The organism is Hyphomicrobiales bacterium, assembly GCA_017642935.1.
Classification (GTDB): Bacteria; Pseudomonadota; Alphaproteobacteria; order Rhizobiales; family MH13; genus MH13.
Window position 1 is genome coordinate 1 of record JAEPOK010000003.1, and the last position, 230,686, is coordinate 230,686.

At 60.4% G+C, this 230,686-nt stretch carries 219 protein-coding genes and 4 tRNA genes (1 of these 223 cut by a window edge); 107 read left to right on the forward strand and 116 right to left on the reverse strand.

Annotation, left to right across the window (positions count from 1 at the left end; translation table 11 throughout):
* Positions 1-132: 132 nt before the first annotated feature.
* The 3 genes from JJ917_16235 to JJ917_16245 all read left to right on the forward strand — a co-directional run bounded on the left by JJ917_16235 (position 133) and on the right by JJ917_16245 (position 3,114).
* Positions 133-555 (forward strand): DUF3489 domain-containing protein, encoded by a 423-nt coding sequence (locus JJ917_16235; GenBank protein MBO6700378.1) that lies wholly within the window; start codon positions 133-135, stop codon positions 553-555.
* A 68-nt stretch (positions 556-623) separates the two neighbouring features.
* Positions 624-1,262, forward strand: a complete 639-nt coding sequence (locus JJ917_16240) for a DUF2924 domain-containing protein (protein MBO6700379.1) — start codon at positions 624-626, stop codon at positions 1,260-1,262.
* Positions 1,255-3,114, forward strand: a complete 1,860-nt coding sequence (locus JJ917_16245; GenBank protein ID MBO6700380.1) for a recombinase family protein — start codon at positions 1,255-1,257, stop codon at positions 3,112-3,114. The genes JJ917_16240 and JJ917_16245 overlap by 8 nt, the downstream gene beginning before the upstream one ends.
* A gap of 411 nt (positions 3,115-3,525) precedes the next feature.
* Here the strand turns inward: JJ917_16245 and JJ917_16250 are convergent.
* Positions 3,526-3,600, reverse strand: a tRNA-Gln gene (locus JJ917_16250).
* A 168-nt stretch (positions 3,601-3,768) separates the two neighbouring features.
* On the opposite strand from JJ917_16250, the gene JJ917_16255 reads away from it, so the two are divergent.
* The 3 genes from JJ917_16255 to JJ917_16265 all read left to right on the forward strand — a co-directional run bounded on the left by JJ917_16255 (position 3,769) and on the right by JJ917_16265 (position 5,614).
* Positions 3,769-4,812, forward strand: a complete 1,044-nt coding sequence (locus tag JJ917_16255) for a DUF2793 domain-containing protein (protein MBO6700381.1) — start codon at positions 3,769-3,771, stop codon at positions 4,810-4,812.
* A 56-nt stretch (positions 4,813-4,868) separates the two neighbouring features.
* A complete protein-coding gene (locus JJ917_16260) occupies positions 4,869-5,231 on the forward strand; it encodes a TIGR02301 family protein (protein MBO6700382.1) in 363 nt (120 codons plus the stop codon).
* A gap of 125 nt (positions 5,232-5,356) precedes the next feature.
* Positions 5,357-5,614 (forward strand): hypothetical protein, encoded by a 258-nt coding sequence (locus JJ917_16265; protein ID MBO6700383.1) that lies wholly within the window; start codon positions 5,357-5,359, stop codon positions 5,612-5,614.
* Positions 5,615-5,821: 207 nt separating this feature from the next.
* Here JJ917_16265 and JJ917_16270 read toward each other — a convergent pair whose 3' ends face one another.
* Complete coding sequence (locus JJ917_16270; GenBank protein MBO6700384.1) at positions 5,822-7,165, reverse strand: dihydroorotase; 1,344 nt, start codon at positions 7,163-7,165, stop codon at positions 5,822-5,824.
* A gap of 189 nt (positions 7,166-7,354) precedes the next feature.
* Here JJ917_16270 and JJ917_16275 point away from each other — a divergent pair, with 189 nt between their 5' ends.
* The 9 genes from JJ917_16275 to JJ917_16315 all read left to right on the forward strand — a co-directional run bounded on the left by JJ917_16275 (position 7,355) and on the right by JJ917_16315 (position 15,513).
* A complete protein-coding gene (locus JJ917_16275) occupies positions 7,355-8,197 on the forward strand; it encodes a PRC-barrel domain-containing protein (GenBank protein ID MBO6700385.1) in 843 nt (280 codons plus the stop codon).
* A gap of 122 nt (positions 8,198-8,319) precedes the next feature.
* Positions 8,320-9,279 (forward strand): threonylcarbamoyl-AMP synthase, encoded by a 960-nt coding sequence (locus tag JJ917_16280; protein ID MBO6700386.1) that lies wholly within the window; start codon positions 8,320-8,322, stop codon positions 9,277-9,279.
* Positions 9,280-9,368: 89 nt separating this feature from the next.
* Positions 9,369-9,445, forward strand: a tRNA-Pro gene (locus JJ917_16285).
* Between the two features lie 198 nt (positions 9,446-9,643).
* Positions 9,644-10,678 (forward strand): fatty acid desaturase, encoded by a 1,035-nt coding sequence (locus JJ917_16290; protein MBO6700387.1) that lies wholly within the window; start codon positions 9,644-9,646, stop codon positions 10,676-10,678.
* 180 nt (positions 10,679-10,858) lie between these two features.
* The gene (locus JJ917_16295) at positions 10,859-12,457 is read left to right on the forward strand and encodes a cation:proton antiporter (protein MBO6700388.1); all 1,599 of its coding nucleotides are present in this window, start codon (positions 10,859-10,861) and stop codon (positions 12,455-12,457) included.
* Positions 12,458-12,728: 271 nt separating this feature from the next.
* The gene (gene hemA, locus JJ917_16300) at positions 12,729-13,946 is read left to right on the forward strand and encodes a 5-aminolevulinate synthase (GenBank protein MBO6700389.1); all 1,218 of its coding nucleotides are present in this window, start codon (positions 12,729-12,731) and stop codon (positions 13,944-13,946) included.
* Between the two features lie 202 nt (positions 13,947-14,148).
* A complete protein-coding gene (locus JJ917_16305; protein ID MBO6700390.1) occupies positions 14,149-14,331 on the forward strand; it encodes a hypothetical protein in 183 nt (60 codons plus the stop codon).
* Positions 14,324-14,560, forward strand: a complete 237-nt coding sequence (locus JJ917_16310; GenBank protein ID MBO6700391.1) for a hypothetical protein — start codon at positions 14,324-14,326, stop codon at positions 14,558-14,560. The genes JJ917_16305 and JJ917_16310 overlap by 8 nt, the downstream gene beginning before the upstream one ends.
* On the forward strand, positions 14,560-15,513 hold the full coding sequence (locus JJ917_16315; protein ID MBO6700392.1) for a hypothetical protein: 954 nt from the start codon (positions 14,560-14,562) through the stop codon (positions 15,511-15,513). Before JJ917_16310 ends, JJ917_16315 begins: the two co-directional genes overlap by 1 nt.
* Here the strand turns inward: JJ917_16315 and JJ917_16320 are convergent.
* Positions 15,476-16,342: an SGNH/GDSL hydrolase family protein gene (locus tag JJ917_16320; GenBank protein ID MBO6700393.1), complete on the reverse strand. Its 867-nt coding sequence runs from the start codon at positions 16,340-16,342 to the stop codon at positions 15,476-15,478. The two genes, JJ917_16315 and JJ917_16320, sit on opposite strands and share 38 nt — an antisense overlap.
* A 7-nt stretch (positions 16,343-16,349) precedes the next feature.
* Positions 16,350-16,970, reverse strand: a complete 621-nt coding sequence (locus tag JJ917_16325) for a biotin transporter BioY (GenBank protein MBO6700394.1) — start codon at positions 16,968-16,970, stop codon at positions 16,350-16,352.
* A 112-nt stretch (positions 16,971-17,082) separates the two neighbouring features.
* Between JJ917_16325 and JJ917_16330 the strand changes: the two genes are divergently transcribed.
* Complete coding sequence (locus JJ917_16330) at positions 17,083-18,003, forward strand: MBL fold metallo-hydrolase (protein MBO6700395.1); 921 nt, start codon at positions 17,083-17,085, stop codon at positions 18,001-18,003.
* Here JJ917_16330 and JJ917_16335 read toward each other — a convergent pair.
* A complete protein-coding gene (locus JJ917_16335; GenBank protein MBO6700396.1) occupies positions 18,000-18,791 on the reverse strand; it encodes a DUF1499 domain-containing protein in 792 nt (263 codons plus the stop codon). The two genes, JJ917_16330 and JJ917_16335, sit on opposite strands and share 4 nt — an antisense overlap.
* Positions 18,792-19,023: 232 nt before the next feature.
* On the opposite strand from JJ917_16335, the gene JJ917_16340 reads away from it, so the two are divergent.
* Positions 19,024-19,260: a hypothetical protein gene (locus tag JJ917_16340; GenBank protein MBO6700397.1), complete on the forward strand. Its 237-nt coding sequence runs from the start codon at positions 19,024-19,026 to the stop codon at positions 19,258-19,260.
* Positions 19,261-19,281: 21 nt separating this feature from the next.
* Here JJ917_16340 and pdxH read toward each other — a convergent pair whose 3' ends face one another.
* Positions 19,282-19,899, reverse strand: coding sequence for a pyridoxamine 5'-phosphate oxidase (gene pdxH / locus JJ917_16345; GenBank protein ID MBO6700398.1), 618 nt, complete (start codon positions 19,897-19,899; stop codon positions 19,282-19,284).
* A gap of 160 nt (positions 19,900-20,059) precedes the next feature.
* On the opposite strand from pdxH, the gene JJ917_16350 reads away from it, so the two are divergent.
* The gene (locus JJ917_16350) at positions 20,060-20,653 is read left to right on the forward strand and encodes a hypothetical protein (protein ID MBO6700399.1); all 594 of its coding nucleotides are present in this window, start codon (positions 20,060-20,062) and stop codon (positions 20,651-20,653) included.
* Between the two features lie 115 nt (positions 20,654-20,768).
* A complete protein-coding gene (locus JJ917_16355) occupies positions 20,769-21,830 on the forward strand; it encodes a J domain-containing protein (protein MBO6700400.1) in 1,062 nt (353 codons plus the stop codon).
* A gap of 7 nt (positions 21,831-21,837) precedes the next feature.
* Here JJ917_16355 and JJ917_16360 read toward each other — a convergent pair whose 3' ends face one another.
* Complete coding sequence (locus JJ917_16360; GenBank protein ID MBO6700401.1) at positions 21,838-24,405, reverse strand: GAF domain-containing protein; 2,568 nt, start codon at positions 24,403-24,405, stop codon at positions 21,838-21,840.
* 343 nt (positions 24,406-24,748) lie between these two features.
* Between JJ917_16360 and JJ917_16365 the strand changes: the two genes are divergently transcribed.
* From JJ917_16365 to JJ917_16415, 11 genes are all read left to right on the forward strand, one after another.
* Positions 24,749-25,681 (forward strand): histone deacetylase family protein, encoded by a 933-nt coding sequence (locus tag JJ917_16365; GenBank protein MBO6700402.1) that lies wholly within the window; start codon positions 24,749-24,751, stop codon positions 25,679-25,681.
* 78 nt (positions 25,682-25,759) lie between these two features.
* Complete coding sequence (locus JJ917_16370) at positions 25,760-26,008, forward strand: exodeoxyribonuclease VII small subunit (protein MBO6700403.1); 249 nt, start codon at positions 25,760-25,762, stop codon at positions 26,006-26,008.
* 21 nt (positions 26,009-26,029) lie between these two features.
* A complete protein-coding gene (locus JJ917_16375; protein ID MBO6700404.1) occupies positions 26,030-26,473 on the forward strand; it encodes a DUF3592 domain-containing protein in 444 nt (147 codons plus the stop codon).
* 133 nt (positions 26,474-26,606) lie between these two features.
* Positions 26,607-27,527, forward strand: a complete 921-nt coding sequence (locus JJ917_16380; GenBank protein MBO6700405.1) for a pirin family protein — start codon at positions 26,607-26,609, stop codon at positions 27,525-27,527.
* A gap of 163 nt (positions 27,528-27,690) precedes the next feature.
* Positions 27,691-29,607 (forward strand): 1-deoxy-D-xylulose-5-phosphate synthase, encoded by a 1,917-nt coding sequence (locus JJ917_16385; protein ID MBO6700406.1) that lies wholly within the window; start codon positions 27,691-27,693, stop codon positions 29,605-29,607.
* Positions 29,608-29,645: 38 nt separating this feature from the next.
* The gene (locus JJ917_16390) at positions 29,646-30,944 is read left to right on the forward strand and encodes an MFS transporter (protein MBO6700407.1); all 1,299 of its coding nucleotides are present in this window, start codon (positions 29,646-29,648) and stop codon (positions 30,942-30,944) included.
* 53 nt (positions 30,945-30,997) lie between these two features.
* On the forward strand, positions 30,998-31,375 hold the full coding sequence (locus JJ917_16395) for a hypothetical protein (protein MBO6700408.1): 378 nt from the start codon (positions 30,998-31,000) through the stop codon (positions 31,373-31,375).
* A 39-nt stretch (positions 31,376-31,414) separates the two neighbouring features.
* Positions 31,415-31,945 (forward strand): copper chaperone PCu(A)C, encoded by a 531-nt coding sequence (locus tag JJ917_16400; protein ID MBO6700409.1) that lies wholly within the window; start codon positions 31,415-31,417, stop codon positions 31,943-31,945.
* A complete protein-coding gene (locus tag JJ917_16405) occupies positions 31,942-32,562 on the forward strand; it encodes an SCO family protein (protein ID MBO6700410.1) in 621 nt (206 codons plus the stop codon). Before JJ917_16400 ends, JJ917_16405 begins: the two co-directional genes overlap by 4 nt.
* A gap of 101 nt (positions 32,563-32,663) precedes the next feature.
* A complete protein-coding gene (locus JJ917_16410) occupies positions 32,664-33,743 on the forward strand; it encodes a class I SAM-dependent methyltransferase (GenBank protein MBO6700411.1) in 1,080 nt (359 codons plus the stop codon).
* Positions 33,744-33,808: 65 nt separating this feature from the next.
* Positions 33,809-34,126: a hypothetical protein gene (locus JJ917_16415; protein ID MBO6700412.1), complete on the forward strand. Its 318-nt coding sequence runs from the start codon at positions 33,809-33,811 to the stop codon at positions 34,124-34,126.
* A gap of 6 nt (positions 34,127-34,132) precedes the next feature.
* On the opposite strand, the gene nadC is transcribed toward JJ917_16415, so the two are convergent.
* Genes nadC through nadA form a run of 3 tightly spaced genes read right to left on the reverse strand, consistent with a single transcriptional unit; the run spans position 34,133 to position 37,774 of the window.
* Positions 34,133-35,017, reverse strand: a complete 885-nt coding sequence (gene nadC / locus JJ917_16420; GenBank protein ID MBO6700413.1) for a carboxylating nicotinate-nucleotide diphosphorylase — start codon at positions 35,015-35,017, stop codon at positions 34,133-34,135.
* A 21-nt stretch (positions 35,018-35,038) separates the two neighbouring features.
* Positions 35,039-36,604, reverse strand: a complete 1,566-nt coding sequence (locus JJ917_16425) for an L-aspartate oxidase (protein MBO6700414.1) — start codon at positions 36,602-36,604, stop codon at positions 35,039-35,041.
* Between the two features lie 48 nt (positions 36,605-36,652).
* Entirely contained in the window at positions 36,653-37,774 is a 1,122-nt protein-coding gene (nadA, locus tag JJ917_16430) for a quinolinate synthase NadA (GenBank protein ID MBO6700415.1), read from the reverse strand.
* Between the two features lie 341 nt (positions 37,775-38,115).
* Between nadA and JJ917_16435 the strand changes: the two genes are divergently transcribed.
* Positions 38,116-39,375: an MFS transporter gene (locus JJ917_16435; GenBank protein ID MBO6700416.1), complete on the forward strand. Its 1,260-nt coding sequence runs from the start codon at positions 38,116-38,118 to the stop codon at positions 39,373-39,375.
* A gap of 11 nt (positions 39,376-39,386) precedes the next feature.
* On the forward strand, positions 39,387-40,388 hold the full coding sequence (locus tag JJ917_16440; protein MBO6700417.1) for an oxidoreductase: 1,002 nt from the start codon (positions 39,387-39,389) through the stop codon (positions 40,386-40,388).
* A 19-nt stretch (positions 40,389-40,407) separates the two neighbouring features.
* Here the strand turns inward: JJ917_16440 and JJ917_16445 are convergent, their stop codons facing one another.
* From JJ917_16445 to JJ917_16475, 7 genes are all read right to left on the reverse strand, one after another.
* Positions 40,408-40,728, reverse strand: a complete 321-nt coding sequence (locus JJ917_16445; protein MBO6700418.1) for a hypothetical protein — start codon at positions 40,726-40,728, stop codon at positions 40,408-40,410.
* A gap of 167 nt (positions 40,729-40,895) precedes the next feature.
* A complete protein-coding gene (locus JJ917_16450) occupies positions 40,896-41,903 on the reverse strand; it encodes an NAD regulator (protein ID MBO6700419.1) in 1,008 nt (335 codons plus the stop codon).
* Positions 41,896-42,438, reverse strand: coding sequence for a protein tyrosine phosphatase (locus JJ917_16455; protein ID MBO6700420.1), 543 nt, complete (start codon positions 42,436-42,438; stop codon positions 41,896-41,898). The genes JJ917_16450 and JJ917_16455 overlap by 8 nt, the downstream gene beginning before the upstream one ends.
* 18 nt (positions 42,439-42,456) lie before the next feature.
* Positions 42,457-43,065, reverse strand: a complete 609-nt coding sequence (locus JJ917_16460; protein ID MBO6700421.1) for an HD family hydrolase — start codon at positions 43,063-43,065, stop codon at positions 42,457-42,459.
* A gap of 59 nt (positions 43,066-43,124) precedes the next feature.
* Complete coding sequence (locus tag JJ917_16465; GenBank protein MBO6700422.1) at positions 43,125-43,925, reverse strand: folate-binding protein YgfZ; 801 nt, start codon at positions 43,923-43,925, stop codon at positions 43,125-43,127.
* Positions 43,926-43,979: 54 nt separating this feature from the next.
* Positions 43,980-44,975, reverse strand: a complete 996-nt coding sequence (locus JJ917_16470; protein MBO6700423.1) for a DUF3179 domain-containing protein — start codon at positions 44,973-44,975, stop codon at positions 43,980-43,982.
* 148 nt (positions 44,976-45,123) lie between these two features.
* Positions 45,124-45,642: a hypothetical protein gene (locus JJ917_16475; GenBank protein ID MBO6700424.1), complete on the reverse strand. Its 519-nt coding sequence runs from the start codon at positions 45,640-45,642 to the stop codon at positions 45,124-45,126.
* A gap of 133 nt (positions 45,643-45,775) precedes the next feature.
* On the opposite strand from JJ917_16475, the gene JJ917_16480 reads away from it, so the two are divergent.
* On the forward strand, positions 45,776-46,501 hold the full coding sequence (locus JJ917_16480; protein MBO6700425.1) for an SOS response-associated peptidase: 726 nt from the start codon (positions 45,776-45,778) through the stop codon (positions 46,499-46,501).
* A gap of 64 nt (positions 46,502-46,565) precedes the next feature.
* Here JJ917_16480 and JJ917_16485 read toward each other — a convergent pair whose 3' ends face one another.
* Positions 46,566-47,984 (reverse strand): FAD-binding oxidoreductase, encoded by a 1,419-nt coding sequence (locus JJ917_16485; protein MBO6700426.1) that lies wholly within the window; start codon positions 47,982-47,984, stop codon positions 46,566-46,568.
* 144 nt (positions 47,985-48,128) lie between these two features.
* Between JJ917_16485 and fabI the strand changes: the two genes are divergently transcribed.
* The 5 genes from fabI to JJ917_16510 all read left to right on the forward strand — a co-directional run bounded on the left by fabI (position 48,129) and on the right by JJ917_16510 (position 52,443).
* Entirely contained in the window at positions 48,129-48,941 is an 813-nt protein-coding gene (fabI, locus tag JJ917_16490) for an enoyl-ACP reductase FabI (protein ID MBO6700427.1), read from the forward strand.
* A gap of 15 nt (positions 48,942-48,956) precedes the next feature.
* Positions 48,957-49,559: a histidine phosphatase family protein gene (locus JJ917_16495; GenBank protein MBO6700428.1), complete on the forward strand. Its 603-nt coding sequence runs from the start codon at positions 48,957-48,959 to the stop codon at positions 49,557-49,559.
* A gap of 122 nt (positions 49,560-49,681) precedes the next feature.
* Positions 49,682-50,770, forward strand: coding sequence for a chorismate synthase (gene aroC / locus JJ917_16500; GenBank protein ID MBO6700429.1), 1,089 nt, complete (start codon positions 49,682-49,684; stop codon positions 50,768-50,770).
* Positions 50,771-50,829: 59 nt separating this feature from the next.
* Positions 50,830-51,879, forward strand: a complete 1,050-nt coding sequence (ribB, locus tag JJ917_16505; GenBank protein MBO6700430.1) for a 3,4-dihydroxy-2-butanone-4-phosphate synthase — start codon at positions 50,830-50,832, stop codon at positions 51,877-51,879.
* Positions 51,880-51,882: 3 nt separating this feature from the next.
* Positions 51,883-52,443 (forward strand): hypothetical protein, encoded by a 561-nt coding sequence (locus JJ917_16510; protein MBO6700431.1) that lies wholly within the window; start codon positions 51,883-51,885, stop codon positions 52,441-52,443.
* A 132-nt stretch (positions 52,444-52,575) separates the two neighbouring features.
* Here JJ917_16510 and JJ917_16515 read toward each other — a convergent pair whose 3' ends face one another.
* The 9 genes from JJ917_16515 to JJ917_16555 form a co-directional block, all read right to left on the reverse strand.
* Complete coding sequence (locus tag JJ917_16515) at positions 52,576-54,702, reverse strand: glycine--tRNA ligase subunit beta (protein MBO6700432.1); 2,127 nt, start codon at positions 54,700-54,702, stop codon at positions 52,576-52,578.
* Between the two features lie 48 nt (positions 54,703-54,750).
* The gene (locus tag JJ917_16520) at positions 54,751-55,134 is read right to left on the reverse strand and encodes a VOC family protein (GenBank protein ID MBO6700433.1); all 384 of its coding nucleotides are present in this window, start codon (positions 55,132-55,134) and stop codon (positions 54,751-54,753) included.
* Between the two features lie 21 nt (positions 55,135-55,155).
* Entirely contained in the window at positions 55,156-57,108 is a 1,953-nt protein-coding gene (locus tag JJ917_16525) for a DUF2207 domain-containing protein (GenBank protein ID MBO6700434.1), read from the reverse strand.
* A gap of 45 nt (positions 57,109-57,153) precedes the next feature.
* Positions 57,154-57,711, reverse strand: a complete 558-nt coding sequence (locus tag JJ917_16530; protein MBO6700435.1) for a LemA family protein — start codon at positions 57,709-57,711, stop codon at positions 57,154-57,156.
* Between the two features lie 15 nt (positions 57,712-57,726).
* Complete coding sequence (locus tag JJ917_16535) at positions 57,727-58,677, reverse strand: glycine--tRNA ligase subunit alpha (protein MBO6700436.1); 951 nt, start codon at positions 58,675-58,677, stop codon at positions 57,727-57,729.
* A gap of 126 nt (positions 58,678-58,803) precedes the next feature.
* Complete coding sequence (locus JJ917_16540) at positions 58,804-58,995, reverse strand: hypothetical protein (protein ID MBO6700437.1); 192 nt, start codon at positions 58,993-58,995, stop codon at positions 58,804-58,806.
* A gap of 21 nt (positions 58,996-59,016) precedes the next feature.
* On the reverse strand, positions 59,017-59,877 hold the full coding sequence (locus tag JJ917_16545; protein ID MBO6700438.1) for a S49 family peptidase: 861 nt from the start codon (positions 59,875-59,877) through the stop codon (positions 59,017-59,019).
* 17 nt (positions 59,878-59,894) lie between these two features.
* Complete coding sequence (locus tag JJ917_16550; protein ID MBO6700439.1) at positions 59,895-60,716, reverse strand: methyltransferase; 822 nt, start codon at positions 60,714-60,716, stop codon at positions 59,895-59,897.
* 3 nt (positions 60,717-60,719) lie between these two features.
* Entirely contained in the window at positions 60,720-60,932 is a 213-nt protein-coding gene (locus JJ917_16555) for a DUF2007 domain-containing protein (protein ID MBO6700440.1), read from the reverse strand.
* Positions 60,933-61,154: 222 nt separating this feature from the next.
* On the opposite strand from JJ917_16555, the gene JJ917_16560 reads away from it, so the two are divergent.
* From JJ917_16560 to JJ917_16570, 3 genes are all read left to right on the forward strand, one after another.
* Positions 61,155-62,195 (forward strand): polyprenyl synthetase family protein, encoded by a 1,041-nt coding sequence (locus JJ917_16560; protein MBO6700441.1) that lies wholly within the window; start codon positions 61,155-61,157, stop codon positions 62,193-62,195.
* 163 nt (positions 62,196-62,358) lie between these two features.
* A complete protein-coding gene (locus tag JJ917_16565) occupies positions 62,359-65,103 on the forward strand; it encodes a pyruvate, phosphate dikinase (GenBank protein ID MBO6700442.1) in 2,745 nt (914 codons plus the stop codon).
* Positions 65,090-65,977: an ATP/GTP-binding protein gene (locus tag JJ917_16570; GenBank protein ID MBO6700443.1), complete on the forward strand. Its 888-nt coding sequence runs from the start codon at positions 65,090-65,092 to the stop codon at positions 65,975-65,977. Before JJ917_16565 ends, JJ917_16570 begins: the two co-directional genes overlap by 14 nt.
* On the opposite strand, the gene JJ917_16575 is transcribed toward JJ917_16570, so the two are convergent.
* Positions 65,974-66,771, reverse strand: coding sequence for an AraC family transcriptional regulator (locus JJ917_16575; protein ID MBO6700444.1), 798 nt, complete (start codon positions 66,769-66,771; stop codon positions 65,974-65,976). The two genes, JJ917_16570 and JJ917_16575, sit on opposite strands and share 4 nt — an antisense overlap.
* A gap of 251 nt (positions 66,772-67,022) precedes the next feature.
* On the opposite strand from JJ917_16575, the gene JJ917_16580 reads away from it, so the two are divergent.
* Together JJ917_16580 and JJ917_16585 are read left to right on the forward strand one after the other, a co-directional pair.
* Positions 67,023-67,850: an SDR family oxidoreductase gene (locus JJ917_16580; protein MBO6700445.1), complete on the forward strand. Its 828-nt coding sequence runs from the start codon at positions 67,023-67,025 to the stop codon at positions 67,848-67,850.
* Positions 67,851-68,239: 389 nt separating this feature from the next.
* Positions 68,240-69,499: a cell wall hydrolase gene (locus tag JJ917_16585; GenBank protein ID MBO6700446.1), complete on the forward strand. Its 1,260-nt coding sequence runs from the start codon at positions 68,240-68,242 to the stop codon at positions 69,497-69,499.
* On the opposite strand, the gene JJ917_16590 is transcribed toward JJ917_16585, so the two are convergent.
* The 4 genes from JJ917_16590 to JJ917_16605 all read right to left on the reverse strand — a co-directional run bounded on the left by JJ917_16590 (position 69,496) and on the right by JJ917_16605 (position 74,850).
* Positions 69,496-70,317: a 4-(cytidine 5'-diphospho)-2-C-methyl-D-erythritol kinase gene (locus JJ917_16590; GenBank protein ID MBO6700447.1), complete on the reverse strand. Its 822-nt coding sequence runs from the start codon at positions 70,315-70,317 to the stop codon at positions 69,496-69,498. The two genes, JJ917_16585 and JJ917_16590, sit on opposite strands and share 4 nt — an antisense overlap.
* A gap of 12 nt (positions 70,318-70,329) precedes the next feature.
* Positions 70,330-72,108, reverse strand: a complete 1,779-nt coding sequence (locus tag JJ917_16595; GenBank protein MBO6700448.1) for a tetratricopeptide repeat protein — start codon at positions 72,106-72,108, stop codon at positions 70,330-70,332.
* Positions 72,109-72,216: 108 nt separating this feature from the next.
* The gene (locus JJ917_16600; GenBank protein ID MBO6700449.1) at positions 72,217-73,185 is read right to left on the reverse strand and encodes an NAD(P)H-binding protein; all 969 of its coding nucleotides are present in this window, start codon (positions 73,183-73,185) and stop codon (positions 72,217-72,219) included.
* Positions 73,186-74,850 (reverse strand): electron transfer flavoprotein-ubiquinone oxidoreductase, encoded by a 1,665-nt coding sequence (locus tag JJ917_16605; protein ID MBO6700450.1) that lies wholly within the window; start codon positions 74,848-74,850, stop codon positions 73,186-73,188.
* 110 nt (positions 74,851-74,960) lie between these two features.
* On the opposite strand from JJ917_16605, the gene JJ917_16610 reads away from it, so the two are divergent.
* Entirely contained in the window at positions 74,961-75,764 is an 804-nt protein-coding gene (locus tag JJ917_16610) for a uracil-DNA glycosylase (protein ID MBO6700451.1), read from the forward strand.
* Positions 75,761-76,309, forward strand: a complete 549-nt coding sequence (moaB, locus tag JJ917_16615; GenBank protein MBO6700452.1) for a molybdenum cofactor biosynthesis protein B — start codon at positions 75,761-75,763, stop codon at positions 76,307-76,309. Before JJ917_16610 ends, moaB begins: the two co-directional genes overlap by 4 nt.
* Here moaB and JJ917_16620 read toward each other — a convergent pair.
* Positions 76,289-76,936, reverse strand: coding sequence for a glycosyltransferase (locus tag JJ917_16620; GenBank protein ID MBO6700453.1), 648 nt, complete (start codon positions 76,934-76,936; stop codon positions 76,289-76,291). The two genes, moaB and JJ917_16620, sit on opposite strands and share 21 nt — an antisense overlap.
* Positions 76,937-77,060: 124 nt before the next feature.
* Here JJ917_16620 and JJ917_16625 point away from each other — a divergent pair, with 124 nt between their 5' ends.
* Positions 77,061-78,224: a PA0069 family radical SAM protein gene (locus JJ917_16625; protein ID MBO6700454.1), complete on the forward strand. Its 1,164-nt coding sequence runs from the start codon at positions 77,061-77,063 to the stop codon at positions 78,222-78,224.
* A 32-nt stretch (positions 78,225-78,256) separates the two neighbouring features.
* Here JJ917_16625 and lysM read toward each other — a convergent pair whose 3' ends face one another.
* Positions 78,257-78,685 carry a peptidoglycan-binding protein LysM gene (gene lysM, locus JJ917_16630; GenBank protein ID MBO6700455.1) on the reverse strand — a complete coding sequence of 143 codons (429 nt, stop codon included), beginning with the start codon at positions 78,683-78,685 and terminating at the stop codon, positions 78,257-78,259.
* Between the two features lie 176 nt (positions 78,686-78,861).
* Here lysM and JJ917_16635 point away from each other — a divergent pair, with 176 nt between their 5' ends.
* The 3 genes from JJ917_16635 (at position 78,862) to JJ917_16645 (ending at position 81,406) form a co-directional block, all read left to right on the forward strand.
* On the forward strand, positions 78,862-79,593 hold the full coding sequence (locus JJ917_16635; protein MBO6700456.1) for a ribonuclease HII: 732 nt from the start codon (positions 78,862-78,864) through the stop codon (positions 79,591-79,593).
* A gap of 61 nt (positions 79,594-79,654) precedes the next feature.
* Positions 79,655-80,083, forward strand: a complete 429-nt coding sequence (locus JJ917_16640; protein ID MBO6700457.1) for a GFA family protein — start codon at positions 79,655-79,657, stop codon at positions 80,081-80,083.
* 186 nt (positions 80,084-80,269) lie between these two features.
* The gene (locus JJ917_16645; GenBank protein MBO6700458.1) at positions 80,270-81,406 is read left to right on the forward strand and encodes a modification methylase; all 1,137 of its coding nucleotides are present in this window, start codon (positions 80,270-80,272) and stop codon (positions 81,404-81,406) included.
* Between the two features lie 12 nt (positions 81,407-81,418).
* Here JJ917_16645 and mutY read toward each other — a convergent pair whose 3' ends face one another.
* The 9 genes from mutY to JJ917_16690 all read right to left on the reverse strand — a co-directional run bounded on the left by mutY (position 81,419) and on the right by JJ917_16690 (position 90,501).
* Positions 81,419-82,477: an A/G-specific adenine glycosylase gene (gene mutY, locus JJ917_16650; protein MBO6700459.1), complete on the reverse strand. Its 1,059-nt coding sequence runs from the start codon at positions 82,475-82,477 to the stop codon at positions 81,419-81,421.
* 16 nt (positions 82,478-82,493) lie between these two features.
* Entirely contained in the window at positions 82,494-82,973 is a 480-nt protein-coding gene (locus tag JJ917_16655) for an ATP F0F1 synthase subunit B (protein MBO6700460.1), read from the reverse strand.
* 11 nt (positions 82,974-82,984) lie between these two features.
* Entirely contained in the window at positions 82,985-83,521 is a 537-nt protein-coding gene (locus JJ917_16660) for a F0F1 ATP synthase subunit B (GenBank protein ID MBO6700461.1), read from the reverse strand.
* Between the two features lie 159 nt (positions 83,522-83,680).
* Positions 83,681-83,908: a F0F1 ATP synthase subunit C gene (locus JJ917_16665; protein MBO6700462.1), complete on the reverse strand. Its 228-nt coding sequence runs from the start codon at positions 83,906-83,908 to the stop codon at positions 83,681-83,683.
* 79 nt (positions 83,909-83,987) lie between these two features.
* Entirely contained in the window at positions 83,988-84,737 is a 750-nt protein-coding gene (locus tag JJ917_16670; protein ID MBO6700463.1) for a F0F1 ATP synthase subunit A, read from the reverse strand.
* Positions 84,738-84,831: 94 nt separating this feature from the next.
* Complete coding sequence (locus JJ917_16675) at positions 84,832-85,113, reverse strand: AtpZ/AtpI family protein (GenBank protein MBO6700464.1); 282 nt, start codon at positions 85,111-85,113, stop codon at positions 84,832-84,834.
* Between the two features lie 398 nt (positions 85,114-85,511).
* Positions 85,512-88,988, reverse strand: a complete 3,477-nt coding sequence (smc, locus tag JJ917_16680) for a chromosome segregation protein SMC (protein MBO6700465.1) — start codon at positions 88,986-88,988, stop codon at positions 85,512-85,514.
* A gap of 63 nt (positions 88,989-89,051) precedes the next feature.
* On the reverse strand, positions 89,052-89,753 hold the full coding sequence (locus JJ917_16685; GenBank protein MBO6700466.1) for a DsbA family protein: 702 nt from the start codon (positions 89,751-89,753) through the stop codon (positions 89,052-89,054).
* Positions 89,754-89,892: 139 nt separating this feature from the next.
* A complete protein-coding gene (locus JJ917_16690) occupies positions 89,893-90,501 on the reverse strand; it encodes a DUF721 domain-containing protein (GenBank protein MBO6700467.1) in 609 nt (202 codons plus the stop codon).
* A 118-nt stretch (positions 90,502-90,619) separates the two neighbouring features.
* On the opposite strand from JJ917_16690, the gene JJ917_16695 reads away from it, so the two are divergent.
* Positions 90,620-91,306 (forward strand): HAD-IA family hydrolase, encoded by a 687-nt coding sequence (locus tag JJ917_16695; GenBank protein ID MBO6700468.1) that lies wholly within the window; start codon positions 90,620-90,622, stop codon positions 91,304-91,306.
* A 13-nt stretch (positions 91,307-91,319) separates the two neighbouring features.
* Here JJ917_16695 and JJ917_16700 read toward each other — a convergent pair whose 3' ends face one another.
* Positions 91,320-91,928: a hypothetical protein gene (locus JJ917_16700; GenBank protein MBO6700469.1), complete on the reverse strand. Its 609-nt coding sequence runs from the start codon at positions 91,926-91,928 to the stop codon at positions 91,320-91,322.
* 136 nt (positions 91,929-92,064) lie between these two features.
* Here JJ917_16700 and JJ917_16705 point away from each other — a divergent pair, with 136 nt between their 5' ends.
* Positions 92,065-92,997 (forward strand): 4-hydroxybenzoate octaprenyltransferase, encoded by a 933-nt coding sequence (locus JJ917_16705; protein ID MBO6700470.1) that lies wholly within the window; start codon positions 92,065-92,067, stop codon positions 92,995-92,997.
* Positions 92,998-93,009: 12 nt separating this feature from the next.
* On the opposite strand, the gene JJ917_16710 is transcribed toward JJ917_16705, so the two are convergent.
* Positions 93,010-93,540 (reverse strand): hypothetical protein, encoded by a 531-nt coding sequence (locus JJ917_16710; GenBank protein MBO6700471.1) that lies wholly within the window; start codon positions 93,538-93,540, stop codon positions 93,010-93,012.
* 295 nt (positions 93,541-93,835) lie between these two features.
* Between JJ917_16710 and JJ917_16715 the strand changes: the two genes are divergently transcribed.
* From JJ917_16715 to JJ917_16735, 5 genes are all read left to right on the forward strand, one after another.
* Positions 93,836-94,636, forward strand: a complete 801-nt coding sequence (locus JJ917_16715; protein ID MBO6700472.1) for a 3'(2'),5'-bisphosphate nucleotidase CysQ — start codon at positions 93,836-93,838, stop codon at positions 94,634-94,636.
* 81 nt (positions 94,637-94,717) lie between these two features.
* Entirely contained in the window at positions 94,718-94,972 is a 255-nt protein-coding gene (locus tag JJ917_16720) for a DUF4170 domain-containing protein (protein MBO6700473.1), read from the forward strand.
* A 27-nt stretch (positions 94,973-94,999) separates the two neighbouring features.
* Positions 95,000-95,740 carry a lysophospholipid acyltransferase family protein gene (locus tag JJ917_16725; GenBank protein ID MBO6700474.1) on the forward strand — a complete coding sequence of 247 codons (741 nt, stop codon included), beginning with the start codon at positions 95,000-95,002 and terminating at the stop codon, positions 95,738-95,740.
* Complete coding sequence (locus JJ917_16730; protein ID MBO6700475.1) at positions 95,733-97,046, forward strand: 3-deoxy-D-manno-octulosonic acid transferase; 1,314 nt, start codon at positions 95,733-95,735, stop codon at positions 97,044-97,046. Before JJ917_16725 ends, JJ917_16730 begins: the two co-directional genes overlap by 8 nt.
* Positions 97,043-98,104: a tetraacyldisaccharide 4'-kinase gene (locus JJ917_16735; GenBank protein ID MBO6700476.1), complete on the forward strand. Its 1,062-nt coding sequence runs from the start codon at positions 97,043-97,045 to the stop codon at positions 98,102-98,104. The genes JJ917_16730 and JJ917_16735 overlap by 4 nt, the downstream gene beginning before the upstream one ends.
* A 6-nt stretch (positions 98,105-98,110) precedes the next feature.
* Here the strand turns inward: JJ917_16735 and JJ917_16740 are convergent, their stop codons facing one another.
* Positions 98,111-98,323 (reverse strand): DUF2093 domain-containing protein, encoded by a 213-nt coding sequence (locus JJ917_16740; protein ID MBO6700477.1) that lies wholly within the window; start codon positions 98,321-98,323, stop codon positions 98,111-98,113.
* Positions 98,324-98,357: 34 nt separating this feature from the next.
* A complete protein-coding gene (locus JJ917_16745; GenBank protein MBO6700478.1) occupies positions 98,358-98,786 on the reverse strand; it encodes a nucleoside deaminase in 429 nt (142 codons plus the stop codon).
* A 111-nt stretch (positions 98,787-98,897) separates the two neighbouring features.
* Between JJ917_16745 and JJ917_16750 the strand changes: the two genes are divergently transcribed.
* Genes JJ917_16750 through JJ917_16760 form a run of 3 tightly spaced genes read left to right on the forward strand, consistent with a single transcriptional unit; the run spans position 98,898 to position 101,029 of the window.
* Complete coding sequence (locus tag JJ917_16750; protein ID MBO6700479.1) at positions 98,898-99,920, forward strand: rRNA pseudouridine synthase; 1,023 nt, start codon at positions 98,898-98,900, stop codon at positions 99,918-99,920.
* 6 nt (positions 99,921-99,926) lie between these two features.
* Positions 99,927-100,505, forward strand: a complete 579-nt coding sequence (gene rsmD / locus JJ917_16755; protein MBO6700480.1) for a 16S rRNA (guanine(966)-N(2))-methyltransferase RsmD — start codon at positions 99,927-99,929, stop codon at positions 100,503-100,505.
* Complete coding sequence (locus JJ917_16760; protein ID MBO6700481.1) at positions 100,502-101,029, forward strand: DUF2937 family protein; 528 nt, start codon at positions 100,502-100,504, stop codon at positions 101,027-101,029. Before rsmD ends, JJ917_16760 begins: the two co-directional genes overlap by 4 nt.
* On the opposite strand, the gene mutL is transcribed toward JJ917_16760, so the two are convergent.
* From mutL to JJ917_16800, 8 genes are all read right to left on the reverse strand, one after another.
* A complete protein-coding gene (gene mutL / locus JJ917_16765; GenBank protein MBO6700482.1) occupies positions 101,026-102,864 on the reverse strand; it encodes a DNA mismatch repair endonuclease MutL in 1,839 nt (612 codons plus the stop codon). The two genes, JJ917_16760 and mutL, sit on opposite strands and share 4 nt — an antisense overlap.
* A gap of 32 nt (positions 102,865-102,896) precedes the next feature.
* Positions 102,897-104,174: an insulinase family protein gene (locus JJ917_16770; protein MBO6700483.1), complete on the reverse strand. Its 1,278-nt coding sequence runs from the start codon at positions 104,172-104,174 to the stop codon at positions 102,897-102,899.
* Between the two features lie 70 nt (positions 104,175-104,244).
* Positions 104,245-105,612, reverse strand: a complete 1,368-nt coding sequence (locus JJ917_16775; GenBank protein MBO6700484.1) for an insulinase family protein — start codon at positions 105,610-105,612, stop codon at positions 104,245-104,247.
* Between the two features lie 295 nt (positions 105,613-105,907).
* On the reverse strand, positions 105,908-106,558 hold the full coding sequence (locus tag JJ917_16780) for a hypothetical protein (protein ID MBO6700485.1): 651 nt from the start codon (positions 106,556-106,558) through the stop codon (positions 105,908-105,910).
* 83 nt (positions 106,559-106,641) lie between these two features.
* Positions 106,642-107,139 carry a signal peptidase II gene (locus JJ917_16785; protein ID MBO6700486.1) on the reverse strand — a complete coding sequence of 166 codons (498 nt, stop codon included), beginning with the start codon at positions 107,137-107,139 and terminating at the stop codon, positions 106,642-106,644.
* An 8-nt stretch (positions 107,140-107,147) separates the two neighbouring features.
* On the reverse strand, positions 107,148-110,147 hold the full coding sequence (locus tag JJ917_16790) for an isoleucine--tRNA ligase (GenBank protein MBO6700487.1): 3,000 nt from the start codon (positions 110,145-110,147) through the stop codon (positions 107,148-107,150).
* Between the two features lie 220 nt (positions 110,148-110,367).
* Positions 110,368-111,291 (reverse strand): bifunctional riboflavin kinase/FAD synthetase, encoded by a 924-nt coding sequence (locus tag JJ917_16795; protein ID MBO6700488.1) that lies wholly within the window; start codon positions 111,289-111,291, stop codon positions 110,368-110,370.
* 112 nt (positions 111,292-111,403) lie between these two features.
* Positions 111,404-111,847, reverse strand: coding sequence for a MaoC family dehydratase (locus tag JJ917_16800; GenBank protein ID MBO6700489.1), 444 nt, complete (start codon positions 111,845-111,847; stop codon positions 111,404-111,406).
* Positions 111,848-112,139: 292 nt separating this feature from the next.
* On the opposite strand from JJ917_16800, the gene JJ917_16805 reads away from it, so the two are divergent.
* On the forward strand, positions 112,140-112,523 hold the full coding sequence (locus JJ917_16805) for a response regulator (protein MBO6700490.1): 384 nt from the start codon (positions 112,140-112,142) through the stop codon (positions 112,521-112,523).
* A 117-nt stretch (positions 112,524-112,640) separates the two neighbouring features.
* The gene (locus JJ917_16810) at positions 112,641-113,306 is read left to right on the forward strand and encodes a protein phosphatase CheZ (protein ID MBO6700491.1); all 666 of its coding nucleotides are present in this window, start codon (positions 112,641-112,643) and stop codon (positions 113,304-113,306) included.
* A gap of 76 nt (positions 113,307-113,382) precedes the next feature.
* On the opposite strand, the gene JJ917_16815 is transcribed toward JJ917_16810, so the two are convergent.
* The 8 genes from JJ917_16815 to JJ917_16850 form a co-directional block, all read right to left on the reverse strand.
* Positions 113,383-113,772, reverse strand: coding sequence for a hypothetical protein (locus JJ917_16815; protein MBO6700492.1), 390 nt, complete (start codon positions 113,770-113,772; stop codon positions 113,383-113,385).
* Between the two features lie 12 nt (positions 113,773-113,784).
* On the reverse strand, positions 113,785-115,377 hold the full coding sequence (locus JJ917_16820) for a GMC family oxidoreductase (protein ID MBO6700493.1): 1,593 nt from the start codon (positions 115,375-115,377) through the stop codon (positions 113,785-113,787).
* Positions 115,378-115,493: 116 nt separating this feature from the next.
* Complete coding sequence (locus JJ917_16825; GenBank protein ID MBO6700494.1) at positions 115,494-116,348, reverse strand: TIGR01459 family HAD-type hydrolase; 855 nt, start codon at positions 116,346-116,348, stop codon at positions 115,494-115,496.
* 34 nt (positions 116,349-116,382) lie between these two features.
* The gene (locus tag JJ917_16830) at positions 116,383-117,825 is read right to left on the reverse strand and encodes an EAL domain-containing protein (protein ID MBO6700495.1); all 1,443 of its coding nucleotides are present in this window, start codon (positions 117,823-117,825) and stop codon (positions 116,383-116,385) included.
* 168 nt (positions 117,826-117,993) lie between these two features.
* Positions 117,994-118,701, reverse strand: coding sequence for an ABC transporter ATP-binding protein (locus tag JJ917_16835; GenBank protein ID MBO6700496.1), 708 nt, complete (start codon positions 118,699-118,701; stop codon positions 117,994-117,996).
* Positions 118,701-119,948, reverse strand: a complete 1,248-nt coding sequence (locus JJ917_16840; GenBank protein MBO6700497.1) for an ABC transporter permease — start codon at positions 119,946-119,948, stop codon at positions 118,701-118,703. Before JJ917_16840 ends, JJ917_16835 begins: the two co-directional genes overlap by 1 nt.
* Positions 119,948-120,946 (reverse strand): efflux RND transporter periplasmic adaptor subunit, encoded by a 999-nt coding sequence (locus tag JJ917_16845; GenBank protein MBO6700498.1) that lies wholly within the window; start codon positions 120,944-120,946, stop codon positions 119,948-119,950. Before JJ917_16845 ends, JJ917_16840 begins: the two co-directional genes overlap by 1 nt.
* A gap of 143 nt (positions 120,947-121,089) precedes the next feature.
* Positions 121,090-122,460, reverse strand: coding sequence for an aspartate aminotransferase family protein (locus JJ917_16850; GenBank protein ID MBO6700499.1), 1,371 nt, complete (start codon positions 122,458-122,460; stop codon positions 121,090-121,092).
* 188 nt (positions 122,461-122,648) lie between these two features.
* Between JJ917_16850 and JJ917_16855 the strand changes: the two genes are divergently transcribed.
* From JJ917_16855 to groL, 4 genes are all read left to right on the forward strand, one after another.
* Positions 122,649-122,936 (forward strand): antibiotic biosynthesis monooxygenase, encoded by a 288-nt coding sequence (locus tag JJ917_16855; protein MBO6700500.1) that lies wholly within the window; start codon positions 122,649-122,651, stop codon positions 122,934-122,936.
* A gap of 29 nt (positions 122,937-122,965) precedes the next feature.
* Positions 122,966-123,925: a DMT family transporter gene (locus JJ917_16860; protein MBO6700501.1), complete on the forward strand. Its 960-nt coding sequence runs from the start codon at positions 122,966-122,968 to the stop codon at positions 123,923-123,925.
* 585 nt (positions 123,926-124,510) lie between these two features.
* Positions 124,511-124,798, forward strand: a complete 288-nt coding sequence (groES, locus tag JJ917_16865; GenBank protein MBO6700502.1) for a co-chaperone GroES — start codon at positions 124,511-124,513, stop codon at positions 124,796-124,798.
* A gap of 106 nt (positions 124,799-124,904) precedes the next feature.
* Positions 124,905-126,542: a chaperonin GroEL gene (groL, locus tag JJ917_16870; protein MBO6700503.1), complete on the forward strand. Its 1,638-nt coding sequence runs from the start codon at positions 124,905-124,907 to the stop codon at positions 126,540-126,542.
* 80 nt (positions 126,543-126,622) lie between these two features.
* Here the strand turns inward: groL and JJ917_16875 are convergent, their stop codons facing one another.
* Positions 126,623-126,784 (reverse strand): hypothetical protein, encoded by a 162-nt coding sequence (locus JJ917_16875; GenBank protein MBO6700504.1) that lies wholly within the window; start codon positions 126,782-126,784, stop codon positions 126,623-126,625.
* 157 nt (positions 126,785-126,941) lie between these two features.
* On the opposite strand from JJ917_16875, the gene JJ917_16880 reads away from it, so the two are divergent.
* The 3 genes from JJ917_16880 to JJ917_16890 all read left to right on the forward strand — a co-directional run bounded on the left by JJ917_16880 (position 126,942) and on the right by JJ917_16890 (position 130,319).
* Positions 126,942-128,282, forward strand: a complete 1,341-nt coding sequence (locus JJ917_16880) for a helix-turn-helix transcriptional regulator (GenBank protein MBO6700505.1) — start codon at positions 126,942-126,944, stop codon at positions 128,280-128,282.
* 288 nt (positions 128,283-128,570) lie between these two features.
* Positions 128,571-129,299: an outer membrane beta-barrel protein gene (locus JJ917_16885; protein MBO6700506.1), complete on the forward strand. Its 729-nt coding sequence runs from the start codon at positions 128,571-128,573 to the stop codon at positions 129,297-129,299.
* A 252-nt stretch (positions 129,300-129,551) separates the two neighbouring features.
* The gene (locus JJ917_16890; GenBank protein MBO6700507.1) at positions 129,552-130,319 is read left to right on the forward strand and encodes a porin family protein; all 768 of its coding nucleotides are present in this window, start codon (positions 129,552-129,554) and stop codon (positions 130,317-130,319) included.
* Positions 130,320-130,432: 113 nt separating this feature from the next.
* Here JJ917_16890 and JJ917_16895 read toward each other — a convergent pair whose 3' ends face one another.
* Entirely contained in the window at positions 130,433-132,592 is a 2,160-nt protein-coding gene (locus tag JJ917_16895) for an esterase-like activity of phytase family protein (protein MBO6700508.1), read from the reverse strand.
* Between the two features lie 77 nt (positions 132,593-132,669).
* A complete protein-coding gene (locus JJ917_16900) occupies positions 132,670-133,401 on the reverse strand; it encodes a Crp/Fnr family transcriptional regulator (GenBank protein MBO6700509.1) in 732 nt (243 codons plus the stop codon).
* 230 nt (positions 133,402-133,631) lie between these two features.
* Here JJ917_16900 and JJ917_16905 point away from each other — a divergent pair, with 230 nt between their 5' ends.
* The 3 genes from JJ917_16905 to JJ917_16915 are packed head-to-tail and all read left to right on the forward strand — an operon-like array spanning position 133,632 to position 134,624.
* On the forward strand, positions 133,632-133,811 hold the full coding sequence (locus JJ917_16905; GenBank protein MBO6700510.1) for a hypothetical protein: 180 nt from the start codon (positions 133,632-133,634) through the stop codon (positions 133,809-133,811).
* A 30-nt stretch (positions 133,812-133,841) separates the two neighbouring features.
* The gene (locus JJ917_16910) at positions 133,842-134,063 is read left to right on the forward strand and encodes a hypothetical protein (GenBank protein ID MBO6700511.1); all 222 of its coding nucleotides are present in this window, start codon (positions 133,842-133,844) and stop codon (positions 134,061-134,063) included.
* Positions 134,064-134,114: 51 nt separating this feature from the next.
* On the forward strand, positions 134,115-134,624 hold the full coding sequence (locus JJ917_16915; GenBank protein ID MBO6700512.1) for a DUF427 domain-containing protein: 510 nt from the start codon (positions 134,115-134,117) through the stop codon (positions 134,622-134,624).
* A gap of 200 nt (positions 134,625-134,824) precedes the next feature.
* On the opposite strand, the gene JJ917_16920 is transcribed toward JJ917_16915, so the two are convergent.
* The 7 genes from JJ917_16920 to JJ917_16950 form a co-directional block, all read right to left on the reverse strand.
* Complete coding sequence (locus tag JJ917_16920; protein ID MBO6700513.1) at positions 134,825-135,805, reverse strand: ATP phosphoribosyltransferase; 981 nt, start codon at positions 135,803-135,805, stop codon at positions 134,825-134,827.
* Entirely contained in the window at positions 135,802-136,902 is a 1,101-nt protein-coding gene (locus JJ917_16925; protein MBO6700514.1) for an ATP phosphoribosyltransferase regulatory subunit, read from the reverse strand. The genes JJ917_16920 and JJ917_16925 overlap by 4 nt, the downstream gene beginning before the upstream one ends.
* Positions 136,903-138,660 (reverse strand): histidine--tRNA ligase, encoded by a 1,758-nt coding sequence (locus JJ917_16930; GenBank protein MBO6700515.1) that lies wholly within the window; start codon positions 138,658-138,660, stop codon positions 136,903-136,905. It abuts the gene before it with no gap.
* Positions 138,661-138,885: 225 nt separating this feature from the next.
* Positions 138,886-139,530 (reverse strand): DNA-3-methyladenine glycosylase I, encoded by a 645-nt coding sequence (locus JJ917_16935; GenBank protein ID MBO6700516.1) that lies wholly within the window; start codon positions 139,528-139,530, stop codon positions 138,886-138,888.
* A gap of 68 nt (positions 139,531-139,598) precedes the next feature.
* Entirely contained in the window at positions 139,599-139,826 is a 228-nt protein-coding gene (locus JJ917_16940) for a DUF2798 domain-containing protein (GenBank protein MBO6700517.1), read from the reverse strand.
* 116 nt (positions 139,827-139,942) lie between these two features.
* Positions 139,943-140,860: a pirin family protein gene (locus JJ917_16945; GenBank protein MBO6700518.1), complete on the reverse strand. Its 918-nt coding sequence runs from the start codon at positions 140,858-140,860 to the stop codon at positions 139,943-139,945.
* Positions 140,861-141,013: 153 nt separating this feature from the next.
* Entirely contained in the window at positions 141,014-141,724 is a 711-nt protein-coding gene (locus JJ917_16950; GenBank protein ID MBO6700519.1) for a protein phosphatase CheZ, read from the reverse strand.
* A gap of 207 nt (positions 141,725-141,931) precedes the next feature.
* Between JJ917_16950 and JJ917_16955 the strand changes: the two genes are divergently transcribed.
* The gene (locus tag JJ917_16955; GenBank protein ID MBO6700520.1) at positions 141,932-142,693 is read left to right on the forward strand and encodes a DUF2927 domain-containing protein; all 762 of its coding nucleotides are present in this window, start codon (positions 141,932-141,934) and stop codon (positions 142,691-142,693) included.
* Between the two features lie 84 nt (positions 142,694-142,777).
* Here JJ917_16955 and JJ917_16960 read toward each other — a convergent pair whose 3' ends face one another.
* The 3 genes from JJ917_16960 to JJ917_16970 all read right to left on the reverse strand — a co-directional run bounded on the left by JJ917_16960 (position 142,778) and on the right by JJ917_16970 (position 145,298).
* Positions 142,778-143,266, reverse strand: coding sequence for a DUF1772 domain-containing protein (locus tag JJ917_16960; GenBank protein ID MBO6700521.1), 489 nt, complete (start codon positions 143,264-143,266; stop codon positions 142,778-142,780).
* A 73-nt stretch (positions 143,267-143,339) separates the two neighbouring features.
* Positions 143,340-144,176 (reverse strand): NmrA family NAD(P)-binding protein, encoded by an 837-nt coding sequence (locus JJ917_16965; GenBank protein ID MBO6700522.1) that lies wholly within the window; start codon positions 144,174-144,176, stop codon positions 143,340-143,342.
* A gap of 114 nt (positions 144,177-144,290) precedes the next feature.
* Positions 144,291-145,298, reverse strand: a complete 1,008-nt coding sequence (locus JJ917_16970; protein ID MBO6700523.1) for an AraC family transcriptional regulator ligand-binding domain-containing protein — start codon at positions 145,296-145,298, stop codon at positions 144,291-144,293.
* A gap of 281 nt (positions 145,299-145,579) precedes the next feature.
* Between JJ917_16970 and JJ917_16975 the strand changes: the two genes are divergently transcribed.
* Complete coding sequence (locus JJ917_16975; protein MBO6700524.1) at positions 145,580-146,380, forward strand: L,D-transpeptidase; 801 nt, start codon at positions 145,580-145,582, stop codon at positions 146,378-146,380.
* A 63-nt stretch (positions 146,381-146,443) separates the two neighbouring features.
* Here the strand turns inward: JJ917_16975 and JJ917_16980 are convergent, their stop codons facing one another.
* From JJ917_16980 to JJ917_16990, 3 genes are read right to left on the reverse strand one after another with little or no spacing between them, the layout of a single operon-like run.
* Positions 146,444-146,947, reverse strand: a complete 504-nt coding sequence (locus JJ917_16980; GenBank protein ID MBO6700525.1) for a HugZ family protein — start codon at positions 146,945-146,947, stop codon at positions 146,444-146,446.
* Between the two features lie 8 nt (positions 146,948-146,955).
* Positions 146,956-147,756: a class II glutamine amidotransferase gene (locus JJ917_16985; GenBank protein MBO6700526.1), complete on the reverse strand. Its 801-nt coding sequence runs from the start codon at positions 147,754-147,756 to the stop codon at positions 146,956-146,958.
* 6 nt (positions 147,757-147,762) lie between these two features.
* Complete coding sequence (locus tag JJ917_16990) at positions 147,763-147,999, reverse strand: hypothetical protein (GenBank protein MBO6700527.1); 237 nt, start codon at positions 147,997-147,999, stop codon at positions 147,763-147,765.
* Between the two features lie 104 nt (positions 148,000-148,103).
* Between JJ917_16990 and JJ917_16995 the strand changes: the two genes are divergently transcribed.
* Together JJ917_16995 and JJ917_17000 are read left to right on the forward strand one after the other, a co-directional pair.
* Positions 148,104-148,565, forward strand: a complete 462-nt coding sequence (locus tag JJ917_16995) for an Lrp/AsnC family transcriptional regulator (GenBank protein ID MBO6700528.1) — start codon at positions 148,104-148,106, stop codon at positions 148,563-148,565.
* Between the two features lie 34 nt (positions 148,566-148,599).
* On the forward strand, positions 148,600-148,968 hold the full coding sequence (locus tag JJ917_17000) for a hypothetical protein (protein ID MBO6700529.1): 369 nt from the start codon (positions 148,600-148,602) through the stop codon (positions 148,966-148,968).
* Positions 148,969-149,030: 62 nt separating this feature from the next.
* Here JJ917_17000 and JJ917_17005 read toward each other — a convergent pair whose 3' ends face one another.
* From JJ917_17005 to JJ917_17020, 4 genes are all read right to left on the reverse strand, one after another.
* Complete coding sequence (locus JJ917_17005; protein MBO6700530.1) at positions 149,031-149,612, reverse strand: GNAT family N-acetyltransferase; 582 nt, start codon at positions 149,610-149,612, stop codon at positions 149,031-149,033.
* A gap of 117 nt (positions 149,613-149,729) precedes the next feature.
* A complete protein-coding gene (gene glcF, locus JJ917_17010; GenBank protein ID MBO6700531.1) occupies positions 149,730-151,097 on the reverse strand; it encodes a glycolate oxidase subunit GlcF in 1,368 nt (455 codons plus the stop codon).
* 21 nt (positions 151,098-151,118) lie between these two features.
* Complete coding sequence (locus JJ917_17015; protein ID MBO6700532.1) at positions 151,119-152,291, reverse strand: FAD-binding protein; 1,173 nt, start codon at positions 152,289-152,291, stop codon at positions 151,119-151,121.
* Complete coding sequence (locus JJ917_17020; GenBank protein MBO6700533.1) at positions 152,291-153,754, reverse strand: FAD-binding protein; 1,464 nt, start codon at positions 153,752-153,754, stop codon at positions 152,291-152,293. Before JJ917_17020 ends, JJ917_17015 begins: the two co-directional genes overlap by 1 nt.
* Positions 153,755-154,156: 402 nt before the next feature.
* On the opposite strand from JJ917_17020, the gene JJ917_17025 reads away from it, so the two are divergent.
* The 4 genes from JJ917_17025 to JJ917_17040 all read left to right on the forward strand — a co-directional run bounded on the left by JJ917_17025 (position 154,157) and on the right by JJ917_17040 (position 157,697).
* The gene (locus JJ917_17025; GenBank protein ID MBO6700534.1) at positions 154,157-155,110 is read left to right on the forward strand and encodes a LysR family transcriptional regulator; all 954 of its coding nucleotides are present in this window, start codon (positions 154,157-154,159) and stop codon (positions 155,108-155,110) included.
* Between the two features lie 126 nt (positions 155,111-155,236).
* A complete protein-coding gene (locus tag JJ917_17030; protein ID MBO6700535.1) occupies positions 155,237-155,629 on the forward strand; it encodes a c-type cytochrome in 393 nt (130 codons plus the stop codon).
* Positions 155,630-155,732: 103 nt separating this feature from the next.
* Complete coding sequence (locus JJ917_17035; GenBank protein ID MBO6700536.1) at positions 155,733-156,506, forward strand: FadR family transcriptional regulator; 774 nt, start codon at positions 155,733-155,735, stop codon at positions 156,504-156,506.
* A 36-nt stretch (positions 156,507-156,542) separates the two neighbouring features.
* Positions 156,543-157,697, forward strand: a complete 1,155-nt coding sequence (locus tag JJ917_17040) for an alpha-hydroxy-acid oxidizing protein (GenBank protein ID MBO6700537.1) — start codon at positions 156,543-156,545, stop codon at positions 157,695-157,697.
* Between the two features lie 271 nt (positions 157,698-157,968).
* On the opposite strand, the gene JJ917_17045 is transcribed toward JJ917_17040, so the two are convergent.
* Positions 157,969-158,673, reverse strand: a complete 705-nt coding sequence (locus tag JJ917_17045; GenBank protein MBO6700538.1) for a DUF3047 domain-containing protein — start codon at positions 158,671-158,673, stop codon at positions 157,969-157,971.
* A 151-nt stretch (positions 158,674-158,824) separates the two neighbouring features.
* Here JJ917_17045 and JJ917_17050 point away from each other — a divergent pair, with 151 nt between their 5' ends.
* From JJ917_17050 to JJ917_17065, 4 genes are all read left to right on the forward strand, one after another.
* Positions 158,825-159,463 carry a hypothetical protein gene (locus tag JJ917_17050; protein ID MBO6700539.1) on the forward strand — a complete coding sequence of 213 codons (639 nt, stop codon included), beginning with the start codon at positions 158,825-158,827 and terminating at the stop codon, positions 159,461-159,463.
* Positions 159,453-160,052 carry an HD domain-containing protein gene (locus tag JJ917_17055; protein MBO6700540.1) on the forward strand — a complete coding sequence of 200 codons (600 nt, stop codon included), beginning with the start codon at positions 159,453-159,455 and terminating at the stop codon, positions 160,050-160,052. The genes JJ917_17050 and JJ917_17055 overlap by 11 nt, the downstream gene beginning before the upstream one ends.
* A 100-nt stretch (positions 160,053-160,152) precedes the next feature.
* Entirely contained in the window at positions 160,153-162,897 is a 2,745-nt protein-coding gene (locus JJ917_17060; GenBank protein ID MBO6700541.1) for a bifunctional acetate--CoA ligase family protein/GNAT family N-acetyltransferase, read from the forward strand.
* A gap of 167 nt (positions 162,898-163,064) precedes the next feature.
* Positions 163,065-164,699: an AAA family ATPase gene (locus JJ917_17065; GenBank protein ID MBO6700542.1), complete on the forward strand. Its 1,635-nt coding sequence runs from the start codon at positions 163,065-163,067 to the stop codon at positions 164,697-164,699.
* Here JJ917_17065 and JJ917_17070 read toward each other — a convergent pair.
* The 11 genes from JJ917_17070 to JJ917_17120 form a co-directional block, all read right to left on the reverse strand.
* Positions 164,691-165,035, reverse strand: coding sequence for an AzlD domain-containing protein (locus tag JJ917_17070; protein ID MBO6700543.1), 345 nt, complete (start codon positions 165,033-165,035; stop codon positions 164,691-164,693). The two genes, JJ917_17065 and JJ917_17070, sit on opposite strands and share 9 nt — an antisense overlap.
* Positions 165,032-165,781 (reverse strand): AzlC family ABC transporter permease, encoded by a 750-nt coding sequence (locus JJ917_17075; protein MBO6700544.1) that lies wholly within the window; start codon positions 165,779-165,781, stop codon positions 165,032-165,034. The genes JJ917_17070 and JJ917_17075 overlap by 4 nt, the downstream gene beginning before the upstream one ends.
* A gap of 2 nt (positions 165,782-165,783) precedes the next feature.
* Positions 165,784-169,278 (reverse strand): pyruvate carboxylase, encoded by a 3,495-nt coding sequence (pyc, locus tag JJ917_17080; protein ID MBO6700545.1) that lies wholly within the window; start codon positions 169,276-169,278, stop codon positions 165,784-165,786.
* A gap of 101 nt (positions 169,279-169,379) precedes the next feature.
* Positions 169,380-170,231, reverse strand: coding sequence for a 3-keto-5-aminohexanoate cleavage protein (locus tag JJ917_17085; protein MBO6700546.1), 852 nt, complete (start codon positions 170,229-170,231; stop codon positions 169,380-169,382).
* Position 170,232: 1 nt separating this feature from the next.
* A complete protein-coding gene (locus JJ917_17090) occupies positions 170,233-171,567 on the reverse strand; it encodes an aspartate aminotransferase family protein (GenBank protein MBO6700547.1) in 1,335 nt (444 codons plus the stop codon).
* A 150-nt stretch (positions 171,568-171,717) separates the two neighbouring features.
* Entirely contained in the window at positions 171,718-172,155 is a 438-nt protein-coding gene (locus tag JJ917_17095; protein MBO6700548.1) for a universal stress protein, read from the reverse strand.
* A 20-nt stretch (positions 172,156-172,175) separates the two neighbouring features.
* Positions 172,176-174,836 carry a TRAP transporter permease gene (locus tag JJ917_17100; protein ID MBO6700549.1) on the reverse strand — a complete coding sequence of 887 codons (2,661 nt, stop codon included), beginning with the start codon at positions 174,834-174,836 and terminating at the stop codon, positions 172,176-172,178.
* Positions 174,837-175,003: 167 nt separating this feature from the next.
* Positions 175,004-175,981: a TAXI family TRAP transporter solute-binding subunit gene (locus tag JJ917_17105; GenBank protein MBO6700550.1), complete on the reverse strand. Its 978-nt coding sequence runs from the start codon at positions 175,979-175,981 to the stop codon at positions 175,004-175,006.
* Between the two features lie 214 nt (positions 175,982-176,195).
* Positions 176,196-176,272: transfer RNA gene (locus tag JJ917_17110), tRNA-His, on the reverse strand.
* A gap of 198 nt (positions 176,273-176,470) precedes the next feature.
* A complete protein-coding gene (locus JJ917_17115; protein ID MBO6700551.1) occupies positions 176,471-176,977 on the reverse strand; it encodes a phasin in 507 nt (168 codons plus the stop codon).
* Between the two features lie 235 nt (positions 176,978-177,212).
* Complete coding sequence (locus JJ917_17120) at positions 177,213-177,593, reverse strand: phasin family protein (GenBank protein MBO6700552.1); 381 nt, start codon at positions 177,591-177,593, stop codon at positions 177,213-177,215.
* Positions 177,594-177,827: 234 nt separating this feature from the next.
* Between JJ917_17120 and JJ917_17125 the strand changes: the two genes are divergently transcribed.
* From JJ917_17125 to JJ917_17140, 4 genes are all read left to right on the forward strand, one after another.
* The gene (locus JJ917_17125; GenBank protein ID MBO6700553.1) at positions 177,828-181,409 is read left to right on the forward strand and encodes a PAS domain S-box protein; all 3,582 of its coding nucleotides are present in this window, start codon (positions 177,828-177,830) and stop codon (positions 181,407-181,409) included.
* A 303-nt stretch (positions 181,410-181,712) separates the two neighbouring features.
* The gene (locus JJ917_17130) at positions 181,713-182,750 is read left to right on the forward strand and encodes an extracellular solute-binding protein (protein MBO6700554.1); all 1,038 of its coding nucleotides are present in this window, start codon (positions 181,713-181,715) and stop codon (positions 182,748-182,750) included.
* Positions 182,751-183,054: 304 nt separating this feature from the next.
* Positions 183,055-183,843 carry a helix-turn-helix domain-containing protein gene (locus JJ917_17135; GenBank protein ID MBO6700555.1) on the forward strand — a complete coding sequence of 263 codons (789 nt, stop codon included), beginning with the start codon at positions 183,055-183,057 and terminating at the stop codon, positions 183,841-183,843.
* The gene (locus JJ917_17140; GenBank protein ID MBO6700556.1) at positions 183,840-184,250 is read left to right on the forward strand and encodes an MAPEG family protein; all 411 of its coding nucleotides are present in this window, start codon (positions 183,840-183,842) and stop codon (positions 184,248-184,250) included. The genes JJ917_17135 and JJ917_17140 overlap by 4 nt, the downstream gene beginning before the upstream one ends.
* 11 nt (positions 184,251-184,261) lie before the next feature.
* On the opposite strand, the gene JJ917_17145 is transcribed toward JJ917_17140, so the two are convergent.
* The gene (locus JJ917_17145; protein MBO6700557.1) at positions 184,262-186,001 is read right to left on the reverse strand and encodes an iron ABC transporter permease; all 1,740 of its coding nucleotides are present in this window, start codon (positions 185,999-186,001) and stop codon (positions 184,262-184,264) included.
* Positions 186,002-186,290: 289 nt separating this feature from the next.
* Between JJ917_17145 and JJ917_17150 the strand changes: the two genes are divergently transcribed.
* Positions 186,291-188,120 carry an AsmA family protein gene (locus JJ917_17150; protein MBO6700558.1) on the forward strand — a complete coding sequence of 610 codons (1,830 nt, stop codon included), beginning with the start codon at positions 186,291-186,293 and terminating at the stop codon, positions 188,118-188,120.
* Here the strand turns inward: JJ917_17150 and JJ917_17155 are convergent.
* The 6 genes from JJ917_17155 to JJ917_17180 form a co-directional block, all read right to left on the reverse strand.
* Positions 188,117-188,920, reverse strand: a complete 804-nt coding sequence (locus JJ917_17155) for an ABC transporter permease subunit (GenBank protein MBO6700559.1) — start codon at positions 188,918-188,920, stop codon at positions 188,117-188,119. The two genes, JJ917_17150 and JJ917_17155, sit on opposite strands and share 4 nt — an antisense overlap.
* Complete coding sequence (gene speB / locus JJ917_17160) at positions 188,917-189,855, reverse strand: agmatinase (protein ID MBO6700560.1); 939 nt, start codon at positions 189,853-189,855, stop codon at positions 188,917-188,919. The genes JJ917_17155 and speB overlap by 4 nt, the downstream gene beginning before the upstream one ends.
* 10 nt (positions 189,856-189,865) lie before the next feature.
* Positions 189,866-190,807: an ABC transporter permease subunit gene (locus JJ917_17165; protein ID MBO6700561.1), complete on the reverse strand. Its 942-nt coding sequence runs from the start codon at positions 190,805-190,807 to the stop codon at positions 189,866-189,868.
* Positions 190,804-191,979 (reverse strand): ABC transporter ATP-binding protein, encoded by a 1,176-nt coding sequence (locus JJ917_17170; protein MBO6700562.1) that lies wholly within the window; start codon positions 191,977-191,979, stop codon positions 190,804-190,806. Before JJ917_17170 ends, JJ917_17165 begins: the two co-directional genes overlap by 4 nt.
* Before the next feature lie 63 nt (positions 191,980-192,042).
* The gene (locus JJ917_17175) at positions 192,043-193,140 is read right to left on the reverse strand and encodes a polyamine ABC transporter substrate-binding protein (protein MBO6700563.1); all 1,098 of its coding nucleotides are present in this window, start codon (positions 193,138-193,140) and stop codon (positions 192,043-192,045) included.
* 183 nt (positions 193,141-193,323) lie between these two features.
* A complete protein-coding gene (locus tag JJ917_17180) occupies positions 193,324-194,613 on the reverse strand; it encodes a glutamine synthetase (protein MBO6700564.1) in 1,290 nt (429 codons plus the stop codon).
* Positions 194,614-194,753: 140 nt separating this feature from the next.
* On the opposite strand from JJ917_17180, the gene JJ917_17185 reads away from it, so the two are divergent.
* The 4 genes from JJ917_17185 to JJ917_17200 all read left to right on the forward strand — a co-directional run bounded on the left by JJ917_17185 (position 194,754) and on the right by JJ917_17200 (position 201,344).
* Complete coding sequence (locus tag JJ917_17185) at positions 194,754-196,184, forward strand: glutamine synthetase (protein ID MBO6700565.1); 1,431 nt, start codon at positions 194,754-194,756, stop codon at positions 196,182-196,184.
* Positions 196,184-197,572 carry an aspartate aminotransferase family protein gene (locus JJ917_17190; protein ID MBO6700566.1) on the forward strand — a complete coding sequence of 463 codons (1,389 nt, stop codon included), beginning with the start codon at positions 196,184-196,186 and terminating at the stop codon, positions 197,570-197,572. Before JJ917_17185 ends, JJ917_17190 begins: the two co-directional genes overlap by 1 nt.
* A 6-nt stretch (positions 197,573-197,578) precedes the next feature.
* Positions 197,579-198,865 carry an FAD-binding oxidoreductase gene (locus JJ917_17195; GenBank protein MBO6700567.1) on the forward strand — a complete coding sequence of 429 codons (1,287 nt, stop codon included), beginning with the start codon at positions 197,579-197,581 and terminating at the stop codon, positions 198,863-198,865.
* A 247-nt stretch (positions 198,866-199,112) separates the two neighbouring features.
* Positions 199,113-201,344, forward strand: a complete 2,232-nt coding sequence (locus tag JJ917_17200; GenBank protein MBO6700568.1) for an EAL domain-containing protein — start codon at positions 199,113-199,115, stop codon at positions 201,342-201,344.
* A 15-nt stretch (positions 201,345-201,359) separates the two neighbouring features.
* Here the strand turns inward: JJ917_17200 and JJ917_17205 are convergent, their stop codons facing one another.
* The 3 genes from JJ917_17205 to xylF form a co-directional block, all read right to left on the reverse strand.
* Positions 201,360-202,115, reverse strand: a complete 756-nt coding sequence (locus JJ917_17205) for a sugar ABC transporter ATP-binding protein (GenBank protein ID MBO6700569.1) — start codon at positions 202,113-202,115, stop codon at positions 201,360-201,362.
* 1 nt (position 202,116) lies between these two features.
* Positions 202,117-203,409, reverse strand: coding sequence for a sugar ABC transporter permease (locus JJ917_17210; protein ID MBO6700570.1), 1,293 nt, complete (start codon positions 203,407-203,409; stop codon positions 202,117-202,119).
* 94 nt (positions 203,410-203,503) lie between these two features.
* Positions 203,504-204,529: a D-xylose ABC transporter substrate-binding protein gene (gene xylF, locus JJ917_17215; protein ID MBO6700571.1), complete on the reverse strand. Its 1,026-nt coding sequence runs from the start codon at positions 204,527-204,529 to the stop codon at positions 203,504-203,506.
* A gap of 206 nt (positions 204,530-204,735) precedes the next feature.
* Here xylF and JJ917_17220 point away from each other — a divergent pair, with 206 nt between their 5' ends.
* Together JJ917_17220 and JJ917_17225 are read left to right on the forward strand one after the other, a co-directional pair.
* Positions 204,736-205,953 carry an ROK family transcriptional regulator gene (locus JJ917_17220; GenBank protein MBO6700572.1) on the forward strand — a complete coding sequence of 406 codons (1,218 nt, stop codon included), beginning with the start codon at positions 204,736-204,738 and terminating at the stop codon, positions 205,951-205,953.
* Positions 205,943-207,478, forward strand: coding sequence for a CRTAC1 family protein (locus JJ917_17225; protein MBO6700573.1), 1,536 nt, complete (start codon positions 205,943-205,945; stop codon positions 207,476-207,478). The genes JJ917_17220 and JJ917_17225 overlap by 11 nt, the downstream gene beginning before the upstream one ends.
* Here the strand turns inward: JJ917_17225 and JJ917_17230 are convergent.
* The 5 genes from JJ917_17230 to JJ917_17250 form a co-directional block, all read right to left on the reverse strand.
* Entirely contained in the window at positions 207,475-208,767 is a 1,293-nt protein-coding gene (locus JJ917_17230; protein ID MBO6700574.1) for a methylamine utilization protein MauG, read from the reverse strand. The two genes, JJ917_17225 and JJ917_17230, sit on opposite strands and share 4 nt — an antisense overlap.
* Before the next feature lie 262 nt (positions 208,768-209,029).
* Positions 209,030-209,106: transfer RNA gene (locus JJ917_17235), tRNA-Arg, on the reverse strand.
* A 109-nt stretch (positions 209,107-209,215) separates the two neighbouring features.
* Positions 209,216-210,727 (reverse strand): HAMP domain-containing histidine kinase, encoded by a 1,512-nt coding sequence (locus tag JJ917_17240; protein ID MBO6700575.1) that lies wholly within the window; start codon positions 210,725-210,727, stop codon positions 209,216-209,218.
* A gap of 50 nt (positions 210,728-210,777) precedes the next feature.
* The gene (locus tag JJ917_17245; protein MBO6700576.1) at positions 210,778-212,283 is read right to left on the reverse strand and encodes an FAD-dependent oxidoreductase; all 1,506 of its coding nucleotides are present in this window, start codon (positions 212,281-212,283) and stop codon (positions 210,778-210,780) included.
* An 88-nt stretch (positions 212,284-212,371) separates the two neighbouring features.
* Positions 212,372-213,142 carry a TVP38/TMEM64 family protein gene (locus JJ917_17250; GenBank protein ID MBO6700577.1) on the reverse strand — a complete coding sequence of 257 codons (771 nt, stop codon included), beginning with the start codon at positions 213,140-213,142 and terminating at the stop codon, positions 212,372-212,374.
* A 445-nt stretch (positions 213,143-213,587) separates the two neighbouring features.
* Between JJ917_17250 and rpmH the strand changes: the two genes are divergently transcribed.
* Genes rpmH through JJ917_17270 form a run of 4 tightly spaced genes read left to right on the forward strand, consistent with a single transcriptional unit; the run spans position 213,588 to position 216,774 of the window.
* Positions 213,588-213,722 carry a 50S ribosomal protein L34 gene (rpmH, locus tag JJ917_17255; protein ID MBO6700578.1) on the forward strand — a complete coding sequence of 45 codons (135 nt, stop codon included), beginning with the start codon at positions 213,588-213,590 and terminating at the stop codon, positions 213,720-213,722.
* Positions 213,723-213,748: 26 nt separating this feature from the next.
* Positions 213,749-214,168: a ribonuclease P protein component gene (gene rnpA, locus JJ917_17260; protein MBO6700579.1), complete on the forward strand. Its 420-nt coding sequence runs from the start codon at positions 213,749-213,751 to the stop codon at positions 214,166-214,168.
* A 26-nt stretch (positions 214,169-214,194) separates the two neighbouring features.
* Positions 214,195-216,027 (forward strand): membrane protein insertase YidC, encoded by a 1,833-nt coding sequence (gene yidC / locus JJ917_17265; GenBank protein ID MBO6700580.1) that lies wholly within the window; start codon positions 214,195-214,197, stop codon positions 216,025-216,027.
* 6 nt (positions 216,028-216,033) lie between these two features.
* Positions 216,034-216,774: a YihA family ribosome biogenesis GTP-binding protein gene (locus tag JJ917_17270; protein MBO6700581.1), complete on the forward strand. Its 741-nt coding sequence runs from the start codon at positions 216,034-216,036 to the stop codon at positions 216,772-216,774.
* Here JJ917_17270 and JJ917_17275 read toward each other — a convergent pair.
* Complete coding sequence (locus JJ917_17275; GenBank protein ID MBO6700582.1) at positions 216,708-217,298, reverse strand: DUF4166 domain-containing protein; 591 nt, start codon at positions 217,296-217,298, stop codon at positions 216,708-216,710. The genes JJ917_17270 and JJ917_17275 overlap by 67 nt on opposite strands.
* Positions 217,299-217,301: 3 nt before the next feature.
* The gene (locus tag JJ917_17280; GenBank protein ID MBO6700583.1) at positions 217,302-217,766 is read right to left on the reverse strand and encodes a DUF393 domain-containing protein; all 465 of its coding nucleotides are present in this window, start codon (positions 217,764-217,766) and stop codon (positions 217,302-217,304) included.
* A 157-nt stretch (positions 217,767-217,923) separates the two neighbouring features.
* Here JJ917_17280 and argB point away from each other — a divergent pair, with 157 nt between their 5' ends.
* The 8 genes from argB (at position 217,924) to JJ917_17320 (ending at position 225,858) form a co-directional block, all read left to right on the forward strand.
* Positions 217,924-218,838 carry an acetylglutamate kinase gene (argB, locus tag JJ917_17285; GenBank protein MBO6700584.1) on the forward strand — a complete coding sequence of 305 codons (915 nt, stop codon included), beginning with the start codon at positions 217,924-217,926 and terminating at the stop codon, positions 218,836-218,838.
* Positions 218,839-218,851: 13 nt separating this feature from the next.
* Positions 218,852-219,574 (forward strand): pyrimidine 5'-nucleotidase, encoded by a 723-nt coding sequence (locus JJ917_17290; GenBank protein ID MBO6700585.1) that lies wholly within the window; start codon positions 218,852-218,854, stop codon positions 219,572-219,574.
* A gap of 13 nt (positions 219,575-219,587) precedes the next feature.
* Complete coding sequence (gene dapD, locus JJ917_17295) at positions 219,588-220,451, forward strand: 2,3,4,5-tetrahydropyridine-2,6-dicarboxylate N-succinyltransferase (GenBank protein MBO6700586.1); 864 nt, start codon at positions 219,588-219,590, stop codon at positions 220,449-220,451.
* A 38-nt stretch (positions 220,452-220,489) separates the two neighbouring features.
* Positions 220,490-220,915 (forward strand): DUF805 domain-containing protein, encoded by a 426-nt coding sequence (locus JJ917_17300; GenBank protein MBO6700587.1) that lies wholly within the window; start codon positions 220,490-220,492, stop codon positions 220,913-220,915.
* A gap of 101 nt (positions 220,916-221,016) precedes the next feature.
* Positions 221,017-221,496, forward strand: a complete 480-nt coding sequence (locus tag JJ917_17305) for a DUF805 domain-containing protein (GenBank protein ID MBO6700588.1) — start codon at positions 221,017-221,019, stop codon at positions 221,494-221,496.
* Entirely contained in the window at positions 221,493-222,695 is a 1,203-nt protein-coding gene (gene dapE / locus JJ917_17310; protein MBO6700589.1) for a succinyl-diaminopimelate desuccinylase, read from the forward strand. Before JJ917_17305 ends, dapE begins: the two co-directional genes overlap by 4 nt.
* A gap of 260 nt (positions 222,696-222,955) precedes the next feature.
* Positions 222,956-223,900, forward strand: a complete 945-nt coding sequence (locus JJ917_17315) for a Tat pathway signal protein (GenBank protein MBO6700590.1) — start codon at positions 222,956-222,958, stop codon at positions 223,898-223,900.
* Positions 223,901-224,046: 146 nt separating this feature from the next.
* Complete coding sequence (locus JJ917_17320) at positions 224,047-225,858, forward strand: radical SAM protein (protein ID MBO6700591.1); 1,812 nt, start codon at positions 224,047-224,049, stop codon at positions 225,856-225,858.
* A 572-nt stretch (positions 225,859-226,430) separates the two neighbouring features.
* Here the strand turns inward: JJ917_17320 and JJ917_17325 are convergent.
* The 4 genes from JJ917_17325 to JJ917_17340 form a co-directional block, all read right to left on the reverse strand.
* Entirely contained in the window at positions 226,431-227,600 is a 1,170-nt protein-coding gene (locus JJ917_17325) for a beta-lactamase family protein (GenBank protein ID MBO6700592.1), read from the reverse strand.
* Positions 227,597-228,424 carry a CPBP family intramembrane metalloprotease gene (locus JJ917_17330; protein ID MBO6700593.1) on the reverse strand — a complete coding sequence of 276 codons (828 nt, stop codon included), beginning with the start codon at positions 228,422-228,424 and terminating at the stop codon, positions 227,597-227,599. The genes JJ917_17325 and JJ917_17330 overlap by 4 nt, the downstream gene beginning before the upstream one ends.
* 131 nt (positions 228,425-228,555) lie before the next feature.
* Positions 228,556-229,293, reverse strand: coding sequence for a tRNA pseudouridine(38-40) synthase TruA (gene truA, locus JJ917_17335; GenBank protein ID MBO6700594.1), 738 nt, complete (start codon positions 229,291-229,293; stop codon positions 228,556-228,558).
* Between the two features lie 111 nt (positions 229,294-229,404).
* Positions 229,405-230,331, reverse strand: coding sequence for a methionyl-tRNA formyltransferase (locus JJ917_17340; protein ID MBO6700595.1), 927 nt, complete (start codon positions 230,329-230,331; stop codon positions 229,405-229,407).
* A 110-nt stretch (positions 230,332-230,441) separates the two neighbouring features.
* On the opposite strand from JJ917_17340, the gene JJ917_17345 reads away from it, so the two are divergent.
* Positions 230,442-230,686, forward strand: the 5' end (the start) of a protein-coding gene (locus JJ917_17345) for a phenylalanine--tRNA ligase subunit beta (protein ID MBO6700596.1). The gene runs 2,164 nt beyond the window's last position; 245 of the gene's 2,409 nt are visible here — the first part of the coding sequence; the start codon lies at positions 230,442-230,444; the stop codon falls past the right edge of the window.

A 230,686-nucleotide genomic window follows, 5' to 3' on the forward strand; every position in this document is an offset into this window, starting at 1 on the left:
AACTTGGTGAAGATGAGCCAGAAACTCTCACTTATGCAATCAGCTCAATTGATCCCGTGAGCGCTGACGGGGAACAGCTTTCGTCGGTGGCAGCGATGATTGGATCGCTGCGTTTAACCGACGGAGATATCAATGACCGAACTGGACATGATCACAGATACGATTGCCAGGCTGGAGGCGACGGTTGAGGCGGCTGCGGCACCCTTGACAGAAGCTGCTCAGCCTTTGACTGGAGCACCTGAGGCGCCACGGGCAAAGCGCACCAAGAAGCCCTCACCGCAATCTGCTGTTGCGCCAGCCAATCCAGAAGCGCGCAAGAAAGGTGCCGGTGCGACAACAACCAAGTCGCCACGCAGCAAGAAGGCTGTGTTGGTGGGTCTGCTGAGCCGTAAGAGCGGGGCAACGATGCAGGCCATGATGACGGCTACAGGGTGGCAAGCGCATAGCGTGCGCGCTGGCCTATCTGGTCTTCGCAAAAATGGCTTTAAACTGGAACGGCGGTCCAACCGCAAAGGCGAGACCGTTTACGCCATTGTCGAGCCCAGCGCAGTCTGATGCCGGCCCGCCAACATGAAAGAGAAGCTGGGGCACCTGTGCTTTCCCGGGCCAACCTGCAACGTCGCTTGGCCGCCATTGCGCAAGCAAAACGCGGTAATCTGCAACACCAGTGGCTCGACGTGTTTGGATCGAGACCACCCAAGCGCCTGAGCACTGCCCTGCTGGTGCTGGCTCTCAGCTATCATGCCCAAGCCGACAAGGATGATGGATTACGAGAAAGCGAATGCGCTGCGCTCGGCCTGCCCCCCGAGGGATGGCTTGGAGGTAGCACCAAGCAGCGCAGAAGGCGCAATGCTGTGTCAGCTTCCAGCACCCCGCGGCGATCATCTGCCTGCAACGCGGGTTCGGATGCTTCGCGCTTGCCACGTATCGAAACGGCAGGTCGGGCGGACGAGCATTCCATCGGGTGCGAAGAGGACGCAAACCACGTACGCGAAACCGCGCTGGTCTCAATACCGCGCCCCTCACCTCGCCCGGTTCGCAGATCGATCAAGCCAGGCACGCGTCTGCTACGTCAGTGGCAGGGGCAGACTCATGAAGTGGTCGCCGATGGCAGCAGTGGATTCATCTATCGCGGGCAGACCTATGGATCGCTCAGCGCGGTGGCACGTCTCATCACCGGAACGCGATGGTCAGGGCCAACCTTCTTCGGGATCGCCACCAAGGCGCAAGCGGATCGATCTGTGGGACAGCAAGATGCTTGAGGTGGAAGGCCAGCGTGGACGTGCTCGGGAAGCCGTTGCCAGCTCTGCGGGTGCTGGTAGTCGTAAGCCATCAAAGCCTTCGTCTAACCAGCGGGTCAGGCATTGCGCGATTTACACCCGCAAGTCGTCGGAGGAAGGACTGGAGCAAAGCTTCAACTCGCTGGATGCCCAGCGCGAGGCATGTGAAGCCTATATCGCCAGCCAGAAGCATGAAGGCTGGGTGTTGGTACCTACAGCCTATGATGATGGTGGGTTGTCGGGCGGGACCATGAACCGCCCTGCCCTGCAGGCGCTGCTGGCAGACATCGGTGGTGGGCGGGTCGATGTGGTGGTGGTCTATAAGGTCGATCGTCTGACGCGGTCCCTGGCCGACTTCGCCAAGCTGACAGATCTACTGGATGCAGCGGGCGCTTCGTTCGTATCGGTCACGCAGGCCTTCAACACTTCAACCAGCATGGGACGGCTCACGCTGAATGTGTTGCTGTCCTTTGCCCAGTTCGAGCGGGAGGTCGCTGGAGAGCGGATCCGGGACAAGATCGCGGCCTCTAAGAAGCGCGGCATGTGGATGGGTGGTATGCCACCCCTTGGATACGACGTTCGAGACAAGCAGTTGGTCGTGAATCAAAAAGAGGCAAAGACCGTTCAAACCATCTTCGAAAGCTACTTGAAGCTTGGTGCAGTCAAGGCCTTGAAGGCAGCGATGGACGCTCAAGGCGCCGTCTCCAAAGCGCGCACCATCGAGGGCAAGCCAAGCGGTGGCCTGCCAATATCGCGTAATGGCTATCACACCATCCTCAAGTGCCCGCTCTACATCGGGAAAACCCATCACAAAGGTCAACTTTATCCCGGCAACCACAAAGCCATCATAAACGATGAACTCTGGCAGGTCGTTCAAGAGCAACTAGCAGCAAACAGCTCCAACGGTGTGACCTATGGTGGTATTTGCACACGCACTGGCATTCCAAGCCATGGGACTTCAACTGCTTGTCAGGGGCAGTCGCACCGCAACACAAAAGGCTCGCACCTGCTTAAAGGCATCCTGTTCGATGCAGGCGGAGAGCGTCTGTCACCCAGCCACAGCACCAAGCGCATCAAGGGCACTCGCATCCGGGGTAGCAGCACCCGACGCTATAACTACTATGTCTCAGCATCGCTGATGCGTGGACAGTCCAAATCGGACGGCGGCGGCAAGAACGGCCTGCGTCTGTCGGCAACGGAGCTTGATGCATTGGTGATGCAGAGCCTGAAAGCGCATCTGCGCAACCGGGAATGGGTTGGCTTGATCATAAATGATCGCCTGCCGCTGGAACAGCGCAAGGACCTCATGAGCCGTTGCATCGCGCTATCCAAGGAGCTCGACGATCACCAAGCGAGCAGGTTGCGTGAGCGGGTCACCATCCATCGAGATGCGATAACAATCACGATCAACCAGCAGGCGCTGGCTCAGCAACTTGGAACTGATCCCGATGCACTCAACCCGGAATCCATCTGCATAACCCAGGCTGCAAGTATCCTACGTCAGGGACGATCTTCGAAGCTGGTGGTCGGGTCGGTGACGGTGGATGATCCTTACATCAACGACGCTTTAGTGGATCAGCTTAAGCTCGCCCATCGATGGTGGCAGGCGATGGTCACAGGAAAAGCGTCGAGCATCACTGATCTAGCAGCCCGCGAGCGTGTCGATCCATCAGAGGTCAGCCGCACCATCACGCTGGCCTTCCTCGCACCCGACATCGTCCGCGCAATCCTCAATGGGACCCAGCCGCCATCCTTGTCCCCCGACGCATTGCGACGCGCGCGACCGTTGCCAGCGGATTGGGAACAGCAGCGGAAGGCGTTACTGAGCAACTAGAAGCAGCCCGACATAGCTAAGCGGAATCGCGCAACTTCATCTGGCAAGAAACACCCCGCAACTGTCCAAGCGCAACTTCACTTGGCAGCAAATCGAGCTGCTACGCCGGCGCGCAAGTTCGTTGGGCAGCGGTGAGCGCACTGGAACTTGAAACTACACGATTATCGCAATGGCCCGTGATCCAAAACCTCGGCACCCAAGATCCACCAGGCGCCTCGGCCAAAGCGTCATAAAATCCGACAACCATGATTTGGGAAATGGCCACCGGAGAAACTCGCCCCAAATTTACCCATTCTCCCCGAAATCACTCGAAACAGAGACCGAAAATGCTGCACAATACCCAGCCAAACGCCTGAAAAGAAAACGCTTCTCCAGACGCGGACAAAAACACTCAGTTCGATCAAAAAAGGCTGGCTGGGGCGGCTGGATTCGAACCAGCGCATGGCGATACCAAAAACCGCTGCCTTACCACTTGGCTACGCCCCAATGCGCGATGGCGTTCCCTCCCATAGCTCCGATTCGAGGTCAAGGCCCTGCCTGGCCCGGGGCTTTTCCGCATGGGGATAAGGTCGAGAGAAATCCCCTCCCCCTGACACTGCCTCACTGTCGTCGGCACGCCATCGTCTGCGCCCACGCCAACCTGTTGAGGTCTCCATGGACACAAGTCCGCGCTTCGCCCTGCCCCTGATCATCGCCTCGCAAGCGCAAAAACACCTCACCCACAATGAGGCGTTGGCGCAGCTGGAAACGCTGGTTCAGCCGGTGGTGCAGGACATGGCCGCGCTTGTCCCGCCAGCCAGTCCGGCCGATGCGGAGTGTGTCGTGGTCGGCGTTGGCGCGAGTGCGGATTTTGCTGGCAAAGATGGGATGATCGCCGCCTGGATCGCCGATGCCTGGCACTTTCATATCCCGGAATCCGGCTGGATGGTGGTGCGGGCAAACGATGGCCTGGCGTTCGTGTTCGATGGCAGCACTTGGGGGCCGCTGGTTGATCTGGCCGTGCAGGACAATCTCACCCAGGTCGGTATCAACGCTGCAGCCTCGACGACCAATCGGTTGACGGTGGCCAGCGATGCCAGCCTTTTCACCAGCGCGTCCAATGACCACCGGATGGTCATCAACAAGGCCAATGCCGGTGCGACGGCGAGCATCGTCTATCAATCCGGTTGGTCCGGACGCGCCGAGATGGGGCTCTCCGGTCAGGATGGTTTGGCAATTAAGGTGAGCGCTAATGGATCGGCTTGGCACGATGCACTCTCGATCACGCCGGATACCGGGCATGTGCGCCTGCCCGCGCGTCCGCTGGGCACGTTCTACTTGGACGGCGGCACGCGCTCGTTCAGTGGCGGTGATGTTGCCGGATTTTCTGGAACCACGCGCAGTCAGGGTGGTCTGGCGCTTGGCGCTGCGCTCACAGCACCGGCCACCGGCGCTGGGCTCGCTATCACAGCCGACGGGTTCTACCAGATCACGCTATCGCTCAAAGTCGAGACGCTCGGCGGGCTGACCCTGTTAAAGAACGGCGTCGATGCAATGGCTACCTGGGAGGCCGGTCTCACCTCGGTCGGTGGGCGGACCGTCACCCTGTCGGCGATGATCGATCTCTACAATGGAGACAGCCTGGCGCTGCGTTTTGATGCAGCGGCGACGCTGTACTGCTATTCCGGCACGACGGTGATGGATGTGGTTTCGCTCTAGAACCGAGTGCCTTTCGGCGATTGACCTGTCCGATCAATCAGGGCAGGTGTCAGGCGATGAAGCGCCTCACCCTTCCCTTCCTTGCTCTCAGCCTTTGGGTCTTTGCCGCACTACCGGCGGCGGCCCAAACGCAGGCCGAAACCGATGCGGCGCTATCGCGGCTAGCTGAAATTCTTGGCGCCCTCTCGCATTTGGAAGTGGTCTGTAATGAGCCGGCGCGCTCGCGTGGCGATATGGAAGCGCTGCTGGCCAGCGAAGAACTTTCTACCGTGCGCCAATCGGTGCTGATCGACGCGTTCAATCGCGGTTTTCGAGGCGTCGCCAACACCCACCAGCGTTGCACATCGGCCAGCGAACGGCTGATCGAACGGCACCATCAGCGCGGCGCGAGCATCGTGGCGAGCCTCCTCGACGAGTAGTGGCCTCGCCTCCCGCCGCCCAAATGGTTAACGGCGGTCAACCTTTCGTTTACGCTTTGTTGAGGGATTTGCCCACTGGCGCGGGGCCTGTGATAGGCATTGGTCAGTGACGTTGGAGACGACCCTTGACCCTTGCTGCTCCCACCCCGCCCGCTCCCGAGCCGGAGAGCGATCGACGCGAGGCGATTGCCTTCATGCTGGACGCCTTCGATGCTGGCCGCGAGGCCGGCATTGAAAACCGGGCGCTGACACGGGCGGCGCTGTTTCAATCGATCATGCACATTGTCGATGAACTGGGCGAAGAGGGCGCGGCACGCTTTTTGCGCACCAGCGCCAAGGGCGTGCAGTCGGGCTACTACTCGCGGCCCGACACCGTCAATTAGGGTGTTTTGCGTTTAGCTTGAATCGCAATTCGCTGCCTCTCCCTTCGGTCGAACGCGATTTGCGATCAGACTGTCTCAGATAAAACGCAAACGCCTTAGTCGCGACTTCGACCCTGTTGGTCGCGACAAACAGCAGTTTGTTCCAGACGGAAGGCCAATTTGGTCGCGACAAACGGCCAGACCGTCTGGTTCCGTCTGGTCGAAACGCTACCCCGCGACAGGCCCGAGAGTTTCAACAAAACTTGCCGCCTCACCCGTTGAGGGCGTGGCAAGATCACCCTCCCACATCACGCGATGACCGCGCACGACGGTGCCGACCGGCCAGCCTGACACCTCCATACCGGCATAGGGCGTCCAGCCGCAGATCGAGGCAATCCAATCATCGGTGATGGTCTGCCGGCGCTTCAGATCGACGATGGTGAAATCGGCATCATAGCCGCGGGCGATGCGGCCCTTTCCGGCCAGGCCAAACAGCCGTTGCGGCCCGTGGCTGGTCATGTCGACGAACCGCGCCAGCGACAGGCGACCTTCAGCGACATGATTCAGCATCACCGGCACAAGCGTCTGAACGCCCGGCATCCCCGCCGGGCTTTGCGGATAGGGCTTGTCTTTTTCTTCGCGGCTATGCGGCGCGTGGTCGGACCCGATGACATCGGCAACGCCCTGTTCAACGCCCCACCAAATGCCAGCGCGGTGCTCGGGTGAACGGACCGGCGGGTTCATCTGCAAATAATTCCCAAGGCGCGGATAGTCATCGGAGGACAGCGTCAAATGATGCGGCGTCACTTCCACCGTGGCGTGGCGCTTGTGCTTGGCGAGGAACGGCATCTCATCGGCGGTTGAAATGTGCAGCACATGAATGCGCGCGCCGGTTTCTTCGGCCAACGCAACCAGGCGCTTGGTACATTTCAGCGCTGCTTCGGCATCGCGCCAAACCGGATGCGAGGACGGATCGCCCTCAACACGCAGATGCGCGCGCTCACGCAGGCGTGGTTCGTCCTCGGAGTGGAAGGCGGCGCGACGGGCGATGTTGGAAAGAATTTCGCGCACGCCAGCATCGTCTTCGACCAACAGATTGCCGGTGGACGACCCCATGAAAACCTTGATGCCAGCCGCGCCCGGCAGACGCTCCAGTTCGCCGACCTCATGAGCGTTTTCGCGCGTGCCGCCGACCCAGAACGCAAAGTCGCAATGCATGCGATGATGGCCGCGGCGGACCTTGTCGGCGAGCGCGGCCTCATCGGTCGTGGTCGGGTTGGTGTTGGGCATTTCGAACACGCAGGTGACGCCACCCATGACCGCCGCACGTGAGCCGGTTTCAAGGTTCTCTTTGTGCTCGGCGCCCGGCTCGCGAAAGTGCACCTGGCTGTCGATGACGCCGGGCAAAATGTGCAGGCCGGTGCAGTCGATGACGTCGCCAGACTGGCTGGCATCGAGGTTGCCGATGGCAACGATCTTGCCGTCGGTGACGCCGACATCGCGCAAACCCTCGCCGTCATGATTGACGACGGTGCCGCCCTTAAAAATTCGGTCGAACGTATCTTGCGGCATGGTTTGGCTCCCTTCGCAGCCACGTCTATCAGCCTCGCCACACGCACGGAAGGGCGATTGCTACCTACTCATCTTAACATAGGTTAAGCCCCCGAAAAAAAAGAATAATTTCTGCGGAACCAACAATCTTGCACTCCGTTTGATCGTCATTGGCAGCGCTGTGCTGCCCTTCTCAAAGGGAGACTTCTCATGAAACAATTGCTTGCAACCACGGCCATCGTAGCGGCCCTCGGCTCGACCGCGTATGCCGACGATCATATGTCCACAGCGCTGCTCGATTATCAGGTTCAATCGGAGACTGACCTGGCAGCATCCGATCTGATCGGCATGCGCATCTACGCATCCGAAAACGACATGGAAACCGGCACCACGATCAACGTCGGTGACAATCAGGAATGGGACGATCTGGGCGAAATCAATGACCTGTTCGTGACCCGCGATGGTGAGGTGGCCGCTGTCATTCTTGGAATTGGCGGTTTCCTGGGCATCGGCGAACGCGACGTCGCCGTGGACATGTCAGAGATCCGTTTCGTCAACGAAGACGGCGAGAACGGCGAGTTCTTCCTGGTCATCAATGCGAGCCAAGCTGAGCTGGAAAACGCACCAGCCTTTGAGCGCCACGACTCCGCTGCGAACCAGATGGAAGATGGCATGGCTGCAACCGAAACGCCGATGAATGCCGATGCAGAAACTGACCGTATGCGCGAACGGTTCACGACACCGGTGGTCGAGCGCGACGGTTACGTTGAAGCAGGCCGCGCCGAACTGACCACCGAGATGATGACCGGTGCCCGCGTTTACGACACCAATGATGCCGACATTGGTGAGGTCAGCCAGCTGATGGTGTCCGATGACGGCATGATCGACAACGTCATCATCGATGTCGGTGGCTTCCTCGGCTTGGGCGAAAAGCCGATCGCCGTCTCCTTCGATGAGCTGCGCATTCTGCGTACTGACGATGGCACCGATATCCGCGTTTACATCGACGCCACGGAGTCGCAGTTGGAAGAGCAGCCAGCCTTTTCCGGCTAAGCTTAGACCCAACACAAAATCAATTTTGGGGTCGGCCTGTGCCGGCCCCTTTTTCTTGCGTGGTCGCGCCGACGCACAGATCGAACGCTGGCATCCGCGATCAACCGTGCTATGCGCGCGCCATGGAAACGCTGATCCTTGCTCTCAACGAACCGACCTGGCGCGACCGAGCGCTTGGCGTGCTGCGCGCGGGCGGCGTTGTCGGCGTGCCGACCGAAACGGTCTATGGGCTGGCAGGCGATGCAACGCGGGCCGACGCCGTGGCCGCGATCTACGCCGCCAAGGGGCGGCCATCGCACAACCCATTGATTGCCCATGTCGCGGACCTCAGGATGGCCGAGCGCTTGGCCCTCTTCGATGCGCGCGCCCTCAAGCTGGCCAATGCTTTTTGGCCAGGGCCTTTGACGCTCGTCCTGCCGCTCCGCGAAGTGGCCGGCCTTGCGCCGGCTGTGACCGCCGGTGGCGATAGCTTGGCGGTCCGCTGCCCGAGCGGACCCTTGCGCGAGTTGGCGGAAGCCCTTGACGCTCCCCTTGCCGCGCCAAGCGCCAATCGATCGGGTCACGTGTCATCCACGACCGCGCATCACGTGTTGAGCGATCTGGAAGGCAGAATACCCCTGATCCTCGATGGTGGCGCCACAGCACTCGGCTTGGAGTCGACCATTGTGGACGTTCGCGGACCCAAGGCGCTGCTCTTGCGGCCAGGGGCGATTGACGCTGATCGGCTGGAGGCAGTTCTCGGGGAGATGATCACCACACCTACAGCCTCTGAGGCCGCTCCAGTCGCACCCGGGCAATTGGCCAGCCATTACGCGCCAAGCGTGCCGGTGCGGCTCAATGTGCCGGTCGAGGCGGTGCGCCCAGGCGAAGCCTATTTGGGGTTTGGCGATCATGCCCTCAATGACCATCCCAATCTTTCAAAAAAGGGTGATCTCGCAGAGGCCGGTGAGCAGCTTTATGCGCTGCTTCGAGTGCTGGACAACAAGAATCCGACCGCCATCGCCATCGCGCCAATCCCCACCAACGGGCTTGGCCAAGCGCTCAATGACAGGCTGCAACGGGCCGCCGCGCCACGAGGGTGAGATGGGTGTTGCAGCGCCAAATTGATGGCGTTATACGGGTGCCTCGCCGCCGAAGACCGACCAGGACTTCACCGAAAAAAGCGGCCTGTCGGAGCGTAGCGCAGCCTGGTAGCGCACCTCGTTCGGGACGAGGGGGTCGGAGGTTCAAATCCTCTCGCTCCGACCATTTCTGCCAGCTCGTCACACCACCGAATGAACCCTGGGCCGCGTCAAAACGACCCCAGAAAACTGCTGTTCATCGGCGTTTCATGCATGCCCAATCGCGCGATATCTGATAGAGGCAGGCTGTAAGCGAGTCCCAGAAGACTGCGGCGCGGATGATTTTGTCTGCAGAGTCCGCTCATGAATAGCGGTACGACGACCTATGCCCGACCCTTCCGTTTCAACGACCGATGTGCCGCCAACGCGTGATCCCCGCGACTGGGTAAAAATCCTTTCGCGCTATCGCGAGCCAAGCGCGCCGCGCAGTTGGTTCGAGCTTGCCGTCACGTTGGGGCCCTTCGTCCTGTTGTGGGGTTTGGCCTGGTGGTCGCTGGGCGTCAGCTATTGGTTGACCTTTGCGCTGTCGCTTCTCAACGCTGCGTTCCTGTTGCGCCTGTTCGCCATTCAGCACGATTGCGGCCATGGCTCGTTCTTCAAGAACCGCACCATCGGGGATTGGCTTGGACGGGTGATCGGCGTGCTGACGCTAACCCCTTACGATGTCTGGCGGCGCACCCACGCCATCCATCACGGCGCGTCGGGCAATCTTGGACGGCGCGGCATTGGCGACGTTCAAACGCTGACGGTGGAAGAGTATCGCGCGCTCAAACCGCTCAATCGCTGGCTCTACCGGCTCTATCGTAATCCGATCATTCTGTTCGGTCTGGGTCCTGGTTATCTGTTTTTCCTGGAGTACAGGCTGCCCATCGGGCTGATGGCGCAGGCGAAATACTGGGTCAGCGCAATGGCGACGAACGCCGCGATCTTACTGGCACTGCTGGTTGTTTTCTTCACTGGCGGCTTAATGCCCATCCTGCTGATCTTTTTGCCGACCACGCTTTTGGCGGCGATGGCCGGGGTGTGGCTGTTCTATGTGCAGCATCAGTTCGAGACCACGCATTGGGCCACCAACGATGACTGGCAATTGCACGAGGCCGCCCTTGAAGGCAGCTCGCATTATGTGCTGCCCAAGGTTCTGCAGTGGGTCACGGCCAATATCGGCATCCATCATGTGCATCACCTTTACAGTCCGATACCGTTTTATCGGCTGCCCGAAGCGCTGCGCGATCACCGAGAATTGGCCGATACCAATCGCATGACGATCCGCCAGAGCCTGGCCTGCGCGCGGCTCCATCTTTGGGACGAGCGCAGTCATCGGCTGCTCTCCTTCTCCCAAGCGCGGGCCTGCCCCGTTTAGGCCACAACGGGTCCGCCGGACGGGGGTCAGCGCGACGCTTTGCGCCATTTGGCCCCAAACTTGCGTCACATTTGAACCGAATGCCGTTCACGCGATGCTTACGAAGCCGCGCTAAGGTGGGCGGATTCAAAGCTTTGTCGCTGTCTGCCCCATTGTCCGCTGCCTAACCGAGCCACCTCCATGCAACCATCCTTCTCCGTTACCGACCCTCTTTGGCTGATCATCGCCTTCGGTCTGGGGTTCGGCGCGCGCGCTATTGGGCTTCCCCCCATGGTGGGGTACCTGGTGGCAGGCTTCGCGCTGGCAGGATTTGGGATGCAATCCGGCCCGCTGCTGGAAGGGCTCGCCAATCTCGGCATCACGCTGATGCTGTTCACGATTGGCCTGAAGATCTCGCTGAAAACGCTGCGCTCGCCGGAGATTCTAGGCGTTGCGACAACCCACATGGCCATCACGTTTGCGGTCGCGACGCTGTTCGTCATGGGCCTCGGCGTGGTTGGTCTGGCGCTGTTCGACGGCATCAGCTGGCAGACGGCGGCACTGGTCGGCTTTGCCCTGTCGTTCTCGTCGACTGTTTTCGCCGTCAAAGTGCTCGATGAAAAGGGCGAGATCGCCTCCCGCCACGGACGCATCGCCATCGGCATCCTGGTCATCCAGGACATCATCGCGGTGGTCTTCATGGCGGCGTCGGAAGGCGTGATGCCAAGTGTTTTCGCGCTCGGCCTGTTCGCCCTGGTGTTTGCGCGCAAACCGCTCGACAAACTGGCCAACAAGGCGGGCCATGGCGAGCTGCTGCTTTTGTTTGGGTTTGGCATGGCGATCACTGGCTACGCACTGTTCAGCGCGGTCGGCCTTAAGGGCGATCTGGGCGCCCTCATCTTCGGGCTGCTGCTGGCCAGTTCCAGCAAGGCTGATGAGCTCAACAAGGCGCTTGGCGTCTTCAAGGATGTGTTCCTGATCGGCTTCTTCCTGTCGATCGGGCAATATGGCCTGCCTGATGTTACCGTCGCGGTTACCGCCATCGTGCTGTTGATCTTCATGGTCGCCAAGACCAGCCTGTGGATGGTGCTCTTCTCGCGCTTTCACTTGCGCGCGCGGGTGAGCTTTCTCTCCACGCTGACGCTTGCCAATTACTCGGAGTTTGCGCTGATTGTGGCCGCCGTTGCCTTCGAGGCCGGATGGATCGAGGCTGAGTGGCTGGTCGCTTTGGCGGTGTTGGTGGCGCTCTCCTTCTGTGTTTCCGCGCCGCTTTCCAGCAACGCCAACGCGCTGTTCGCCAAATGGCGGCCAAAGCTTCAACAGTTGGAATCGCCGCGTTTCCTGAAGGAAGATCAGCCCATTCCGCTGGGCGATGCGCGGGTTCTCATCTTCGGCATGGGCCGCGTTGGATCGGCGGCGTTTTTGAACGTTGCCAATGATGACCCTGAAACGGTGATCGGTTTCGACATCGACAACACTGTGGTCGACAAACACTATGACCTCGGGCGCCACGTGCTGCGCGGGGATGCCAACAACCCAGAACTCTGGGCCAAGCTGAAAGGCTTCAAAACCCATATCGGACTGATCGTTTTGGCAACGCCGCACCAGCAATCGAACCTATCGGCGATCGCGCTGCTGCGCTCGGAAGGCTACCGCAAAAAGATCGCGACCATCGCCTTCTATCCGGACGATGAAATGGAGCTTTATGCCGCCGGCGCCGACAGCGTCTACAATGTCTATCAGGAAGCCGGCGACGGCATCGCTCAAGAAATTGGCGGCATCCTGCGCCCTGCCGCTTAAGGCCTGCCTGACTCACCCGGCATGAAAGGTGCGGCAATCGGTGTCAGGGCGAAAGCCGGGGCCGGGTTGATCCAAAACAATGGCAATGCTGTAAGCTCGTTTAGAACGTGTCTAAACGTGTGATCCGTCTGTAAGGCATCCGCTCTAAGACCCTTGCCCATTGGTGGGGATGCGGATGGTACAATGTTAGGATTTGCGCATGATGATGCGGCATTGGCCCGTTTAGGCGCCAAACACGGACAAGATGGCGTCGGGACCCGGGAGCACGCAGATGAATTACGAAGGCTTTTTTCAATCCGCGCTGGATGGGTTGAAAGAGGAAGGCCGCTACCGCGTCTTCGCCGATCTGGAACGCCACCGCGGCAATTTTCCAAAAGCGACCCGCCACCGCGAAGACGGCACCGTGCAGGAAGTCACGGTGTGGTGCTCCAACGATTATCTGGGCATGGGCCAGCACCCCAATGTCATCAATGCGATGCATGAGGCGGTGAACCGCTGCGGCTCTGGCGCCGGCGGCACGCGCAACATTTCCGGCACCAACCATTATCATGTGAAGCTTGAGCGTGAACTTGCCGATCTGCATGGCAAAGAGTCCGCATTGCTCTTCACCTCCGGCTATGTGTCGAACTGGGCCTCGCTCTCCACGCTGGCGGCCAAGCTGCCCGATTGCGTGGTGATTTCCGACGCCAAGAACCACGCCTCGATGATCGAAGGCATTCGGCACTCACGCGCTGAAAAAATGATCTTCAAGCATAATGATCCCGAAGACCTGGAGCGTAAGCTCGCCAGCATTGCGCCTGGTCGGGCGAAGATCGTGGCGTTTGAATCGGTTTACTCGATGGATGGCGACATCGCGCCGATCAAAGAGATTTGTGACGTTGCCGACAAGTATGGCGCGATGACCTATCTGGACGAAGTGCACGCCGTTGGCATGTACGGTCCGCGCGGCGGCGGTGTGGCCGAGCGCGAAGGCTTGATGGACCGCCTCACTGTGATCGAAGGCACGCTAGGCAAGGCCTTCGGTGTGATGGGCGGCTACATCACGGCCTCTGAAGCACTGTGCGATTTCGTGCGCTCGTTTGCGTCGGGTTTCATCTTCACCACGTCGCTTCCACCGGCGCTGGCTGCTGGCGCGTTGGCGTCCATCCAGCACCTGAAGGAAAGCGCCAGCGAGCGTGAAGGCCAGCAGGCGGCTGTCGCCAAGGTGCGCAAGCTGCTCGACAAGGTCGGCATTCCTTATATGCCCGCGCCAAGCCACATCATCCCGGTGATGGTCGGCGATGCGAAGAAGTGCAAGTTCATCTCCGACGTGCTGCTTGATCAGTATGGAATTTATATCCAGCCGATCAACTATCCGACCGTGGACAAAGGCACCGAGCGCCTGCGCATCACGCCGGGACCGCTGCACACGGACGAAGATATCGGCAATCTGGTGAACGCACTATCCGACCTCTGGTCGCAATGCGCGCTTTCGCGGGCTGTCGCCTAAAAAGCTTTTCTAACCGTTCTTCGCGCCGCATTGCAGCATTGGCGTTTGTCCTCGTGCTAGCCCCTTGCTAAGGTTGCCGCGTGGGCGGCGATCAATGGTGAGTGGTGTGAGGATGCGGGACAACGTGCCTCCAACCAACGACAGATCTGCACGCCTTAAGGCGGCGCTTAGAGACGTTGTACGCAGCTGCGACGGCGACCGTTTGGCGCGCCATCTTGGACTGCGCAGCGCTGCCGCTGCCGAAGCCCTGCGCGCCAATGAGGCCGCTCTTGATCATCTTGTTTTGCGATTGGCTGAAGGCTGCAAAGGCCTGGACGCCGCCGATGCCGCCGCGCACGCGCGCACGCTCTTCAAACCCTCTTTGGGAGGTGCTGGCGATGCGTAAGGTTCTTTCCGCCCAGGAACTGGCCACACAGCTTGAGGGCCAAACGCCTAGCCCATCGCTGGACGAAATTGTGACGCCAACAGCGGACGATCTTCTGGCACTTACCGAGGCTGCGATCGGCGATGTTGAGGATGTGCTGCCCCTAACCGACGCGCAACGTGAGGCGTTGCGCATGGCGCTGCGGCAGCGGCTGTTTGGGTCTCTGGCGGGCGACACGGACGGCATGTGATGAACCGGCTCGACCCGCGCCTGGAAGCACGCAGCACGAGCCGCGTGCTCGACTCTGAACTGCTGTCGCGCTGGTCGGCCGACGGGTTCGCTCTGGCCCAAAAACTCGCTCGGGCGCCACTGACAGTCACTGGCGGGTTCGCCAACACGCGTTTGACGCTGGCCCTGCCATCCGGAACACCCGAACCTCCAGACATCCTGGTACCGGTCCCGGTTGACGGCCACGAGGTCGAAATGGCGTTCAGCGCCTCGGCTCTTGATTGGCTGGTTGGCTTGCTCGACCGCGACCAAGCGCCAGGCGCTGGACGAACGCTTTCCTTCGATGCGATGGAAGCCCTGCTTGCAGGCTTGCTCGCGCCGCTTAACTTGGGCGGAATCGGTCGAGCTCGGCTCGCCACGACTAGCGATAACAATGACGTTGCAAGCGCAGTTGCCGTGCTCCATGGCGAGGGCACCGCAATCCCTGTGCTGGGCACCGACGCTGCGCTTCTGGCGTTCCACGCGCGCATCGCCGCGAAGACCGACCGGCTGGTCGCGGCGCCGCTATCCTATTTGCGCGTGCCGGATTTCGCCTCCCCCGCAGTGATGGTGGAGACCCTTGTTGGCATGGTCCGGCTTGATGCGGATGAGCGTGGCGCGCTGGAAGCCGGTGGTGGTGTGCGCCTTGATGCCCATTGGCCCGGCGGCCGTTGCTCGGTCGGTCGCCGTTTTGTGGCCGACCAAGAGGCTTGGCGCATTGATGCCTGCCTCTCCGGTGATCCTTTGATCGTGCGTTCCGGCATGGCCGCGCGGCCATTGGATGATCCGGCGCTCGCCACGACATTGATCGACGATGGCGCGCTGGAGCTTCTTGACGGGGATAAGGTCGTCGCGACCGGTCATCTGGTGAGCCTTGCTGAGCAGGGCCAACCGCATCCTATCTTTGTTTTGGATGGTACGGCGTCGCGTCCTTAAGACGCTTGGCATCCTTGCGCTTCTTGCGGGCACGACGCACCGGGTCCTTGCTCATCAGCGCATTCACCGCCTCTTCGGCCCACAGAGCATAGCCCTCGGCGTTCACATGGAACCCGTCGGCTGCAAAGCCAGACTGCGGGAACGTCATGCGGCGCTCGAAACGCTCAATGCCGCGCCCGGCCGACAGGCAGGCGGCGAGCGCATCCAAAACGTCGGAGCGGAAGGTAAGACAGGTCTTGAGCGGCTGCGGCAGCACCGGAAAGATCGTCATCGGCGAGATTGGCCAATGGGCGATCATTGCGCTGGGGAACCGCGCTTTCATGGCGTAGATCAGGCCGCCGAAACCATCGATGAACCGACGCGCTGTGTGGAAATTTTTTGCATCGTTCATGCCGATGACGACAAAGACCAGATCGAAGGCATCGTTTGGCAGGTTCGGCACCACATGATCGCGCAAATCCGCGCTGGTGGCCGACGAGTTGCCGGAGATGCGCAACGCGATGGGACGATTGAGACGGTCCGATAGGCGCGTCGCCATCTGCATAGCGAGCCCGTCATCCAGATCAGCGGCACCGATGCTGGAAACCGAGGAATCGCCGATGATCAAGACACGGTAGGCTTTGCCCGTCAGGTGGCCACCGACCAGGCCATCAACCGGCCCATTGGGCGGCAGCAGCGAGATGGTGCTGCGGCGAATGCGCAGCCCCTGCCAGAAACAGACCGGCAGAAGGAGCCAACTCGCCCAGGCTTTCAGCCGATTGGAGCGGACGATGCGCGCCAACGCGTTTTCGCGCGGCGCCCTGCCGTCCGTTGCCAACCGGCCGAACAAGGGTTTGTTACCCGCGCGGTTTGAGCAGCGCCATACCGGCCGGCACGGCGAGCGCGGCGAGCGCAAGCTTGGTGGCATCGCCCAGCAGGAACGGCAGCACGCCATGGGTGATGGCGCCATTGAACCCGATCAATGTCGACAGCCACGCAACGCCGAGCACGAACAGGGCGGTCAGACCTACCAGCATGGCGAGCGCCATTTTCGGGATGGATGTCGACCAGCCGCGGTCCGCCGCTGCACCAACAATGGCGGCGCAGACCACGAAGCCGGCCAGATACCCACCGGTCGGGCCCATCATGTAGGCAAGGCCGATGCCGCGCTCAGGTGAACCGGTAAAGACCGGCAGGCCCATGGCGCCCTGGGCGAGATAGAGCAGCACCGTGGCGATCGCGAGATTGCGGCCATAAGCAGCCGCCAGCGCCAAGATCATGAAGGTCTGCATGGTCATTTCGACCGGATAGAACGGAACCTTGATCTTGGCCGAAAGCGTCAAGAGCAACGTGCCCACCAGCGCCAGGCCGACAAAACGCAAAGCGCGGAACGCGGGGCTGGTCTCGGCCGATTGCGGCCAAAGACGGTCGGCCAAAGTGGGAGCAAAGCCAGAAGGGGCAAGGGAAGCGGTGGCCATTAAGTGGTCTCCATGGATCGGACGGATGTGTTTGACCTTGCTTAAACCGCTGCTAAACGGCCTGCAAGGGACGCGGGGTCCCGCCAATGGGCTAGTGAGTGGCTTATGAGTGATGCCGATGCAGTTTGATCGCACGTTCAAAGCACAGCCTGGCGAGGTCGTTGAAATCCGGCCAGGCATCCGGCGGATCACCGCACCTAATCCCGGCCCGATGACCTTTACGGGAACCAACAGCTATCTGATCGGCACCGACCGGCTGGCGGTTCTGGACCCGGGTCCGCAGGACGAGGCGCATCTTGACGCGTTGCTCTCCGCAATTGGTTCAGCACCGGTGGATGCCATTCTGGTTACCCACACGCACAGAGATCATTCGCCCCTGGCGCGGGCGCTGAAGTCAGCCACCGGCGCGCCAATCCTGGGCGCTGGCCCCCATCGCTTCGCCCGCGAGGTTCGCGATGGCGATGCCTCGCTTGATGTCGCGGTGGACCAGGACCATGCTCCCGATCATGTGCTCGACCATGGCGCACGGATCGACGTCGGTGGCGGCACAATCGAAGTGGTCGCGACGCCGGGGCACACGGTGAACCATCTGTGCTTTGCGCTCGAAGCTAGCGGGGTTTTATTCTCCGGCGATCATGTGATGGCTTGGTCAACAAGTCTGATTGCGCCGCCCGATGGCGACATGAGCACCTATCTGGAAAGCCTCCAACGCCTGCTTCGGCGTCAGGATGCGCTCTACCTGCCGGGCCATGGTGCCAAGCTCAACGATCCGCTGAGCTATGTCGAAGCGCTGTTCGCCCACCGGATGGGCCGGGAGAGCGCTATCCTGGCGGCGCTGGAATTTGACACCTTGTCGGTAAGCAGTCTCGTTGACCGGCTGTATGACGGGCTTGATCCGCGCCTGCGCGGCGCGGCGGGGCTGTCGGTTCTGGCGCATCTCGAGCGGCTTGAGGCGCTTGGACAGGCGTCCAGCATTCCCGGGTCGGACGCGCTCTGGCAGGCCGGCCCGTTGGCGTTCGATAGAAACGATTAAAGGTCGGAGACGGGCGGCGGCGTCGCTTCGATGGCCAGAAGAAAACGCTGCAAGACATCGTCGAGCACCGGCGCGTTGGTGCCAAAATCGTGCAACGGGATGTTGGCCAACGCACGCGCATCGATGGTCGAGCCTTCGCCGTCATCGGCGATCCGCATGGCGATGTCGTGTTCGACCAGGAGCAGCGAGCCAGGCACGCTGAACTCGGCCTCAAAACTCAGACCGTTTTCGGTGTCGAGACGTGCCAGTTCCCATCCGGTGGAGGCGGCAAACGCCTCCAGCACCTCAGCCACATGCCAGCCGGGCCGCTCGACATAGGCGGTGGTGAGATCAGGATGGGCAAGGCGCAGCCGAATGCGATCGCCGGGCGAGGCTGCATCCAACGGCAGTTGGGCTGCTTCGCTATTGCCCTCCTGGCCAAGGATCTCAAACTGAGGCGGGTTGTTCACATTGGTGGCAAGGTCGGGATAGCTTGGCGTTTGGGTGACGATGTAGGTGAGCGCCGTCACGCTGACCAAAACCGGAAGCGACCAGATCAGGGCCAGCGTGGCGTCGGCGGTGCCAAGCCCGGTGTTCGCCCAGATGTAGTTGAGGCTGTAGATCGCCAGCGCCAACGCGACTGTCCCCAGGGTCGCAGATGCAGCCAGCCCAACCAGCGCGCCGGGTAGTGTCACGACGCCGGCACCGGCCAAGGCGACCGCCGCCAGTAATGTCATCAAGGACAAGGCGGCCAGTACGCGGGCGCGGCGCGGAGCGTTGAACGGTCGTCTGATGGGGCGAAAGCGCATGGCGCGTGTTGGCCTGAAACGATGCGGGAGGAGGCGATACCGGCGCGAGCTATGCCGAGAATCACTGCTTTGGGCAAGCGCTGCGGCGTTGTTGCACTCTGGTTGACGGAATTTTGCGCCTTTGCGTGGCCGCTGCCATGGTTTGGCCGCAAGATGATGAGAGCTGACCGACGCGCTGCACCGAAGGTGTAGCGTTTTCTTTTTTTCACCTGAACAAAGGACTGAGAACCTAGTGACCCTTGCCACCTCCGGTGCAGACCAATTCAACGACACTTCGTACAGCACCGACGCAACGCCTGCCGTCAAGACGGCCTTTGATTGCGATATCTTGACCCTTGCCCGCGACGCCAATGCCCATGCCAAAGGCGCCCGCACCAAAGCTGCTGACCAGCGTGATCCGCTGGATGCGCTTTACAAGCCACTGGGCAACAAAGATGTCGCCTGCGTTCTGAAGGCGGTGGGGCGCTAAACCCCTCAATCTCATATGCGATTACGGATAAAGGCGGGTGCTCGTCCAAGACGCATCCGCCTTTTGCCGTTCAAAGACCACCCGGTCGTGCAGGCGAAATTCGCCGTCCTGCCAGAGCTCAAAAATCTGCGGTTCCAGTTGAAACCCCGACCAGTGCGGCGGACGCGGCACCGGCTTGCCGGTTTCATCATCGGCGCCATACTGCTCGGTGAGGTCAGCGACCCGCCTGCGCAACGCATCGTTTGTCTCCAGCGGGCTTGATTGCTTGGAGGCCCAAGCGCCGATGCGGCTGCCGCGTGGGCGGCTGGCGAAATAGGCATCGGCCGTTGCATCGCTGACTTGGGCAATCGAACCGCGCACGCGGACCTGGCGCCGCAGGGTTTTCCAATGAAAACACAATGCCGCCTTTTTGGCGCCAAGAAGCTCTTCCCCTTTGGTGCTGGTTAGATTTGTGTAGAAAACAAACCCCGCTTGCGCCACCGCCTTGACCAAAACGATCCGCGCATTGGGCAGCCCTTCGGCATCGACCGTGGCGAGCGTCGCGGAATTGGGATCGTTGGGTTCGGACGCGCTGGCATCGGCCAGCCAGGCGTCAAAAACAGCGTAGGGATCAGGCGCGTTCAGGAATTCGGTGCTCATTAACACTTCCCACAGGCTTTGGTGGAACACTAGACCATGGCTGATGTCGCCTGTTCGTGCGGCATTGTCCAGCGAGATGGGACATGCGCGACGGGGAGCTATCGTCGCATGTCTTGATGCAAGGCCCGCCCAGTGTGTGCGTAATAGGGGGCGCCCGGTCATGGTGAACCAAATCAATATGCGTGTGAGCGCAGCACCTTTACGGCTTGTTGCAGTGGGCGGTTTAGCGCTTGCCCTGAGCGGTTGTGCGAGCGTGTCCGTGCCGTTTGGCAACGTGTTCGGTGCCAAACCTGAGCCTTTGCACACCGCATCCATCGACACGACCGATACTGACTCTGAACCCTCCGTCGATGCGCCGATGCCGCCGGAGCTTTCCGCCGTTGCGCCCGTTGCGCCGGCAGCGCCAAGCGAGCCGTCTGAGCGCCCGGCCGATGATCTTATCGCCAGCCTGCCGAGCGAAAGCGAGCCGCGGGTGACGCTGACGCAGGCCGATCTTAATGCGATGGGCCGCGCACTCACCCATGTTCTCTCTACGGACGAGGATGCAGGCACCTTTTCCTGGTCGCACGAGGCGACTGGCCGATCTGGCCTGATGACACCGTTCCGTCAGCTAAGTTCATCGAGCCAAGGCGCCTGCCGCGTCGTCAGCGTGGAAATCACCGACAATGGCAAGGACACGATCTTGCTTGCCGACGCCTGCATGCAGAACGGGTCGTGGGTGTTCGTGACCCCACGCGCCGGTCAAGTTCTTTAAGGCTGGCTTTTAGGCATAAAAACCTATCGGTGCTGGTAATCGGCGCCCTGCACACTTACATACCGGCAGAATTCGTTTCTCCCCCCGCAACCGGTATGTCCGAGTTTGGTGATTCATGCGTGACCCGTATTCCGTTCTTGGTGTGACCAAAGGCGCGGACAGCGCGGCGATCAAGTCCGCGTACCGCAAGCTCGCCAAGAAGTACCATCCCGATCAAAACCCCGATGACCCCAAGGCCAAAGAGCGCTTTGCCGAGGTTTCGTCGGCCTATGATATCGTCGGTGACGATGAAAAACGCCGAGCGTTCGATCGCGGCGAAATCGATGCCGAAGGCAATCCGACTATGGCTGGCTTTAACCCGTTCGGTGGTGGCGGGCGGTCACGTGCCCAAGGCGGAGCCAACCCGGCGTTTGAAGACCTTTTTGCGACCTTCACGCAGGGCCGCGGCCCCAACTATCGCAGCGCTGGATTCTCCTCCGGCGGCGGTTCAGCGGAAGACATTTTGAAATCCATGTTTGGCGGCGGTGGCCCGGACATGGGCGGCATGGGCGGCGCCGGAATGGGTGCCGACCCGCGTATGGGTGGTGCCGGTATGGGCGGACCCGGAATGGGTGGCGCTGGCATGGGTGGTCAGGCCCGGCGGCAGCCACGCCCGGCCAAGGGCGACGATATCAAAGCGACCGCCCGCGTGACCCTGGAAGAGGTGTTGGCTGGCGACAAGGTTCAGGTTTCGCTGCCCGGACAAGGCGCGGTGAAGATCGCCCTGCCTGAAGGCGTTGAAGACGGTCAGACGATCCGCCTTAAGGGCAAAGGCAAAGCCTCGGCGACCGGCGGCAAGCTAGGTGATGCTCTGGTGACGGTGAAGTACGCTTCGCATCCGAGCTTCAAAACCGATGGCAGCACGTTGTTGATGGAGCTGCCGGTAACGCTGGATGAGGCGGTTCTTGGCGCGCGCATCAGCGTCGAAACACTCGATGGCAAGGTGGCACTCACCCTGCCAGAAAACGCGCAATCAGGACGGACCATGCGGCTGAAGGAACGTGGCCTGCCGACCAAAGGCGGCAAACGCGGCGACCTCTTGATCAAAGTGCTGATCAAGCTGCCCGAAGAAGGCGACGAGGCGCTCGCCGCGCTGATGAAGCGTTGGCGCACCGACGGTCGTTACACGGTGCGGTAGCTTCCCGTTACGCGGGTAGCGTTTGGGCGAGGACCGCGCGCAAGCCGGCGTCGGTGTAGGGTTTGGTGAGGACCAGTTTTTCGCGCAACGCATTGGGCATATCAGCTGAATCCCCATAGCCGCTGGCAAAGACGAACGGGATCGACCGCGCCTCCAAGGCTTCGGCGACTGGTATGCTGGTTTCATCACCAAGATTGATGTCCAGTAGCGCCACCCGAGGCGGAGCCTTGTCCAGCGAGGTCAGTGCCGCGTCGACTGTGCTCGCGACGGTTACCTGATCAAATCCAAGACCGAGCAGCGTATCTTCCGCGTCCATGGCGATGACCACATTGTCTTCGACGAGCAAGACATGCCCCTCGAACGTCGTTGCATCGACCGTGGTCTCGACCATGTCTTGCTTGCGTGGTGCCACCGGTGAGGTGTCCTCGGTGACAAAACGGCCGGGCACCAGAAAGTTGGCGCGTACGCCCGTGACGGCATAATCGATGGTTGCCTCGCCTTGCAGTTCGAACGGAATGGACCGTTCGATAATGGTCGAACCGAAGCCGCGCCGGCTCGGTGCCTTGACCGGCGGGCCGCCTTTTTCGCTCCAATCGACGACCAACGAGCCGGTGTCATCGATCTGCCAATCGATATTGATTTGGCCGCGACTGTCCGACAGCGCGCCATATTTGGCCGAGTTGGTCACCATCTCATGGAAAACGAGCGCCATGGTGGTGAACGACTGCGGATCGAGAAGCACCCGCGGGCCATCGAAGCGCACCCGTTTGGCTTTGTCGCCAAGGTAGGCCTCGACCTCGTTCTCCAGCATGGCTTTCAAGCTGGTCGGCGACCATTGGTCGTTCGTGAGTTGATCATGGGCTCGGGCCAGTGCCTGGATACGACCGCCAACTTCGGAGGCGAATTCCGCTACCGTGGAGCTGCCGTCGCCCGTCTGCGCGACGATGCCGCGCACCAAGGTCAGTATGTTGCGGACCCGGTGGTTGAGCTCGGCGATCAGAAGGTCCTGCGTGGCTTGCGCCTGCTCACGCACCTTGTTGCTTTCATCGACGGAACGAAGAATGACCTCGAGCAGTGTGGTGCGCAGCGACTCAGCCAGCTCCAACTCCGTGGGGGACCAAGGCTGTGATTTGCCGCGCACCATTTCGCGCCAGGCATCAAAGCTCTTGCGTGGCGTGAGCCGGACACCATTCGGCCCCAGCTCAACTGGTTTGTCCGGGTTACCGGCCCAGGTCACCGAGCGCGCCACCTCACCACGGGTCAGAACGAGATAGTCGCGCGGTTTGCGCGAAACCGGGATGGCAAGAATACCTGCAACACGATCAACGTAATCGCTGGCCGGTTCGTGGTGGGCTGCCAAATTGTCGGTGGCGTAAATTCGGCTCGCGCCGGTCTGGTTGAGGAATCGAACCAGGCCCTGCATGTCCTCCTGAGTCAGCCCGCGGCCGGTGGCGGCAAACGCGCCGTCCACCCAAATCGACGCACCATCGGCTGCGATGACATCCTGAAAACTGTCAATCAGCGACTCAAGGTTTTCAAACACTGACCCCTGCACGGAGATTGTCGCCATCAGCCTGTCGTGGACGGCGCGGCCATCGCGTTCGATGTGTGAGCGTTCGCGGCGCTCGCGGTTGGCCAGTTCCAGCGAGAACATCTGGCCGAACAATTCCGCGATGGTCCGCCGCTCAAAGCCAACCACTTTTGGACTGAAATTGTGGCAGGCGAACAGGCCCCAAAGCTCGCCATCGACGATGATGGAAATCGACATGGAGGCGGCCACACCCATGTTGCGCAGATATTCCAGGTGGATGGGTGATACAGCCCGCAGCGTGCTCATGGATAGATCGAGCGGTTCGCCTTCTGGCGAGATGTCGGGCACGATTGGCGCGGTCGCACCGTCAACATCGGCAATGATCCGCAACGGGTTGCGCAGATAGAGCGCGCGTGCTTGTTTGGGAATGTCCGAGGCCGGATATCGAAGGCCGAGAAAGCTTTCCACGCCTGCACCGCACGCATCGGCGATCACCTCGCCGCTATCGTCGGGCAAAAACCGATAGACCATGACGCGATCGAACTCAGTGACGAAGCGCACCTGGCGCGCCGCCTGTGTGAAGAACCGGTCCATTCGCTCTTGTTGGGCGAGCTTGGCCATCATCGAGCGGACCATCGGCACCGCATCGAGCGCCGTGTCGTCTTGGGTCGGCTCGAACTCAATGACGATCAGATCATCGGAGAGATGGACCGCCACGTCGAAACGGCGATCATCGCCAAAAAGATCAAGCGCAAACAGGCGTTCGTTGATACCAGCGATCTGGAGCCATTGCAGGCGGTTGCGAAGATCGTGGATCGCCCCGTCCGTCAGAACTTCGGAGGCCTGCAATCCCAGAAGCGCGTCGGCCGACTTATCGCAGACCTCTCCGATGTTCGCGGAAGCACGCGCAATGATCCAATCCGCGGACACCGCCAAAAGGTAGCCGAAAGCCTGGACGGCGCCCGACAAATGGATCGGCTCACGGTCGCAATTGGTGATGTCGACCGCTTGCTCCTCGGGGCGCGAGGACGGAGAATTTTTCATGGACTTGGTACAAGGCCGCTAAGCTGGGAAACCGACAAGACCCTATGGGTTCGCGATCAACCCGTCCATAATCTAAGTTAAATAAAGTCGAATGCGCAAAACCGGTTTATCCCGCTTTTTACTTGCTAAGCCGACACGCAAATTTGCATGAAAATACTCGTTCAGCGTTTTCTGGGCTTTGGTTCGCCAAGAACACCGTGGCCGCGCACCCTTGATCCTTGGCAAAGGTTGATCCCGCCAAGGCGGCTATGACACTGTCGTTACGCGCATAAGATGCGCACCGGGCCGCCCTCACCTGCAAGAATAACAAGCGGCGGCCAACGACCAAGTCCGGGGGACCTGCATGCACCAGACGCTCTACCTGTCGCACCCGTCCTATCTGGACCATGCGACACCGACCGGGCACCCGGAACGACCGGACCGCATTCGCGCCATCGACAGGGCGTTGGAGGCCGAGGCGTTCATGTGCCTGGACCGTGACGTCGCACCCTGGGGCACGCTCGATCAGGTCGCGCTGGCGCATCCGCTCAACTACGCCACCGATATCCGCGATGCCTGCCCCGATGAAGGTTTGGTTCGGATCGACGCCGACACAACCGTGTCGCCGGGAACATGGGAAGCGGCCATGCGCGCCGTTGGCGCCGCCTGTCAGGCCGTCGATGAAGTGATGACGCGCAAGGTCAAAAACGCGTTCTCCGCCTCGCGTCCACCCGGACACCATGCCGAATATGCCCAATCGATGGGGTTTTGTTTTTTCAACAATGCTGCCATCGCCGCGCGGCACGCCAAGGCCGAGCATGGCGCAGAGCGCGTGGCGATCATCGATTTCGATGTTCATCACGGCAATGGCACGCAGGATATTCTCTGGAACGACCCGTCGATTATGTACGCCTCGACCCATCAGGCACCGCTTTATCCGGGGACAGGCGCGGTGATCGAGACCGGTGAGCACGACACGATCGTCAACGCGCCGCTGGCCTCCGGCGATGGCGCTGAGCAGTTCAACGAGGCGTTCGTAGAAGTGCTGTTGCCGCGTTTGCACGCGTTCAAGCCCGACCTGGTGATCATCTCCGCCGGCTTTGATATGCATTCACGCGATCCGCTGGCCAACATCCATCTACACGAGCCGGACTTTGTTTGGGTGACGGAAAAACTGATGAAGCTTGCCGAAGCGACAGCCGGCGGGCGCGTGGTTTCCCTGCTCGAAGGCGGCTACGATCTTCAAGGCTTGTCACGGTCGGTCGCGGCGCACGTATCGACGCTTATGCAGGCCTAATTTGGCCTTCACCACCGGTTGCTCTTGACCTAGCGCGCCCGATCCCGCCACGCTTTTGGGCAGTAACAGGAGCGCATCATGAGCGAATCGGACGAAAACTCCGTCGACAGCCTGACCTTTGAGACCGCGATGGCGGAGCTTGAGCGCATCGTCGATCGGCTGGAGCGCGGCGAGGTGGCGCTGGAGGATTCCATTGCGATCTACGAGCGTGGCGAAGCCCTGAAAGGCCGCTGCGAAGCCCTGCTGAAAGCCGCCGAAGAACGGGTGGAAAAAATCCGCCTGTCCTCAACCGGCGAGCCGGCAGGCACAGAGCCGCTTGATTCCTAACCCATGACGGGACGCTGACCCTTGCTTGGACCGTTCGCGCTGTTTTGCGGGGTGGTCATTCTGGCCGGCTGGTTCTTTCTGATCCGCGATTGGCTGGCTAGCGCCAACTGGTCGTCGGTGCGCGGCACGGTGCGCGGCGTTGATGTGGCGGCCATGCAATCCACCGACCCGCTGCGCCCTTGGAAGCAGGTGGAGGGTTTCCGGGCCATCATTCGCTATGCCTATGAGGTGGACGAGCAGACCTATGTGGGCGAGCGGTTTTCGGCGACGCGTGACCCGTTCTTTGCCACCGAAGCCGACGCCAACGCCTTTTTGCAGCGCTTTCCGCTTCGCTCGCAGGTGAGCGTGCGCATCGATCCGCGCAATCCAAAGCAATCCTTGCTGCAACGACGCCTGTCGCCCGCCGATGCCCTGCCAGGCTATCTCGGGCTCGGCTGCCTGATGGTGGGACTGCTTCTGCTCTAGGCTGAATCACGAACGATCTGCCGTCCAATGTCACAAAAACTTTGACAGTGTGTCGTGCCGCCAGCGCATCGACAGCGGCCTGTGCCAGCCCTACCTTTCTGCCAACGTTCTCCTTCACGAAAGGTCCAGGCCAATGAGCTGGCAACCCAATATGGATCCGACCCTCGGTGATCCGAAGTCCTGTGACGCGATCGAAACCTTGATCGTACCGCGCGCCCGCGACCTTGGCGGGTTTGAGGTGCGCCGCGCGCTACCATCAGGCAAACGCCAGATGGTTGGCCCGTTCATCTTCTTTGACCAGATGGGCCCGGCGGAGTTTCTCGTCGGCGGCGGTATCGACGTGCGCCCTCACCCGCATATCGGTCTGGCGACGGTCACCTACCTGTTTGAAGGTGAAGTGATGCACCGCGATTCGCTGGGCACCGAGCTGTCGATCAAACCTGGCGAGCTCAATCTGATGTCCGCTGGCAAGGGGATCGTGCATTCTGAACGGACGTCGGAAGCCGCCAAGGCGCTCGGGCCGAAGCTCTTCGGCATTCAAAGCTGGGTGGCGCTGCCGGAAAGCCATGAAGAAAGCGCGCCTGCCTTCATCCATTATGGCGCTGACGAATTGCCGATGCTCAACGATCACGGGGTGAGCGTGCGGGTGATCGCCGGTGAGGTGATGGGTGTCAAAGCACCGACACAAACGGCCTGGCCGACGCTCTACGCAGATGCCGTTCTAGCGCCGGGTGCGTCGATCCCGCTTGATCCAACGTTCGATGAACGCGGCATCTACACGGTGAAAGGCACGGTTGATATCGCTGGCGACACGTTCGGCCCCGGCCAGCTTTTGGTGTTCAAGCCCGGCGATACGATCACCATCAAGGCAACCGAAGACGCGCGGTTCATCATTCTTGGCGGCGAACCGATGGATTCAAAACGCTATATCTGGTGGAACTTCGTCTCCTCGTCCAAAGAACGTATTGAACAAGCCAAGGCGGACTGGAAAGAAAAGCGCTTCGACATCGTGCCAGGCGATGAGGAAGAGTTTATCCCGCTGCCAGACAAGTAGGTTGCCTCACTTAGACGAAAGTCAAATTTATTGGACACTTTGAGTGTCAGACTTTCTTTACAGTCAAAGTCGGCGTAGGGTGGACGATACCGTTCTGCCCTACGCGTCACGATGGCGCGTACTTCTGACCCAATTGATGCGCTAGTGTGACACCATGGAAATCATTGAACGCCCCGACACGCCGCTTCTCGATGCAATTGAAAATCCCAGTGATTTGAAAGGTTTGTCACATGACGAGCTGGCCCAAATCGCCGAAGAAGTGCGCGCAGAAATGATCTCAGCCGTCTCCGTGACAGGCGGCCATCTTGGCGCTGGGCTAGGCGTGGTTGAGCTGACGGTTGCTCTGCACGCGGTGTTCGATACACCCGATGACAAGCTCATCTGGGATGTCGGGCACCAATGCTACCCGCATAAAATTCTGACCGGACGGCGCGATCGCATCCGTACCATTCGCCAGGGTGGCGGGTTGTCAGGCTTCACCAAACGCGCCGAAAGCCCCTACGATCCGTTCGGCGCCGCGCACTCCTCGACGTCCATTTCCGCTGGTCTTGGCATGGCGGTGGCGCGCGATCTTTCCGGGCGCACCAACAATGTGGTGTCGGTGATTGGCGACGGATCCATGTCGGCCGGCATGGCCTATGAGGCGATGAACAATGCCGGTGCGATGGACGCTCGTCTGATCGTCATCCTCAACGACAATGACATGTCGATTGCCCCGCCGACGGGCGCGATGAGCGCTTATCTGGCGCGGCTGGTCTCCGGCAATTTCTATCGGTCCGTGCGCGAAGGGCTGAAGCGGGTGGCGAAAAAACTGCCACCCTATTGGCACAAGAAAGCCGCCCAGGCTGAAGAGTTCACCCGTTCGTTCTTCACCGGCGGAACGATGTTTGAAGAGCTCGGTTTTTACTATGTCGGGCCGATCGACGGTCACAACATCCATCACCTGATGCCGGTGCTTGAAAATGTCCGCGACAGCGAACAGGGGCCGATCCTGGTCCATGTGCGCACGCAAAAGGGCAAGGGTTACGGCCCGGCAGAAGCCTCCTCGGACAAATATCACGGCGTTTCGAAGTTCAACGTCATCACCGGCGAGCAGGCGAAATCCAAGCCCAATGCCCCCGCATACACCCGCGTCTTCGGGCAATCACTGATCCGCGAGGCCGAAGAGGATGACCGGGTTGTCGGCATCACGGCGGCCATGCCGGGCGGCACCGGGATCGATATGTTTGGCCAGGCGTTTCCGACGCGAACTTTCGATGTTGGCATCGCCGAGCAACATGCGGTCACGTTCGCGGCCGGTCTTGCCAGCGATGGCATGAAGCCGTTCTGCGCGATCTATTCGACATTCCTACAGCGCGGCTACGACCAGGTGGTGCACGACGTCTCGATCCAGGGACTGCCGGTGCGCTTTCCCATCGACCGTGCAGGACTGGTCGGCGCCGACGGGCCAACCCATGCCGGATCGTTCGATATCGCCTATCTCGGCTGCCTGCCGGGCTTCACCATCATGGCCGCCGGCGATGAAGCCGAGCTGGTCCACATGGTGCGCACCGCTGCGGCCTATGATGAAGGCCCGATTGCGTTCCGCTATCCGCGCGGCGAAGGGGTTGGCGTTGATCTGCCGGACCGCGGTTCCATCCTCGAGATCGGCAAGGGCCGGATCGTGCGCGAAGGGTCAACGGTCGCTATTCTGTCGCTCGGCTCCCGCCTGAAAGATGCGCTGGTGGCCGCGGATACGCTCGAGACCGAAGGGCTTTCGACAACGGTTGCCGATGCGCGCTTCGCCAAACCTCTGGACGTCGATTTGGTGACCCGTCTTGCACGCGAGCACGAGGTTCTGATCACGGTTGAAGAAGGCGCGATGGGCGGCTTCGGCTCGTTTGTGCTGCACACGCTCAACGATGCGGCGCTGCTTGATGGCCGCCTGAAACTGGCCACGCTGACGCTTCCTGACCGCTATATCGATCAGGACAGCCCGGCGAAAATGGTCGCCGAGGCAGGCCTTGATGCGGACGGTATTGTGCGCAGCGTCTTTAAGCTGCTAGGGCGCGAGGAATATGTTGCCCCAGTAAGAGCCTAGCCGGCTGCGGGGCTAGACCCCGCACATTAGGCGAACCCATGGGCGCACTCGCTCCCTTCACAGCTTTGCTCATCTCCACGGCATTGTTGGTGTCAGGCTATTCGTTGCAGAATGCGCTGATACCGCTGCGCGGCGAGGCCGAAGCGTTTGGCGCCTTTTGGGTTGGCGGCCTGGGTTCGGGCTTCTTCCTGGGGTTTGCGCTCGGCTGTTGGTTCGCCCCGGCGCTTGTCGCCCGCGCCGGGCACATCCGCGTATTTGCCGCGTTCGTCGGGCTGATGTCCGGCACGATCCTGCTGCACCCACTGGCGATTGAGCCTGCCTTCTGGGTGCTCCTGCGGATGATCACGGGCTTTGCGATGGCCGCGCTCTACATCATCCTGGAAAGCTGGCTCAACGAGCGCACCGACAACGCCAATCGCGGCACGGTGATGTCGTTCTACGTCATGGTCAATTTCGCGATGATCGCCGCCGGTCAGATGCTTCTGACCACCTATCCACTGGACAGTTTTGCGCTGTTCACCATCGCCTCGGTGTTGATCTCCTTTGCCGCCCTGCCCTTGGCGTTGAGCAAGGCAACGCAGCCCGCGCCGCTTTATGACGTCAGGCTTAACATCCGCAAAGTCTACGAAACCTCGCCCGTGGGTCTGATCAGCATCATCGGGGTTGGCCTGACAACGGGGAGTTTTTGGGCCTTCGGTGGGATTTTTGCCACGCGGTCGGGCATGGATAGCGACGGCGCCGCGCTCTTCCTGACGGTCGCAATCATGGGGGCGGCCCTCTTCCAATGGCCGATCGGGCGCGCCTCCGATAACATTGACCGCCGTTTCGTCATGGTTGTGTTGAACATCTTCGCGGTGCTTGTGTGCGTGACGGTGAGCCTGTTCAGCCCCGATCAGCCGGGCTTGATCCTGCTCGCCGGATTTCTGTTCGGCGCCGTCGTCTTCCCGACCTATGCGCTGGCCGTGGCCCACACATTCGACCACGCCGAAGCCGATCAACATGTCACTATCGCCTCGGGTCTACTTCTGGCGTTTGCCATGGGCTCAACCATCGGGCCGCTGGCGGCCTCTCTTGCCGTCAATCAATTGGGCGGTGCGGGGCTTTTTGCCTACGCCGCACTGGTTCAAGCCTTGATGGTCCTATTTCTCGGGTTTCGTATCGCCCGGCGCGGCGCGATTGCCGAGGAGGAGAAAGAAGACTTCACCCTCTACGCCACGGCTCCGGTGGGCGCGGTTCTGGTGGATTCAGAATTGGGCGATCAGGACATCGACTTGTTTGAGCCCGAGCCGGTTGTTTTTGAGCCAGAGCAGAGTGATGAAGAGGGCCAAACGGGCTAACTGCGGCATCGCGCTCGCTTGCAACACTGAGGCTTTGGCCTAAAAGACGTCCTATGCGCCCACTTCAAACCTTTCTCCACCTGCGCGCGCCTTTGGCGACACTGGCGCTCTGTGCCTTGCTGGGTCAGCAGATGGTTGGGTTTGTGTTCACCGCCTCTCCGGCGCTGGCGATAGAGAGCGGCTTCTCGCTTTGCCTGTCCGGCCCGCCGGAAGCCGATGACGATCCCAAAGACATGGTCAGCGGCGCCAGCTTTTGCCCCTGCACGCTGACGGTTGGTCTGGCGCTGTTGCCGCCATCATCTCCGCTGGTGGTCGCGCCGCTGCTATCGTCGGCGGCGCTGACTTTCATCCCGCACGCGCGCTTGCTCATTGACAATGGGCCGACCGGTCCGCCGCCAGCACGCGCGCCCCCTGCCACCCTTCACAGCTGAACGATTTCTCATTTTTCGTCTTTGTGAAGGACACTTGATATGACCAAATTTGCATTCCTGACCGCAGGCGCGCTGGCGCTTGCCCTCTCCTCCTCGATCGCGTTGGCGCATGATGGCGGCCACGGCCATGATCATGGCGATGACATGACGATGGTCGGCGATCTTGAGCTCTCCAACTTGCGCGTCATCGAAACACCGCCCAACGCCCGCAATGCCGGCGGGTTTTTGACCATCATGAACATGGGCGACAGCGATGACCGGCTGGTGGCGGCTTTCTCACCGGCTGCCGAACGCGTGGAACTCCACACCATGACCATGGACGGCGATGTGATGCGCATGCGCGAGCTGGAGGACGGCATCGCCCTGCCCGCAGGCGAGATGGTTGAGCTTGCCCCCGGCGGCCTGCACGTGATGTTCATTGGCCTCACCGGTCCCTTTGTCGCCGGTGAAACCGTGGCGGTCACCCTGACCTTTGAAAGCGGCGCGAGCCAGGACCTCACCTTGCCGGTGATCGAACGCGCCATGGAAATGAACCATGGCGGCCACGGCACACATGGGAGCACCAACTGATGCGCGCCTTCCGCTTTGTCCTTTGGGGATTGGTCGGCCTTGTCGTGCTGGGCATGGGGGCGTTTCTGACGCTGACCTATCTGCGCGGCCAAGCGCCGGACCAGGCCGCGCTTTTTGAAGGCGTCGATAGCGTAGGGGGCCCCTTCACCCTGGTGCGCTCCGACACCGGCGCAACGGTCACTGAGGCCGACTTTGCCGACAAACCCAAAGCGATCTTCTTTGGCTTCACCTATTGCCCGGACGTCTGCCCAACGACCTTGTTTGAGCTTTCAACCTATCTCGATCAGCTCGGCCCGCTTGCCGATGACATCCATGTGTTGATGGTGAGCGTCGATCCGGAGCGCGATACGCCGGAGTTCTTAGAACAGTATGTGGCGGCTTTCTCCGACCAGATTGTCGGCCTGACCGGCACGCCGGAAGCGGTGGACGAGGCGGTCGCCAACTACCGCGTCTATGCCCGCCGCGTTGAGCTTGATGATGGCGACTACACCATGGATCACACCGCCTCGATTTTTCTGATGAACGAGGACAATCAGCTGGTTGGCACCATCGCCTATCAGGAAAGCCCGGAAACGGCGTTGCCCAAGCTGGAGCGGTTGGCACGCCTCGGCAGCTAGACCCGGCGTGCCTGGCAGGCCTGCGACCATAAACACCGATGGCCGGCCCTTGTCGGGGGCTGCCATCGGCGCCATTTTTCTTTCACCTGTTGGGAGAGATGATGGCTGAGACGACCCCATTGAGCCTGTCAAAGCTGGCGACACGCGCGCGCTATGTCGCCCGCCAAGGTACGCGCGTCGGGTGGTACGCCGGCCAGGCCTATCGCATGCAGCGCCTGCAAAGACGGGCAGTGAAGCGCGATCCCACCCTCAAAACCGATGTGAAACCGCCGCAGACAAAAGTGCCCGGCCTACCGGAGCTGTTGCGCGGGGTGGCGGCCCTATCGGCGCGGGACTTGGCCAACATTGAAGCCGGTCTCTATCCAGCGCCGCGCGAGGACGAACGCTGGACGGATCGCATTCGCGATGCCCGCGCCTTCTTCGCCGATGCGCCGGAGGTTGCGCGCAGGCGGGCCGAGAAACGTCACCAGGAAGCGCGTGAGGCACCGCACGCCGACAAACGCCCGCGCTACTACCAGCAGAACTTCCATTTTCAGACTGATGGCTGGATGAGCGACGAGTCCGCGCGGCTCTATGACACGCAGGTTGAGGTGCTGTTCACCGGGGCGACGGCGGCTATGCGGCGCATGGGCCTGGTGCCGATCGCACAACGGATGCAAGGCAAAGATCAACGCCGACTTCAGGCTGTCGATCTGGCCACCGGGCCTGGCAATTTTGCCGATGCGCTCGCGCAAGCCTATCCGCGCATGCCGCTGATCGCGCTGGACCTGTCGGAAGCCTATGCGTCCCACGCGTTGAAACGGTTCAAGCGCTATCGCCACCAGCAGGGCATGGTCGCCAAGGCCGAAGAGATGCCGTTTGCCGACGGCGCGCTCGACCTCACCTCAGCAGTGTTTCTCTTCCACGAGCTGCCACCGAAAATCCGCCTGGCCGTGGCCCAAGAGATCGCGCGGGTGCTGAAGCCCGGCGGGCTGTTCGTGTTTGTTGACAGCCTGCAACCGGGCGACACGCCGGCCTATGACGGGCTACTTGAGCTCTTCCCACAGCTCTTCCATGAGCCCTATTACACGACCTATGCGGACACCGATTTGGTCGGATTGTTCGAAGGTGCGGGCCTGAAGGCCGTACACGAAGACACGGCTTTCTTTTCCAAGGTTCTCGCCTTCGAAAAGCCGCTCTAACCCATCAGTAAGACGCCATTGGTCATTATTAAAATAGAGACACTGAAGAGGCTGGAAGGCGAAGCGTGACAAAGATCGTGAAAGGCTGGCTACTGCGCATTGTCGGCTGGGGGCTCGCGCTCCTAGGCCTGGTGATGTTCGTGCTGCCGATCCCGCTCGGCATCCCGGTCATGGCATTCGGCTTGGTGATCCTGATCACCACGTCACGGACCGCTCGGCGCATGATCCGCTGGCTGCGCATGCGTTCAGGGCCTGTCGACCGAAGCTTCACCTATCTGGAAACACGCGTTCCCGCTCGCCTTGGTGCGATTTTGCGCAAAACGCGATTCCGGCGGATCGGACGGCGTGTGGCCGAGGCGGCACAAGCGGTCGCCAAGCCCTAACGGGCGTTAGGCGATATCGATATCCAGCCCGAGGTCTAGCGATGGTGCCGACGAGGTGAGCCAGCCGGACGAGATGTAATCGACACCGCTTTCGGCAACGCTGGCAATGGTGTCGAGCGTGATACCGCCGGAGGCTTCGAGCGTCACAGGCTTGCCCGATGCCTCGTTGTTCATCGCCACGCCCTCGGCCAATGTGGCTGGGTCCATATTGTCCAGCATCACCACATCGGGGCGTTGACGGTCCAGCAATTCTAAGATCAGCGCGAACTGGTCGAGCGTATCCACCTCGACCTCAATGGCCATCAAGTGCCCGGCATAGGCTTTGGCGGCTTGCACCGCTTCAACCACGCCGCCGCAGACCGCGATGTGGTTGTCCTTGATGAGGATCGCGTCATCGAGCCCGAAACGGTGGTTCGACCCGCCGCCGGCGCGCACGGCATATTTTTGCGCGGCGCGCAGACCCGGCAAAGTCTTGCGTGTGCAAGTCACTTTGGCGTTGGTGTGGGCGATGGCATCGGCGAAAGTGCGTGTCGCGGTGGCGATACCAGACAGATGGGTCAGGAAATTCAGTCCCACCCGCTCGGCAGAAAGAAGCAGCAGTGCCGGGCCCTCGATGGTCGCCACTTCATCGCCCGGCTGGAGACGATCGCCATCCCCGGTCTTTGGCGCGAAGCGCAGCCCCTCGCCGATCTGTCGAAAGGCGGATTCTGCAAACGGCAGACCGGCCAGGGTTCCGGGCACACGCGCGCGGATAACCGCTTCGGCCTTGGCATCCGGCCGCAAACAGGCCTGACTTGTCACATCGCCAGCGCGGCCAAGATCTTCCAGAAGTGCGGCGCGCACCAGTTCATCAATGATGGGGCGCGGTAGACTGTTGGCGATGGCAGACATGGTTCAATCTCGGCTTGCGGCCTAAGCGGCTTTGGGCACGTCATCAACCGCTGCGCGCAAATTGGCAAGGGTCCAGAAAGAGCGCTTGGCTTGCCCCGGATCAGTGTCCGGATAGTCGGCGCGGGCATGACCGCCGCGGCTTTCAGTGCGTTTGAGCGCGCTGGCGGTGACAATCCAGGCGGCGAGCGCCATGTTGCGCACCGAGAGATTGATCGCATTGTCTTTTATCGAGCCAAGGGTTTCCAGCGCTGCTTGAAGCCCCTCGCCGCTGCGTTCTACGCCCACATGCTGGCCCATCACCATACGGATTGCCCGCATGGCTTCCTCGTCGGAATGAGACAGGACAACCGAGCCGGTGCTCGCGCCGACTTCGGCATGGCGCAGCTCCGGCACCGGCATCAGGCGCAAGATATCTTCAGCAATGCGTGCAGAGAACACCACCGCCTCAAGCAGCGAGTTCGACGCCAAACGGTTGGCGCCATGGGCGCCGGTGGAGGACACTTCGCCCGCTGCCCACAGGCCATCCAAGGACGTGCGTCCGTAAGCGTCGGTGAGAATGCCGCCCATATGGTAGTGCGCGGCGGGTTCGACCGGCAGCATCTCCGTCACCGGATCGATGCCGGCCTCCATGGCGCTTTCATAGACGGTGGGAAACGCCTCAGGAAACTTCGCGCCAATCGCTTCGCGGCAATCGAGAAACGCGCCTTTGCCGGACTGCACGGCGCGGTGGATAGCGCGAGCGACGATGTCGCGTGGTGCCAGTTCCAAATCTTCGTGAATGCCTTCCATCAGGCGCGAGCCATCGCCGTAATGGAGCGTCGCGCCCTTGCCGCGCAAAGCCTCGGTGGCGAGCGGCGCCGGGTCTCTGCCGACCGCCAGCGCGGTTGGGTGGAACTGCACGAACTCGGCGTCGGCTATGATCGCGCCGGCACGGGCGGCCATGGCCAAGCCCTGCCCGCGCGCTTCGACCGGGTTGGTCGTCACGGCGTAAAGCCCGCCGGTGCCTCCAGACGTGAGAACAACGGCGCGGGTGTGCAGGGTGGTCGGCACTTCGGCCTGACCGCCATCGCCACGCGATTGCAGACCCACAACTTGGCGGCCCTCGGTAAGAATGGCCTCAACGACGTGGTTTTCGATCACGCGGATCGATGGCGTCTTCGCCACCGTGTCGATAAGCGCGGCCATGATCGCCTTGCCGGCGCGGTCGCCCTGGACATGGACGATGCGGTCGGCGGAATGGGCCGCCTCACGACCAAAGGTCAGTCGGCCCTGCAGGTCGGTGTCGAACGGCACGCCGTAGGTCAGCAAATCCTGGATGCGGACATTGGCTTCCTTGACCAGAAGCCGGGCCATGTTTTCATCGACCAGCCCGGCACCGGCGGCAATGGTGTCAGCCAGATGCGCTTGCCAGGTGTCGCCTTCGGCAATGGCGGCAGCGATGCCGCCCTGCGCCCAGGCCGATGAGGCGCCAAGGCCCAAGGGCGCGGCCGTCACAATAGTAACCGGCCGCGGCGCCAGCTTGAGGGCACAGAAGAGCCCCGCCAACCCGCCGCCGACAATGACGACGTCATCGACCAAAACGCTCATGATGGCCTCCTTAGTGGCTTTTCTGGCAGCCTTTGCGGCTGCCCCGCCTTAATTGTTGAGGTTCACCATGGCTTCGACCGAGGCGCGGGCACGCTTGGCCATTTCCGGCGCGATCAGAACCTCGCCTTCCATGGTGAGCAGCGTGTCGAGGATCTTCGGCAGCGTGATGCGCTTCATGTGCGGGCAAAGATTGCACGGGCGCACAAACTCCACATCCGGCGCCGCCGCAGCGACATTGTCGGCCATGGAACACTCAGTGACCATGAGCACCTTGCCCTCGCCGCGCTCGACCACCCAATCGATGATACCAGCGGTGGAGCCGGTGAAATCGGCCTCAGCGATTACGTCAGGCGGACATTCGGGGTGGGCGATCACTTTGATCGACGGATCGGACGCCTTGTAGTCGCGCAGCTCAGCGCCAGTGAACCGTTCATGCACCTCGCAAGCGCCCTTCCAAGCGATGATGTCGACCTCGGTCTGCGTCGCGACCCAACGTGCCAGATACTGGTCCGGCAGGAAGATCACGCGCTCGGTGCCAAGGCTTTCGACCACCTGCACGGCGTTTGACGAGGTGCAGCAAATGTCGACCTCGGCCTTCACATCGGCGGACGTGTTCACATAGGCAACGACCGGCACACCAGGATAGGCAGCTTTGAGTGCGCGCACATCCGCCCCCGTGATCGAGGAGGCAAGGGAACAGCCAGCCTTCATATCTGGGATGAGCACCGTTTTTTCCGGGTTCAAGAGCTTGGACGTCTCAGCCATGAAGTGCACACCGCACTGGATGATCACATCGGCATCCACTTTGGTCGCTTCCTTGGCCAGCTGCAGACTGTCGCCGACAATGTCCGACACGCCATGGAAGATTTCCGGCGTTTGATAGTTGTGCGCCAGGATCGCGGCACCGCGCTGTTTTTTAAGCTCGTTGATCGCCTTGATGTAAGGCGCATGCACGGGCCATTCGATACGCGGAATGGCATGGCTCATTTTCTCATAGAGATGGCCGACAGCAGCCTCGACTTCGGGCGTGTAGGTGAGGTCGGGCATCGGCAAGCGCTCAAAGGTGCGCGCGGGCGCAGGCGCCGGAGCATCGTGCCAATCGGGCGTTGGGACGCGGGTGATGGTGCGCGGGCTTTCAACGCGAAACTCGCGTTCTTGAACTGCTGTCATGATCTGCCTCCTCCAGGCAAACGCCCCGAGGCCTTGGAAGGGCCTTAATCGGAGCTATTTCTCATTTAGAGCATAAGTCGACCAAACGGACTTTTGCTCATGTTGAGTTTTAGTATAGGGATTTTCGCTTTGTCTGGCAAGGTGGGCCGAGCATCGAACTGTTCGGTACGGGCTTGTGAACGACATTTTGACGCAAGAAATCTCCGCCTTTTCGGGCCTTTCGGTTCAATATTCCTGATGCGAGCTTTCAGGAATTTGAGTTGGTTGCGCCCAACAAAGCGGTGTAGCTAGGGGATCGAAGGGTCGGTTGACCCAGGCAATGTGTGGAGCCTCACCCCATCATGGCGAATCGATCTCAACCTCTCAGCAATCCGCCTGGTTCGTCGGGCGTGCCGATGACGGCGCTTTGGCTCGTCATTGTCTGCGGCTGTCTGATTTCATTGTTGTCCTTCGGGCCGCGCTCGGTGCTCGGCCTGTTTCTGGTGCCGATGACGGAAGCGCAAGGATGGAGCCGCGAGGTTTTCGCGCTGTCGCTTGCCATTCAGAACCTGATCTGGGGCATCGGTCAGCCTTTTGCCGGTGCCGTTGCCGACCGCTACGGCACCGGCCGGGTGCTCGCCTTGGGCGGTCTGATCTACGCTGGCGGCCTGGTTTTGATGGCGTGGGCGCCAACGCCTGCCTGGCTACACGTATCGGCTGGCCTGATGATCGGGCTTGGCATGGCCGCCGCCTCTTTCTCCATCGTGCTTGCCGCCTTTGGGCGCCGCGTCCCACCTGAAAAGCGCCCGATGGTGTTCGGCATTGGCACGGCGGCAGGCTCGATGGGGCAGTTTCTGTTCGCGCCGATGGGCCGGGCCTTCATCGCCGACTATGGCTGGGAACAAGCGCTGATCCTGCTCGGCGTTATCATGCTCGCCATCCCGGTCTTGGCATTTGCCTTGCGGGGCCGTTCTGACCAATCGGCGGCCGCCGATTTCATCAAGGATCAAACGCTGACGCAGGCGGTTACCCAGGCGTTCGCCCACCGCTCTTACGTGCTGTTGGTGATCGGCTTTTTCGTTTGCGGCTTCCATGTTGCGTTCATCACGGCCCACCTGCCGGCCTATCTGGAAGACCTTGGGATGGATCCAACTCTCGGCGCTTGGTCTCTGGCGCTGATCGGCCTGTTCAATGTCATCGGCTCGCTGGCGTCGGGCGTGATTGCGGGCAAGTACTCCAAGCCGATTTTTCTGGCGCTGATCTATCTAGCCCGCGCCGCGATTATTGCGCTCTTCCTCATTCTGCCGATCTCACCGCTGACCGTGCTCGTCTTCTCAGCGACGATGGGCCTGCTCTGGCTTTCCACCGTTCCGCCGACCTCGGCACTGGTAGCGATCATGTTCGGGCCGAAATACATGGCGACCTTGATGGGTATCGTCTTCTTCAACCATCAGCTTGGCGCGTTCCTCGGCGTCTGGCTCGGCGGACGCCTCTACGACACGACCGGCTCCTACGATGTTGTCTGGTACCTCGGGATCGCTCTTGGCATTTTGGCTGCCATCGTGCATTGGCCTATCAGAGAGGCGCGGGCGGACACCCCGCTGGCGACGCCTGCTGAGTGAGGAGCCCGACCATGAGCCTACCGACCGAGCCGTTCCGAGCGATCTGGATCACCAGCGACGATGGCAAACGCGCCAAGCCTGCCGTCGTCAACGAGATCACGCTTGATGATCTGATGCCCGGCGATGTGACGTTGAAAGTCACGCACACGACGGTGAACTTCAAAGACGGTTTGGCGATGACGGCAAAGGGGCCGATCGCGCGCAAGTTCCCGATGATCCCAGGCGTTGATATGGCCGGCACGGTGATTGCCTCAGAACGCGATGATTTCGCCGTGGGCGATGAGGTGATCCTCAACGGCTTCGGTGTTGGCGAAGGCCATATGGGTGCCTATGCCGACTACGCGCGCGTCTCCGGCGATTGGCTGATCCATCGCCCGGACGGGCTAACGGGCGCACAGGCCATGGCCATCGGCACGGCTGGCTACACGGCGATGCTCTGCGTCATGGCGCTCGACAAGGCAGGCGTTAAGCCGGACGACGGTCCGGTTCTGGTGACCGGATCAGCAGGCGGGGTCGGTTCCGTCGCCATCGCGATCCTTGCCAAGCGCGGCTATCACGTTGTCGCCTCCACCGGGCGTCCGGAGGAAGAGGACTATCTGAAAGGCTTGGGTGCGGCGGAAATCGTCGACCGAAACGAATTCAACAGTGATGTGCGTCCACTGGCTCGGGAAAAATGGGCGGGCGCCGTCGATGCGGTGGGTTCGAAGACCCTCGCCAACGTTCTCAGCCAAGTGAAATATGGCGGCGCTGTCGCGGCCTGCGGCCTGGCGCAAGGCGGTGATCTGCCGTCCTTCGTGCATCCATTCATTCTGCGCGCCGTGCAGTTGATTGGTGTGGAATCGGTGATGACCCCGATCTCAGTGCGCAAAGCGGCCTACGAACAGCTCGCCAAGGACCTCGACATGGCCAAGCTTGACGCCATGACCACACATATCGGCTTTGACGACTTGCTCGATGCCGGACAGCAGATCATGGACGGCAAAGTGCGCGGGCGGTTGGTCGCCACGCTTTAACGGGCTGCCTGGAAACGCTTTAGCGCACCAGTTCAGCAACATCGTTCACTGGCCGGTGAACGGCGCTGGTGCGCACCTCTTCTTCAGCCATCGTCAGAATCGTGGGTGTTTTGGTCTGCGCATAGCGCAGCATTTCCACGCGCTGCGCCAGATCATGGATCGGTGCGACCTCACCCTTGGTGTCGGACATCATCCAACCAGCCACCATGCCAGCCATCATGGCCGGTACGGCAACGCCCAGAAGTGTCTGCGCGTAGCGCTTGTAAAACCGCTTGGAACGGTGGGCGGGCAGCGCGTCATGGCGACGCCCTGTCCCGCCCATTTCTGTTAGCCCCTGCATTCAAACTCACCATTTTTGTTGCTTGGTGTTGATTGGCAGGTAGCACAGGCGAGTCGGAGAAACCGTTACCGATTGCGGCTTTCGCGTGGCAATTGCAAGGCATGCCAAACGGACCGTAAACGGGTTAATGAAGCTTTTTCAAGCATTTAACAGAAGGTTGAGGCGAGCTAACGCACCACTGGCTGGCCAAAACGCAGGCCTGCGGACGGCCGTTCGGCGATGACGTCGCGGCGGAAACGATAAAGCGCGGCCGGTCTGCCACCGGTCGCCTGGGTGGTGGCGCCGGTTGGCTCGACCAGGCCCGCATTGTCAACCAGGCGGCGGAAATTCTGCTTGTGCAGGCGACGCCCGGCAATCGCCTCGACCGCCGATTGCAGGCCGGTCAGCGTGAAGCTTTCCGGCATCAACTCAAAAACCACCGGGCGGTATTTCATTTTTCCACGCAGTCTTGCGATGGCGGTGGCGAGGATGCGGCGGTGGTCGAGCGCCATGGGTCGGCCGATGCTTTGCACATCCAGCGCGGTGGATTGGTCGCGACCATCGCGAGTGGCTTCCTGGGCAAGGCCCGCCTCATAAAGCAGTTCGTAGCGCTCCAGGACGCGTTCTTCGTCCCAGGCGAGATTCCCCTCACCGCCCTCACCGGGTGCATCGCCAAAGGCCAGCGCCACACGACGCGCGCGGCTGAGTGACCGACCCGGCGGTTCATCGCCACTCGCCTTGCCGAGCCAAGCATGGAGGGCTGGCAGAATGACCGTGTCCAGCATCGCCGGGCGGCCAGCGCGCCAATCCTCCCAGGGAAAGAACTGGTACCAGCTCTGCCAGGACCAAGGCGCGTCCTCACTCTCGCCAGCATCGTTGCGCGTCAGCGCCAGATAGCCGATCGACATAACGTGTGGCGCCGAGGATGGTGAAGTCGCGTGGCGGCCACGGTCGCCAAAGGTGTAGAGTTGCTCGATGTAGCCAAGCCGGAATCCGGTCTGGTCTTCCACGAAACCGCGCAGGCCAAGTTCCAGCGTCCGATGGCGCAGCGGCGCAAACGGCCCCGATGGCAAAGCGCTGCCATCGGTGTCTGGGTCGCGCGAGGGCACGGTGAGAATTGCCGGCGACCCACCGACCAGAGCGGTGACCGCAGCGGTCAGATCAATGCCAATGGTCTGATCGGCGACGCTAGCCATGGTCGTCAGCGGTATGGCCGACCGTTTCACCAACCGGAAGCGCGAACGGCTTGCCCTCATAGGCCATGGCGCCGCGCCCGATGGCGGCGATGGCATCCTTCATCGCGCCTTTGGCGCCCAATAATTCGTCGGCAAAGCTCACCATGCGGCCATTGGGCGTTGCCCAAGGCGCGCGGGCGCGCAAAAGGCGGGCAAGATCATAGGGATCGCTGTCGGGTGTCAGGGCGTGGGAGAGTATGTAACCGGCGGCCGTCGAGCGGCTGACGCCCGCCCAGCAATGCACCACCATCGGCGCTTTGCGATCCCAGCTTTGGCCGAACGCCAGGATTTTTTCCACATGGGCTGGGCTTGGCGGCACCAGGCCCTGCGCCGGGGCGGTGATGTCGTTGAACTCAAGGAAGAGGTGATTGTCTTCGGTGATGCTCTTGGGTCGGTCGACCTGCGTGCCGCCGCTGATCACGGTCAAGAGGTGCGACGCGCCAGTGCGGGCGACAACGTCGTGGATGGCGGCAAGCGAGCAGATGTAAAGCGTCATGAGGAAAGGCCTATCACGTTACGTGCGCGCCGTGGGAGGTTTTGGGCGCACTGCCAAATGGGCCAGATGGGCCGCAAACAGGTCGCCATGGCGGGTCAGGAAGGCCGTCTCTGCATCCAAGGCCGACATTGGCTGAAGGGTGATGGTGGCCAGCGAACCCGGTGGCTTACCGAACAGTTTTTCAGCCTCGTCGAGCGCAAAGCCAGCCAATTGCGAGGCTTCCAGAAAAGCCGACACGCTGTCGGCCTGCTTGATCAGTTTGTGCATCGGCACGGGCAGGCTTGCGGGCAGTTGGTGGCGCAGATGAATCGCGGCGGCAAGCCGAGCTTCGATGCTGCGATAGCCATCGCCGAGCAGCGCTTTGAACGGCGAAATCATATCGCCGATCACATATTCCGGTCCGTCATGGAGAAGTGCGGCGAGGCGCAGATCGGCGGGCGTTTCTTGCTCAAAGAGCACATCGACAAGGTCGACGACCAGCAGGCAATGCTGCGCCACCGAAAAAGCGTGATCGCCGATCGTCTGCCCGTTCCAACGGGCGACACGCGCCAGGCCATGGGCAATGTCTTCGATCTCGATATCAAGCGGTGACGGGTCGGCCAGGTCGAGCCTCCGGCCCGACAGCATGCGCTGCCAGACGCGCGCAGGCTGGTCAGATCGTGATATCTTGCGCGGCACGGCCGGTCCTACGTCGCCTCTGATTCCGTCTTAGGCTCAAGGCTGTAGGTGGCGTAGGGCGGCGGGGCAAGAGTGACCGGCGCGCCGCCGACTGTAAGCGCGCCTTTCAACTGGTCGATGCGCACGACGGCAACGCCTTGCGAGCCAGCAACCAAACGCACGGTCCCAACCTCGCGCTCACCGGCCATGACCGGCGCGCCCTGTTCCAGGCCATCACCACTCACCAGCACCGGACGGCGGCGGGCGGTGCCGCGATGTTTGACGCGGCTCACCACCTCCTGGCCGACGAAGCAGCCTTTGGCAAAAGAGACGGCGCTGGTGAAGTCGAGCGCCACATCATGCGGAAAGTCCTGATTGGCAAGTATCTCCGACGGGCCTTCCAAAACACCAAGCGACGCGCGAAGGGCATGGTAGGTTTCAACCGGTTCTGAGGCGTTTGCAGCGCCATAATGGCGGTGACCCATGTCCGGGTGGCGCGTGTCTTCAAGCCCGCCCGATCCACCGGCGTAAATGGGAAGGTCCGAGGGTGTGAGCGTCACCTTGGCCCGCAGCTTGTAGAGCGTCAGGCGTTTTGTGAGGTCGGTGATCTCGCTGGCATCGCATTCCAGCACGAAACCGTCCTCGTAGCGGCTGACCAAAAACGAGAACAGCAGCTTGCCCTGTGGCGTCAGTAGCGCCGAGCCGCGCGCCTCCCCGGCCTGCGGCAGGTCGGAGGTGATCAAACCTTCCAAAAAGTGCGCCGCGTCCTCGCCTTCAACGAGGAGCAGCGCACGATGGGGAAGCTGAGCAAGGGGCGTCTTGGGCGACATGGCGGCGGCACAACCGTGATGGAGGAAAAGGGTCTGCCACCGCAGATAAGCGCCTTACTGGACGATCTCAAGATCAGGTTCGAAGGCGTGAACGACGAAAGCGAACGTGACATCATGGACGACGGGTTCTCCATCCATGGTCACCGTGATGTTGCCGACGTCGCGGCCCTCGGCGATGATTTCATCGTCCAAGGCCGAGGCCTGGCCGGCAGCAAACGTGACGTCGATGCCGTCCTGGCTATAGCTTCCCTCTTCGGCGAGCTTGGCCGTGGACACGGCGAACTCGGTGTCGCCATGACGCACCATGACCACCCGTTGCAGCGGCGCGATGCCATCGGGAAACGGGCCATTGTAGAGGAAGGGCTGGGACGACGTGTCGTAACCGCGATAGGGGTTCATGCCATAGGGGCGACGGAACTGCGCCGGGTCTTCCAGCACCACGGCATCCGGGTGGGCTTCGGCAAACCGCTCCCAGCTGATCAATTGTGATGGCAGCATGGTGAGTTCGGTACCGGCGTAGGACCCGGTGATCGATTCGCCGGAGAATTGCTGCCACCAGCTGTCGGTCTGGCGATCATACATGACCAGATCGGAACGGCGCAGCTTGCCGGTTGTGCCGAAATCTAGGATCTCACCGTTCACATTGCGGTCGAAGACGATGGCGGCATTGCACAACGGGCAATAGGTGACCGAAACCGGCAAGCCGCCAACCTCATCATTGACGATCTCGTGGAATGTCATCACGCGCAACGGATAGGCGCGGGTTTCGCCATTGTGCGTGAAGCTCATCACCGGATCGAGCGGGCCGAGATGATCAACCTCGGAAACCGGCATGAAGCTTGGATTATCGATCGGCGGAATGCCATCGCGGCGCGGGCCGCCATCCATGATTTCTCCCAGATCGACGGTTGTTTGGGTGAAGTCGGTTGCCCAGCCTTCACGTTGCCAACGGTCGGGATTGGCAAAGGCTTGCGTTGCAACTGTCGCGGCGAGCGCGAGGCCAGCGACAAAAAGGGCGGATTTGACGAGCGCGGCACGCGGATCAGGCATCGCGCGCACCTTGGCAGATTCTTTGCGGAAAGACATGGCGGTCGAGCCTCCTTTTGGTGGCTCTTATAGTGCGGCGCCTGTGCGAGGGTTTCCACACACCGTTGATCAACTTGCCGCGAGCACCGAAAATTCTGCTCTTTGACCCGTGCTAGCTGAAAAGCTCGTCGACGGCGTCCTGCGCGCGCATCTTCGCTTCGTCCGTGGCCGGGCCGACCCTTGCCAGATCGTCGGTCGCGTTGATGATCGCGCTTGCCCGATCGATCGAGGGGCGCAGATCATTGACGATGGTCAGCATCAGCCTATCGGCCAGTGCCGGGTCCATCGGTGCGGCCATATCAACGCCGGAAAGCATGATCTGAATGTCGATGATCTGTTTATCGAGATCGGCAATGACGGCATCGAACCGCGCTTTGGTGCAGTCGGGCGCCGCCTGATAGGCCTCGATCGCCAAGGCCCTATCGGCGAAAACGGACTGCTCGAAATGCTCGGTATAGCCGCGCGGCTCCCACGCCACCACGTCAGCGATCATATCGGGCATATCCGGCACCATTTCCATCAGCATCACCACTTCGTTGAAATGGTTGAGGTAGTCCGTGGCCAGAAAACTGGACGGATTGATGTTGGCAGCAGCCAATGCATCGGGACTGAAAGGTGAAAGAGACAGCATCAAACGCGAATACTTGGTGACGACCAGAACCCACAACTTACGCGGGAATAGGTTACCAGAACCTTGTATGCTGGCCTTGTGCGTCGCTACGCCTGAGGCCACTCTGAGCAGCGGAGCAGAAGGGGACTAGGCGATGTGCGGGCGGTTTGTTTTGGCGGCGTCGAAAAACGCGCTTGGCGCGCTCTTCAAGATTATTGTCGATGGACCCTATGAGCCGCGCTACAACATCGCGCCAACGCAGCCTGTGCTCCACATCCACAAGTTCAGCGGCGAGGTGCGCGCCGACTATGCCCGTTGGGGCCTGATCCCTTCGTGGCACAAGGATCCGGAAAACGCGCAGCTTCTCATCAATGCACGCTCTGAAACGGTGTTGGAAAAACCATCCTTCAAGAACGCCATCCGCCACCGCCGCGTGCTTGTGCCAGCGACGCACTTTTATGAATGGCGCCGTGAGGGCAAGGCCAAACAACCCTATGCGGTGGAGCGCACACGGCCGGACGGCGAAGAGGGTCTTTTTGCCATGGCAGGGATTGTCGATGAATGGGCCGGCAAGGATGGCGAGGTTCTCTCGACCCTGGCGATCCTCACCCAGCAGGCCATCGGCGACATTGCCGACATCCACCACCGGATGCCGATGGTCGTGCCGCCAGAGCATTATGCCAGTTGGCTCGACTGCCGAACCGTCGATGCGCAGATGGCGCTAGAGCCGCTGCGCATAGCCCAGCTAGACGCCTGGCGGCTCTGGCCCGTGGATCGTGTGGTGAACCGCGCCGGCGTCGATGGCGCCCAGCTTCTGGAAAAGGTCGATTTGGAGACTGACCGGCCGCCAAAGCCCGACCCGCAAATGAGCCTGTTTTAGCCGTCGCCAGGGCGTGTCATCCCGGCCTTGAGCCGGGATTGCCTAAGCCGTCCGGGGTGGCACGTCATGGTTTTGCCAGAACCTTGCCCGGGTTCATGATGCCTTTGAGATCGATGGCATCTTTGAGCGTGCGCATCAGTGCCAAAGCCACAGGGTCTTTAACGCCAGGCAGCAAATCGCGCTTCGCCTGGCCGATGCCATGCTCAGCGGAAATCGAGCCGCCATAGCCCGTGGTGATGGCATGCACCCGTTCGTTCATCGCCTCATAGTTGGCCAGAAACGCGGCTCGGTCAGCGCCCTCGGGCTGTGAAACGTTGAAATGAATGTTGCCATCGCCCAGATGGCCGAACGGCACCGGTCGGCATCCGGGCACCATTTCGACGACGGCGGCGATGGCCTCATCGAGGAAATCAGCAACGGCGGCGACCGGCACCGACACATCGTGCTTGATCGACCCGCCTTCGGGTTTTTGCGCTTCAGAAAGCCCGTGGCGCATCGCCCAGAACATGTTCGCCTGCTCCAAAGACTGGGCGATCACCGCATCCTCGACCAATCCGTCTTCAAACGATGTTTCCATTGATTGCATCAATAGCGCTTCAGCATCGTCCTCGCCACGACCGGACGATATCTCCGCCAGCACATACCAAGCGTGTTCGCCCTCAAGCGGATCGCGCATGCCATCCATGTTGCGGGTGAGAAAATCGATGGCGATGCGCGGCATGATCTCAAAGGCTGTGAGCGAGGGCCCGGCCACCTCCTGCATCAAGGAGAACAGTTTTAGCGCCTCGTGGGGCGAGGCAACGCCGATCATCGCTGTGCGCATGCCCTTGGGCTTGGGAAAGAGTTTCAAGCTCGCGCCGGTGATCACACCAAGCGTGCCTTCGGCGCCAATAAACAGATGTTTCAGATCGTAGCCGGTGTTGTCTTTGCGCAGTTTCGACAACCCGTTCCAAAGCCGTCCATCGGGCAGCGCAACCTCCAGTCCGAGCACGAGATCACGCGTGTTGCCATAGGCCAAAACCCCTGTGCCACCGGCGTTTGTCGACAGATTCCCACCGATCATGCAGGAGCCTTCAGCGCCGAGCGACAGGGGAAAAAGGCGACCAGCCTTGTCGGCTTCCTCTTGCAGAGTTTGCAGGACCACGCCGGCATCGACTGTGATCACACCGCCCACCGGATCGACCTCGCGCACCCGGTTGAGCTTGGCCAGCGAGAGCAGGATGGCGTTGCCGGATTGATCGGGTGTTTGGCCGCCGACCAGACCGGTGTTGCCACCTTGCGGCACAACCGGGACACCGTTCTCATGGGCAAAGCGCAGCACCTGGCAGACCTCATCGACCGTGCGCGGCTGGACCACTGCGGCAGCCTTGCCGACATAACGATCACGCCATTCGTGCAGGAAGGGCGCCTGATCATCCGGGTCGGTGATCAGCGCCTGATCGCCCAGCATCTGCGTTAAATCCTTCACGGTATCGGCCAACATTTTCATCAATCTCCCGGGTTGCCACGTCCATGCTCAATCGGCAGGGCTTTTCCTGATCCAACTCCTAGGGTAAGAACCGCCGCACCGCCAGATCGGCGTATCCGCTCCCATTCTTCCACCTTTTCAATCAGAGGGTTATCCTTCGTGTCCGGTCCCATTCTGGAAGGCAAACGTGGCCTGATTCTCGGCCTTGCCAACAACCGCTCCATCGCTTGGGGCATTGCCAAGGCTTGCCGTGCGCACGGCGCGGAACTCGGTTTCACCTATCAGGGCGATGCGCTGAAGAAACGCGTTGAGCCGCTGGCGCAGGAGCTTGATGGCGAGGTTTTTGGCCATTGTGACGTGACTGATCCCGCCTCGATGGATGCGGTGATGGCCGCCGTTGAAGCCAAATGGGGCAAGCTTGATTTTCTGGTTCACGCGATCGCGTTCTCCGACAAGGATGAACTGACAGGGCGCTATGTCGATACAAGTGCGGAAAATTTCGACCGCTCGATGAACATCTCCGTCTACTCGTTCACCGCGCTGATGCAGCGCGCCGAAAAGCTGATGAGCGATGGCGGTTCGGCTTTGACGCTGACCTATTATGGCGCCGAACGCGTCATGCCGCATTACAATGTGATGGGCGTTGCCAAGGCCGCTCTGGAAGCATCTGTACGCTATCTTGCCGTTGATCTGGGTGGCCAGGGTATTCGTGTGAACGCGCTGTCTGCCGGCCCGATCAAGACATTGGCAGCCTCCGGCATCGGCGATTTCCGCTACATTTTGAAGTGGAACGAGTACAACTCGCCGCTGAAGAAAACCGTCTCCATCGACGAAGTTGGCGATGCGGCTGTATACCTGCTGTCACCGCTCTCACGGGGCGTGACGGGCGAAGTGCATCACGTGGATTCCGGCTATCACGTGGTCGGCATGAAGGCGGTCGATGCGCCTGATATTTCTGTCGTCAAAGACTGATAGACCTTTCGTGTGATCAGCCTTCCCCATCCGCTTATCTTCATTCGCCATGGCCAAACCGACTGGAACAAAGAAGGTCGGCTCCAGGGCGGCCAGGATATTCCGATCAACGACACCGGTGCCTGGCAGGCGACCCGCAATGGTCGTCGGCTAAAGGGCGTGTTCGAGGATGAAGCTTTCAGTCTGGAAGACTTCACTTTTGTCGCCTCGCCGCTCGGGCGTTGCATCCGCACGATGGGTCTGGTGCGTGAGGGCCTCGATCTTGATCCGGATGCAGGTTTTGACCGCGATGATCGCCTGAAGGAAATCACGTTCGGAGCCTGGGAAGGCAAGACGTTTGAGGAGTTGCAAGGCCTCGACGCCGAGGCTGTGACGACCCGCGAAGCCAACAAATGGAGCTTCGTGCCGCCAGGCGGTGAAAGCTACGAAATGCTTTCATCGCGCATGCGCCCCTGGCTGGAGAGCCTCGACCGGCCGACTATCGCTGTCTCGCACGGCGGGGTGTCGCGCGTGGTGCGCGGTCTTCTGTTCGATCTGGACAAGGACGAGATTCCCCGCCTCGATGTGCCGCAGGATAAAATCTACCTGGTGCAGGACGGTCAGGGTTTCTGGTTCTAGGCGAACTTGATGGGTTGAAGCCGATTGTCGGTTCTGGTGAGACAGATCGTCTTGGCCGCTACGTTTGACGGCCCTTCAGGCCCGGTGTAGCACCAGCGCACGACACTGCAATTTGGGCTTTCATGTCTCACAACAGTTTTGGACATTTGTTTCGCTTCACCAGTTTTGGTGAAAGCCACGGCCCGGCGCTCGGGTGTGTGGTGGATGGCTGTCCGCCGCTGATTCCGCTCACCGAAGCAGACATTCAGGGCGATCTGGATCGTCGCAAACCCGGCCAAAGCAAATACACCACCCAGCGCCGCGAGGCCGACCAAGTCAAAATCCTCTCTGGCGTGATGGTTGATGAGGATGGCGTTCAGAAGACCACGGGTACGCCGATTGGCCTGATGATCGAAAACACCGATCAACGCTCCAAAGACTATAGCGAGATCAAGACGCGCTACCGTCCCGGCCATGCCGATTACACCTATGATGCGAAATACGGCATCCGCGATTATCGCGGTGGCGGGCGGTCATCGGCCCGTGAAACCGCGGCGCGCGTGGCCGCTGGCGCCATCGCCCGCAAGGTGGTGTCCGGCATGACCATTCGTGGCGCGCTGGTGCAGATGGGCCCGCACAAGGTGAACCGCGAGGCCTGGGACTGGGATCAGGTCGGCCAGAACCCCTTTTTCTGCCCCGATGCCGGAACGGCCGCGCGCTGGGCGGACTATTTGGATGGCATCCGCAAGGATGGATCGTCGGTTGGCGCCGTGATCGAAGTAGTGGCGGAGAACGTGCCTGCCGGGCTTGGCGCGCCTGTTTATGGCAAGCTGGATGGCGACCTAGCCGCCGCGATGATGAGCATCAACGCCGTCAAAGGCGTTGAGATCGGCAATGGATTTGAAGCCGCCGCGATCACCGGCGAGGAAAACGCCGACGAGATGCGCATGGGCGAGGACGGAAAACCCGTTTTCCTCTCCAACAAGGCTGGCGGCGTGCTGGGCGGTATTTCGTCCGGCGAGCCGGTCGTGGTGCGGTTCGCTGTGAAACCAACCTCTTCTATTCTTACACCGCGCCAAAGCGTGACGCGCGAGGGCGAAGAGGTCGATGTGATGACCAAAGGCCGCCACGATCCGTGCGTTGGCATTCGTGCCGTGCCGGTCGGCGAAGCCATGATGGCGCTGGTGCTGGCCGATCACTTTTTGCGCCACAGAGGCCAAGTAGGAGCCTGATTTTGGACCGCGATTTGAGCCATGTGCAGGCCGCTATCGATGCTTTCAAGCATGGCGCGATGCTGGTCGTCACCGACGATGATGACCGCGAGAACGAGGGCGATCTGTTCGTCGCCGCCGAGTACTGCACGCCGGAAGCGATGGCCTTCATCGTGCGCCATACATCCGGCATCGTCTGCGCGCCGATGCCCCCGGCGAGCGCCAAGCGCCTGCGGCTCGACCCGATGGTGTCAGCCAATGACGCGCCGCTGGCAACCGCTTTCACGATCTCGGTTGATGTCAAACATGGGCTGACAACCGGCATCTCAGCTGAGGAACGCACCAACACCGTGCGCGCGCTCGCCAATGGCAATGTCGGCGCCGATGATTTCGTGCGCCCCGGCCATGTCTTTCCGTTGATCGCCCGCGAGGGCGGGGTATTGGTGCGCTCCGGTCATACCGAGGCGTGTGTTGATCTCTGCAAGCTGGCTGGGCTGGAGCCGGTCGGCGTGCTCGCCGAACTCGTCAACGATGATGGCACGGTGAAGCGCGGGCCACAGGTCGCAGACTTTGCCAAGGAGCATGATCTGATTTCGCTGTCCGTTGCCCATCTCATCGCCTGGCGGCAGAAATCCGAACGCCTGGTGAACCGGGTCGATGAGGCCGCCATCGACACCCGGCATGGACCAGCACGCGCCTACAGCTATGAGGTGCCGTTCGATGCCATGCAGCATTTGGCGGTGGTTTACGGCGATGTCGCCGGCGCGGAAAACGTGCCGGTTCGCCTCCATCTGGAGCAGGTGAGCGAGGATGTTTTCGGCGCCCACAGTCGGTTGGACGAGGTGATGGAGCGGTTGTCGCGCGAGGGCCGTGGCGTGATTGTTTATCTGCGCGAGGGCTCGGTTGGCGTCGCGCCGACCAGCGCCCGCCATGCCCGCTCGACGCAAGACATTGATGATGATCACCAGACCGCCAGCTTGCGCGCCAACCAATGGCGCGAGATTGGTCTGGGCGCACAAATCCTGCGGGATCTTGGCCTGACGTCGATACGGCTGTTGTCGAGCCAGAAACGCACCTATGTTGGCCTGGAAGGCTTTGGCCTAACGATCACCGACACGGAAATCTTCTAGATCATGGACGACCCGTTCAGCACCAGCGCGCCGACCCCTCGCTCCTTGGGCGTCAACTATCTGTCGGGGTCCGGCGACATGATGGCCTATGGCGGCATCGTGGTGGCGGCGCTCGGCGTGCTCGCCTTCTTCGTGCAGGGGCAGATGGTGTTCCTGATCATGGTGCCGATCGGGCTTGCCGTTTCGGCCTATTTCTATCCGCTGATCGAAAAAGGCGTTGTGCGCCTCGGCGCCGACGTCCGCGGGCTCTATTTCGAGCGGCTGGGCATCATTCCCTGGGCTGCCATCAAAAGTGTGCGGCATCAGCAAAAAGCGCTGCGCACGCTGCGCCTGCACATTTTGCACGTGGAACTGCGCGCCGCGCCGGAAACCGTGGTCACCGAACGCGATGATGTGCCGTTTTGGAAGATGTTTATGGCCAAGGCTTGGAAGCGCGACGGCAACACGATTTCCATCGACCTGCATCCGCTCGCCAAAGACCCGGTGAACCTTGTGGATCACCTGCTGGCCTTCCGTCCGGACCTCCTCAAAGAGGTTCAGGACGTGCGGGTAGAGTTGGGGTAGGTAATCCCCTGATGTCATCCCTGTGCTTGTCACAGGGATCCATTCCAGAGGCCGTTCGGCAATGTCTATAGCGCGGACCGTTTGCCGGAATGGATCCCCGCCACAAGGGCGAGGATGACGACGGAGAGTTAGTTAGCCCTCAATCTTCGACAGGTCGGCGATCGCGCCGATTTCGCGGCGCACGCCTTCCAGAAGCGCAAGACGGTTGGCGCGGACAGCTTCATCCTCGGCGTTCACCAGCACGGCATCGAAGAATGCATCAATCGGACCGCGCAGTGTCGCCAGCGCGTGCATGGCGGCCTCGAAATCACCCTTCTCGATGGCCTGATGCGAGGTCGTTGCTGTCGCCGCCAAGGCATCATTCAACACGCCTTCTTCAGGGTGGTCGAACAGCGAAGCATCGACAGAGTCTGCGACCGTGGTGCCCTTTTTCTCTTCCGCTGCAAGGATGTTAGCAGCACGGCGGTAACCAGCGAGAAGGTTCTGGCCATCGTCGGATTTCAGTAGCTTGGAGAGCGCTTCGGCGGCCTGAACGGTACGCAGGATATCGCCCTGCCCCGCAGACGCCGACGCATCGACGACATCATGATTGATGCCGTCGTCGCGCAAAGAAACTTTGAGGCGGTCTCGAACGAATCCAGCCAGATCATTCCACTGATCATCGCTGATGTTGAGGTGACCCGCAGCGAGGGAGCTGAGGCTAACCTCCAACCCGTTCTCGCGCACCAAGCGCACAACGCCCAAGGCGGCACGGCGTAGTGCATAGGGATCCTTGGAACCTGTGGGTTTTTCGTCGATGGCCCAAAAGCCGGTCAGCGTGTCGAGCTTGTCGGCCAGAGCCACGGACACGGCGACCAGATCAGTCGGTACAGAGTCCGACGGGCCCTGCGGTTTGTAGTGATCCTCAATCGCCGCGACGACACTCGCATGTTCGCCCTGAATTACGGCGTAGCGAGCGCCCATGAAGCCCTGAAGCTCAGGGAATTCGCCAACCACTTCGGTTTGAAGGTCGGCTTTCGCGAGTTTAGCGCCGCGCTCGGCGAGATCGGAGTCTGCGCCGATGGCCTCGGCGATTGTGCGCGACAGGGCGGCGATGCGAGCGATGCGCTCACCCTGCGTGCCGAGCTTGGCATGGAAGACCACATTCAACGCATCCAAACGCGCGGCGCGTTGATCGAGCGGCTTTGACAGGTCAAGGCCGAGTTTTTCGGCGCTGTCTTCCAGCGCATGCAGGTCCGGCAGGTTCGCCTGGTCGGTTTGCCAGAAATAGAGCGCGTCGGAGAGGCGCGCGGCAATCACCCGCTCATTGCCTTCCACCACGGCCACGCCGCCATCTTCGGGTACGATATTGGACGTCAGAAGAAACTTGTTGGCCAGATCACCCGTCGCGGGATCACGCAGCACGAAGCATTTTTGGTTGGCGCGGATGGTGGCGCGGATCACCGCGTCGGGGATCTGCAAGAACGCTTCATCGAACGAACCCATCATGACCACGGGCCATTCGACGAGCCCCGCCACTTCGTCCAGCAAGCCAGGGTCTTCAACCAGTTCCAACCCCTGCGCGAAGGCGAGGTTTTTCGCTTCGGTCTCGATGATCGCCTTGCGACGCTCGGTGTCGAGCACGACTTTGGCGGTTTCCAGCTTGGTCTGGTAATCGTCGAGACGGCGCACAGCAAAACGGTCTGGCGCGTGGAAACGGTGGCCTTCAGTGGTGTTGCTTGCTGTGATGCCGCCCACCTCGACGGGGATCACAACAGGGTCTTCGGTTTCCGGGCCAAAGGTGCAGAGGATGGAATGCAGCGGGCGCACCCAGCGCAACGAACCCGAGCCCCAGCGCATCGATTTTGGCCAGGGGAAGGTCTCAACGACCTCCTTCACCGCTTCGGAGATAATATCTTCGGCGGCGCGGCCTGGCTTGACGATTTTGGCGACGTAGAACGCGCCCTTCTTCGGGTCCTCCACCGTCTCTGCCTCGTCGATGGAGGCAAGACCGGCACCGCGCACAAAGCCTTCGATGGCTTTGTCGGGCGCACCGACGCGCGGTCCCTTGCGTTCTTCTTTTACGTCAGGCGATCGGGTGGGAATGCCGGCCACATGCAGCGCCAGGCGGCGCGGCGTGACGAAGGCTTTGGCGCCTTCATAGACCAGTCCGGCATCGACCAGGCGGTTGGTGATGCCTTTCTTCAAATCCTCGGCGGCGCGCTGTTGCATGCGCGCGGGGATTTCTTCTGAAAACAGTTCAAGTAGCAGGTCGGGCATGAGGGGATCGCTTAAGGGCTGGGCCGGTTCAGGTCATTCCAGAACGAGTTATTCCAGATCTTGGCCAAACGCGATGTCATGGCCATCCAGGTCCTGAATGCCGAATTCGAGAACGTTGTAGGGTTGCTGGCACAGCGTGTAATCGATCTTTGCGCCGCTTGCTACAAATTCCTCATAGAGCGCCTTGGCATCGTCGACCCAAAAGTAAGCGTTCCACATTTTGTCGACCACTTTCCAGTGCGGCACGATTTCGTGATCGTCCGGCGCCTGGGAAAGCATCACAAAGCAACTGTCACGCCGACCGATGGCAAAGGTGGGTTTCGGATCACCATAGGGACGCAGCTTGAAACCCAGCGCCTCGCGCCAATAGGCCATCGAAGCCTCGATGTCCTTGGCCAAAAGGACCGGCGCCTGTTCAAGCAGCTTGGCCATTCCAATCTCCTTGTGCGGTTTCTACCAGCCGCCGCCGCCTCCGCCGCCGCCACCTCCACCCGATGAGCCACCCCCGCCGCCCGACGATCCGGACGATTTGGGCATCGAGGATGCGTAGGCCGCGCCGATGGTGGACGCGATGGCTGTTGTTGAAGCAGCGATCGACCCTGGGTTAAAGGTGGACCCGCGATAGTAGCCAGGCCGGTAGGATGGGCGATCAGCTGGCGCCATTTTGGCAAGGTGGGATTCCAAGGCTTCAGACCAGGGTTTTTCGACGCCCAGCGCAATGGCGTAGGGCAGAAAGCGCTCAAACAGCTCCAGCGAGAAATCAGGGGCGTCGACCATGTTCATCCGTTCGGCTTCAGCAACGGAAAGGTAGAGGCGGAAACCCTCGATCTCCTCCATCAACTTCTGGCCTTCAAGCGTCGGCGCGAACATCAAGATGGCGAAGGTGGCAATGGTGGCGCCCATGGCGAAGGCGACCAACATCGTCAGCTGCAAAGCCCAACCAGACGCGAACTCACTGGCGGGCGATGTGTGAAAAACGAACATTAGGATGGCAATCACGCCGAGCGCCGTCACCGAAAAGGCAAAAGCAGCAAAGCCATGAATCTGTGGTGCGCGTCCGGTGAAGCGCGCATAGGCTTTGGTGAGCGTAAGACCCACAATCGCGCCACCAAGGAAGTGGAAGATCACGCCGACAACCAGGACTTCGGTTCCAGGGAAGAGCACCAGGAACAGAAACAGGCTGATGACCGCGATGACCACGCCGAGTATCGTGTAGCCAGGATTATGCTTGAAGTATTTGCCGCCGAATTCCTGGCTGATGCTGGCACGAAAGCTCGATGTGGCGCCCATCAACCGGCGTGCATTGGAGCGGTTGAAGGTCAGCGCATCGTTGGACCCCAAGAGCCCACGCATCAGCGCCCGCTCGCCAGGTGGCAGTTCACCATCGGATGGTGATCCCGGTTCGTCGGTTCGGCGCACGGTGACGGTGTTGTCCTGCTCGTCGATCGACAGTTTGCCGCGCGTGCCCAGCGACACCAAGGCTGCCATGAAGCTTTTGCCGGCATTGCCGCCTTTATGGCCGCGGTAATAGACCCAGCTCAACGCCGCCGGCGATAGCCCACGCGGCGGCTCAAAACGCGGGAAAACGACGCCGCGCTGCGGGTCGCGGCCAACCTTCATCCAGCTTGTCAGCATATAGACGAACACCAGAACCGCGCCGATCAGTATCGCCGCAATACCGGCATTGTCGCGCACGGCTTTGAACTGTAAGGCGCCACTCGACGGCTCTTCGATCAGGCCTTTCTGGAACGAGACGGCAACGGTCAGCCCTTCGCGTGCCGCCAGCGTGCTGGTGGTTTCAAAGCGCACCGTGGTCGGGCCGACAATGCTGGCGCGGGCATTGTTCTTGGTCGATCCGAAGCGGCCGGTGAAACTTGCCGTGTTGATGATGTCCGCGCCAGGCGGCAGTTGGATCGTGGCGACGGCGCGCTCGATGGGAAACGACCAGAAATTGCCGGTGGCGTTCCAATAGACCTCATCGAAATCCTCGAAGAACCCCATCTGGTGGCGTGATCGATAGATGATCTCATAGGTGTAGACCGCGGGCGGAATCCAGACGTCCGCGCTACCGATGAAAAGGCGTGTCCCGCCTTCGATCGGCTCTTCATGATGGGGTTCATCGACGCCATCGCGGGTGACCGACATCACCTCAAACGTGGTGCGATCGACCAGACCAGACGGCAGGCGGCGAACCGTGGGAAAATCGCGGAAGATACCGCGCCTGATCTCGAAACCCTCGGCGCGCACGGTGATGCGTTCGGTGACGATGAAATCGCCGTCGATTTCCACATCGATCAGCGTCTCATAGGTGAGGATTTCCTCGCGCGCTTCTGCCTGCGCAACGAATCCAGCGGGCGTTATCGCCCAGGCAGCGGCCAAAAGGAGGAAGGCAAGAAAGCGCATCATGCTCATACGTGTCCCATTGCCTTTGCCAATGCCATCACACTGCGGCTAACTGAAGGACACCTGCGGCGCGGCGCGGTCCGCCGGGTCTTCCAGCTCGAAATATTCAGCCTGCTGGAAGCGGAACTGGTTGGCCACCAGGTTGGACGGGAACTGCTCAACCTGCGTGTTGAAGCCGCGCACCGCGCCATTGTAATAGCGCCGCGCCAGTTGCAGCTTGTCCTCGGTTTCTTCCAGCGCGTCCTGGAATTCCTTGAAATTGGTCGAGGCCTTGAGGTCCGGATAGGCTTCGGCCACCGCCATCAATCGGCCAAGGGCTGCGCCAAGAAGGCTTTCAACACCGGCACGCTCGGCCGGGTGTTCATCACCAACGGCTTGGGCACGGGCGCGCAACGCGGTGACATTTTCCAGCACCTCTTTTTCGTGGCCCATATAGCCTTTGACCGTCTCCAACAGGTTGGGGATGAGATCGGAGCGGCGCTGAAGCTGGACGGATATGCCGGACCAGCCCTCGCGCACCATCTGCCGGCTTTTCACCAGCGCGTTGTAAACCACGATGCCGTAGCCGACGACCGCGATGATGAGCGCAAAGATGATCCATTCCATGGGGCTGTTCCTTCTCTAGGCCGCCTTGTCGGGCGCTGTATCAGCGGTGAGCGCGCCGCCGGCACGGGTGTTAAGCCAGGCCGCGCCGCAGGCTTTGGCCAGTTCGCGCACCTTAAGAATGTAGGACTGGCGTTCTGTAACGGAGATCACACCACGCGCATCGAGCAGGTTGAAAATGTGGCTCGCCTTGATGCACTGATCGTAGGCTGGCAGCACGATGGTGTTGGCGCCGTCACCGTCCGGCGATCCCGCCGCGAGGATGGCGCGGCATTCGGCTTCGGCCTCCTCAAAATGCTTGAAAAGCGCGGCGGTGTTGGCGACTTCAAAATTGTAGCGGGAATACTCCTCCTCGGCCTGCAAGAAGACGTCGCCATAGGTGACCTTGTCGGCGCCTTCGCGGCCATTGAAGTTGAGGTCGTAGACGTTTTCTACGCCCTGGACGTACATGGCGATGCGCTCAAGACCGTAGGTCAGTTCGCCGGAGACCGGGTTGCACTCTTGGCCGCAGACCTGCTGGAAATAGGTGAATTGCGAAACCTCCATGCCGTCGCACCAGCATTCCCAACCCAGACCCCACGCGCCCAGCGTCGGGCTTTCCCAGTCGTCCTCGACGAAACGGATGTCATGCGTCGCGCTGTCGAGCCCGATGGCTGCAAGCGAACGCAGGTACAGATCCTGCAGATCCGGCGGGCTCGGCTTCAGGATCACCTGATACTGGTAGTAATGCTGTAGACGATTGGGGTTTTCGCCGTAACGGCCATCCTTCGGGCGACGCGAAGGCTGCACATAGGCGGCCTTCCAGGGCAGCGGCCCCAGCGCGCGCAGTGTGGTGGCGGGATGGAAGGTGCCGGCACCCATCTCCATGTCGTAGGGCTGAAGGATCGCGCACCCCTGGTCGGCCCAGAACTGCTGCAAGGTCAGGATCAGCCCCTGAAAGGAGCGTTTGGGATCATTGTGGGAGGACATAAGGCCGCCTGCAAAAACATCAGAAAAATCTGACTATCTCGTAGGCAGGTGGGTTTACCGGGTCAAGCACGGAGACCATAGAGGCGTCGTCCTGTGCCTGTCACGGGGATGACGCCTCATGTCGCACTAACTGTCGTCAGCGGGGCGGTACGTGCCCGTGGCTTCGTCCTTCTCAAGCCGCTGGGCGGCTTTGCGCTCACGAGGCGCCGAACGTTGGGCTTCCAGGTTCTGATTGACGCGCTTCCACTCGCGGCGGGCGACGCGGAACACGACCAAGCCACCAAGGGCGATAACAGCGGCACCCAAAAGCGTTGGCATATTGTCCCCTCCCTTATGATCCTACAGCCCGAAACGCTGCCAGTGAACGCGCTCTTCGATGCTTGAGAGCAATCCGTCCACCAAACCGTCGGCTAGCACACTCGGGTTGGCGCCAAAGGCCGGAGCCTGACTGCGAAAAAGGCCGAACAGACCACGCTTTTGCATCGGAATGCCGACCAACTTCACCTTGTCACCAAAGCGGGCCTTCATGGCTTGGTCAAGATTTTCGACGCGGTCGGCCAGGCCCAGCTCCACTGCCTTGCCGCCAGCCCAAAACTCGCCGGTGAAGAGGCTTGTGTTTTCCGCATCGATGCGGCCCTCACGTCGGGTTTTGACGAGGCCGACGAAACCGTCGTGAATGTCCTTCTGAATGGCCTTCAGCCGCTTGATATCGTCAGCTTTTTCCGGGCTGAACGGATCAAGAGCCAGCTTTTTCTCGCCGGCCGTGTAGACGCGGCGCTCTACTCCCCAGCGTTCGATGACACGGTCGAGACCGAAGCCAGCGGATATGACGCCGATGGAGCCAAGGATCGAGCTTTCATCGCAGAGGATTTCATCGCCCGCGCAGGCAAGCATGTAACCGCCGGAGGCACCGACATCTTCGACAAAGACCACGACCTCTTTTTCTTTTTCCGCCGCCAGCTTGCGAATGCGATCATGAATGAGCCGCGACTGCACTGGCGAGCCGCCGGGCGAGTTGATCGAAATGGCAACCACCGGGCCATCAAAGGAGAAGAGTTTCTTGAGCGGTCCGGCGGCGGATGCCAGCGTCAATCCGCGCGAGAACCGGCCCGTTTCTCCCCCGATCACGCCGGTGAGACGCAGGACAGGGACGAGCGGGGTTTTCGAACGCAGGGCTTTAGGAAGGAAACGGCGGAACATGAAGAGCCTTTGTGTTGCTATCTGCGTTCCACATGGTGCGAGGAACCGGCTGGCGCAAGAGTTTCGCCATTTGGCGCATCGCCCTTAAGCGCGATGCTCGCCGTCCCATCCAGGATCGCACGCGCCTCAGCAGTGTAGCTGCCATCCTCGTTATGCACCACCAGCCCAGGCAGGAGGCGTGGCGGTGTCTTGCGACCCTTGATGGCGCGGATCAACACGCGCTCTGCCGGCACGCCGCTACGCGGGTGAAGGCCGAGGACCGAAACCGCGCCGAACCGGCCCTTAAACGCCGCCAAGACGTCCATCAGACCATCGGCGGCGAAGATCAGAGTCAGCGATCCACCGGGCTTCAAGACGCTGGCGGCGGTGCGCATCCAACCGTCCAGATCGCTGTCGCTGACGACATGGGCGGTCTCTTTGGCCGGGTTGGAGCGCACGTGTCCCGCCCTGCGATAGGGCGGGTTGGACAGAACATGGTCGAAAGCAGCGCGCTGCAACCCGCAGGCGATGCGCTTGGGTTCAGCGCTCAGAAGATCAACCTCCAACACCTTCATGCGCGCCGCGAGGGTTGGATTGCGCTCCAGCGATTTGGCGCAGCAAGCGAGCATCTGCTGGTCGCGCTCGGCCAGGGCAATCTCGGCCTCGGGGTTCAAATGGCTCGCCATTAGTCCGACGGCGCCAGCGCCAGCACCCATATCCAAGATGCGACCAGAGGCGCCGCGCAATGTCGCCGCCAGAAACACAGCGTCCGAGCCGGAGCGATGCGCGTCTGTTGCCGGCTGCACCAGCATCACCTGGCCGCCAAGAAACGCATCGGTTGTCGTTGGAAATTCTGCCACCGTTCAGACCGGCATGATGCCTGCTTCGGTCAGCACGCGTTCAGCCTGCGCCTTGCTGTCGGCATCGACCATCACCCGGCGCGGCAGAACGCCGATCGAGCCTTCCAGGATCGACATATGCTCGTCAGCGATGAAGTAGACGATGTCGAACTCCTTCAGCACCGCCTCGGTGGCGGAAATCAACACCATGTCGTTGGTTCGGAAAAGTTCGATCATCGGCTGTCCCCTTGGTCCCTTTCACCTGACGCTATTTGATGGCCAAGACAAGTCCCTGGGCGGTCGTCGGCCAAAGCCGATGGGGGCGTGACCGTTTGCCGGACTGTTCAAGCGCGCCGAGCTGTGCTTTGCACGGGCTCTCATTGCGGGGTGCGCCGGTCGATGACCCGCGATTCCCCTCTCCTCTTCCGGCCAGATGGCCAAACTTAAGGTGTTTGCGTGATGGGTGTTGTCGTCCCGCTGGAGCAAGATCAATCGAAAAGCGCTGGTGGGCCGGCCGGTGGGCAGGCCAATCTCGACCGGGTGATGGCGCTTTCCGGTCCGTCGATGCAGGACGTCAACACGATGATCCTGTCGCGCACCGGGTCCGACGTGAGGATGATCCCGGAAGTCGCGCAGCATCTGATCGATTCCGGTGGCAAACGCCTGCGTCCAATATTGACGCTGCTTTGCGCGGAAATGTTCGGCTACAAGGGCTATGGTCATGTGAAACTTGCCGCGTCCGTTGAGTTCATGCACACCGCCACGCTTCTTCACGATGATGTGGTCGATGAAAGCGACATGCGCCGGGGCAAACCGGCCGCGCGGATGCTCTGGGGCAATCAGGCGAGCGTCCTCGTCGGCGACTTTCTGCTCGGCCAGGCCTTCCAGATGATGGTGGAAGTCGGCTCGATGGACGCGCTGGACGTGCTTTCCAAAGCCTCGGCAATCATTGCCGAAGGCGAAGTGCTTCAGCTCACGACCGCCAAGAACACCAACACCACCGAAGACGATTATCTGCAGGTCATCCGCGCCAAAACAGCCGCACTGTTCTCGGCAGCCTGCGAAGTTGGGCCGATTGTCGCCGGTTTGGGCGAGGTGGAAAGGGCGGCGCTGCGCTCCTATGGCATGAATCTGGGTCTCGCCTTCCAACTGGTTGACGACGCGCTCGACTATGGCGGGTCGGCCAAGGACCTCGGCAAGGACATTGGCGATGATTTCCGTGAGCGCAAAGTCACGCTGCCGGTTATCCTCGCCTACCGCCGCTCGGAAGGTGATGAGAAAGCGTTTTGGGATCGGGTGATCGTTGCCGGTGACCAGAACGATGGCGATCTGGAACGTGGGATCACTTTGGTGAAACAGCGCCAAGGTCTTGCCGACACGATCAGCCGGGCACAGCATTATGGCGCCGTGGCAGCCGACGCGCTCGATGGGCTACCGGCGAGCCCACAAAAGGACGCTCTGCTGGATGCCGTGGCGTTCTGCATCGACCGCGTGACCTAGACCAGCAAGGTTTCTGGGCACAACGGCTCGACTTTAACCGTTCCATCCAATGGACCATGGACCGAAGGACCCGGTGGCGTTAGGGCTTAGGCCCTGATATTGCACCGCACACAGATCAGGCTCACCTAACCCACCCACTGCCCGCCAAGGGACGTTGACCATCATGAATGCATCCACCGCATCTGCTGCCGTTTTGACCGAAACCGCGCATCCAGACACGGCTCACGCATGGGTCTATTCGTTCGGTGGCGGCAGCGCGGACGGCGAAGCGTCCATGCGCAACCTGCTCGGCGGCAAGGGCGCCAATCTGGCCGAGATGAGCCGCATTGGCCTGCCGGTGCCTCCTGGGTTCACGATCACCACCGAGGTGTGCACGCATTTTTATGCCAATGAGCGAACCTATCCCGATGGTCTGATGGATCAGATCGATGGCGCGCTCGCCAAGATCGCGTCGATCACCGGCAAGACCTTCGGCTCGAACGATAATCCGCTGCTCCTGTCCGTGCGGTCCGGCGCGCGTGTCTCCATGCCCGGCATGATGGACACGGTGCTCAATCTCGGCCTCAACGACGTCACCGTCGAGGCGTTGGCACGTTTGTCGGGCGATGAGCGCTTTGCCTGCGACAGCTATCGCCGGTTCATCCAGATGTATGGCGATGTGGTCATGGGTGTCGATCATGAGCTGTTCGAAGACGCGCTCGGCGCCGCCAAGGATACGCGCGGGGTTGAACTCGACACGGATCTGACCGCCGATGATTGGCGCGACCTGATCAAGCAGTTCAAGGCCATCATCGAAGAGGATGCCGGCGAGGCTTTCCCGCAGGACCCGTTCGATCAGTTGCACGGCGCGGTCGGCGCGGTGTTCAAAAGCTGGATGGTGCCGCGCGCCATTACCTACCGCATGCTGCACGACTATCCCGAAACCTGGGGCACGGCGGTCAATGTGCAGGCGATGGTGTTCGGCAATATGGGCGAGCGCTCGGCAACCGGTGTGGCCTTCACGCGCAACCCATCTACGGGCGAAAAAGCGCTTTACGGCGAGTATCTCATCAATGCGCAGGGCGAGGACGTCGTCGCCGGTATTCGAACGCCACGGCCTTTGACCAAAAGGGCGCGTGAGGAGGCTGATGTGGCCTCGCCATCGCTGGAAGAGGCGATGCCCGCCGCGTTTGAGGAATTCACCAAATATTGCGATGTGCTCGAAGCGCATTACCACGACATGCAGGACATGGAGTTCACTGTCGAAAACGGGACGCTCTGGATGCTGCAAACCCGCAGCGGCAAGCGCACCACCAAGGCGGCGATGAAGATTGCCGTCGACATGGTGGCCGAAGGTCTGATCACCTCCGATGAGGCGCTCATGCGGCTTGATCCGGCGGCCATCGATCAGTTGTTGCACCCGACCATCGACGAGAACGCCGAACGCCAGATCATTGCGCGCGGACTTCCGGCCTCGCCCGGCGCAGCGACCGGCGAAATCGTGCTGACCTCGGCGGCGGCTGAAGAAGCGGCGGCCGCTGGCCGCGATTGCATTCTGGTGCGGGTGGAAACCAGCCCCGAAGACATTCACGGCATGCACGCCGCCAAGGGCATTTTGACCGCGCGTGGCGGCATGACCAGCCACGCCGCCGTGGTGGCGCGCGGCATGGGCACGCCCTGCGTGTCCGGCGCAGGTAGCTTACGCATCAACAATGATACCGGCGTCATTTCCTCCGGTCCGACCAAGCTGAAGGCTGGCGACACCATCACGATCGATGGCGCGACCGGCGAGGTGATGCTTGGCGCAGTGGCGATGCAAGAGCCGGAACTGACCGGCGAATTTTCCGCCGTCATGGAATGGGCCGATGCAACGCGCCGGATGACGGTGCGCACCAACGCCGAGACGCCGGCAGATGCTGAAACCGCGCGCAAATATGGTGCTGAAGGCATCGGGCTTTGCCGCACCGAGCACATGTTCTTTGAAGGCGACCGGATTGTCTCGGTGCGACAGATGATCCTCGCTGATGACCCGGCTGAGCGGCAAAAGGCGCTCGACAAGCTGCTGCCGATGCAGCGCGGGGATTTCAAACAGTTGTTTGAAATCATGGCCGGTCTGCCGGTGACGATCCGCCTGCTCGATCCGCCACTACACGAGTTCCTGCCGCGCACCGACGAAGAGATGGACGCGGTCGCCGCCGATATTGGCGTGGATGTCGAGCTGTTGCGCGAGCGTACCAACGAGTTGCACGAGTTCAACCCGATGCTTGGCCATCGCGGCTGCCGTTTGGCGATTTCTTATCCCGAAGTGGCCCGTATGCAGGCCCGGGCTATCTTCGAAGCCGCTATCGAAGCCGCCGCTGCGACCGGCAGCCCGGTGGAACCGGAGGTCATGGTGCCATTGGTGGCCACCAAGGCTGAGCTCGATTTCGTCAAAGCCGCGATTGACGGGGTGGCCGAGGCGGTGATGGCCGAGAAAGGCGTCACGATCCCCTACACGGTGGGCACGATGATCGAACTGCCGCGTGCCGCTCTGCGTGCAGGCGAGATTGCCCAGTCGGCGCAATTCTTCTCGTTTGGCACCAACGATCTGACGCAGACGACGTTTGGCATTTCTCGCGACGATGCCGGGCAGTTCCTGGGCACCTATGAGCGCCTGGGCGTGATGGACAAGGACCCGTTCGTGACGCTCGATCAGGATGGTGTCGGCGAACTGGTCAAAATCGCCACCGAGCGGGGCAAGGCCGTAAGCCCTCAAATGAAGATGGGTATTTGCGGCGAGCATGGCGGCGACCCCGCCTCCATCGGCTTTTGCGAAACCGTTGGGCTTGATTACGTGTCGTGTTCGCCATTCCGCGTGCCGATCGCGCGTCTCGCCGCCGCTCAGGCTGCCCTGCGCGAGAAGCAGTCTGACGGGTCTGGTGCCTCTTGAGGACTTAAAGACCGGCGGCAAGCGCGCGATTGCCCGCGCGCTGTCGCGTCTTGATCGAACGAACCTGACCGTTGAGGATGCGGCGCTTCTTGATGAAGCCTTCGCCGCGCCATTAGGCATGGTGATCGGCCTCACTGGACCGCCCGGCGTTGGCAAAAGCACCCTCACCCAAGCCCTGATCGAACGACTTCGCGCGACCGGGAAATCAGTCGCTGTGATCGCTGTCGATCCATCCTCACAAAAAACCGGTGGTGCGTTGTTGGGCGACCGCACGCGGCTTTCCCTTGACCCGGAAGATGCCAAACTTTTCGTGCGCTCGCTGGCTGCCCGTGATCGACTGGGAGGGCTTTCGGATCACGCCATCGCCGCGACGATGCTGCTGCGCGCTTTGTTCGACGTGGTGCTGGTCGAAACGGTCGGCATAGGCCAGTCGGACGCTGACGTCGCACTGATCGCCGATAGGAGCCTGCTTTGCGTGCAGCCGGGTTCGGGCGATGCCCTGCAGTTCATGAAGGCCGGCATCATGGAATGGCCGGATGTTATCGCCGTGACAAAAGCCGACACAGGCGCGCTCGCCCGCAGGGCGCGGGCCGATGTGGAAGGCGCGCTTGGGCTTGCTGCCTTTGATGGCCAGGGTCCGAGCGTCTGTTTGGTTTCAGCGCGAACCGGCGATGGCGTTGATGAGTTGGTGAGCGCGCTTGTCACTGACGTAAAGATTGACCGACAGGGCCAAGCCGAGCATTTGCTTGACGATGCCGTCACGCGCAGGTTCGGCAGCCATGGCGCCTCGCAATTGGATACAGACGCTGCGCTGCACCAAGCCAATGGCCCCTTCGGCGCAATTCTTCAGGCGGCTGAGAAGCTTTCACGTTAGGCGGCGACGGCCTGCTTGCGTTCCTCGCGCGGCGACATGCCGAACTTGCGCGCATATTCTCGGCTGAATTGGGTTGGGCTTTCATAACCGACATCGAATGCGACGCTCGACACGCTGCGACTCGTTTCGTTCAGCAGCCGTTGGGCTTCTATCAACCTGATCGCCTTTTGGTATTGAAGGGGCGTGTTGCCCGTGACGGCCTTGAAATGCTCGTGAAAGGTCGAGACGCTCATGCCGGCCAGCGCCGCAAGATCACGCACGGCCAGAGGCTCGCGAAAGCTGTCCTGAATACGTCTGATTGCTTTGGCGATCCGCACGGCATGACTATCAATCCGCAATAGCTCGCGCAGCATTCCGCCATGATCTGCCATCAATAGGCGGAAGTGAATCTCGCGGCGGATAAGCGGTTCCAAAACCCGGGCGTCGAGCGGGTTGGTGTGGAGCGCCAGCAGCCGGTGCATGGCATCTGTTAGCCCCTGATCGGCCTCGCCGACATCAATGCTGTAGGCCGCGGTGGTCGATGGCAGCACATCGCTGACTTCATCGTAAAGGCTGCGCACCAGAGCCATGTCCAGTTCGATGACGATGGCAAGATAGGGCTTGGATCGCGATGCCTCCAAGACTTGCGTCGTTACTGGCAAATCATGACTGACGATCATCGATTGACCAGCACGCATAACCAACCGGCGTTGGCCTAAGATCAACTCCTTGGCACCCTGGGCCACCAAACACAGGACGGGCCGATATATCTGCTTACGCCTACATTGCTTCCTATGATCGTGCACGATGGCCATTCGTGGGGCTTCACAGAAGCTCACACCATCGCTCGGTGGATGGTGAGAAGAAAAATCGTAAATATCTGAAATTATTGTGTTTAACACGGTTCGCTCCTGGACTTCTGGGCTTCACTCTCGCACACGACTGAAAAAACGCCAACGATAAATCCTAGCGTTCGGAGAAATAGGCAAAATTTTGCGAGAAATTGGCAGGCGCGACAGCCGCCGCCTGGCTATCTGTTGTTCATCAACCCAACAGGAGCCAATCCATGACCGATTCCACCGCGAAAACCATACTCATCACCGGCGCCTCTTCGGGCATCGGCAAGGCCACCGCCAAACACTTTCAAGCGCAGGGCTGGAACGTGATCGCCACGATGCGCTCGCCGGACACGGAAACTGAACTGACCGCGCTGGATAATGTGCTGGTTACGAAGCTCGACGTGACGGACCAAGCCTCAATTGATGCGGCAGTGGCAGAGGGGTTGGCCCGGTTTGGCGCCATCGACGCTCTGGTCAACAATGCCGGTTACGGCGCCTATGGCCCGTTAGAAGCCTTTGACATGGACGGCATACGCCGGCAGTTCGACACCAATGTCATTGGCCTGCTGGGTACCACCAAGGCGGTTTTGCCCCATATGCGCGCCGCCAAGTCCGGCACCATCGTCAACATCTCATCGATCGGCGGCAAGATGACCTTTCCCTTGGGCACGCTTTATCATGGCAGCAAGTTCGCCGTGGAAGGCCTGTCCGAAGCGCTGCACTATGAGTTGGAACCACTGGGCGTGCGCGTGAAGATCATCGAACCTGGCATGATCAAAACCGACTTTGGCGGTCGCTCGTTCGACTTCCAGAACGACGAGAGCCTTGCAGAGTATCAGGGCACTGTTGCTGCTTTGATGGCGAGTTTTGCCAATGTCGGCGACCAAGCATCTGAACCGAGCCTGGTTGCCGATGTTATCTGGAATGCGGTCAATGATGGTTCCGATCAACTGCGGTACACCGCTGGCGAGGATGCCGCGCAGTATATGGCCAACCGCAAGGCGTTGGACGATGAAACCTTTATCGCCGGCATCAAGGAGCAGTTTGGTCTCTAAAGGCGATTTAGCACCGCCCCTATAGGATAAAGCCGCAGGCGTCTTTTCGCCTGCGGTTTTTCGCGCATGATCTTGCCACACGGCGTCCCTTGTCAGGCCATGATTGATCGCCAAACACACGCGCATCCGCGTCACCTGTACGCTTTGGGTGGGCCGGTTTCTTAGGCTCTTCTTAAGGCGACTTAACCGGCCTTAACCCAACTGTCCCAACTCAAAACGCTTTGTCCTTCAGCGCTTTACGGCTTTGCAAGGTTAACGCTCTATCACCAAGACTGTTCAGATGCGGCGAATGGGAGCTCTCCACATTTGAACAACGGTATGGCGATGGGTTGAACGCCGCACATGTGTGCCGTGCTTCGGTTGGGGTTTTGCGTAGGAGTTGCGAATCCATGTCTGGTGTTGAGCCTGTCGCCAAACACCGCCTGCCTGAAAAACTGACGCTGACGGTCCGTCGTGGACCGTCTGCTGATGATGAGGCAAAGGCGACGAAATCCGGCAAGTGGCTTAGTGCCTCGCTTGCCAAGCTGCGGGCCAATGCGCTCGCCAAATCAACGGCGCTCGCGCTGTTTGGTTCCCTCCTTGCGCTTTCTCAGCCATCGACGACCGGTCATCTGGACGCCGCCCATCTTCTTGGGCTCGACGGTCCGGGCGCCGAGCGGTGGCAGACCTTCTTGATGGCCTCGCCAGCCGGTTCCATTCACGAGGCGACGCTGCATCTTGATGAAGATCGCGGCGAAGGCCTCGCCCATGCCGGCGTCGGTCGCCTTGCCGAGGACGGCGTGCGTCAGGCCGCCATAGCGCCGGCCAACGCGTCCGTTCTGGCCGCCGATCCAATCATCACCGGCTCCATTCCGCAGGATGCAAGGCCCGATGGCCCTGATCCGCTGGTTGCGCGCGATGCACGTGCGAATATGGAGATCACCCCGGTCGTCCACGCGCTGCTCGAAGCGCGCCGCGCGCCAGTATCCTTGTTCACCCAACATCCCTTTGCTCGCGTCGAGATTGCCAGCCTGCCGGCCGATGGTTTTGGCGGCTATATCGGCATGATCGCGCCGGACCCGGACGTCATGATGGCGACCGTGGATGAGCCGCAAGAGGCAGGCGAGGCTTTCGATGAGTTCGGGACGCCAGGCGAAAACATCGCCAGCGACTACGCTATGGCGATGGTCGATCCGTCGGCGGCAACCTCAGCGTTGGCCGAGACCGAAGGGCAGCAGCAGATATCGGCGTTTTTGAATAATGATCGCCAGTTTGAGTGCCTTGCCGAAGGCATCTATTTCGAGGCGCGCGGTGAGCCGCGCCGCGGACAGGTTGCGGTTGCCCAGGTGATCATGAACCGGGTGAACCATGACGAGTTCCCCGACACAATCTGTGGCGTCGTTTATCAGAACCAGCATTGGCGCAATCGCTGCCAGTTCTCCTTCGCTTGCGATGGCGTTCCTGAGCGGATCACCGAACGTGCTGCCTGGGATGTGGCTGAAGGCGTGGCGCGTCAAGTGCTCGAGGGCCGTGACCTGATCGATACCATCGAAGAGTCCACTCACTATCACGCGACCTATGTCCGCCCGCGCTGGGCACCGCGCATGATCCGCCTGGATCGCGTCGGTCTGCACATCTTTTACAAAGGTCGCTACGGCGGCTGGCGTTAGGTCAAAGCACCGCTTGTCACCCACCAATCGGGGTGACCATTCGCCACCTTCTGGGCGAGCGCAGCGGCGTCGTCGGCGGTCTCTAGCAAAGCAAAACACGTCGCACCGGACCCCGACATGCGGGCGAACGGCGCTTGGGTCAGCGCGTCTAGGCAGTTTGAAATCTGCGGTTCCAAACCAATAGCTGGCGCCATCAGGTCATTGCGCGTGATTTGAAGGTAGTCCACCAATTCCTCAAAGGAGGCTGGTTTCGGCCATTCCGGCATTGGCGCATTGGATTTCTGATCAAGCGCCTTGAAGACGTCTGGTGTCGAAACGCCGACGCCTGGATTGACCAGCACCACATGCGCCGCAGGCAAAGAAGCAGGCTGGCGCTCCTCTCCGATGCCGCTGACGATAGCTGGCGTTCCGGCAAGACACATGGGAACGTCGGCACCGAGCGCCAGGCAATCTGCCAGTTCGCTCGCTGACAAATCGCGGCCACGGGTCAGGAGACGGATCAGCGCTGCGGCATCCGCCGACCCACCGCCGATGCCAGAGGCTACGGGTAAGTTCTTGGTCAGATGAATGCGAACCGGATCGCGTGCTTCGCCCCAATGGCGGACCAACGCAAGCGCGGCGCCGAGCGTGTTGTCGGCGAGTGGCGGAACGCCATCAGCGAACGGCCCATCGACTGTCAGCTGATCGGTATCGCTAGGAGATGCTGAAATCTCATCGCCGACATCGGCGAACGCAACCAACGAATGCAGCGTGTGATAGCTGTCGGCACGCTGCCCGGTGACGTGCAGCGCAAGGTTCAGCTTGGCAGGCGCCAGCATGGCGGCTCGCCATCAGCGCATGGTGGGAATTTCATAGCCTTCTGGCCAAATGCCAACCGACTCCACCTCTTCGCGGGTCAGGCCACGCTGAAGTTTGCGTTGGATGGCTTCGGGGTCAATCTCATCGGCATCGTCCAGGTCACGCGCATGGCTCCATTGGAAGCGGGCTTCCAAACGACGCCCCACCATCCAATAAGCATCGCCAAGATGGTCGTGAATGACGGCTTGCGAGGGATCAAGAATGACGGCGCGTTCCAACTGCTCGACCGCGTCGTCAAACCGGCCAAGGCGAAAATAGACCCAGCCGAGAGAGTCGACGATGTAACCGGACTCCGGGCGCATTTCGACCGCACGTTCGAGCATTTCCACAGAGCGCTCGAGGTGCTCGCCGCGATCCACCCAGGTGTAAGCAAGGTAGTTCAGCACATCAGGTTGATCGGGAAACAGATCGAGCGCGGTCAGAAAGTCGGCCTCGGCCTGCGTCCAGCGATCGGTGCGCTCAAAGGCGATGCCGCGCTGGTAGAACAGGCGCCAGTGCTCGCGGCGGTGATCGGTGATGGTCTCGATGCCCAGCGAGTAAACTTCGGCGGCGCGCTCAAAGTCACGGCGAAAGCGCAAAACGGTACCGAAGGTGTTGATCGCTTCCAGATCGGTCGGATCGGCCTCGATCAAAGCCTCCAGGTGCATGTCGGCCTCGTCGGGGCGTTCGAGCTGATCGAGCAAGACGCCTAGGCGAATTTCGGCGGTGCGCTTGAGAGGATGCGAGTCGCCCATGCCCTCATAGGAATCGACAGCACGTTCCCAAAGCTCCAGGGACTCGTAAACACGCGCCAATCCGAAACAGGCAAGGTTGTGTTCGGGGTGCACAAAAAGCGCCAGATTGAGGTAGATCGCGCCGACTTCTTCAGCGCCATCCTGACCCAACGCCAGCCCCAAACCATAAGCAACCTCGGCAACGCCTTGCTGCGGCGTCGTCACGCGGTGACCAATGGGCTGACCGGCCTGCAACGCTTCCAAGTCGGCGAGAATGACCGCATTGAACGGCGCAAGCTCAAGGAAGGTGGTCAGAACCACTTCGGCCTGGGTTTTCTGATCGTTGGCGACCAATGCCTGGGCATAGCCCTGGACGAGGCGCAACGCACCGGCATCGGTGGAATAGGCGCGCTCCATGTCGCGCAGCGCGCCTTCGACATCGCCGGATGCCATACGGATCAGGCCGGCGTGATAGGCACCGTAAAGTTCGACCCAAGCAGGGCCTTCGAGCGCATCGAGTTGTTCCAGCGCTTCGTCCGTATCGCCGCTGCCATGGAACACCCAGGCGCCGACAAGCACGGAGACCAGGTCACCAAAGCCGTCGGTCTGGTAGGTCTCAAGCTCGCGCAGCGCTGCCCTATAAGAACGTTGGCGCACCGCATCCATCGCTAGCGTCAGCCGTGACATGCCGGTGTCGCCGGATTCGGCCAGGATCGCCGCCAGATCAAGCGCGCCGGGCATACGGCCATCGGCGAGCTCCATGGTGAAAGCGCTGTGCAGGAAGCGCTCCGAACTCGGCTCAAGCTCATAGGCTTGGCGGTAAAACTCGGCTGCTGAGGGAATATCGCGCTCAGCTTCAGCAAGGGTTGCCGCAAGATAGAGCCCGGACAGTGATGTGGCGGTTTGCGCTGCAACCGGCGGCGCCAGAGCGTCAGCGTGATGGGTTTGCTGAGCAACCGTGTCGGCATACGCAGGCGATTGAATGCCGAGCGCCAAAGTGATGGCAAGCAGAGAGGATGCGGCGGATTTCAACATCATGGTCCTTTTCGTCGGCCCCAATTGCTCAAGCGGTGCACGCGTGTCGGGTGATTTGCTTTGGCGTTTTGTGCAGCAACCATGGCTTTTTCCCGGCAGCATCACAAGCGTTCAGAACACCGCATGGTCGCCGCGCTCAATGGTCACTTCGCCACGTGCGAGCTTGGCGTAGAAATCAGCCAGCGTGTCAGTGCCATGGGCGGGTGTGGCATCGGCGTCGTAGCGCTGCCCGTCTTCATTCCAGACCAACATGGATTCGGTTGCATAGTAGCGCCCGATGCGGGCCAGTTCGGCCTTCTCGGCGAGTTTGGGCGCCAGTCTTCCCAGGCTCGACAGGGCAGCGATGATCGTGCTGATCAGCGCAACGGGGACATACTTGATCCTTGGCTCCCGCCCAAGAGCCTCAAAGAGAGCCTTGCCCTGATCGAGCGGGGTCAGCGCCGCGCCCGGCCCGCCGATGGGCAGGATGGCGTTTTGGCGGCTCGGGTCGTCCAGGCAAGTTAGGATGAAGTCGGCCAGATCCTCATCGCTAATCGGTTTGCAGGCGGTGAGTGTGCCATCGCCAAACACCAGAAATGGTTTGCCCGCCTTCACCCGATCCAGCTGGCCAGAAAGGGATTTGAAGAAAGCGGTCGGGCGCACGATCGAATAAGTGAGGCCGGAGTCGATGAGGACTTTCTCGAAGGCGAGCTTGGCTTGCTGGAAGGCGAGTTTGGGTCTCTGCACGCAAATGGCTGAGAGCAGAACAAACTGCGGCACGGCGGCTGCTTTGGCGACGTTCAATAGGTTCAGATTGGCCCGGTGATCGATAGCCCACGCGTCTTTGGGCGCACCGGTGCGCGAAGCCAGGCAGGAGATCACGGTATCGAAGCGCTCATCGGCCAAGGCATCTTCAAGCCCGGTCGGGTCGGTGACGTCGGCCACCTGGACGGTCGCACCGGGGAACTGGTCCTCGAGCCCTGCCCGGCGCATCAGGCAAACCGTGTCATGTCCGGCAGCCACTAAGGCACGTGCCACCGCCCGCCCGATGGTGCCGGTGGCGCCAGCCAAAAGCACGCGTTTGGGCGCGGACGTGTTCATCTACATGTTCGGATAGTTTGGCCCGCCCGAGCCTTCGGGCACCGTCCAGATGATGTTCTGGTTGGGGTCTTTGATGTCGCAGGTTTTGCAGTGGACGCAGTTCTGCGCGTTGATCTGAAAGCGCTTATCGCCACTTTGCCCGTCTGCGCCATCATCGACCCATTCATAGACACCGGCCGGGCAGTAACGCGCCGATGGCCCGCCATATTGGCCAAGCTCGCTGCTGCGCTGCAGGCGATCATCCAAGACCTTCAGATGGATCGGCTGGTCTTCCTCGTGATTGGTATTCGACAGGAACACAGAGGAAAGACGGTCGAAGGTTAGCTTGCCGTCTGGCTTGGGATAGGTGATCGGCTTGGCGGCGAACTCCTCGACCGTGGTTTCGTGATCGGCCTTGCCATGGTCCAACGTGCCGAAGAACGACAGACCAAGCTTGCTTGCCATCCACATATCGAGGCCGCCCATCATAACGCCCATACGGGTGCCGTAGCGCGACCAAAGCGGCTTGACGTTGCGCACAGGTTTCAGATCGCGCCCAATCGCGCTGGATCGCCATCCGGCTTCATAGGCCTCCAGCGTGTCGCCGGAGCGACCTTCTTTCAGCGCCGCGATCACCGCGTCTGCGGCCTGCATGCCGGAAAGCACCGCATTGTGCGAGCCCTTAATGCGCGGGACGTTCACGAACCCTGCCGAGCAGCCGAGCAGCGCGCCGCCAGGAAAGGCCAGCTTGGGCACCGACTGGTAGCCGCCCTCGGAGATCGCGCGGGCGCCATAGGCCAGTCGCCGGCCACCTTCAAAGGTTGGCGCGACAGACGGGTGGGTTTTGAAGCGCTGGAACTCCTCGAACGGCGAGAGGTGCGGGTTCTTGTAATTGAGATGGACGACAAAGCCGACCGCCACCTGATTGTCTTCCAAATGGTAGAGGAAGGAACCGCCGCCTGTGGTGTTGTCGAGCGGCCAGCCAAAGGCATGCTCCACGCGGCCGGGATGATGGTTTTCCGGCTTCACCTCCCAGAGCTCTTTCAAGCCCAGACCGTACTTTTGGTGGTCGGCGTCCTTGGCCAAATCAAACCGTTCGATCGCCTGCTTCGACAACGAGCCGCGCACGCCCTCGCCCAGCAGGACGTACTTGCCGTGCAGCTCCATGCCAGGCGTGTAATTGCCGGTGGGCTCGCCATCGCGGCCAACGCCCATATCGCCGGTGGCAACGCCGTACACGGCGCCATCGTCATTGATGAGCAGTTCGGCCGCGGCAAAGCCCGGATAGACTTCGACACCCAGCGCTTCAGCCTTTTCGGCGAGCCAACGACAAACGTTGCCCAGCGAGACGATGTAGTTGCCGTGATTGTTCATCAGCGGCGGCATGGCAAAATTAGGCAAGCGCACCCCACCCGCCGGTCCGAGATAGTAGAAACGGTCCTGGGTGACGTGTGTCTTGAGTGGGTGATCAGGGTCCTCGCGCCAGTCGGGCAGCAGCGCATCAAGACCAATCGGGTCGACAACGGCGCCTGAGAGAATATGCGCGCCGACCTCCGCGCCCTTTTCCAGAACCACCACATTGCAGTCCGGATCGGCCTGTTTCAGTCGTATCGCGGCGGCCAGTCCGGCAGGCCCCGCGCCAACGATGACAACGTCAAACTCCATCGATTCACGTTCGCTCGTCATCGCTCTTGCCCTTCATGCCCATTATGTTGCGCTGCATCTTCTGTGCGCGCGCCCTTTGTTCCGATATAAGAGCGCAAGGTCAACTCGCTCAAAGGTCGCGTCAGTCCGCCATGGATCGTCAGGCACTGAAAGAACTGCTGGATTTCTATGAGGACGCGGGCGTCGATACGGCGCTTGGCGACGCGCCAGTGGACCGTTTTGCGGCACCTGAACTGGCCAAGCAGACTGCGCTTCACCCGGCCCCACTGCCCGCGCAACCGACAGCGCCGCACCCGCGAGCACCGCAGGTTCATGAGATCGAGCCGGCGCACGGTCTGGCCGAAGCCGAAGCTTTGGCCGCTCAGGCGCAATCGCTGGATGCGTTACGCGCGGCGCTGGAAGGGTTTGAGGGCTGTGGCTTGAAGAAGACGGCCCGCCAGTTGGTGTTTGCCGATGGCAATCCAGAGGCCAAGATCATGCTGATCGGCGAAGCGCCCGGTCGCGATGAGGATGCGCAGGGCCTGCCCTTTGTCGGGCGGTCCGGCCAGTTGCTCGACAAGATGCTGGCGGCCATCGGGCTTGATCGCACCAAGGTCTATATCGGCAACGTCATCTATTGGAGACCGCCCGGCAACCGCACACCAACGCCGGATGAGCGGGCGATGTGTGAACCCTTCATCCGCCGCCAGATTGAGCTGGTCGCACCCAAGGTGATGATGTCGCTGGGCGGCTCGGCGCTGTCCGGCCTATTCGGCATTCAGGGCATTATGAAAACACGCGGGCAGGTTTTGACCTATGCCCAAGGCGATCTCTCAATACCTGCGGTACCTACGTTGCATCCAGCGGCGTTGTTGCGCAATCCGGCCAATAAGCGCCTCGCCTGGCAGGATTTGCTGCAGTTGCAATCGCTGATCGAGGAGTATGGCGCTCTATGAGCCGCATTGATGAAAGCCGTCGATTTATTCCGTTGAACATCGCCGTCCTCACCGTGTCCGACACGCGCACTTTGGACGATGACCGATCGGGCGACACGCTGGTTGGTCGGTTGGAGAAGGCTGGGCACAGGCTGGCGGATCGGGCGATCGTGACCGACGACGTAGCGGCCATTGCTGATCAGGTGCAGGCTTGGGTCAAACGCGATGATGTGGACATCGTCATCAGCACCGGCGGCACCGGCTTCACAGGGCGTGATGTGACGCCGGATGCCATCGAGCCGCTGTTCAACAAGCGGATGGAGGGTTTCTCCACGCTGTTTCACCAGATCAGTTTCGAGAAGATCGGCACCTCGACGCTGCAATCGCGCGCGACGGCTGGCCTGATCGGCACAACGTTTGTGTTCTGCCTGCCGGGATCACCGGGCGCCTGCAAGGACGGCTGGGATGGCATCTTGCAGCACCAGTTGGATTATCGCCACATGCCCTGCAATTTCGTGGAGATCATGCCCCGGCTCGACGAGCACTTAAAGCGCGGCGCGGGATAGCTCACCCTGCGAGCGTTCGGCAGCTTCGGCCTTTGCCAGCGGCTCCATAGGCTGCGCGAGATGCGTGCGCGAACGAAGGCGTAGCAGGTTGGTGAGGCGGATCGACGGATCCTTAGAGCCCCAATCGATGCGCGGCGGGCTGCTGCTTTCAAAATCAGCGCGGCGCAGAACGATGCCTTGCGACAGCTTGGCCAACGAGAAAAGTCGGTTCGCTGCCAAGATCAACATGCGACGGCGGACATCGGCGCTGCCCGCTTCCGGCTCGTGCTCGGGTCGGTAAACGGCCGACAGTTTCCCGCGTGCTGAACGCACCCGCTCCTGACGCTCGACAAAGGAGAGAGTCTCATCCAGCCATCCGGGTGACAGAACGGTGGTCTGATCGAGCAACATGATCCAGTGGCCGCGATGGGCGGCTTTGAGCGCCTGATCGGTCTGGTCGGACAACCCTTTGGCCGCGAGCAAGGTGGCGCCGGCGGCATCGGCGATCTGCGGCGTGCCGTCATTGGAGCCGATATCGAGGAAGACGACATCGCGCACCACGCCTTCCGCCGCGGCAGCTACGAGCGGGCGCAGAACGTCAAGCAGGACGTTTTCGCCATTGTGTGTGCGAATGATAACGCTGAGCATGACGGCTTCGTTAGCATGTGCCCGCCACATTTGGCGAGGTTTGCCCGGGTTTTCGGTGAACGGGTCGGTCAAACCGAGGATTTGTTCTTTTTTTGTTCTCATTTCTGCGCTAGTGTCTGCCTAGATGCCGCGAGGCGGTACGAGAAACGGATCGCTTGAGATGGAACAGGATCAAAAGCAACCAAAGGTAAGGCGTGGCCGAGCGGCCAACATCAATGCCAGTGGACGATTTGAGCCGCTGGCGCGCGTCGATATGGACGATGGCTGGGAATCGCTGGCCGATCTGCCACCGCTGAAAACCGAGGTGGCGCTGGAAGCCGCGCGCCACATCATCACCCGCAACACCTCGCCGGATGTGCCCTTCGACCGGTCGATCAACCCCTATCGCGGATGCGAGCATGGTTGCATCTACTGCTTTGCCCGACCGACCCACGCCTATATGGGGCTGTCGCCGGGTTTGGATTTCGAAACGCGGCTTTTTGCCAAGCCGAACGCCGCCAAGCTGCTGCGCGCCGAACTGATGAAGCCCGGTTACAAGCCCAAGCCCATCGCCATCGGCACCAACACTGATCCTTATCAGCCGATTGAGAAGACGCAGCGCATCATGCGCGGTATTCTGGAGGTGTTGGCGGAGCTCAAGCACCCGGTGATGATCACCACCAAGTCGGCCATGGTGGCGCGCGACATTGATGTTCTTGCCGCCATGGCGGAGGACAAGCTTGTGAACGTCACCTTGTCGGTCACCACGCTCGACAAACGGTTGGCGCGGGCGATGGAGCCGCGCGCCTCAACGCCGGTGCGACGGTTATCGGCAATCGAGGCGCTGACGCAGGCTGGGATTCCAACTTGGGTGAATGCCTCGCCAATGATTCCGGCGCTCAACGATCATGAGCTGGAAGGCATCTTGCAGGCGGCTCATCAGGCAGGCGCGTCGGGGGCGAGCTACATCCTGCTACGCTTGCCGCTGGAGGTCCGTGACATCTTCAAAAGCTGGCTGGTGGAACATTATCCCGGGCGTTACCGGCACGTGCTTTCCGTGCTGCGGTCAATGCGTGGCGGGGCTGACTATGATGCGCGTTGGGGCAAGCGGATGGAGGGCACAGGTCCCTTCGCACAGGTGCTCGCCAAGCGGTTCAAGCTGGTAACCGAGCGGCTGGGCATGAAGACCAACAAACCGAATTTGCGCTGCGACCGGTTTCTTGGGCATGCGGCGCAGGTAGCGCAGCTTGATCTATTCGGGGGGGCAACGGTCGTACCGGACACAAAAAGGGGCGCCAGCCAAAGCTGACGCCCCTCGATAACCGGCAGTTGCGCTGTGGCTTAGCCGTCAGCTGGAATGCGCAGAACTTGACCTGGATAGATCTTGTCGGGGTCGGACAGCATCGGCTTGTTGGCTTCGAAAATCTTCATGTACTTCGAGCCGTCGCCATAGGCTTTTTGGGCCACGGCCCACAGCGTGTCGCCTTTTTCCACCGTGTGGAAGTCGGCTGCATCGGATGTGTCTTCGGGCTGAATGTTGTCTTCAACCGAGGCAATACCTTCGACATTGCCAGCTGCGAGAATGATCTTCTCGCGCAGTTCTTGGCTCGGCGCGGAGCCAGCGATGACGACCTTGTCGCCCTCAACCGTCACTTCGACGTCGCCTTCAAGGCCAAGATCGGCCACTTCTTTTTGAATCGCTTCGGCCGGATCGTCGCCGCCGCCGAATAGTTTTTTGCCCGCATCGCGCACAAACGAAAAAAGTCCCATTGCGGTGTCCTTTCAATTCCCCTGATTGGTGTCCCCGATTGCTTCGGGTTTGCCGCGTTAACCACGCCGTTTGCCTATAGAGACGTAAGGCGAGCTTGGAAACCCAAGGTTGAACCTTTGTGCCAGCGCCTGAGCCTGTGCCAAATGGGTAATGGCAGGTAAGGAAAGGAATCATCTTGGTCAAACGCGCACGCGGTGCCTCCTATGGTGCCCAGTCTGGTGCCTTTGTTGCAGCCAAACAGGCAGGTCCTGACGGCCAGTTTGAAGCTCAGGCCCACGGCTTGGGTTTCGCACGCGTTTGCGGCGTAGACGAAGCCGGACGCGGGCCGCTGGCTGGGCCGGTCGTTGCCGCCGCCGTGGTGCTGCCAAGCTGGGATCAGGACGGCGCGCTGTGCTTTCCGGCGAGTTTGGCCGGGCTAAACGATTCCAAGCAGATCAGCGAAGGATTGCGCGATCAGCTGTTTGCCGAGCTCTGCCAGATCGCCGATGTCAGCGCCGCGAGCGTGTCGGCTGCGACCATCGATGCGCGCAACATCCGCAAGGCTTCGCTGGAGGCGATGCGGTTGGCGGTCCTTGGGCTTCCCCATCCGCCGAGCTTCGCTTTGGTGGATGGCAAGGATGAGCCGCCCGGCCTGCCCTGCGCGGCCACAGCGATCATCAAGGGTGATGGGCGCTCGCTGTCGATTGCGGCAGCGTCAGTTTGCGCCAAGGTTGTCCGCGACAGGATGATGGTGGCCGCCGATCGGCTTTATCCTGGCTATGGCTTTGCGACGCACAAAGGCTATGGCACCGAGGTCCACCGCGAGGCGCTCGCCCAGCTCGGCCCCTGCCCGCTTCACCGACGCACCTTTGCGCCGGTGCGCAAGGCACTGATGCATGTCAGTGCTCGCTCGGCATCTGATCGGTAAAGCTGCGCCTGGTGTGAGGCACGGAGCCTACAGATCATCTCGGACACAAGGACAAGGATCCATGGCAGATAGTCGGCCCGTTACCGGGCGTTGTTTGTGTGGCGCCGTCAGGTTTTCGGCCGAATCGAGCACATACGAGGTGGCCGCATGCCATTGTGATATGTGCCGCCGCTGGTCGGCTGGGCCCTTTATGGAACTCTCGTGCCAAAACGTGCGCTTTGAGGGCGAGGACAGCATCAGCCGCATTCGCTCATCAGATTGGGCCGAGCGCGGTTTTTGCAACAAATGCGGATCCAATCTGTTCTACCACATCATGGAAAGCGATGAGTATCAGATCTCAACCGGGTTACTTGATGATCAATCGCAGTTGCACCTCGCACTGCAAGTGTTTGTCGATCGCAAGCCAGCCTTTTACGACTTTGCGCAAAAGACCAAAGAGCTGACAGAAGCGGAAGTCTTCGCGATGTATGCGCCTGATTCTTCGCCCTGACCCCGCGTCCAGTGAATGGATGGCCTGTCATCGCGTGTTGCCCGCGCATGTATTTTCAAGATAACCAGCAACCGGCTGCGTTTAGATTTGCGCAACCCTTTCTCAACACCCCCTTTACCTTAACGGGGCATGATCGCGGCACTTGTTTAGGTGTTGCGTACAGGTTGAGTCATGTCAGTATTGCGTATGGAGGCGCTGCGTACGCGCGCCTCCCTTTCCCCTTCTTCGGCATCGACCGATGACGATCTTGCCCTCTTTCGCAACCAAGTCACGATCGGCGATTCCATCGCTCTAATGGAAAAACTGCCCGCCGGCAGCGTCGATGTCGTCTTCGCCGATCCTCCCTATAATCTGCAGCTGCAGGGCGCTTTGCAGCGGCCCGACCAAAGCGATGTCGATGCGGTTGACGACGCGTGGGACCAGTTTGACAGCTTTGCCTCCTATGACGCGTTTTCCTCCGCCTGGCTGCTGGCCGCGCGGCGGGTCCTGAAACCCAATGGCACGCTCTGGGTGATTGGCAGCTACCACAACATCTTCCGCGTTGGCGCAACGCTGCAAAATCTTGGCTATTGGGTGCTCAACGATGTGGTCTGGCGCAAGACCAACCCGATGCCCAACTTTAAAGGCCGTCGCTTTGCCAACGCCCACGAAACGCTGATCTGGGCTGCGCGCAGCGAGGCCGGCAAGCGCTACACGTTCAATTATGACGCGTTGAAAGCGGCCAATGACGATGTGCAGATGCGCTCTGATTGGACGCTGCCGATCTGTACCGGCGGCGAACGCCTGAAGGATGCGGACGGCAACAAGGTTCACCCGACACAGAAGCCCGAAGCGCTGCTGGCGCGCGTCCTGCTCGCCTCCACCAAGCCGGGCGATGTGGTACTTGACCCGTTCTTTGGGACCGGGACAACGGGTGCCGTCGCCAAAAAGCTTGGGCGCGATTTCATTGGGTTCGAACGCGAACACAGCTACGCGGACGCCGCCCGCGCGCGCATCAAGGCCGTGGAACCCGTGCCGGATGCAGCCCAGGCCATGCTACAGGGCAAACGGGCGCAGCCGCGCGTGCCATTCAATGCGTTGCTCGAAGCCGGTTATGTCATGCCCGGTGAGGAGCTAGTCGACGGCCGGGAGCGTCACGCGGCGCTTGTGCGCGCCGACGGAACCCTCGCCAGTGGTGACCATGAAGGATCCATCCATAAAGTGGGCGCGCTGGTGGAAGCGCGCGAGGCCTGCAATGGCTGGACCTTTTGGCATGCCAAGCGCGATGGCGTGCTGGTCTCCATCGACGATTACCGCACCGAAATCCGCAAACAGGCCGTTTAAGGGTTCTTGCGTTTAAGGCTTCTTGGACGGCTTTTTCGGCCGGATCGTCGCGCCGAGTTCCGGCAGCGCGGCCTTCAGCACTTTGACCATGACTGTCGGCCAGGCTTCCTCGCGAAGCGTGGCGGGCGTTGACCACCAACCATTCTGCGACGGCGGTTCGTCGCCTTCGCGGCGATAGACTTCCAGTGTCAGCGCAAAATGGGTGAAGACGTGCTCGATGCTGCCGACGGGTTCGGCCTCATCAAAAACTCTGGGCGGCTCATCTGACCAAGCCGTCGTCGGCACCTGGGTCATACCGGGCAAAAGACCATCACTGGGCCGCTGTTCGCACCAGACCGCGCCGTCGGATCGCACCACCACCAAAGCAGCACCCAGACGCCGCGGCTTGTCTTTTTTCGGCGCCTTAACCGGATAGGCTTCCATGTCGCCAGCGTGGTGAGCGGCGCAGCCATCCTTCCAGGGGCAAAGCGCGCAGGCGGGGTTTTTCGGCGTGCAGATCGTCGCGCCGAGATCCATCATCGCCTGGGCAAAATCACCGGGTCGGCCGTCTGGAACCAGTGCCTGCACCTTCTCAGCAACCTGCCGCTTGACCTTCGGCATCGGCGTATCGAGACGAGATAGCCGCGTCACCACGCGCTCGACATTGCCATCGACAACCACTACAGGCTCGCCGAATGCGATGGCAGCGATGGCCGCGCTGGTGTAATCGCCAATGCCTGGCAGGTCTTTTAGTTCAGCGGCGGTTTCCGGGAACACACCACCGCTTGCGGCGACCGCTTTGGCGCAGGCGTGCAGATTGGCAGCGCGGCGGTAATAGCCCAGCCCAGCCCAGGCCGCGCGCACTTCATTGTCCGACGCGGTAGCCAGATCATTGACGGTTGGCCAGCGCGCCAGAAAGTTCTGAAAATAGGGAATGACAGCTGCAACCGTGGTCTGTTGCAGCATGATCTCCGAAAGCCAGACCTTATAGGGGTCTTGGCGACTACCCTGCTTGCTCTCGGTCGGTCCGATGCGCCAGGGCAGCTGGCGGGCTTGCCGGTCGTACCAGGCAAGCAGATCGCTCGCCTGGATGGCTTCGGTCACTGAGTTAATTGATGCGGGCCTTCACATCGTCAATCGCGCTGTCGATCAAATCGGCGGCGGTCTTACCTTTGGCCTGTTCGGCCAGAAGCTTCTCCGAAGCCGCGATCGCGATGTCTGTTGCGCGAGCGCGCACTTCGCCGAGTGCCTGGGCTTCTGCCTGAGCAATACGGCTCTCGGCAGCAGCGGTGCGACGGGCGATCATTTCTTCCAGCGCCTCTTCGGTTTCAGCCGTCATGCGTTCGGCTTCAGCCTTGGCCTGGGCGAGAATGGCGTCGGCCTCTTCGTCGGCGCTTTGGGTCTTGCGGCGGAAATCGGCGAGCACGGCCTGCGCTTCTTCACGCAAGCGGCGGGCTTCCTCCAGTTCGCTGCGCACTTTTTCAGCGCGCGCGTCCAACGCCTTGGTGATCATGCCAGGCACTTTGAGATAAACGATCAGCGCCAGGAAAAGGATGAGGGCGATCAGCGCCCAGAATGAAGCGTCCATACTCGTCTTCCTCAGCTCTCGGCGCTAGCGGCAACCGCTTTGGTCACAGCCGCTGCCGTTGGCGCTTTGGGCGCCAGCTTTTCCATGATGGCGGACACGGCGTCGGTTGCAATAGCGTCAACCTGGCCCAAGGCCTCGGTCTTGATCGTGTCGATGCGGGCTTCAGCTTCAGCAAGCTTGGCCGACAGGGCCTCCTCGGAGGCTTGCCGCTTGGCCGTGGTTTCTGCCGTCAGCTTGTCGCGCGTTTCATTGGCCATGGCCTGCGCGCGCGAGCGGGCATCGGCCAGCGCTTTTTCATAGGTTTCCATCGCCTCGTCGGTTTCGCGCTTGAGCCGTTCAGCTTCGGCGATATCGCTGGCGATGCGGTCGTGGCGGTCTTCAAGGATGCCGGAAATGCGGGGGCCGGCGATCTTGGAGATCACGTAGTAGGTGATGCCAAAGGCAATCACGAGCCAGAGAAGCTGCGATGCGAAGGTCGAGGTGTCGAAGGGCGGAAAGGTTCCGCTTGCCTCGGCAGCTGCGTGTGCGGCGTCGTCGGTCGTTGCCATGGTCTTGTCTGTCCTTCAGCGGCGAAACGGGCCGCATGAATTGCTGATATGAAGGCGGGACGGCGATCCAGCCAGCGCGCCTCAACGCGCTGGCCAGATGCGTTCATTCCCAAAAGGCTAGCGCACCAAGCGGTGGCGCGACAGCCGGATCGGTTCGGCTTAAACGGCGAACAGAAGAAGAAGCGCGACGAGCAGCGAGAAGATGCCCAACGCTTCGGTCACGGCGAAGCCGAAGATAAGACGGCCGAACTGGCCATCAGCGGCTGACGGGTTACGCAGGGCGCCCGACAGGTAGTTGCCGAAGATCGAGCCGAGGCCGATCGCAGCGCCGCCCATGCCGAGACATGCGATACCAGCGCCGATGAATTTTGCTGCTTCTGCTTCCATGATTGAACTCCTTTGGAATGAACGAAGGCGATTGCCTGACGAACCAGATGAATGACCCTGGGCCGCCGGGATGGGTTGATCAGTGTGAGGGGTGAAGAGCGTCGTTGAGGTACATGCAAGTAAGCACCGCAAACACATACGCTTGAAGGAAGGATACGAGGAACTCCAGCGCGGTCATGGCAATGGTCATCAGAAGTGGCAGGATCGCGCCGCCAATGCCGACAACGCCAAGACCGGTGAGCGAGACCACGAAACCGGCAAACACTTTCAGCGTGATGTGCCCGGCGAGCATGTTGGCGAACAGACGTACCGATAGCGAAATGGGGCGAGAGAGGAAGGAAATGACCTCGATCATCACCACCAGCGGCACCAAAGCGCCGGGTATGCCCTCAGGCACGAAGAGTTTGAGGAAGCCAAAGCCGTGCTTCATGAAGCCGTAGACAATGACGGTACCGATCACCAGCATCGCCAGCGCAAAGGTGACGATGATATGGCTGGTGACGGTGAAGAAGTAGGGGAACATGCCAAACAAGTTGGCAAACAGCACAAACATAAACAGTGAAAAGACCAGAGGGAAAAATCTCATCCCCTGCGTCCCCGCCGCGTCTCTGAGCATACTGGCGACGAACTCGTAGCTCATCTCCGCAGCAGCCTGCCAACGGCCAGGAACAAGACCGCGACCGGTGGTGGAAAGCACCAAAAAGGCAGCGACAGCGCCGGTGGTGGCGAGCATGAAAAGCGAAGAGTTAGTGAAGGAGAAATCCACGCCAGCGATTTCAATGGGAACGATCGTTGAGATCTCAAATTGCTTGATGGGATCGTTCGCCACTGTCGTTCACTCCTAAACCGGCGCACCGGCGGTCATCAATCTGCTGTTTCCATCACGCATGCCGAGCACGCTCAGCCTACGTTTGGCGCTGGCTTTAGCCGTCTTCGCGCCCGTTTTCCTCTGTGTCACGTCGCCGCGCCGAAGCGTCGTCGGAGGTGCCCGTCGGCGCCTCCTTGGACATGCCCGTGGTCATCCCCTTGGGCATGGCAACCAGACCGAGGGTTCTCATGACGTTTAATACGCCTGCTGCAAACCCCAACAAAAGCAGGACAATCAGCCCGAATGGCGATGTGCCTGCCACAGAATCGAGGAACCAACCCAAGGCTCCACCTACAAAAATCGCAGCGATGAAATCCGACGAGACACGGACTGCCATCGCATAGTTCGTGCGCTCCTGCTTCGCCGCACGTTCATCGACCGGATTGGGCCGATGGGCATCGAGCTTTGAGTCCAGCGCGTCCAGCCTCTGACGAACCTCATCAAAGTCCTTGTCGCCAGTGCGTGATGCTCTGTCGGGATCGGACCCGTTGGCCACAATGGCTCTCCAAACGATGAGGATGGGACGAGACGGTTGGTCGGCGTGAAAAGCTCTGCGCGTGTGCTGTGGTACGGAACAAGGCAGCGGTTGATGATCTCGTCGTTAACGCCAGGCAAAGCCTTGCGCCACGGTTCGAAAATCGCCGGGACCATAGTGCCCGGCCCATAGGGTGTCAACCACGGGAAGCCTACACCAAACAACGCCATAACGCTTTGTTATAGCGATGTTTTTTGTCTTCAAGCCGCGCTTTCCGCCTCAACCATGGCTTCGGCTTCGGCCAGGGCAACCGAAACGATCTGACTGACACCGCGTTCGGCCATCGTCACGCCGAACAGACGGTGCATCCGGCTCATGGTGATCGGGTTGTGCGTCACGACCAGGAAACGGGTCGACGTGCGCGCGGCCATGGAATCCAGAAGATCGCAGAAACGCTCCACATTGGCGTCGTCCAAAGGTGCATCGACCTCATCGAGGATGCAGATCGGCGCCGGGTTGGAGAGGAAGACGGCAAAGATCAGCGCCAGCGCGGTCAGCGCCTGCTCACCGCCCGACAGCAGTGTGATCGATTGCGGCTTCTTGCCCGGAGGCTTGGCGATGATGTCGAGGCCGGCATCGAGCGGATCATCGGCATCGATCAGGGTCAGTTCGGCCTCGCCGCCACCAAAAAGCTTGGCAAACAGTTCCTGGAACTGTTCGTTCACCCGATCAAAGGCTTCCAAGAGCTTCACCCTGCCTTCGCGGTTGAGCGTAGAGATGGTACCGCGCAGCTTGGTGATCGCTTCGGCGACATCGTCGCGCTCCAGGGCCAGCGTGTCGCGGCGCTCGGCAACCTCCTCGGACTCCTGTTCGGCCGCCAGATTGACCGCGCCCAGGCGCTGACGCGCCTCGCGCAGTTCGGCGAGCTGGCGTTCCAGAACATCGAGCGCCGGGGGCTGCGTGCCGGTCTCAAAGCCTGCCATCGCCATCAACTGGTGCGGCGCGGCATCGACGGCGTCGAGGATCGTCGCCTCCAACGCGGTGCGCCGTTCGTCAGCGGCAGCCTGGCGCTCTTCGGCGCGGCCATGGGCCTCGCGGGCGGCAAAATAGGCATCCTTGATCTCGCGCGCCTTGGTGTCAGCCTCGCGCTGGGCGCCTTCGACACGGGCGAGAAAATCAGCAGCTTTGCTGCGCTCGGTCTCGGCTTTTTCAAGTGTGCTTGCCAGCGCGCGACGCTTTTCGACCAATCGCCCGGGTTCGCCGTCGAGTTTTTCCAGCGTCTCCACCAGATCGGACCGCCGGCGGGCAAGGGTTTCAGCGTGGCTTGCGGCGGCATCAGCGCGACGCTGCCAGGCTTCAATGGCGCGGGTGGTCGCCTCACGGCGACGGGCATGGTCCGCCAGTTCGCGGCGCAATTGGTCGAGCGCGGCCACCGCTTCATCGCGGGTGCGGCGGGCGAGAGCTTCGGTGTCGCTGGCCTGGGCGAGCTTGGATTCAAGCTCAGCCAGTATGTCGGTTGATTGGGTCGCTGCCTCGGCGGTTTCCGCTTTGGCGCGCGAGTCGTTCAAAGCCTCTTCCAGCCGCACCGCTTCAGCGGAAGCCGCGGTGATACGGGCACCTTCACGCTCGGCTTCGCGTTCTAAGGCAAGCAGGCCACTTGCCGCCTCATCATAAGCGCGGCGCGCGTCAGCCTCAGCGCTGCGGTCGGCGTTCCAAGAGGCGTCGGCCTCCTGCATCGCCGTCAAGGCGCTCATATGAGCAAGCGATAGCGTGGTGACCTCGCCTTCCAACGCTTTCCGATCAGCGATAAGCCCGGCCAGGCGATTGCGCTCAGCCAGCTTCACAGCTGCAGCGGACGGCGCATCGGCCTTGCGCACAAAGCCATCCCAACGCCAGACCGTACCGGCTTTGCTCACCAGCATTTGGCCAGCGGCGAGGTTCGCTTGCAGTGATGCGCCTTCGTCATCCTCAACGAGGCCGATCTGCGCCAGACCGCGCGTCAGGGCCTTGGGTGCCTGCACATGATCGCCAAGCGCCGTCACTCCGGTTGGCAAGGGCGGATCGCCTGGCTGTGCAGCGATGTCAGCCCAGAACTGGGGAGCGGCGGAATCTGTGGCAGCTTCCAGCGACTCACCCAGGGCGGCACCAAGCGCCGCCTCAAAACCCGGCGCAACCGTTATTCCGTCCATAATCGATGGGAAGAGATCCGGCGCGGCGTTATCGGCTGCGCCAACCAGTTTTTCCAGTGCGGTCACTTCGGCCCGCAAAGTTGCCAGTTCTTTTTCGCGCTCGCGTAAGGGTGTCTCGGCGCTGGCCACTGCTGCTAACGCGGCCGTGCGCTTGGCCTCGCTGGCGGCGACTTTTTCGGTCGCGCCATCGCGCGCGGTTTTCAGTGCTTCAACCTTACTGCGCGTCGCCTCCAAAGCCTCGGCAGCGGAGGTCTTGGCTTGAAGCTCTGCAAGGGAAGCTTGGGCGCTAGTGTGCTGGGCTTCTAACTGCGCCACGTCACGCTTGGCATTGTCCAACAGACGCCGCTGGGCCGCGATATCGGCGCGGGTCTTAGAAAGCGCATCGCGCGCCTCATTGCTCGCGCCATGCGCTTCGGCCAGTGCGGCAGCGGCTTCCTCAGCGGCTTTTTCGACCGCCGGCAACTGGTCTGTGGAGACGGTTTCGGCCTCGCCAATCGCCTTCAATTCGGATTCCAGAGCAAGGCGTTCGGCGGCGTGATCGTCGGAAAGCCCGGTCTCACGGGCAATGTCGGCATCCAACGTCGCCAGCTGAGCGCGGGCGTTCTCCAACCGTTCGGCGATCTGCTTTTCTTCCAGCGCCAACTCATCTCGCGCCCGGATGATACGACCAAGCGCGGCGCCAGCTTCGGCGGCCTTGGTGCGGGCATCGGGCACGCTTGCGGCAGCGCTCGCCTGGGCAGTCGATGCGGAGAGCTGCGCCTCATCGGCCCTTTGCAAAAGGTCCTTGGTTTCGCGCAGCGCCTGAGCCGCTTCATTGGCGGCATGGTTGGCGGCGGCCCATTTCAGCGCAAACACGCCGGCCTCGGCGGTGCGGGTCTTGGCGGCAACCTCACGGAAACGAGCTGCTTGGCGCGCTTGCCGGCGCAAGACATCCAACTGGCGGTCCAGTTCGCCGATCACGTCATCCAAACGCTCAATGTTGGTTTCCGCGGCGCGCAGGCGCAGTTCGGCCTCATGGCGGCGGGTGTGAAGACCGGAAATACCGGCCGCTTCTTCGAGCAGTGCGCGGCGCTGCACGGGCTTGGCGGAGATGATCTCGCCGATCTGGCCCTGACGCACCATGCTTGGCGAACGCGCGCCGGATGCGGCATCGGCAAACATCAGCTGCACGTCGCGGGCTCGGGCCTCGCGGCCGTTCACCCGGTAATTGGACCCGCGTTCGCGCTCGATCTTGCGCGAAACTTCCAGATTTTCGTGCTCGTTAAAGGCCGCTGGCGCGCGGCGCATCGCATTGTCGAGAAACAATTTCACTTCGGCGGAATTGCGCGCCGGGCGCTTGCCCGAGCCGGAGAAGATAACCTCCTCCATCCCGCTGGCGCGCATCGCCTTGTAGGAGCTTTCGCCCATCACCCAGCGCATCGCCTCGACAAGATTGGACTTGCCGCAGCCATTGGGGCCGACCACGCCAGTCAGCCCGTCTTCGATGATCAGATCGGTGGGTTCAACGAAGGTCTTGAACCCGGCGATACGCAGCTTGGTGAACTTCATGGGCGGACGCCGCCCTGCGATAGGTGCACCCGGCGCCCAATGGCGGCCAAGCGCATCACGCCGCTAGCTGATGAGCGGGTCGATAATCTCGGCGTACTCTTCTGGACTGCGGGCACCGGGGAATCTCGCACCGTTGATAAAGATCGTTGGTGTGGAGGCGACGCCGAATTCCTCTGCGCCGCGCTCTGCACCGGCGACTATAGCCGTTTCCAGATCGCGATTCGTCAAGCAGGCATTGAAGGTCTCTTGGGTATAACCGGCCTGACCGACAATGGAAAACAGCGCGTCAGCCGGGTTTGCCGCTGTCGCCCACTCCCGCTGACGCTCAAAGAGGATGTCGACCACATCATGGTAGAGCGCCTCATCGGAGCAGCGCGCGAGCATCGAGGCGGCGCGGGCACGGGCGTCGAGCGGGAAATCGCGGAAGATGTAATAGACGTGACCCTCATCGATATAGTCGGTCTTGATCGTCGGCAGCGAGGCCGTGTGGAAGCGCGCGCAGTGCGGGCAGGTCATCGAGGAATAATCGACAAGCACCACCGGCGCATCGGGATCGCCAAGACCAATGTCGGGCAAACCGTCCGTCGCCGTCATCAGCGCGTCGAGGTCCACGGTGCCATCGCCGCCGGAAGGTGTGCTGCGGCCCGAGGCGTCTGCGGAAGCATTGGAGCCATCGTTACAGGCTGCCAAAACACCACCCGCCACCGTCAGGAGCGCTGAGTTTTTCAAAAGCGTACGGCGGTCGGTTTTCAAACGGTCGATCATAGGTGGGCCCTTGTGCGAATGGTCGGTTGGGTTGGCTCTTACGGCGTTCTACCGCAATGCGACAAGTTCAGAACCGCCCGTGGCAGCCATCCATGGCCAAAAAGCGGCATCACAAATGTGTGTGCCGACCTGTCGCGGGTCAGCGGCGCTTGCGATCGGCGGCGAGCACCGAGGCGCCGAGCTGTTCTAGAGCTGCGCGCAATTTCGGATCGGCGACATGGGCGGCGGCCTTTTGGGCACTTTGCTGGGCAGCCTTTTGCTCTGCTGGAGATGGCACCGACGGCATGGCCGAACTGGGATCAACGGCAGGTTTGGTCGCAAGGCCAGGTTTGGCGATGACCCGCAATTTGCTGACGGCCTGGTAGCCGAAAAATCCATTGACCCGCTCCAAGATCAGCGCTTGCCCATAATCCAGATCAATCTGGATCGAGGCGTCGGCGCGCACCTCAAGCACAGCGCCATCTTCGCCGAGTTTTTTGTGCCGGGACCGTGATTTAGGCTGTGCCTTCATTTGCACCGGCATGCAGAGGCCGGCCATGCGCGCACCGACGATCTCCGGCCAGGCGGCTAGAAGAGCGGGCGAGACGAACTGTTTGCCGGTGCGCCCTTCCTGCAATGGCTTCAAGAGCGCATCGACCTCCGAGCCGATGGCTTTGGCACTTGTCGGCACCGCCGCCTTGGTTGTGATCTGATGGCCGAGCAGTTGGCCGCGCACATTTTGGGCAGCGTTTGGGCGTCGTTCCTTCACCTTAGCCGCCTCATCTTGACCCTTCCATCTTTCGCCGATCCCTGCTAGCGCCCAGTCTTTCTCGTAAGTCTTTCTCTCAAGACCTCCCCCCTTTACAGCGCCTTGGAGCACGTCCCTCGTGTACGACCTCATTATCTTTGACTGCGATGGTGTTCTGATCAACTCAGAAATGATCGCCGCCCGCGTAGAAGCCGCCGCCTATAAGCGTGAAGGTTTTGAAATGGAGCCGCTGGGGTTCGCCGAGCATTTTGCCGGGATGACCCATCACGCGATCCAAGAGGCGATCGAGGAAGAGTTGGAGCGCAAGCTCGACGAGGATTTCCAGGACAAACTCTCCGAAGCTTTCCTGGAGCTTGCCGATGCGGAGCTCACCGCCGTTCCCGGCGTGGAGGACATGCTGGATATGGTCGAGGGGCCGCGCTGCATCTGTTCGAATTCCGATTCAGCCTATCTGCAGCGCTATCTCAGCGATGTCGGGCTTTATGAGCGCTTCGCGCCGCACATTTTTTCCGCCGGCGAAGTCGGTAACAAAGCCTCCAAGCCTGACCCGAATGTGTTTCAAGTCGCCGCACAGACCTTCGCCGTCGACCCGAAAGCGTGCCTGGTGGTGGAAGACTCCTCGTCCGGCGTGAAAGCGGCGGCGGCAGCCGGCATGACGGTCATTGGCTTTGTCGGCGCAGACCATTCCTGGCCCGGCCATGCCGAAGTGTTGATGCAGGCTGGTGCGCTGACCACCGTCAACCGCCATGCCGATCTTGCCGAGACCATCCAGGCGCTCTCGGCCTGGGAAGGCGAAGCGCTTTAGCCCAGAGGGTAGTTTAACTATCGGCCTCGTCGAACCCGACAATCACCTGATAATCGCTCTGGCGCTGGGGCTGCGGCACGAAGAAGGCGCGGTTGACCAGCGTGAACGTTGCTGAGACTTCAGGCGGCTCGATGATCGCCTGCGTGCGCACAACTTCACTTGAGAGGATTTCGCCGGTCACCGTGTTGAGCACGACAATGCGTATCGGCAGGTCAAGCGTTGCCGGCACGCCCTGCGGGCCGATGATTGATCGCCCGGCGACCCCGATCGACAGGCCGAACTGGCCGGAGCCCGGCGTGCATTCGACTACCGTCTGCAAGATCTGGCTTTGGTAGCGCACATTGGACGGTGTCTCTTCCTCACCGGCGTAGAGGCGCAAGGTTTCGGTTCCGGGGCGCACAACGATGGACGGGCAGAGCTGATCGGCCCGCAACTGTTCGACCGGCACGCCGCCAAAGGTCGTGGCGGTGGTTGGCGTCACCCGGGTTTGCTGACTGCCGCCTCCGCCGAACATGTCGGTGAGACCGTCCATGCCGCCGCCGCAAGCCGCCAGTGTCATCGCCAGCCCAAGGGCCGCGCCGCTGCGCAGCAAAGTTCGATTGGGTTTGGAGAGTTTACGCATCACATCATCGCCACAAGTATCACACCTATCCGCACGCGTTCTCGTGTGGTTGCGGCTGTTTAGCAAGTTGCGCAGACCTTGGCGAGGGGATAGCTGTGGTCCACTTTGAAGCCCGACGCCATGATGAACCCAACGCATGACAACGTCTGACAACTTTGCCCCTCTGACGCCGGATGCGCTGAAGCACCATTGGTCGCTGCGCTATCTGCCCGGCTGGGCACGGCCGTACGGCCGCTTGATGCGCTTGGAACGACCGGCCGGTTGGCAGCTTCTGTTCTGGCCGTGTGCGTTTTCTTCGTTGCTCGCGTCCATCGCCTTGGCAGGCCCGGTGCAGTGGGCCCACCTTGCGCTTTTTCTGGTCGGCGCGATCATCATGCGCGGGGCAGGTTGCACGCTCAATGACATTGCCGATCGGGATATTGATGCCAAGGTTGGTCGCACCGCCGAACGGCCGATCCCTTCTGGCGAGGTGAGCGCGCGCAACGCCGCTTTGTTTCTGCTCGGCCTGCTCGCCGCCGGGTTCCTGATTCTGATCACGTTCAACCTGTTCACGATTGGTGTCGGTATCGCCTCGCTGGTGCTGGTTGCGCTCTATCCTTTTGCCAAACGCGTCACGAATTGGCCGCAGGTCGTTCTTGGCCTCGTCTTTTCCTGGGGCGCGCTGGTCGGCTGGACCGCGCAAACCGGTAGTCTCGATCTGCCGATGGCGCTGCTCTATGGGGCGTGCGTCATATGGATCGTCGGTTACGACACGATCTATGCGTTTCAGGACTTGGAAGATGATGCGCTGGTGGGCGTCGGGTCCTCAGCGCAGGCGCTGGGCCAGAAGGCGCCAATGTTTGTCGCGTTGAGTTATTCCGCAACCGTAGCGTTGATCGGCGCGGCGTTGCTGATGGTGGACGCTGGCGTTGCGGCCTTTGTTGGCCTAGCGCTGGCGGCAGCACAGATGGCCTGGCAGGTCACCACCCTTGATCTTGACGACAAGGTAGGGTGCCTTGCCCGCTTCAAATCCAACTCGCTGGCCGGGCTGCTGATAGCCGCTGGCCTGCTTTTCGATATCTGTATCTAGGTAGCGAACGCCTTAGCGAATCCCGCGGCGTTTCGCGTAACGCGGGCGGCGACCGGCCATGGGCTTGGCCTTGCGTGGCTGGCTGGTGCGGATGGCGACAGCGCCCAACATGGCGCGCACGACACTGTCTTCGCCGTGCGGTTCGCTTAAGAGCAAAGGCACAGACAGACGGTCCGCCCAGGAACGCCAGACGGCGACGGCCTCTTCAAGCGGCAAATCCTTGTCCAGCGTGATCGTATAGGCTGGATCGTCATGGCGCAGAACCACGTTGACCACTGTGGTCTCGCCGCTGGCATCGAGCTGCGCCGCCACACCCTTATAGGCGTTAAGAGGAATACGTTGCAGGATCATCGCCGCGCCAAGGCGTGCGGTGACGACGACACTGCGACCATTAACGTCTAAGCGTCCACGCTGCGGCATAGAGGAACGGATCGCCATCGCGTCGCGGCACCCGTCCAATGTCGGGTCAAGCGCCCCGCCAAAGGGGGCACCATCAGCGCGGATGGTTTGTTCGTTGACCGAACGGTTTGTCCTTACCGTCATTGATGATGCCTTTCGCCTTCCTGTCGGCCTGATGATCAGGCCACAAACTGATGCCGACGGTTGGTCCGTCTAGCGACCCAAATGGGCTGCCCGTTTTGGGCTATGGGCGATGTATAACCGACCGACCTTGGAGCGGGCTTAAGCAACGGGGTAAAAAAAGTGTGCGTTCAGAAAGGGTTATCGAAAGGCAAACGTGGATGCCCCAATTCACCTTGATTGGCGCGTGCTATCGTCTACACCCATGAGAGCTGGCGTCCGTGGCGCCGCACCCTCCGTAACCGATGCTCGAAGCGTGATGTCCATAGCCTTGTCCGACCTGCCTCTGCCGCCTGTCAGCGTGATCTGCGATGCGGCGCGTGAAGCCGGCGAAATCGCGCTGCGCTATTTTGGCAAAAGCCCAAAAACCTGGATCAAGCCCGGCAACTCGCCGGTGACGGAGGCTGATCTCGCCATCGACACCATGCTGCATACTGAGCTGCGTAAGGCCTTTCCCAATTTCGGCTGGCTGTCAGAAGAAATTGAGGATGACGGCTCACGGCTTTCTGGGGCACCAACATTCATCGTCGACCCCATCGACGGAACGCGCGGCTTCATGGCAGGCGGCGATGACTGGGCCGTCTCGATCGCGCTTATCCATGAGGGTGACCCGGTTCAGGGTGTGTTGTTCAACCCCGCCACTGGCGATTTGTTGGTGGCTGAGGCAGGCAAAGGGGTGCAGTTGGAGACTGCCGAAGGCGAGTCGCTTGCCCTTTCGCCCACCGGCAAGGACGGTTTGCCGGACGCGCTTCTCGCCTTCCCGGGCCCGAGCAAAGCCTCGCACCCGTTCCGCAAGCATCCAAAGATCGCGTCCTTGGCGCTGCGCATTGCCCATGTGGCCGAAGGCAAGCTTGATGGCTGCGTCGCCAGCCCCAACGCCAAGCATTGGGACATCGCCGCCGCGGACGTCATTGTGCGTGAGGCAGGCCTGAAACTGTTGCATGCCGATGGCGCCACGCCGCGCTATGATGGCACATCTATCACCCATCCTGCGCTGGTCTGCGGTACGGACGCGATGTGCGTCGCGCTGCAGGAAATGATAGCGCGGCGGGGGCGATAGGTCTGTTTCCTTGACGGCGCAGTGCTGTCAGGTAAGAACGCGCCATCCCCCCAATCATCTGACGACAAAGGAATAGGCGCGATGAGCGGCACGCTTAAGGAAACCAAGCCACAATTGCTGCATCTTGTGTTCGGCGGCGAGGTGGAAACGCCCGACTCGCACACCTTTACCGACGTTGAAAATCTCGACATTGTTGGCATTTTTCCAAGCAATGCCGAGGCCGAATCCGCCTGGCGCGCCAAAGCCCAAGCGACAGTCGACAATGCCAATATGCGCTATTTCGTCGTCCACATGCACCGGCTCCTGGAACCAGGTGACGTCGACCCGGACGCGTGAGATCGCTAAACGGTCATTGAGCGCCCTATGAGTGCGCCCTGGTACAAGCGGCTTGGCCGCAATCGCGTGATCCAATCAATCGCCGGCAACACGCTGGCGGGATACCTTTGGCTGGTCGATCGCACCGCGCGCAAGGTCGATACCGATCTCGACCATGAACGCGACGAACTGCCCAATCACCTGCCGGCCATTTTCACGTTCTGGCATGGCGAGCATTTTATGATCGCCCTGGCTGCACCAGAAGACTGGAACATGCATGTGATGATCTCGCGCAGCGCCGATGGCACGATGAACGCGATCGCAGCAGAAAAGCTCGGCATCAAGACCATTCGTGGCGCTGGTGATCCGAAAAAACGCGGCAATCAAAAAGGTGGCGCGCGGGCGTTCTTGCAGTTTGTGAAGGTTCTGTCCGAGGGCAACAGCGTTTCGCTGACCGCGGATGTGCCCAAGGTCGCCCGAGAGGTCTCACCGGGGCTGATCAAGCTTGCACGCAAGACCGGGCGGCCGATCATCCCGGCTTTTTACCTCACCAGCCCACGCATCACGCTTTCCAGTTGGGACCGCGCCTCGGTCGCGCTGCCCTTCACCAAGGGTGCCATCGGCACGACGGCGCCGATCTATGTCAGCGATGATGAACCCGATGATGCCTATTGGTGTGCGATCGTGAAAGAGCGGCTGCACGCGCTGGAAACCCACAGCTATGCGCAAATAGGCGGCAAACCCGCCTTCGCCGCGCCTGTCGGAGAGACCGGACCCGCCCATGGCTGATGTGCTTTCAGAAAGCTTGTTGGCGACGTATCGCGTCGCGGGAACCTTGGTCTCACCCTTTGCCGGCGCGTTGATCCAAGCCCGCGCCCGTCGTGGCAAAGAAGATCTGCCGCGTCGTAAGGAGCGCTTCGGCCATCCCGGATCACGCAAACCCAATGGCTCGTTGATCTGGGTGCACGCTGCCAGCGTGGGCGAAACGATCGCGATCTTGCCGCTGGTCAAACGGATTGAGGAAACCGGGTCCTATGTGGTCCTCACCACCGGCACGGTGACGTCGGCGCAGTTGGCCGCCAAGCAGATCGGCCCGCGCACCTTGCATCAATATGCGCCGCTTGATCTGGCGCCTTTCGTCAACCGCTTTTTGAATGCCTGGAAGCCGCAGCTTGCGATCTTTGTGGAATCCGAACTTTGGCCGGCGACCTTCCACGCGCTTGCCAAACGCGGCATCCCACATGTTCTGGTCAATGCGCGCATGTCGGAACGCTCCTTTTTCCGCTGGCGGCGGGCAAGCGGGCTGATCGGCGCGATGCTTTCCAACGTGACGCTGTGCCTGGCGCAGACAGTGGACGATGCGGAACGTTATCGTGTTCTTGGCGCGCCAAGGGTGCGCGTCACCGGCAACCTGAAGTTCGATACACCGGCGCCCGCCGACAATCCGGCGCAGTTGAAGTTGTTCGAACAGACGCTACGCGGGCGGAAATCCTGGCTCGCCTCATCCACCCATCCGGGCGAAGAAGCGATTGCGCTGCGCGTCCACAAAGCGCTGAAGCACCATCTGCCCGATCTCCTGACGATCATCGTGCCGCGTCATCCCGAACGCGGGCGCGAGGTGGCTGCGCTCGCGGAGTCGGAGGGATTGACCCACACTTTGCGCAGCGAAGGTCATCTGCCGAAGCCGGAAACCGACATCTATATTGCCGATACGATCGGCGAGATGGGCCTGCACTACCGTGTGGCGCCGGTGTCTTTTATTGGCGGTTCCCTTGTGCGCCACGGAGGACAGAACCCGATTGAACCGGCGAAACTGCGCACTGCCATTTTGCACGGACCGGATGTGCACAATTTTCCCGAAATCTACACAGCGCTCAACTCGTCCGACGCGGCCATCGAAGTGGAAAGCGCGGAAATTCTGGCGCGCACGGTCGGCCGGCTGCTGGTGCACGAGCCTGAAAGAAAGAAGCTTTGCGATCAGGCCGAGCGGGCTGTCCAGGAGTTTGAGGGCGCCTTGAAAGCAACGATGGACGCCATCGAACCGTTGCTGACCGCCTTTTCTGTGTCCGCCGCCTTGGAGCAAGCACGCCGATGAGCCTGACGCCTCCTCCCTATTGGTGGCCGGAGCCGGACGAGCCGCAAAAGCTTGGCGAGACGTTGAAAAAATATGCTTTGGCCCCGGCAGCGTTCGCCTATGGGCGCGTGGTTTCCGGTCGTATGGCGCAAGAGGGCGAACCTGGTGCACTGCCGGTAGTTTGCATCGGCAATTTCGTCGCCGGCGGAGCGGGAAAAACCCCAACCTCGCTTGCGGTCTATGATGTGCTCGAAGACCTTGGTCTCAAGCCGGCTTTTGTGACGCGCGGCTATGGCGGTTCCTTGGCGACGACCAGTTTCCGCGTCGATCCGGATCGTCATCTGGCCGAGGAAGTCGGCGATGAACCCTTGCTGCTGGCGCGGCGCGGCGAGACCTTTGTCGGTCCAGACCGGATGACGTCGATCAACAGCGCGCTTGAGATCGGGGCGACCTGCACGATTTTCGATGATGGGCTGCAAAACCCGGCCATCATCAAGAACCTGTCGATCGCCGTCGTCGATGGACGGCTTGGCGTCGGTAACGGCCTCTGCCATCCCGCCGGTCCTTTGCGAGCGCCCGTTGGGGCGCAGCTGCGCCACGTTGATTTTGTCATCGTGATCGGCAAGGGACAGGGCGCGCACAGCGTCGTGCGCCAGGCCGCCAAGCGCGGCAAACCGGTGCTCTCAGCAACGCTGGAGATGGACATCCCGGAGCATCTGTCCGGCAAACAGATTTATGCCTATTGCGGCATCGGCCATCCACCGAAATTCTTTGCGCGGCTAAAAGAGGCTGGCCTCAATGTGGTGAAGGAAAAGGCCTATCCCGATCATCATGCCTATACGACCGAGGATGCCCGTGAACTGGTCAACATTGCCAGGGAGCGCGGTGCCACGTTGGTGACCACCGAGAAGGATGCCATGCGGTTCAAAGGCCATTCGGGATCGCTGCGCGATCTGGACAATGCGTCAACGAAAATTCCGGCTAAGCTCACGTTCGAGGACCCGGACTATCTGCGCTCCTTGCTGCGCCAAGCGATCCGCCAATGGCGGCGCGACATGGTTCTGGTGGAGTTCGACTAGCGCCGTTTAAGAAGCTTTCAGCGAACGGCGTTCGGCCTCCAAAGAGGCAGCGGCATCCTTATAGGCTTCCTGGCGTGCAACCGACCAGTATTTTAGGTCGGTGAGCGCAATGCGCTCGAACGTCACCGCGCAAACCACGTAATCACCCGGGCGCAGCACGTGATATTCCGGCGTGTCGTAGCGAATGAGCGCTTCACGATCATTGTTTGAAAACACCATGCTGTCAGTCCCTGTTCACCGGTTTGGGATGGCCCTATCTCTTGCCTGCAAAGAAGCTTTTCAGCAAGTCTTCGGCCTGCGAGGCGGCGATGCCATCATAGATCTCCGGCGCGTGATGGCAGGTCGGTTGGTCGAAAAAGCGCGGTCCATGCAGGACAGCGCCCATCTTCGGATCACCCGCGCCGAAATAGACCCGGCGGATGCGCGCGTGGCTGATCGCAGCAGCACACATGGCGCAGGGCTCAAGCGTTACATAGAGATCTGCGCCGGTAAGCCGCTCCTGCCCAAGGGTCTGCGCGGCCTCGCGGATGACAAGCATTTCGGCATGGGCCGTCGGGTCGAGAAGTTGCCGCGTCCGGTTGCTGTCGGCGGCAATGATCTGGCCATCCATTACCAAGACGGCGCCGACGGGAACTTCATCGCGCCGCGCGGCCTCTTTGGCCTCTTGGAGTGCAAGGTCCATGGGCGATGGATTGGGCAATCTATCTTGCTGGGTGTTGATTGTCATCGTCAGGGCTTGCCACAGGCGGTCGCGCGCCGTCAAAAGGTGCCTTGATCCGGCGAAAGGCCTCCCATGGCAGAGACAGGCAAATCCAATCCAACCGCAAAGGGCGATCGAGTGGCGAAAGTCATTGCGCGCTCCGGCCTTTGCTCGCGCCGCGATGCGGAAGCCTGGATCGCCGATGGCCGGGTGAAGCTGAACGGCAAGCTGCTCACAACACCAGCCGTTACGGTCACAGACAAAGACAAGATCGAAGTTGATGGTGCGCCCTTGCCGGAGGCTGAGCGCACGCGGCTCTGGCTCTATCACAAGGACAAGGGCGTTATCACCGCGGCGCGCGACCCGGAAGGGCGCAAGGTTCTGCGCGATGTCCTGCCCAAAGAGCTGAAAACCGCCCATCCGGTGGGCCGGCTTGATTTCAACACTGAAGGGCTGCTGCTGCTGACCAATGATGGCGCGCTGAAACGCCTGCTGGAGCTGCCCTCAACGGGCTGGCTGCGCCGCTACCGGGTGCGCGCCTTTGGCGAGGCGCCGGATCATGTGCTGGAAAAGGCCCGCAAAGGCATGGAGACTGAGGGAGTCCAGTACGGCCCGATGGAGATCGCCATTGAACGTCAACAGGGCGACAATCAATGGCTGACGGTGGGTCTGCGCGAAGGCAAAAACCGTGAGGTGAAAGTCGTGCTCGGAGCGCTCGGCCTGCAGGTGAATCGGCTGATCCGCATTTCCTACGGTCCGTTTCAACTGGGTGAGTTGGAGCCGGGCGCTGCGCAAGAGGTGCGGACGCGCATTCTGAAGGATCAGCTCTCGGGCAAGATTTTCAAAGATGCGGGTCTCGACTTTGACGGCCCGATGCGCACACCTGTTGTCGGTCGCGACACGCCGGCACGACCCGACAAACCGGCCAAGACAGGCCGCGGGGGATCGGGCAACGCACCGCTGCGCAAAGGCCGTGGTAAGCCGACGCCGGACGGACCCAAAGGCGGGAAGCCGGGCTTTGTTTCGCGCCCTGGCGCGGCACGTAAGGGTAGCAGCCAGGGCAGTGGTAAGGGCCGGACCGGCGGTCGCGGCCCGCAAAAGACACGCGGCAGGTAGGCGGGCATGCGGATCGTTGGCGGCACGTTCAAAGGTCGCGCCCTCAAGGCGCCGACGAGCCAGGCAGTGCGCCCGACCACGGATCGTGCGCGCGAGGCGCTGTTCAACATCCTCGCGCACAATGATGATTTGTTCGCCGAAGGCCACGGCTTGGAAGGTGCGACGGTCATCGATCTTTTTGCCGGAACCGGTGCGCTCGGGCTGGAAGCGCTGTCGCGCGGCGCGGCGTTTGCGTTGTTCATCGACAATTCGATTGAAGGGCGCGGGTTGATCCGGGAAAACATGCTGGCCTGCGGCGTCGCCGCTCGGGCGCGGCTCTTCAAGCGCGATGCCACCAAGATCGGTGATCGCGGCAAGATGGAACGCGCGACGCTCGCGTTTCTGGATCCGCCCTATGGCAAAGGCTTGGGCGACAAGGCACTGGCAGTCCTGGACGACGGCGACTGGCTGGCGCCCGACGCGTTGGTGATCGTGGAAGAAACCGCCAAAACCGATCTTGCCATCCCCGAGGCGTTCCAGGTCCTCCAAATTCGGAAGATGGGGGAGACGCAGCTTTGGTTTTTGCGCTATAAAACCGTGCCATGATTGGACGCTTGTTCACCGCTGTTCTTGCCGTTCTGGGTGCTGGCACGATGAGCCAGGCGCCGGAATTCTCACAGCAATATCGCCAGGCCCTCGGCGGCGCCGTGGCCGAACTTGAAGTTGTCGTTGAGGATTTCGATGCAGCCAGCGAGCGCGCTGGACTGTCGCGCGATCAAGCGCTGGCGCAGTATCGCGACACCGACAATAGCTTTTTGGGTCAACGCGGCGAGCAGATCTCCGGCACCCTGGATCGCTACGAGCGACTCAAAGGGCAAGCCGAAGCCATCGAAAGCGCCGGTCCGTTCGAACAAATTTGGCTGGTGATGCGCGAGCCAGACTTGCGCGTTGTCGAAGGCGCGCGCGAACGGTTCGAGCCGGCCATTCCTCTCACAATCGCCGGCGGCGTCATGGCGCTTATCGGCGCCTTCATCGGCTGGCTACTTGGTCGAGGCAGCGCAGGCACGGTCAAGGCGACCGGCAAGATGCTGCGTGGGCGCAACAAAGGCCGGGCTTCGGCAAAAGGCTAGCGGTCGAACAGCTTGTCGAGCCGGGCCTTATCCATGCGAATGAAGGTTGGGCGCCCGTGATTGCATTGCGCGGCGGCGGGCACCTGCTCCATCTCGCGCAGCAGCGCATTCATTTCATCAACCTTCAATCGGCGCCCGGCACGGACTGAGCCGTGGCACGCCATTGTCGAGGCAACAGCGTGGAGACGATTTTCAAGGCGGGTCGAAGCGCCAGCCTCGGCGAACTCTTCAGCCAAATCCCTCACCAGGCTTGCTGCGTCACAGACGCCGAGCATCGCCGGTGTTTCCCGCACCAGAACCGCGTTGGCGCCGAAGGGTTCAAGGACCAGGCCGAGATTCGCCAACCCCTCGGCTTGCGCCAAAATGGCCGAGGCATTGCCTGCCGGAAGCTCGACGACATCGGGGATGAGCAGCGGTTGAGTGGCAATGCCGTCACGCTCCAACCCGGCCCTCAGCTTTTCATAGACCAGCCGCTCATGGGCAGCATGGGCATCGACCAAAACGATGCCCTCGCGGCTTTCGGCTAGGATGTAGGTTTCGTGCAGCTGCGCGCGGGCCGTGCCCAGCGGATGGTCCGGCTCCAACGTCTCGGAGCCATCCTCCGGCGGGGGTGCCATCGGGCTCGACGGCACATCCATGCCGGCCAGCGTTGCCGAGCGAGAAGGACCGGGATCGTAGTGAGCGGCGGCCTCTGCCCAGCCAGAAGCATTTGAACGTCTTGGTGCCGCATAAGATGTTTGCGGCGTGAAGGCATTGGAGGCCTGGTCGGCAAGGCTGGTGGACGCCGCCAGACCGGCTTCTCCCAGAGCGTCACGGATCGCGGTGATGATCAGCCCGCGCATATGGCCAGGATTTTGAAACCGCACATCGGATTTTTGCGGGTGCACGTTCACATCGACGCGCGCCGGGTCAATGGCGACGGCGATCACAACAGCAGGAAACCGGTCGCGCGGCATCAAGTCGGCATAGGCGGCACGAATGGCGCCCGTGAGCAGGCGATCGCGTACCGGCCGGTCATTGACCATCAGATAGATGTCGCGTGTTGTCGCGCGATGCCAGGTCGGCAATCCAACCATGCCTTCCAGCGACAGGCCTTCGCGGGTGGCATGCAGCGATTGCATGTTGGAGCGGGCGTCCGGCCCGAATAGATCGGCGGCGCGGTGTTCTAGCGCCGAGGTGAAGGCAAGGCTTGCATCGGCTGGGGTCAGATCGAGGATCATCCGCCGTTCGGATTGCAAACGGAAACCGACTTTCGGGGCGGCGAGCGCCAAGCGCCGGACTGTGTCAGCGACGGCGGTGGTTTCGGCCTGATCGGATTTGAGAAACTTCAGGCGCGCCGGTACCGCGAAGAACAAGTCTTCAACGTCGATCGCCGTGCCACCCGACAACGCTGCCGGGGCCGGTCCTGACGTCTCGCCGCCGTCAACGCTTATGCGAAAGGCATCCGCCGATCCCTGGGCGCGAGACGTGATCGTCAGTTTGGCGACAGCACCGATTGAGGGCAGCGCTTCGCCGCGGAAACCAAGCGTGCGGATATCGACAAGCTCATCGTCGGACAGCTTCGATGTGGCATGGCGGGCAATGGCCAGTTTCAGGTCGTCCGGACCCATGCCGTAGCCATCATCGGTGACGCGAATGGCGGCCTTGCCGCCAGCCTGCAGCGTGATGGTGATATGGCGCGCGCCAGCATCGAGCGCATTCTCGACCAATTCCTTCACCACACTCGCTGGCCGCTCGACCACCTCGCCAGCGGCGATGCGGTTGATCACACCATCAGGCAGTTGACGAATGCTGCGGCGCCCTTCAGCGGGCGGTTGGGCAAGAACGGTCTGCACATGCCCTCTCTGGGTAGTCGGTTCGACGTGAATCAGCTCAGCGGCTGTCCTACGATGGCAAGCGAAAGCGGCGCCTTCAAGATGCGGTCGGCAACGCGGCGGATGTCGTCCACCGTAATCGCCCGTATCAGGTCGGCGCGTTCGACCATGTAGCTTGCCGGGATGCGTTCCAGCTGCATGCCAACCAGTTGCTGCGCGATCTTTTGCGAGCTGTCGAAGCGCAGCGGGTAGGACCCGATCAAAAAATCCTTGGCCTGCTGAAGCTCTTCCTCGGTCGGGCCGTTCTCGACAAATTCGGCAATGACGGTGCGCATGACATCCAGCGTTTCCTGGGCGCGTTCCGGCCGGGTCGAAGCGCCGCCACCGAGAATGGGTGAATGATCGCGGGCCGAAAGATAGGTGTAGACCGAATAGGTTAACCCTCGTTCCTGGCGAACCTCTTTGAACATGCGCGAGGAAAACGTACCCCCGCCGAGAATGTGGTTCATCACGAAGGCGGTGAGAAAATCGTCATCGTCACGTGCAAGGCCAGGCAGTGCGAACCGGATGACGGTTTGCGCCACGTCCTGCGTTTCAAGCGCTTGGGCGCCGGTTGGGATCACCATATCGGCGATCGGCTGCAGGTCGGGATCCTGACGCAAGCCGCCAAAGGCCGTGTCAACGAATGTGTCGGCTGCCTGCGCCGACAGATCGCCGACGATCGCCACCTTGATGGTGCTCTGCGCAAGCGTGGCCGCGTGGTGGGCGAGAAGACCATCGCGGCCGATGGCCGGGACAGAGTCCAGCGACCCCTGCGCCTGGCGGGCGTAGGGATGACCTGCGAAGAAGGTTTCAGCGGAAAGCCGCGAGGCGATGCTTTCGGGATCATTCAGATCGCGGCGAATGCCGGCCATGATTTGAGCGCGGGTGCGCTCAATCGCGTCTTCATCCAGGCGCGGCTGATTGAGGGCCAGGGCCAGCAGCTCGGTGCCAAGCTCTATCGTGTCGGACAGCACGGTCAGTTCGCCGGAGAAGTTGTCATGGCTGGCATCGAAATTGAGCCGAATGGCATTGTCTTCGAGCAGCGTTTGGAAGGCGATGCTGTCATAATCGCCCGCGCCTTCATCCAGCAGCGCAGACAAAAGGTTTGCCGTTCCGGCCTTGCCGTCTGGATCCTGAACGGCGCCTGCGCCTTCAAAAACGAACCGTGCCGCCACCAGAGGAATCGTATCGTCTTCGACCAGCCAGTAGGCGATGCCGCCGGGGCTGGTACGCTCTTGAACATTGACGGCAGCTTCGGCGCGTTGTGGTTCGGTCAAACTGAGGGCCATGGTGATCACCAGTGTGAGGGCCAGCGCGAGACCAGCCGTTTTTGTCTTTATGGTGGGAAGGCGCGAGACGCTAGCCATCAGCGCCATATGCGGTTTCCGATGGAACCGTCGCCGGGCGTTGCAGGCCGACCACCGCGCGGTGCGGTTGGAGCACCAATCGCGCGGCGTCCATCACATCATCGACGGTGACAGCGCCGATGCGCGAGGGCCATGATTGAACATCAGCAAGGTTTTCGCCAACCGCAAGAGACGACCCAAAAATGCGCGCCAGCGCGGATTGACTGTCCTGCGCAAAAACCGTCTGGGCCACCAGATTGCGTTTGGCGCGCGCCAGTTCATCTTCGCTGATGCCCTCTTGGAGGAAACGCTCCAACTCGGCCATCAGATCGGCCTCAAGCGCTTCCAGCGACACACCCTCTGCCGGGTAGGCGAAGAGATAGAATGTGCCGTGATCAAGGGCAGAACCCTGATAGAATGAACCCACGGCCGCGGCGGAGCGCTGCTCAATGACGAAATGCTTGTAAAGGCGGCTGGTCGTGCCATCGCCCAGATAGTGGCTGAGAACGTCCAATGCCGGGGCTCGACGCTCATCATCATTGTGTGTGTAGGACGGTGCCAGATAGGCGATCTGAACGACCGGCTGGGCGATGCGTTCATCGCGCATATTGATCCGACGTTCAGCCACCGGCTCCGGTTCAAGCGGGCGGCGGCGCTCGGTGATCGCGCCTTCGCGTGCGGGAAGCACGCCGTAAAACTGTTCGGCCAACGGGCGCACCGTCGCCTCGTCCACGTCACCGGCGATCACCAGGATAGCGTTTTCCGGGGTGTAGTAACGGGCGTAGAAGTCGAGCGCCATTTCTCGCGAGAGGTCTTCCATCTCATGGCGCCAGCCGATGATCGGGTCGCCATAGGGATGGTTCTGAAAAAGCGTGGCAGAAAAACTCTCGCGCAGCAGCGCGGACGGGTCGTTGTCGACGCGTGAGGCCCGCTCTTCCAGGATGACATTGCGTTCGGATGCGACGACCTCCTCGGACAGAACGAGGTTCTTCATCCGGTCAGCTTCCATCTCCATCATCAGCGGCAGATGTTCGACGGCGATGCGCTGGAAGTAAGCGGTATAGTCGTAGGAGGTGAAGGCGTTCTCTGTGCCACCAAGACGCGAGATCGTCTGCGAATAGGTATCGTCAGGGAAGTTGACTGTGCCCTTGAACATCAAATGTTCCAGGAAATGGGCGATGCCGGACTGTCCTGGTGGCTCATCGGCGGCGCCGACCTTGTACCAGATCATGTTCGTAACGACGGGGGCACGACGATCTGGGATCACCACGACCTGCATCCCATTATCGAGCGTGAATTGGCTGGCGCCCGGCGCAAACGAGAAATCGCTTGATGCGGCTGTGCTGGGCGTGAGGCCATGGGGTGAGGAAATCATGGTCATGAGCAAGGCCCCTAAGAAAAGAATCGTAAAGCGCAGCCTGTCAGCACCTGCAGATGATAGCGATCGGCTCTGTGGTCGCTTTCGCGAACCTTGGACAGGCGCAGAGCCGGCCTTGTCTGACATCATCCAGACTGCTTCCTTCATCATACCCGGGCACCGAATGCAAACGATGGCCAGGTGAAAACACTTGAAGGCTGCACGTAGGGTTGGCCGCCGCGCGCGAAAAGGGACGCGCCTGTCACAGTTTGGTGAGGATTATGGACAGCGTGTAACGTTAGCGACTTGGAGTCAGCCGCTAAAACGGCCACCAGGTGAAGCCGCCTTGTTCAGCTTCGGCCAGCTCTTCAGCCTCAGCACCATAGGGTGCCTCAGGAGAGGGCGTGCGGGCGGCAACCGGCGGATCGGTCAGGAAGCGCCGGCCGCGGATGGCGGCGTCGGCTTCGCGAGCGGCATTGGCTTGCACCCGAGCCAACTCGATGTCTTCTTCCCGCTGAAGTTCATGCGGGAGCAAGGGCCGATCCAAGCCCGCATTGTTTTCCTGCTGCGGCTGTGAACTGCGCTGTGCAAGGGCCTGCGTCGCGGCAATATCTACACCGTCAACGCCCGGCGTGTAGACCAGGGTTTGATCCTCGCTCTGCAACACTTGCGCCATGCGTTCCCTTGAACCGGTCGGCCAATTGGGGTCGGCCGCAACTGCGGTTTGCGTTTGCGGGGCTGGCAAACGATCCGTGGAGGGCGGTGCCACCAGCGGTGCACGTGCGGAGTACTCGATCGGTTCTTCTTCCGGCGCCAGACTAACGACACCAGCAACGTCGCCAAGAATGCTTTGCTCCAAGCCCGGTTCATTTTCGTCGAAGGAACCATAGCTGGCGCACCCGGCGAGCAGGACGCCAGCGATCATCACCGTGCCGAATCGTGCGGCGGAATCAAAGGAAAACAAACGCATCACAAACCTTTTTCGTCTCGCGCTGAGCCTGGCGTTAAACCCCAAATGGGGCAAGAGCATGCCAGACCAAGTTGCGCGGATCGCTATGGAGCTTCGCCGGTTACTTTCTGGTTCCGCCCCACCAGAAACGCGTCATACAGGAGAAGCGCAACCCCGGCAACGACCCACACATCGGCGAGGTTAAAGACATACCAGTAGAACCCGAACGCGTGCAGCGAGGCAAAATCAACCACCGCGCCGTAGAGGACGCGATCGATGGTGTTGCCGATCGCACCGCCAATCAGAAGGCCCAGCGCCACAGCGGTGAGGCGATCCGTATTGCGGACCAGCCAGACAATTAGCGCCAGCGTGATGACGGTTTTCACGCCCACCAGAAGCCAGACTTGCGCCTGGCTGCCAGCTGCGAAGAGGCCATAGGAGATGCCGCGATTCCAGACCAAAACGAGGTCGAAGAAGGGCGTGAGAAAAACACGGCCCTTGGCGCCGAGATCAAAGCCAAACAGCAGCCAGGTTTTCACCAACTGATCGACAATCAAGGCAACTACAGCGATGATCGAGCCAAAGAAAAAAGGTCGGGTCATCCGCTCGGCTAGGCCGCCTTTTGGATGCCCAGCTCGCGCAGGGCATCGGCGTCACGCAGGGTGACGTCAGGAAAATCGGGATCGGTGCCGACCTCGGGCAGAATTTTCCACGAGCGCGCGCACTTGCGGCCCTCGGCCTTTCCTGGAACCACACCAACGCCATGGACATCATCAAGATGAAACGCCCCGTCCGGCGCTGCCCCACGATGGATGCTGGCCTGACTGGCGATGGCGACCTCGGCCCAATCGACGTCTTTGACGGCGTCGAAAAGATCGGTGTCGGCGATGTGGATCGCAGGGGCAGCCTCAAGCGAAGAGCCGATACGCTTTTCCCGCCGTTCGATCTCCAACGCGCCGGTGACGACGCGTCGCACCTGGCGGATCGTCTTCCAGCGCGCCGCAAGGCCTTCATCGCGCCAGTCGGCGGGCACCTCTGGAAACTGTTGCAGATGCACAGAGGCGGCTGCTTCGCCATGCCGATTCTGCCAGACCTCTTCCATCGTGAATGGAAGCAGCGGAGCGAGCCATTTGGCGAGCGCATTAAGCGTGACGTCGAGCACGGTCAGGCAAGCGCGGCGGCGCGGGCTGGAGGGTGCATCGCAATAGAGCGCGTCCTTTCGGATGTCGAAGTAGAACGCCGACAAATCGATCGTCGCGAAAGCGAAGAGTGTCTGAAACACCTTCTGGAAGTCAAAACGATCATAGGCCTCGCGCACCGTCGCATCCAGCGTCGTCAGCCGGTGCAGCATGTAGCGCTCCAACTCCGGCATCTCATAGGCCGGCATGTAATCGCGGTCGCGGTCGTAATGTGCCACCGAGCCAAGCGCCCAGCGCAGTGTGTTGCGCAGCTTGCGGTAGCTATCGACGACGGTTTTGATGATTTCCGGGCCGATGCGCTGATCTTCAACGAAATCAACGCTGGCAACCCAGCCGCGCAAAATGTCGGCGCCGTACTGCTTGATGATGTCCTGTGGGAACATCTGATTGTTCAGTGATTTCGACATTTTGCGGCCGTCCTCGGCCATAGTGAAGCCGTGGGTGAGCACATCATCATAGGGCGCGCGCCCGCGCGTGCCGCAGCTTTCCAACAGCGAAGAATGGAACCAGCCACGATGCTGGTCGGACCCCTCCAGATACATCACTCGGTCTTTGCCGCCATCGACCTCGCGATGGGTCTTCAGATCATCGCGTTTGTCGAGCACATAGGCGTGGGTCGAGCCTGAATCGAACCAGACATCAAGAATGTCGGTCACCTGATCGTAGTCGTCAGCGTTGTAGGCGTTGCCAAGGAACCGAGTTTTGGCATCGTCGGCAAACCAGGCATCCGCGCCTTCGGCATGGAATGCCTCGACAACACGTTGGTTGACGTCTGGATCGCGCAGAACCTCACCGGTTTCCTTGTGGGTGAACACGGTGATCGGAACGCCCCAGGCGCGCTGGCGCGAAAGCACCCAGTCGGGCCGCCCCTCGATCATACCGCGCAGACGGTTCTGGCCTTGCGGTGGATAGAAGGTGGTGGCGTCGATGGCGTTGAGGGCACGCTTACGCAGCGTGTCGCCCTGCTTGCCTTCGATGAACTCGTCCATCGAGACAAACCATTGCGGCGTGTTGCGGAAGATAACCGGCTTTTTTGAGCGCCAGGAATGCGGATAGGTGTGCTTCAGGCGGCCGCGCGCGAACAGTTTGTCGTGCTCAATGAGCGCCGAAATGACACGCTTGTTGGCATCGCCCTTCTTGCCTTTGTCGTCGATCACGCGTGCAGCGCCGCCTTCGGCATCGGGACCAAACCCCGGCGCGTCCTTGGTGTAGAAACCGGCATCATCGACAGGAAAGGGAATGTCGGTGTCGATGCCGCGCGCTTTCAGGGCCTGGCTGTGGTCCATCCAGGCTTCGAAATCCTCTCGGCCATGGCTTGGCGCGGTGTGGACGAAGCCCGTACCGGCGTCATCGGTGACGTGATCGCCGTCGATGAGGGGCACATCGAAGGTATAGCCGAGCGCATGCAGCGGATGGCTGAGCGCCAGCCCCGCCAACTCGTCTGTTTCAACGGCGCGCAGCTGCTTGGCCTCTACCTTGGCCTGCGAGGTGACCTCCTCGACCAAGGCCGAAGCGACAACGAACTTTTCACCGGCCTGAGGGCCAAAGTCGTTTTCTGCGGCGGTGATCTCATAAAGACCGTAGGCGATGCGCGAGGAATAAGAGACAGCGCGGTTGCCCGGAATGGTCCAGGGCGTGGTCGTCCAGATCAGAATGAACGCGTCTTCCAGATCAGGATAGAAGGTGAACCCGGCGCCACGGTTGGCGGTGTCGGCGTCCGGCTCTGCGGAAGCCTTGGGCCGCTTTACCGGGAACTTCACCCAGATCGTGTCGGACTCATAGTCCTGATATTCAACCTCGGCCTCAGCCAGGGCCGTGCGTTCGACCACTGACCACATAACCGGCTTCGAGCCGCGATAGAGCTGACCATCCATGGCGAACTTCATCAGTTCCTCAGCGATGGTCGCCTCGGCATCGAAACTCATGGTGGTGTAATAGTTCTCAAAATCACCTTCGACACCCAAGCGGCGGAACTCTTCAGCCTGGACGCCGATCCATTCGTCGGCAAAGGCGCGGCACATGGCGCGCAGGCTGACCGTGTCGAGATCGTCTTTCTTCTTGCCTTTTTTGCGCAGCTCTTCCTCAACCTTCCATTCGATCGGAAGGCCATGGCAGTCCCAGCCAGGCACATAGTTGGAGTCGTAACCGGCCATCTGCTTGGAGCGGGTGACCATGTCTTTGAGCGTCTTGTTGAGCGCGTGGCCAATGTGCAGATGGCCATTCGCGTAAGGGGGGCCGTCGTGCAGGATGTAGCGCGGGCGGCCAGCCGAGGCCTCGCGCAGCTTCTTATAGAGGTTCTGTTCGTCCCAGCCTTTCAGGATTTCCGGCTCTTTTTTTGGCAGGCCAGCGCGCATGGGAAAATCGGTTTTCGGCAGAAATAGCGTCTGCGAATAATCGAACGGTTCGGTCATGATCTCACATCATCAGGGCATGTGGGGGAGCGCCGCCACAGATCTCGGCTGCTCGGCGCTAGGGTCAAAGCAAACAAACCCGGCACTGCGCGCTGACGTCAGCGGGCAGCCGGGCCGATAATTCGTATCGCAGGCTGGAAAACCGATTTGCAAACCATGCTCGGCTCTTATCAAGGCGCGATGAGGAAATAAAGGCTCACTTGCCGTGCTTGCCGACGGTTCAGGCTGGCACGGCGGTGGCATGCACCAAACCGAGGGCTTGATCGAGTGGCGATAGCGGCTGGGCGGTGGCGAGCGCAGCGCGAGCCTCGGCGCTGTCTTCGTCCATTTGAGCAATTAGCGGTTCGATGCCGTCGAACTTTTTCTCTGGGCGTAGATAGGCATGGAAGGCCACCTCAACGTGTTGCCCGTAAAGGTCGTCGGAGAAATCAAACAAATGGACCTCAAGCAAAGGCGGCTTGTCGCCGAATGTCGGCCGGCGGCCATAGCTGGCCACCGACGAGTACACTTGGTCATCAACCTTGATAGTCGTTGCGTAGATGCCATGGGCGAGCGAACTGCGGCTATCGAGCACGATGTTGGCAGTCGGGTAGCCAAGCTCGCGCCCGCGTTTCTCGCCATGCTCAACGGTGCCGATGACGAAATAGCGGTGTCCCAGGATCGCGTTGGCCTCAGCCAGATGTCCTCTGGAAAGCAGACCACGAATGCGCGTTGAGGAAACCGTTTGCCCACCCTCATCGGTGAAGGCATCAACTTCTACGACGCGAAACCCGCCATGGGCGCGCAGTGTGTCCGCGCTGCCCGCCCTTCCCTGCCCGAAGCGAAAATCATGACCGACGACAACGCAATCGGCCTGCATGCGCGCGACGATGTTGTCGGCAATGAAAGCCTCCGGCGTTTGGCTTGAGAGGGCATTGTCGAAGGTCATCGTGTAGATGCCGGCCAAGCCAAGTGCCTCGGCCAGTCGTGCTTCGACGGCCGGGCTAGCAAGCGCGCTGTGGGTGCCGGTGGGCGAGAAAAACGCGCGAGGATGTGGATCGAAGGTGAGAAGCCAAACCTCACCGTCGCGCGCCTCCGCCACTTCAAGCGCGGCCTGCGCCACCGCCTGATGACCACGATGAAACCCATCGAAATTGCCGATCATCACCACGCGTGGCGTCGTAGGGTCAGGTGGCAGGTCAGGTTGGCGAACGGTGAGCACAGCTGGGCCTTATCTATCTTCAGCCTGCCCGCTTTAGCGATGGGCGGTTACAGGATCAAGCAAGCTTGAGTTGCTCGCGCGTCGGCACCATCACCAGCGCCTCGCCTTCCAGAACCACTTTCTCGCCGACTTTGCAGACGCAGGAGAGGCGAGCCCTGTTCTTTTCTGGGATCAACTCGACCACCTCGACGATGACATCCACGACGTCGTCGATGTGGACCGGGGCCATGAACCTCAACGTCTGTGAGAGATAGACCGCGCCGGGTCCTGGCAGCCTCGTGCCCAACACCGCCGATATCAGGCTTGCGGTGTAAAGCCCGTGGGCGATGCGCGACTTGAACGGGGTGCGCGCGGCAAAATGCTCCGACAGGTGGATCGGATTGCGATCACCGGAGATCTCAGCAAAGCCCACAACGTCGGAGGCCGATACGGTGCGTCGATAGGTTTCCGACTGTCCAAGAAACAAGTCTTCAAAGGCATGGCCCTGGAGTTCCAAGATGGCTGCGTTCACGTCGTGTCGGCTCCTCGAACCTTTGGTTGCAGTGCACCATTCCTTTTAAAACCCTGTTCCATGCCTTTGCTATGCCGCGAACGGCGCACGCCCTTTGGCCAAGCTATGTCAGGTCAACCGTGGGTTGCGGGCAATTTTTGCCGCCATTAACGAACGATTCAAAGGCGGTGTGTAAGTTGTTTCCCGGGTTTGGGGTTGCTCATCGCTCGATGGGTCCTGCCTCGTAAGAAATTTTGGGACGCGTGTGGCGCAATCGCGCCGCTGTAGTGGAGTAGTGAGTATGCCTGTAGATACGTCCATCCCGGTGCTTGTCGTCGACGATTACAAGACCATGGTGCGGATCATCCGTAACCTTCTCAAACAGCTTGGCTTTTCAGACATCGACGATGCCAAGGACGGTGAAGAAGCACTGGAAAAGATGAAGGTGCGCAAGTACGGCCTGGTGATCTCTGATTGGAATATGGAGCCCATGACCGGCTATGAGCTGCTCAAATCGGTTCGCTCCAACGAGTCGCTACAACGTACACCCTTCATCATGGTGACGGCGGAATCGAAGACCGAGAACGTTGTCGCGGCCAAAAAGGCCGGTGTGAACAACTACATCGTGAAACCGTTCAACGCGGCCACGCTGAAATCCAAAATCGACGCCGTCTTCGGCGACTAAAGCAGACGCTTCGCGCCTGGCTTAAGAGCATGACAAAGGCGGCCTTTGAAGAGGGGCCGCTTTTTTCGTGACGGCAGAACTGTGCGCTGACTGCAATAAACAAAAGGGGGATGCTCAATGGCTAAGAATGAGGCTCTGGACATCAGTTCCATCGTCGAAAAACAAGCCGAAGCTCTGGTCGCCTGTGTCAACAATGGCCCAGGTCAAAAGAAGCTGGATATGGTGCGCGCGCTTGATGTGGCGCGGGTCATGACGGATTCGCTGGAAGGCACGCTGCGCTCGTTGGAACACGGCTTTGCCGATGCCGTACGCGAAGCGGCAGAAGACATTCACGATCTGCGCAACGAGCTTTCTTCGCTGGGCGTTGACAAGCTGCGCGCCGACCATCTGCCCGAGGCCGGCAAAGAACTGGACGCCGTGGTCGAAGAGACCGAAAAGGCCACCAACCGCATTATGGAATCTGCTGAGTCCATCATGGCGGCTGACCGCTCCGATCCTGAAGCGTTTCAGGAGATGGTCGACACGCAGATGATCGACATATTTGAAGCGTGCACGTTTCAGGACATAACCGGTCAGCGCATCGGCAAGGTTGTGGAAACGCTGCAACGGCTTGAAGGCCGCTTTGACCGCTTGCTTGAATCGCTGCCGAAGAGCGATGGCGAGGCCTTCTCGACGGACGAGGAGAAGGCACGCGAGAGGCGCAAGGAAGAGCAGATTCTCAATGGTCCGCAGCGCGATGGCCCGCAGGTCGACCAGGACGCGATTGACGCCTTGTTCGGCTAAGACGACTTCACACAAAACCAAAAAACCCCGGTGCCATCGCACCGGGGTTTTTTGTTTGTCGTTTCCAAGTAAAGACCTAGGCGGCGACCAGGCTGGCGCAGAGCAGCATCTCGGTGCGGCTGACCATCACAGAATCAACGATCTCAAAATCACCGTCGGCAAAATCCTGCGCGCATTGTGCACCCACCAGGTCACTGCGTGTTTGCTCGCAGGTGGTCAGGCTCGCCTCAACGAGGTTGGGTTTCAAAGCGACCTGCGCCTCCAGAAAAGCGCTATCGGCATAGGCTGACGTGTGTCGAACCACAGCCTGGCCGAACTCGCGCAGTACGTCCTGATCGGCATGCGCGAAGAAAGCCGGAACATTGCGTGGCACCGAACGGCAGGCGATGCGCGCGCCGACATAGCCGGCAGCCGGCGTCGCGACCAAGGCACCGGCAAGAACCAGCATAGAGCGTCGTGTAATCATCGTGCGTCCTCCTCAAGCCATCGGTGTTTGCGCGATGTGATCGGCAAGGCGAACGGCCAGCGCTGTGATCGTCAGCGTTGGGTTGGCTGTGCCGACGGTAGTGAAAACCGAGCTGCCAGCCACGTAGAGATTGGCCACCGAATGCAGGCGGCAATCGGCATCAACCACGCCCTGTTGCGGGTCATCATGCATGCGCGTCGTGCCCATGTGATGGTAGCCGGTGAACACGTTGCTGAGATCCTCAGGATCCACCACGCCAAGCTGGAGTCGGCCGATGCCGGATTGGCCCAAGGCCTGGCCGATGATCTCATGCGAGCGTCGTAGGCTCTCCATGTCGCCGCGCGAGACGCGCCAATCCAGCGTCACCTTGTTGAGGCTAAGCGCATCGACATCATCGTTGAGCATGACGCGACTGTTGCGATCGGGCGCCTGCTCGGCATCCTGACGTAGCGCGATGTGGTCGATCTCACCGCCATCGCTCAAGCGGCGCTGAATATTGCGGCTGACACCGGTGATGATCGATCCCGGCGCTTCGAGCACATTGCAAGTGCGCTCAGCGAAGCGATCAGGCATCTCACCGCGCGCAAACGTCTTCGCCAGAGCCGAGAAAGACAGCCATGCGTGATCGCGAAAATCATCGTTGAAGGCTTCATCCTTCCAGACGACCCGCATGAAGGCAGTGTTGTTGAGAAGGTCTTCGGCGCGCATGCGCTCTTCGGCGACCTTCAACCCCATCTCCAAAACCGTCGTATCGGTCGCTTGGTCGTAATAGGAAAGATCGCGACGCGTATCTGCTAGGAATATGCGGCTCGTCTCGACATTCAGGTGGTCCATGAAGTACCGGCCCACCAGATCGTTCTCGTTGCCGAGACCAGCTGGTCGCTGATTGCGGGCATTGAGCAAGATGCGGGCGTTTTCGATGCCGCCACAGGCAAGCACAAATTGGTTGGCCGTGACGCGATGGCTGTGGCCCTCAAGCGTTTTTACCTCAATATGGTCAACGGCGGTGCCAGACTCATTGAGCACGATGTCGCTGATATTGGCGTGGAGCACGCATCGCACATGCACGGCCTGGTCGATTGGTTCGCGATAGCGCTCGGCGAACCGGGTGGGTGGGCTGTGCTGGTAGACCGCCGGGCCAACCATATCATCGGGCAGGGCCAGCGGCGTGCCCGATAGGATGGTTGACCAGTCCGCCACGTCGTAGCGGTAATCGCCGAGTTCCAGATAGGGTTGTGCGCGAGCATAAAAGGGATCGAGATCACTGCGCGTGATCGGCCAAGCGACGTTGCCGTTGGCGGGGCGCGCTTCAAAATCGATCGGATCAAGAGGTGCGCAAAGGCCTGTCCATTGACCAGTCGTTCCACCAAACTCGCGCAGGCGCGAATAGGTTAGATCGGTGTTCTGATGCCCGGCAACCGCGCCTTCGTACAGTGCCTGCGTGTCGTTTTCGTAGCGAAAACCGCCGCTTTCCAGAAGCAGGACGTCGATGCCCTTGGCTTCCAATTCCAGCGCCATCGTGATGCCAGCTGCGCCCGCGCCAACAATGCACACCGGCGCGTTGAGGTCAGCATCGCCCTCAAGCGTTCTTAAATCCATAAACATGGAAAATGTATCCCGAGATCGTGGTGTCGCCCACGAACTGAACATCGCACAAACGCTCTACGGTTTGCGCAAATTCACCGGTTAATCTTAATTCAAAGGCGCAAGATCCGGCCGCGTCACCAGGACAAGCGGGCCATCCAGGCTTTGGCTGGATAGGGCGCATCGTCGAGAAAGGCCGCGACTTTTTTGCCGTTTGGCGCAGTGCTAGGGCCGAATTCGCCAGCGTGGATGCCGCCGGTGAAGAACAAACAGTCGAAGCCCTGCTCGCTTGCACCGCGCAAATCGGTGCGTACGGAATCCCCGAGGCCAAGCACGTTCGCGCGATCGGGGTTGCCGGCCATCGCCAGCGCAGCCTCATAAATCGGCGCGTATGGCTTGCCTAGAATGATCGTCTCGCCACCCAGCTCCTCGTAAAGATCGGCCAGCGCACCGGCGCAATAGATCAGCTTGTCGCCCATCTCGACGACCTTATCAGGGTTGGCGCAGATCATCGGCAATTTGCGGGCCGCCAGCGCCTGCAACCGTTCGCGATAATCCTCGGGGCATTCGGTCTGATCATCGATCGGGCCGGAACAGAGGCATACCTCGGCGTCGTCATCGCCGGTGAAAGTGACCGGCAGACCATCGACCAGCGGCTTGTCCTTGTCCGGGCCGATATGGGTGACCTTGGCGTCCTTGTAGGTGGTGGCCAACAGATTACGGGTCACATCGCCGGAGGTGACAATGTCGTCATAGGCGTCGGCGCGCATGCCCAGGCGTTTCAGTTGCGCGCGCACCGGGGTGTTGGGACGCGGCGCATTGGAGACCAGGATCACTTTCAAGCCGGACCGGCGCGCCTGAAAAAGCGCATCGACTGCACTCGGCCAAGCCGCAACGCCATTATGAATGACACCCCAAATGTCACAGAGCAGCACCTCATAGTCGGGCGCGAGCTGTGACAGGCCTTTGAGCGGCAAGGAGGAATGCGTCATCGAAATCTTTCCGGCGTTTGATAGTGATTGCCGCTTAGGCCGAGCGGCTCAGTGCGCGCGCCGAACGCTGTGGTTGCGGCGGCATGTCCTGTGAGGGATCGGGCTCGTCGTGCGTACCGTCGTCCTCGGTTGCATCGCTTTGGTCAAGCAGTGGATGGGGTTCCACGTCGACCGCACGTGGACGCGCGAACAGATTGCCCTGGCCGTATTTCAGTTTGAAGTCGAGTAGCTCGACCATTTGGGATTCGCTTTCAACCTGATCGACGATGAGATCCATGCCATTGCGCGCGGCCAAATCTGACAAATCTTCAGGGTGGATATCGCTTTTCGTATCCGCGTCCGAGCCGAGGAACAGGCCAACGGGCGCCTTGGCATAGCGGAAGCCGTACCGCGACAGCTCGAACAGATCGGAGCGCGCATCGGCGAGCTGCGTAACGCTCATGCGGAAGCCGAGATCAGCCAGCGTATGGAGCAGGTCGAAGTCGATCGGGCTGAAGGCGCGAACATCTTTTTGGGTGATTTCAATGACCAGGCGTCCCGCCAAATCCTTGTTGTTGGTCAGAACCTGGACCAGCCAATCGGCAAAGCGCGATTGCATGATCGACGCGCCCGACAGGGGCACAAAGACGATGGCTGCCGATTCCCGGGCGGCAAATTTGTGCGCCAAGGCCAAAGCGCGTGCCACGACCGCTTTGTCGTAATCGACGCTCGCGCCGGCCGCTTCGATGGCGGGCACGGCATGGCGCGCATCTAAGGTTCCTGCCCCGTCCAGTTTCAGGTTGAACAGGGTCGCATAGGCACGGGCGCGGCGCTGCGGCAGCGTCACAACGGACTGCAGTGCAGCCTCGATGCGCTCATTTTCAACGGCCGATGCGACGCGCTTCAGCAGGGCCTCGTTGCGTTCTTCCTCCAAGGCTTCGGCGCGCTTCTGCGCTTCGGCATCCGGCTCAGGTTGCTTTTTCGTTTCGGGTTTTTCCGCGACCGGTTCTGGCGTTGCTTCTACGTCGTCCGGCTTGGTTGGTTTGGCAGGAGAGGCAGCCTTGCGGGTGCCACGCTTGGCCATACCTTTGACTTGTTCCTCCAGCGTCACCATCCGGTGATCGGTATCGGAGACGGCCTCGGTAACCTGCGCAAGCAAGGCTCCGATGGCCTGCAAATCCTGATGAACCGGGGCGACGCCTGCATCGACGGCTTGCTGGGCATCGGTTTCCAGCGAGGCAAGCCGCGAGCGGATCATATCGATTTCGTTGAAGGCGTCCTGCAGCGCGTGATCGTTCATTTCCAGCTGGCGCTGGAATGTCTTGCGCTCAGCGCCGCGCGATATCGCCTGGTCAACAGCAGCAAGCGCGAAGAACAAGATCGCGCCGAACATCCCCGCCAGTTCCAACGGCAGGGCCGTCAGCCGATGCAGCATGGCCGTCGTGCTGATGGCTATGACCGCAATGGCAACATAGATCAGGGCAACACTGGGCCGCATGCAGACTTCACCCGATGATCACGACGCTTGGCCGGGCGCGCGAATCACGTCCCAGCCTCCTCACCGCCTGACTATGCCCTAATTCGCCTTCAATGAAGAAGCCAAGCGCGTGCACTCGCCCACAGGTTTACGGGCAGGCTGAATGGTTGGCGGTTGGGTTATGGTTGCCTAGACGGCTGCATTGGCCGCGCCATCGCTTTCCAATGCGCCATCGACGAGATGAATGCGGCGATCCATCTGGGTAGCTAGATCAAGATCATGGGTCACCGCCAGGATCGTGCGGCCGGAGACATCGACAAGATCACGCAAAATCCCAAAGACTTGGTCGGTGGCCTTGGAATCCAATGACCCTGTCGGCTCATCGGCGAGGATCAAGGCCGGATCATTGGCAAGCGCTCGGGCCACCGCAACGCGTTGCCTTTGGCCGCCAGACAGCTGATCAGGGCGCTTATCGATATGACCTTCCAGGCCAAGCGAGGCCAAAAGATCACCGGCCCGCTCGGTTTGCGCTCTGCCGGACAGCCTGCTCAGGCGGCGCATCGGCAGCATAACGTTTTCGCGGGCGGTGAATTCCGGCAACAGGAAGTGAAATTGAAAGATGAAACCAAGCTCGGAAAGCCGGATGCGGGCGCGCTCATCGGTCGGCATTTCGTGTGTTGGCTGGCCCTTCACCAGCACATCGCCGGATGTCGGCAGATCGAGTAGGCCAAGCAAATAGAGCAGCGAGGATTTACCCGATCCCGATGGACCGGTGATCGCAACGAACTCGCCCTCGCCGACCGAGAGCGAGACATTGTCGACCAACGTCACTTTGACTGTCTCATCAAGAATGCGGGTCGCATTGACCGCTTCGAGCAGATGCGTGTCACTGGCCATCATGTGGCCCCGCGAATGATATCCACCGGGTTGAGGCTGGAGGCTTTGCTGGCCGGCATATAGGCGGCAAAGACGGCCGAGCCGAGCGCGATGCCAATTGCGATCGAGTAATGCACGACCGAGAACGTCATACGGATCTTGATCGGGTCGTCGCTTTCCGGGTTCACGAACTCGATCTGCCCCAGCGCGACCGTGAGCAAAGCGCCGAGGATCGCGCCGAGCACTGATCCACCGATCCCCATCGCCAACCCCTCCATGACGAACAGGCGCCGCATATCTTTCTCATAGAAGCCGAGCGACTTCATGATGGCGATATCGCGGGTCTTCTCGTGGGTGATCGTGGAGATGATGTTGTAGATGCCAAAGCCCGCCACCAGCAGGATCGCGGCGACAACGGTGTACATGATGACATCGCGAACGATGAAGCTTTCCAGGATCGCTTGGTTGGCCTCTTGCCAGGACACGGATTTGTAGCCGAACTGGCCTTCGATCCAGCTGGCGACCGTGGGGGCGCTGTTGGGATCATTGAGCGAAATGCGGATATCGTTGACGGCGTTGGGCCGGCCAGAAAACACCTGGGCGGTCGACAGGTGCAGATAGCCGGTGGAGCTATCGACCGAATTGTTACCGGAATTGAAGATCCCGACCAACCGGTAGCGATGCACATCGCCGGCCGGCGACACCATGGTGATGGGATCGCCGATTTCGGCGTTGATAGAGCGCACCAGATCATCGCCCAAGACAACCGCGTCGGCGCGGCTGTTGAGGTCTGTCAGCAGCCCCTCTTTCATGTCATCGCCGATCTGGGAAACCCTGATCTCATGTTCGGGCACCACACCGGACAATGAGACGCCGGTGTCCCGCCCCGCGTAACGGATCACGCCTTGCACGCGCAGGGCCGCGGAGACGTTGCCCTCGACGACGGCGCGGATGGCGCTGGTAACCGCAACGGGATTGCGAATGCCTCGCGGATCATCGCGTGGCGCAAGGCTTTCGATTTGCGCGTCATCAAAGATGTCTTGCGCCGGCTGGCGCTGGGCTTCACGGCGCTCGTCGGAAATCTGGACGTTTGGAATGGCGTTGATCAGCTGATCGACAAAGTCCTCCTGGCTACCTTGAAGGAGTGCGGCCATGGCGATGGAAAACCCGACGCCTAGCGACACGCCGAGAATAGCGACCAGAGTCTGACGGCCGCGCGCAAAAACATGCGTGACGGCCAAATCAAAGAGAAGCAGCCAACCGCCCATCAGGACCCCGTGGCTCGAATCCGCGCCCCATTGACCAGGCCGTCGGGAACCGGGCTGACCAACGCGGTGCCCTCCTCGAGGCCGCCGGTCACTTCCACGGTCGTGATACCGCGCAAGCCGGTCTCCACCGGGATTTCGCGAGCCGTACCGCCATCAACAACAAAGACGGTGTTGCCACCGGAAAAGGCGGTCGTCGGCGCGAGCAACCGATCCTCGCGATTTTCGATCACCAGGTTCACATCGACGCTCATGCCGATGAAGAGCGGCGTGTCTTCCGGCAGGGCAAGACGAACGCGGTAGGTTTTGAGGACGCTGTCGCCTTTGGGCGTAATACTGGCGAGGGTCGCCTCTAACACTTGATCGGGAAAGGCGTCCGCACGCAGAAGCGCACGCTGTCCAACTTCGATGAGCGGGATGTCTTCCTCATTGATCTCGGCGGTGATTTCCAAGGGACGCGGCTGACCCACAGTGAACAGCACATCGCCCGCCTGGGCCACTTCGCCGACATCCGCGTCGAGCCGCAGGATCTGTCCATCAATCGGGGCGGTGATGCGATAGCGGCTGAGCACCTCGCGCTGAGCCGCTAGCCCGGCTTCGGCACTCGCCAATTCGCTGGCGGCTCGGTCAAAAGCTTCGCGTGAGCCAACACCGCGGTCCAGCAGGTTGGTGGCGCGTTCCACTTGTTGATTGAAAAGGCCAATGCGCGCTTCAAGCTCGCGCACGCGCGCGACCGTTTCGCTGTCGTCGAGTTCGACAATGAGATCGCCAGCCTCAACCGATTGGCCTTCGCAGTTGCAATGGCCGGTTATCCGCTGGGCAACGATGGAGGTGACGTCGGCACTGACCGCTGCCTCAACCACGCCGGAGGCGTAAACGATATGGGCAATGTCACCACGCGTGACGGTCGCCACCTCAACCGGTGTCGGCCGATTGGCGAAGAGGAAATAGCCGCCGCCAGCGGCGACGAGCAAGACAAGGATTATGATCAGTTTACGCATGGTTCGATTCTAACACGCAGCCTCGGCACGGCTATACTTGCCCGCAGCGTTGGGTCGTTGACGCCCATCAACGTAGGTGCGCCGACCAAAGCGTTCGCTGCGCACTATTGCGCATACGGCTCGAAAGTCCTGTCAGGCTTCTGTCAGGAAACGGCCTGCAGCGTGCGCTTCAGACCGGCAAACATCTGATCGATGTCGCTTTCCGAGAACGTCAACGGTGGCGACAGCGCAATCGTGTCGCCGGTGACACGGATCATCATATCCTGATTGTGGAAGGCATCCTGCATCGCTGCGAAGGCGCGGGCGGTCGGTTTGCCTTCGATTGGCGTGATGTCGATGCCCGCCACAATGCCGCAGGTTCGAATGTCTTCCACGATCGGCAGGTCCGCCAGATAGCTGTGCGCTGCGTCGGCAAACAGCCCTTCAAGCTGCGCGGCTTTTTCGTAAAGCCCCTCGTCGCGGTAGACGTTGAGCGTTGCCAAGGCGGCGGCGCAAGCGAGCGGGTGGCCGGAATAGGTATAGCCGTGGAAAAGCTCGATCATGCCCTCGCCTGCTGACTCCATGAAGCCATTGTAGATGTCGGTGCTTGCAATCACGCCGCCCATAGGCACCGTGCCCGACGTAATGCCCTTGGCGAACACGATCATGTCGGGCGTCACATCATAGCGCTGCGCGGCAAAGGCTGTTCCAAGGCGGCCGAAGGCTGAGATGACCTCATCGAAGATAAGCAAGATGCCATGCTTGGCCGTGATCTCACGTAGGCGCTTCAAATAGCCTTTGGGCGGCGGAAGAACGCCGGTGGACCCAGCCATCGGCTCAACGATGACGGCTGCAATCGTATCGGGGCCGTGAAGCGCGACAATGCTTTCCAGATCATCAGCAAGGTGCAAACCCCAGTCCGGTTCGCCCTTGGTGAAGGCCTGTTCGGCGCGGTTATAGGTGTGTGGCAAATGATCGACACCGGCGATCAGTGCGCCGTAGAACTTGCGATTGTTGACGATGCCGCCGACCGAAATGCCGCCGAAGCCGGACCCGTGGTAACCGCGCTCGCGGCCGATGAGCCGCGTGCGTCCGCCATCGCCTCGCACCTTGTTATAGGCAAGCGCAATCTTCAGTGCCGTATCGACGCCTTCTGATCCGGAGTTGGCGAAAAACACGTGGTCCAGTCCGTCCGGCGCTTCGGACGCTATGCGCGAGGCAACTTCGAACGCAATCGGGTGACCGAATTGAAAGGTCGGCGCGAAGTCTAGGCTTGCCGCTTGGTTTTGGATCGCTTCGACCACCGGCGCACGGCAATGCCCGGCGTTGCAGCACCATAGGCCGGCGGTCCCATCCAAGATCGCACGCCCGTCCGGGGTGAAATAGTGGTTGTCTTTGGACCCGGTGATCATGCGTGGATCGGTCTTGAACGCCCGATTGGCCGTATATGGCATCCAGAACGCGTCCAGATCGTTTGGCACGGAGAGTGGCGTTGTGCCTGCTGCGGGGTGGTTCGCGTCGGAGGAATCGAGCATGACGGGTCTCCCTTTTTGGCGCAAAACGGGTGGCGGCTTGTTTCGGCACGCCTTATAGCGTGGACTGTGCGCCAAGCTTTGACTGTTTGGTCAAAACCTTAGTCTAGCTTTCCTGCAATGCAAAGAGTTCCTGGCCAATTCCAACGGGTTGGGTACACCACCGGCAACCATAGCGTCAGGGCCCTCCAATGATTGTTGAATATCTGCGGTACACGATTGATGCGGAGCGCCAAGCCGCCTTCATTGAAGCTTACAAGAAGGCCGAGCCCATCTTGCTGTCTTCACCCTACGCGCTTGCGTTTGAACTCTGCCAATGCGTTGAAGACCCCTCGCAGTTCATCATTCGCATTGAATGGACATCGGCAGAGGATCACTTGCAGAAGTTTCGCGGCAGCCAGGTTTTTCGCGACTTTTTTGGCTGTGTACGCCCTTTTCTCGGCGATATCGCCGAAATGCGCCACTACAGCGCCCTTTAACGGCCTGTTTCCAGGTTAGGTAACGACCAATGGCCTCGCCCGCCACGCCAGCCCCCTTCGCCATCGCCTCCATGCAGCGCCGCGCCATGGGCTCGGTTCTGATTGCGATCGCGATTTTGACGCTGATGGATGCCGGCATCAAACTGATGGCCGGCACGTTTGGCACGCCACAAATCCTGGTGATGCGCTATGGCGCTGGGTTTCTGGTGGCGACCGTTCTGTTTATCGGGCTTCTAACCTTTGGACGCGTGCGCCTGCCGACGTGGCGCAGCCTTGTGCGCAGTTTTCAGCGCTCCCTGCTGGTGACCCTGGTCGCAACCTGCTTCTTCTACGCACTCGCCGTCATCCCGCTGGCCGAGGCAACGGCGATCGCCTTCACGGCCCCGCTTTATCTGGCGCTGCTTGGCTGGATGATCCTCAAAGAGCCTGTGGACGGCAAAACCTGGATCGCGATCCTTATCGGGTTGGCCGGTGTGGGTGTTATCTCCTCGTCAGCTTTCACTAACGGTTTTTCCGGCGCGCTGAGCGGTTACATCGCCGCGGCCGTCGCATCCTTTGCCTATGCTGCAGCGCTGGTTTTGACCCGGCTGCACGCCGCCAGCGATCCCGTGCCGACGATGATCATGCTGCAAAGTGGGTTTTCTGGCCTGCTGGCCCTGCCGCTGCTCGCCCTTACCTTTGCTGGCATGGCCATCGATGGACGCCCGTTCGTCGCGCTCAATGCTGGCTGGCTGTGGTTCGCGCTCGGCATCGGCTTTCTGGGAACCTGCGGCCATCTGTTTATGACCTACGGCTTCAAGCATGCGCCGGCGGCCAAGCTCGGCCCGATGGAATACACCAGCCTCTTATGGGCGGCGTTTTACGGCTTCGTGTTCTTCCAAGAGGTTCCAGGCGTGCGGTTGTTGATCGGCAGCGCGCTGATCGTGGTCGGCACCTGGATCGTGATGCGCCAGGAAAAAGACACGGGAACAGCGATCGAAAGTTCTTGAAAAGAACCTTTGATTGGAACCAATGACTATTGGCGGCGTTGGGACCGTCAACTGGCAGCAATGCTGGTTTGAGCTATGCATTGCCGCCGCCCCCCGCCTTTCTGCGCGCGATGTGACCGATAACCTGCTGGAGGACATCTCATGCGCAACATTTTTTACATCATCGGCGTGATAGTCGTTGTTTTGTTCATTCTGTCGTTTCTCGGCTTGGTCTAGATAGGCCCCGAAACGATCAGACGCCGTTTGCCGCGGTCAGCCTCAGGTTTCGAGCTGACCGCGGCTTTTTTTTTGGAACAGTGCTGTTCGACAACCTATGGCGCTTGTTGCTGGTTGGCTCTAAACGGCCCAAGAGCACTGCGCGCCATTGGGCGTTCGCTGGCCATCAGCGTCGCGGCGCGGGCACATGCAAAAAAGTTGCGCGGCCCATCCTTGACACCTCATCGGACCATCCTTATCTCCACGGCGCGTTAGCACTCACCAATGGAGAGTGCTAACTTGCGTTTCAGGCTCCCTTTTTGGGCGCCGTACATTCAACCAAGACTGCTGCGGCCACATGGCCGCGCCCAACCCAAGGATGAGGACAAGATGGCATTCCGTCCCTTGCATGATCGTGTGGTGGTGCGTCGCATCGACTCCGATGAAAAAACCGCCGGTGGGATCATCATCCCCGACACCGCAAAAGAGAAACCGCAGGAAGGCGAAATCGTCTCCGTAGGCCCTGGCGCCCGCGACGACGCCGGTAAAGTCCAGGCTCTGGACGTCAAAGCTGGCGACCGCGTGCTGTTCGGCAAATGGTCCGGCACCGAAGTGAAGATCGACGGTGAAGACCTGCTGATCATGAAGGAAAGCGACATCATGGGCGTGGTCGCCTAAGCGACATCGCCTTCCGCTCTATTCCTTTTCACTATTTTGGCATTTCCCGCTCTGTTCTTAACGGAACAACCGCTCGGAAATGCAGAGCAAACCAAGGAATTCAAACATGGCTGCTAAAGAAGTATCCTTCGGCCGTTCAGCACGCGAGCGCATGCTGACCGGTGTGAACACCCTCGCCGATGCGGTGAAGGTGACCCTCGGCCCGAAAGGCCGCAACGTCGTACTCGACAAGTCGTTTGGCGCACCGCGCATCACCAAAGATGGTGTTTCCGTCGCCAAAGAAATCGAACTGGAAGACAAGTTCGAAAACATGGGCGCGCAGATGCTGCGCGAAGTTGCCTCCAAGACCAACGACATTGCCGGTGACGGCACCACGACCGCAACGGTTTTGGCTCAGTCTATCGTTGAAGAAGGCCACAAGGCTGTTGCCGCTGGCATGAACCCGATGGATCTTAAGCGCGGAATCGACATGGCCGTTAGCGAAGTCGTCAAAGACCTCGTCAACAAAGCCACCAAGATCAACACCTCCGAGGAAGTTGCTCAGGTCGGCACCATTTCTGCAAACGGCGAAAAAGAGATCGGCGACATGATCGCTCAGGCCATGCAGAAAGTTGGCAACGAAGGCGTCATCACGGTTGAAGAAGCCAAAACGGCTGAAACCGAGCTGGAAGTTGTGGAAGGCATGCAGTTCGACCGCGGCTACCTGTCGCCTTACTTCGTGACCAACCCAGAGAAGATGACGGCAGACTTGGATGATCCCTACATCCTGCTGCACGAGAAAAAACTCTCCAACCTGCAGGCTATGCTTCCGGTTCTGGAATCGGTTGTTCAGTCATCGCGTCCGCTGCTCATCATTGCAGAAGATGTTGAAGGCGAAGCGCTGGCGACCCTGGTGGTCAACAAGCTGCGCGGCGGCTTGAAAATCGCTGCTGTGAAGGCTCCAGGCTTTGGCGATCGTCGTAAGGCGATGCTCGAAGATATCGCGATCCTCACCGGTGGCCAGGTCATCTCCGAAGACCTCGGCATCAAGCTGGAAAACGTTTCCCTCGACATGCTGGGCACCGCTAAGCGCGTGGCCATCACGAAAGAAGAAACCACCATCGTTGATGGTGTTGGCGGCAAAGACGAGATCACTGCTCGCGTCAACCAGATCAAAGCGCAGATCGAGGAAACCACATCTGACTACGATCGTGAGAAGCTCCAAGAGCGTCTTGCGAAACTGGCCGGCGGTGTTGCTGTGATCCGCGTTGGTGGTTCCACCGAAGTGGAAGTGAAAGAGAAGAAAGACCGCGTCGATGACGCCCTCAACGCGACCCGCGCGGCCGTGGAAGAAGGCATCGTCCCAGGTGGCGGTACGGCTCTGCTTCGTGCGTCTCGCTTCATCGACTCCAAAGGCGAAAATGCTGACCAGGAAGCTGGCATCAAAATCGTGCGTCGCGCTCTGCAAGCTCCGGCTCGTCAGATCGCCGACAACGCTGGTGAAGAAGCCTCGGTGGTTGTTGGTAACATCATCGCCGAAAACAAAGCGGCTTGGGGCTTCAACGCTCAGACCGGTGAGTATGGCGACATGATCGAAATGGGCATCGTTGACCCGGTCAAAGTGGTGCGTACTGCTTTGGAAGACGCCGGTTCGGTTGCAGGTCTTCTGATCACCACCGAAGCAATGATCGCCGAAGTGCCGAAGAAAGACGGCGGCGGCGCGCCTGCAATGCCTGACATGGGTGGCATGGGCGGCATGATGTAAGAACTGGGCTCAGCCGGTTTTTATACTCTCCTGATTTTTGGAAAGGCGGGGCTTCGGCCCCGCCTTTTTTTATTTAGCGTTCAGTGCTCGTTCTTGCGATCATGCAGGTAGGCGTGGAGGGCAAGCGCACCATAGAGTCCGGCAAGAATAGCCGAGACCCAAAACTTGTCAGCCCCAACGCACGTTCCAACATAACTTGCTGACATGCCTGCATAGGCAAGGCTATGAATGTACTTCAGCATTGCAGTGATCCTTATGACTTGAGAGGATCACCGCCCGGGCGGTGAGTTGCGTGGCGTCGACAGATATGAGGATGACCCAAAGCATCGAAAATCACGGCAGAGGAACTTACGCCCGACGCAAGGATGCGTTCGGAAAACCGCTTGGAAACTTACGGAAATGAGTTTTGGCGAGCGCTTTGGCGCCTTGGTCAAGGAGCGACGTGAACTTCAAGGGCTCTCTGCCACCGAGCTCGCCAAGGCGGTATTTGAAGATGCCAGCAAACGCTCACGCATATCGGAGCTTGAAAACGGCAAGGTCAAAAACCCGCATGCCACGACAATTGCGCCATTAGCTGGTTATCTCGGCATATCCGAGGAGGAGCTAAAAGCCTGCCGCAATCCGCCAGCAAACGATCATGGCCAAGGTCATCTCCCCGATGAGAACGTCTCGCTTGCGCAAGACATGCGGCAAATGTCACGCGCGCAGTTGGAATCGCTTGGTCGGCGTTTTGGAATAGATGAAGCCGAGACGCTGAGCGATGCCAATCTCGTTGCACTTCTGGAAAGCAAAGCTGAGGACCTAAAGCGCCTCAGCGATGAGATTGAGGCGCTGCGTGGCCTATCGGACCGCATCGATAACATTATAGCCGCAGCGCGGGCCGCTGCTGAAAGCCGTGATCTGGAGGAAGCCGAACACCTGGTTGCCTCTGCGAAGGAATCCCTTAGCGAGCAGATGATCGAGCCGCTGGAGAGAAATTGGCGGCTGGCGACCACTCAGGCAGATATTGCTCTCGTTCGAGGTGACACGCAGCAAGCCTACGACCTTATCTCAGACGCCGCCGATGCCTTTGCCGCTGTTGATCCAGTCGAACCGGCAAGGCGACGAATCTATGATGCGCGGCTCGAAGAGCACGCACTTCGCTATGGTGGCGACGGGTTTTTGCTGACGATGGCGATGATACGCGAGGCGTTGGACCACATCAGCGAAGAGGATCAGCCGAACCTCTTTGGCCATGCACAGAACAATCTCGGCAATGCACTTTCACAACAGGGCGAGCGCACCGGCGGAGCGGAAGGCGCAAAGTTGCAGGCCGAGGCCGTCGCCGCCTACCGGGCCGCGCTGCGCGTACGCACCGAAGCCGGCCACTCCGTCGACTGGGCCAAGACACAGAACAATGTAGGCAATGCACTTGCACGACAGGGCGAACATACCGGCGGTGAGGAGGGCGCAAAGCTGCTGGCCGAGGCCGTGATCGCTTTTTGCGACTCGCTGCGCGTGCGCAACGAGGCCAACCACCCCGTCCAATGGGCAAACACGCAAAACAATTTGGCTGTAGCGGAAGAAACCATTGCGGATCAAAAGCGCTTTGGCGACCGACGCCCGCACGTCGAAGCCGCTCTGGTCCACGCCAACAACGCGCTGCGCGTCTACGATCCGGAGCACATGCCTTACGATTACGGCACAGCAACCCGCCTGCGCGATCGCATCGCCGCCAAGCTCGACGCGTTGGAAGGTTGAGCAAAGCTTAGCTGAACAAGCCATAGCGGGCCAAAGAACCGCTCCGAACGACCGCGCATTCCCTTTGGCTCCGTTCCTCGCTTCGCTCCGAACGACCGCCATTCCTCTTTGCTCCGTTCCTCGCTTCGCTCCGAACGACCGCTAAGCAACCGCCCATTTCTCCTTGCTCTGTCACTTGCCTGTCGGCGCGTGACAACCGCTTGTTAACCTTAACCGTTCACCATAATCGCCATTGTTTGCGTGTCAGGTGCCCTCATCCGCGCCTGTCTATCAGTGGAGTACGAGCGCATGGTGCGTCGGTTTTTCTGGTCAATTCTGGCCGTCACGGTGTTTTCTGGCTTTGGTGCGACGGCGGCAATTTCCGCCGACGATTTTTCCGATTTCCCCGACATGCCGCAGATCGATCGCTTCGACGACGCGTTCCGTGAGGCTGGCTTCTACGCCGGAGCGCGCGCTGGCGCTGTCTGGGCGGACGACACGCAGTTCACGATCGCCGGCCCAAACCTGGTGGAGAACGTTTATGAGCACGGTTTCACCGGTTCGCTGTTCGTTGGTTTTGAAGTTCCTGACCTTTACTGGGGGGCTGGTGCGCGCCTGGAAGCCGAACTCGGCTATGGCGCCTACGATGTGGATACGCACACAGTGGCGAGCACTCCCGTAGCAACGGCAAACTCGTTTGGGTCAACCGACGCGCTTACGGCGATGGCCAATCTTTATGTCGATTATAGTCTCGGCGCCTTCCGTCCCTTTGTCGGCGGTGGCGTTGGTGTTGCGCGGGTCGATTTCGAAAATCACGGCGTGACCGGCAATCTCAGCGTTATGGACGACACTGAAAACGGCTTCGCCTGGCAGGTGATGGCCGGCGTTGGTCTCGATGTAACGCAGGCACTGACTCTGGAAGCGATGGTGCGCTACCAGGCCATTTCCGACGTCGAGCTTATGTCGTCCACGGGCCCAACATCGACGATCGATCTTGCCTCGGCGCAGGCACTTCTTGGTATGCGCTACAGCTTCTGATCCGCCTATCGACCTTCACTTAGCGTTACCAAAACCTTACCCCGCGTGAGCGTCTTAACGTAGCGAAATCAATGCTTTAGGCGCCACAAATAGCCTCGCCTTTTTTCCGTCACGCTTTCGCCGCGCAAACACCATCAGCCCGCCATGGCGCACACGAAGATCGGGCACAATTGACCGTCATTGCCTCCCCAGCTCACGGCTTCAGTTTGGCCTGTGTGCCCCTTGAACACATTGCGTGGGGAGTACCCGAGTATGACGTATCTTCAATCCTTCAATCTGCGCACCCGGCGGCCGATGGCGTTGGCGCTGGCTGTTACGGTCGGTGGCCTTGCTGGCCTCTTGGCCGGTCAGGCGCGTGCTGCAGATGTTCCACAAACCTATTCACCAGCACCAGCGCCCTATGTGGAAGAGCGTGTGCAAACCAGCTTCTCGCGCTTCGGCCCCTATGTTGGTGTGCGCGGTGGCGCGGCCTGGGCCGATGACACAAGCTTCAACACCGGCGGCGGGGTGGTCGACAACACCTATGAAGACTGGAACCTGACCGGTTCAGCCTTTGCCGGCTATGAGATGGAGTTTTTCCCCGGTTTCGGCGGCCGTATCGAAGCCGAGCTTGGCTATTCAAGCTTCGAAGTCGAAGGCCACTCGATTGGTGGTGTTGCACAGGCATCACCTACAGGTGACACGACTGCCTTCACTGGCATGGTGAACGCTTATGTGGATGCCCATCTGGGCGCGTTCCGCCCCTTCGCTGGCGTCGGTTTGGGTATGGCCCAGGTCAACTTCAACGATCATGGTGCCGGTGGAGCCATCCTCATGGATGACGATGACACCAACTTTGCTTGGCAGCTTGCGGGCGGTGTCGGCTATGACCTTTCCAGCAATCTGACACTGGAAGGCATGGTGCGTTACCAGAGCATCATGGATGTTGGCCTGACCTCGACAGCCGCAGGCGGTTCGGTTTCCAGCTCGACCGATTTGAACTCGACGCAAGGCCTGGTTGGTCTGCGTTACCGCTTCTAACACGTTCGGAGCCCGCGCTTCGGTCCTATGGACCGATCGCTTCGGGCTGACGCACCAAAAAGTAAGCCCCGGCCGTCTGGCCGGGGCTTATCTGGTCAGGACTGTTGCCAAGCCTACATGGCAGCGCCGTCGATGGCGAAAAACATCGTCTCGCCGGAATGATCATCGACGCCGTCATTGTCGGTTGAGACCCACATGGTTCCATCCTCGGCGATGGCCAAACCCTCAACCTTGTCGAGCACATAACCGCCGGTCGATGTCAGGTGGGGCAGAAGATCGACAACGACCTCAGGCTCCAAAACGGCAGGCGTTTCACCCAGAGCCACCATCTGGTCCATCGCCGCCATCGGTACACGGGTAATCTGCTTGGTCACGGCGCGATCATCATGCTGATTGTCGCGCTCGATGAAGTAAACCCAGTCGCCATGAGCGACGATCTCGGACAGACCAACCCAGCCGGTTGACGGCTCGGTGAGTGGGTAGTGGATCACGCCCCACGCTTCGCTCTCCAAATCGTAGGACAGCACTTTGGCGTGGTTCTCGGGGTCATCGCGCCATTCGCACTGAACCGCGATATAGAGCCTGTCGTCCACGCGGGTGATGCCTTCAAAGCCAAAGCGGCGCTCGACGCTGGCGAGTTCAGCCGGCAGCGTGATGTAGTCCTCGATCTCGCCATCGGCAGCCACATTGTAGATGGCGTGCGGGACCAGACGATCCGTCCGACCTTCCGAGGCAATCCAGAAACCGCCTTCGCCGTCGAGCGCGATGCCTTCCATGTCCATCAACTGAGCAGGACGACCTTCGCGGGTCACGTCGATGGCATCCACAATGCGGGCAGGCGTTTGCGACACATCGATGTGGAAAATGCGCGGCTGCAGGCCGTAAAAGCTGTCGGAAACGGCGTAGATCGTGCCGTCTTCGGCCATCACCTGGCCGGAGATCGCACCCCAACCGGTCAGCTCGTCCATGCCCGCGCTGGTGAGGTGCGGATAAGTTGCTGGCGCGTCCTGATACTCAAACAGCATGACGTGAGCCCGCGCGCCCGCATCGTCTGTCTCGTTGGCGGAAACCAGCAGATTGCGCTCAGGGATCGTCACATAGCCTTCCGGGCCAATGCCCGATGGCAAAAGCTGCTCCAGAACCGGGTTGGCCGGATCGGAGACATTGTAGACGCCAACAATCGACGAGCGCTCAGCGCCAACAAACACGTAAGGCGTGCCGCCGAAGGTGTCGAACGTGACGCTTTCCGGCTCGACGCCTTTGTTGCCTGACCGCTCTTCTGGGTAATGGCCGATCTCGACAATGGCGTGCTCGAAGTCAGTCCCGGATTCATAAACGACATCGCTATCCTGGCTGAAGATCGTCCATCCGCGGCTACCGCCGTCCATATCGCCTTCGTTGGCGGTGGCGAAATGGGTGTTGTCGATCCAGGTCACGGAATCCGGCTCACGCGGTACGGTGATGGCGTCAGAGAAGATGAGTGCGCCTTCTTCCTCGGTATCGACGCGATCCAGCGTGACAGACCCGGCGGAGAAGTGGCTAAGCACTTCACCCGCAGCCGACACCACCACCATGTGGTTGTTTTCCTGAAGCGTGACGACGATCTCGCCTTCGCCGTTGATCGAGACAAACTCCGGTTCGGGATCTTCCGGGGCAATGTCTGCAAGGCCGGTGATATCGACCTGCATGGTGCTGTCGCAGTCCAGCGAACCGTCGACGACCTGCGTGATGGTGAGGAACCCGCCTGGCATCTGGCTGACACGACCGTCACCAAGATCCTCATCGCGCTCGTTTTCAATGGCCACCGCCACAAAAGACCCATCGGGGGACGCCGCTACGCTGTCTGGCTGACCGCCAAGGTCACAGCTCGCCAGCACATCGCGGCTATCCACGTCGATGGCATGCAGAACGCCGGAGGTGTTGACGTAGTCCACTGACGTGTTCTCGCCGACGAAGGCCGTAGTACCAACAACGGCCACAGAGGTTGGTTCACCTTCCAGCTCGATCACGCCCGCAGGCGTCGGATTGGCCGGATCGGAAATATCGATGAACCCGATCACCTCGGCCGGGCTATCGGAATAGACCAGTGTCATGCCATCAGCGGTCGCTGAGATGATCTCCGCTGAGGTTTCCTCCGCATACGGTGTGTTGAGATGCACCGGGAACGAGGCGATGCGGTTGAAGGCGCTGTCAGCGAAGGCCGGACCGGCAAGTGTAGTTGTCGCTGCCAAAGCGACGCCGAACGCCGCAAGGCGCGAAAAGCGGTGGGTCATGATCTTTCTCCCGAGGTAACTGATGGGAGAACGCGCTACCAAGCGCGCGCAACAGATTCATGACAGGTGACCCTGGCCTACATAGCCTTCAGGCGCTCAAGCTCACTGGGCTTTTCGATGCAGTAATAGCCAGAAATGCGCGAGATCAGCCCGTCGCGTTTCCAGGTGTTGAGGATGCGCGAGACGTTCTCGCGTGCAGCGCCGACCATGCCGGCCAGATCGGCTTGGCTCACCTTGTAGTGCACCAGCAGCCGATCATCGGGCAGTTCTTTGCCGAAGGTTTCACCCAATTGAAGCAGCGCGACGGCCACCCGCCCTGGCAGCGGAAGGAAAGACCGCGCGGCCAAAACATCATTGGCCTGGCGCAGACGCTGCGAAACCAGGGCTAGCATGTGGCGATAGACGGCGGGATTGGCATCGGCGAAACGGTCGAAGTCGGCCTTGTCGATGCGAGCAACGCGCGATTTTTTGATCGCCTGAACCGTGGCCGAACGCGGCTCACCGTCCAGCAGCGCCATCTCGCCGACCACATGACCTGGACCGAGAATCGCCAACAACTGCTCTGAGCCTTCGGCGGAAATGACCGCCACTTTCAGGCTTCCCTCCAGTATGGCGTACATGGAGTCGCCCGGATCACCGGCAACGAACAAAACCTCGTTGGTGGAAAGTGCCGCCTCACGGGCAAGATTGGACAGGCCGGTGGCAAGGTCTGGGTCGAGCCCGGCAAGCGCCAGGCTTTCGGTGAAGATGTTCGCCCCTTGCATCACCTGCCTCCTCGAGCGGCATTCAGCCACGAGCACCTGCGTCATCACCTTCTTGCCGCTGAAGGTACACAGGAAGACCGCATGGACGCCGCGTTCTTGACCGAGTGGTCAATTAGAAAGCGCCCAGCAAAGCCTATTGCGGAGGTCGCGTCCAGTGCACAGCGCGAGGTTGACGATACGTCATTCTGTGATGGTCAACACAGTGCCTAGTGGGTGGGAGCAGTACACCAGAGTCACGTTAACTCCTGATCAACCCTAACCGAAGGATCGCTCCCATGACACGCTCAATGAACCCTTCGATGGCCCGCATGTTTCTGACCACCGTTTTCGGCATGACCGTTTTGGCCGCTTTCGTTCTGGTCGCCACGTTCGACCAGGGCGCGCAAGCCAGCATTGCACCAACGCTTACCGGCGCTGACCTGCTCGCCGAGATCACCGCACCGGCCGCCAACTGAGCCAATCAGCGTCTTAAAAGGACCAGACCCATGACCCGCCTCACACTGATCGCACTGACCGGCGTTTTTCTGATATCCGGTGTGGCCGCCGCTCTGGTTGGCGGCGCTGAGGCCCGCGCACCCGCGTCGGCCACACCTTCTATCGACGCTCCGACGCTTGCACCGGCTGAGCGCTGCTCACTTCAGCCGCAGCGGGTGACGCATCCCGACAATGGCGCATCAATCCTGATTCTGCGCACGCATTGCGAGTGACGCTTGGCCAGTGACACTTGCTCAAGTCGCGATGGACCCCACATCTGCGGTATGACCCAAGCCCCCTCGCCCGTTCAGGGCACGACCCGACTGCATCCGATCGAAGACGTTGGCCGATTTCCGCGCCCACCGCTGCTTGAGCCCGCACCCTATCCGATATTGATCACGCTGGGCGGTCAGAACATTGCGTCCACGCGCAACGCTTATCGCGTGCTCGAGACCTTCCACCCGCCGACCTATTACATCCCAACAGAGGATGTGGCTGAAGACGTGCTGACGCCCAACGCCCAACGGTCAGTGTGTGAATGGAAAGGGCCGGCGCGCTATTTCAACGTCAAAGGCGGCGACAAAAACCTGGAGGCGAGCGCCTGGAGTTACCCCAACACGGTCGGTGCCTTCGCCGCGATCAAGGATTATCTAGCCTTTTATTGCCACCCGATGGACCGCTGTCTGGTCGATGGCATCGAGGCGACGCCACAGCCCGGCAACTTTTATGGCGGCTGGGTGACGCCCTGGATCACCGGCCCAATCAAGGGCGCGCCAGGCACCACGCATTGGTGAGCAAAAAATCGAAAAAAGTTTAGCGATCGCTGATCCAACGTCGAACAGCCTACGTAATTGTACGTGAAAGTGAGAGCCGCGCAGGTTCCCCCGAGCTGGCGCTGGCACCCTAGAACGCTTTCGACTTTACCCTTGCGTTCCCCGATACGCATTTTGGGTCATTGGCCGTCCTCACCCCCGGGGACGGCCACTTTTTTGCTTCAAGAGATTTGCAGAGCCTCATAGACCGGCGCAAAGCCTTCGGCCGATCCGTCGAGCACATAAGTCAGTTCGCCGATGGTGATGGTCGTTGCGCCCCGGGCGCGCAGCCAGTCGGTGAGCTCCCATAGCCGCTTCTTTTCAACATGCAGGACCAGCGATCCTTGACCTGCAACGGCGCCAAAGGGCGCAGTGCAGCCGAACCGATCGGATGCCTCTCGAAAGGTTTTGGTCTGCTCGCCGATGGCGGTGCGCACCTCGTAGATCGAGGCCGCGCGATCCTGCGCCGCGATGCGCGACAGGATGGACTTCAGCGCCTCTGCCACTCGACCCGACCAGTCCGCCTGCCTTGATCCGACCAGCGTTGCCTCGCTTTTCAGGATCACGCCATCAGAGAGGATGCGCAAATGGTTGGCGGTCAGCGTCGCACCGGTGGTTGTGATATCGACGATGAGATCGGCGGCGCCGGAGGCTGGCGCACCTTCAGTCGCGCCGAGGCTCTCGACGATCCGATAGTCGGCCACGCCATGGGCGCGGAAGAAGTTGCGTGTCAGGCGCACATACTTTGTAGCAAGGCGCATGCGCCGACCGTGGCGGGCGCGAAAACCGGCGGCCACATCGTCAAGATCGTGCATGGTCTGCACATCAATCCAGCTATCGGGCACCGCCACCACGACATCGGCAAAACCAAATCCAAGCGGGGCCACTTCCACCGTGATGGTGTCGGGATCGGCAATCTTCTCGTGCACCAAATCCATGCCCGTGACGCCAAGATGCACCGTGCCTGCGGCCAGTTCGCCGGCGATCTCAGAGGCGGACAAAAACGCCACCTCAACGCCATCCAATCCCTTGATCAGACCGCGATAGTTCCGCTCACCGCTTTTCTTGGTGATCGTCAGACCGGCCCGTTCGAAATAGGCCATGGTCGCCTCCTGCAGGCGGCCTTTGGACGGAATGCCAAGAATGAGGGGCTGATCGCTCATTGCTCGTCTCCCTTCGGCAGACGATCCAGCCAAAGCGCGGCGCCAACGGCGGGCACGGTTGTCTCAGCACCAAGTCGTTCCATCAGGCCATCAAAACGTCCGCCAGATACCGCAGGCGGTGTGGTTCGATCCTCCGTTCCGCGCATTTCGAACGTAAAGCCCGTGTAGTAGTCGAGGCGCCCGCCGGCCCAACCGCAGAAGGTCATGGTCGAAACCGGCTGGTTGCGTTCTTCGAAGGCGTCAAGCCGCGCAACGAAGCTATCGATCACCGGATCGAGCGCCAAAGACGCAACGCTGGCCAGCCGCTTCAAAAGACTGGCCGCCTCGCGCGCCGGCACTTCCAAATGGATTAGCGCTTCCAGGCAGGTCATCGCCGCTTCGCTGATCGGCGCAGCCGTCTGGCGGGCCGCTTTTTCGATAAAGCGTTCGGCGATCTCCGCCGAGGTGCGCCCACCGACCGGTTGGATGCGAGCAAGGTCCATCATCTCTTCGACCAGTGCGCGGGCCTCCTGCGGATCGCCGCTTGCAAGGGCGGCCATCATTGCCGGTTGTTCCTCGTTAGACGTGGATGTGACGTCGGCGAGCGCGGCCTCGACGCGTGGTTTCGACCCCAGCGCGCGGCGAAGGCGGCGAACGGATCGTGGCGCAAATCCGAGGCCCTCAACGAAGGCCGTGAAGATTGCCGAGTCGCCTAAGGTAATCGACGGATTGGCCAGCCCGCCGGCGGTGGCGAGCGAGGCCGAAAGCGCCATCACTTCGGCATCGGCCGCCAAAGTGTCCTCGCGGCCAATGCTTTCGATGCCGGCCTGGATGAACTCGCCTGTTTCGCCGGGACGAAACCGGAACGCCGGGGCAAGATAGCCATAATTGGCGGTGCGCTCAGCAGACCCTGTCTCCAGGTGATGACGGCAGATCGGAATGGTGAGTTCTGGGCGCAGGCACAGCTCGGTGCCGGCCTGATCCTCGGTGGTGAAAAGGCGCGTGCGGATATCCTCGCCGACCAGATCGAGAAAGACGTCGGCTGGCTGCAAGATCGGCGTTTCCACTGGCATGTAGCCAGAGGTTTCCAACAGTTCGATGATCTGACGGCGCGACATTTATTGATCCGCCTCTTGCTCAGCGAGCCGCTTTTTCACTTCCTCGACAAGCCTATCTTCTGGCACTTCATATTGGCCAGGGCGCGCGGCCTTGTACTCGGCATTGCTTTCAAACGCTGCGGCCTCGCGCTTGCCTTCGATCATGTCCTTGATCTGCACAACGCCCTGCTCCCGCTCGTTGGAACCCTGGATGATGCACAGCGGGGAATTGCGGCGGTCGGCATATTGCAGCTGCTTGCCGAACTGTTTTGGGTTGCCATGAAACATTTCGGCGCGAACGCCAGCCTGTCGAAGTTCCTGTACCATTTTCTGGTAACCAGCGAGCGCGTCGATATCGCGATCCATCACGCAGACGACGACCGGACCCTGCGGGGTGTCGGCGGAAATCTTGCCGAGGTTTTTGAGCGCTGTCATCAGGCGTGACACGCCGATGGAAAAGCCTGTCGCCGGTACCGGCTCGCCACGGAACCGAGAGACCAGACCATCATAGCGGCCACCGCCTCCGACAGAGCCGAACACGACCTCCTCACCCTTTTCGTTGGTCACGGGGAAGAGAAGCTCAGCCTCATAGACCATGCCCGTGTAGTATTCGAGACCGCGCACCGTGGACTCGGCGATCTGAACGCGATCATCGTACCCGCAAGCGGCCAGCATGGCCGCCAGCTTGCGCAACTCGTCCAAGCCTTCCTGGCCGGTCTTGGAGTCACCGACCAACTCGGCAAGCTTGTCGACCCGACCTTCATTGGTCAGTTGCAGCTCGTCGGTTTCGGGGTTGTAGGTGAACGGTTTCCGGTCAGGGTCCTTGATGCCTAGTGCTTCCAAGAGCTCGATCACTTGGTCCGGCGGCAATGAGACCGATGCGGACAGACGCTTCACATCGGGATCATCTTCTTCAAGCTGCTTGTAGAGGACGACCGGCAGATACTCTTTCAGCCCGTCGATGATTTCCTCAGAACGTTCACGGTTGATACCGACACGACCGATGAAGCTGTCGGCCAGTTCGTCGAGGCGATACTCTTTCACCAAGCCTGTCAGACGTTCGCGCGCTTCGCTGACCAACCCGGCGCCTTTGGTGAAATCACCGCTCTCATCTTTGCGGCCCTGGCCAAGCAATTGCTCAACACCGTCGACGCCAATACGATCCAATTTGTCGATGGCACGCAGCACAGAAAGCTTTTGTCCGTCTTCTTCGACGCCGACAGCTTCCATCACACCATCGAGCACTTTGCGGTTGTTCACGCGGATGACGTATTGGCCGCGCGGGATACCCAGGGCCTCCATCGTGTCGGCCATCATCATGCACATTTCAGCGTCCGCCTGGACGCCTGGCGCGCCGACCGTGTCGGCATCAAACTGCGCGAACTGGCGGAAACGGCCCGGCCCCGGTTTCTCATTGCGAAAAACATAGCCCGCACGGTAGCTGCGATAGGGCTTGGGCAGAGCGTCGTAGTTTTCGGCGACGTAACGCGCCAATGGAGCGGTCAAGTCGTATCGCAGCGACATCCACTGCTCGTCATCATCCTGCACCGAGAACACGCCGTCGTTCGGGCGATCGGTGTCGGGCAGAAACTTGCCAAGCGTCTCGGTGTACTCAAACATCGGCGTCTCGACGGGATCAAAACCGTAGCGCTCATAGACCTCGCGGATCTTGGCTGTCATCTCGCCAAACGCGCGAATGTCCCCAGCATCCTGGTCGGCAAAACCGCGCGGCAGGCGTGCCTTTACCTTCTGAGGCTTCTTCTTTTTCTTCTCGGACATGAATGGGGCTTTACGCGGGTTTTGAGAGACGCCGCGAGGGATAGACGCGTGTGATGTGCGATGCAAGGTGGCACCGCCACCTCGGTAAAGGTGGCACGGTTCCCAGTGTAGGGCTGGCACCGCCTATTGACGTGTCATCCCGGGCGAGCCTGCGAGACCCGGGATCTGCAACCGCACCGAAACGACTGATCTCGGGCCGCCGTCGGCGTCCAGGATGGCAATCGGTTAAGAAGGCACCGTGAACGCTGCGCGTTCGGCTTCCTGTTCGCCATAACGGAAGCAAGCTTCCTCATGGTCATTAACCAGGCCCATGGCCTGCATGAACGCGTAACAGGTGGTCGGACCGAAAAAGCTCCAGCCGCGTTTTTTCAAGTCCTTGGACAGCTGCTTGGACGTCGGCGTCTGGGCGAGTGCCATCAGTTCCTCACGCGTGTTGCGCTTGGGACGTTCCTCAGCCGGAGGGATGTAGCGCCAGAAGAAGGCCGCCAGGGACCCTGCTTCCTCCACCAGTTCCAAGGCGCGCGCGGCATTGTTGATGGTGGAGCGGATTTTGCCCTGGTGGCGCACAATCCCAGCATCCCCGAGCAGGCGCTCGACATCAGACTCGCCATAGCGGGCGACCTTGGCAAAGTCGAACCCATCGAAGGCGACGCGAAAGTTCTCGCGCTTTTTCAGAATCGTCAGCCAGGAAAGACCGGACTGAAACCCTTCAAGACAGATCTTTTCGAAAAGCCGGTGATCGTCGGTGACGTGCTTGCCCCACTCCTCATCGTGATAGGACACATAAAGCGGGTCGCCGGACACCCAAAAGCAGCGGTGCGGGGCGTCTGCCTTGTCGGTCTGGTCAGTCTGATTGGTATGGTCGGTCATGCCAGCGTTGTTGCGCAAATCGCCCGGCCGCGCCACCCGTTTGACGCCCGACTCCTGACCCGATCCTGTCAGTCGGCTTTGACCAGTTTGGCCACGAGCCTGCGGGTGATCGGCGCGACCACCAGGACGGCTGGGAAGGCGACGATCCAAGCATTGATCCAAGCCGCCATCCAAAGCGCGACGAAATCCGGCGGCAGGCCGAGCGCACGCCAGGTCGCGATACCCGAAACGAGCAACGACATAAGCCCGGAAAGAATGAAGCCGAAAAGGATGGGGGCGAATCGTGGAGGGATCATGGGCCTTCAATGAATGTTGTCATACCGGAAGCCTTAGGCTGTCCGGCATCTGCTACCAGCAATGCTATTGCCGATCCCGGATAGGCTGCAAGCAGCCTTCGGGGATGACACAAGGTCTAAGCCGTCGGCTGCTCTTTGATGAAGTTGCCGGTTTGCAAATCCTGGATCGCCTGCATCAGTTCCTCGCGCGTGTTCATGACGATTGGTCCGTGCCAGGCCACCGGCTCTTTCAGCGGTTGGCCGGAGACCAGCAAGAAGCGCATACCCTCCGGGCCAGAGCGGGCCACGACCTCATTGCCGGTGTCGAAATGTACCAACGTGCGGTCGCCGGATAGATCGCGAATGTTGAGCTCCTCGCCGGCAAACTCCTTTTCGACCTTCACGCCCGTCGGGCTCGATGCGTCGCGGAACGTGCCTGACCCAGCAAAGATGTAGGCAAAAGTGCGCGCATAGGTTTCGACGGGAAAGCTTTTCTTGGTGTTCGGCGGCATGGAGATGTCAAGAAACAGGGGATCGGCGGCGATACCATCGACTGGGCCTTTCTTGCCCCAAAAGTCGCCGATGACGATCTTCACGCACGTGCCATCATCGTCGATGATTTCTTCAACGTCGGAACCGGCAATGTCCTGATAGCGCGGGGTGGTCATCTTCAAGCTGGAGGGTAGGTTCGCCCAAAGCTGAAACCCATGCATCTGACCCTTGGCGTTCCCGCGCGGCATCTCCTGATGCATGATGCCGGACCCCGCCGTCATCCACTGCACAGACCCGGCGCCGAGCGTGCCTTTGTTGCCAAGCGAGTCGCCGTGTTCCACTTCGCCTTCCAGCACATAGGTGATGGTTTCAATGCCGCGGTGCGGGTGCCAAGGGAAGCCCTTGGCATAGTGCTCGGGCACGTCATTGCGGAAATCATCGAACAACAGGAACGGATCGGAGAGGTCCGTGTCGCCGAAGCCGAAAGCGCGGTGCAAGTGCACGCCGGCGCCTTCCATGGTCGGCGTGGCCTTGGATTCCTGAAGAACCGGGCGAAAGCTCATGGGTTCACTCCTCAAAGCAAGGGGCACCGCGAACGACTTCCCGCGGTGCGTTGAGGAGCAAGATAGTGCGCTGGCGGCAATTGCCATAGGCAGGTGCCGCACGACGCATTGTTTCATGGCGGTGAACGATAGACGGTCGCTGCGCGCGCCGACCTAGTCGAACAAAGCGTCAATGTCGTCCTGGCTGGCGACATTGGTGTCCTCGGCCATGGCCGGGCCATTGAGAAGTGCGGCGTCGCCCTTCGGACCAACGTCCAGCGTTTCGACTTCCTCAAAGCTTTCCATACCGCCCCAGATTTCCATCATGGAATCGATGCGCTCTTCGATGAAGCGCATGGTTTTGACCACTTTGGTAATCCGCTGACCGGTGATGTCCTGGAAGTTACAAGCCTCGAAGATCGTCATCACCGCCTCGGCGGCGTCATTGGCCATGCCCTGATCGTCGCCCGACAGTTTTGCTGACAGGTTGCCAACACGGTCTTCAACGGTTTCAGCGGCTGTCAGGATCGCTTCAGTCGCCTGTTCGGTCCCCTGAACAACGGCGTCCAATTCATCGGTCACCTTGCCCAGTTCTTTGCCCTGGAAGCCGGATTGATGGAGCGTGGCGATCTCGGTCTTCGTTTGCTGAATGGCGGCTCGGATAGCCGACATTTCGGCTTCCAACCGCTTCACTTCGGCCATTTCGCGATGGAAGGAATCGATCTTCGCCTGATCGAGTTCCTCGCGCGGCTCGATCATCTCTTTGAGTTCGGCAATGGCATTAAGGATCGCGACCGAGTCGCCGCCAGATAGGCTGGCAGCCGGTGCATCCGGCGCTGATACAGGAGGTCGACCGGAAACGCGGCCAACAGTTTGTCCATTCATGGACGCTTCAATTCGAAATGCTTTGCGCTTTGCTTGCGCCATGTGCCCAACCCTCTACGCGGCCTCACCAGGACCGCAACCTAGGCGAGCGATAGTTAAAAAGATGTTGGCGCCGATGGGCATTTCTACCGATAGGACTGACTTGCCGGAACGTCAGGCACAGGTCATGAAGGATCATCGCGATTCGAACCGCAGATGACGCGCTTGATGTTCACCGCACACACTCCCCGGTCTCAACCATCGGCGAATGCCGATCTGGCGCGGGTCATTGGTGTCCTGGCGATCGCGCTGCTGGTGTGGATCGCGAGCCCAGCAGTCGCACAGAGCCGTTTTTCCGATGCCGCGCTTGCCGATGGGTTTTATCGCACCGTCTTCGGCTTGGAATATGAAGCCGGCAGTCGCGGCGCGAGCGTCGTGAAAAAATTTGTCGGACCGGTTCGGCTTTATGTCGATCATCGATCGCGGATCGACAGACGTCGCGCGGTGGAGCGTTTCGTGGGGTCGGTGAACCGTGCCGTGCGTGGCCTCGACTTGCGGGTTGTCGATAGCCCGCTTGAGGCCAATTTCACCGTCTATGTGGTCGATCGGGCGCAATATGCTCAGGTGATCCAGGACGATGTCTACAACTCCTCGCGCGCCGAAGTGCGTGGCCGCTGCATGGTGCGTGTGCTGACGGGTCAAGGCGGGATCAGCCAGGCACAGGCCGTGATTGTGTCGGATGAAGGCGATTTCCTGTTCAACCGCTGCATGGTTGAAGAGGTCTTGCAGGGTCTTGGGCCGTTGAACGACGATCCGACTTTGACGGCCAGCGTCTTCAACGATCAATCCCAGCACACGCGGTTCATGCTGCATGATCGTTATGTGCTGAACATGCTCTACCATCCCCGCATTCAGCCAGGCATGCGCCGGGATGATGTCGATCGGGTGCTGCGCATGGTGCTTGGCGACGTGCGAGCCTGGGTGCGCTAGGCAGGTTTACAGGACGCACCACCCGAGGCTTTGGCTCTCTCGACCGCGTGCAGCAGCCGAGAGAGTTCGATCAGGGTTTGGGGATCAGACCAGCCCGGGCAACGCAAACAGGATCAACGCGGCTGACACCACGCAGGCGGACCCCCGCACTGTGTTCCAAAAGCTCCAGCGCGGCACATAGGTCTGGGTCCAGAACGCGCTGGTGGCCCCGTCGGCCACATCCATCTTGGCCAGGCGTTCGTTGAGCGGGACATTGAAGCCCACGGTCACGCCGAAACAGCCGATGAAATAGATGAACCCAGCGGCAGCGAGGATTGTTCCCGTGGTTCCGGGAACCGTTGTCAGCGCATAAACTGCGATCACCAGTGAGAGCGGCGCAAGGCCGAGAAACAGGGCCATGAAGACCCAACGAAAAACCTCGCGATTGATGACCTGCATGGCCTCAACGCCGCCGGTTCCAGAGGTCCGGGCGAGCGAACGCATGATGAAGTCCGAAAAGGCCAGGAACACGCCGCCGACCAGCGCGTAGGCGAGCGCGGCAAACTGGATGAGTATGAGAAAGAGAAGAGACACGGTCTTTGTCCTTTGGTTCGATGGGCGGGAGGCTGGCGCCTCCCGCCATGTTTGGTCTGTGTTAAGTTTGCGCCTAGGCGGCTTGGTGCCAAGCGCCTGCCTGGGCGGCACGCTTGGTGAAGTCGGAGAAGCTGCGTGGTGGACGGCCGAGCGCCCGCTGCACGCCATCGGTCAGGTGGGCGTTGCGTCCATCCAAGGTCTCACGCGCGATACCTGTGAAGACGTCGGCGACAAAATCGCCGCCTGCGTCGGCCACATTGCGGTGAAAGTCCTCAAAGGAAATCGGAAGGTGCTGAACCGGCTTTCCGATGGCGTAGGAAAGCTCCGCTGCCATGTCGGCGAAAGACAGCATTTCCGGTCCTGTCACCTCGTAGAGTTCGCCGGTGTGGCCCTTTTCGGTGAGGGCGGCCTCCACGACATCAGCGATGTCGTCAATGTCGATGATCGGCTCGCGGATATCACCGCCAGGCATCGGCAGCATGCCGGCCAAAATCGGGTCGCGCAGATAACCCTCGCTGAAGTTTTGCGCGAACCAGGCAGCGCGGACGATGGTGAACGGAATACCGGAAGCACGAACGACTTCTTCACCGAGCTTGGCGTGGTGTTCGCCGCGGCCCGAAAGTAGGACCAGATGTTGAAGGCCAGCCTCTTTGGCGGTCTTGCAGAGTGCGTCCAGTTTCTCGACCGCACCGGGGAAGGCAAGATCGGGAAAGTAAGTGACGTAGGCGGATTTCACCCCATTGAGGGCCGGACCCCAAGTTTCTGGGGCTTCCCAGTCGAAGGGGATGGCAGCGTTGCGCGATCCGCGGCGAACCGGCAGGCCGAGCGCTTCGAGTTTGCTGGCAACGCGGCGACCGGTTTTGCCGGTGGCGCCGATAACGAGGATGTCTTGATTGGGTTGGGTCTGCATGGGTTTGCTCCTTGGCTTGATGAGAGAGCCATGGAGTAGCCAGGGGCGGGCGATCCGGTCTTGACACTGTCGGTCACGCTTTTGACCGATGCTGCCACCGGTCAGGCGACGCGGTTAGAGCTCGCTATGCTGCCGGCGGAAATTGGCTGGCGTTTCGCCAGACCAACGCTTGAACGCGCGGTTGAAGGAACTCTGCTCGGAAAAGCCGGTCAGGAACGCGATTTCAGACAAGGCATAGCGCTCATCGCGCAACAGCCCTTCGGCGAGGTCGCGGCGAGTATCCTCGGTGAGCGCCTGGAAGGTAAGGCCGTGGTCGGCAAGCCGGCGATGCAGCGAACGCACGCTGATCCCGAGACGGCGGGCGACCTCCTCCATTTTCGGCAAGCCTTCGCTCAGCGCCCGGGCGATCACCTGTTTGGTCTGTTCCTCAAGAGACTGCTCACGCGTGACGGCCTGCAGCTCTTGATCCAGATGCTGGGTCAGAAACTGTGTGATGCCTTTGTCGCCAAGCTTGTTGGGACTTTCCATTGCCTCGCGGGAGATCAAAAGGGCGTCGCGATCAGAACCGAAGCTCACCGGCGCCAAAAAGTAACGCTCATGCTCCGAAACATATTGTGGCGCAGGATGTTTGAGATGCACTTCCAGCGGTGCAAACGCGCCTGTCGGTGAAACCTCACGCGCAATGGCGGTGGCGCTGGCCAGCGTTGCTTCATTGGAGAGGCGTAAACCCAGCCGCCGTGGCCCGGCGCGATGGAGAATGAACCAGGTGGCATCACCGGCCGGTTCAAGCTCATATTCAACCACGCTCGTCCAAAGGCGCGCATAACGGGCAATACGGGCATAGCCGCTGGAAAGCGTAAGCGCGGCTTTGAATGCCAGGCCAAGCGCGCCGTAATCATCGCATCGCATGGAGGCGCCCGTACGCAGCGGCAAGGATGTCGCGTCGATCTTGCCAGCGATCCGTTCCAGCAGATCGTAATAGGCGTCAGCCGCGACCATTGCTTTGGGGTCGACGGAGCTATCCGGCGAGAGACCGACCGACCGCAACAGATCGGCCGCGTCCACCTCTGGTCCGGCGGAAGCCACCATCTTGCGAACGAAGAGCGATGTGACGAAGCCCATAAGGCTTTATACTTGGCGCGCAATCGAGGTCCAGACGCGGCTTGGTGCCATCAATTCGCACGTTCACACCTGCTTAACCCTCTCGCCTAACCGGCGCTTTACCACGCCCGTTGGCGCGCGATTTACCATCAACAAAGCAATACCGGCTTTGCGCGCCTCTGATCGGGTTTTTCGGAAAAGGATTCACCATTCCCTTGGCGCTTTCTGGCCTTCTTAAAGCCAGTGTGCGGCGCGTTAGGCGCGGCATTCGTCTTCTTTGTGTTGCGTAAGGACGGTGCGAAATGGATTACGGGATTTGGACAAGCAAGGCGCTGCTCGGCCTTGGCGCCTTGACCATGTTGGTCGGCGTGTCGACGGGCGACGCGCAAGCGCAATCGGTCAGCTATCACGCGGGCTCCCCTTATGTGATGCTGCATGAAGAGCGCTCCTCGCCTTGGCTTCTTCAGCTTCAGCCTGGCTATGCGCGGCAGCAACACCATGTGCGCCGGCAGCAAGCGCGGCACGCCTATCAACGTTCGCTGAGCGGCCGCTTGGTCACGCAGCCAACTCATCGCCAAGCCGTTCAGGCGCATCGCCCGGCGGTGCAGGAAGCCAGCGTCGCGCCAAGCCACCAACTCAATCCGATCTTTCTGCCGCAGGTGGTGAGCTACGACACGCACCATGCGGTTGGCACGATTATCGTCGATCCGCACAACCGCTTCCTTTATCTGGTCGAAGAGAACGGTCAGGCCCGCCGCTATGGCGTCGGCGTCGGTCGTGCCGGGTTTGGCTGGTCGGGTACAGCTACTATCCAGCGCCGCGCCGAATGGCCTCGTTGGACACCGCCCGCCTCGATGATCGAGCGTCAGCCGGAGCTGGAAGAATGGCGCCACGGCATGCCCGGCGGCCTGGACAACCCGCTGGGTGCGCGCGCGCTCTATCTCTATGAGGGTGGCCGCGATACGCTCTATCGCATCCACGGCACCAACCAGCCTTGGACGATTGGCCAGGCGATGTCGTCAGGTTGCATCCGCATGCGCAATGAGGATGTGACCGATCTCTATGAGCGGGTGCGCATCGGCGCCCGCGTTGTGGTTCTCTAGGACAGAGACAAACGTTCCAGAAGGATCAAGAAGGCGGCTGGAGGCATTCCTCAGTCGCCTTTTTTACATCAGGTCTGATGCTTTCAGGTTGAAGGCCTTGCCGAAGCCGCCGTTCAAAAAGGCGCGTTCGGGCGTGATGCGCCAGAAATGGAAATCGGCGAAGTCCACATAGAGCTTGGCCTTGGGATTGCGCGCCAGATAGGCCGTTCGCGCCGCCTGCCGGTCCGATGCATCGACCAGGGCTGCTCGCCCAATCAACGTCAGACGCGGGTGAGTCAGCGGATCGCCGCCGGGTTTATTGATCTGTCCCGGCTCGCCGATCAGCAGCGAGCAGCGCCCATCGCTGGATAGCGCTGTGAAATGGGCTGACAGCTCCGACATCAAGAGCAGCGGCGCGCCATCGGCATCCAGCCCAAAGCCGGTTCGCGTCACCAATGGATGGCCCGTTTCGGGCTGTAGGTGGGCGAGCGCCGCGAAGGGCGCCTTGTCGAGCAGGGCGCGGGCCAAAGCGCGCGCATCATCATCGACCGGCCTTATCGGTGAGCCGGCTTTTTCGGGCGTGTTCATGCCGCGATTTATGCGACAGCGGCGCGAGCCAATCCAGTGCCAATCACCAGTGGCTGACGGTCGCACATGTCGGCACTGAGCGTGATGAGCGTGTCAGCCTCGACGCTTTGCCAGCCATTCGTCAGGCTATCCAGCGGCTCAGAGGCCAGCGTCCAGCCGTCTGTCTCGTTGCGCCGCAGGTAAAGCGTCGGGCAACGATCATCGCTGGCGTGGCGGAAGCCGTAGAGCGTCTTGCCATCGCTGAAAACGCAGGTGAGCCGCACTGCCTCTTTACCCGCGCCATAACAGCTTCGCTCGGCCAGCAGGTGAAGCAGCTTTTCAACGGCGGAAGCCGGATCATCCATCAAACCGAATGTCAGAAGCAGGAGGAAAATGAGCTCAGAGTCCGTCGTTCCACGGCGCAGTGCGTAGAGCTCATCGGGCAGCATCGCCTCCAAGCCGCGGCGGATCGCCTCAATGTCCGGCACCTGGCCATTGTGCATGAACGACCAATTTTTGTACGCGAAGGGGTGGCAGTTGACCCGCGAGGTTTCTCCCGCCGTCGAGGCGCGCACATGAGCGAGAAACAACCGCGAACGCACCATGCGGCAGAGACTTGGCAGATTACCGTCTGACCAGGCCGGCAGGACATCGCGGTAGAGCCCCGGCTCGGCATCCCGGTCGTACCAGGCAAACCCAAAGCCGTCACCGTTCACCGCCAGTTTGGCCTCGCTCGCATGTTGGCTTTGTTCCAAGAGCGAATGGTCCGGCTCAACGATGATCTGACCGAGTGCAACTGCGGGACCGAGATAGGCGGCAAGACGGCACATATCGGTCTAGTGGCGCGCTTCCATACGGGCGTGCAGTTTTTTGATCAGGCGACTTGCCGTCGTTTCAAAAAGCGGCGGGATGATCGCGTGGATCAAGGCGGCCAGACCGGCTCCAAAAAGCGTCAGCGCAAAGCCTGCGGCAAACCGCATATGCTGGAAATAGGTCTCATCGACACTGGCTGGGTGGTCGATGAAGCCGCGCCAGAAACTGCTGCGGGGTTGGGTATCGATATGATCGGTCATGCTGCGCTCCCAAGAATGACGTTCGTAGAAGCTCGCATGAAATGGGCGAGAGAATGTCCCAGATTTCGTTTCTTTTTCCAAACTATTGGGATACCATCCCTCACATGAGTATCTCACTCGACGAAATGGATCGTCGTATTCTTCGCCACCTACAACGCGATGCCTCCATGAGCATGGATTCGGTGGCCGATGCGGTGAACCTGTCGCGCAATGCCTGCTGGCGGCGAATCAAGAACCTGGAAGATGCCGGCGTTTTGACGCGGCGCGTCGCACTGGTCGATCCGCAGACCATAGGCCTCGATCTTCTCACCTTTGTATTGGTGCGCACCAACCGCCACGATGCTGACTGGCTGAAAGCCTTTCACAAAGCGGTTCGGGAACTGCCAGAGATTGTTGGCGCTCACCGCTTGTCCGGCGATTTGGATTACATCCTGCGGGTGCGCGTGGCGAGCGTGCGCGACTATGACGCGTTCTATCAGCGCCTTATTGAGCGCGTGCCGATTTCCGATGTTTCGGCAAGTTTTGTGATGGAAGACATCAAGGACACCACGGAGCTTCCGCTCTAACACCGTTGTCATGGGCGGCCCGCACCCTCATATCTTGTCTATGCCTTCAACGAGCACGCTGATCAGCAGTTTTGTTCTCTTATCCGTCGCCGCCATGGCGCTCGTGCTGTGGGCGGCGCAGGGCGGCGCCAATGAAGACGGACTTCTGATTGCGGTCTTTCCGCCGACGGCCGACGAGCGCACGATTATGCAAGCCGTGGTGGCGGCGGAGGGAACCTTTGTGCGGGCGAGCCTGCCGGAAACCATTGTCATTGCTCACAGCAGACAGCCCGACTTTGCCGATCGCTTGAAGGCAGAGGGCGCTTGGCTCACCTATTCCGATGCGCCCTTCGGCAATGGTTTGGCCGGATGTCTGGCGTTGGCCACGGTGCCGTTTGAAAGGGCGGTGGTTCCGGCCCGCTAGCTTACTGGCGATGGAACCGGTTTGGCGCCTTCATCCAAAGATGGTGCGACAGGCGGACGTGCTCAAGCGAGCTCCTTGACCATTAACAGCGCCTCGGTGGACTCCAAGCCGAAGTCAGCCAAACGAAACGGCCGCCGCGCCTTTTCCAGGTAACCTGCCCGCTCATAAGCGTGGATGGCACCAACGTTGGACGCAACGACAACCAGCGCAAGACCTGGACAGCCACATTCATGCGCCTGCGACTCGGCCTCGTCCAACAGGGCTGTCCCTAGGCCCTGCCCGCGGCTATCGGGACTCAACGCCACGAAGTTGATGTACCAATAACCCGGCACAAGGTTTTCCAGTTCCTTGAGCGCCAACAAGGCGTCGGGAACGTCGAGCTCTGCCGGCTCGGGCGTGGTCGGCAAGGGGTATCCAATCATGCCCCCAAGTGGCAGGCCGCCTTGCACACACACCCACCCATGGCGGTAGCTGAACTCGCCTTCCTCCGCGCGCACCAGAGCGAGACCGAACTCCGAACCGTCCATTCCGTCCGGCGCCATTTCGCGCAAAAGCGCGGGCACAAAACCGTCGCTCGCCATGTCGATGACACGCAGGATCAGCGCGGCGTCCTCTGGTGTGGCCTTACGAATGACCGGTTGCACAGCCCACTCTCCTTGTCATTTCAGCCAAGGCGATGGGATTGGAATCGGGCGACCGCGTCAAGGCATCTTGATTGAAAGTGGGCAGCAGCGTTTCGGCGTCGATCAAGCCTGAGGATGCTACTCCGCGGCTTGCATCCAGCTTGGCTCGGGCAGATGATCGGCGACCTCGCGCCCGCGCATCAGCTCGATGAGCTCGTCCGGCATGCGTCCGCCATAGGCCCAATTCAAGAGCTGCACGGTGTGAATGATCGGCAGGTCCGTGCCGGTGCCGATTTGCGTCATGCAACCGATGTTGCCGGTGGCGATCAGTTCGGGATTGGTGCTTTCGATGTTGGCGACCTTGTTGTCGCGCAACTGGCGCGCGATCTGCGGCTGCATGATGTTGTATGTGCCCGCCGACCCGCAGCAAAGATGGCCCTGCGGGACGTCTTTGACCGTGAAGCCCGCTGCTTTCAGCAACGTCTTCGGCGTGGTCGTGATCTTCTGGCCATGCTGCATCGAGCAGGCCGAATGGTAGGCAAGCGTCAGGCCGGAGACCTGCGTCGGTGCGCCAAGGTCGATGCGCTCCAAATACTCAGTGATATCGCAGGCAAGCGCCGACACCGTGCGGGCTTTTTCGGCATAGGCCGGGTCCAGCCGCAACATATGGGCGTAGTCCTTGATGGTCGTGCCGCAGCCGGATGCTGTGATGATGATCGCATCCAGGCCCTCGCCCTCGATTTCGCGCATCCAGGCATCGACATTGCGGCGGGCATCGGCAAGCGACTTTTCTTCCTTACCCATGTGATGGACAAGCGCGCCGCAACACCCTTCGCCTTTGGGCAGAACCACTTCGATGTCTTTGCGGGTGAGCAGATCGATGGTCGCCTGATTGATGCCTGGATTGAGCACGGGCTGGGCGCAGCCGGAAAGAAGCGCGACGCGGCCGACTGGCGCAGCCTCGGGCGCAAAACTCGTGCCGGGTTCTGGACCACGGGCAGGCACCTTGGTCGGCGCCAATGAGAGCATCGCCCCAAGACGCGCGAACGGTCCGCCCATGCGGCTCATGATTGGCGCGAACGGTTTGGCAAACAGCGCCGCCAAGAGCGACAGGCGGAACCGGTTGGGAATCGGCAGCACGAAGGCCAGCGTTTCGCGGATCAGCCTGTCGTGCCAGGGGCGCTTATAGGTGTTTTCGATGTGCGCACGGGCATGATCGACCAGATGCATATAATGCACGCCGGACGGACAGGTTGTCATGCAGGAAAGACACGACAGGCAGCGGTCGATATGTTTGACCGTTTTCTCGTCCGCCGGCTGATCATTCTCCAGCATGTTTTTCATCAGATAGATGCGGCCACGCGGGGAATCGAGCTCGTCGCCCAGGATCGAATAGGTCGGGCAAGTGGCGGTACAAAAGCCGCAATGTACGCAGGTGCGCAGGATCTTTTCAGAATGCGCGACATGCGGATCGGCCAGCTGTTCGGCGGTGAAATTGGTTTGCATATTACTCTCTAAACCTTCGCCCTAAACGCCAGCATACATGGCGCCGGGGTTGAACAGGCCCTGCGGATCAAGGCTCGCCTTGATGGATCGCGTGAGCGCCATGTGCGCCGGTTCCAGCGGATTGAACACCGGAACGTTGGCTTTGATGGCGGGTGGCGCGCGGAACAAGGTTGCATGGGCGCCTGAATGCGGCTCGCAAGCCGCGCGGATGACATCGGCGCCTGCATCGTCCGCAACTCGGGTTTGCAGCCAGACCAGACCGCCGGACCAATCGTAGAACGCACTAACGGTTCGATGGGCGGCAATTGCAGCCACGATGTCAGGGCCAGCCATGGCCGGGCAAGAAATCCGCCACAGCGCTGCATCGCCATCTGCCGGAAACGCCGCAATGTCGCGAACATCCTTCCAGAGCGCGATGTGTTCCTCGCCGGTAAGCGCCGATCCGGACACGCCAAGCGTCTTTTTCAGTTCAGGAATGCGGTAATCGAGCTGATCGGGAAAGCCTTCCAGACGCATCAGCGTGCGCGCCGGTTTACCGTCCATGGCAGGCAAATGCGCTGCGCCATTGACCTCAAACGGTGTGCCCATGGCGCGGCCAAGGAGATTGACGCCGTCGCGATCCGACAGCCCCTCCACGACAAGCGTGCGGCCTTCGGGTGGGCGCGGTGTAACCTTGAAGATCACTTCGGTCAGCACGCCAAGCGTGCCCCAGGCGCCGGCCTGAAGCTTGACCAGATCAAGGCCGGTGACGTTTTTCATCACTCGGCCGCCATTCTTGATGATCTCGCCACGGCCATTCACGAACCGCACGCCAATGAGGTTGTCGCGGGCTGCGCCAGCCAAGATGCGCCGGGGACCGGATATGTTGCCAGCCACGACGCCGCCGATTGTCGGTTCGCCTTCGGTGCCCAGGGCTGTGCGGTAATCGACCGGCTCGAAGGACAAGATCTGATTTTTCTCTGCCAAAGCCGCCTCGATCTCGGCCAGCGGTGTGCCCGCCCAGGCGCCGATGACCATCTCGGCCGGCTCATAGAGCGTGATGCCGGTGAGGCCGGAAAGCTTCAGCGTTTCTTCGCTCTGTACCGGGCGCGTGACCGCGCTGCGCGTGCCGCCACCCTCGATGGTTAGCGGACGACCAGCCTTGACCGCATCGGCGACAAAGTCGGCGACAGCCTGTTCGGTTGCAAGGGACATCAGGCGGCCTCACCGGTTTGCATTGGCTCAGATTCCAGCCGACCTTCCAGCGGGAACACTTTGGCCGGATTCATCAGCCATTCGCGGTCAAAGACGGCGCGCACCCGCATCTGCTGATGCAGGTCAGCTTCATTGAACTGGTCGGTCATCAGGTCGCGTTTTTCGATGCCGACGCCGTGCTCGCCCGTCAGGCAACCGCCAACCTCCACGCAGAGTCGCAGCACATCATTGCCAGCCAGTTCGGCCTTGTCGCGCTCTTCGGGATCATTGACATTGTAGAGGATCAGCGGATGCAAATTGCCGTCACCGGCATGGAAGACGTTCGCGACACGAAGGCCATAGCCTTTGACAATCTCATCGATGCCCTTCAGCACGCGCGGCAACTGACCGGTCGGGATTGTGCCATCCATGCAGATGTAGTCCGCGATGCGTCCGGTCGCGCCGAAGGCGGATTTGCGGCCTTTCCATATCGCGGCAGCCTCCATCGCCGACTCGCTTTCTTTGATGCGCTTGACCTTATGCTCGCGGGCGATCTTGACGATACGCGCAAGCATCGCATCCATCTCGGCCTCAGAGCCCTCAACCTCGATGATAAGCAACGCATCGACGTCCATCGGATAACCGGCCTTGGCAAAGCCTTCGCAGATGTCGATGGCCGGCTTGTCCATGAATTCCATGGCCACCGGCACGATGCCCTGCGCGATGATGTCGGCAACGCAGGCGCCCGCCTCAAGCGCGGTCTCAAATCCGAAGAGAACCGGGCGCGCGCCCTCCGCCTTGGGGAGCAGTCGCACCGTTGCCTCGGTGACGATGCCCAGCTGACCTTCGGAGCCGCATAGCAGACCGACCAGATCATAGCCTGGGCCATCGAAGCTCTCGCCACCAAGCTCCAGGACGGTGCCGTCCATCAGCACCAGCTTCAGGCCGAGCAGATTGTTGGTCGTCACACCATATTTCAGGCAGTGAGCGCCGCCGGAGTTCATCGCAATATTGCCACCGATCGTGCAAGCCAGCTGCGAGGATGGGTCGGGAGCATAAAAGAAACCATCCTTGGCGACGGCATCCGATATTGCGAGATTGGTGATGCCGACCTGCACAACCGCGGTGCGGTTGGCATAATTGATCGAAACGACCGAGCGCATCTTCGACAGTCCGATCACCACCGCGTCTTCCTGGGGGATGGCGCCGCCGGCAAGTGATGTTCCAGCACCGCGAGGGACAACCGGTACGCCATGGTCGCTGCAAAACTTCATCAGCGCGGCGACTTGTTCAGTTGTTTCCGGCAAGACGACAGCCAATGGGACCCGGCGATAGGCGGTGAAGGCGTCGGTTTCGTAGGGCACGAGCTGCTTGGGATCGGTGATCACGCCCTCGCCAGGCACGATCGTGCGAAGCCCGGCGACGATCTGATCGCGCTTGCCGACGATGGCCGTGTCCGGCTGCGGCATTTCAATGAAACCCATGGTCGCCTCCTTTACCCCTAGACGCGGCGCGATTTACTCAGGCGCCGCTGTGCCGGTTGGCCCGGCAATTTTCCTGCAAACCTTAGCATCCAAAACCGATTGCGAACCGTACCTACTATTGCGGATCGTTCCGGAGCTTTCCGGCTACATGCCTCATCAAACAGGCATTGGTCAAGAAATTTTACCTCTCAACGCGATTTGCATTGTATCGTAGAAACTACTTATATAAACGAAGTTGCATGCTGGATGGGCCACACAGATGACGACTTTCTGGGCGCGCCGAAGAATAGAAAACGGTTTCAGTGATCGCGGCGGGGTATGGTCTCCGCTGCGCAACACGGTCTCTGCGAATGCCATAAGCGTTCGTAGGATCATTCGATCGAGTGGGATGGGCAACGGCCTATGAGCAATTTTCTCGACCTGGAAATTTTCGCCCGTGTCGTCGCTGCTGGCAGTATGTCGGCCGCCGCTCGCGATATGTCGCTTTCACCTGCTGTGGTCTCCAAACGCTTGCGCCGGCTTGAAGACCGGCTTGGCACCCGGCTCCTGCAACGCACCACACGCCAGATCGCGCTGACCGAGGCCGGCAAAGGGTTTTACGAGCGCGTGGTCGCCATTCTCGCCAGCGTCGAGGAAGCAGAGAGTTTCGTTACCAGGCGCTCCGCAATGGCATCGGGCGTCTTGAAGATATCGGCGCCGACCAGTTTTGGACGCATGCATGTCGCGCCGCACCTTGCGTCCTTCATGGCGGCCCATCCAGAACTGACGCTGCAATTGGTGCTTGCGGACGACTTCGTTGATCTCGTCGGTGAAGGCTTCGATGTCGCACTTCGGATAGCCGAATTGAACGATTCCACTCTCGTGGCGCGCAAGCTTGCCCCGATCCACCGGGTGCTTTGCGCTTCGCCAAGCTATATCGAAAAACACGGCATGCCGGAGACAATCGAAGATCTTGGCCGCCACACGCTGCTCGCCACCCAGGCGCAAGACGTCTGGAAGTTGGAAGACAATGTCGGAGACGGCACTGCGGTCAAACCGCAATCGGCCATCCTCACCAATTCCAGCGAAGTGATCCGCGAAGCGGTGTTGGCCGGGATTGGCATAAGCCTGCGTTCCACATGGGATGTTGGTCCGGAACTATCCTCCGGCGAGCTGCAAATCGTTCTGCCGCGCTACCGCGCATCCCGCGGCGTTGGACTCTTCTCGGTGTACCCAACCCGCCGGTTCCTGCCAGCCAAAGTACGGGTGTTCATCGACTACATGGCGAGCCTCTATGGCCCCTCCCCCTACTGGGACAAAGGCCTGGATGCCGTTCTCAACCCTGTCGAGCAGGATCTGCGCGCGGCCGCCGAATAGCGGTAATTTCCAGCATTTTCACAAGAAACGATGGATGGGTTTGGCAATCTTTGTCAGCCCGTCATATTGACGAACCATTCTTGCCGCTCAACATTGGTTGATCCGTTTGAGCGAGCAGAGGTCCGCATGCGCCGCTCCCTTTTTGCGCTATCTTTGGCCGCCACAGTTGGTGGCGCCACCCTTCTTATGAACCCTACCAACGCTTCAGCCGATGGCGACGCCCAAGCAGGCGCGAGCGTTTTCAATCGCTGCTCGGCCTGCCATCAGGTGGGTCCAGGCGCGCGCAACGCTGTCGGACCACACCTTAACGGGGTCATGGGCCGGGCGCTGGCCGGCGTTCCAGACTATGACTACTCCGATGGCCTTGCCGCGCGACGCGGCGAGTTCTGGAACCGAGACCTTGTTGCTTCCTATATCGCCGATCCAGCACGCTTTATTGGCGAGCGCAGCACCATGCCAGCCCAACGCCTACGTCCCAGCCAAGTGGACGATTTGCTGGCTTACCTTGAGTCGCAGTAGCCGCGAACCGCACGCAACTTCTGGCCAATTGATTTGACCAGTGGCCGGCGCATACCCTAAGGCTGTGCAAAAGACTGCCACAAACACAAGGCTTGCACGCCGCATGGTCTTCCAGCCGATCGTACAAAAACGTACCGCCGAATCCGTTGTCGAGCGGTTCCGCATGTTGATTTTGGATGGGGTTCTGCGACCTGGCGACCGTCTTCCTGCCGAGCGCCAACTGGCCCTGGACCTTGATGTTTCTCGTCCGATCCTGCGCGATGCGCTGGCGCAATTGGAAGCCGACGGCCTGATCGTTGCCCGCCACGGCGAAGGCACGTTTATCGCTGATCTCATCGGCGATGTGTTTTCTGCCCCCATCGCCAAGCTGCTTCGGGCCTCGCCGCAGGGCATGGCCGACTACCTTGAATTTCGACGCCTGCTTGAGTCCGACATGGCCGCGATGGCGGCCGAACGGGCGACGCAATCGGATCGCGACATGCTCAAGGCGCTGGGCGAAGCGATGCAACACGCCCACGAAAACGGCGATGCGGAGCGCGAGGCGCAGCTTGATGTCGAGCTGCACACGCTGGTCGTCGAATCCGCGCACAATCTCGTTTTCTTACACGTTCTGCGCGCCTGCTACCGGCTGCTGGCGGACGATGTTTTCGACAATCGCAAACGCCTCTATGGCCAGCCCGGAGAGCGCAAAACGCTGCTCGATCAACATTTGGCGCTGATCAAAGCGATCATCGCCGGCGATGCCGAAGCGGCGCGACGCGCTTCGCAGGCGCATATCGACCATGTCAGCCTAGCCAGCCAACATCTGACAGCGGCCGACGCGCGCGAAGAAACATCAAAACTACGGCGCACCATTCGTCTGGCCAATGCCGGCTAAAGGCGCGTTTTTCAGTATGCGTAATCGGGGGACCTTATGACCATAACCACAATCCATGACCTGCAGATTTTGGCGGAACGGCGCGTGCCGCGCATGTTCTACGATTACGCCGATTCCGGGTCCTGGACCGAGCAGACCTATGACGACAATGAAGACGATTTTGAGCTGATCCGGCTGCGCCAAAAGGTGGCGATCAACATGGAAGACCGCTCAACCAAATCGACAATGGTCGGCCAAGAGGTTGCCATGCCGGTTGCCTGCGCGCCCACCGGGCTGACGGGCATGCAGCATGCCGATGGCGAAATCCTGGCCGCCAAGGCCTGCGAGGCGTTCGGCGTTCCGTTCACGCTCTCGACCATGTCGATCTGCTCCATCGAGGATGTGGCTGAAAACACGTCCAAGCCCTTCTGGTTTCAGCTCTACATGATGCGCGACCGTGATTTCATGTCCCGGCTAATCCAACGGGCCAAGGATGCGGGCTGCGCGGCGCTCGTCCTCACGCTCGACCTGCAAATCATCGGCCAGCGTCACAAGGATATCCGCAACGGACTATCCGCGCCGCCCAAGCTCACCATTGCCAATATGATCAACATGGCGACCAAACCGCGCTGGTGTCTGGGGATGCTTGGCACCAAGCGGCGCGAATTCCGCAACATTGTCGGCCATGTCAGCGGGGTGGACGATATGTCCTCGCTGTCGGCCTGGACCAATAGCCAGTTCGATCAGTCGCTGACTTGGGACGACGTCGAATGGGTGAAAAACCAGTGGGATGGCCCACTGATCCTCAAAGGCATTCTTGATCCTGAGGATGCGACGCTTGCGGTGAAGACCGGCGCCGATGCGCTTATCGTGTCCAACCACGGCGGACGCCAGCTTGACGGCGCCTTTTCATCGATCCGGATGCTGCCGGTGATCGTTGATGCGGTTCAGGGCGATATCGAAATTCACATGGATGGCGGCATCCGCTCCGGCCAGGATGTGCTGAAAGCGGTCGCCCTCGGCGCGCAAGGCACCTATATCGGGCGTGCGTTTCTCTATGGCCTTGGTGCGATGGGACAAAAAGGCGTGAGCACCGCGCTGGAGATCATCCATAAGGAGTTCGATACGACGATGGCGCTGTGCGGTCGCACAGCCGTTGACCAACTCAATGGCGATAATCTCTATCTGCCCGAAGGTTTCGAGGCCGGCTAGGACTCCCAAAAAAGCCCGCCAGCATAGTGCTGACGGGCTCATTCACCTGATGGCGAATGGTTATTTCTTGTCGCCACCGCCTGTCTGCGGGCGATGCGGTTTCTTCACCGGCCCATCAGACAGTGGCCCACCACCGGTTGGTTTCGGTTTTGGGTCGTTTGATGCCAACTCTTCAAGAAACTTGCGCATGATCTGCGTCCTCCCCTTGGTTTTTGCCCCGATACACGTTGTGCGAGCAAAGCCTAACCGCCGGAGCTCGGCTTGTCGAATGCTAACCTAGGGAAAGGTTGCGCAGGCCCGCCACATTAACCGCACCGGTGTCATCGGAATCCGACGACACGCCGACGGCGATCAACGTTTCCTTGGCTTGCCCAAAGGCACGGACGTGATCAGCGGCAAGGTCCACGCGTTCGCCGGTCCAGCCGCGCGTTCCCGCGCTGCGCAAGACGACCGTCTTGCCGCGGCCGCGCAAATAGGGGCTGTCGAGCACGGCGCCGCGCTGGGCGTTGCCGCCCCACACATAAATCAGCGTTCGCCCGCCGCGCATGCCCAAAAGCCGCGACATGGAAGGTGTGGAATCGCCAAAGCGGTCCGCCGTCGCGGCATCGACAAAGACGAAATAGAGAGCGATCGCGCGATCATCACCGCCACGCGCTGCCAAGTTGGTGGGGCCGACGGTCTGGCTCACCTGCCATTGCCAACTGGCTGACGACGCATTGCGCGCGGCACGTGGCACGACGCCGTAGACCACCGAGGAGGACTGGCTGGCATTGATCGTCAGCGCGTTGCCGCCGAGGCCGAAGTCGGTCGGCGGGATGCCGCGAAACGTCCAGGCTTGCCACCCGTTAAAGCTGATCGACGTCATCGCTTCGGCCGGGGTCGATGTCGCCAACAAGGCCGGGGCTGCGGCAAGGCCGGCACCAAAGGCAAGGAGGGATCGTCGTGTCAGGTGCGTGGCATTGGGGGATTTCAGCATGCTCAAGACTCGCCTAGGTTTCTGAAGGTCAGCATCATGCGGGTTGTGGTCTTAGACCTACGCACGACCGCGACCATTCGATGACTCAAGACCAGTCTGTGTGTTCACAAAGTAGTGTGCGCATCACCAAACCGAGGCACTTAGAAACGGCATGCCCCTTCAAAACCGCGTCCATCCTTGCGGGTCCTTGCATGCCGTCAGTTCGCGCGGAACGCTGATGGGCAATCGTGGCGGACGTATCCATGACCCTGAAACCAAATCGCTTCTGCCGACGAAGCGATGGGCAAGCCGCGCCTGGATCGCTTGTGATTTGTCGTTCAAGAAACGCCAACGCGCGCTCTGGGGCGAGAGCTACACCGAGCTTTTCTTCCTCGACGAGGTGACGGCGCTGGCAGGCGGGCACCGGCCCTGCTTTGAATGCCGGCGAGCGGACGCGAAAGCCTTTCAAGCTGCTTTTTTTGGTGGGTTGAAAGCTGATCAAGGATGGGAGAGCCCTCCGAAAGCGCCGGTTATGGACCAGGTGCTGCACGAGGCGCGTGTCGGCGAAGAACCGTCGCGAGCCAGGCTGCGGGATCTACCTGCGGCAAGTATGGTCGTGATGGACGATCAGGTTTTCGCGATTCGCGGCGGGGCCCTGTTGCCCTGGTCGTTCGACGGTTATGGCAAGCCACTGCAAATTGACGATGATCGAGTGCTGGAAGTGGTGACGCCGGAGCCTGTTCTCGCAGCGCTGCGCAGCGGCTACCGACCACATTGGCATGACAGCGCAAGGCAGAACCATGAAAGCTGAGTTAGACAAGGCGACCATTGCGGGGATTTTCGACTTTCTGCGCCAATCGGGCGATCTGAAAGACACGCTGCGCAGCGGTTTCACCAATGCCGGCGCGCAGGAAAGCACAGCCGAACACAGCTGGCGGCTCGCCCTGCTGGTGATTGCGTTGGAGCCCTATTTCGACGGCCTCGACACCTCGCGCATGTTGAAGATGGCCATCCTGCACGATCTCGGTGAGGCCGTGACCGGCGACGTACCGGCGATCCATCAATCGGGCGACCCGGATATCCGGCGGATGGCCGAACGGGACGCCGTCGCGATGCTCAGCGAATTTTTGCCCGAATGTGTCGGTGAGACCGTGAAGGCGATCGCAGCGGAGTATGATGCCGGTGAAAGCCATGAGGCCGCCATGATGAAAGGGCTCGACAAGCTTGAGACCATCTTTCAGCACGCCACCGGCGAAAACCCGCCCGATTTCGACTATGCCTTCAATCTCGACTATGGGGCGCACTGGACCCGCGACGATGCGCTTCTTGCCAAACTGCGTCGCTATGTGGACAGTTTGACCCGGGCGCGGATGACCGTAGCGGAAGGCTCGGAGAGCTAAGGTCAAACCCTGATAGTCACCGATTGTCATGGTTTTGCCGCAGTGCAGCATTTACATTGCTGTGAGGGGAAACGCCTGATTCTCCAGTTAGGAAAATCAGATGTCGATTCAAAATCTTGATGCGTTTTTTGCGCCGCAGCATATCGCTCTGATTGGCGCCAGTCCCAAGCCGTCCAGCGTGGGGCGCGCCTTTGTGGATAATCTCCTGCTCGACCCAGGCCGCAGAACGCTGTCTTTCATCAATCCAAGTCACGAGTCCATTGACGGGCACCCCTGCGTTGCAGCGCTCGGCGAACTGGAAAGTGTGCCCGATCTTGCGATCATCGCCACGCCCCCGGACACGGTGCCCGGGCTGGTCGCCGAGGCGAAACTTGCGGGCGTGCGCGCCGTCATTGTTGTCTCCAATTGCCAAGGCGGCGACCGAGGCGCGCTGCGGCGTGCAATGCGGGCGGCGGCACGCGGTTCGCCGATGCGCATCTTGGGTCCGGACTCGCAAGGGGTCTATGCAGCCGCCGGCAATCTCAATGCCAGCCTTGCGTCAACGCCACCGCAATCCGGCTCGCTCGGTCTGATCGCTCAGTCGGGTGCGATCATGAATGCGGTACTCGATTGGGGCAACGCGGTGAAGGTCGGCTTCTCCAAAGCAGTATCGTTGGGTGACGCGTCGGATGTCGATCTCGACGATCTTCTCGATCATCTGGCCTATGACGTGCGCACGCGGGCGATACTGGTGTGCGTTGAGACGGTCGGCAATCCACGACGGTTTTTCTCCGCAGCTCGTGCTGCCGCGAAGGTGAAGCCGGTGGTGATCCTAAAATCCGGACGGCACAGCGTGACCGCCGATCAGATCTCCACCCATTCGGGCATTCTGGCGACAGAAGATGCGGTCTATGACGCGGTGATCCGTCGTGCCGGCTTGCTTCGGGTCAATGATCTGGATGGGCTGTTCGATGCCGCTGGCGCGTTGGCCCGCCTGAAGCGCGTTTCGGAGGCCGGCAAGCGCCTGGCCATAGTCACCAACGATCGCGGTGTTGGCATCTTGGCCGCCGACCGACTGCTCGACCTGGGTGGAAGCCTGTCGGAGCTGAGCGATGAGGGGATGGAGGCGATCAAGCCACACGCACCGCTGCGCTGGACCGGCGACATGCCGCTCGATCTGGACTCCACATTGCCGATGGACGCCCAGGGTGAGGTGATCGAAGCGCTGATCGATGATCCGATGAACGATGGCGTGTTGATCGCCTACAGCCCAAGCCAAGTGTCCAACGGAAGCGAAGCGGCGGCCAAGCTCTCCGAACTTCTGGTCCGCAAAACCAAGGACAAGTCACGTCCCAAACCCGTGTTTGTGTCCTGGCTGGAACGTGAGGCCGGCGCGCTGAACGCGCTTGATGAGGCCCATGTGGCCCGCTTTCGCACGCCCGGCGATGCGGTGCGCGGCTTTATGGATGTCTCGCGCTATGCCCAGGCACAAAAGGAACTGTCGGCGACGCCCCCTGCCCTGCCGGAGGATCTTGCCAGCGCGGATGTGGAGCGCGCCCGCGCCCTCTGCGAAAATGCCATTCGTGAAGGCCGCACCTGGCTCAACACCGATGAGATGGGCGATATTCTCGCCAGCTACGGTTTCAACTACGCTGCCCCCGTGCGCGCGTCGAGCGCCGAGAAGGCTGCAACCGCTGCGCAGGACATGCTTGCTCAACATCGCTCGGTGGCGCTGAAAATCGACTCGCCTGACCTGCCGCACAAGTCCGATGTCGGCGGCGTCGTGCTCGATCTCACCCATAGCCTTCAGGTGCGCGAAGGGTTCGATGCGCTGACCGAAAAGGTCGCGGCAAGGGCGCCTGGTGCGCGGATCGATGGCGTGATCGTGCAGCCGATGGCCGACATCTCTGCGGGCTTGGAGCTCTATCTCGGTCTGGCTGATGACCCAATCTTCGGTCCAGTGATCGTTTTCGGGCGCGGCGGCATCGCGGTTGAAGCGATCAACGATAAGGCACTTGGCATGCCGCCACTCGATATGCGGTTGGCGCGGCAAGTGATGGAGCAGACCCGCGTCTCCAAACTGATGGGCGGCTTTCGTGGTCGCGCTGGCGTCGATCAAGACGCGGTGGCGCAAGCGCTGGTTCGCTTGTCGCAGCTTTCCGCCGATGTGCCGCAAATCCGAAGCCTGGACCTCAATCCGATGCTCGCGACACCCGACGGGCTGTTGGTGCTGGATGCCCGTATGGAAGTCGCACCCAGTGAGGTCGGTGATCTGACGTTCGACACCAATCCGCGCTTCACCATCCGGCCCTACCCGCGCAACTGGGAGCGCCGATTGGAGTTGAAGGATGGCGATGCCGTGTTTGTGCGCCCGGTCCGGCCCGAGGATGAACCGGCCTTTCGGCTGTTCTTCTCGAAGACCACAAAGGAGGACTTGCGGCTGCGCTTCTTCTCCTATGTGCGCGACTTCAGTCACAAGTTCATCGCCCGTCTCACGCAGATCGACTATGCGCGGGATATGGCCTTCTGCGCCTTCGACTCCAGCGGCGAGTTGATCGGTGTTGTCCGCCTGCACGCTGATCCGGAGCGCGAAACCGGCGAGTATGCGATTCTCTTGCGGTCTGATCTCAAGGGCCAAGGCCTTGGTTGGGCGCTGATGCAGCTGGTGATCGAATATGGACAGGCCGAACGGTTCAAGCGCATTGAAGGCCAAGTGCTCGCCGAGAACACGACGATGCTCAGTATGTGCCGGGCTCTCGGCTTCCAGGTTCGCCGCGATCCCGACGAACCGGAGATCATGCAAGCCAAGCTTGACCTGGCCGAACTTGAAGGTGTGAATCCAGCCGAGCTTTCCGCTGCACAATGACGCAACGTTAAGCAAGCTGGGCTCTGCGCAACCCCTGTCCGTGTTGTTGCGACTGACGCGCAGCTTTGGAAATTGCGATAGTGCACCGACGTTGATGCCTGATCGGCGGGCGTTCGCCGACCGGCGCTTCGACAGGGTTGGCCGTGACGCCACCCAGGGAGCCTGGCATGACCGCAACACTGACGCGCAAGAGCGGCCCAGCCGTTTTTCGGCCTGAGGTGCCAACCTCGGCAACGCTGACGCATGTTGTCGGCGACCAAAGCGCCGTGATGCGTTTCATGGCTGACCCGGCAAGCCACGGCCTGCCCAGTGACGATCCGTCCAAAAGCGTGGAACGCATCGACACCCATGGCGCGGCGGTGTTTTTGGCCGGTGAGCGCGCCTACAAGATTAAACGTGCGGTCTGTTTTCCTTTCATGGATTTTTCCACCCTTGCGCGCCGTGAAGAGGCCTGCCGCGCGGAAATCGCCATCAACAAGCCCAACGCGCCTGAAATCTACCTCGATACGGTGGCAATCACTCGCGACAAGCTTGGACATCTGGCCATCAATGGCCAAGGTGAGGCCATTGAATGGGCGGTGGCGATGCGCCGGTTCGACACCGCCATGACGTTCGATCAGCTGGCAGCCAATGGCCAGCTCACCCAGACCGATCTAGATGGTGCGGTCGATGCGATCATCGGTTTTCAGGGGCATGCGCCAATCCGGCGCGCCGATGATTGGGTCGCCGATCTCAGCGCCTACATCGATCAGAACGATCAGGCCTTCCACGAGGCGCACAAGCTTTTCGGTTTGCAGGAAACTGCCGATCTGACGCGGCGCGCGACAGCCGAGTGGCGCTTGGTGCGTCCGATTCTTCTGGCACGTGGCGAAGCCCAGGCTGTGAGACGCTGCCACGGCGATCTGCATTTACGCAATCTTGTTCGGCTGCCCAGTGGCGTGCGCATGTTTGACGCGGTTGAGTTCGATGAGCGGATCGCGACCGGCGATGTGCTCTATGATCTGGCCTTCCTTTTGATGGACCTCGATGAAAGCGGTGAGCGCCAAGCGGCCAACCGGGTTCTCAACCGCTTTCTGGCGCTGCGCGATGAGCCGAGCGATTTCGAGGCGCTGGCAGCAATGCCGCTGTTCTTGTCGATCCGCGCAGCGCTGCGGGCGAAGATTTGTGCGATGGGCGCTCAACATCTGGCTCCTGTGCAAAAGAAGGCGATGGAGAAAGAAGCGCAGCGCTTCTTCGCCTATGCCGCTGATGTTCTGGAGCCGCGCGATGTAACACTAACCGTGGTCGGTGGCCTGTCAGGAACTGGCAAGTCAACGATCGCGCAAGCCCTGGCGGCGGCCATCGGGCGCACGCCCGGCGCCGTTGTGTTGCGCTCCGACATTGTGCGCAAAACAATCATGGGTGTCGGGTGGCACGAGCGATTGGAAGCAAGCGCTTACACTCAATCGGTGACCCATCAAGTATTCACGACCTTGCGCAATCTCGCCCAAAAAGCGCTGGCATCCGGCCATTCGGTGATCGTCGATGCGGTTTGCGCACAGGCCGATGAGCGCGAGGCGCTGGAAGGCGTAGCGCGCGGCGTGGAATGTCACTTTGCCGGCGTTTGGCTCGATGCACCCCTAGACGTGCGGCTCGACCGGATTGGCCGGCGCCGCGACGACCCTTCCGATGCCGATGCGCGGGTTGCGCGCCTGCAAGAGGATTACGACCTATACGATGTGGAATGGCCGCGCGTTGATGCGCGCGGGTCCATCGACGACGTGCTCGGAGCCGTTCGTCCTTTGGTCGACCGGCTAAACTAGCGGTTCCAAAAATGCGCGGTAGCCGGTGACAGCGGCAAGCCCCAGTGCGACGGCCAGCCAATCTTTCTTGGTGATCGCCATGACGAGCGTGGCTATGCCAATGCCGAGCAGGCCTGCCGGACCGCTTTCCAACGTGATCGGCACAATGGTTGCCAGGATCACTCCGCCTGGCAGAGCCTCCAAGCCACGGCGCACGCGCGCCGTCAGCGGCACTGTGCCCAAGATCCAGAAACCCATCACCCGCGCGATGACGGTGAGTGCCATCATGGCAAGGATCGCCAGCCACGCACCTTCGGTCATACCGGCAGAGAAGCTGGCGTTGATTGTCTCCATCATGAGGGCACCTGGCCAGCATCATCCGGCTGAAAGAGCGCCGCTGCGGTGAAAGCCGCCGCCAAACCTCCGGCGAGAACAAACCAGTAGCCTGGCAACACAGCTTTGACGGCCAGCGAGACAACCACCGCCACCACCCATGGCACCAGATCGATGCGACCGCGCCAAATGGGCACCAGCATAGTGATGAAGAAGATCGGCATAACAAGGTCGATGCCGTAGCGAGCTGGGTCTGCCATTGCCGCAGCGAAGTAGTAGCCGGGCACGACCGCCACGATCCAATTGAGGTAGAGGAAAATGCAGGCGCCAAGGAGCACCCCCCAGTCGCGCCCACCCTCGCGGTAGTACCGGATGGCGATGATCCAGGCCGGGTCGGAGATGATGGCAAGGCCCGGATAAACCTTGTGCGCCGGTAGGCCGCCCAACCAAGGGCGCAGCGCCGCCCCCAGCAGCATCATGCGCAGATTCACCGTGAACACGACGGCGGCCATCGCGAATGCCGTTGTCCAGGTGATCGGATCGGTCCAAAGACCCAGCGCCACATATTGTGAGGCGCCGGCAAACACGACCGCGTTGTAGAAAAAGGCGTCCAGAAAGGTCAGCCCTTGCACGGCGGCCGCTGCACCAAAGCCCATGGCAAACAGCGTGATGCCCGGCGCAGTGATGGCGCAGCGACGAAAGCCTAGCCAGAACCCATCCATGGAAAAGGGCGCTGCGGCTGGGCGCAGCGACGATTGCTCCGTTGGCATGCTTAGTCGTCAACCGCCAACACGATCAGCAAATCCTTGGCATCGACGCTTTCGCCGGATGCCACGAGAAGCTCAGACACCGTGCCGTCCCGGTCGGCGTGGATGACGGTTTCCATCTTCATGGCCTCGACCCCGAGCAGCGGATCGCCGGCTTTGACGGCATCGCCTGACTTGATTGAAACGGTGGAAATGACGCCTGGCACCGGTGCGGCCACATGGGCGTCATTGTCGGCATCGGCTTTGCGGCGCGCGCCAGCGCCGGTTGCGCCATGGCTGCGATCAGGCACCTTGATGGTGCGCGGCTGACCGTTGAGCTCAAAGAAAACCCGAACCATGCCGGTTTCATCGGGCTCGGATTTGCCCAAGCATCGAACGACCAGCGTCTTGCCTTTTTCTAGCTCGATGGCGATTTCGTCTTCGACTTCAAGCCCATAGAAATAGACCGGCGTTGGCAGAACGCCGACCGGACCATAGGTGTCGGTGACGCGCGCAAACTCGGTGAAGACCTTGGGGTACATGAGGTAGGAGGCGAGTTCCGGGTCGGAAATATCGCGCTCCAACGTCCCGGCAATGCTGGCGCGTTCACCGTCGAGGTCGGCTGGTTCGAGACGCGCACCGGGACGCTCGGTGTAGGGCGTATCGCCCTTCAGCACCTTGGCTTGGATCACCTCCGGCCAACCGCCCGGGGGCTGACCGAGGTCACCGCGCATCATGGCAACAACGCTTTCTGGGAAGGCGATATCCTTGTCCGGATCCATCACCTCGTCGGCCGTGATGCCTTGGCTGACCATCATCAACGCCATGTCACCGACGACCTTGGAGGACGGAGTCACCTTCACGATGTCGCCGAACATCTGATTGACCTCAGCATAAGTCTTGGCAACCTCATGCCAACGGTTGGCCAGCCCGAGTGAGCGCGCTTGCTCCTTCAGATTGGTGAACTGACCACCCGGCATTTCATGCAGATAGACCTCCGAGGCTGGGGCTTTGAGATCGCTTTCAAAGGCCGTGTACTGGCGGCGAATGTCCTCCCAAGCGAACGAGATCTTGCGGATGGCGTCCATATCGAGGCCGGTGGCTCGGTCCGTCCCTTCCAGCGCCGCAACAATCGACCCTAGTGCCGGTTGCGAGGTCATGCCCGACATGGCGTCCATGGCGGCGTCCACCGCGTCCACCCCGGCCTCGACGGCAGCCAGAACCGACGCGCCGGAAATACCAGACGTATCGTGGGTGTGCAGGTGCAATGGCAGGTCAGTCGCGCCCTTCAAGGCCTTGACAAGCTCGGTCGCCGCAGTTGGCTTCAAGAGACCGGCCATGTCCTTGATACCGATGATGTGCGCGCCGGCGGCTTCCAGCTGTTTGGCGAGATCGACATAGTAAGCGAGCGAATATTTCGCGCGGGCCGGATCATGGATGTCGCCGGTGTAACAGAGCACGCCTTCGCAGAGCTTGTCGGCCTCGCGCACCGCGTCCATCGAAACGCGCATGTTCTCCACCCAGTTGAGGCAGTCGAACACGCGGAAAAGGTCCATCCCGCCTTTGGCCGCTTCAAAGACGAACTGGCGCACGACATTGTCGGGATAGTTGGTGTAGCCGACACCGTTGGAGCCGCGCAGAAGCATTTGGGTGAGAATATTCGGCGCACCTTCGCGGATGTCGGCCAGGCGTTCCCACGGGTCTTCGGTCAGGAAGCGCATGGCGACATCAAAGGTCGCGCCACCCCAGCATTCCAAGGACAGCAGTTCAGGCAAAGCGCGTGCATAAACCGGCGCAAGCGAGGCAATGTCGAACGAGCGCATGCGGGTGGCGAGCAAGCTCTGGTGGCCGTCGCGCATGGTCGTGTCGGTGACCAGAACACGGGTCTGGTCCTTCATCCACTGCGCGAAACCCTCCGGTCCACGCTCATCCAAAATCTGTTTGGTGCCCGGCTTTGGATTACCGGTATAGGCCGGCAGGTGCGGCGGGCCAGCGTCGGCTGGCGGCTTGGGGCGATCCTTGGTTTCTGGATGCCCATTGACGGAAACATCGGCGATGTAAGTGAGCAGCTTGGTTGCCCGGTCCTGGCGTTTCACCGCCTCGAACAGCTCTGGCGTCTCATCGACAAAGCGCGTCGTGTAACTGCCATCGATAAAGCTTGGATGGCCGATGACGTTTTCCAGGAACGTCAGGTTGGTCGCGACGCCGCGAATACGGAATTCACGCAGCGCGCGGTCCATGCGCTTGCGGGTCTCTTCGGGAAGTGGCGCCCAAGCGGTGACTTTTTCCAATAGCGGATCGTAGAAACGGGTGATCACCGCGCCTGAATAGGCGGTGCCGCCGTCAAGGCGTATGCCGAAGCCCGTCGCACCGCGATAGGCGGTGATGCGGCCATAATCGGGAATGAAGTTCTGGTCGGGGTCCTCGGTCGTGATCCGGCATTGCATGGCGTGGCCGTGAAGCTTGATCTCATCTTGGAAAGGAATGCCCGAGGCCGGATCGCCGATTGCGTGTCCTTCGGCGACATGAATCTGCGCCTTCACGATGTCGATGCCGGTAACCTCTTCGGTCACCGTGTGCTCGACTTGAACGCGTGGATTCACCTCAATGAAGTAGAAGGCGCCGGTGTCGGAATCCATGAGGAATTCAACCGTGCCAGCACCGCGATAACCAACAGTGTTACCGATCGCTGTTGCGTAGCCTGCCAGTTCCTTGCGCTGATCTTCATCGAGATAAGGGGCCGGCGCGCGTTCGATGATCTTCTGGTGACGGCGTTGCACGGTGCAGTCGCGCTCGAAGAGATGCACCAGATTGCCATGGGCATCACCGAGGATTTGCACCTCGACATGGCGAGCGCGCTCGACGAGTTTTTCCAGGTAGACCTCGTCCTTGCCGAAGGCTGAGCGCGCCTCTTTCTTGGCGATGGGCACCTCGCGTTGCAGGTCTTCTGGCGTACGGATAACACGCATGCCGCGTCCACCACCGCCCCAACTGGCTTTGAGCATCACTGGATAGCCAATCTGCTCGGCGAGTTTGGCGACTTCTGCCAAGTCGTCGGGCAGCGGATCGGTCGCCGGCATGACGGGCACGCCAGCTTCGATGGCCAGATTGCGGGCCGAAACCTTGTTGCCAAGGCGGCGCATGGTGTCGGAGGTCGGGCCGACAAAGATTATGCCGGCCTCATTGCAGGCATCGACAAATTCCGGGCTTTCGGAAAGAAAACCGTAGCCCGGATGAATGGCATCGACGCCGGTTTCCTTGGCGATGCGAATGATCTCTTCAATGGAAAGATAGGCATCGATGGGCCCGAGCGGCTCCTCCAAATGGGGGCCGCGTCCGATCAGATAGGCCTCGTCAGCCTTGAAGCGGTGCAACGCAAGTTTGTCTTCTTCGGCGTAGACGGCAACCGTCTCCAGCCCCAACTCATTGGCGGCGCGAAAAATACGGATCGCGATTTCCGAACGGTTGGCCGCCATCAGGCGTTTGATGGGACCAGGCGTGTAGGTGGGCGAGCTGTTCATTGAGGCAGATTCCACAAGCAAAGCATTGAGTTGGCCTTGACTAGCACGGCGAACGCGCGCGTACAGTAGGGGGAAGGCCGTGCGGATGCCTGTTCTTTGGCCTAACGCTGCCTGATGCCGAGGCGCTCACGAGCCTCGCTCGGCGTCGCTGACCGCAGACCAAGCCCGCCTGCGAGGTCTACAAGGGCAGCGACCCGCTCGGCATTGGAGGATGCTGCCAAGCCGTCGGCGTGCCACAGGCTGTTTTCAAAACCGATGCGGGCATCGCCGCCCAAACTCAACGCCGCAGCAAGGCATGCCGTCTCGGCGGCGCCGAACGCACATGCGCTCCAGCGGGTATTCTGAAAGGCAGAATGCGCTTTCAGGTCTGTCACATACGGAATGAGGTCTGCGGGCACACTTTTTTGGCCCTGTGTGTAACGGCCAAGCACAAACAGGACAGATCGAGCATCCGCAATGACGCCGCAATCCACCTTGCTGGCCAGGGCTGCGACGTCTGCCGGTTCGTAGAGGATCCACTGAATGGCGACGCGGTTCTGCGCTGCCCAATGCACAAACTCTTGGTTTTTGCCGTCGTCATCCGTCGCGGCAAACAGTTCGCGAAACGCGATAGAGACCGCTTCCGGTTGAACCGCGCGCACCAGTTGCCGCTGATCCTCGGGCGTGTAGCGCCCGACTGCCTCGGAGGTGATCTGGATGATGAGATCGTCGCCACAGCGCGAGCGCAACGCGTCAGAAAGGCGAAGGCATTGGTCCGCATCGAGAACGTGTTGGCCATTCTCATCGCGCACATGCACATGGGCTGCGTGGGCACCGGCACTGTGGGACTCTGCAACGGCTTCAACAATTTCACCCTGCGTCATCGGCAAGGCGGGATGATCGGCCTTTGCCCGGCGGGCGCCATTGGGCGCGACCATCAGAACATAAGGATCGCGCCAAAAGGGTTCGGCCATATCAGTGCGGCAAGCTTGCCGTAATCGCCGTTTCCAGGCGATCCACGATCATTGCGATGTGATCGTCTTCAATGATGAAAGGCGGGGCCAAGAGAACATGGTCGCCCCGCTGGCCATCGATGGTGCCGCCCATGGGATAGCACATCAGCCCTTCAGCCATGGCGCGTTTCTTGACCTTCGCGGCGACACCCAGCGACGGGCCCATCGGCTCCTTGGTGCCACGGTCGGCGACCAGTTCAAGCCCGAGGAAAAGGCCCCGGCCACGAATATCGCCGACATTGGGATGATTGCCGAAGCGCGCGGTCAGGGCATCACGCAGCTTTGCGCCGGTCGGGTTTACGTGACCAAGCACATCATCATCTACCAGGCGATCAAGAACCGCATTGCCAATGGCGCAAGCCATCGGATGGCCGAGATAGGTATGTCCATGTTGGAAAAAGCCGGTCCCAGCTTCGATCGTATCGTAGATGCGGTCGGAGACCAGCAGCGCGCCGATCGGCTGAACACCCGCGCCAAGGCCCTTGGCAATGGCGATCATGTCCGGCGCGATGCCTTCCTGCTCGCAGGCGAACAGTGTGCCGGTGCGCCCCATGCCGCACATAACCTCATCCAAGATCAGGAGGACACCATGCCGGTCGCACACAGCCTTCATCTTGCGAAAATAGCCTTCGACAGGTGGCACGGCTCCCATCGTTGCACCAACGACCGGCTCAGCAACAAAGGCCGCCACGGTTTCCGGACCAAGGTCCTGGATTTTGTCCTCCAGTTCCTGTGCCAGGCGGTCGGTGTAGGCTGCGTCGCTCTCACCGGGTTGCTGGCCTCGGTAAGCGTTGCAGGGAGACACATGGTGCATGGCCGGTGACAGCATCGGCTCGAACTGGGCGCGGCGCCATTGGTTGCCACCGGCTGACAAAGCGCCCAGCGTATTGCCGTGATAGCTCTGCAGGCGGGCGATGATATTGGCCCGTTTCGGCTCGCCATTTTCCATGTGGAACTGACGGGCAAGTTTCAGTGCCGACTCCATGGCTTCCGAACCGCCGGACACGAAGTAGACGCGGTTTAAGTCACCGGGCGAAAAATCCGCCAGACGCTCGGCCAGCTCCTCTGCCGGGTCGGTCGTGAAAAAGCTGGTGTGCGCATAAGCGAGGCGATCGACCTGCTCGTGCAGCGCAGCCTTCAGCTTGGGGTCGGAATGGCCAAGGCAGGAAACCGCCGCGCCACCACAGGCATCCAGATAGCGCTTGCCATCGGCATCGATAATGAATGGGCCATCTCCCCCCACGGCAATTGGCAGGTCGGCTTTGGTGTGGCGGGGAAAAACGTGGCGAGAGCGCATAGCATCCATCATGGTTGGCGTTGATGGCACGCGGCTATAGCAGCACTGGCCACGAACACCAGTTTCAACTTTGCATTGGGCCTATGCGCTGGGCGCGGAATGATGGGCGGTCAATTTGAATAGTCGGTCACGCGTTGGCCATCGCCTGACTCACGGTGCTCGAATCACCATCACGCTTTGCTTGGCATGGCGCACGACGCGCGCCGCGTTTGGCCCGAGGAGGTAATCCTTCAGATCGGGGCTGTGCGCGGTCATGACGATGGCATCGCAGTTGAGCGCATCAGCCGTGTGGAGAATCTCCTGATAGACGGACCCTTTGGTCACGTGGCCCTTCAAAGTCACGGGACCACACAGAGCCTTTTTCTCTTCCAACACTTTGGTGAGTGTTTCGCGCGCGCCATCCATTGCGCGATCGGCAAAACCCTCTGGCAAGTAGGAGCTCACAACCGCCATGCCTGCTGTTGGAACAACGGTCATGACATGGACTTCAGCATCAGCCCCGGTGGCCAGTGCTGCGGCCGTAGGCAGGGCGTTGTCGAGGCTTTCGGTATCGCCGAGATCGATAGGAACGAGCAAACGATTGTACATGGATTGTCTCCTTCCTCTCTTTAGAACGCCGGAACGGTCTGGCGGCGACGCTGCATCATGATGACGAACCCGAGGAGCAGGAGTGCCGGGAGGTAGAACACCTCCTTGGGCATGCGATCGCGTTCGATCTGAACATTGTCGACCGTCACGAATTCATCGCCGTAGAACTCAAACATCTGGAACGTCGTGAAATACGGCGTGCCGGCAAACGGCTCTTCCAGAATGGCCTGATCACCTTCATTGACGACCAGAATGCCCTGGCGCTCCAAGCGCTCCGAACCCGGGCCTTCTTCCCCAAGATCAAGCAGCACGGTGGTCTGGGTCATGCGCTCTAGATTGTCGAAATCCGGCCCGCGAATCTCAATGCGCAGGCGTGCATCAGCCGGCATCGATTCAGCGATTTCCGCCAGCTGTGTGCCCGGCAAAAACTCATAGCGCGGATCCACCTGATCGAGCCAATAGCCCGGTCGGAACAGAGTGAAAGCGACCAGCAGCAGCGCAATGGTTTCCCACCAACGGTTTTTGGCAAAGAAATAGCTTTGCGTGGCCGCCGCAAAGAGCATCATCGCCACCACGCCGACGGCAAACACAAAGATCGCCTTGGCCGGACCGACATCGATGAGCAAAAGCTCGGTGTTGAAGATGAACAGGAACGGCAGCAGCGCGGTACGAATGTCGTAGGCAAAGCCTTGCAAGCCTGTCTTGATTGGATCGCCACCGGAGATCGCCGAGGCCGCGAAGGCAGCAAGGCCAACGGGCGGCGTGTCATCAGCGAGAATGCCGAAATAGAACACAAACAAGTGGACCGCGATCAGCGGCACGACGAGGCCTTGGCTGGCGCCAACCGAGACAATCACAGGCGCCATCAGCGACGACACAACGATGTAGTTGGCGGTCGTTGGCAGTCCAAGGCCAAGCAGCAGGCTCATCACCGCCACGAGCAACAACATCAGGATGAGGTTGCCGCCGGACAGGAACTCCACAAAGTCGCCCACCACTTGGTGCGCGCCGGTGAGCGTGACCGTACCGATGATGACACCGGCAACACCGGTCGCCACGGCGATCGGGATCATGTTGCGAGCGCCGGCGATCATGCCGTACACGAAGTCTTCGAGCCCGCGTCGCCACTCAGCCGACGCCGGTTCCTCGGCAAACTCCGTGCCAGCACGGAACATGGCTTTCAAGGGATGCTGGGTGACGACCACGAAGATCATCGACAGCGTGCCATAATAGGCCGAGAAAGCCGGTGACAGGCGCTCGATGAGAATGCACCACAAGAGCACCACGATCGGCAGCAGGAAGTGCAGACCGGTCATTGCCACTTCGCCGGGTCGCGGCAGCACCTTGATGTCGGCGTTGGGATCGTCAATCGGCAGGTCGGGGCGTTGCGCGGCGATACGCAGCAACACCAGATAGGCCGCAATAAACAGTGCAATGCCGGTCCATAGACCCATGCTTGGGAAAGCTTCCTTCACCCAGCCAAGACCAAAATAGACCAAGCCGCCCAAGGCGGCGAGGCCAAGGAATCCGGTGAGGAAACCGATCAGCTTTTGCGCCAACGTGTCGGTGGCTGTTGGTTTCTCCATGCCTTTGAGGCCGAGCTTGAGAGCTTCCAAATGCACGATGTAGATGAGCGCAATGTAGGAAATGAGCGCCGGTACGAGCGCATGCTTCAAGATGTCGGTGTAGGAAATGCCGGTGAACTCAGCGATCAGGAAGGCTGCAGCGCCCATAACCGGCGGGGTCAGCTGGCCATTGGTGGATGAGGCAACCTCAACCGCGCCGGCTTTTTCCGGCTTAAAACCGGTCTTCTTCATCAATGGGATGGTGAAGGTGCCAGTGGTCACCACGTTGGCGATGGACGAACCGGAGTAAAGGCCGGACGCCGCGGAGGCCAAAACGGCCGCCTTCGCCGGACCACCACGCAGGTGACCAAGCAGAGCGAAGGCGAGCTTGATGAAATAGTAGCCGGCCCCTGCCCGCTCCAGCAGCGAGCCGAAAAGCACAAACAGGAAAATCATCGTGGCCGACACGGCAAGCGCCACGCCGAACACGCCTTCGGTCTGCATCCAGTAGTGCCACATGGCCTTGCCGAACGAGGCGCCGCGCCACTGAATAACCTCTGGCATCCAAGGTTGATTGCCGAAGAAGGTGTAGATGAGAAAAACGCCAGCCACGACCAGCATGGGCAAGCCGAGCGCACGGTAAACGCCGATGGCCAGACAGGTCATGCCGACGGCTGAAACGGTGAGGTCGGCCACCGTAGGCAGACCGGCGCGCATGACCAGCGATTCCTTGACGAAAATCAGATAGAGACAGCAGATCGCACCAACAGCCGCCAGCAGCCAATCGTACCAAGGTACCGCATGTTTGGGTGCGCCCTTGTAAAGCGGATAGGCGAACGACACCAAAATGAGCGCAAAGGCCAAATGGACGTTGCGCGCTTCGACATTGTTGAACGTGAAATTGACGCCTGTCAGTTCCGTCAGAATGAACGGCAGCGGCGAGGCGATATAGAGCTGGAAGGTTGACCAGATAAACGCGATGGCGGCGATCGTGAAGCCAACCTTGCCGGGCACAACACGTGAGCCGGAATCGGCCTCCGCGACGATCTCATCCACATCGATCTTGGGCTTTTCAGCCTCTGGCTGCGCACCTGCCGCCGTGTCTTGACTGCTCATCATCATCCCCCTGAGCGGCGCTCTTTGTAAGCTGCCCACCTCATGCACGCGCTTGGCGCTGTGCAATACTCCATCGACCGACCTGTTTTCATCCCCACGTTGAAGACAGGCTGTATGGCGAAGAAAAAGGGCTGAGCGTCTCCGCCCAGCCCTTTCTCAATGTTGGCTTATTCGATCCAACCGCGTTCGCGGTAGTAGCGAGCCGCACCGTCATGAAGCGGTGCTGACAGACCATCGGAAATCATGGCTTCCTCGGTCAGGTTGGCAAACGCCGGGTGCAGACCGGTGAAGTCCGAGAAGTTGTCGAACACGCCCTTCACAACGGTGTAGACGATTTCCTCGTCCACAGCGGCGGACGTCACGAAGGTTGCGCCCACACCGAAGGTGGTCACGTCTTCGTCTGTGCCATTGTACATGCCGCCGGGGATGGTGGCGGTACGGTAATAGCTGTTCTCTTCGATCAGTTGATCGATCTCAGGACCGGTCACGTCCACCAACCGCGCATCGCAAGTTGTCGACACTTCGGTGATGGCCGCAGCGGGGTGACCCACGGTGTAGATCATCGCATCGATCTGACCGTTGCAGAGTGCCTGGGCCATTTCAGCGCCCTGAAACTCGGTAGCGACGGCGAAGTCGTCCATGGTGATGCCGAAGGCGTCCATGACGACTTCCATGGTTGCACGCTGGCCGGAACCTGGGTTGCCGACGTTCACGCGAAGGCCGCGCAAATCGTCGAACGAGTCCACTTCAGAATCGCCAGGGACGATCAGCGTGAACGGTTCAGGGTGCACAGAGAAGACAGCCCGCAGCTCTTCAAATGGGCCGGCATCTTCAAAGCGCGAGGTGCCGTTGAACGCGTGGAACTGCCAGTCAGACTGGGCAACGCCAAACTCCAACTCGCCGGAGCGCACGGTGTTGATGTTGAAGATGGACCCACCGGTTGATTCCACAGAGCAGCGGAAGCCATGGTCGCGGCGGTTCTGGTTCACCAAACGGCAGATCGCACCACCGGTTGGATAGTACACGCCGGTGACACCACCGGTGCCAATGGAAAAGAACTGCTGTTGCGCAAACGCGCTGCCGGTTCCCAGCGCCAAGCCCGCAGCCAAAGCCATGGACGTGAGCGCAGTTGTCTTGAGTTTCATTAATGTCTCCCTCGAAGATAGTGTCGCGCGGCTGGCCTCTTCGGGCTCTTGCGCGCTTGTCTGGACGCCAATGGCTGTCCAAGCGTTGAACCTAGACCTAATAGGCGCGACTGCGCAATGGGTCAGCGGCGCTGAAAACTAGCAACCCGTTGTGTGCACTGCACAATTCTCCAGCAACGGCTGGAACCAACACGACGGCAGTCTAGGAGAGGGATGGTACAGCAGGGTGGGGTCGAACCACCGGCCTCCGGCTCCACAAACCGGCGCTCTAACCAGCTGAGCTACTGCTGCACAAAGCCAAGTTGCGAAAAACGCATTGGCGAGAGCGGCTGTTTAGTCCGATCATGCAGCGAATGCAAGACGGAGGCTTGCCGCTCCAAACACAAAAACCCGGCCCATGGATTGATCCACAGACCGGGTTTTCAAAAGGGGTCAGGCGAAGCGATAACGCAGAGTACTTGGCGCTTCGCCCGATGGGCTCAAAGCTGATTAGGCAGCTTTGAAAGCTTCCATGGATTTCGCCATGGCATCTTTGACCGGCTTGGCAGCTTCTTCGGTCATTTTGGTCACTTTGGCCTGCATGTCTTTGGCCTGTGCGGACGAGGCGTCGAAACGCTCGCGTGCAAAAGCGGTTTGCAGTTCAACAGCTTCCGAGACGCTCTTGACGGCCATGAAGTCTTTCATGAACGCGAAGCCAGCGTCGATGTTGGCTTTGGCGGCATCCAACGATGCGGTCGACAGATCGAGCGAGTTGGCACGCGCGGTTTCGAACGACTCTTCAAGAACATCGGTTGCTTCTTCAGCGGCGGCTTTCATTTTCGCGTAGCCGTCGCGTGCCTGGGCAACGCCTTTTTCGGCCATGTCGCGGAAAGCTTCCGGAACGTCGGCGGTCGACATCGGGAACAGCTCAGTGACGTTGTTTTCGATGGTTTCCATCACTTCGGTAACTTGGGCTTGTGCAGTTTTGGCTGCAGTTGGTTTCTTAGCAGTGGCCATGGGTCTCATCCTTTCGGCGCTTTATAAGGGTGGACCGCACTGTTGGGTCCTCAACGCGCTGGGCATCGCTCTTTGAGCCAGCGTTGAAGGGTATATAGCACCACTTATTGTGCATTGCAACATTTCTTTTGCATCGCACAAACACGGATCGATTTTTGCCATGAGCCAGTTGATCGAGTTGACCAACGAAAAAGGGCGCCGAAGCGCCCTAAATTCTTGCCATGGGATGAGGATGTTACGGCTTCATGCTGTCGGCAGCGTCCTTGGCAACCGCCGTCATCTTATCACCCATATCCTTGGTCTGCCGCGTCACGGCTTCCATCTGCTGGCGCATATAGGTGGCCTGCAGTTCCATCAGTTCTTGGGCATCTTTGGCGCGCACCATCTTCTGCGCCAGTTCGAACGCGCTGGTCACCTGGTCCTCGGCAAAGGCCATCGCGTCCTTCTGCATGTCGGCTCCGGTCGCCTGCGCGTTTGAAGCACTGTCTTCCATCTTGCCGACGGCCGACTGGGCGTTGGACATGAAGGTGTCAAAGGCCTTGCGCGCTTGCGAAACGCTCTGATCGGCGAAATCACGCATCGCCTCGGGAACTTCTAACTTGGGTGGCGTCGTCATGGCTGGCTCCGTTTTTCGCCTGTCCTGAAAAGGGGTTCGCTTGTTGTACTCAATCTCGTCTTTTACCGCATCCCCGCAGAACTGCTAAGAGCGAAGGGACAATCAGGACGGCCGTTTACCCTAATTTGGATCGGTTCGGGCCAGCGGCGATGGTGCGTGGACTCGGGCCGCGCTTCACCATTATGAAGAAAGTGTAAATTTCGGCGCTTCGCCAACATGTGTCATTCAGGTGCCATGAGCCACGACGACCCGGCCCTTCACGATTTGCGCGCTCAGGCCGCGCAGCTCATCGACCCGCACGATTCACGCCCCGCCTGGGTGTGGAGTGGTGACGGCTCGACGCTGATCTGGGCGAATGAGGCAGGGCTCGAATCCTTGGAATTGGAATCCTTGCAGGGCGTTGAGGTCGCGCCATCTGCCCCTGCCATGCGATCCCTCCAAGCTGTTGCGCGCACGCAAGTCGGGCTTGGCGGTCGTGGCCGGATCGAAATCCTGCGCGTCAATGCCGGTGGCCATCAGGAAACGCTTGTGGCGACCTGCCGCGCTGTGACGCTCGGCGATAATGTTGCCGTGCTTGCGCTTGGAAACGCCAGCCGAACCCGAACAGTGCCGGCGGTGGACCCTGTTGCCGACGAACCAGACAGTGAGCAGGCGCGCGAACCGGCGAGCATAGAAAGCCCGGCCGACCAACCGGCAGTCGAGTTCGCAGAGTCCGAGCCGGAGCCAGCCTTTACGTTGGACATCACCAGCCCGTCGTTTGATGCGCCAACCGAGACTCCCGATGCTCCTGCAACTGAAGACGCTGATCCTGATGCAGTCGATATTGAGGAAACCTCGGTATCCGCCCGACCAGATTTCACGTTCAAGCCGCGCTCGCGCCCGCATCGCTTCTCGTTCATGGTGAACCAGAACGGCAGGGTCGAAGACCTTTCAAGCGGACTGGCTGACGCTGTTGGCACCGAGACCGCCATCAGCAATGGTGAGGTCGCGACTGAGGCGTTGCTCGCCCAGCTCGGCGACCTACCGGCGGCTGTCTTTCACGGGATCGATGAGCGGCGTCGGTTCAGCGAGCATGACGTGCTCTGGCCGATCACCGGCCATGATCTGGTCGCGCCGGTGCGGCTTTCGGCGTTTGACGAGGATGATGGGCGGCTGCGTGTCTTTGGCACCGTTCTAACCGGTAAGGCATCACCCGCGGCACCAGCCGAGCCGGCTTCCGAAACGGAAGACGAGCCGCACAAGGCTCCAGAGCCAGTGACCGCGCTTGCGGTCGAACCGCTGAGCTACAGCGGGGCGGAGGCAGCCGGACTTGTTGCCGAACCTGCGGCGTCGGACGCGAGCATCGAAGAGAGCGGCGCCGCGCAATCGGTGCGCACTGTTACGGCATTGGACGCTTTGCCGATGGACGAGGACTCTGCGGAAGCTGCTGGGTTGTTCGCCAGTGAGCCGGACATGCCAGCTGACGAACCAGATGCTTCACCGACAATAGCAACAACCGCGCAGGTGCCCGGTGGCGCAACCGTCGCCGCTGCTGCCTCGGCGCTGGCGGCCGGCATCGCAGGCGCGCTCGCGCAACCAACGCCTGAATCAGCAAACCAAGTGCCATCTGTCCAAGCGATAGATGACAGCCTTGAAACCGACGAGGCAGAAGCGGCAGGGCTTTGGACGGATGAACCGATCCAAGCGCTGAACGAAGAAGATGCTGCCTCGCGGCACATTTCCGCGCTCACTGACCAGTTGGAGCCGACAGAAGCTGAGGCCGCTGGTCTCTGGGCGACCAACGCGGCGCCGATGGAACCGGAAGACACATCCACAACCGATGACGCGTTTCCGGCCGAGACTGTGAATGCCATGCAGGCTGTGGCCGCCGGGATCGCGGCAGGACTTGCAGGCGGCGTGGCCGGCGGCGTTGCAGGCGCCGAGGATGATACCAATGAGCCAGCGCCCGCGCCGGCTGCAGATCAGCTCGATGATGCTGACCTCAGCAAGCCCGAGCGCCTGACCTTTCAAGAAATCGCGCGTCGTCTCGGTGCGCGTATCACGGGCCGCGACGGCGAAAATGACGACAGAGGGGCGCAAGCCTTCCATCACGATGCGGCGCACACCGACGACCACAGCCCGCCAGGCGCAGTGATCCCGATGGCCGGCGGTGAGAGCCAGATTGCCATCCTTGAAGATGCGCCTGAAACCGCCGATGGGCATCAATTGAGCAGTGATCAAGACCAAACATCGTCTGAGAACAGCGGTGCGCAGGTTCTGCCATTCACGCGTACCGAACCCAACGCCGAGCGCATGGTGCTCGATCGGTTGCCGCTGGGCGTGATCATCTATTCAGACGATGGCATCCTTTACGCCAACCACGCCGCGCTCGACCTTTCCGGCCGGCCCAATGTGCCGGCTTTGAAAGAGCTGGGGCAGATCGAAGCGCTGTTTGCCGACGGGATGGATGAAGGTAACGGCGCGATGACCTTGGTTCGGCCCGATGGCTCGACCCTGCAGGTTACCGGACGGGTGCAAAGCGTCCGCTGGGACGGCCAGGCGGCAGCCCTTCTATCCTTGCGCGAACACACGCCTGCCGACAGCGAAACACAAGAAGCTTCGCAGGATGCCTCACTGCTCGCCGCTGGCGCTGCTGGTATCGCCACAGGGGCGATTGCCGGCGCCAATGCCAGCGATGGCGCCCTGCCGCTGGTGCGCGCGCGTATCGGCGAGCTTGAAGCCATCATCGATCTGGCCAGCGACGGCGTTGTGACACTCGATGGCGAGGGCGAGATCAAAGACCTCAATCAGGCAGCGCAGGCACTGGTCGGGTATGCCGCTGAGGATTTGATCGGTCGTCCGTTCCGCCTGCTCTTTCCCGAAGACAGTCGACAGACCGCGCTCGACTATCTGGAAGACATTGCCGGCCAAGGGCGCCTGTCGCTGTTTAACGAAGGCCGTGAGCTGGAGTGCATCACCGCCCAAGGTGGGTTGGTGCCGGTGTTCATGACGCTTGGCCGCCTGACCGATGATGAACCAGCGACCTATTGCGCTGTGCTGCGCGATCTATCGCCGTTCAAGCAGGCCGAGACCGATCTGGTCGAAGCGCGCAAGGCCGCCGAAGAGGCGAGCGCGCATAAGTCAGACTTTCTTGCTCGTGTCAGCCATGAAATCCGTACGCCACTGAACGCCGTTATCGGCTTCTCCGAGGTGATGTTGGAAGAGCGTTTCGGGCCAGTGGGATCGGAACGCTACCGCCAATATCTGCGCGATATCCACACCTCCGGCGAGCACTTGATGAGCTTGCTCAACGATTTGCTTGATCTGTCGAAGATCGAAGCGGGCAAAATGGAGCTATCGTTCGGCGAGGTCGATCTCAATGACGTCGTGCAGCAATGCCTGGCGATCATGCAGCCGCAGGCCAACCAGAGCCGGATTATCGTGCGCACGTCCCTGCCGCTGAGCCTACCCAAGGTCGTGGCCGACATTCGCTCAGTGCGCCAGGTCGTGCTCAATCTGATGTCCAACGCGATCAAGTTCACCGACCCGGGTGGGCAGATTATTGTGTCGACGCTCTACGAGCCTTCCGGCGAGGTTTCGCTTCGGGTTCGTGACACGGGGCGGGGCATGGACGCTGCCGACGTGGAGTTGGCGCTGGAGCCGTTCCGCCAAGTGCCAACGACGCTGAACCAGGTGATCACCGGCACCGGTCTTGGCCTGCCGCTCACCAAAGCTTTGGTGGAGGCTAACCGCGCGCAGTTTGGGCTGGAGTCCACGCCGGGCGAAGGCACGCTAGCCATGATGACCTTCCCCTCGCAGCGGGTTTTGGCTGAGTAACGGTCTCCGGCCGCGCAGGCAAATGGCGATCTGCGATTGCGACTCCGCGATTTGTGCGATGGCCGCCATCTCCTTTAATTTATAACAATTCCAAAGTGATAGCGTGATTTTGCGGGCAAAGTTTAGAGCCGTTTCAAACTAGATGCGACAAAGTCGCAATTTCTTGCGATTTTTTTGAAGTTTATATTGACCCGCAACTTTTCCTGCGCTTAGCGTTCGGCCGTGGACGATCACCACCGTCCAAATTCCTTGACACAGGCTGGCGGCTGGTACGCTGTCCGGCCCCGAACCGGAGACTCCCCCATGCTTACATCTTCGCTTCGCAGCGCTGCCTACACAGGCATCGTCGCGCTTGGCATTGTCGGCCTCGCCGCGCCAGCTTTGGCCGATGGCGAACTGAACCTCTACTCATCACGGCACTATGACACCGATGAGCGGCTCTATTCCGATTTCGAAGAAGCAACCGGGGTCACCATCAACCGCATCGAAGCAAGTGCCGATGAACTTATTCAGCGGATGGTCAGTGAAGGGGCCAACAGCCCAGCCGATATTCTGATGACAGTCGATGCTGGACGCCTCTATCGCGCTGACCAGTTGGGGCTTTTCCAGCCTTATGAATCGGGCACGCTCGACATGCGCGTTCCCTCCTACCTGCGCCACCCTGACGGCCACTGGTATGGATTTTCGCAGCGCGCCCGTGTCATCTTCTATGCCAAGGATCGCGTCGAAAACCCGCCATTGACGTATCAGGATTTGGCCGACCCGCAGTATGAAGGCATGGTTTGCGCCCGTTCCTCCGGCAACATCTACATGCTGTCGCTGCTCGCAGCCTTGATCGACCATATCGGCGAAGACGCTGCCGAAGAGTGGGCGGAAGGTTTTTACAGCAACTTCGCCCGCCAGCCGGAAGGTGGTGACACCGATCAGCTGCGCGCCCTGGTCTCAGGCGAATGCGACATCGTTGTCGGCAACACCTACTATTTTGCCCGCGCGATCCGCACCGACGTCAGCGGCCTGTCGGCGGAAGACCAGGAGAATATCGGCTGGGTCTTCCCGAACCAGGAAACCATTGGCACGCATGTCAACATTTCCGGCGCGGGTATCGCCGCCAACGCTCCGAACCCCGACAACGCCGCGTTGTTCTTGGAGTATCTGGCGAGCGATCAGGCGCAGGAATACTTCTCGGCTGGCAATGACGAATATCCCGCCGTCATGGGCATCGCTCTGTCGCCGTCGGTCGCCGAGCTTGGCTTGTTCCGCCAGGACACGCTGAACCTGACTGCGCTTGGCGAGAACCAAGCCCTTGCGCAAGAGATCTACAATCGCGTGGGCTACCCTTAAGCCGCACCAATGCGGGTGGGGTCGCCCTCTGAAGCGCTTGTCCGGGCGATTTCAGTTCGGCGGAACACTTCTCTTCCCATCGGTTAGGCAATCCCCCCGGGACCCCCGAATCCCCCCCGATTGTCTGCGCGGGAACCCCACCAGCAGGAACGGCCAGCACCTAGGTGCTGGCCGTTTTTGTTTGGGACAATGGCGATACGCACTCACGCGCCGCATAGCCGATACAGGCACCAACTCCTAATATGTGCCCGATTCGTCACCTTTTATAGGTGACCTTATTGACACGTGACTATTTAGGCACATAATGGCGGATGTGGACGCGATCTTCAAAGCTCTTGGCGACGAAACTCGTCGTCAGCTTCTTGATGAACTTCGCCAAAACGACGGGCAAACGCTCGGCGCGCTGGAAGAAGCCATGGCGAGGCATGTGACCATGACCCGCTTTGGGATCATGAAGCATTTGAAGGTTTTGGAGGATGCGTCGCTGGTGGTGACCCGCAAGTCGGGACGTTTCAAGCACCACTATCTCAACGTGGTTCCGCTCCAAGAGGCCATCGACCGATGGATGGAACCGCTTCTTGTGAAGCCTGCCGCCCGAGGGCTGTTGGACCTTAAGGCGCAACTTGAAAGGGACACCGCCATGTCCGATCCCAAACCCGATTTCGTCATGAGCACGTTCATTCACACAACGCAGGACGCGCTGTGGGACGCCTTGACCGACGCCGACGCCAACCAGCAGTACAACTTCCTGGCAGGATCCTGCGAGCGGGACGACAATCAACTGATCTATCGCACGCCCGACAATGGGCTGATGCTGATCTGCTCCGAGACCCATCTGGACCCGAAAACGCGCATTGAGAGTACCTTCGAGCCGCATTGGGCTGGCCCGGATGTAGACCTTGAGCCCTCACGCTTCGTCTACCTGATCGAACCGCAGGCTGAGTTCTGCAAGCTAACACTGGAGCATTACAACATTCCGGTAGGGCAAGAAGGCGTTGCCGATGGTTGGAATCGCACGCTCGCCGGTCTCAAAACCTGGATGGAAACGGGCAAAGCCGTGAAATACTCCGACCAAGCCGGAGCGGCCCAATGAGCCTGGAATTTTCGATGCTGCTCCTGGCAACGGTTTTGGTTGCGAGCCTCTGGATCCCCTACATTATTGGCGTCAACACCTACCCCATCGCCGGGGCTGACCCTTTTGCCCGCCCGCCGGACCTCACCCAGTTTCCCGACTGGGTTCAGCGGGCCAATCGGGCCCATCTCAATCTGGTCGAGCAATATGTGCCGTTTGCCGGCGCCATCCTGATGGCCCATTTGCTGGGGGTATCGAGCCTGGCAATTCAAGTTGCGGCGGTCGCCTTCGTGCTCATGCGCGTTGGCCACGCGCTGGGCATGATCATGGGGTGGGCCAGGATGCCGATCCGGCCGATCCTGTTTACCGCGGGCTATCTCGCGACGATCATCATCTGCGTTGAAATCGTCCGGCTATCGTTGCGCTAGATCGACCTGCCCTATTTGGGCAGTTGATCAAGCACTTTGGCATCTTCTCTCAGTCGCCTAATCTGGCGGCTGATGAGAAACACCGGGATAAGGCCGACCGCTACAATGACAAGTGACGGCGTTGCGGCTTCGGCCAAGCGTTCGTCGGATGCCAGACGAAAAGCCTGTGTCGCTAGCGTCTCGAAATTAAAGGGGCGTAAGATCAAGGTCGCCGGCAATTCCTTCATCACATCAACAAAAACAATCAGAGCACCTGTCAGGATCCCGCCCTTCAGCAGCGGCGCATGGACGCTTGTGAACACCCGCGTCTTGCGCGCGCCAAGTACGCGGGCCGCATCGTCCATATGCGGCGTGATGCGTTCAAAGGCGCTTTCCACCGGCGCAAGCGCCACCGCCAGAAAGCGCACGGTGTAAGCGAAAAGCAGACCGAGGATCGTGCCTGTGAGCAGTAGGCCAGTGGAGATGCCGAAGCGCTCACGCATCAAACCGTCGAGCCAATTGTCGAAGCCTGCCATTGGAATGAGGATGCCGACGGCGATGATCGAGCCAGGTATGGCATAACCAAGCGCGGCAAACCGCAAAGCTAGCGAAAGAACCGGTGCCTTGGTCATCCGCTGGACGGTTGGCAGGGCGATCGCGATGATGACGGTGAAGAGCGCCGCAAGGCTTGCCAGCAAAAACGAGTTTTTGATGAAGCTGGCGTAGCGCGGCCCAAACAGCGAGTGGCCTCCCTCAATCGCCAGATCGAGCAGCAGCACGACGGGCAGAAGAAACCCGATGGTAAATGGCAAGGCACAGAACACCAATGCGCCGAAACCCGCCCATCCGCGCAGGCGAAACCGTTGAATGGGAAGCGTGGCACGGCTGGTCTGGTAGCGCGCCTTACCGCGCTGCATGCGCTCGATCCAGATGAGCGCGAAAACAAACATCAGCAGCGCGCCCGCAAGCTGTGCCGCAGCCACCCGATCTCCGATGGAAAACCAGGATTGGTAGATGCCGGTGGTAAAGGTCGGCACCGCGAAATGGGCAACGGTGCCGTAGTCGGCCAGCGTTTCCATCAATGCCAGCGCCGTCCCGATCACGATTGCCGGGCGCGCCATGGGCAAAGCGACTTTCACAAACGCTTGCCAAGGGGGCCGGCCCAGCACGCGGGCCGCTTCGAATGCGGACACTGACTGGGTAAGAAAGGCCGTGCGCGCCAAAAGGTACACATAAGGGTAGAGAACGAAGGTGAACATGACCGCCGCGCCTTCCAGCGAGCGGATACGCGGGAACCAATAGTCGCGCGGCCCCCAGCCGGTCAGTTCACGCAGGAGCGACTGCACAGGCCCCGGATGCGACAGGAAATCGGTGTAAGCGTACGCCATCACATAGGCCGGCACCGCGAGCGGCAAGATCAGCAGCCATTCGAAGGCTCGCCTCCCAGGAAACTGGCAGGCGGTCACAAGCCAGGCCGTGCCCGTGCCGATAACCGAAACGCCGACAGCGACTGTGAGCCCAAGCATTGCGGAGTTGGCGATGTAGCGCGGTAGGACGGTGTCGGCCAGATCGCCGAGGGTTGACCCGGCAGCCGGCTGCAAAAACGAAAACACGATCACCGCCAGCGGAAGCGCGAGCAGGCTGGTGGCAAGCGTGACGATCAGCGCCAGGCGCGGGTTCTCGCCCAGCAGGCGTGCGAGCTTGCGACGGCACAGAACGCTGTGCGGGTCCTCAAAGTCGTCGGTGTGCGCGGAAGACGCCAAACCATCCATCCAGATGCAATGCCAGGTCTGGCTATGTTTTGCCGAACCGAGAGTGAGACTTACCGCACGGTTCCCACCGTGCAAGGGAAATGTTGCCGAAGAGACGCAACATTTCGGCGCAGGGTAAAGGCGAGCCGGTTTTCAGCATTGATTGTGATCATCTGCGGCTCGCCTTGTCCGCGCCCTTGGTTTTCCGCCAACGTCATGGCATTGCGCTTGTGCGGTCCATTCGATGGGATCCCTTCGCACACCATCTCATGCCGCAGTCTCGCCGCGTTTTGCTCAGAAAGCAGCCGCCATGATCCGCCGCCTCCTTATCGGTATTGCCATCCTGGCGATCGGCCTTGGCGCTTTGGTATTTTCGCTGCCCTATCTGATGTCGTCGCAAATGGTGCGCGAGCAGGTCGCAAGCCAAATCTCTGAGTTGACTGGACGGGCGGTCACGCTGCGCGGAGACCAGGCGCTTCAAGTCTTTCCGAACCTGTCTGTCGAGCTCTCCGATGTGGTCATCGCCGGCGATCTGCCGGGCGCAGAGAACGCGCTCATCGTCACCGAGACGTTGCGCGGTGCGGTCCGCCCCTTTTCCCTGCTTTTTGGCCGTGTTGAGCTGGCGTCGTTCGAAATGACACGCCCAACAATCCGATTTCTGCGCACGTCCGATGGCCAATCCAATTGGGGACTGGAAGGCAGTGATCTGGTGACAGCGCTTGAACCCAACCGCGTTGCCGGCGCCGGGCTTCAACTTGGGCGCTTTCGCATCACCGATGGGACGCTTCAGATTGTGGATGAGGTGCGCGGGCTCGATGAGACCGTTTCCAGCGCCGACCTGACGCTCTCCTGGGCGAACAGTTCGACGCGAGCGGCGATTAGCGGATCGGCGATTTGGCGCGGCGAGGCTATCGAGGTGACAGCCTCACTCGACCAACCGGCGGCCTTGGCGCAACCAGGCTCGACCAGCGGCGTGGTGCTCTCAGTCCAAGGCGCCCCCCTTCGCCTGCAGTTTGACGGAACGGTCTCGCCGGGTTCGAGCGGCGAAAACGCCCTGCCCTGGCAGGCGAGTGGTTCGCTTGCCGTCTCCTCGCCCTCAATGCGCCGTGCAGCCAGCTGGCTGGGTTCGGATTTCGGCGCTGGCTCGACCTTTGGCGCGTTCCGGCTGGACGCCGACATGAACTTGGTCGGCCTTGCGATCGACTTGACCGATTCATCGCTGAGCCTTGATGGCAATGATGCGGAAGGCGTGCTGACACTCGATCTGGACGGCTATGAAACAGCCGAGGGCGCGCGCGGGCGTCCATCCATTCAAGGTACGCTGGATTTCGACCGGCTCGATCTTTCCGCCTATCTCGACACAATCCGGCCGACAACCACCGCCGAGGAACCTGGCGATTGGCGCTTTCTTCCTGTGCCCAATGTGTTTGCCAGCCCGATGGACATCGACGTTCGGTTTGCGACCCGCGAAGTGCTGACGTCGCAGTTCAGTTTGGGCGAAACCGCAGGATCGGTGCTTCTGTCGGACGGGCAAATGGTGGTTGGGATCGGTGAGAGCCTTGCCTATGGCGGGGCCTTGCGGGGCAGTCTGACGCTGGCTCGGAATGGCGATAGTTTCACTGCCGGCATCGATCTTTCGGCTGCCGAGTTGCAGCTCGGACCCTTCCTGTCGGCCTTTCAAGACGAGCCACGTCTTACCGGTACGCTGGCGATGCAAGCCATGGCATCAGGCGAAGGCGAGACACTGGCAGAGCTTTTGGAAACGATGGCCGGTGACGCCGCAATTGGCGTGGAAAGCGCCGTCGTCAATGGGTTGGACATCGACGCCTTGGGTGCCAGCTTTGTTGACGGAAGCTTTGAGTTTTCCTCCTTCGCTTTTGGCGGTGAGACCTCTTTGGAAACGCTGTCAGCAACACTCTTCGCGCGGGACGGCTATCTGCAAGCAAGCGATATCGCGATGGCAACCGAGCGCGTCAGCGTGACAATGGGCGGGCAAAGCGAAATCGCCAATCGGACGTTGAACTTGTCAGGGGCCACAGCAATTGCCGGTAATGACGAGACGATCGTGGTGCCTTTCGACGTACGGGGCACCTGGACGGCGCCGCTGATCCTGCCGGACCTGCGGGCGCTCGACCGCTAATTTGCAGTCTGCCGCGATCGTATCATTCGGTGCTTGGACGCCAGCGACGCAGAGATGACGCCTAACGCGACAAGGGCGATCAAGATCGTACAGATCGCGTTGATCTCCGGCGTCACGCCCAGCCGGATCTGCGAGTAGATCTTGATCGGCAGCGTCGTTGCCCCTGGACCAGTAGCAAAACTCGCGATCACCAAATCATCGAGCGAGAGTGTAAAGGCCAGCATCCAGCCCGCCAAAACCGCCGGCAGGATCACCGGCAAGGTGATGAGGAAGAAGCTTTTGCCTGGCGGACACCCAAGGTCCTGGGCCGCTTCTTCCAGGCTTTCATCGAACGTGATCAGCCGCGACTGCACGACCACCGCAACGTAGCACATAGAAAAGGTGATGTGGGCGATGACGACAGTCCAGAAACCCCGTGCAAAGCCCATCGCGACGAACAACAACAGGAGCGACAGACCGGTGATGACTTCGGGCATCACCAGCGGCGCGTAGATCATGCCGTTGAAGAGCGTGCGGCCCTTGAACCTGCCCAAGCGCACGAGAACGATAGCCGCCATGGTTCCAAAGACCGTGGCGATGGTCGCCGAAACGAACGCCACGCGGGCCGTCACCCAGGCTGCGTCCATCAAGCCTTCGTTCTGAAACAGCTCGCCGTACCATCGGGTGGAAAATCCACCCCAAACGGTGACGAGGCGCGACTCGTTGAAGGAATAGATGATCAGGATCAGGATCGGCAGATAAAGGAAGGCAAAGCCGACCGTAAGCGAGGTCACGTTGAACCAGGACATATTTCGGTTCATGCGGCACCTCCCGCTCGCTTGGCAGCCTGAAGGGATAGATAATCCCAAACGACGGTGGCGGCGGCGAGCGCGGTGATCTCTGCATGGTCGAAGGGCGGCGAGACCTCGACCACATCCATGCCGATGAACTGGACCGGCATGAGCCGGCGCAGGATCGCCCGCGCCTGCCAGCTATGGAGCCCCCCCATCTCCGGCGTGCCCGTGCCCGGCGCAAAGGCTGGGTCGAGCGCATCGACATCGAACGTTAGATAGGTCGGACTATCGCCGACGACATCGAAGATCGTATCGGCAGTCTTGGCTGGCCCCATCTCATGGACGTCTTCAGCGGACAGGATGGTCATCCCCGTATCGCGTGTGGCTCGCAGAAGATCGGCTTCCATTGGGGCGCGAATGCCGATCTGGATGATCCGTTTTGGATCGATCAGACCTTCGTTGATGGCGTGAAAGAACGGCGTGCCATGGGCCAGTTCCTGGCCGAAATTCTCTTCCCAGGTGTCGGTGTGTGCATCGAACTGCACCATGCCAAGCGGACCGTGTTTCTTTGAGGCGGCGCGCAGCAGCGGCAGCGCAATGGAATGGTCGCCGCCCAAGGTACACAAATGGTTCAGACCCGACGCTTGGTTTTCAATCATCTGGTGGCTTTGCGCGATGTCGCCGATCCGCACATCAAAGTTTCCGATGTCGGAAAGATCGAGATCTTTTGGATCAGCGCCAATTGTCGGGTGGCCACCATCGAAGAGCAGGCGCGAAACGGCGCGTATCGCGTTCGGACCTTCGCGGGTTCCAGCACGATTGGATGTCGCCCAATCCATCGGCACACCAGCAACAACAAAATCTGCATCGCGGTTGCCCATCGGCGCGTCCAGAAACGACAGGCCGCGTCCAAAGGTCGGCAGATCGGCGGGTGGTGTGTAGCCGCCAGAGGAGTTCGTCATCGCCACACCCTCACGACATGCGCTCCTGCTGCTTTTGCTGGAAATGCTGGAAGGCGACGATGGGAATGATCAGTACCAGGAGCAGGATGACCGCGACTGCCGAGGAAACCGGCCAATCGCGGTTGGAGAAGAATTCCGCCCATAGCGTTCGTCCGATCATCAGCGTGTCGGATCCCCCCAAGAGATCGGGGATCACGAACTCACCGACCGCCGGGATGAAGACCAGGAAGCAGCCTGCGATGATGCCGGGAATGGCCAACGGGACGGTGATCACCCAGAATGTTTTCAGCGGCGGACATCCAAGGTCCTGCGCGGCCTCCAGGAGTGATCCGTCCATGCGCTCCAACGCGGCATAGAGCGGCAAAACCATGAACGGCAGGTAGGAATAAACGATGCCGATATAGACGGCCGTATTGGTGCTCAGGATGCGCAGCTGATCATCGCTACCAATCAATCCAAGCGTTTGCGCGACTAAGGTCAGAAGACCTTCCGGCTTCAGGATGCCGATCCAGGCGTACACGCGGATCAGAAAGCTGGTCCAGAACGGTAGGATGATCATCATCAACAGAATGGGGCGGACATTGTGCGGCGCGCGCGCCATGCCGTAGGCGATGGGAAAGCCGATCAGCAGCGTCAGAACCGTGGAAACCGCTGCAATCCATAGGCTGGACCGGTAGGCGTTGATGTAGAGCGGGTCGCCGGCGAGCCAGATGTAATTCTCAAAGGATAGTGACCGTAAATCCTGCCAAAAGGCGTCCAGTCCCTCCGATAGATCGAACACCGGCAAATAGGGCGGCATGGCAATCGCGACCTCGGAAAACGAGATGCGAAGCACGATCGCAAACGGCGCAAGAAAGAAGATGAGCAGCCAAAGATAGGGAACGGCGATAACGAAAAACCGGCCCCAATTACGGCCTGCCCTGTCTGCTGTTTCGCTCGCCGTCTGGTTCATTGCGTGAGAACCACGCCTGCGGTTTTGTCCCAGGAGAGCCAAACCTGGTCGTTCCAAGCTATGGGGCGCTCCACCAATCGTGTCGTGTTGGCGATCGTGGCGCGCATGATCGGAACCGAGGGGTCTTCGGGTTCGCCCTCGCAAACCTCATCGGAAAGGCGGACGTGAAAGATCGACACGTCGCCGAGATAGCCGATGTCCCAGACGCGGCCAGTGACTTTGGCCAATCCCTCCTCGCCGGCAGGTTCATCGAGCGCGATACGGAGCTTCTCCGGCCGGATCGCCAACGCCGCAGGTCCGGAAACAAGACTGTCGCCCTCCACCGGGATGGGATCGCTGACTTCAGGGCCTGCGAAGGTCGCCCCATCCAAGCTCGTGCTGACAGTGCCTTCAAGAATGTTGATGTCGCCGATGAAGCCCGCGACGTACCGCGACTTCGGCTCCTCATAGATGACCGATGGCGGCGCGATTTGCTCGAACGTGCCGTCATTCATGACAGCAATGCGGTCGGCAACCGTCATCGCCTCTTCCTGATCATGGGTGACGATCAGGAAGGTCATCCCGAGCTTTTCCTGCAAATCCATCAGTTCGAACTGCGTTTCCTCGCGCAGTTTTTTGTCCAGCGCGCCGAGCGGCTCATCAAGCAGCAACACCTTCGGCCGTTTGGCCACCGAACGGGCGAGCGCCACACGTTGGCGTTGGCCACCAGAGAGCTGATCCGGTTTGCGCTTTGCAAAGGGCTCAAGCTTCACCAGCGACAGCATTTCGTCGACGCGCGCCGTGATCTCGCCCTTGGGCAGGCCGTCCTGCTTCAAGCCAAAGGCGATGTTGTCGGCGACGCTCATATGGGGGAACAGCGCGTAGGACTGGAACATCATGTTCACCGGCCGCTTGTGCGGTGGGATCGATGAAATGTCCTCGCCGTCAAGAAGAATGCGGCCTTCTGTCGGATTTTCGAACCCGGCGAGCATGCGCATCAAGGTGGTCTTGCCACAGCCGGATGGGCCAAGCAGCGCGAAAAACTCGCGCTCATAGATATCGAGCGAAACGTCATCGATGGCGGTGAAATCGCCAAAACGCTTGGTGATGCGTTCAAAGCGGATCAGAGGCTCTGCGAGCGGATCGTCCCATGGTGCGAACTCGCGCCGCACCGGCCCCATGGTTTTGGCCATCGCTCAGCTCCCCCAAATGCAGAACCCCGCCGGCCTTGGAAGGCGGCGGGGCGCTGAGTTCTGTTACTGGCCAGTTTTGACCGTCGTCCAGCTACGGGTCACGATGCGCTGTGTCCGCGGGTCATAGGCGGGCAGCGTGTAAAGGCTCGCCGTGGTGGACTCGTCTGGATAGATCGCCGGATCGGTGAGAATCTCCTCCAGCACGAACTCTTGGCTAGCCAGGTTGCCATTGGCGTAGAACACGTAGTTGGTGGCGGCCGCGATGGGCTCGGGCTGCAAGATGAAGTTCAGGAACCGGTGAGCCGCCTCGGGGTTCGGCGCATCGGCTGGAATGGCCATCTGATCGAACCACATAAGCGCACCTTCGCGCGGAATGGTGTAGTCGACATTCACGCCGTTTTCGGCTTCGGCGGCGCGGTCGCGGGCAATCAGCATGTCGCCAGACCAACCGATGGCAACGCAGATATCGCCATTGGCGAGCGCGTTGATGTTTTCTGAATTGTGGAAACGCTGCACCGTGTCGCGCAAGCTGACCATCAATTCGGTAGCTTCGGCGATCTGATCGGGATCGCGGGAATCCGGATCATGACCGAGATAGTTCAGCGCTGCTGGAATCATCTCAGTGGGTGCATCGAGCCAGTAGATGCCGCAGTCTTGTAACTGACCGGCAATCTCCGGATCGAAAACCAGGTCCCAAGTGTCATAGGCGAAGTCTTCGCCGAGGCGCTCCTGCACCATATCGACATTGAGACCAATGCCCGTCGTCCCCCACATATAGTTGATCGAAAACGTGTTGCCCGGGTCATAGACTTCCAGGCGTTCGGCAATGGCCGGCCAGACGTTTTCAATGTTGGGGAGTTCGCCTTTGTCCAAAGGCTGGAACACACCCGCTTGGATTTGACGCGACAGGAAGTCAGCCGTTGGCACGACGATGTCATAGCCGCTTTGACCGGCCAACAGACGCGTTTCGAGCACCTCGTTGGAGTCGAAAACGTCGTAGGTGACGTCGATGCCGGTCTCGTTCTCGAACTGTTCGATGATGCTTTCATCGATGTAGTCCGACCAGTTGAGAATGCGCAGCTCTTCGGCCTGCGCCATTCCGGCAGTAGAGGCTAAAAGGACGCCCGTTAGAGCGGTGAATAGGAATGGATTGCGGCGCATGATGAATGCGTCTCCCTGATTTGAACCTTCGGTCTCGCCACGCTTTGTTTGCTGTTTTCGTGGTGGCGCTAAGACCAAAGCTAGTGCGGAACCAAATGTGTCACAAGCGCAAATGCTTTGCTGCGATGCGCCCTATTGATCAGTTTTTCATCGCGCGCAATCGCAAAATGAATGCCGACCTTTCTAGAGAAAAATCTGATGCTCAAGCGTGGTTATATGGGCAGCAAAAGTGGCGTACTCGGCGCGCTTCACAGCTGTGAAGATGCGACAGAACTCCGCGCCCAGTGTCTCGGTCACGAAAGCGCTGGTTGCAAAGCGCTCGATGGCATCATCCATGAACGGTGAGAGATGGGTCAGCGACACGTCAGTATAGGCATTGCCGTCCACCGGCGGTGGTGGATCGACGGCATCATCCATGCCCTTGAGCATACCGGCAAGCACCAGGGCCGTGACGATGTAAGGGTTGGCGTCAGCACCGGCCAATCGATGTTCAAGGCGACGGGCCGGCGGCTCGGCTTCGGGCAAACGGATGGCCACAGAGCGATTGTTCTCACCCCAACTCAAGCTCGCCGGCGCATAGGAACCGGGCTGCATGCGCCGAAAGCCATTGTAGGTGTGCACGAACCCTAGCTGCGCCTCTTCCATGGTTGTGAGCAGTCCCTGCACGGCATGATAAAGCTTGCGCGTTCCGATATCTGGGCCCGCGAAAATTGGTCCATCTGGGTCAGAAAGGCTGACATGAACATGCAGGCCGTTGCCGGGATGATCGGCGAAGGGCTTGGCCATGAAAGTGACATCCGTGCCCTGATTGCGTGCAATCTGGGTGATCAGGCGCTTCAGCATCACCGCATCATCGGCGGCGCCAAGCGGGTCGCGATGTTTTAGGTTCACTTCATATTGGCCTGGCGCGGCTTCGGACACGAACGCATCAACGGGCAGGTTCTGGTCGGCGCAAGCCTGCTGGATCGCATCCATCAACGGGCGCTGGCGATCAAGGTCACGCAGGGCATACATGTCCTGGTGATCGGGCCCCGGCGTCAGCGAACCAGCAGGGCGCGGGCGACCGGAGTCGGCGCTGCGCTCATAGACGTAGAACTCCAGCTCGATGGCAACATTGGCTGTCAGGCCGCGCGCTTTCAGTTTTTCCACTTGCGCGGCGAGCACATGGCGCGGGTCGCCCATGAAAGGCGTGCCATCCGCATGATTCATGGTCAGCATGGCTTGCTGCGTCGGCTGATCGGCCCAAGGAACCTCGACTGTGCGGCCGTCAACCGGCATGCAGAGCGCGTCCTTATCTCCGGAATCGATATGCAAGCCAGTCTCGTGAACCTCCCGGCCCCAAACATCACAGCCAAGCAAGGAGAAGGGGAACGCCACACCTTTATCCAGCTTGGACAAGGCGGAACCCGGCAGCCACTTGCCGCGCAACACGGCATTGGGATCACACAAAAAGACTTCGATGGACTGGGTCATGAGTTGAGCAACGCGATCACGCAACAGAAGAAAGCCGCGCAGTTGTGCGGGTTTTGGGCGAGACTGTCGAGAGCCGGTAAGATCGCTTGAGGCATTGGCAGAACAGGACTATCCCTTTGATAGGAAAGAATGGATCGACCATGCACGAACCTCAACATCAGCACGCCACCCCGCTTCCGCTTCCCGAAGACGCTCCAATCCGGGCCGAAAGGGGTGTGCGCGATGCCGCAGAGGCTTTGGCCTGGCTTCAAGAGCGCAGCATTGAGGACATTGAGTGCATCGTGCCGGACCAGTCCGGCGTCGCCCGTGGCAAAATGATGCCAGTGGCGAAGTTCTTTTCCTCCGCTGCGATGACCATGCCCTCGGCCTTGTTCCGCCAGACGATCGCCGGCGACTACCCGGAAGAAAACCAGTATTTTCGCTATGACCCGCGCGATGGCGATTTGGTGTTTCGGCCGGACTATTCCACGCTCAGCGTCGTGCCGTGGGAGAGCGATCCAACCGCGCAGTTGATCCACGATACCCATGAGCGCAGTGGCGAACCCTTTTCCAGCGCGCCGCGCCAGGTGCTTAAACGCATCGTCCAATTGTACGCCGACAAGGGCTGGTCACCCATTGTTGCGCCGGAGGTGGAGTTCTACCTGGTCAAACCCAATGTCGATCCAGACTATCCTTTGGAGCCGCCCATTGGCCGGTCCGGCCGTCCGGAAACCGGCCGTCAGAGCTATTCCATCTCAGCGCTCAACGAGTTCGACGATTTCATCGACGATATCTACGAGTTTTCCGAAAAGCAGGACCTTGAGATCGACACGCTGATCCACGAGGAAGGCAAGGCGCAGATGGAGATCAATCTGCGCCATGGCGACCCGGTGACGCTGGCCGACCAGGTTTTTCTGTTCAAACGCACCATCCGTGAGGCGGCATTGCGCCATGACATGTACGCCACCTTTATGGCCAAACCGATGTCGAGCGAGCCTGGCTCAGCGATGCATATTCACCAATCGGTGGTCGACAAGGAAACCGGCCTCAACGTCTTCTCCGACGTCGACGGCAAGACCACCGATTTGTTTGGTGGGTTTATCGCCGGTCAGCAAGCCTACCTGCCGCATGTGATGGCGATTTTGGCGCCTTATGTGAACAGCTATCGCCGCTTGGCCCGTGGCGCGCTCGGCTCACCGCCGATCAATCTGCATTGGGGTTATGACAACCGCACGGTTGGTCTTCGCGTGCCCAGTTCCTCGCCCGCCGGCCGCCGACTTGAAAACCGCGCGCCAGGATCGGACTGCAACCCGTATCTGGCCATCGCTGCCTCACTGGCTTGCGGCTATTTGGGCATGGTGAAAGGCCTTTCGCCCGATGATCCGATTGCAGAGGAAGGCCATGATTTGCCCTACGGCCTGCCGCGTTCGCTGAACGAGGCCTTGGAACGCCTTACCGAGGAAGAAGAGCTGGTGGACCTGATCGGCCGCACCTTCATCTACACCTACAAGGCGATCAAGGAGGGCGAGTATGAGACCTTTATGCGCGTCATCTCGCCTTGGGAGCGCGAGCATCTTTTGTTGAGCGTGTAATGACCGAGCTTTCCAACCAATACCCGACCGATGCGCTGCAAGCGCTGGATGCGAGCCACCATCTGCATCCATTCACCGACCATGGTGCACTGCGCAAGGAGGGCTCGCGCGTCATCGTCAAAGGCGAAGGGGTGTGGCTGACCGATAGCGACGGCAACCGCATCATGGACGGTATGGCCGGCCTCTGGAACGTGCAGATTGGCCATGGGCGCTCTGAAATCGCCGACGCCGTCGCAGCGCAAATGCGCGAGCTTTCCTACTACAATACCTTCTTCAAGACGACGCATCCGCCGGTCATCGAACTGTCCGAGATGATCGCAAAACTTGCACCGGAACCCTACAACCAGATGTTCTACGTCTCCTCCGGATCGGAGGCGAACGACACAGTCTTGCGGCTGGTACGCTACTACTGGGACTTGAAGGGCAAGCCTGAGAAAAAGACTGTCATCACGCGCTGGAATGCCTATCACGGCTCGACGGTCGCGGGCACGAGCCTTGGCGGCATGAAGGCGATGCACGCGCAGGGCGATTTACCGATCCCCGGCATTCATCATATCGATCAGCCCTACTGGTTTGACGAGGGCGGCGACATGTTGCCGGAAGACTTCGGCCTTGCTGCTGCGCGCAAGCTGGAAGCAGCGATCGAGGAGATTGGCGAAGATAAGATCGCCGCCTACATGGCTGAGCCGATTCAGGGCGCGGGTGGGGTCATCATTCCACCCGACAGCTATTGGCCGGAGATAAAGCGCATCTTGGCCGAACGCGACATTCTGTTTGTAGCTGACGAGGTCATCTCAGGTTTTGGACGGCTGGGCGAATGGTTTGGATCGACGGTCTATGGTTTGGAACCTGACCTCATCGCCGTCGCCAAGGGCATGACGTCCGGCTACCTACCGATGGGCGGGGTTCTGGTGCATGACCGGATTGCGGACATGCTCCAGCACGAAGGCGGTGAGTTTTTCCACGGCTACACCTATTCCGGTCATCCGGCCTGCGCGGCAGCAGCGATCGCTAACCTGAAAATCATGCAGGATGAAGCTGTCGTTGATCACGTGCGTGATTTGGCGGCGCCGAAGTTTGCCGAGGTGTTTTCTGGCCTGTCCGATCACCCGCTGGTTGGCGAGGCACGCACTAAAGGCCTGCTCGGCGCCATTGAGTTGGTCCCCAACAAACCGGCGCGCGACCGATTTGCCAATTACGGCGATGTCGGCACGATCTGCCGCGATATCAGTTTTCAGCATGGCCTGGTCATGAGGGCAGTGCGCGACAGTTTGATCCTCTCGCCACCGCTGGTGATCACGCCTGATGAGCTGGATTGGATGGGCGCGACCGTGCGCACGGTCCTTGATGAGACCGGCGCGGAATTAAAGCGTCGCGGTCTTTGGTAGCGTCTAGTGTCGGGGCACACATCAAGCTGGTACGCTGCAAGCCTTCCAGAAGGGCTCGACAGGCTCCGCGATCCACTTGCCGGGGATGCCGCCTGTGACGTCTGCATTGTCGGCGCTGGGTTTGCCGGTGTTTCGGCAGCCTACCATCTGTCGAAGGCCGGCCAACGGGTCATCTTGCTTGACGCAGAGCGCGTGGGCTGGGGCGCATCAGGCCGCAATGGTGGGCAGCTTCACCCCGGTTTCCGGCAGGACCTGCAATGGTTCACCGAAACCATCGGCGAGTCCTTCGCCGTCAAAATACGCGACGCTGGGTATGCCGCGCTGTCCCATATCGACGCTCTGATCAAAGAGCATCAAATCCCTTGCGATCGCACGCACGGTCTCATCACCGCGTGCCGCAAGACCCGCGATTTGGAGGAGGAAGTCGAGGCGGCCGCCTATGCGCAAGAGCGATTCGGCGTCGCGCCACCTGATTTTTTGAGCCAGTCAGAAACCGAGACCGCGCTCGGAACCGACGGCCATGTCGGTGGTGTACGCGACAAGGATGGTGGTCATATCCACCCGCTGACCTTCGTGACGGCACTTGCCGACGCCGCTGAAGCCCATGGCGCCGTCATTCATGATGGGACGCAGGTTTCTGGAATCGACGCCAATGACTTACGCGTCGAAGTCAAGACGGCGCGCGGGATCGTGCGCGCTCAGCAGGTGGTGCTGACCGGCAATGGCTATATGCGCGGTCTCAACAAGGACACCGATGCGCGGGTCCTGCCGATCACCAATTTCATCGTTGCCACCAAACCGATTGGAGCCGGGCAAGAGGGCGGCATCTTGCCCGATGGCGATGCGGCGTCCGACACGCGGTTCGTCGTGCGTTATTGGCGACCCACGCCGGACGGCCGATTGTTGTTTGGCGGCGGTGAAAAGTTCTCCCATGCTTTCCCGAAAGACATCGAGGCCTTTGTGCGCCCGCATCTGGCGGAAATGTATCCAGCGTTGAAGGATGTGGAGATCGACCATGCCTGGGGCGGCACCTTGGCCATCACCCAGAACCGGCTGCCACTGATCCGCCGTCTCGCGCCGCGTGTGACGGTTGCCGCTGGTTTCTCCGGGCAAGGCGTCATCAACGCGCCCTTCGCGGGCAAGATCATTGCCGACGCTCTGACCCACGATCCGGCCCTGCTTGATGTGATGGCCCGCCTGCCCTGCCCGACCTTTCCCGGTGGAACGGCGCTTCGCGGGCCGATTCTGTTTCTGGCGATGAGTTACTTCGCGCTCATGGACCGCATTGGCTGAGCCGACCTAGCGCTCTTCTATGCCCTAGAAAAAAAGGCCAGCAGTATTTGATGCAAACACGGCTTAATTGAACCGAACCGTGTGCACATTTTCTCGACAAAAACGCACTAGCGAAACCAGTTGTTAAAGGGAACGGACTTAGCGTCAACTACCGAACCATTCCGTGCGGGTCTGGAGCGGTTCTGCTTGTTACGTTGAACGAAAAATGCGTTGGAGTTGATCACCCACGATGGTGAGCCGTCATGACATGGTGACTACCACATCCGACGCGTCCGGCCGTTCGCTGCACCCGCTGGCGAAACAGCAATTGCAGGATGCGACTGAAGCGCACGGCCAGGTGGATGTGAACCGTCTGCTCACCGCCGTCAGCGCCTGTTATGAGGCGAGCGCATCTTTGGCGCTCGACGTGCTAGAGCACAATCAGCCATCGCCCGCGGCCGACCCGGAAGATGGACTACCCTTCAAGTTCCTTGATGGAATGACCGACGGCTTGGTCCTGGTCGACGCAGACGGCCGCGTTCGCTTCATCAACTGCACCGCGTGCGGCATGCTCGGCGTCGAACTCAAGCGGCCTCGACATCTGCTCTTTGGCAAGTCGCTTGGTGCGTGCTTGGAAACTTTGGAACCGGGCGATGACTCCATCAGCGATGGTGCGCTCAAGAAATTCATTGCCGACCCGACTTGCGAACCGGACGATATTACCTTCTCGGCCAAAATCCCCGGTCGCGGCGGGATCATGCTCGACGTGCGGCGCACTGACGATAGCGGTTGGATGCTGCTCCTGCGCGAGAGCGGCAACATCGGTGAACAGGGACGCATGCTGCGGATCGCCGAAGAGGAATATCGCAGCCTTTTCAACAATGCGGTTATCGGCATTTACCGTTCGAGTTTCGACGGCAAGCAGTTGCGCGCCAATCCGACTCTCGTGCAGCTCAATGGGTACGAAAGCGAAGAGGAAATGTTGCCGGCGGTGAACAACATTGCCGCTGAATGGTATGTCGATCCGACACGGCGCGATGCCTTTCAACGCGAGCTGACGGAGAATGGTCGCGTCACCGATTTTGTGTCCGAAATTTATCGCCACAAAACCCGTGAACGCATCTGGATCTCCGAGAACGCCTGGATCGTCTACGATCCCAATGGCAATCCCCTCTTCTACGAGGGCACCGTGGTCGACGCGACCGAACGGATCGCGGCCGAGGAAGAGATCAACCATCTCGCCCACCATGACCATCTGACCGAACTGCCGAACCGCTTCATGCTCTTGAAAAAGCTGCGCGAAGCGCTGCTTCGGCCGCACACGGCGGCCAGCGTCGCCGTGCATTGCCTCGATCTCGATCACTTCAAGGACGTCAATGACACGCTCGGCCACGAGGCTGGCGATCGGTTGTTGGTCGCTGTCGGCAAACGGCTACGCGCATCGATCAAGGCCGACGATGTCTTGGCGCGGCTTGGCGGCGATGAGTTCACGATCCTGCAGTACAATGTGCGCCGGGCGACTGACGTTGCGGCGCTGGCCAGCCGCGTGGTCGCAACACTGAACGAGCCCTTCATGATCGGCGAAAACCAGGTGCGCGTTGGTGTCAGCGTCGGCGTTGCCACCTACCAGGGCCAGGAGCCGGCTGGCATGCTGCGCGATGCCGATGTCGCGCTGTATGAAGCCAAGAAAAGCGGTCGGCAGACCTTTGCGATTTACACCAGCGCTATGGGCGACGCGCTCCAGGAGCGGCGTGCGCTTGAAGACGATCTTCGCGATGCCATCGAAAAAGGCACCTTTGAGTTGCATTTGCAGCCGGTCGTCGATGGCGACACCGGAGCGCCGGTCGTCTATGAGGCTTTGCTGCGCTGGGACCATCCAACGCGCGGCAAAGTTTCGCCCTCTCGCTTCGTACCCCTGGCCGAGGAAAGCAGCCTGATGGTTGGGCTCGGCGATTGGGTCTTGAACAAGACTGTGGAGGCCGCTGCGCATTTGCCGGCTGGTCTGCGCATCGCGATGAACCTGTCGCCGCTGCAATTGCGCGACCAAGGGTTCGTTGAACGCGTGCGCCAAGCCATGGATCGCTTTGCGATTGACCCCGACCAATTGGAGTTGGAGATCACCGAAACCGTGATCATGTCCGACGACCAACGCACGCTCGATGCGCTCAACGCGTTGCGCGATATGGGTCTTCGTCTGGCGCTTGATGATTTTGGCACCGGGCACGCCAGTCTGAGCTATTTGCAACGGTTCCGCTTCGACAAGATCAAGATCGATCAGTCGTTCGTCCAGCGCATGGTGGATGATCCAATCAGCGCCGCGGTTGTGCGCGCGGTGACGTCGCTGGGCTGTGATCTTGGTGCGGCAGTCGTTGCCGAAGGCGTTGAGACCACCGCGCAGCGCGATGCCCTCAAGCGGGAAGGCTGCAACCTCTTCCAAGGCTATTTGTTCGGTCGCCCCACCCGTTGGGATCAAGTTCTTCTGCCCAGCGCTCTCCGCTAGCGCCCGGCCGTTAGCTCAAGCCGCCGCCGTTTCGTGCGGGTGTTTGCCAAGAATGATCATGCCCAGCAGATCATCATCGGTGACGTCCGCGACATTCACCGTGCCGACCAGTTTGCCATTCTTCATCACGCTGGCGCGGTCGCACAGCTCCATCACCTGATGCACGTCATGGTCGATGAGGAAGATACCAATGCCTTCTGACTTGAGCTGTTGGATAAGTTCGGAGACCATCTGCGTTTCATGCGGCCCAAGCGCGGCGGTGGGCTCATCCATGATCAAGATGCGGGCGTTGAAATAGACCGCCCTGGCGATGGCCACGGACTGACGCTGACCACCTGAGAGAGCAGACACCGGCGCCGAGAATTTTTGGAAATTCGGGTTGAGCCGACCCATGATCTCGCGGGTTTCCGCTTCCATTGCGGCATCGTCCACCAAGCCAAGCGGTGATACGATCTCGCGACCCAGGAAGAGGTTGGATGCCGCATCGAGATTATCGGCGAGGGCAAGCGTCTGATAGATCGTCTCGATATTATGGGAGCGGGCATCGCGCGGGTTGGTGATCGAGACCTTCTCGCCATTGATGAAGATGTCACCGCCATCGGGCTGATAGGCACCTGACAGCATCTTGATGAGCGTCGATTTGCCAGCGCCATTGTGACCGAGTAGACCAACAACCTCGCCGGGAAACAGATCAACGGTGACGTGATCGACGGCCTTAATTCCCCCGAAGGAGATCGACATGTCGCGCATTTCTACAAGCGGCGTTTCCATATCAGTTGATCCCCGCACGTTTGCGATAAACGATATCGATCCAGACAGCGAACACCAGCACTGCACCGACCACGATGTTCTGGTAGGGCGCGTCCACGCCGACCATCGCCATGCCGGACTGAAGCGACTGCATGATGAGGGCGCCGAGAATAGCACCGAAGATCGTGCCGACACCGCCGGCAAGCGCGGTGCCACCAATCACGGCAGCGGCGATCACCCGCAGCTCATCTAGTGTGCCGATATCATTGGTGTGGTTGGCAAGGCGCGATGATGCGACGACCGCCGATAGGGCGGTGAGCGCGCCCATAAGCGCGAACACTTTGACGGTCAGCATCCGCGTGTTGATGCCGGAGAGTTCGGCGGCGTCCGGATTGCCCCCAGTGGCAAAGATGTAACGGCCAAGGCGGGTTCGTCTGGCTATTATCGTCATGCCAATGGCTACGGCGATCAAGAGCAACACCGAGATCGGCAGTCCATACGTCGCTGTGAAGCCTTCGGGCATGACCTCGCCACGCGCCTCGAACATACGGCGCAAGCGCGCGCTGGGAATCTGATAACTGTTCAGAATCCAGATAAAGCCCATGATGGTGCCGACGATGATCCCCGATAGGGTTAGTTCGGCCCACATCGGTTTGGCGGCAAAGCCGTGTTTTTCCTTGGCGCGGCGACCGTTCCACTGGAGAACAACGGCCGTCAGAGCCGCCAGCGCTCCTAGGATCCATGATACGGTCGGACCCAGTGTCCCGTTGATGCCGCCGAAAATCATGAAGTTCTGGTCCAGTGGGCCGATGGTCTGACCATCGGTCAGGAACCAACCGACATTGCGCCAGACAAGCAGGCCGCCAAGCGTCACGATAAAGGCGGGGATGGTGAGGTAGCCGATCATCCAGCCATGAAACGCGCCGATCAGAGTGCCGGCGAGCAGGCCAACCAGAATGGTGATTGGGGCGGTCAGCGGGTGGTTCAGGCCAAGACCGAGCAGATCCGGCAGAATCGCCGTTTGCGTCATCGCCATGATCGCCGAGCAGGTTGCCAGCAGCGCTCCGACGGAAAGATCGATGTGGCGGGTCACGATCACGAAGACCATGCCGCAGGCCATGATCGCAACCGACACCGTTTGGATCGTTAGATTGAAGATGTTGCGCGGCGTCAGAAACCGGCCATCCGTGAACAGGTCGAAACCGACGCAGAGCAAGACAAAAGCGCCCACCATGCCCAGCAGGCGCATATCGAGCTCTAGCTGCTGAAGGGGGTTTTTGCGGTGTGGTATGGGCTGATCGACTGTGTCGGTCATAGCTGGCCTCCAGCTGCCAGAGATTCCAAGAAAAATGCGCCCCGGTTTGGCGGGGCGCATCTTAAGGGTTTCAGCACTTCAGATCGTCAACCGATCAGTTGCACGGCGCCGGGCCGTCGGTGACGCCCTGGCAAAGCGCATCACGCTCGATCCAGCCAGCATCGACAACGACGGAAAGGTTTTCTGCCGTGATCGGCTGTGGTGCCAGGAACATGGAGGTCATGGTCGTCCCGCCGGGCGATGTCCACTCAACGGCGCCATCAACGGCATCCATCATCGTGCCACCAGCCAAAGCCACGGCGATTTCACCTGCCGCGCGGCCTAGGTCGCGAGCGTCTTTCCAAACCGAAACGGTCTGCGTGCCAAGCGCCACGCGGTTCAGCGCAGCGTGGTCGCCATCCTGTCCGGAGACCGGGATACCTTCCATGCCTTGAGCGGTAAGGGCAGCCACAACGCCACCGGCCGTGCCGTCATTGGAGGCCACAACAGCGTCCACACCATTGTCGGTTGCGGTCAGGATTTGCTCCATGTTGCGCTGTGCGTTGGCAGGCAGCCAGCCATCGGTGTAGGCCTCGCCGACGATTTCGATCGCGCCAGAGTCAATTGCATCCTGCAGCACTTCTTGCTGACCGCCGCGAAGGAAGTCGGCATTCGGATCGGTGGGCGAGCCCTTGATCATCACGTAGCGGCCTTCCGGCTGGGCTTCGAGAACCGCACGAGCCTGCATGCGGCCAACCTCGACATTGTCGAAGGTGAGATAGAAGGCACGTGGATCTTCAATCAGGCGGTCATAAGCCACAACTGGAATGCCTTCATCAGCAGCCGCCTGGACAGCCGGACCGATGGCCTGCGCATCCTGCGCCAAGATGATCAGCGCATCTACACCTTGAGCGATCAGGCTTTCAATGTCGGACAACTGTTTGGAAGCCGAAGACTGGGCGTCCGTGGAAACATATTCCGCGCCGGCGGCTTCAAGGGCAGCCACAATAGCCGCCTCGTCGGTTTTCCAGCGCTCTTCCTGAAAGTTCGACCAGCTCACGCCGACAGTCATTTGGGCGTAGGCGGTCGTGGCGAAAAAGGCGGCGAACAGCGTCGCGGCCATAAGTTTTAGAAATCTCATCGATGTCCTCCCGAGTTGGAACATGCGCGCCCTGTTGACCAGAGCATCATCATGTGACGGCACCGTATCATCATTTTTTTAATGCGCAAATTAAATGTTGAAATGCCCTGATTTTCACCTCTGAGGACGGTTGCCTAAGCGCAGGGCAACGGAAGCGGTCGATTTATTTTCCCAGGTGAATTATATGTGGTTTTGAGGAGGACCCTTTGGCCGAAACACTTCGCCTTTCCAGCAGTTCCGATCAGCGCGAGTCGACCCGTCACCAGGTGCTCGATGCCATCCGCAACGCCGGTCGCATCGCACGCACCGACATTGCCAAGCAGACGCAGGTTAGCCCGGCGACGGTCACGGCGATTACCTCTGAGTTGTTGGGCGCGGGATTAATTGAGGAAATTGAGCCTGACGCGGATCGCACAACGGTCAAACGCGGTCGCCCGAGGGTGGCGCTTCGCATTTGCGGGGCCGCGCATTTGATCGCTGGCATCAAGATATCCGACAAATCCGCAACGGCCATTCTGGTGGATTTTGACGGCAACACAATTGGCCATCGCGAGACGCCGTTGCCCACCTCCGTCGTCGCGCCGTCGGAGCTGGTCGCCATCATCCGTCGCTTGCTTGACGATGTAACGCAAGGTTTGGGGCGACGCCTAACCGACATTTCCGGCGTCGGCATCGGACTGGCGGGCCTGATCGATGCCAAGCGCAACTTTGTCTATTGGTCGCCGTCGCTCAATACGCGCGATGTGGAGCTCGGCCGCATGATCAGCCAGGCCCTCCCCTTCCCATCGTTCGTCGATAACGATGCCAATCTCGTCGCTATGGCCGAGCAGCATTTCGGCATAGGACGTGGCGAATCCGACTTCGTGGTGATCACCATCGAACATGGCGTCGGGATGGGCATTGTGATCGACAACGCCATTTACCGCGGCGAACGCGGTTGCGGCGCAGAATTCGGACATACAAAAGTGCACCTAGATGGTGCGCTCTGCCGATGCGGCCAACGCGGCTGCCTGGAAGCCTATGTCGGCGACTATGCGCTTTTGCGTGAAGCCAGCATACTCAACAGCACGCAGCCGGAAAGCGATCTGGCCGCGCTCTACGAGCAGGCGCAAAACGGCGATGCGATGGCGCGATCGATCTTTGACCGTGCCGGCCGCATGTTCGCGATGGGCCTGGCCAACGTCATCAACATCTTTGATCCGAAACTTGTCATCCTCTCCGGCGAACAGATGGAGCACGACTTCCTCTATTCGCAGGAGGTTCTCGAGCGCGTGTGGGCTTCAATCGTCCATGTCGATAGTGAGCGCCCGGACATCCGCGTGCATAAATGGGGTGATCTCATGTGGGCGAAAGGCGCGGCCGCTTACGCCATCGAGCAGGTTTCCAACACCACCATTCAAAGGCTTGCAGCCCATGCGGCGTAGCATGACGGCCGGTTTGTCGGTGGCCGTGGTTCTAAGCAGCGCTGCAACGGCCTCCGCCCACCCCCGGTTCGAACCTCGTCCGATCGATCGCCATGTTTACGGCGGCGGATGGGAGCATTTCGTCGGCGGTGGCTTAGCAGCCTTCGATTGCAATGGTGACAACTTGCCGGAGCTCTACGCGGCGGGCGGCGAGAACCCGGCCCAGCTTTACTTGAATACGTCTGCAACAGGCAGACAACTCAGCTTTAATAAACAAACGCCGCAAGCACTGGCGCTGACGGGAGTTATCGGCGCCTATCCACTCGACATTGATGGCGACGGCCTTCTCGATCTTGCCATCCTGCGCGTCGGCGAGAACCTTCTAATGCGAGGCATGGGCGACTGCGCCTTCGCACGCTTTGAAGGCTTGAACTTTGACGGCGGCGACAGCTGGACAACGGCCTTTTCCGCCACATGGGAAACCGGTGAAAGTCTACCGACGTTGGCCTTCGGCAACTATGTCGATCGCACCAATCCCGATGGTCCGTTTGAGGCATGCGATGCCAATGTGCTGCTGCGACCAAATGGCGATCACTATCAGAGCCCGACGTTGCTCACGCCCGGATACTGCGCGCTTTCCATGCTCTTTTCCGACTGGGGCCGCCAAGGACGCGCCGATCTTCGGATCTCCAATGACCGTCACTACTATGTGCGTGGCGGCGAAGAGCAGATGTGGGCCATGGACGCCTCTCCTCGCCTTTATGGGCCGCAGGATGGCTGGCAGAGCCATCAGCTTTGGGGCATGGGCATCGCCACCCGCGACTTGGACGGCGACGGGCTCTCGGAAGTCTATCTGACGTCGATGGGTGATCAGCGTTTGCAGTTGATTGAGCCGGATGCGAGCGCCCCTACGTTCAAAGATGCACCCTTTGAATCGGGAGCCACGGCGCACCGGCCCTATACTGGAGGCGACGGACGTCCTTCGACCGGGTGGCATGCCGTCTTTGGCGATGTGCAGAATGACGGGCTTGCTGACCTGTTCGTCGCAAAGGGCAATGTGGAGCAGATGCCCGGCAGTGCCATGGACGATCCCAACAATATGCTCCTCGGCCAAGATGGTGGTGTGCGATTTGAGGAAGTCGGCTTAGAGGCGGGCATTGCCAGCCTACACCGCAGCCGAGGCGCGGTCCTGATGGACCTGAATCTCGATGGCCGCGAGGACCTGGCCGTGGTGAATCGCGGCGCGCCGATGGAACTCTATGAGAATGTCACGCCCGAGACCGGCGCATGGCTCCAAGTTGAACTTCGCCAAGAGGGCATCAACACCAGGGCTGTTGGTGCTTTTGTCGAGGTGCGATCTGATGATCGGCTCTGGACTCAGGAAGTGACGGTGGGCGGCGGCCACGCCGGCGGGATCACTGGCGCGCTGCACTTTGGAGTGGGTCAGGTGGAGCAAGTCGAGGTGCGCGTGCATTGGCCGGATGGCACAAGCGGTGAATGGCAAATGATGTTGACCGGCCAACGCGTCACGCTAACACGCGACTAGCGATCCACCGGCAGCCCACTCGGCACGCTTTCGGGGATACCAAGACGACCATCCAGCGCGGCCGGATCGGTGAGTGCGTCCAGAAACGCCAAAATGTCGGCGACCTCATCATCAGTGAGCGCGGTTGGTTCCAATTGGTTGGCTTCGGCAATCGCCGCAAGTTCATCGGGATCATCCATCACCCGCCAGTCATCGGCTCCGTCCAAGGCTGGAAGGACCGCCTGGCTGCGATCATAGGCGTAAAGCGAGGCGACCGGATCGAGATGGTGGCGCACCACCGCCTCCAACGTGCGATAGGCGCCGGCATGACCATAGGGCGCGGTGTGGGCGACATTGCGCAAAGACGGCGTGCGGAAAGCAAAGGCATCTTCAGAAGCGCCAGTCACGCGCATACGACCGTCATCGCGCGCATGGCTCTCAAAGCGCGCCGCTTTGCCCGGCCCGAGCTGCGGCATCGCGATCGCGTGGAACGCATGATCGGTTTGAAATGGGCCCGCATGGCAAGTTCCGCAGCCGGCTGGCCCGTAAAACAAATCCATACCGCGCTGCTGAGCATCGGAGAGGGCGTACTCGCCAGCCAGATGACGATCATAGGGGCTGTCCGTGGCGCGCCATTCAAAGGCGATGAAATCGGCCACCACGTTGCCGATGTCAGCAAACGTAATCTGGTTGCCCTCACCCAGGATCGCATCGAACTGTGATCTGTAGGCCGGAACATTCGCTACGCGTTCGGCAATCTGATCCCAAGCGCCGCCCGGCAGCGACAGGTGTCCCATGCGCACGGCCTGCGCGATGGCGTTTTCCGAGTAATGCCCTGCCATCTCATCGGCCGACAGCACGGGAAACATAGCTTGTGCGGCGAGCACAGAATCGAAGCCTTCGGCCATCGATTCACCTAGCGGCGTACGGATGCCGCTCGGCAGGCTAGGATCGGCTTCCAGGCGCCCGTCATGGAACATTACCGTGAATTCCGGCTCGCCAAGATTGAACAAGCCCGGTGCGTTGCGCGGTATGCGCTGCTCCGGCGGGTTGTCCGGATCGACACGACGATCGGGGCCAAGGCCGGTTGCGCCATCGCCAAGCGACAGCGAAACGCCATCACCGGTACCAAAACGCGGATGATGGCAGGTCGCGCAGGATACCTCCTGGCTTCCCGACAGAATTGGATCGTAGAACAACAGCTGTCCGAGCATCACCCGGCGCATATCGACGTCCGCCTGATTGGCAAACCCCAAGGCGGGCAGAGCCACTAACGGCGCCAACATCAGGGTGATCCAAGGCCATCTCATGCAGACACCTTACAAATTTCGGGCGGCGTCTGCTGTCGGGTTTGGACGGAGGGTGTGTTTACGTTCATCGCCAAACTTTAGAACCCGTCGGGCAACTTTGGAAAGATGTCTGAGGGTCGCCCTTCCGGCCTTCGCGACAGAAACGCTGAAGGCGCGGCCAATGATTTGGAAGAGAAGGCCGCTTCGAACGCGGATCAGGCCTTCTCAGCGATTGCGTTGCAATCACCTGCCAGGCCGACGTTTTTTTGCTTCGCAGAAGAGATGGCGCACCGGGGAAGATTCGAACTCCCGACCCCCAGATTCGTAGTCTGGTGCTCTATCCAGCTGAGCTACCGGTGCAGCGCTTGCGATCGGCGCCAAGGGCGCTGATGTCCGTCAAGGCGCGCACGCTTAGCCCACCGTTCACGCAATTGCAAGGCGCTATCGACCGGCTTTTCACGGCCCTAGCTTAGCTCGGCGCTTCGACACGCGCATCGGGCAAGGTGATCGCAAAAACCGCGCCCTGACCGGTCTCGTTTTCGCCCGGATCAACCAGAGAAACGGTGCCGCCATCGGCCTCGGCAAGCTCCTTAGCGATAGCCAGGCCCAAGCCGGTCGACCCACGTCGACCTGCGTCGCCGTGGAAAGGTTGAAACAGCTTTTCGCGCACCGCCTCCAGGATGCCAGGGCCGGTGTCCGCAACGGTCAGGATCAACCGGCTATCATCGAACTGGGCGCTGACAGAAAGGCTGAGTTGGGTTTCGGTTTCACCGACGGCCTCAAGTGCATGGCGACCATTGCGCATCAGGTTAAGCAAAATCCGGAAGAGATTTTCCTGCCCGACGCGCACCGTGAGGGTTTTTTCGACCTGATTGTCGAAGGCGAGCGTGCGGTGATTGGTGAGGCCGGCGAATTCAGCGGCTTCGTCCACCAAATTGGCCAAGGTGAAGGTGGAACGTTCCGGCGCCTCCTCGCGCACCTGACCATAGGCGAGCGTTGCTTCGCAGAACGAGACGGCGCGGTCGATCGCGCGAACGATTTTTGGCGCAACCCGCTGGACATGCGGATCGGCAATCATGTCAAGCCGTTCCGACAAGAGATGAGCGCTGGAGAGGAGGTTGCGCAGATCATGATTGATCTTGGACACCGCCAGGCCGACATCGGCCAAGCGTCGGCGTTCCGTCAGCATCGAGCGCACATCCGACTGCATGGCGGCAAGGCGCAGTTCAGCGGTGCCAAGTTCGTCGCCGCGCCCCGATGGCGAGATCATCGACCCTGGATCCTCTGGCGCATCGGCGAAGGTCGCCATAGCCTCATCAAGGCGTTGCAACGGGCGAACGAAAAGGGCGTTGAGGCTGAGATAGACGAGACCTGCCGTGATCAGCGAAATGACAATCGAAAGAATGATGATGTTGCGCGAAAAACCGAGCATGGCATCGCGCAGATAGTACTCTTCGACGACCACCTCGACATAGCGTCCGGTACCGGGTTCCGGCGCACCATGAATGCGCAAAACATTGTCGCCAGCTGTCAGCGTTTTGAAGGCATCCCAAATGGCGCGAAGCGGGTTGCTGGTGGTGATGTCGACATCGACGGCCATATTGGCCACCAAGCCACCCTGGATGCCAGCGCGCTGGGCGAGAACTTGCCGGCCGGAATCGGTAACCAGAACAAGCTCGTGCGCCTCAAGCGTTTCGAGCAGCACCTGCTGCATCATGGCATCGCCGGTTTCCGCTCCAAAACCGTAACCGAACGCGACCGGGTCAAGCGCCGCGACGGCCAGTTCGGCATCCGCCAATCGGTCCTGCAGCCAAGTGTTGCGGAAATTAGCGATGGAGGGCACGAAAATCAGAACTTCTGCCAGCATGACGAAAAGGATTGTCAAGACGAGCAATTTGGCAGAAAGCCCGGCACCCCTGCGGGTGCGGGCCTTCTCAATAGGCGTCTTCATGGACGTCACAGTTGTGCCGGGGTCACGCATTCATTTGCCTATGAGTGATCCTAAACCTGTTTGTGTTCTGGAACGGCAGTTTAGCCGAAACGCTGCAAGAATGTGATGGCCTTACGCAGCGTGGGATTTTCCGTCGCACCTTTGTAATACTCAACCGCCGCGCGGCGCCCGACTTCCGATAGGGTCGGATAGGCGGCAACCCAAGAGGTGATGTCGGACACCTTCATGCCTTTGGCAATCGCCAAGCCCCAAAGCGCGATGATTTCGCCGGCCTTTGGTCCGACAACCACGGCGCCGAGTATCTTCCCGCGCTTGGTGGTGAAAACTTTGATGAAGCCCTCGGTCGTACGCTCGGCGATGGCGCGATCATTCTCATGGAAGGCCCAACGCAGGATGCGAATGTCCGGTGTGTTTTTCAACTCCTCCTCGGTGGCCCCAACGGAGGCCACCTCCGGATCCGTGTAGGTGGTTTTGGGCAAAATGGTCGTGTTCTGTTTAATCGGCAGGCGGAAGAGAATGTTCCGCGCGATCAGCGCGCCGTGATAGCCGGCGACGTGCGTAAACTGAAGACCGCCAGCGACGTCGCCAATGGCGTAGACCTTCTTGTTGGAGGTGCGCATGCCGGCATCAACCTTGATGCCACGTCGGTCGTAGGTGATGCCTGCCTTTTCAAGATCCAGCCCTTCAACATTCACAGACCGGCCGGCGGCGATCATGATGTGCGAACCTTTGACGGTTTGGGTGTCTTTGGTCTCGCCCTCGCCGACCTCGATGGTCACTTCAACGCCTTCGCCATCCTTGGCGACCTTGCTCACCATCGCATGTTCGTGGATGTCGACGCCTTCGCTTTGCAGCGTTGCCTTGACGAGATCAGCGGCTTCGCGGTCTTCACGGCCAAGAATTTTGAAGCCTTCAAGCACCGTTACCTTGGCCCCAAGGCGGTTGTGAGCCTGAGCCAATTCAAGCCCAATCGGGCCACCGCCGACAATGATGAGATGCTCGGGCAGTTCTTTACGATCGAAGATCACTTCGTTGGTCAGGTATGGGACCGTATCAAGACCGGGGATCGGCGGCACGGCAGGACGAGAGCCGGTGGCAATCACCACACGGCGGGCTTTGACCGTCGTGTTGCCGACCTGGATGGTTTGCGGGCCGGTGAAACGCGCTTCGCCGCCGAGGACGGTGACGCCCAATCCTTCATAACGCTCGACCGAATCCACCGGGGCGATGGTCCCGATCACGTCCTGGATATGGTCGTGGACGGTGGAAAAATCGACATCGAACGGTGCCCCCTTTTTGCCTTTCGCATGGATGCCGAACTTCGGCCCTTCCATGATCGCATGGGCGTGTTTGGCCGCAGCAAGGATGGCCTTGGAGGGCACGCAACCGACGTTTAGGCAGTCGCCGCCCATTTTGTGCTTTTCGATCAGCACGACCGGCACACCGAAGCTTGCCATAACCGCCGCCGTTGTCAGACCGCCGGAGCCGCCACCGATGACGGCAACATCTGGTGTCAGGGTTTGCGGCGCATCGCCGGGAGGAGCCGGTTCAAGCGAGGGGGTGTTTTGGGGGGATGAGGTAGACATGGCAGGTCCTTCGGGTAGCCCTTGCTCCAACGAAACAGTGGCTACCCCGTTTGGGGGGAAATGGCGATGGTTAGACGAGTCGCGTGGCTTAGGTTGCTTTGCCGAGACTGCGGGCGCGGATAGCTTTCATGACCGGCGGAATGAGCGCGACCGTTCCCAGTGCAGCAAAGGCCAGGATGATTTCCGTTGTCACCAGCGAGCCAAGGTCAATGGAGCAGGTGCCAGCCGCCGCGCAGCCAGGATTGGCGGCCTCTTGCGCCATGATCACACTGTCCAAACCGGAGCCGACAAAGGCGTAGGCGAACGTGCCGGGCGCGATGCCAAAGAAGGTGGCGAGCACATAGGAGCGCAGCGGAAGGTTGGCGAGCGCTGGTGCAATGTTCACCAAAGTGAAGGGGAAGATCGGCGTCAGGCGCAAAAAGAGCAGATAGTTGAAACCATCTTTCTTGAACCCTTCGAGAAGCTTTTTTAGCGTCGGACCAGCCTTCTGAGCGATAGCTTGTCCGAAGGCTGTGCGCGCCGCCAGGAACAGCGCCGTTGCCCCGACCGTCGCCGCAACGACCACCGTCAAACCACCGAAGAACCATCCAAACAGAAAGCCACCGGCAATGGTGAGCAGGCTGGCGGCGGGGAAACTGAGTGCGACAGCAAGTGCGTAGAGCGCGCCAAAGGTCAGAACCGACAGAAGCAGATTTTCGTTGATGAAGCCCGCCAACATCTCGCGCTGCTGGATGAGGGCTGAGAGGCTCAAATGCTCATCAAGGCCGAAGGCAAACGCGGCAGCCATGGCGCCGACAATCGCGACCAGCGGTCCAAAGCGCTTCAGGAGCGACAAGACGGAGGATGAGGCTTTGGGCATTTCGGGGGCAGGCTGGCCTGTCATAACAGCGTCCTGTGCAGGTGGCGGGGCCATGGTGATAGTTCCTTCGATGGACCCTGTTCTTGCCAGGGCGAGAGTTGATCGCGTCGTTGCGTTGAGGGGCACATAGCAGTGCAACCTTTCCAAATCATCGACCTCGCGCACCATCACACGGCCTTGTGAACGCCCGTTATGGCGGGGCATCGCGGCGTGAAGCGGCGTGAGCCACGCCCCTAGTCTTGCACCGCGCCAAAGAATGCGCGCCGAACTTGGTCAATCGACGCGCCATCAATTGACTTTTCCTCTAGGCCACCCCTATAAGCGCGGCTTGTTCTGGTGCTTGCGGCTCCGGCCTTGCGAGCGCACGCCAGCACTTCAGCTAATTTCGAGGCTTCTTGGCGCATGCTGACGCGGGCGCTGGTGCTCAACGTGAAGAGTGTGACCGATGAAACGTACCTATCAACCTTCGAAGCTTGTGCGCAAACGCCGCCATGGTTTCCGCGCACGCCTGGCCACCAAAGGCGGCCGCAAGGTTTTGGCGGCGCGCCGTTCGCGCGGCCGCAAGCGTTTGAGCGCCTGATAGAGCGCGCCGGGCGGCGGCTTGTTTTGGCTGAGACATCGTCCAACAGCCTGCCAAGCAGTCCGCCTTTTCCTGGAACGCGCCATCGCGGCGACAGGCCTGCGCTCAGCAAGCTGCATCGACGTGGCGATTATCTGGCCGCCAAACGCGGAAAACGGGCGCATTGTGCGCCCTTTGTGCTTCAGGCCAGGCGGCGCGGCGACGATGCGCCGGCCCGCATTGGCATCACCGTCACACGCAAGGTGGGCGGGGCTGTGGTGAGAAACCGCATCAAGCGACGGCTGAAAAGTGCTATAACATCGCCTGCGGGTCTAGGTTTTCGGGCCGGATATGATTATGTCCTCATCGCACGAGCGCTGGCAGCCAGCGCGCCCTTTGACGCATTGACGAGCGCCCTCATAAGCGGGCTGAACAAAGTCCACGCACGCGCCGATGATGCGCGCTGAACGCGACAGACAACGCCGGGTAGTCCATGGAAAACCGCAATTATATTCTCGCCATCGTCCTTTCGCTCGGCATTCTCGTGGCGTGGCAATATCTGTATGTCGGCCCGCAGATGGAGGCCGAACGCGCCGCGCTTGAAGCACAGGGCGGCCAGACGCTGGACGCTTCGGGGCAACCAGTCATTGTCGATGACACCGCACCGAGCGTCGCCGCGCCTCTGGAAACGACGCCTGGCGGTTCGCTGGTTCCGCGCTCGCTCGACCGGGAATCGATCATCGCGGGCACCGAGCGCGTTGATATCAACACCTCGCACATCACCGGCACCATCGCTCTGCAAGGCGCGCGGATCGACGACATCCACCTGGTGGAATATCGCGAAACGCTGGACGAGGATTCCGACACCGTCGTCCTGTTCTCGCCTTCAGGCTCAGAGGACCCGTTCTACGCAGAGTTCGGCTGGGCCCAAGGCGCAGGCGGCGCGGCAACGCTGCCCGATGCCAACACGGTTTGGCAGGTGGAAGGCAATGACACCCTGACCGCATCGACGCCGGTTGTTCTGGTCTATGACAATGGCGAAGGCCTGATTTTCCGCCGGACGATCTCGGTGGATGAGGACTATCTGTTCACCATCCGACAGGAGGTGGAAAACACCACCGAGGCTGGCGTTCTGCTTTACCCCTATGGCCTGGTCGCGCGCCATGGTGAACCACGCACCAGCCGCATGTTCATTTTGCATGAAGGCCTGATTGGCTTCTTCGGCGAAGAAGGGCTTGCCGAGCTTGATTATGATGATGTGCGCGATGATGGCACAACGCAGTATCGCGATGTGTCCGGCGGCTGGCTTGGCATCACCGACAAATATTGGGCGGCAACGCTTATCCCATCGGGCCTTGACAGCTTCCGCGGCGAGTTCCGCATGGACCAAATCCTGGCTGGTGAAAGCTTTGTCGCGGCCTATTTGGGCGGCGGTTACGAGGTGCCCCCGGGCACAAGCGTCGGCATCGAAAATCAGCTGTTTGCCGGTGCCAAAGAAGTCGCCATCATTGATGGTTATGAGGCTGAGCTCGGCATTGAGCGTTTTGAGCTGCTCATCGATTGGGGCTGGTTCTACTTCCTCACCAAGCCGATGTTCTTTGCCATCAAATGGCTCTTTGGCATTTTTGGCAATTTCGGCGTCGCGATCCTGCTGATCACGGTCGCGATCAAGCTGGTCTTCCTGCCGCTGGCCAACAAGTCCTACGCGTCGATGTCGAAGATGAAGAAGGTCCAACCGCAGCTGAAAGAAATTCAGGACCGCTACAAGGACGACAAGCCGGAACTCCAGAAGCACATGATGGAGCTCTACAAAAAAGAGAAGATCAATCCGGTGGCCGGCTGTTGGCCGGTGCTCATCCAGATCCCGGTGTTCTTCGCGCTTTATAAGGTTCTGTTCGTCACGATCGAAATGCGGCATGCGCCGTTCTTCGGCTGGATCCAAGATCTTTCCGCCGCTGATCCAACGTCCCTGTTCAACCTGTTCGGTCTGCTACCCTACGATCCGACGCTCGTGCCGCTGATCGGTCCGCTGCTTGGGCTCGGTGTGTGGCCGATCCTGATGGGCATCACGATGTTCGTTCAGATGAAGCTGAACCCGACGCCGACGGATCCGACGCAGGCGATGATCTTCACCTGGATGCCGGTGGTCTTCACCTTCATGCTGGCGACGTTCCCGGCCGGTCTGGTGATTTATTGGACGTGGAACAACTTCCTGTCGGTGATCCAGCAGGCGTTCATCATGAAACGCCACGGGGTGAAGATCGAGCTATGGGACAATCTCAAAGCCATGTTCGTGAAGAAGCCTGCCAAGCAGCCGGCTGAATAGCCACACATGTCGCAGCGAGAGGCCGATCTGGAGGCGATTGGCCTTTCCGAAACGCTCCTAGACGCGGGCGACCAGCTGTTTGCGCGCGAATGGTTGTTTGAAAAAGGCGTGGTCGCGCCTTCGGGTCTTCCAATGGACGGCCGTATCGAGATCGCCTTTGCCGGGCGGTCCAATGTCGGCAAGTCCTCCTTGCTGAACGCTCTGGTGCATCAGAAGGGCCTTGCCCGCACGTCCAACACGCCGGGGCGCACGCAGGAACTCAACCTCTTTTCAGCCGACGGCATGCCGTTTCGCATCGTCGATATGCCGGGTTATGGCTTTGCCAAGGCGCCGCTGGACGCGGTGGAAAAGTGGAACAAGCTCATCCGCAAATATCTGCAGGGTCGCGTTGAGCTCGCCCGTGTGTTCGTTCTTATCGACTCGCGCCATGGGCTGAAGAAGAACGATCTTGAGATCATGAAGATGCTCGACGAAACCGCCGTCGGCTATCAGATCGTGCTGACCAAAGCCGACAAGCTGAAACCAGGGCAGATCGAACGGGTGAAGCAGAGCGTGCAGGAGGGCATCGCGCGCCGGCCGGCCGCCTACCCCTTCATCGCCGTCACCAGTTCAGAAAAACGTCACGGCATCGACACCCTGCGCGGCTTCATCGCTCGGCTCTTGAACGATCTGGGTGCTCTTCAGTTTGAAGAGGGTGACAATGAGGATGTCGACGACGCGTCGTCAGGAACCAGCCAACCCTTGTAGTGGACGAGCAACTGGTCGCCCACTGGAAGCCAGGTGGGCATGGCCAGTTGGATATCAAAGGTGAAGCGACCATTGTCGATGCCCTCATAGGCATCAACTGCAGGCAACAAGGCAAAAGGCAGAGGCAATCCAAGGCACCATCCCCGCCGCGGTATCAGCTGAATGCCACCTTTAGCGAGCGACAGTTCCTGCTCAAACGTCATCAGGCCCACCCGCTCGCGAACATGGTACTGCCTGTCCGACGGCAGGCATATGGATCGAAACAGATGGTCACCGAAGCGTCGTGACCACTGCTCGTGCGTTTGCCTTCGAACTTTGGTGACCTGCACCGCAATGTTTTTGCTGGTCGGTGGAAACCCAAATGCCCAGCAGACAAGGTCTGCGACCAATCCTTCGCCACGTTCGATGGTTGCCTGCCCCATGAAAGAGACTTCCGGACCACCCACATGCAGACCCTGGACAGCTGGGTGTAGCTCAGGCCATCGATCCCCAAGTGCAGCGCGGAAAAGCGTGTCGCTGCCCATGGGCTACTCCATCAACTTAGCGCGCAGGCGAGGATCGGGCACGGCGCACATATCGGTGCGTCCAAACATGGCGTATCTGTTACGGGCCAATCGCAGATAGAGCCAGTCTTGAAGCTTCCGTGGCAGAATTCGTAGTGGCTGAAGTAACCAGCCAACACCGCCGACCAAACGCCCAGCGCGGATCATGGCATCCAACGAAGTGTAAGCCCTGCCATCAACCAGAAGCAGCCAACTTTCTGGGTCACCTATCGATAGGTCATAGTGAGCGAGCACTGACTGGCCCAGCGGTGTTTGGACCCTACAAATCTTGAATTGATTGTCCTTGTCAAAACGAGCAATCAGTCTGGCACCGAACGTACAGAGCACGCATTCGCCATCCATGAACGTGATCGGACCGCTGTCTTCAAAATCTGGAACGGCCGGATCAACGCGGTAGGAATATGGCTCGCGGGTGGTAGGCGATGTCATGGTCGGCTGTATCTCCAGACTTGCACTACTCTAAAAGCCTTGATGTCCCGGTCTACCGGGCTTGATGACGCAGATTCAGACGAGAGCTTGACCTTTAGCGCCACACAGTGTCCTTCCTGCACTCGCCCTTCCTAGACCGTTTTTGCAAGCCTTCCCGATGCCCCTCGACGACGACCCTTCCGTTCCGCTTGAACCCAAGCCTGTGCGCCAGGCTCGCCTGATCAGCCAGGTGCTGCCCTTCATGCAGCGTTATGCCGAGCAGACGATCGTGGTGAAGTATGGCGGCCACGCCATGGGCGATGATGCGCTGAGCCAGGCGTTTGCGCGCGATATCGCGCTCTTAAAGCAATCCGGCATTAAGCCCATCGTGGTGCATGGCGGTGGGCCGCAGATTGCCTCGATGCTCGCCAAACTCGGGATTGAGAGCACCTTTGAGGGCGGCCTGCGCGTCACCGATGAGAAGACCATCGAAGTGGTGGAGATGGTGCTCGCCGGCTCGATCAACAAACAGATCGTGCAGGAGATCACGTCCGCTGGCGGCAAGGCCATTGGCCTGTGCGGCAAAGATGGCCAGATGGTGACGGTGAAGAAGCTCACCCGCACCGCCCGCGATCCGGATTCCAATATCGAGCGGGTGGTTGATCTTGGCTTTGTTGGCGAACCTGAAACCGTGAACCCAAGCGTGCTTGACATGGTCACGCAAGAGGCGCTGATCCCGGTGATAGCGCCGGTCGCTTCGGGCGCGGACGCTAAGACCTACAATGTGAATGCCGACACGTTCGCTGGCGCCATCGCCGGGGCGCTCAATGCGACCCGACTTCTATTCCTCACCGACGTTGACGGTGTTCTGGATGCAAACAAGAACCTGATCACCGAACTCACCGTCGCCAAGGCCCGCGAACTGATCGCCGACGGCACGATTGCCGGTGGCATGATCCCCAAGGTCGAAACCTGCATCCAGGCTGTCGAACAGGGCGTAGAGGGTGTCGTCATTCTCAATGGCAAGGTGCCGCACTGCGTGCTGCTCGAACTGTTCACCGCGCATGGCGCGGGCACCCTGATCACCCGATAGAAAGCCAAGCCCTATGGTCGCCGCGCATGAAGAGCATACCGATCTGGAGGCGTTCGCCCAGGTCGAGCACTGGGTCTTTGATCTGGACAACACGCTCTACCCGCATCACTCGAACCTGTTCGCGCAGATCGACGAGAAGATGACCACCTACCTTTCCAAGCTCATGGAGCTGGAAAAGGACGAGGCACGGGTGGTTCAAAAAACCTACTATCGCACCTACGGCACAACCATGCGCGGGCTGATGGTTGAGCAGGGCATCACGCCGGACGATTTTCTCGATTTCGTACACGATATCGACCATTCGGTCTTGGAACCGGACCCCAAACTCGACGCCATGATCGAAGGCCTTCCCGGGCACAAATATGTGTTCACCAACGGCACCGAAAAACATGCTCGCGCGGTGCTTGACCGGCTTGGCGTTTCGACCGATTTCCAGCACATTTTCGATATCGTATCGGCCGACCTGATCCCCAAGCCGAACGGCGCGACCTACGACAAGTTCCTGGAACTGACCGGCATCGAGCCAACGAAAGCGGCGATGTTCGAGGATCTATCGCGCAACCTTAAAGTGCCACACGAACGCGGCATGCTCACGACGCTGATCGTGCCGCGCGGCACCCGCGAGGTTTTCCACGAGGATTGGGAGCTTGAGGGCCGCGATGACAACCATGTGCGATATGTAACCGACCATCTTGCGGACTTCCTGGAGGATATCCGCACCACGATTTCACGTTGAAGGACCAGCACCCATGCACCACGCTCTGACCGACCATGATGCCATTGAAAAGGTTGTGAACGAGGCCTTCGATGCCCGCGACGGTATCGATACGCACACCCAAGGCGAAGTGCGCGATGCTGTCGATGCGGCGCTGGACCTGCTCGACAAGGGCACGGCGCGCGTCGCCACCCGCAGTGAAGACGGCCAATGGACGGTGCATCAATGGCTAAAAAAAGCGGTGCTTCTCTCCTTCCGTCTCAACCCGATGGAGATCATCAAAGGCGGCCCGGGCGAGGCCGTCTGGTGGGATAAGGTGCCCTCAAAGTTCGATGGCTGGGGCGCCATGGATTTCGAAAAAGCCGCCTTCCGCGCGGTGCCAGGATGCGTGGTGCGTCGCTCGGCGTTCGTCGCTCCTGGGGCAGTGTTGATGCCGTCCTTCGTTAATCTGGGTGCCTATGTCGATGAAGGGACAATGGTCGACACCTGGGCGACGGTGGGTTCCTGCGCTCAGATCGGCAAGAATGTGCATCTGTCTGGCGGCGTCGGCATTGGCGGCGTTTTGGAGCCGATGCAGGCTGGTCCGACGATCATCGAAGACAATTGCTTCATCGGCGCGCGCTCAGAAGTGGTCGAAGGCTGCATCGTGCGCGAGGGATCGGTGCTCGGCATGGGCGTCTTTATCGGCAAGTCGACGCGGATCGTGAACCGTCTCACCGGCGAAATCAGCTATGGCGAAGTGCCGCCCTATTCTGTTGTCGTGGCCGGTTCGATGCCCGGCAACTCCATGATGGGCAATGGCGAGGCCGCGCCAAACCTTTATTGCGCCGTCATCGTCAAACAGGTCGATGAGCAGACCCGCTCGAAAACCGGCATCAACGAACTGCTACGCGACTGAGCCGTTAAACACCCTTCCAAGGACAGCACCCCCCAAGCATGTTCAGTTACTTCTTTTCACCGAAAGGACGCTTCCGTCGCCGTGACTATTGGTTTGGCATGATCATTGCGACCGTGCTCTTGGGCATGGGTTTTGGCGCCGACTACGTGTTCCGCGGTGTCATCGTGGTTCCAGGGCAAGCGCCCGGTGCGTTAGCCTTTCAACCCGAGCCTCTCATTCTCGGTGTTGTCGGACTGCTGATCGCGTGGCCTTTACTGGCGATGGGCATCAAGCGCTGGCACGACCGCGACAAGAGTGGCTGGTGGATGCTTCTGGCAATCATTCCCATCGTGAACCTTTACGCCTATGTGTCGCTGTTCCTTCTTCCTGGAACGCGCCATCTCAATCGTTTTGGGCCGGACCCGCGCGAAGAGGAGCGCTTTTTGCGCACCAGCGGGTATGATCCAGGCGGCGATCCTTCGTGACATGGATTGCGATTTGCCCTTGAAAGCCAGGGCCGTTCCAAACATCTAGAAGACAGGCGGACATCGCGTGCCGCCTTCTTATTCGCGACAGGACACAGTTTTTGGCCAACCCGCCGCCCTTGCCACCCGCCAACACCGCACCGCCCTCCACTTCCGGACCCACCGGGCCGGTGGATGTGCAAACGCTGTTCTGGCTGTTTTTCCGGTTCGATGGACGCGTCGGGCGCCAGGTCTACTGGCTGTCCGTGCTCTTCTTGGCAGCGCTGGTCGGCGCCAGCGGCCTGTTTGTGGTCGATCCAGATACGGGCGGGGTGATCCTGACACCCAACCCGATTGCCTCCTTCATCTACACGATGGCTTCGATCTGCTCGATCCTGGTTTCGATCAAGCGGCTGCACGACCTCAACATGACCGGGTTTTTTGCTCTCGGGCTGCTGATCCCGCCGGTGGCGATCATCATGTCGCTGTGGCTGGGCTTTCGCAAAGGCGATGATGGGCCCAACAAGTTTGGCTGGAAGCGCGATGTCCGCCCGACGCAACCGCCGCCTGCCATGTCGGGCAACGAGGATGATCAGGAATGAGTAAGCCGGAAACGGCTGACCTGTATGTCCGCAATCCGGTCGCCGTCCTCCAAGCCCTCATTCGTTATCCGAGCGTCACGCCGAACAGCGCTGGCGCCCTTGATGGCGTCGCGGACATGCTGGCCTCGCTTGGCTTCGCCAACGACCAGCCAGTGTTCTCGACCCCCGGCACGCCCGATATTGCCAACCTTTTTTCGGCGCTAGGCTCGGCAACCGGCACCAACGCCAAGCACTTTGCCTTCGCCGGACATTTGGACGTTGTGCCGGAAGGCGACGCCGCCGACTGGCGCCATGGGCCGTTTTCAGCCGTGATCGACAATGGCAAGCTTTATGGCCGTGGCGCTGTGGACATGAAGGGCGGCGTGGCCGCCATGATCGCCGCCAGCGCGCGGTTTCTCGACAGGCATGGCTCCGACTTTGGAGGGCGCCTGTCCTTCATTCTGACTGGCGATGAAGAAGGCCCGGCTATCAACGGGACCGAACCCTTGATGCGGCACATTGATGAGAGGGGCGAACGTATCGACGCCTGCCTTCTCGGCGAGCCAACCAACCCTGAAACGATGGGCGAGATGATCAAGGTCGGTCGGCGCGGATCGCTTAACGCCACGCTGGACGTGGAAGGCGTGCAGGGACATGTGGCCTATCCCCATCTGGCGGCTAATCCGCTCAACCCGCTGGTGGTGGCGCTCGCAGCGCTCAAAGCGCCGCTGGATGAAGGCACCGATCTTTTTCAGCCTTCCAACCTTGAGCCGGTGACCATCGACACTGGCAATCCCGCAGCCAATGTCATTCCGCAGCGCACTTCGGCACGGATCAACGTGCGCTTTAACCCGACATGGACGCGCGCCTCGCTTGAGGCGGAACTGCGCAAGCGTCTAAACACCATCGACTGGCAGGGCTGTCGCTACACGCTCGCCGTGAAGGAAGACGCCAGCGAGGCGTTCTACACACCGCCGGGGCCGTTCGTGGATGGGCTGGTGGAGGCTATTGACGCGGCAACCGGCGTGACGCCCAAACTTTCAACATCCGGTGGCACGTCTGATGCGCGCTTTATCAAGGACTATTGCCCTGTGGTCGAATTCGGCCTGGTCGGCCAGACGATGCATCAGGTGGACGAGCATGTTGAGATTGCTCATCTGGAAGCGCTCACCGATATCTATGTTTCGGTGCTTGAACGGTTTTTCGGTGTGTCGTCCTAGTCGCTGCTGGCTATGACGGCTTCTAGGCGAACCGCACTGGTGATTGACCAACCGCAATCGTTCTCGAGTGTGATAGACTAGCCTCGCTTCTTCGATTTCTTCAAAGGAGGCGCGGTACCATGATTTCAAGGCGCGCAGTTCTTGGGACCGGCGTGGCGATTGGCGCTTTGGGTGCCGTCGGCTACGGGCTTTGGCCTCGTCTCGATGATTATGAGCAAGTGGTCGCTCGCCAACGGCAAGTGCCAACCGCGGCGCCGCCCATGCTCGACTTGGTTCGTATGGCGACGCTGGCCGCCAACAGTCATAACACTCAGCCCTGGCAGTTCTCACTGGCGGACAATGAAGTTCGCATTCTACCCGATATTTCGCGGCGGACTGAGGTGGTCGATCCTGACGACCATCATCTCTTCATCAGTCTTGGATGCGCCGCCGAAAACATGGCCATGGCAGCCCAGGCACGCGGTCAATTCGCCGATGTTCAGGTCGAGATCGATCCATCACCGTCGGTGATCGTCACGCTGGGGTCGGGGCAGATGCTCGAAACCGAGCTTTACCAAGCCATTCCGTTTCGCCAATCGACGCGCTCGCTCTATGACGGGCAGGCCTTGTCCAACGACGAACTGCGGCTGCTTGAAACCGCGGCACGCGAGCCCGGCGTTTCGCTCGCGCTTTTTACCAGTGAATCCGACCGCCAGGCGATCACCGACTTCGTGGTTGAGGGCAACAGCGCGCAAATTGATGATCCAGCCTTTGTGGCCGAGCTGCGGCAATGGATACGCTTCAGCTCCAACCGAGCCTTGGCGACTGGTGACGGTCTGTTTTCCGCCTGCTCGGGCAACCCGGTCGTTCCCGAATGGATCGGCGGTCCGATGTTTTCCGCGTTCTTCACCAAAGACGCCGAGAACGAGAAGTATCGCAGCCAGATCGCCTCATCGGCCGGTGTTGCCGTGTTCACCGGAGACCGGGCCGACCTCGAGCATTGGACGAGAGTGGGCAGGAGCTTTCAGCGGTTCTCGCTGCAGGCCACGGCACTCGGCGTGCGCAATGCCCATGTCAATCAACCCATTGAAGTGCCGTCGGTAAGACCGGCTTTCGCTAACTGGCTTGGCGCACCTGACGCCCGGCCAGATCTGGTGGTCCGATTTGGTCGCGCGCCCGCTCTGCCCATGTCGTTGCGACGGCCGGTCGAGGCGGTGATTGTCTAGCGGACGGGCGTACACCAGAGGCGACACAACCAGGGCGATTGTGCCTAAACGCATTAGACGTTACGTTAACTCATCCCTCCAGCCTAAGACTATGCAGAATGACCGGGTAGGTCGCAGACATCAAACGTACTGGGAGTGAACGTGATATGGATGCATTTGCAGAGCCAACGCGTGAAACCTTTCACTTGGTTATGATCAAGCCGACGCACTACGATGATGACGGCTACCCGATCCAATGGCTCACTTCTGCCATACCTTCCAACACCTTAGCGGTCCTCAACGGTCTGGCCTACGATAGCCGCGAGCGGCAAGTCCTTGGTCCCAATGTCGACATCGTCCTGCATGCCATTGACGAGACCAACTCTCGCATTCGCCGGAAGAAGATCATTCAGCAGATCAAGCGGGACGGCGGAAAGGCGCTCATCGCCCTGGTTGGCGTGCAGTCCAATCAGTTCCCGCGTGCCGTCGACATCGCCCAAACCTTTCTCGATGCCGGCCTTCAGGTGTGCATCGGCGGGTTCCACGTCTCCGGCTGCATCGCCATGCTGAAGGAGATGCCTGAGGATTTGGTCGATGCCCAAGCGCGCGGCATCTCGTTCTTCGCGGGTGAAGCCGAAGATGGCCGCCTGGATCAGGTTCTCATCGACGCTTACAACGGCGAACTCAAGCCGCTCTACAACTACATGTCCGATCTTCCCGGCATGGAGGACCAGCCGACGCCGTTCCTGCCAGCTGAGCATCTCAAACACACCGCCGGTTCGCAATCGAGCGTCGATCTCGGCCGTGGTTGCCCCTATCAATGCTCGTTCTGCACCATCATCAACGTTCAGGGGCGCAAGAGCCGCTATCGCTCGCCGGACGATATGGAAAAGATGCTGCGGGCCAACTATGCCCAGGGCATCAACCGGTTCTTCATCACCGACGACAATTTCGCGCGCAACCGCGAGTGGGAAGCGATGTTCGACCGCATGATCGAACTGCGCGAGCGCGAAAAGATGAGCATGAAGTTCGTCATCCAGGTGGACACGCTTTGTCACAAGATCCCGAACTTCATTGAGAAGGCGGCGCGCGCCGGCGTGAAGCGTGTCTTCATTGGCCTGGAAAACGTCAACATCGACAATTTGGCTGCCGCCCAAAAGGGCCAGAACAAGATCACCGAATATCGTGAAATGCTGCAGATGTGGAAAGCGCACGGCATCACGACCTATGCAGGCTACATTCTCGGCTTCCCCAACGACACACCGGAATCGCTGATGAAGGATATCGAAATCCTTCAGAACGAGCTGGCGCTGGACCTGATTGAGTTCAATATTCTCACCCCGCTTCCGGGCTCGGCGGACCACAAGAAACTGTCCGAAGACGGGGTTTGGATGGACCCCGACATGAACAAGTACGACCTCAATCACTGGGTCATGAAGCACCCCAACATGTCGTACGATCAGTTCATGGAAGCCTATGAAGCGATGTGGGACCGCTACTATTCGGTGGAGCATATCGAGACGATCATGCGCCGCGCCATCGCCACGGGCATGAGCGCCGGCAACATCATGTTCCTGTGTCTGTGGTTCTATCTCAACTTCAAGGTGGAGCGCGTGCACCCGGTGGATGGCGGCTACTTCCGGCTGAAATTTCGCACCGAGCGTCGGTCCGGCATGCCGATCGAGAATCCGCTTGTCTTCTATCCGAAATACGCCTGGCAGGTCGTCGCCAAGCACGCCAGCGTCGTGCCGCTACTTATCCGGCTTGCGCGCGTGCGCGCCAAGATCAAGAAAGATCCTGATCGGCGAGCGTACTCCGATCTGGCGTTGGCGCCGGTCACGGCTGAAGAGAGCGAAGAACTGGCCATGTTCACCGATGCGCGTGGCAGCGCCGATGAGGTGAAACGTTTGGCACGCCAAAACGCGGTAATCGCCAAGGCCAAAGAAAAGGCCGACATGCCGGTTCAAGCTGCCGAGTAGGACAGAAACGACAGATTGGATGGCCAATCTTGCCACGCGGCCTCAGCGGCCAAGCGGTCGTTCCGAAAAGCTGGAGCATCACCGAACAAGCGGTGGGGCCGCGAGCCCGGAGCGGGCCGCGGTGAAGCCATTGGAAACGGGGTGCCGTGAAGCATCGCCGTATCTGAGTTAAGTGTTCGATGCCGCATGGCACCCCGTGCGAAGCGTTTTTTGGCCTATCGAACAAACGCTCTGGGTGCCAAGCTGTGGTTCCACCCATGAACGGCGCACCAAGAAAGCAGATTTTCGCCTGTCTTCCTGACGCCGCGCCTACCTGCACTGACAGGCCAACGCTTATTCGGTTCTGCCCCCATGACGCGGTTGGTCGTGACCCCAACCGACAACGATGGGCGCTTCGCCCCTCCACCGGCACGGGCACGACCCCAAGCTTCCCTAGGTAGTGATGGAAGGTGAGATAATGATGGGGGAGGAAAGAGGGGCGGGGATAAGACACGCGGTTGTTCCGCAGGAACAGAGCAAAAGGGAAGGCGGTTGTTCCGCAGCGTATGGAGCAGGAATGGGAAAGGTTGTGCTCAGTTAATGCGCTGTTCGGCGAGGACAGCAAGGGCTTCTTCTAGTGCTGGCACAAGGTCTGTGCTGTCGTCCACGATGCCAACATCGGTGTTGATTTGAAACGCGATGGTCACGTCGAGATCAGCATAGTGGCGCAAGCTAGAAGCATAGCCCGGCACCCACCCACCATGTCCGTAAACGTTGCCCCTTGGCGTATCATTGTAGATGGCTACACCTGCGCCATAGAGGACATTCGGGGGACCGCGTGAAATTTCGAAACCATCGAGAAGGCGCTCGAGATAAGGTGTTGCCATGGCTCGGCCACCAAACAGTGCATGGCCCCAAATCGCCAGATCGCGCGAGGTCGAAACAAGCCCTCCACCTGTCCATTCCACAGCCGGATCCCAAAGTAGGCGTCCGTTATCATCCATTGTACGCACGGGTAGGCCAAAGGCATTGGTCTGCGCCGTGTAACCCGCCACAAGGGCGGGCAACGCCCTCCGGTTGGAAGGCGCCGTTTCTGTAAGTGCGAGTGGCACGATAAAGTGCTCGGACACCAAATCGTAATAGCTGCGAGCGGACACCTGCTCGATGATCAACCCAAGCAGAAGGTACCCGGTGTCTGAGTAGGCCCAACCAGCGCCTGACGGGAAGAGCGGGTCGGTGTCGAGGACAAAGATGATTGCTTCTTCTGGGGTTGGCGCACCCTGACCGGTCGCAACATTTTTGGCCATCTGGGCGGCAAATGCATCGGTGTGGACATGATCTGGGAGTCCAGAACTGTGGCGCAAAAGGTTGTGGATCGTCATCGTGTCGTGGTTCGGTAAGCGCGCGAACCAATCCCTGTCACCGAGATGATCGATCACCGGAGCATCGCGCTCCAGCACGCCAATTGATTCAAGCGCCAACACAGTTGCTGCAACGAAGCTTTTGCCGATGCTCGCGGCCAGCATCCGCGAAGCGGGCGTCATGGGCAGGCCGGTTTCACGATCAGCCACTCCTGTGGCCACACTGTCCACACGGCCATCGGGCCACGCGATGGCCGCCGTTGCGCCAGGAAATCCGTAGTCGCTTTGAAAATGGTCGAGCAATGCCTGTATTTGGGCCTGCTGGTCATCAGCCAATGCGTGTGTCCAAGCCAAAAAGACGGCAAAGGCCAAACTCAACGACCGCATAGCGACGCGGCTCATGGCTGATCCGGCTCTTTGTCTGGAATCACGCAGGTCACCGCGCCCGTTCGGCTAAACATGGTCTTACGGTTCCACCAGACGACCACAACAGCGACAGCGACGAGTAGCCACGTGTCCCAGGGCTGCGCATCTGGCCAGAATGGATTGATGAGCTGCCAATGGTAAAGCATTGGCCAAAGCAGGCTGCCGCGCGAAGCGTTAAAGAGCGGCGTTACCAACACCGCCAAGGTGATATTGCCGATGAAAAACGGCCAGAAATCCCAGCCGCCAAACACCGTGCCTGCCAAATAGAACGCTGGAAGGTGCCAAAAGCCCCAGACAGCCCCGATGATAACCCCAGCCCAGATCGGCGCCACCAATCGTTGAAGCAGTGGTTGCGCCACACCTCGCCAGCCGAATTCCTCGATGGGTCCAAGAAAGAGCATCATCATCATGATGGCGACCATCGCTCCAGCGCCTTCAGGAGGAAATGGCGCAAGCAAGGGCCCACCCTTGATCAAAGACCCGGCGATGAAGACCAGCGGCAATCCAAGCAGGACGAACGCGACCCAAGCTGGGGAAACCCGCCACAGCAAAAGGCGTGACAGGAAGCTCTTGATCCCCATAGTGCCGCCAAACCACGCAACCAGCGCGAAAGCTGCGATGGCTGGTGCCCACGTCGCCAGAAAGAACAGAGGATGAGACCCGCTGATCGCGCCAAACCATGCCTCGGCCTGTTCGGGCCGCAGGATGTAGAGCCCGATCACGCCCCAGGTTATGGCGAACGTCATCACCGCGAAGATTGGCAGGGCAAGGATCGGCAGCCGATGGCTTTTGGCCGGCATGGGGACGCTCCGTTGCATGGGCAAACCGTCTTAGCCCTTTATCATTGTCTCGGGCAAAAACCGGCTGATGCGGATAAAGTCGCCCGAGCGTATCTGGGGGCCATCATTCACGCCATGAAGCACCGGCGGCCTCAGTACTCCACCTTCGTGAACACCAATCCATGCGCGGGAGCCACAGGGGCGCAGGCATGGCGGTCGCGGGCCTCGAGCATCGCCTGAACCTCATCAGGGGTCAGTCTGCCCTCTCCGGCCTGCTTCAACGCGCCTACCAGGGAGCGCACTTGGTTGTGCAGGAACGAGCGGGCGGCGGCATCGATAAACACGTGCTCGCCCTCGCGCGTCACGTCGAGCCTATCCAGCGTGCGCATCGGGCTGTTCGCCTGGCACTGCACCGAGCGAAAGGTCGTAAAATCATGATGGCCGATCAGCCGGTCAGCCGCCGCCTGCATCGCGCTTTCATCCAACGGCTTGGCAACGCCCCACACTTGGCCGCGCTCCAGCACCGGCTGCGGGCGGCGATTGAGGATCGTGTAGCAATAGTGGCGCTTGGTGGCTGAAAAGCGCGCATCAAAGCTTTCGTCGACCTGTTCGACGGTCAGCACGCCGACCAATTCCCGGCGGATGTGGGCGTTCATCGCGTCGCGCACCGTGTCGGTGGGCCAGTCTTTCGCCAGATCAACGTGCACCACCTGACCGGTAGCGTGGACGCCCGTGTCGGTCCGCCCGGCGGCTTTCAGCGTGACCTCTTCACCGGCAAACGCCAAGACGGCTGCTTCCAACACGCCTTGAACTGTCGGCGGGCCATCCTGGCGTTGGAACCCCGCATAAGGGCCGCCATCATACTCAATGGTGAGCTTATAGCGCGGCATTCAAAGGTTCTTCTTTTGCTCTGGGCGTTCGCCCAACCGCGTGAGAAAGCCGGCATAGGGGCCGCCGTCATATTCAACGGTGAGCTTGTAACGGTGCATGAATTGTCCGCCCTAAGCGAGCTGATCGCCAGGTATCAATCCTGATCCATTGAGGAACGCGGTCATGTCCATGGGCTGCTTGCCGGCCCGCTGCACCTCAACCAGCTTCACCGCGCCCTGTCCGCACGCAATCTTGTGATCATCCAGCAAGGTACCGGGCGCGCCGGAGCCTTCGGCAGGCTCGACGCGCAGCACCTTCAACCGCTCGCGTTTGCCATTGGCTTCAAACTGCGTCCAGGCGCCTGGAAAGGGCGAAAGCCCATGAATATGCCGCAGCACATGGAAGGCCGAACGCGACCAATCGATCTTCGCCTCGGCCTTGTCGATCTTGGCGGCGTAGGTGGCACCGTCCTCATCCTGCTCGGTGAGTTGCAACGATCCGCGCGACAGCGCCGCCATGGCCCGGCCCATTAGATCGGCGCCAAGTCGCGCCAGCCGGTCGTGCACGTCCTGCGCCGTCATGGTGTCGGTGATGGTGAGCCGTTCGGCCATTGCGACCGGGCCGGTGTCGAGGCCCTTGGCCATCTTCATCACCATCACGCCGGTTTCTTCGTCGCCCTCCATGATCGCCCGGTTAATCGGCGCCGCGCCACGCCATCGTGGCAGCAGCGAGGCGTGCAGATTGTAGCAGCCATGGTCCGGTGCTTCCAAAACAGCCTTCGGCAGGATCATGCCGTAGGCAACCACCACCGCGGCGTCGGCACCAAGTTCGGCGAAGCGCGCCTTCTCCTCCTCGCTTTTCAGACTGCCCGGATGAAAAACCGGGATGCCCAAGGAATCGGCCTGCTCATGCACCGGCGAACGGCGCAGCTCCATCCCCCGACCGGCCGGTGCTGGCGCGCGGGTGTAGCAGGCGATGATCTCATGGCCCTGGCCAACCAGTTCCAGCAAGGTTGGAACGGCAAAATCGGGCGTTCCCATAAAGACAAGTCTCAACATGGGCGGTGGTGTAGCTCATGGTGCGGGCTGGGCCAATCCTTGCAAGCAAACCCATTCCGTGCGATCTGCCGACCCAACAGTTTTTCCTGCATTGCGGACCTGCCAAACCCATGAAGTTCACTCTTTCCTGGCTCAAGGATCACCTTGAGACCGACGCTGATCTTGCCACGATTGTCGACACGCTCACCCGCATCGGCCTTGAGGTCGAAGAGGTGGATGACCGCACGCTTTACGCGCCGTTTGTGATCGCCAAGGTGGTGAGCGCCAAGCAGCACCCCGATGCGGATCGGCTGCGCGTGCTGGAGGTGGACACTGGGTCCGGCGACCCGGTGCAGGTGGTTTGCGGTGCGCCGAA

Coding starts and splice junctions, on each gene's coding strand:
- JJ917_16915 (MBO6700512.1), top strand. CDS start 134,115: ATGACCCAAGCCCCCTCGCCCGTTCAGGGCACGACCCGACTGCATCCG.
- JJ917_17330 (MBO6700593.1), bottom strand. CDS start 228,424: ATGCCGGCCAAAAGCCATCGGCTGCCGATCCTTGCCCTGCCAATCTTC.
- nadA (MBO6700415.1), bottom strand. CDS start 37,774: ATGACAGCAGTTCAAGAACGCGAGTTTCGCGTTGAAAGCCCGCGCACC.
- JJ917_16580 (MBO6700445.1), top strand. CDS start 67,023: ATGACCGATTCCACCGCGAAAACCATACTCATCACCGGCGCCTCTTCG.
- JJ917_16590 (MBO6700447.1), bottom strand. CDS start 70,317: ATGCTGGCGCCTGCCAAGCTGAACCTTGCGCTGCACGTCACCGGGCAG.
- JJ917_16245 (MBO6700380.1), top strand. CDS start 1,255: ATGCTTGAGGTGGAAGGCCAGCGTGGACGTGCTCGGGAAGCCGTTGCC.
- JJ917_17075 (MBO6700544.1), bottom strand. CDS start 165,781: ATGCCAACGGAGCAATCGTCGCTGCGCCCAGCCGCAGCGCCCTTTTCC.
- JJ917_17145 (MBO6700557.1), bottom strand. CDS start 186,001: ATGGATGGTTTGGCGTCTTCCGCGCACACCGACGACTTTGAGGACCCG.
- smc (MBO6700465.1), bottom strand. CDS start 88,988: ATGAAGTTCACCAAGCTGCGTATCGCCGGGTTCAAGACCTTCGTTGAA.
- JJ917_17125 (MBO6700553.1), top strand. CDS start 177,828: ATGAGCCACGACGACCCGGCCCTTCACGATTTGCGCGCTCAGGCCGCG.
- JJ917_16470 (MBO6700423.1), bottom strand. CDS start 44,975: ATGCCTGATCCGCGTGCCGCGCTCGTCAAATCCGCCCTTTTTGTCGCT.
- JJ917_16585 (MBO6700446.1), top strand. CDS start 68,240: ATGTCTGGTGTTGAGCCTGTCGCCAAACACCGCCTGCCTGAAAAACTG.
- JJ917_16435 (MBO6700416.1), top strand. CDS start 38,116: ATGGCGAATCGATCTCAACCTCTCAGCAATCCGCCTGGTTCGTCGGGC.
- JJ917_16935 (MBO6700516.1), bottom strand. CDS start 139,530: ATGACCGACCATACCAATCAGACTGACCAGACCGACAAGGCAGACGCC.
- JJ917_17210 (MBO6700570.1), bottom strand. CDS start 203,409: ATGACCGACACAGTCGATCAGCCCATACCACACCGCAAAAACCCCCTT.
- JJ917_16455 (MBO6700420.1), bottom strand. CDS start 42,438: ATGACGCTTTACATCTGCTCGCTTGCCGCCATCCACGACGTTGTCGCC.
- JJ917_16270 (MBO6700384.1), bottom strand. CDS start 7,165: ATGCCGCAAGATACGTTCGACCGAATTTTTAAGGGCGGCACCGTCGTC.
- JJ917_17185 (MBO6700565.1), top strand. CDS start 194,754: ATGCACGAACCTCAACATCAGCACGCCACCCCGCTTCCGCTTCCCGAA.
- moaB (MBO6700452.1), top strand. CDS start 75,761: ATGAGCCGCATTGATGAAAGCCGTCGATTTATTCCGTTGAACATCGCC.
- JJ917_16310 (MBO6700391.1), top strand. CDS start 14,324: ATGCGTAAGGTTCTTTCCGCCCAGGAACTGGCCACACAGCTTGAGGGC.
- rpmH (MBO6700578.1), top strand. CDS start 213,588: ATGAAACGTACCTATCAACCTTCGAAGCTTGTGCGCAAACGCCGCCAT.
- JJ917_17100 (MBO6700549.1), bottom strand. CDS start 174,836: ATGAGCAGTCAAGACACGGCGGCAGGTGCGCAGCCAGAGGCTGAAAAG.
- JJ917_17045 (MBO6700538.1), bottom strand. CDS start 158,673: ATGCTGAAATCCCCCAATGCCACGCACCTGACACGACGATCCCTCCTT.
- JJ917_16315 (MBO6700392.1), top strand. CDS start 14,560: ATGAACCGGCTCGACCCGCGCCTGGAAGCACGCAGCACGAGCCGCGTG.
- truA (MBO6700594.1), bottom strand. CDS start 229,293: ATGCCGCGCTATAAGCTCACCATTGAGTATGATGGCGGCCCTTATGCG.
- JJ917_16810 (MBO6700491.1), top strand. CDS start 112,641: ATGGCTAAGAATGAGGCTCTGGACATCAGTTCCATCGTCGAAAAACAA.
- JJ917_16520 (MBO6700433.1), bottom strand. CDS start 55,134: ATGGCCAAGCTGCTTGAACAGGCGCCGGTCCTTTTGGCCAAGGACATC.
- JJ917_16820 (MBO6700493.1), bottom strand. CDS start 115,377: ATGTTTATGGATTTAAGAACGCTTGAGGGCGATGCTGACCTCAACGCG.
- JJ917_16740 (MBO6700477.1), bottom strand. CDS start 98,323: ATGGTGTTTTCAAACAATGATCGTGAAGCGCTCATTCGCTACGACACG.
- JJ917_16610 (MBO6700451.1), top strand. CDS start 74,961: ATGGATCGTCAGGCACTGAAAGAACTGCTGGATTTCTATGAGGACGCG.
- JJ917_16660 (MBO6700461.1), bottom strand. CDS start 83,521: ATGGCAACGACCGACGACGCCGCACACGCAGCTGCCGAGGCAAGCGGA.
- dapE (MBO6700589.1), top strand. CDS start 221,493: ATGAGTAAGCCGGAAACGGCTGACCTGTATGTCCGCAATCCGGTCGCC.
- JJ917_16985 (MBO6700526.1), bottom strand. CDS start 147,756: ATGTGCCGTCTTGCCGCCTATCTCGGTCCCGCAGTTGCACTCGGTCAG.
- JJ917_16540 (MBO6700437.1), bottom strand. CDS start 58,995: ATGCCAACGCTTTTGGGTGCCGCTGTTATCGCCCTTGGTGGCTTGGTC.
- JJ917_16955 (MBO6700520.1), top strand. CDS start 141,932: ATGTTCACCGCACACACTCCCCGGTCTCAACCATCGGCGAATGCCGAT.
- JJ917_16480 (MBO6700425.1), top strand. CDS start 45,776: ATGTGCGGGCGGTTTGTTTTGGCGGCGTCGAAAAACGCGCTTGGCGCG.
- JJ917_17060 (MBO6700541.1), top strand. CDS start 160,153: ATGTCGATTCAAAATCTTGATGCGTTTTTTGCGCCGCAGCATATCGCT.
- JJ917_17105 (MBO6700550.1), bottom strand. CDS start 175,981: ATGAAACTCAAGACAACTGCGCTCACGTCCATGGCTTTGGCTGCGGGC.
- JJ917_16735 (MBO6700476.1), top strand. CDS start 97,043: ATGAGCCTGACGCCTCCTCCCTATTGGTGGCCGGAGCCGGACGAGCCG.
- JJ917_17020 (MBO6700533.1), bottom strand. CDS start 153,754: ATGGGTTTCATTGAAATGCCGCAGCCGGACACGGCCATCGTCGGCAAG.
- JJ917_17065 (MBO6700542.1), top strand. CDS start 163,065: ATGACCGCAACACTGACGCGCAAGAGCGGCCCAGCCGTTTTTCGGCCT.
- argB (MBO6700584.1), top strand. CDS start 217,924: ATGCCCCTCGACGACGACCCTTCCGTTCCGCTTGAACCCAAGCCTGTG.
- lysM (MBO6700455.1), bottom strand. CDS start 78,685: ATGGGACTTTTTTCGTTTGTGCGCGATGCGGGCAAAAAACTATTCGGC.
- JJ917_16805 (MBO6700490.1), top strand. CDS start 112,140: ATGCCTGTAGATACGTCCATCCCGGTGCTTGTCGTCGACGATTACAAG.
- JJ917_16995 (MBO6700528.1), top strand. CDS start 148,104: ATGAGTATCTCACTCGACGAAATGGATCGTCGTATTCTTCGCCACCTA.
- JJ917_16395 (MBO6700408.1), top strand. CDS start 30,998: ATGCGCCCACTTCAAACCTTTCTCCACCTGCGCGCGCCTTTGGCGACA.
- JJ917_16595 (MBO6700448.1), bottom strand. CDS start 72,108: ATGATGTTGAAATCCGCCGCATCCTCTCTGCTTGCCATCACTTTGGCG.
- JJ917_16400 (MBO6700409.1), top strand. CDS start 31,415: ATGACCAAATTTGCATTCCTGACCGCAGGCGCGCTGGCGCTTGCCCTC.
- JJ917_16895 (MBO6700508.1), bottom strand. CDS start 132,592: ATGACCCACCGCTTTTCGCGCCTTGCGGCGTTCGGCGTCGCTTTGGCA.
- JJ917_16720 (MBO6700473.1), top strand. CDS start 94,718: ATGAGCGGCACGCTTAAGGAAACCAAGCCACAATTGCTGCATCTTGTG.
- JJ917_16355 (MBO6700400.1), top strand. CDS start 20,769: ATGCGTGACCCGTATTCCGTTCTTGGTGTGACCAAAGGCGCGGACAGC.
- dapD (MBO6700586.1), top strand. CDS start 219,588: ATGCACCACGCTCTGACCGACCATGATGCCATTGAAAAGGTTGTGAAC.
- JJ917_17190 (MBO6700566.1), top strand. CDS start 196,184: ATGACCGAGCTTTCCAACCAATACCCGACCGATGCGCTGCAAGCGCTG.
- JJ917_17200 (MBO6700568.1), top strand. CDS start 199,113: ATGGTGACTACCACATCCGACGCGTCCGGCCGTTCGCTGCACCCGCTG.
- JJ917_17050 (MBO6700539.1), top strand. CDS start 158,825: ATGCCCCTTCAAAACCGCGTCCATCCTTGCGGGTCCTTGCATGCCGTC.
- JJ917_17280 (MBO6700583.1), bottom strand. CDS start 217,766: ATGACATCGCCTACCACCCGCGAGCCATATTCCTACCGCGTTGATCCG.
- hemA (MBO6700389.1), top strand. CDS start 12,729: ATGAATTACGAAGGCTTTTTTCAATCCGCGCTGGATGGGTTGAAAGAG.
- JJ917_16425 (MBO6700414.1), bottom strand. CDS start 36,604: ATGAGCGTTTTGGTCGATGACGTCGTCATTGTCGGCGGCGGGTTGGCG.
- xylF (MBO6700571.1), bottom strand. CDS start 204,529: ATGAGATTTCTAAAACTTATGGCCGCGACGCTGTTCGCCGCCTTTTTC.
- JJ917_17170 (MBO6700562.1), bottom strand. CDS start 191,979: ATGGCCAAAACCATGGGGCCGGTGCGGCGCGAGTTCGCACCATGGGAC.
- JJ917_16485 (MBO6700426.1), bottom strand. CDS start 47,984: ATGTTGGCCGATACCGTGAAGGATTTAACGCAGATGCTGGGCGATCAG.
- JJ917_17085 (MBO6700546.1), bottom strand. CDS start 170,231: ATGGCCGAACCCTTTTGGCGCGATCCTTATGTTCTGATGGTCGCGCCC.
- JJ917_16745 (MBO6700478.1), bottom strand. CDS start 98,786: ATGGACCTTGCACTCCAAGAGGCCAAAGAGGCCGCGCGGCGCGATGAA.
- JJ917_17250 (MBO6700577.1), bottom strand. CDS start 213,142: ATGCCCAAAGCCTCATCCTCCGTCTTGTCGCTCCTGAAGCGCTTTGGA.
- ribB (MBO6700430.1), top strand. CDS start 50,830: ATGCTGGTCGTCACCGACGATGATGACCGCGAGAACGAGGGCGATCTG.
- JJ917_17275 (MBO6700582.1), bottom strand. CDS start 217,298: ATGGGCAGCGACACGCTTTTCCGCGCTGCACTTGGGGATCGATGGCCT.
- JJ917_17030 (MBO6700535.1), top strand. CDS start 155,237: ATGCGCCGCTCCCTTTTTGCGCTATCTTTGGCCGCCACAGTTGGTGGC.
- JJ917_16770 (MBO6700483.1), bottom strand. CDS start 104,174: ATGGCCCTCAGTTTGACCGAACCACAACGCGCCGAAGCTGCCGTCAAT.
- JJ917_17070 (MBO6700543.1), bottom strand. CDS start 165,035: ATGATGGAGACAATCAACGCCAGCTTCTCTGCCGGTATGACCGAAGGT.
- JJ917_16380 (MBO6700405.1), top strand. CDS start 26,607: ATGAGCTGGCAACCCAATATGGATCCGACCCTCGGTGATCCGAAGTCC.
- JJ917_16545 (MBO6700438.1), bottom strand. CDS start 59,877: ATGTTCCGCCGTTTCCTTCCTAAAGCCCTGCGTTCGAAAACCCCGCTC.
- JJ917_16350 (MBO6700399.1), top strand. CDS start 20,060: ATGGTGAACCAAATCAATATGCGTGTGAGCGCAGCACCTTTACGGCTT.
- JJ917_16900 (MBO6700509.1), bottom strand. CDS start 133,401: ATGACGCAGGTGCTCGTGGCTGAATGCCGCTCGAGGAGGCAGGTGATG.
- JJ917_16785 (MBO6700486.1), bottom strand. CDS start 107,139: ATGACCCGACCTTTTTTCTTTGGCTCGATCATCGCTGTAGTTGCCTTG.
- JJ917_16280 (MBO6700386.1), top strand. CDS start 8,320: ATGGAAACGCTGATCCTTGCTCTCAACGAACCGACCTGGCGCGACCGA.
- JJ917_16295 (MBO6700388.1), top strand. CDS start 10,859: ATGCAACCATCCTTCTCCGTTACCGACCCTCTTTGGCTGATCATCGCC.
- JJ917_16535 (MBO6700436.1), bottom strand. CDS start 58,677: ATGTCCTCCCACAATGATCCCAAACGCTCCTTTCAGGGGCTGATCCTG.
- JJ917_16410 (MBO6700411.1), top strand. CDS start 32,664: ATGGCTGAGACGACCCCATTGAGCCTGTCAAAGCTGGCGACACGCGCG.
- JJ917_16705 (MBO6700470.1), top strand. CDS start 92,065: ATGACAACGTCTGACAACTTTGCCCCTCTGACGCCGGATGCGCTGAAG.
- JJ917_16620 (MBO6700453.1), bottom strand. CDS start 76,936: ATGCTCAGCGTTATCATTCGCACACACAATGGCGAAAACGTCCTGCTT.
- JJ917_16275 (MBO6700385.1), top strand. CDS start 7,355: ATGAAACAATTGCTTGCAACCACGGCCATCGTAGCGGCCCTCGGCTCG.
- JJ917_16560 (MBO6700441.1), top strand. CDS start 61,155: ATGGGTGTTGTCGTCCCGCTGGAGCAAGATCAATCGAAAAGCGCTGGT.
- JJ917_16685 (MBO6700466.1), bottom strand. CDS start 89,753: ATGATCGACCGTTTGAAAACCGACCGCCGTACGCTTTTGAAAAACTCA.
- JJ917_16795 (MBO6700488.1), bottom strand. CDS start 111,291: ATGATCGGCAATTTCGATGGGTTTCATCGTGGTCATCAGGCGGTGGCG.
- JJ917_16835 (MBO6700496.1), bottom strand. CDS start 118,701: ATGGCCAGTGACACGCATCTGCTCGAAGCGGTCAATGCGACCCGCATT.
- JJ917_16605 (MBO6700450.1), bottom strand. CDS start 74,850: ATGACGAGCGAACGTGAATCGATGGAGTTTGACGTTGTCATCGTTGGC.
- JJ917_17150 (MBO6700558.1), top strand. CDS start 186,291: ATGATCCGCCGCCTCCTTATCGGTATTGCCATCCTGGCGATCGGCCTT.
- JJ917_17175 (MBO6700563.1), bottom strand. CDS start 193,140: ATGCGCCGCAATCCATTCCTATTCACCGCTCTAACGGGCGTCCTTTTA.
- JJ917_16905 (MBO6700510.1), top strand. CDS start 133,632: ATGACACGCTCAATGAACCCTTCGATGGCCCGCATGTTTCTGACCACC.
- JJ917_16365 (MBO6700402.1), top strand. CDS start 24,749: ATGCACCAGACGCTCTACCTGTCGCACCCGTCCTATCTGGACCATGCG.
- JJ917_16970 (MBO6700523.1), bottom strand. CDS start 145,298: ATGGGCTTCGTCACATCGCTCTTCGTTCGCAAGATGGTGGCTTCCGCC.
- yidC (MBO6700580.1), top strand. CDS start 214,195: ATGGAAAACCGCAATTATATTCTCGCCATCGTCCTTTCGCTCGGCATT.
- JJ917_16840 (MBO6700497.1), bottom strand. CDS start 119,948: ATGGGCGGTTGGCTGCTTCTCTTTGATTTGGCCGTCACGCATGTTTTT.
- JJ917_16965 (MBO6700522.1), bottom strand. CDS start 144,176: ATGCAGACCCAACCCAATCAAGACATCCTCGTTATCGGCGCCACCGGC.
- JJ917_16990 (MBO6700527.1), bottom strand. CDS start 147,999: ATGACCGATCATATCGATACCCAACCCCGCAGCAGTTTCTGGCGCGGC.
- JJ917_16930 (MBO6700515.1), bottom strand. CDS start 138,660: ATGTCCGAGAAGAAAAAGAAGAAGCCTCAGAAGGTAAAGGCACGCCTG.
- JJ917_16665 (MBO6700462.1), bottom strand. CDS start 83,908: ATGGAAGCAGAAGCAGCAAAATTCATCGGCGCTGGTATCGCATGTCTC.
- JJ917_17340 (MBO6700595.1), bottom strand. CDS start 230,331: ATGTTGAGACTTGTCTTTATGGGAACGCCCGATTTTGCCGTTCCAACC.
- JJ917_16885 (MBO6700506.1), top strand. CDS start 128,571: ATGGTGCGTCGGTTTTTCTGGTCAATTCTGGCCGTCACGGTGTTTTCT.
- JJ917_16830 (MBO6700495.1), bottom strand. CDS start 117,825: ATGCGGCCCAGTGTTGCCCTGATCTATGTTGCCATTGCGGTCATAGCC.
- JJ917_16880 (MBO6700505.1), top strand. CDS start 126,942: ATGAGTTTTGGCGAGCGCTTTGGCGCCTTGGTCAAGGAGCGACGTGAA.
- JJ917_16845 (MBO6700498.1), bottom strand. CDS start 120,946: ATGCGTAAACTGATCATAATCCTTGTCTTGCTCGTCGCCGCTGGCGGC.
- JJ917_16940 (MBO6700517.1), bottom strand. CDS start 139,826: ATGATCCCTCCACGATTCGCCCCCATCCTTTTCGGCTTCATTCTTTCC.
- pdxH (MBO6700398.1), bottom strand. CDS start 19,899: ATGAGCACCGAATTCCTGAACGCGCCTGATCCCTACGCTGTTTTTGAC.
- JJ917_16910 (MBO6700511.1), top strand. CDS start 133,842: ATGACCCGCCTCACACTGATCGCACTGACCGGCGTTTTTCTGATATCC.
- JJ917_16815 (MBO6700492.1), bottom strand. CDS start 113,772: ATGATTACACGACGCTCTATGCTGGTTCTTGCCGGTGCCTTGGTCGCG.
- JJ917_16450 (MBO6700419.1), bottom strand. CDS start 41,903: ATGGCTAGCGTCGCCGATCAGACCATTGGCATTGATCTGACCGCTGCG.
- JJ917_16390 (MBO6700407.1), top strand. CDS start 29,646: ATGGGCGCACTCGCTCCCTTCACAGCTTTGCTCATCTCCACGGCATTG.
- nadC (MBO6700413.1), bottom strand. CDS start 35,017: ATGTCTGCCATCGCCAACAGTCTACCGCGCCCCATCATTGATGAACTG.
- JJ917_16890 (MBO6700507.1), top strand. CDS start 129,552: ATGACGTATCTTCAATCCTTCAATCTGCGCACCCGGCGGCCGATGGCG.
- JJ917_17015 (MBO6700532.1), bottom strand. CDS start 152,291: ATGTCCCTTGCAACCGAACAGGCTGTCGCCGACTTTGTCGCCGATGCG.
- JJ917_16330 (MBO6700395.1), top strand. CDS start 17,083: ATGCCGATGCAGTTTGATCGCACGTTCAAAGCACAGCCTGGCGAGGTC.
- JJ917_16475 (MBO6700424.1), bottom strand. CDS start 45,642: ATGCTGTCTCTTTCACCTTTCAGTCCCGATGCATTGGCTGCTGCCAAC.
- JJ917_17140 (MBO6700556.1), top strand. CDS start 183,840: ATGAGCCTGGAATTTTCGATGCTGCTCCTGGCAACGGTTTTGGTTGCG.
- JJ917_17090 (MBO6700547.1), bottom strand. CDS start 171,567: ATGCGCTCTCGCCACGTTTTTCCCCGCCACACCAAAGCCGACCTGCCA.
- JJ917_17025 (MBO6700534.1), top strand. CDS start 154,157: ATGAGCAATTTTCTCGACCTGGAAATTTTCGCCCGTGTCGTCGCTGCT.
- JJ917_16975 (MBO6700524.1), top strand. CDS start 145,580: ATGGATTACGGGATTTGGACAAGCAAGGCGCTGCTCGGCCTTGGCGCC.
- speB (MBO6700560.1), bottom strand. CDS start 189,855: ATGACGAACTCCTCTGGCGGCTACACACCACCCGCCGATCTGCCGACC.
- JJ917_16655 (MBO6700460.1), bottom strand. CDS start 82,973: ATGGACGCTTCATTCTGGGCGCTGATCGCCCTCATCCTTTTCCTGGCG.
- JJ917_16920 (MBO6700513.1), bottom strand. CDS start 135,805: ATGAGCGATCAGCCCCTCATTCTTGGCATTCCGTCCAAAGGCCGCCTG.
- JJ917_17165 (MBO6700561.1), bottom strand. CDS start 190,807: ATGAACCAGACGGCGAGCGAAACAGCAGACAGGGCAGGCCGTAATTGG.
- JJ917_16760 (MBO6700481.1), top strand. CDS start 100,502: ATGATTGGACGCTTGTTCACCGCTGTTCTTGCCGTTCTGGGTGCTGGC.
- aroC (MBO6700429.1), top strand. CDS start 49,682: ATGTCTCACAACAGTTTTGGACATTTGTTTCGCTTCACCAGTTTTGGT.
- JJ917_16640 (MBO6700457.1), top strand. CDS start 79,655: ATGGCAGATAGTCGGCCCGTTACCGGGCGTTGTTTGTGTGGCGCCGTC.
- JJ917_17120 (MBO6700552.1), bottom strand. CDS start 177,593: ATGACGACGCCACCCAAGTTAGAAGTTCCCGAGGCGATGCGTGATTTC.
- JJ917_16780 (MBO6700485.1), bottom strand. CDS start 106,558: ATGCGTTTGTTTTCCTTTGATTCCGCCGCACGATTCGGCACGGTGATG.
- JJ917_16730 (MBO6700475.1), top strand. CDS start 95,733: ATGGCTGATGTGCTTTCAGAAAGCTTGTTGGCGACGTATCGCGTCGCG.
- JJ917_16980 (MBO6700525.1), bottom strand. CDS start 146,947: ATGAACACGCCCGAAAAAGCCGGCTCACCGATAAGGCCGGTCGATGAT.
- JJ917_16675 (MBO6700464.1), bottom strand. CDS start 85,113: ATGGCAGTCCGTGTCTCGTCGGATTTCATCGCTGCGATTTTTGTAGGT.
- JJ917_17040 (MBO6700537.1), top strand. CDS start 156,543: ATGACCATAACCACAATCCATGACCTGCAGATTTTGGCGGAACGGCGC.
- JJ917_16260 (MBO6700382.1), top strand. CDS start 4,869: ATGAAGCGCCTCACCCTTCCCTTCCTTGCTCTCAGCCTTTGGGTCTTT.
- JJ917_17270 (MBO6700581.1), top strand. CDS start 216,034: ATGTCGCAGCGAGAGGCCGATCTGGAGGCGATTGGCCTTTCCGAAACG.
- JJ917_16565 (MBO6700442.1), top strand. CDS start 62,359: ATGAATGCATCCACCGCATCTGCTGCCGTTTTGACCGAAACCGCGCAT.
- JJ917_17240 (MBO6700575.1), bottom strand. CDS start 210,727: ATGCGTGACCCCGGCACAACTGTGACGTCCATGAAGACGCCTATTGAG.
- JJ917_16530 (MBO6700435.1), bottom strand. CDS start 57,711: ATGGAATGGATCATCTTTGCGCTCATCATCGCGGTCGTCGGCTACGGC.
- JJ917_17300 (MBO6700587.1), top strand. CDS start 220,490: ATGTTCAGTTACTTCTTTTCACCGAAAGGACGCTTCCGTCGCCGTGAC.
- JJ917_16255 (MBO6700381.1), top strand. CDS start 3,769: ATGGACACAAGTCCGCGCTTCGCCCTGCCCCTGATCATCGCCTCGCAA.
- JJ917_17320 (MBO6700591.1), top strand. CDS start 224,047: ATGGATGCATTTGCAGAGCCAACGCGTGAAACCTTTCACTTGGTTATG.
- JJ917_16790 (MBO6700487.1), bottom strand. CDS start 110,147: ATGACCGAACCGTTCGATTATTCGCAGACGCTATTTCTGCCGAAAACC.
- JJ917_17315 (MBO6700590.1), top strand. CDS start 222,956: ATGCTCGACTTGGTTCGTATGGCGACGCTGGCCGCCAACAGTCATAAC.
- JJ917_16715 (MBO6700472.1), top strand. CDS start 93,836: ATGTCCATAGCCTTGTCCGACCTGCCTCTGCCGCCTGTCAGCGTGATC.
- JJ917_17035 (MBO6700536.1), top strand. CDS start 155,733: ATGGTCTTCCAGCCGATCGTACAAAAACGTACCGCCGAATCCGTTGTC.
- JJ917_16645 (MBO6700458.1), top strand. CDS start 80,270: ATGGAGGCGCTGCGTACGCGCGCCTCCCTTTCCCCTTCTTCGGCATCG.
- JJ917_16875 (MBO6700504.1), bottom strand. CDS start 126,784: ATGCTGAAGTACATTCATAGCCTTGCCTATGCAGGCATGTCAGCAAGT.
- JJ917_16460 (MBO6700421.1), bottom strand. CDS start 43,065: ATGCTGTCGGGCCGGAGGCTCGACCTGGCCGACCCGTCACCGCTTGAT.
- JJ917_16825 (MBO6700494.1), bottom strand. CDS start 116,348: ATGACGCATTCCTCCTTGCCGCTCAAAGGCCTGTCACAGCTCGCGCCC.
- JJ917_16710 (MBO6700471.1), bottom strand. CDS start 93,540: ATGACGGTAAGGACAAACCGTTCGGTCAACGAACAAACCATCCGCGCT.
- JJ917_17230 (MBO6700574.1), bottom strand. CDS start 208,767: ATGAGATGGCCTTGGATCACCCTGATGTTGGCGCCGTTAGTGGCTCTG.
- JJ917_16860 (MBO6700501.1), top strand. CDS start 122,966: ATGGCCTCGCCCGCCACGCCAGCCCCCTTCGCCATCGCCTCCATGCAG.
- JJ917_16510 (MBO6700431.1), top strand. CDS start 51,883: ATGGACGACCCGTTCAGCACCAGCGCGCCGACCCCTCGCTCCTTGGGC.
- pyc (MBO6700545.1), bottom strand. CDS start 169,278: ATGAACAGCTCGCCCACCTACACGCCTGGTCCCATCAAACGCCTGATG.
- JJ917_16515 (MBO6700432.1), bottom strand. CDS start 54,702: ATGCCCGACCTGCTACTTGAACTGTTTTCAGAAGAAATCCCCGCGCGC.
- JJ917_16775 (MBO6700484.1), bottom strand. CDS start 105,612: ATGACCATGATTTCCTCACCCCATGGCCTCACGCCCAGCACAGCCGCA.
- JJ917_16445 (MBO6700418.1), bottom strand. CDS start 40,728: ATGCAGGGGCTAACAGAAATGGGCGGGACAGGGCGTCGCCATGACGCG.
- JJ917_16325 (MBO6700394.1), bottom strand. CDS start 16,970: ATGGCCACCGCTTCCCTTGCCCCTTCTGGCTTTGCTCCCACTTTGGCC.
- glcF (MBO6700531.1), bottom strand. CDS start 151,097: ATGCAAACCAATTTCACCGCCGAACAGCTGGCCGATCCGCATGTCGCG.
- JJ917_16525 (MBO6700434.1), bottom strand. CDS start 57,108: ATGATGCGCTTTCTTGCCTTCCTCCTTTTGGCCGCTGCCTGGGCGATA.
- JJ917_16945 (MBO6700518.1), bottom strand. CDS start 140,860: ATGAGCTTTCGCCCGGTTCTTCAGGAATCCAAGGCCACGCCGACCATG.
- JJ917_16440 (MBO6700417.1), top strand. CDS start 39,387: ATGAGCCTACCGACCGAGCCGTTCCGAGCGATCTGGATCACCAGCGAC.
- JJ917_16750 (MBO6700479.1), top strand. CDS start 98,898: ATGGCAGAGACAGGCAAATCCAATCCAACCGCAAAGGGCGATCGAGTG.
- JJ917_17155 (MBO6700559.1), bottom strand. CDS start 188,920: ATGAACCGAAATATGTCCTGGTTCAACGTGACCTCGCTTACGGTCGGC.
- JJ917_16925 (MBO6700514.1), bottom strand. CDS start 136,902: ATGTCGCGCCGTCAGATCATCGAACTGTTGGAAACCTCTGGCTACATG.
- groES (MBO6700502.1), top strand. CDS start 124,511: ATGGCATTCCGTCCCTTGCATGATCGTGTGGTGGTGCGTCGCATCGAC.
- JJ917_16360 (MBO6700401.1), bottom strand. CDS start 24,405: ATGAAAAATTCTCCGTCCTCGCGCCCCGAGGAGCAAGCGGTCGACATC.
- JJ917_16235 (MBO6700378.1), top strand. CDS start 133: ATGACCGAACTGGACATGATCACAGATACGATTGCCAGGCTGGAGGCG.
- JJ917_17290 (MBO6700585.1), top strand. CDS start 218,852: ATGGTCGCCGCGCATGAAGAGCATACCGATCTGGAGGCGTTCGCCCAG.
- JJ917_16725 (MBO6700474.1), top strand. CDS start 95,000: ATGAGTGCGCCCTGGTACAAGCGGCTTGGCCGCAATCGCGTGATCCAA.
- JJ917_16555 (MBO6700440.1), bottom strand. CDS start 60,932: ATGATCGAACTTTTCCGAACCAACGACATGGTGTTGATTTCCGCCACC.
- JJ917_16335 (MBO6700396.1), bottom strand. CDS start 18,791: ATGCGCTTTCGCCCCATCAGACGACCGTTCAACGCTCCGCGCCGCGCC.
- JJ917_17130 (MBO6700554.1), top strand. CDS start 181,713: ATGCTTACATCTTCGCTTCGCAGCGCTGCCTACACAGGCATCGTCGCG.
- JJ917_17225 (MBO6700573.1), top strand. CDS start 205,943: ATGCGGCGTAGCATGACGGCCGGTTTGTCGGTGGCCGTGGTTCTAAGC.
- JJ917_17245 (MBO6700576.1), bottom strand. CDS start 212,283: ATGTCTACCTCATCCCCCCAAAACACCCCCTCGCTTGAACCGGCTCCT.
- groL (MBO6700503.1), top strand. CDS start 124,905: ATGGCTGCTAAAGAAGTATCCTTCGGCCGTTCAGCACGCGAGCGCATG.
- JJ917_16855 (MBO6700500.1), top strand. CDS start 122,649: ATGATTGTTGAATATCTGCGGTACACGATTGATGCGGAGCGCCAAGCC.
- JJ917_17135 (MBO6700555.1), top strand. CDS start 183,055: ATGGCGGATGTGGACGCGATCTTCAAAGCTCTTGGCGACGAAACTCGT.
- JJ917_17205 (MBO6700569.1), bottom strand. CDS start 202,115: ATGGAAACGCCGCTTGTAGAAATGCGCGACATGTCGATCTCCTTCGGG.
- JJ917_16465 (MBO6700422.1), bottom strand. CDS start 43,925: ATGTCGCCCAAGACGCCCCTTGCTCAGCTTCCCCATCGTGCGCTGCTC.
- JJ917_17095 (MBO6700548.1), bottom strand. CDS start 172,155: ATGTACAATCGTTTGCTCGTTCCTATCGATCTCGGCGATACCGAAAGC.
- JJ917_17055 (MBO6700540.1), top strand. CDS start 159,453: ATGAAAGCTGAGTTAGACAAGGCGACCATTGCGGGGATTTTCGACTTT.
- JJ917_16950 (MBO6700519.1), bottom strand. CDS start 141,724: ATGAATGGACAAACTGTTGGCCGCGTTTCCGGTCGACCTCCTGTATCA.
- JJ917_17180 (MBO6700564.1), bottom strand. CDS start 194,613: ATGACCCAGTCCATCGAAGTCTTTTTGTGTGATCCCAATGCCGTGTTG.
- JJ917_16700 (MBO6700469.1), bottom strand. CDS start 91,928: ATGCGTAAACTCTCCAAACCCAATCGAACTTTGCTGCGCAGCGGCGCG.
- JJ917_17325 (MBO6700592.1), bottom strand. CDS start 227,600: ATGAGCCGCGTCGCTATGCGGTCGTTGAGTTTGGCCTTTGCCGTCTTT.
- JJ917_17115 (MBO6700551.1), bottom strand. CDS start 176,977: ATGGCCACTGCTAAGAAACCAACTGCAGCCAAAACTGCACAAGCCCAA.
- JJ917_16370 (MBO6700403.1), top strand. CDS start 25,760: ATGAGCGAATCGGACGAAAACTCCGTCGACAGCCTGACCTTTGAGACC.
- JJ917_16600 (MBO6700449.1), bottom strand. CDS start 73,185: ATGAACACGTCCGCGCCCAAACGCGTGCTTTTGGCTGGCGCCACCGGC.
- JJ917_16850 (MBO6700499.1), bottom strand. CDS start 122,460: ATGCTCGATTCCTCCGACGCGAACCACCCCGCAGCAGGCACAACGCCA.
- JJ917_16625 (MBO6700454.1), top strand. CDS start 77,061: ATGCCGCGAGGCGGTACGAGAAACGGATCGCTTGAGATGGAACAGGAT.
- JJ917_16290 (MBO6700387.1), top strand. CDS start 9,644: ATGCCCGACCCTTCCGTTTCAACGACCGATGTGCCGCCAACGCGTGAT.
- JJ917_16575 (MBO6700444.1), bottom strand. CDS start 66,771: ATGGCCATCGTGCACGATCATAGGAAGCAATGTAGGCGTAAGCAGATA.
- rsmD (MBO6700480.1), top strand. CDS start 99,927: ATGCGGATCGTTGGCGGCACGTTCAAAGGTCGCGCCCTCAAGGCGCCG.